At 73.4% G+C, this 228066-nt stretch carries 203 protein-coding genes, 3 tRNA genes, 1 pseudogene and 2 riboswitches; of the genes and pseudogenes, 111 read left to right on the top strand and 96 right to left on the bottom strand.

Annotated features, from left to right (window positions below):
* Positions 1-3327 carry a family 16 glycoside hydrolase gene (locus ACTJIY_RS10065; RefSeq protein ID WP_440673578.1) on the bottom strand — a complete coding sequence of 1109 codons (3327 nt, stop codon included), beginning with the start codon at positions 3325-3327 and terminating at the stop codon, positions 1-3.
* 170 nt (positions 3328-3497) lie between these two features.
* On the opposite strand from ACTJIY_RS10065, the gene ACTJIY_RS10060 reads away from it, so the two are divergent.
* From ACTJIY_RS10060 to ACTJIY_RS10050, 3 genes are all read left to right on the top strand, one after another.
* Complete coding sequence (locus tag ACTJIY_RS10060) at positions 3498-4460, top strand: PhzF family phenazine biosynthesis protein (RefSeq protein ID WP_440673579.1); 963 nt, start codon at positions 3498-3500, stop codon at positions 4458-4460.
* A 121-nt stretch (positions 4461-4581) separates the two neighbouring features.
* A complete protein-coding gene (locus ACTJIY_RS10055; RefSeq protein WP_440673580.1) occupies positions 4582-5919 on the top strand; it encodes an MFS transporter in 1338 nt (445 codons plus the stop codon).
* A 76-nt stretch (positions 5920-5995) separates the two neighbouring features.
* Complete coding sequence (locus ACTJIY_RS10050) at positions 5996-6805, top strand: alpha/beta hydrolase (RefSeq protein ID WP_440673581.1); 810 nt, start codon at positions 5996-5998, stop codon at positions 6803-6805.
* 61 nt (positions 6806-6866) lie between these two features.
* Here the strand turns inward: ACTJIY_RS10050 and ACTJIY_RS10045 are convergent, their stop codons facing one another.
* Positions 6867-7853, bottom strand: a complete 987-nt coding sequence (locus ACTJIY_RS10045; protein ID WP_253051505.1) for a sugar phosphate isomerase/epimerase family protein — start codon at positions 7851-7853, stop codon at positions 6867-6869.
* Between the two features lie 368 nt (positions 7854-8221).
* On the opposite strand from ACTJIY_RS10045, the gene ACTJIY_RS10040 reads away from it, so the two are divergent.
* The gene (locus ACTJIY_RS10040) at positions 8222-9922 is read left to right on the top strand and encodes an outer membrane protein assembly factor BamB family protein (protein ID WP_440673582.1); all 1701 of its coding nucleotides are present in this window, start codon (positions 8222-8224) and stop codon (positions 9920-9922) included.
* 18 nt (positions 9923-9940) lie between these two features.
* Here the strand turns inward: ACTJIY_RS10040 and ACTJIY_RS10035 are convergent, their stop codons facing one another.
* The 4 genes from ACTJIY_RS10035 to ACTJIY_RS10020 form a co-directional block, all read right to left on the bottom strand.
* On the bottom strand, positions 9941-10333 hold the full coding sequence (locus tag ACTJIY_RS10035; RefSeq protein WP_253051507.1) for a nuclear transport factor 2 family protein: 393 nt from the start codon (positions 10331-10333) through the stop codon (positions 9941-9943).
* A gap of 30 nt (positions 10334-10363) precedes the next feature.
* On the bottom strand, positions 10364-11059 hold the full coding sequence (locus ACTJIY_RS10030; protein ID WP_253051508.1) for a DNA alkylation repair protein: 696 nt from the start codon (positions 11057-11059) through the stop codon (positions 10364-10366).
* Between the two features lie 70 nt (positions 11060-11129).
* The gene (locus tag ACTJIY_RS10025) at positions 11130-11924 is read right to left on the bottom strand and encodes a 3-hydroxyacyl-CoA dehydrogenase (protein WP_440673583.1); all 795 of its coding nucleotides are present in this window, start codon (positions 11922-11924) and stop codon (positions 11130-11132) included.
* 142 nt (positions 11925-12066) lie between these two features.
* On the bottom strand, positions 12067-12633 hold the full coding sequence (locus ACTJIY_RS10020; RefSeq protein ID WP_440673584.1) for a DUF6993 domain-containing protein: 567 nt from the start codon (positions 12631-12633) through the stop codon (positions 12067-12069).
* A 135-nt stretch (positions 12634-12768) separates the two neighbouring features.
* On the opposite strand from ACTJIY_RS10020, the gene ACTJIY_RS10015 reads away from it, so the two are divergent.
* Positions 12769-13251 (top strand): glutathione peroxidase, encoded by a 483-nt coding sequence (locus ACTJIY_RS10015; protein WP_440673585.1) that lies wholly within the window; start codon positions 12769-12771, stop codon positions 13249-13251.
* A 26-nt stretch (positions 13252-13277) separates the two neighbouring features.
* Here ACTJIY_RS10015 and ACTJIY_RS10010 read toward each other — a convergent pair whose 3' ends face one another.
* Positions 13278-13925 carry a uridine kinase gene (locus ACTJIY_RS10010; RefSeq protein ID WP_440673586.1) on the bottom strand — a complete coding sequence of 216 codons (648 nt, stop codon included), beginning with the start codon at positions 13923-13925 and terminating at the stop codon, positions 13278-13280.
* A 71-nt stretch (positions 13926-13996) separates the two neighbouring features.
* Between ACTJIY_RS10010 and ACTJIY_RS10005 the strand changes: the two genes are divergently transcribed.
* Genes ACTJIY_RS10005 through ACTJIY_RS09995 form a run of 3 tightly spaced genes read left to right on the top strand, consistent with a single transcriptional unit; the run spans position 13997 to position 16113 of the window.
* Positions 13997-14356 (top strand): hypothetical protein, encoded by a 360-nt coding sequence (locus ACTJIY_RS10005; protein ID WP_253051513.1) that lies wholly within the window; start codon positions 13997-13999, stop codon positions 14354-14356.
* Entirely contained in the window at positions 14353-15666 is a 1314-nt protein-coding gene (locus ACTJIY_RS10000; RefSeq protein ID WP_440673587.1) for an MFS transporter, read from the top strand. Before ACTJIY_RS10005 ends, ACTJIY_RS10000 begins: the two co-directional genes overlap by 4 nt.
* Positions 15667-15675: 9 nt before the next feature.
* On the top strand, positions 15676-16113 hold the full coding sequence (locus tag ACTJIY_RS09995; protein WP_353706884.1) for a VOC family protein: 438 nt from the start codon (positions 15676-15678) through the stop codon (positions 16111-16113).
* 27 nt (positions 16114-16140) lie between these two features.
* Here ACTJIY_RS09995 and ACTJIY_RS09990 read toward each other — a convergent pair whose 3' ends face one another.
* On the bottom strand, positions 16141-16821 hold the full coding sequence (locus ACTJIY_RS09990; RefSeq protein ID WP_253051516.1) for a FadR/GntR family transcriptional regulator: 681 nt from the start codon (positions 16819-16821) through the stop codon (positions 16141-16143).
* Positions 16822-16863: 42 nt separating this feature from the next.
* Here ACTJIY_RS09990 and ACTJIY_RS09985 point away from each other — a divergent pair, with 42 nt between their 5' ends.
* The gene (locus ACTJIY_RS09985) at positions 16864-18114 is read left to right on the top strand and encodes an MFS transporter (protein ID WP_440673588.1); all 1251 of its coding nucleotides are present in this window, start codon (positions 16864-16866) and stop codon (positions 18112-18114) included.
* A 50-nt stretch (positions 18115-18164) separates the two neighbouring features.
* Here the strand turns inward: ACTJIY_RS09985 and ACTJIY_RS09980 are convergent, their stop codons facing one another.
* Both ACTJIY_RS09980 and ACTJIY_RS09975 read right to left on the bottom strand, forming a co-directional pair.
* Complete coding sequence (locus tag ACTJIY_RS09980; RefSeq protein WP_440673589.1) at positions 18165-18575, bottom strand: hypothetical protein; 411 nt, start codon at positions 18573-18575, stop codon at positions 18165-18167.
* 71 nt (positions 18576-18646) lie between these two features.
* Positions 18647-22048: a CARDB domain-containing protein gene (locus ACTJIY_RS09975; RefSeq protein ID WP_440673590.1), complete on the bottom strand. Its 3402-nt coding sequence runs from the start codon at positions 22046-22048 to the stop codon at positions 18647-18649.
* 380 nt (positions 22049-22428) lie between these two features.
* Between ACTJIY_RS09975 and ACTJIY_RS09970 the strand changes: the two genes are divergently transcribed.
* Positions 22429-22770 (top strand): YciI family protein, encoded by a 342-nt coding sequence (locus ACTJIY_RS09970; protein WP_253051520.1) that lies wholly within the window; start codon positions 22429-22431, stop codon positions 22768-22770.
* Between the two features lie 49 nt (positions 22771-22819).
* Here ACTJIY_RS09970 and ACTJIY_RS09965 read toward each other — a convergent pair whose 3' ends face one another.
* On the bottom strand, positions 22820-23710 hold the full coding sequence (locus ACTJIY_RS09965) for a LysR family transcriptional regulator (protein WP_440673591.1): 891 nt from the start codon (positions 23708-23710) through the stop codon (positions 22820-22822).
* Positions 23711-23782: 72 nt separating this feature from the next.
* Here ACTJIY_RS09965 and dapA point away from each other — a divergent pair, with 72 nt between their 5' ends.
* From dapA to ACTJIY_RS09950, 3 genes are all read left to right on the top strand, one after another.
* Positions 23783-24763 carry a 4-hydroxy-tetrahydrodipicolinate synthase gene (dapA, locus tag ACTJIY_RS09960; protein WP_440673592.1) on the top strand — a complete coding sequence of 327 codons (981 nt, stop codon included), beginning with the start codon at positions 23783-23785 and terminating at the stop codon, positions 24761-24763.
* Positions 24764-24948: 185 nt separating this feature from the next.
* Positions 24949-25275, top strand: coding sequence for a hypothetical protein (locus tag ACTJIY_RS09955; RefSeq protein ID WP_440673593.1), 327 nt, complete (start codon positions 24949-24951; stop codon positions 25273-25275).
* A gap of 104 nt (positions 25276-25379) precedes the next feature.
* Positions 25380-25925 (top strand): GNAT family N-acetyltransferase, encoded by a 546-nt coding sequence (locus ACTJIY_RS09950; RefSeq protein ID WP_440673594.1) that lies wholly within the window; start codon positions 25380-25382, stop codon positions 25923-25925.
* Between the two features lie 65 nt (positions 25926-25990).
* Here ACTJIY_RS09950 and ACTJIY_RS09945 read toward each other — a convergent pair whose 3' ends face one another.
* Positions 25991-27175 (bottom strand): SLC13 family permease, encoded by a 1185-nt coding sequence (locus ACTJIY_RS09945; RefSeq protein ID WP_440673595.1) that lies wholly within the window; start codon positions 27173-27175, stop codon positions 25991-25993.
* Between the two features lie 147 nt (positions 27176-27322).
* On the opposite strand from ACTJIY_RS09945, the gene ACTJIY_RS09940 reads away from it, so the two are divergent.
* From ACTJIY_RS09940 to ACTJIY_RS09920, 5 genes are all read left to right on the top strand, one after another.
* The gene (locus tag ACTJIY_RS09940) at positions 27323-27739 is read left to right on the top strand and encodes an ArsR/SmtB family transcription factor (RefSeq protein ID WP_353706894.1); all 417 of its coding nucleotides are present in this window, start codon (positions 27323-27325) and stop codon (positions 27737-27739) included.
* The gene (locus tag ACTJIY_RS09935; RefSeq protein ID WP_440673596.1) at positions 27736-28785 is read left to right on the top strand and encodes a cation diffusion facilitator family transporter; all 1050 of its coding nucleotides are present in this window, start codon (positions 27736-27738) and stop codon (positions 28783-28785) included. Before ACTJIY_RS09940 ends, ACTJIY_RS09935 begins: the two co-directional genes overlap by 4 nt.
* Positions 28786-28957: 172 nt before the next feature.
* Complete coding sequence (locus ACTJIY_RS09930; protein WP_440673597.1) at positions 28958-30682, top strand: ATP-dependent DNA ligase; 1725 nt, start codon at positions 28958-28960, stop codon at positions 30680-30682.
* Positions 30683-30692: 10 nt separating this feature from the next.
* Positions 30693-31076: a DUF6188 family protein gene (locus ACTJIY_RS09925; protein ID WP_440673598.1), complete on the top strand. Its 384-nt coding sequence runs from the start codon at positions 30693-30695 to the stop codon at positions 31074-31076.
* Positions 31077-31079: 3 nt separating this feature from the next.
* A complete protein-coding gene (locus ACTJIY_RS09920; protein ID WP_440673700.1) occupies positions 31080-31256 on the top strand; it encodes a hypothetical protein in 177 nt (58 codons plus the stop codon).
* 7 nt (positions 31257-31263) lie between these two features.
* Here the strand turns inward: ACTJIY_RS09920 and ACTJIY_RS09915 are convergent, their stop codons facing one another.
* From ACTJIY_RS09915 to ACTJIY_RS09905, 3 genes are all read right to left on the bottom strand, one after another.
* Positions 31264-31971: a hypothetical protein gene (locus ACTJIY_RS09915; protein ID WP_440673599.1), complete on the bottom strand. Its 708-nt coding sequence runs from the start codon at positions 31969-31971 to the stop codon at positions 31264-31266.
* 196 nt (positions 31972-32167) lie between these two features.
* A complete protein-coding gene (locus tag ACTJIY_RS09910) occupies positions 32168-37297 on the bottom strand; it encodes a glycoside hydrolase domain-containing protein (RefSeq protein WP_440673600.1) in 5130 nt (1709 codons plus the stop codon).
* Between the two features lie 132 nt (positions 37298-37429).
* Positions 37430-39442, bottom strand: coding sequence for a BTAD domain-containing putative transcriptional regulator (locus tag ACTJIY_RS09905; RefSeq protein WP_440673601.1), 2013 nt, complete (start codon positions 39440-39442; stop codon positions 37430-37432).
* A 165-nt stretch (positions 39443-39607) separates the two neighbouring features.
* On the opposite strand from ACTJIY_RS09905, the gene ACTJIY_RS09900 reads away from it, so the two are divergent.
* Positions 39608-40480, top strand: a complete 873-nt coding sequence (locus ACTJIY_RS09900; RefSeq protein ID WP_440673602.1) for an alpha/beta fold hydrolase — start codon at positions 39608-39610, stop codon at positions 40478-40480.
* A 142-nt stretch (positions 40481-40622) separates the two neighbouring features.
* On the opposite strand, the gene ACTJIY_RS09895 is transcribed toward ACTJIY_RS09900, so the two are convergent.
* Together ACTJIY_RS09895 and ACTJIY_RS09890 are read right to left on the bottom strand one after the other, a co-directional pair.
* On the bottom strand, positions 40623-41288 hold the full coding sequence (locus tag ACTJIY_RS09895) for a flavin reductase family protein (protein WP_440673603.1): 666 nt from the start codon (positions 41286-41288) through the stop codon (positions 40623-40625).
* A 75-nt stretch (positions 41289-41363) separates the two neighbouring features.
* Positions 41364-41993, bottom strand: coding sequence for a PAS and ANTAR domain-containing protein (locus ACTJIY_RS09890; RefSeq protein ID WP_440673604.1), 630 nt, complete (start codon positions 41991-41993; stop codon positions 41364-41366).
* A 232-nt stretch (positions 41994-42225) separates the two neighbouring features.
* Here ACTJIY_RS09890 and ACTJIY_RS09885 point away from each other — a divergent pair, with 232 nt between their 5' ends.
* The 9 genes from ACTJIY_RS09885 to ACTJIY_RS09845 all read left to right on the top strand — a co-directional run bounded on the left by ACTJIY_RS09885 (position 42226) and on the right by ACTJIY_RS09845 (position 48984).
* Positions 42226-42918, top strand: a complete 693-nt coding sequence (locus tag ACTJIY_RS09885) for an ANTAR domain-containing protein (RefSeq protein WP_440673605.1) — start codon at positions 42226-42228, stop codon at positions 42916-42918.
* An 80-nt stretch (positions 42919-42998) separates the two neighbouring features.
* A complete protein-coding gene (locus tag ACTJIY_RS09880; protein WP_440673606.1) occupies positions 42999-43706 on the top strand; it encodes an ANTAR domain-containing protein in 708 nt (235 codons plus the stop codon).
* The gene (locus tag ACTJIY_RS09875; RefSeq protein WP_440673607.1) at positions 43703-44401 is read left to right on the top strand and encodes a GAF and ANTAR domain-containing protein; all 699 of its coding nucleotides are present in this window, start codon (positions 43703-43705) and stop codon (positions 44399-44401) included. The genes ACTJIY_RS09880 and ACTJIY_RS09875 overlap by 4 nt, the downstream gene beginning before the upstream one ends.
* 95 nt (positions 44402-44496) lie before the next feature.
* Complete coding sequence (locus ACTJIY_RS09870; RefSeq protein WP_440673608.1) at positions 44497-45513, top strand: zinc-binding dehydrogenase; 1017 nt, start codon at positions 44497-44499, stop codon at positions 45511-45513.
* Between the two features lie 77 nt (positions 45514-45590).
* Entirely contained in the window at positions 45591-46109 is a 519-nt protein-coding gene (locus tag ACTJIY_RS09865; protein ID WP_253051539.1) for a hypothetical protein, read from the top strand.
* Positions 46106-47335, top strand: coding sequence for an NRAMP family divalent metal transporter (locus tag ACTJIY_RS09860; RefSeq protein ID WP_353706906.1), 1230 nt, complete (start codon positions 46106-46108; stop codon positions 47333-47335). Before ACTJIY_RS09865 ends, ACTJIY_RS09860 begins: the two co-directional genes overlap by 4 nt.
* Positions 47332-47760, top strand: a complete 429-nt coding sequence (locus tag ACTJIY_RS09855; protein WP_253051541.1) for a hypothetical protein — start codon at positions 47332-47334, stop codon at positions 47758-47760. Before ACTJIY_RS09860 ends, ACTJIY_RS09855 begins: the two co-directional genes overlap by 4 nt.
* Positions 47757-48170, top strand: coding sequence for a PRC-barrel domain containing protein (locus ACTJIY_RS09850; protein ID WP_253051542.1), 414 nt, complete (start codon positions 47757-47759; stop codon positions 48168-48170). Before ACTJIY_RS09855 ends, ACTJIY_RS09850 begins: the two co-directional genes overlap by 4 nt.
* A gap of 208 nt (positions 48171-48378) precedes the next feature.
* Entirely contained in the window at positions 48379-48984 is a 606-nt protein-coding gene (locus tag ACTJIY_RS09845) for a flavodoxin family protein (RefSeq protein ID WP_253051543.1), read from the top strand.
* A gap of 230 nt (positions 48985-49214) precedes the next feature.
* On the opposite strand, the gene ACTJIY_RS09840 is transcribed toward ACTJIY_RS09845, so the two are convergent.
* The 4 genes from ACTJIY_RS09840 to ACTJIY_RS09825 all read right to left on the bottom strand — a co-directional run bounded on the left by ACTJIY_RS09840 (position 49215) and on the right by ACTJIY_RS09825 (position 52032).
* Positions 49215-49592, bottom strand: coding sequence for a fluoride efflux transporter FluC (locus tag ACTJIY_RS09840; protein WP_440673609.1), 378 nt, complete (start codon positions 49590-49592; stop codon positions 49215-49217).
* Positions 49589-50026, bottom strand: coding sequence for a FluC/FEX family fluoride channel (locus ACTJIY_RS09835; RefSeq protein ID WP_440673610.1), 438 nt, complete (start codon positions 50024-50026; stop codon positions 49589-49591). Before ACTJIY_RS09835 ends, ACTJIY_RS09840 begins: the two co-directional genes overlap by 4 nt.
* Complete coding sequence (locus ACTJIY_RS09830) at positions 50023-50571, bottom strand: universal stress protein (RefSeq protein WP_440673611.1); 549 nt, start codon at positions 50569-50571, stop codon at positions 50023-50025. The genes ACTJIY_RS09835 and ACTJIY_RS09830 overlap by 4 nt, the downstream gene beginning before the upstream one ends.
* Positions 50572-50613: 42 nt before the next feature.
* A riboswitch (Fluoride riboswitch) is annotated at positions 50614-50688 on the bottom strand.
* A gap of 24 nt (positions 50689-50712) precedes the next feature.
* Positions 50713-52032, bottom strand: a complete 1320-nt coding sequence (locus ACTJIY_RS09825; protein ID WP_440673612.1) for a hypothetical protein — start codon at positions 52030-52032, stop codon at positions 50713-50715.
* Positions 52033-52122: 90 nt separating this feature from the next.
* Between ACTJIY_RS09825 and ACTJIY_RS09820 the strand changes: the two genes are divergently transcribed.
* Together ACTJIY_RS09820 and ACTJIY_RS09815 are read left to right on the top strand one after the other, a co-directional pair.
* Complete coding sequence (locus tag ACTJIY_RS09820) at positions 52123-53397, top strand: glycosyltransferase (protein WP_440673613.1); 1275 nt, start codon at positions 52123-52125, stop codon at positions 53395-53397.
* Positions 53398-53598: 201 nt separating this feature from the next.
* The gene (locus tag ACTJIY_RS09815; protein ID WP_253051549.1) at positions 53599-54036 is read left to right on the top strand and encodes a hypothetical protein; all 438 of its coding nucleotides are present in this window, start codon (positions 53599-53601) and stop codon (positions 54034-54036) included.
* 37 nt (positions 54037-54073) lie between these two features.
* On the opposite strand, the gene ACTJIY_RS09810 is transcribed toward ACTJIY_RS09815, so the two are convergent.
* Positions 54074-54730, bottom strand: coding sequence for a GntR family transcriptional regulator (locus ACTJIY_RS09810; RefSeq protein WP_253051550.1), 657 nt, complete (start codon positions 54728-54730; stop codon positions 54074-54076).
* Positions 54731-54874: 144 nt separating this feature from the next.
* Between ACTJIY_RS09810 and ACTJIY_RS09805 the strand changes: the two genes are divergently transcribed.
* Positions 54875-55993 (top strand): 3-keto-disaccharide hydrolase, encoded by a 1119-nt coding sequence (locus tag ACTJIY_RS09805; protein ID WP_440673614.1) that lies wholly within the window; start codon positions 54875-54877, stop codon positions 55991-55993.
* Between the two features lie 15 nt (positions 55994-56008).
* Here ACTJIY_RS09805 and ACTJIY_RS09800 read toward each other — a convergent pair whose 3' ends face one another.
* The 3 genes from ACTJIY_RS09800 to ACTJIY_RS09790 form a co-directional block, all read right to left on the bottom strand.
* Entirely contained in the window at positions 56009-56581 is a 573-nt protein-coding gene (locus ACTJIY_RS09800; RefSeq protein WP_253052534.1) for a hypothetical protein, read from the bottom strand.
* Positions 56582-56690: 109 nt separating this feature from the next.
* Positions 56691-60128 carry a GH36-type glycosyl hydrolase domain-containing protein gene (locus ACTJIY_RS09795; protein WP_440673615.1) on the bottom strand — a complete coding sequence of 1146 codons (3438 nt, stop codon included), beginning with the start codon at positions 60126-60128 and terminating at the stop codon, positions 56691-56693.
* Positions 60125-60856 carry a TetR/AcrR family transcriptional regulator gene (locus tag ACTJIY_RS09790; RefSeq protein WP_253051553.1) on the bottom strand — a complete coding sequence of 244 codons (732 nt, stop codon included), beginning with the start codon at positions 60854-60856 and terminating at the stop codon, positions 60125-60127. Before ACTJIY_RS09790 ends, ACTJIY_RS09795 begins: the two co-directional genes overlap by 4 nt.
* A gap of 142 nt (positions 60857-60998) precedes the next feature.
* On the opposite strand from ACTJIY_RS09790, the gene ACTJIY_RS09785 reads away from it, so the two are divergent.
* Genes ACTJIY_RS09785 through ACTJIY_RS09770 form a run of 4 tightly spaced genes read left to right on the top strand, consistent with a single transcriptional unit; the run spans position 60999 to position 65318 of the window.
* Positions 60999-62288, top strand: a complete 1290-nt coding sequence (locus tag ACTJIY_RS09785) for an extracellular solute-binding protein (protein ID WP_440673616.1) — start codon at positions 60999-61001, stop codon at positions 62286-62288.
* Between the two features lie 15 nt (positions 62289-62303).
* Positions 62304-63227, top strand: coding sequence for a carbohydrate ABC transporter permease (locus tag ACTJIY_RS09780; RefSeq protein ID WP_253051555.1), 924 nt, complete (start codon positions 62304-62306; stop codon positions 63225-63227).
* 1 nt (position 63228) lies between these two features.
* Positions 63229-64125: a carbohydrate ABC transporter permease gene (locus ACTJIY_RS09775; protein WP_253051556.1), complete on the top strand. Its 897-nt coding sequence runs from the start codon at positions 63229-63231 to the stop codon at positions 64123-64125.
* A 23-nt stretch (positions 64126-64148) separates the two neighbouring features.
* Entirely contained in the window at positions 64149-65318 is a 1170-nt protein-coding gene (locus ACTJIY_RS09770) for a glycoside hydrolase family 1 protein (RefSeq protein ID WP_440673617.1), read from the top strand.
* A gap of 55 nt (positions 65319-65373) precedes the next feature.
* Here ACTJIY_RS09770 and ACTJIY_RS09765 read toward each other — a convergent pair whose 3' ends face one another.
* Positions 65374-66063 (bottom strand): type 1 glutamine amidotransferase domain-containing protein, encoded by a 690-nt coding sequence (locus ACTJIY_RS09765; protein WP_440673618.1) that lies wholly within the window; start codon positions 66061-66063, stop codon positions 65374-65376.
* Between the two features lie 25 nt (positions 66064-66088).
* Positions 66089-66616 carry a TetR/AcrR family transcriptional regulator gene (locus tag ACTJIY_RS09760; RefSeq protein ID WP_440673619.1) on the bottom strand — a complete coding sequence of 176 codons (528 nt, stop codon included), beginning with the start codon at positions 66614-66616 and terminating at the stop codon, positions 66089-66091.
* Between the two features lie 142 nt (positions 66617-66758).
* Between ACTJIY_RS09760 and ACTJIY_RS09755 the strand changes: the two genes are divergently transcribed.
* A complete protein-coding gene (locus ACTJIY_RS09755) occupies positions 66759-67694 on the top strand; it encodes an NAD-dependent epimerase/dehydratase family protein (RefSeq protein ID WP_440673620.1) in 936 nt (311 codons plus the stop codon).
* A gap of 88 nt (positions 67695-67782) precedes the next feature.
* Here the strand turns inward: ACTJIY_RS09755 and ACTJIY_RS09750 are convergent, their stop codons facing one another.
* The 6 genes from ACTJIY_RS09750 to ACTJIY_RS09725 are packed head-to-tail and all read right to left on the bottom strand — an operon-like array spanning position 67783 to position 74227.
* A complete protein-coding gene (locus ACTJIY_RS09750; RefSeq protein WP_440673621.1) occupies positions 67783-68433 on the bottom strand; it encodes a transaldolase family protein in 651 nt (216 codons plus the stop codon).
* Between the two features lie 21 nt (positions 68434-68454).
* Positions 68455-69930 carry a xylulokinase gene (locus ACTJIY_RS09745; RefSeq protein WP_440673622.1) on the bottom strand — a complete coding sequence of 492 codons (1476 nt, stop codon included), beginning with the start codon at positions 69928-69930 and terminating at the stop codon, positions 68455-68457.
* Between the two features lie 2 nt (positions 69931-69932).
* Positions 69933-70592 carry an SIS domain-containing protein gene (locus tag ACTJIY_RS09740; protein WP_440673623.1) on the bottom strand — a complete coding sequence of 220 codons (660 nt, stop codon included), beginning with the start codon at positions 70590-70592 and terminating at the stop codon, positions 69933-69935.
* 32 nt (positions 70593-70624) lie between these two features.
* Positions 70625-72184: a sugar ABC transporter ATP-binding protein gene (locus ACTJIY_RS09735; RefSeq protein WP_440673624.1), complete on the bottom strand. Its 1560-nt coding sequence runs from the start codon at positions 72182-72184 to the stop codon at positions 70625-70627.
* 1 nt (position 72185) lies between these two features.
* Positions 72186-73196: a substrate-binding domain-containing protein gene (locus ACTJIY_RS09730; RefSeq protein ID WP_440673625.1), complete on the bottom strand. Its 1011-nt coding sequence runs from the start codon at positions 73194-73196 to the stop codon at positions 72186-72188.
* A gap of 26 nt (positions 73197-73222) precedes the next feature.
* The gene (locus ACTJIY_RS09725) at positions 73223-74227 is read right to left on the bottom strand and encodes an ABC transporter permease (RefSeq protein WP_087470399.1); all 1005 of its coding nucleotides are present in this window, start codon (positions 74225-74227) and stop codon (positions 73223-73225) included.
* A 151-nt stretch (positions 74228-74378) separates the two neighbouring features.
* Here ACTJIY_RS09725 and ACTJIY_RS09720 point away from each other — a divergent pair, with 151 nt between their 5' ends.
* The 3 genes from ACTJIY_RS09720 to ACTJIY_RS09710 are packed head-to-tail and all read left to right on the top strand — an operon-like array spanning position 74379 to position 77001.
* Complete coding sequence (locus tag ACTJIY_RS09720; RefSeq protein WP_253051562.1) at positions 74379-75329, top strand: sugar-binding transcriptional regulator; 951 nt, start codon at positions 74379-74381, stop codon at positions 75327-75329.
* Positions 75326-75988 carry a hypothetical protein gene (locus tag ACTJIY_RS09715; RefSeq protein ID WP_440673626.1) on the top strand — a complete coding sequence of 221 codons (663 nt, stop codon included), beginning with the start codon at positions 75326-75328 and terminating at the stop codon, positions 75986-75988. Before ACTJIY_RS09720 ends, ACTJIY_RS09715 begins: the two co-directional genes overlap by 4 nt.
* A complete protein-coding gene (locus ACTJIY_RS09710) occupies positions 75985-77001 on the top strand; it encodes a LacI family DNA-binding transcriptional regulator (RefSeq protein WP_440673627.1) in 1017 nt (338 codons plus the stop codon). Before ACTJIY_RS09715 ends, ACTJIY_RS09710 begins: the two co-directional genes overlap by 4 nt.
* 184 nt (positions 77002-77185) lie before the next feature.
* Here the strand turns inward: ACTJIY_RS09710 and ACTJIY_RS09705 are convergent, their stop codons facing one another.
* Positions 77186-79114 (bottom strand): glucoamylase family protein, encoded by a 1929-nt coding sequence (locus tag ACTJIY_RS09705; protein WP_440673628.1) that lies wholly within the window; start codon positions 79112-79114, stop codon positions 77186-77188.
* 198 nt (positions 79115-79312) lie between these two features.
* A complete protein-coding gene (locus ACTJIY_RS09700) occupies positions 79313-79915 on the bottom strand; it encodes a TetR/AcrR family transcriptional regulator (RefSeq protein WP_440673629.1) in 603 nt (200 codons plus the stop codon).
* A gap of 72 nt (positions 79916-79987) precedes the next feature.
* Here ACTJIY_RS09700 and ACTJIY_RS09695 point away from each other — a divergent pair, with 72 nt between their 5' ends.
* Positions 79988-80512 (top strand): DUF1992 domain-containing protein, encoded by a 525-nt coding sequence (locus tag ACTJIY_RS09695; protein WP_440673630.1) that lies wholly within the window; start codon positions 79988-79990, stop codon positions 80510-80512.
* A gap of 26 nt (positions 80513-80538) precedes the next feature.
* On the opposite strand, the gene ACTJIY_RS09690 is transcribed toward ACTJIY_RS09695, so the two are convergent.
* The 9 genes from ACTJIY_RS09690 to ACTJIY_RS09650 all read right to left on the bottom strand — a co-directional run bounded on the left by ACTJIY_RS09690 (position 80539) and on the right by ACTJIY_RS09650 (position 93523).
* Positions 80539-81522, bottom strand: coding sequence for a LacI family DNA-binding transcriptional regulator (locus ACTJIY_RS09690; RefSeq protein WP_440673631.1), 984 nt, complete (start codon positions 81520-81522; stop codon positions 80539-80541).
* A 58-nt stretch (positions 81523-81580) separates the two neighbouring features.
* Positions 81581-83248 carry a glycoside hydrolase family 13 protein gene (locus ACTJIY_RS09685; RefSeq protein WP_440673632.1) on the bottom strand — a complete coding sequence of 556 codons (1668 nt, stop codon included), beginning with the start codon at positions 83246-83248 and terminating at the stop codon, positions 81581-81583.
* A gap of 44 nt (positions 83249-83292) precedes the next feature.
* Positions 83293-84237, bottom strand: a complete 945-nt coding sequence (locus ACTJIY_RS09680) for a nucleoside hydrolase (protein WP_440673633.1) — start codon at positions 84235-84237, stop codon at positions 83293-83295.
* The gene (locus ACTJIY_RS09675; protein WP_440673634.1) at positions 84234-85133 is read right to left on the bottom strand and encodes a PfkB family carbohydrate kinase; all 900 of its coding nucleotides are present in this window, start codon (positions 85131-85133) and stop codon (positions 84234-84236) included. Before ACTJIY_RS09675 ends, ACTJIY_RS09680 begins: the two co-directional genes overlap by 4 nt.
* Positions 85130-86446 (bottom strand): ADP-ribosylglycohydrolase family protein, encoded by a 1317-nt coding sequence (locus ACTJIY_RS09670; RefSeq protein WP_440673635.1) that lies wholly within the window; start codon positions 86444-86446, stop codon positions 85130-85132. Before ACTJIY_RS09670 ends, ACTJIY_RS09675 begins: the two co-directional genes overlap by 4 nt.
* A gap of 59 nt (positions 86447-86505) precedes the next feature.
* Positions 86506-87336 carry a carbohydrate ABC transporter permease gene (locus tag ACTJIY_RS09665; RefSeq protein WP_440673636.1) on the bottom strand — a complete coding sequence of 277 codons (831 nt, stop codon included), beginning with the start codon at positions 87334-87336 and terminating at the stop codon, positions 86506-86508.
* Positions 87336-88199 (bottom strand): carbohydrate ABC transporter permease, encoded by an 864-nt coding sequence (locus ACTJIY_RS09660; RefSeq protein ID WP_440673637.1) that lies wholly within the window; start codon positions 88197-88199, stop codon positions 87336-87338. The genes ACTJIY_RS09665 and ACTJIY_RS09660 overlap by 1 nt, the downstream gene beginning before the upstream one ends.
* Positions 88200-88274: 75 nt before the next feature.
* On the bottom strand, positions 88275-89522 hold the full coding sequence (locus tag ACTJIY_RS09655; protein WP_440673638.1) for an ABC transporter substrate-binding protein: 1248 nt from the start codon (positions 89520-89522) through the stop codon (positions 88275-88277).
* Positions 89523-89899: 377 nt separating this feature from the next.
* Positions 89900-93523 (bottom strand): replicative DNA helicase, encoded by a 3624-nt coding sequence (locus ACTJIY_RS09650; protein ID WP_440673639.1) that lies wholly within the window; start codon positions 93521-93523, stop codon positions 89900-89902.
* A 473-nt stretch (positions 93524-93996) separates the two neighbouring features.
* On the opposite strand from ACTJIY_RS09650, the gene ACTJIY_RS09645 reads away from it, so the two are divergent.
* Positions 93997-95292 (top strand): MATE family efflux transporter, encoded by a 1296-nt coding sequence (locus ACTJIY_RS09645; RefSeq protein WP_253052464.1) that lies wholly within the window; start codon positions 93997-93999, stop codon positions 95290-95292.
* A 63-nt stretch (positions 95293-95355) separates the two neighbouring features.
* Here ACTJIY_RS09645 and rplI read toward each other — a convergent pair whose 3' ends face one another.
* The 5 genes from rplI to ACTJIY_RS09620 all read right to left on the bottom strand — a co-directional run bounded on the left by rplI (position 95356) and on the right by ACTJIY_RS09620 (position 99693).
* Positions 95356-95805, bottom strand: coding sequence for a 50S ribosomal protein L9 (gene rplI / locus ACTJIY_RS09640; protein WP_253051575.1), 450 nt, complete (start codon positions 95803-95805; stop codon positions 95356-95358).
* A 19-nt stretch (positions 95806-95824) separates the two neighbouring features.
* Positions 95825-96061, bottom strand: coding sequence for a 30S ribosomal protein S18 (rpsR, locus tag ACTJIY_RS09635; RefSeq protein ID WP_021481584.1), 237 nt, complete (start codon positions 96059-96061; stop codon positions 95825-95827).
* Positions 96062-96162: 101 nt separating this feature from the next.
* The gene (locus tag ACTJIY_RS09630; protein ID WP_021481583.1) at positions 96163-96708 is read right to left on the bottom strand and encodes a single-stranded DNA-binding protein; all 546 of its coding nucleotides are present in this window, start codon (positions 96706-96708) and stop codon (positions 96163-96165) included.
* Between the two features lie 153 nt (positions 96709-96861).
* Positions 96862-97152: a 30S ribosomal protein S6 gene (gene rpsF, locus ACTJIY_RS09625; protein WP_440673640.1), complete on the bottom strand. Its 291-nt coding sequence runs from the start codon at positions 97150-97152 to the stop codon at positions 96862-96864.
* Between the two features lie 153 nt (positions 97153-97305).
* Positions 97306-99693, bottom strand: a complete 2388-nt coding sequence (locus ACTJIY_RS09620; protein WP_353706937.1) for a penicillin-binding protein — start codon at positions 99691-99693, stop codon at positions 97306-97308.
* A gap of 414 nt (positions 99694-100107) precedes the next feature.
* Here ACTJIY_RS09620 and ACTJIY_RS09615 point away from each other — a divergent pair, with 414 nt between their 5' ends.
* Complete coding sequence (locus ACTJIY_RS09615; protein WP_353706938.1) at positions 100108-100803, top strand: PadR family transcriptional regulator; 696 nt, start codon at positions 100108-100110, stop codon at positions 100801-100803.
* On the top strand, positions 100800-101891 hold the full coding sequence (locus ACTJIY_RS09610) for an inositol-3-phosphate synthase (protein ID WP_047230909.1): 1092 nt from the start codon (positions 100800-100802) through the stop codon (positions 101889-101891). The genes ACTJIY_RS09615 and ACTJIY_RS09610 overlap by 4 nt, the downstream gene beginning before the upstream one ends.
* Positions 101892-102104: 213 nt before the next feature.
* Here ACTJIY_RS09610 and ACTJIY_RS09605 read toward each other — a convergent pair whose 3' ends face one another.
* Positions 102105-103823: a glycosyl hydrolase family 18 protein gene (locus tag ACTJIY_RS09605; protein ID WP_440673641.1), complete on the bottom strand. Its 1719-nt coding sequence runs from the start codon at positions 103821-103823 to the stop codon at positions 102105-102107.
* Positions 103824-104003: 180 nt separating this feature from the next.
* Between ACTJIY_RS09605 and ACTJIY_RS09600 the strand changes: the two genes are divergently transcribed.
* Both ACTJIY_RS09600 and ACTJIY_RS09595 read left to right on the top strand, forming a co-directional pair.
* Positions 104004-105335, top strand: a complete 1332-nt coding sequence (locus tag ACTJIY_RS09600) for an MFS transporter (protein WP_440673642.1) — start codon at positions 104004-104006, stop codon at positions 105333-105335.
* Positions 105336-105656: 321 nt separating this feature from the next.
* Positions 105657-107195: an MDR family MFS transporter gene (locus ACTJIY_RS09595; RefSeq protein ID WP_253051581.1), complete on the top strand. Its 1539-nt coding sequence runs from the start codon at positions 105657-105659 to the stop codon at positions 107193-107195.
* 113 nt (positions 107196-107308) lie between these two features.
* On the opposite strand, the gene ACTJIY_RS09590 is transcribed toward ACTJIY_RS09595, so the two are convergent.
* On the bottom strand, positions 107309-108763 hold the full coding sequence (locus ACTJIY_RS09590) for a CCA tRNA nucleotidyltransferase (protein ID WP_440673695.1): 1455 nt from the start codon (positions 108761-108763) through the stop codon (positions 107309-107311).
* A 162-nt stretch (positions 108764-108925) separates the two neighbouring features.
* Here ACTJIY_RS09590 and ACTJIY_RS09585 point away from each other — a divergent pair, with 162 nt between their 5' ends.
* The 8 genes from ACTJIY_RS09585 (at position 108926) to ACTJIY_RS09550 (ending at position 119971) form a co-directional block, all read left to right on the top strand.
* A complete protein-coding gene (locus tag ACTJIY_RS09585) occupies positions 108926-109645 on the top strand; it encodes an NUDIX hydrolase (RefSeq protein WP_374614697.1) in 720 nt (239 codons plus the stop codon).
* Entirely contained in the window at positions 109642-111948 is a 2307-nt protein-coding gene (locus tag ACTJIY_RS09580; protein WP_440673643.1) for a DUF6049 family protein, read from the top strand. The genes ACTJIY_RS09585 and ACTJIY_RS09580 overlap by 4 nt, the downstream gene beginning before the upstream one ends.
* On the top strand, positions 111945-113861 hold the full coding sequence (gene murJ / locus ACTJIY_RS09575; protein WP_440673644.1) for a murein biosynthesis integral membrane protein MurJ: 1917 nt from the start codon (positions 111945-111947) through the stop codon (positions 113859-113861). Before ACTJIY_RS09580 ends, murJ begins: the two co-directional genes overlap by 4 nt.
* A gap of 97 nt (positions 113862-113958) precedes the next feature.
* The gene (locus tag ACTJIY_RS09570) at positions 113959-115827 is read left to right on the top strand and encodes a protein kinase family protein (RefSeq protein ID WP_440673645.1); all 1869 of its coding nucleotides are present in this window, start codon (positions 113959-113961) and stop codon (positions 115825-115827) included.
* Positions 115828-116015: 188 nt separating this feature from the next.
* Positions 116016-117044 carry a thioredoxin-disulfide reductase gene (gene trxB / locus ACTJIY_RS09565; RefSeq protein ID WP_353706944.1) on the top strand — a complete coding sequence of 343 codons (1029 nt, stop codon included), beginning with the start codon at positions 116016-116018 and terminating at the stop codon, positions 117042-117044.
* 39 nt (positions 117045-117083) lie between these two features.
* A complete protein-coding gene (trxA, locus tag ACTJIY_RS09560) occupies positions 117084-117416 on the top strand; it encodes a thioredoxin (RefSeq protein ID WP_440673646.1) in 333 nt (110 codons plus the stop codon).
* A gap of 77 nt (positions 117417-117493) precedes the next feature.
* Positions 117494-118846, top strand: coding sequence for an aminotransferase-like domain-containing protein (locus ACTJIY_RS09555; RefSeq protein WP_374614700.1), 1353 nt, complete (start codon positions 117494-117496; stop codon positions 118844-118846).
* A 180-nt stretch (positions 118847-119026) separates the two neighbouring features.
* The gene (locus ACTJIY_RS09550) at positions 119027-119971 is read left to right on the top strand and encodes a D-alanine--D-alanine ligase family protein (RefSeq protein ID WP_440673696.1); all 945 of its coding nucleotides are present in this window, start codon (positions 119027-119029) and stop codon (positions 119969-119971) included.
* A gap of 2432 nt (positions 119972-122403) precedes the next feature.
* Here ACTJIY_RS09550 and ACTJIY_RS09545 read toward each other — a convergent pair.
* The 8 genes from ACTJIY_RS09545 to rpmH form a co-directional block, all read right to left on the bottom strand.
* The gene (locus ACTJIY_RS09545; protein ID WP_440673647.1) at positions 122404-123795 is read right to left on the bottom strand and encodes a ParB/RepB/Spo0J family partition protein; all 1392 of its coding nucleotides are present in this window, start codon (positions 123793-123795) and stop codon (positions 122404-122406) included.
* Positions 123792-124853, bottom strand: a complete 1062-nt coding sequence (locus tag ACTJIY_RS09540; RefSeq protein ID WP_440673648.1) for a ParA family protein — start codon at positions 124851-124853, stop codon at positions 123792-123794. Before ACTJIY_RS09540 ends, ACTJIY_RS09545 begins: the two co-directional genes overlap by 4 nt.
* Positions 124854-125091: 238 nt before the next feature.
* Positions 125092-125784 (bottom strand): 16S rRNA (guanine(527)-N(7))-methyltransferase RsmG, encoded by a 693-nt coding sequence (rsmG, locus tag ACTJIY_RS09535; RefSeq protein WP_440673649.1) that lies wholly within the window; start codon positions 125782-125784, stop codon positions 125092-125094.
* Positions 125785-126078: 294 nt separating this feature from the next.
* On the bottom strand, positions 126079-126606 hold the full coding sequence (locus ACTJIY_RS09530) for a Jag family protein (protein ID WP_253052476.1): 528 nt from the start codon (positions 126604-126606) through the stop codon (positions 126079-126081).
* A 38-nt stretch (positions 126607-126644) separates the two neighbouring features.
* Positions 126645-127739 (bottom strand): membrane protein insertase YidC, encoded by a 1095-nt coding sequence (gene yidC / locus ACTJIY_RS09525; RefSeq protein ID WP_440673650.1) that lies wholly within the window; start codon positions 127737-127739, stop codon positions 126645-126647.
* A gap of 60 nt (positions 127740-127799) precedes the next feature.
* Positions 127800-128132: a membrane protein insertion efficiency factor YidD gene (yidD, locus tag ACTJIY_RS09520; protein ID WP_440673651.1), complete on the bottom strand. Its 333-nt coding sequence runs from the start codon at positions 128130-128132 to the stop codon at positions 127800-127802.
* Positions 128129-128497 (bottom strand): ribonuclease P protein component, encoded by a 369-nt coding sequence (rnpA, locus tag ACTJIY_RS09515; RefSeq protein WP_253051589.1) that lies wholly within the window; start codon positions 128495-128497, stop codon positions 128129-128131. Before rnpA ends, yidD begins: the two co-directional genes overlap by 4 nt.
* Positions 128498-128503: 6 nt before the next feature.
* Positions 128504-128641, bottom strand: coding sequence for a 50S ribosomal protein L34 (rpmH, locus tag ACTJIY_RS09510; protein WP_034225701.1), 138 nt, complete (start codon positions 128639-128641; stop codon positions 128504-128506).
* Positions 128642-129187: 546 nt separating this feature from the next.
* Between rpmH and dnaA the strand changes: the two genes are divergently transcribed.
* From dnaA to ACTJIY_RS09485, 5 genes are all read left to right on the top strand, one after another.
* Positions 129188-130606 (top strand): chromosomal replication initiator protein DnaA, encoded by a 1419-nt coding sequence (gene dnaA, locus ACTJIY_RS09505; RefSeq protein WP_253051590.1) that lies wholly within the window; start codon positions 129188-129190, stop codon positions 130604-130606.
* 1058 nt (positions 130607-131664) lie between these two features.
* The gene (gene dnaN, locus ACTJIY_RS09500; protein ID WP_141389782.1) at positions 131665-132795 is read left to right on the top strand and encodes a DNA polymerase III subunit beta; all 1131 of its coding nucleotides are present in this window, start codon (positions 131665-131667) and stop codon (positions 132793-132795) included.
* Between the two features lie 61 nt (positions 132796-132856).
* Positions 132857-133762 carry a phosphogluconate dehydrogenase (NAD(+)-dependent, decarboxylating) gene (gene gnd, locus ACTJIY_RS09495; RefSeq protein ID WP_440673652.1) on the top strand — a complete coding sequence of 302 codons (906 nt, stop codon included), beginning with the start codon at positions 132857-132859 and terminating at the stop codon, positions 133760-133762.
* A 30-nt stretch (positions 133763-133792) separates the two neighbouring features.
* Positions 133793-135103, top strand: a complete 1311-nt coding sequence (recF, locus tag ACTJIY_RS09490; protein WP_440673653.1) for a DNA replication/repair protein RecF — start codon at positions 133793-133795, stop codon at positions 135101-135103.
* Between the two features lie 88 nt (positions 135104-135191).
* Positions 135192-135692, top strand: coding sequence for a DUF721 domain-containing protein (locus ACTJIY_RS09485; RefSeq protein ID WP_375823488.1), 501 nt, complete (start codon positions 135192-135194; stop codon positions 135690-135692).
* A gap of 134 nt (positions 135693-135826) precedes the next feature.
* Here the strand turns inward: ACTJIY_RS09485 and ACTJIY_RS09480 are convergent, their stop codons facing one another.
* Complete coding sequence (locus ACTJIY_RS09480) at positions 135827-137341, bottom strand: hypothetical protein (RefSeq protein WP_440673654.1); 1515 nt, start codon at positions 137339-137341, stop codon at positions 135827-135829.
* A 562-nt stretch (positions 137342-137903) separates the two neighbouring features.
* On the opposite strand from ACTJIY_RS09480, the gene gyrB reads away from it, so the two are divergent.
* The 7 genes from gyrB (at position 137904) to ACTJIY_RS09445 (ending at position 145340) form a co-directional block, all read left to right on the top strand.
* Positions 137904-139976 carry a DNA topoisomerase (ATP-hydrolyzing) subunit B gene (gene gyrB, locus ACTJIY_RS09475; protein ID WP_253052478.1) on the top strand — a complete coding sequence of 691 codons (2073 nt, stop codon included), beginning with the start codon at positions 137904-137906 and terminating at the stop codon, positions 139974-139976.
* A 186-nt stretch (positions 139977-140162) separates the two neighbouring features.
* Positions 140163-142799, top strand: a complete 2637-nt coding sequence (gene gyrA, locus ACTJIY_RS09470; protein WP_440673697.1) for a DNA gyrase subunit A — start codon at positions 140163-140165, stop codon at positions 142797-142799.
* Positions 142796-143767, top strand: a complete 972-nt coding sequence (locus ACTJIY_RS09465; protein ID WP_440673655.1) for a DUF3566 domain-containing protein — start codon at positions 142796-142798, stop codon at positions 143765-143767. The genes gyrA and ACTJIY_RS09465 overlap by 4 nt, the downstream gene beginning before the upstream one ends.
* Before the next feature lie 125 nt (positions 143768-143892).
* Positions 143893-143966, top strand: a tRNA-Ile gene (locus tag ACTJIY_RS09460).
* A 28-nt stretch (positions 143967-143994) separates the two neighbouring features.
* Positions 143995-144114 (top strand): DLW-39 family protein, encoded by a 120-nt coding sequence (locus ACTJIY_RS09455; RefSeq protein ID WP_208863433.1) that lies wholly within the window; start codon positions 143995-143997, stop codon positions 144112-144114.
* 39 nt (positions 144115-144153) lie between these two features.
* Positions 144154-144226 (top strand) — tRNA-Ala (locus tag ACTJIY_RS09450).
* Positions 144227-144347: 121 nt separating this feature from the next.
* Positions 144348-145340: an HNH endonuclease gene (locus tag ACTJIY_RS09445; RefSeq protein WP_440673656.1), complete on the top strand. Its 993-nt coding sequence runs from the start codon at positions 144348-144350 to the stop codon at positions 145338-145340.
* 109 nt (positions 145341-145449) lie between these two features.
* On the opposite strand, the gene ACTJIY_RS09440 is transcribed toward ACTJIY_RS09445, so the two are convergent.
* Positions 145450-146583, bottom strand: a complete 1134-nt coding sequence (locus tag ACTJIY_RS09440) for a hypothetical protein (protein WP_440673657.1) — start codon at positions 146581-146583, stop codon at positions 145450-145452.
* Between the two features lie 142 nt (positions 146584-146725).
* Between ACTJIY_RS09440 and ACTJIY_RS09435 the strand changes: the two genes are divergently transcribed.
* Both ACTJIY_RS09435 and ACTJIY_RS09430 read left to right on the top strand, forming a co-directional pair.
* On the top strand, positions 146726-147265 hold the full coding sequence (locus ACTJIY_RS09435; RefSeq protein ID WP_253051598.1) for a peptidylprolyl isomerase: 540 nt from the start codon (positions 146726-146728) through the stop codon (positions 147263-147265).
* A 197-nt stretch (positions 147266-147462) separates the two neighbouring features.
* A complete protein-coding gene (locus ACTJIY_RS09430; protein ID WP_440673658.1) occupies positions 147463-148185 on the top strand; it encodes a rhomboid family intramembrane serine protease in 723 nt (240 codons plus the stop codon).
* Between the two features lie 156 nt (positions 148186-148341).
* Here ACTJIY_RS09430 and ACTJIY_RS09425 read toward each other — a convergent pair whose 3' ends face one another.
* Entirely contained in the window at positions 148342-148593 is a 252-nt protein-coding gene (locus ACTJIY_RS09425; protein ID WP_087470436.1) for a cell division protein CrgA, read from the bottom strand.
* Positions 148594-148912: 319 nt separating this feature from the next.
* Here ACTJIY_RS09425 and ACTJIY_RS09420 point away from each other — a divergent pair, with 319 nt between their 5' ends.
* From ACTJIY_RS09420 to ACTJIY_RS09405, 4 genes are read left to right on the top strand one after another with little or no spacing between them, the layout of a single operon-like run.
* A complete protein-coding gene (locus ACTJIY_RS09420) occupies positions 148913-149689 on the top strand; it encodes a DUF881 domain-containing protein (protein ID WP_440673659.1) in 777 nt (258 codons plus the stop codon).
* Positions 149686-150465, top strand: a complete 780-nt coding sequence (locus tag ACTJIY_RS09415; RefSeq protein ID WP_440673660.1) for a class E sortase — start codon at positions 149686-149688, stop codon at positions 150463-150465. Before ACTJIY_RS09420 ends, ACTJIY_RS09415 begins: the two co-directional genes overlap by 4 nt.
* Complete coding sequence (locus ACTJIY_RS09410; protein ID WP_353706957.1) at positions 150465-150659, top strand: hypothetical protein; 195 nt, start codon at positions 150465-150467, stop codon at positions 150657-150659. The genes ACTJIY_RS09415 and ACTJIY_RS09410 overlap by 1 nt, the downstream gene beginning before the upstream one ends.
* Positions 150656-151315, top strand: coding sequence for an aminodeoxychorismate/anthranilate synthase component II (locus tag ACTJIY_RS09405; protein ID WP_253051603.1), 660 nt, complete (start codon positions 150656-150658; stop codon positions 151313-151315). Before ACTJIY_RS09410 ends, ACTJIY_RS09405 begins: the two co-directional genes overlap by 4 nt.
* Before the next feature lie 150 nt (positions 151316-151465).
* On the opposite strand, the gene pknB is transcribed toward ACTJIY_RS09405, so the two are convergent.
* From pknB to ACTJIY_RS09370, 7 genes are all read right to left on the bottom strand, one after another.
* Complete coding sequence (gene pknB, locus ACTJIY_RS09400) at positions 151466-153526, bottom strand: Stk1 family PASTA domain-containing Ser/Thr kinase (protein ID WP_440697233.1); 2061 nt, start codon at positions 153524-153526, stop codon at positions 151466-151468.
* Between the two features lie 113 nt (positions 153527-153639).
* Positions 153640-155241 (bottom strand): protein kinase domain-containing protein, encoded by a 1602-nt coding sequence (locus ACTJIY_RS09395; RefSeq protein ID WP_440673662.1) that lies wholly within the window; start codon positions 155239-155241, stop codon positions 153640-153642.
* Positions 155238-156704: a peptidoglycan D,D-transpeptidase FtsI family protein gene (locus ACTJIY_RS09390; protein ID WP_253051606.1), complete on the bottom strand. Its 1467-nt coding sequence runs from the start codon at positions 156702-156704 to the stop codon at positions 155238-155240. The genes ACTJIY_RS09395 and ACTJIY_RS09390 overlap by 4 nt, the downstream gene beginning before the upstream one ends.
* The gene (locus tag ACTJIY_RS09385) at positions 156701-158356 is read right to left on the bottom strand and encodes an FtsW/RodA/SpoVE family cell cycle protein (protein ID WP_353706960.1); all 1656 of its coding nucleotides are present in this window, start codon (positions 158354-158356) and stop codon (positions 156701-156703) included. Before ACTJIY_RS09385 ends, ACTJIY_RS09390 begins: the two co-directional genes overlap by 4 nt.
* Positions 158356-159771, bottom strand: coding sequence for a Stp1/IreP family PP2C-type Ser/Thr phosphatase (locus tag ACTJIY_RS09380; RefSeq protein ID WP_440673663.1), 1416 nt, complete (start codon positions 159769-159771; stop codon positions 158356-158358). Before ACTJIY_RS09380 ends, ACTJIY_RS09385 begins: the two co-directional genes overlap by 1 nt.
* Before the next feature lie 6 nt (positions 159772-159777).
* Positions 159778-160281: an FHA domain-containing protein FhaB/FipA gene (locus ACTJIY_RS09375; protein WP_440673664.1), complete on the bottom strand. Its 504-nt coding sequence runs from the start codon at positions 160279-160281 to the stop codon at positions 159778-159780.
* Between the two features lie 10 nt (positions 160282-160291).
* On the bottom strand, positions 160292-160999 hold the full coding sequence (locus ACTJIY_RS09370) for an FhaA domain-containing protein (RefSeq protein ID WP_047230883.1): 708 nt from the start codon (positions 160997-160999) through the stop codon (positions 160292-160294).
* 326 nt (positions 161000-161325) lie between these two features.
* Here ACTJIY_RS09370 and ACTJIY_RS09365 point away from each other — a divergent pair.
* A tRNA-Leu gene (locus tag ACTJIY_RS09365) sits at positions 161326-161408 on the top strand.
* A 149-nt stretch (positions 161409-161557) separates the two neighbouring features.
* On the opposite strand, the gene ACTJIY_RS09360 is transcribed toward ACTJIY_RS09365, so the two are convergent.
* Positions 161558-162841 (bottom strand): glycosyltransferase, encoded by a 1284-nt coding sequence (locus ACTJIY_RS09360; protein ID WP_440673665.1) that lies wholly within the window; start codon positions 162839-162841, stop codon positions 161558-161560.
* A 147-nt stretch (positions 162842-162988) separates the two neighbouring features.
* On the opposite strand from ACTJIY_RS09360, the gene ACTJIY_RS09355 reads away from it, so the two are divergent.
* Together ACTJIY_RS09355 and ACTJIY_RS09350 are read left to right on the top strand one after the other, a co-directional pair.
* Positions 162989-163363, top strand: a complete 375-nt coding sequence (locus tag ACTJIY_RS09355; RefSeq protein ID WP_253051611.1) for a PadR family transcriptional regulator — start codon at positions 162989-162991, stop codon at positions 163361-163363.
* Positions 163363-164742, top strand: a complete 1380-nt coding sequence (locus ACTJIY_RS09350) for a permease prefix domain 1-containing protein (protein WP_253051612.1) — start codon at positions 163363-163365, stop codon at positions 164740-164742. The genes ACTJIY_RS09355 and ACTJIY_RS09350 overlap by 1 nt, the downstream gene beginning before the upstream one ends.
* A gap of 57 nt (positions 164743-164799) precedes the next feature.
* Here the strand turns inward: ACTJIY_RS09350 and ACTJIY_RS09345 are convergent, their stop codons facing one another.
* Complete coding sequence (locus ACTJIY_RS09345; protein WP_353706968.1) at positions 164800-164958, bottom strand: hypothetical protein; 159 nt, start codon at positions 164956-164958, stop codon at positions 164800-164802.
* A 304-nt stretch (positions 164959-165262) separates the two neighbouring features.
* On the opposite strand from ACTJIY_RS09345, the gene ACTJIY_RS09340 reads away from it, so the two are divergent.
* Both ACTJIY_RS09340 and ACTJIY_RS09335 read left to right on the top strand, forming a co-directional pair.
* Positions 165263-165487, top strand: a complete 225-nt coding sequence (locus ACTJIY_RS09340; RefSeq protein WP_440673666.1) for a hypothetical protein — start codon at positions 165263-165265, stop codon at positions 165485-165487.
* A 31-nt stretch (positions 165488-165518) separates the two neighbouring features.
* A complete protein-coding gene (locus ACTJIY_RS09335) occupies positions 165519-166571 on the top strand; it encodes a squalene cyclase (RefSeq protein WP_440673667.1) in 1053 nt (350 codons plus the stop codon).
* Here ACTJIY_RS09335 and ACTJIY_RS09330 read toward each other — a convergent pair.
* The 4 genes from ACTJIY_RS09330 to ACTJIY_RS09315 form a co-directional block, all read right to left on the bottom strand.
* Positions 166519-167571, bottom strand: a complete 1053-nt coding sequence (locus ACTJIY_RS09330) for an ABC transporter substrate-binding protein (protein ID WP_440673668.1) — start codon at positions 167569-167571, stop codon at positions 166519-166521. The genes ACTJIY_RS09335 and ACTJIY_RS09330 overlap by 53 nt on opposite strands.
* A gap of 96 nt (positions 167572-167667) precedes the next feature.
* Positions 167668-168450 (bottom strand): ABC transporter ATP-binding protein, encoded by a 783-nt coding sequence (locus ACTJIY_RS09325; RefSeq protein ID WP_253052482.1) that lies wholly within the window; start codon positions 168448-168450, stop codon positions 167668-167670.
* A 122-nt stretch (positions 168451-168572) separates the two neighbouring features.
* Positions 168573-169646: an iron-enterobactin ABC transporter permease gene (fepG, locus tag ACTJIY_RS09320; protein ID WP_253052484.1), complete on the bottom strand. Its 1074-nt coding sequence runs from the start codon at positions 169644-169646 to the stop codon at positions 168573-168575.
* Between the two features lie 38 nt (positions 169647-169684).
* On the bottom strand, positions 169685-170779 hold the full coding sequence (locus ACTJIY_RS09315) for an iron chelate uptake ABC transporter family permease subunit (protein WP_440673669.1): 1095 nt from the start codon (positions 170777-170779) through the stop codon (positions 169685-169687).
* A gap of 231 nt (positions 170780-171010) precedes the next feature.
* Between ACTJIY_RS09315 and idi the strand changes: the two genes are divergently transcribed.
* Positions 171011-171607, top strand: a complete 597-nt coding sequence (gene idi, locus ACTJIY_RS09310) for an isopentenyl-diphosphate Delta-isomerase (protein WP_353706972.1) — start codon at positions 171011-171013, stop codon at positions 171605-171607.
* A 26-nt stretch (positions 171608-171633) separates the two neighbouring features.
* Here idi and ACTJIY_RS09305 read toward each other — a convergent pair whose 3' ends face one another.
* The 3 genes from ACTJIY_RS09305 to ACTJIY_RS09295 are packed head-to-tail and all read right to left on the bottom strand — an operon-like array spanning position 171634 to position 174217.
* Positions 171634-172404, bottom strand: coding sequence for a hypothetical protein (locus ACTJIY_RS09305; protein WP_440673670.1), 771 nt, complete (start codon positions 172402-172404; stop codon positions 171634-171636).
* Complete coding sequence (locus ACTJIY_RS09300; protein ID WP_440673671.1) at positions 172401-173216, bottom strand: hypothetical protein; 816 nt, start codon at positions 173214-173216, stop codon at positions 172401-172403. The genes ACTJIY_RS09305 and ACTJIY_RS09300 overlap by 4 nt, the downstream gene beginning before the upstream one ends.
* Positions 173213-174217: a hypothetical protein gene (locus ACTJIY_RS09295; RefSeq protein ID WP_440673672.1), complete on the bottom strand. Its 1005-nt coding sequence runs from the start codon at positions 174215-174217 to the stop codon at positions 173213-173215. Before ACTJIY_RS09295 ends, ACTJIY_RS09300 begins: the two co-directional genes overlap by 4 nt.
* A gap of 190 nt (positions 174218-174407) precedes the next feature.
* Between ACTJIY_RS09295 and ACTJIY_RS09290 the strand changes: the two genes are divergently transcribed.
* The gene (locus tag ACTJIY_RS09290) at positions 174408-175256 is read left to right on the top strand and encodes a class I SAM-dependent methyltransferase (protein WP_253051622.1); all 849 of its coding nucleotides are present in this window, start codon (positions 174408-174410) and stop codon (positions 175254-175256) included.
* Positions 175257-175271: 15 nt separating this feature from the next.
* Here the strand turns inward: ACTJIY_RS09290 and ACTJIY_RS09285 are convergent, their stop codons facing one another.
* Positions 175272-176336, bottom strand: a complete 1065-nt coding sequence (locus ACTJIY_RS09285; RefSeq protein WP_253051623.1) for a LacI family DNA-binding transcriptional regulator — start codon at positions 176334-176336, stop codon at positions 175272-175274.
* A gap of 217 nt (positions 176337-176553) precedes the next feature.
* Here ACTJIY_RS09285 and ACTJIY_RS09280 point away from each other — a divergent pair, with 217 nt between their 5' ends.
* The 11 genes from ACTJIY_RS09280 (at position 176554) to ACTJIY_RS09230 (ending at position 187114) form a co-directional block, all read left to right on the top strand.
* Positions 176554-177792 carry an amino acid ABC transporter substrate-binding protein gene (locus ACTJIY_RS09280; RefSeq protein ID WP_253051624.1) on the top strand — a complete coding sequence of 413 codons (1239 nt, stop codon included), beginning with the start codon at positions 176554-176556 and terminating at the stop codon, positions 177790-177792.
* Positions 177793-177799: 7 nt separating this feature from the next.
* On the top strand, positions 177800-178684 hold the full coding sequence (locus tag ACTJIY_RS09275; RefSeq protein WP_047230871.1) for a branched-chain amino acid ABC transporter permease: 885 nt from the start codon (positions 177800-177802) through the stop codon (positions 178682-178684).
* Complete coding sequence (locus tag ACTJIY_RS09270) at positions 178668-179894, top strand: branched-chain amino acid ABC transporter permease (RefSeq protein ID WP_440673673.1); 1227 nt, start codon at positions 178668-178670, stop codon at positions 179892-179894. Before ACTJIY_RS09275 ends, ACTJIY_RS09270 begins: the two co-directional genes overlap by 17 nt.
* Positions 179891-180646, top strand: a complete 756-nt coding sequence (locus ACTJIY_RS09265) for an ABC transporter ATP-binding protein (RefSeq protein ID WP_440673674.1) — start codon at positions 179891-179893, stop codon at positions 180644-180646. Before ACTJIY_RS09270 ends, ACTJIY_RS09265 begins: the two co-directional genes overlap by 4 nt.
* Entirely contained in the window at positions 180639-181421 is a 783-nt protein-coding gene (locus ACTJIY_RS09260) for an ABC transporter ATP-binding protein (RefSeq protein ID WP_440673675.1), read from the top strand. Before ACTJIY_RS09265 ends, ACTJIY_RS09260 begins: the two co-directional genes overlap by 8 nt.
* A gap of 8 nt (positions 181422-181429) precedes the next feature.
* Positions 181430-182662 carry a Gfo/Idh/MocA family protein gene (locus tag ACTJIY_RS09255; protein WP_353706976.1) on the top strand — a complete coding sequence of 411 codons (1233 nt, stop codon included), beginning with the start codon at positions 181430-181432 and terminating at the stop codon, positions 182660-182662.
* Complete coding sequence (locus tag ACTJIY_RS09250; RefSeq protein WP_440673676.1) at positions 182659-183876, top strand: dihydrodipicolinate synthase family protein; 1218 nt, start codon at positions 182659-182661, stop codon at positions 183874-183876. The genes ACTJIY_RS09255 and ACTJIY_RS09250 overlap by 4 nt, the downstream gene beginning before the upstream one ends.
* Positions 183873-184910 carry a sugar phosphate isomerase/epimerase family protein gene (locus tag ACTJIY_RS09245; RefSeq protein ID WP_440673677.1) on the top strand — a complete coding sequence of 346 codons (1038 nt, stop codon included), beginning with the start codon at positions 183873-183875 and terminating at the stop codon, positions 184908-184910. The genes ACTJIY_RS09250 and ACTJIY_RS09245 overlap by 4 nt, the downstream gene beginning before the upstream one ends.
* 93 nt (positions 184911-185003) lie before the next feature.
* A complete protein-coding gene (locus ACTJIY_RS09240) occupies positions 185004-185315 on the top strand; it encodes a hypothetical protein (protein ID WP_157759525.1) in 312 nt (103 codons plus the stop codon).
* Between the two features lie 127 nt (positions 185316-185442).
* Positions 185443-186417: a WXG100 family type VII secretion target gene (locus tag ACTJIY_RS09235; RefSeq protein ID WP_440673678.1), complete on the top strand. Its 975-nt coding sequence runs from the start codon at positions 185443-185445 to the stop codon at positions 186415-186417.
* Between the two features lie 55 nt (positions 186418-186472).
* Positions 186473-187114, top strand: coding sequence for a hypothetical protein (locus ACTJIY_RS09230; protein ID WP_253051633.1), 642 nt, complete (start codon positions 186473-186475; stop codon positions 187112-187114).
* Positions 187115-187124: 10 nt separating this feature from the next.
* Here the strand turns inward: ACTJIY_RS09230 and ACTJIY_RS09225 are convergent, their stop codons facing one another.
* Positions 187125-187667 (bottom strand): winged helix-turn-helix transcriptional regulator, encoded by a 543-nt coding sequence (locus ACTJIY_RS09225; RefSeq protein WP_440697232.1) that lies wholly within the window; start codon positions 187665-187667, stop codon positions 187125-187127.
* Between the two features lie 82 nt (positions 187668-187749).
* Between ACTJIY_RS09225 and ACTJIY_RS09220 the strand changes: the two genes are divergently transcribed.
* Positions 187750-189258, top strand: coding sequence for an MFS transporter (locus ACTJIY_RS09220; protein WP_440673680.1), 1509 nt, complete (start codon positions 187750-187752; stop codon positions 189256-189258).
* A 476-nt stretch (positions 189259-189734) separates the two neighbouring features.
* On the opposite strand, the gene ACTJIY_RS09215 is transcribed toward ACTJIY_RS09220, so the two are convergent.
* A complete protein-coding gene (locus ACTJIY_RS09215) occupies positions 189735-190643 on the bottom strand; it encodes an SDR family oxidoreductase (protein WP_440673681.1) in 909 nt (302 codons plus the stop codon).
* Between the two features lie 85 nt (positions 190644-190728).
* Here ACTJIY_RS09215 and ACTJIY_RS09210 point away from each other — a divergent pair, with 85 nt between their 5' ends.
* On the top strand, positions 190729-191250 hold the full coding sequence (locus tag ACTJIY_RS09210; protein WP_253051637.1) for a low molecular weight protein-tyrosine-phosphatase: 522 nt from the start codon (positions 190729-190731) through the stop codon (positions 191248-191250).
* Positions 191251-191307: 57 nt separating this feature from the next.
* Here the strand turns inward: ACTJIY_RS09210 and ACTJIY_RS09205 are convergent, their stop codons facing one another.
* The 3 genes from ACTJIY_RS09205 to ACTJIY_RS09195 form a co-directional block, all read right to left on the bottom strand.
* Entirely contained in the window at positions 191308-191868 is a 561-nt protein-coding gene (locus tag ACTJIY_RS09205) for a VanZ family protein (protein WP_440697231.1), read from the bottom strand.
* Between the two features lie 186 nt (positions 191869-192054).
* Positions 192055-192465 carry an NAD(+)--rifampin ADP-ribosyltransferase gene (arr, locus tag ACTJIY_RS09200; protein WP_440673682.1) on the bottom strand — a complete coding sequence of 137 codons (411 nt, stop codon included), beginning with the start codon at positions 192463-192465 and terminating at the stop codon, positions 192055-192057.
* An 85-nt stretch (positions 192466-192550) separates the two neighbouring features.
* Positions 192551-193738 carry an alpha/beta hydrolase gene (locus ACTJIY_RS09195; RefSeq protein WP_253051640.1) on the bottom strand — a complete coding sequence of 396 codons (1188 nt, stop codon included), beginning with the start codon at positions 193736-193738 and terminating at the stop codon, positions 192551-192553.
* A 251-nt stretch (positions 193739-193989) separates the two neighbouring features.
* On the opposite strand from ACTJIY_RS09195, the gene ACTJIY_RS09190 reads away from it, so the two are divergent.
* On the top strand, positions 193990-195303 hold the full coding sequence (locus ACTJIY_RS09190) for a carbohydrate-binding protein (protein WP_440673683.1): 1314 nt from the start codon (positions 193990-193992) through the stop codon (positions 195301-195303).
* A gap of 111 nt (positions 195304-195414) precedes the next feature.
* Here ACTJIY_RS09190 and ACTJIY_RS09185 read toward each other — a convergent pair whose 3' ends face one another.
* Both ACTJIY_RS09185 and ACTJIY_RS09180 read right to left on the bottom strand, forming a co-directional pair.
* Positions 195415-195789, bottom strand: a complete 375-nt coding sequence (locus ACTJIY_RS09185) for a J-domain-containing protein (protein WP_374614724.1) — start codon at positions 195787-195789, stop codon at positions 195415-195417.
* Between the two features lie 309 nt (positions 195790-196098).
* Positions 196099-196716 carry a hypothetical protein gene (locus ACTJIY_RS09180; protein ID WP_440673684.1) on the bottom strand — a complete coding sequence of 206 codons (618 nt, stop codon included), beginning with the start codon at positions 196714-196716 and terminating at the stop codon, positions 196099-196101.
* Between the two features lie 236 nt (positions 196717-196952).
* Between ACTJIY_RS09180 and ACTJIY_RS09175 the strand changes: the two genes are divergently transcribed.
* From ACTJIY_RS09175 to ACTJIY_RS09165, 3 genes are all read left to right on the top strand, one after another.
* Complete coding sequence (locus ACTJIY_RS09175) at positions 196953-198134, top strand: pyridoxal phosphate-dependent aminotransferase (RefSeq protein ID WP_440673698.1); 1182 nt, start codon at positions 196953-196955, stop codon at positions 198132-198134.
* A gap of 151 nt (positions 198135-198285) precedes the next feature.
* A complete protein-coding gene (locus tag ACTJIY_RS09170; RefSeq protein ID WP_253051644.1) occupies positions 198286-199173 on the top strand; it encodes an endonuclease/exonuclease/phosphatase family protein in 888 nt (295 codons plus the stop codon).
* Positions 199174-199217: 44 nt separating this feature from the next.
* Positions 199218-199646 carry a DUF1761 domain-containing protein gene (locus ACTJIY_RS09165; RefSeq protein ID WP_440673685.1) on the top strand — a complete coding sequence of 143 codons (429 nt, stop codon included), beginning with the start codon at positions 199218-199220 and terminating at the stop codon, positions 199644-199646.
* Here ACTJIY_RS09165 and ACTJIY_RS09160 read toward each other — a convergent pair whose 3' ends face one another.
* Positions 199647-200036, bottom strand: coding sequence for a CBU_0592 family membrane protein (locus ACTJIY_RS09160; protein WP_253051646.1), 390 nt, complete (start codon positions 200034-200036; stop codon positions 199647-199649).
* 215 nt (positions 200037-200251) lie between these two features.
* Between ACTJIY_RS09160 and ACTJIY_RS09155 the strand changes: the two genes are divergently transcribed.
* Entirely contained in the window at positions 200252-201169 is a 918-nt protein-coding gene (locus ACTJIY_RS09155; RefSeq protein WP_440673686.1) for a LysR family transcriptional regulator, read from the top strand.
* Positions 201170-201177: 8 nt separating this feature from the next.
* On the opposite strand, the gene ACTJIY_RS09150 is transcribed toward ACTJIY_RS09155, so the two are convergent.
* Positions 201178-201723: a pyridoxamine 5'-phosphate oxidase family protein gene (locus tag ACTJIY_RS09150; protein ID WP_253051648.1), complete on the bottom strand. Its 546-nt coding sequence runs from the start codon at positions 201721-201723 to the stop codon at positions 201178-201180.
* Positions 201724-201811: 88 nt separating this feature from the next.
* Between ACTJIY_RS09150 and ACTJIY_RS09145 the strand changes: the two genes are divergently transcribed.
* Both ACTJIY_RS09145 and ACTJIY_RS09140 read left to right on the top strand, forming a co-directional pair.
* On the top strand, positions 201812-203305 hold the full coding sequence (locus ACTJIY_RS09145; protein WP_440673687.1) for a lactate/malate family dehydrogenase: 1494 nt from the start codon (positions 201812-201814) through the stop codon (positions 203303-203305).
* Positions 203306-203427: 122 nt separating this feature from the next.
* Positions 203428-204291, top strand: coding sequence for a formate/nitrite transporter family protein (locus ACTJIY_RS09140; protein ID WP_353706992.1), 864 nt, complete (start codon positions 203428-203430; stop codon positions 204289-204291).
* Between the two features lie 39 nt (positions 204292-204330).
* On the opposite strand, the gene ACTJIY_RS09135 is transcribed toward ACTJIY_RS09140, so the two are convergent.
* The 3 genes from ACTJIY_RS09135 to ACTJIY_RS09125 are packed head-to-tail and all read right to left on the bottom strand — an operon-like array spanning position 204331 to position 208495.
* A complete protein-coding gene (locus ACTJIY_RS09135; RefSeq protein WP_440673688.1) occupies positions 204331-204696 on the bottom strand; it encodes an SdpI family protein in 366 nt (121 codons plus the stop codon).
* A gap of 23 nt (positions 204697-204719) precedes the next feature.
* Positions 204720-206537 (bottom strand): ABC transporter ATP-binding protein, encoded by a 1818-nt coding sequence (locus ACTJIY_RS09130; protein WP_353706994.1) that lies wholly within the window; start codon positions 206535-206537, stop codon positions 204720-204722.
* Positions 206534-208495 carry an ATP-binding cassette domain-containing protein gene (locus ACTJIY_RS09125; protein ID WP_253051654.1) on the bottom strand — a complete coding sequence of 654 codons (1962 nt, stop codon included), beginning with the start codon at positions 208493-208495 and terminating at the stop codon, positions 206534-206536. The genes ACTJIY_RS09130 and ACTJIY_RS09125 overlap by 4 nt, the downstream gene beginning before the upstream one ends.
* Before the next feature lie 168 nt (positions 208496-208663).
* Positions 208664-208771: riboswitch (glycine riboswitch) on the top strand.
* A 281-nt stretch (positions 208772-209052) separates the two neighbouring features.
* Between ACTJIY_RS09125 and gcvPB the strand changes: the two genes are divergently transcribed.
* The 5 genes from gcvPB to ACTJIY_RS09100 all read left to right on the top strand — a co-directional run bounded on the left by gcvPB (position 209053) and on the right by ACTJIY_RS09100 (position 214724).
* Positions 209053-212016 (top strand): aminomethyl-transferring glycine dehydrogenase subunit GcvPB, encoded by a 2964-nt coding sequence (gcvPB, locus tag ACTJIY_RS09120; RefSeq protein WP_440673699.1) that lies wholly within the window; start codon positions 209053-209055, stop codon positions 212014-212016.
* Positions 212013-213260, top strand: a complete 1248-nt coding sequence (gene gcvT, locus ACTJIY_RS09115; RefSeq protein WP_440673689.1) for a glycine cleavage system aminomethyltransferase GcvT — start codon at positions 212013-212015, stop codon at positions 213258-213260. The genes gcvPB and gcvT overlap by 4 nt, the downstream gene beginning before the upstream one ends.
* A 37-nt stretch (positions 213261-213297) precedes the next feature.
* Positions 213298-213675, top strand: coding sequence for a glycine cleavage system protein GcvH (gene gcvH / locus ACTJIY_RS09110; RefSeq protein WP_253051657.1), 378 nt, complete (start codon positions 213298-213300; stop codon positions 213673-213675).
* Between the two features lie 331 nt (positions 213676-214006).
* Entirely contained in the window at positions 214007-214216 is a 210-nt protein-coding gene (locus tag ACTJIY_RS09105) for a helix-turn-helix domain-containing protein (RefSeq protein WP_253052488.1), read from the top strand.
* Between the two features lie 79 nt (positions 214217-214295).
* Positions 214296-214724, top strand: coding sequence for a (deoxy)nucleoside triphosphate pyrophosphohydrolase (locus tag ACTJIY_RS09100; protein WP_253051658.1), 429 nt, complete (start codon positions 214296-214298; stop codon positions 214722-214724).
* Positions 214725-214857: 133 nt separating this feature from the next.
* Here the strand turns inward: ACTJIY_RS09100 and ACTJIY_RS09095 are convergent, their stop codons facing one another.
* Positions 214858-216948, bottom strand: coding sequence for a glycosyl hydrolase family 28-related protein (locus ACTJIY_RS09095; RefSeq protein ID WP_440673690.1), 2091 nt, complete (start codon positions 216946-216948; stop codon positions 214858-214860).
* A gap of 284 nt (positions 216949-217232) precedes the next feature.
* On the opposite strand from ACTJIY_RS09095, the gene ACTJIY_RS09090 reads away from it, so the two are divergent.
* The 3 genes from ACTJIY_RS09090 to ACTJIY_RS09080 all read left to right on the top strand — a co-directional run bounded on the left by ACTJIY_RS09090 (position 217233) and on the right by ACTJIY_RS09080 (position 219848).
* Positions 217233-217502 carry a type II toxin-antitoxin system VapB family antitoxin gene (locus ACTJIY_RS09090; RefSeq protein ID WP_253051660.1) on the top strand — a complete coding sequence of 90 codons (270 nt, stop codon included), beginning with the start codon at positions 217233-217235 and terminating at the stop codon, positions 217500-217502.
* Positions 217499-217909 (top strand): type II toxin-antitoxin system VapC family toxin, encoded by a 411-nt coding sequence (locus ACTJIY_RS09085; RefSeq protein WP_253051661.1) that lies wholly within the window; start codon positions 217499-217501, stop codon positions 217907-217909. Before ACTJIY_RS09090 ends, ACTJIY_RS09085 begins: the two co-directional genes overlap by 4 nt.
* Positions 217910-217979: 70 nt before the next feature.
* Entirely contained in the window at positions 217980-219848 is a 1869-nt protein-coding gene (locus tag ACTJIY_RS09080; RefSeq protein WP_440673691.1) for a lipase family protein, read from the top strand.
* Positions 219849-219855: 7 nt separating this feature from the next.
* On the opposite strand, the gene ACTJIY_RS09075 is transcribed toward ACTJIY_RS09080, so the two are convergent.
* Genes ACTJIY_RS09075 through ACTJIY_RS09065 form a run of 3 tightly spaced genes read right to left on the bottom strand, consistent with a single transcriptional unit; the run spans position 219856 to position 222478 of the window.
* A complete protein-coding gene (locus ACTJIY_RS09075) occupies positions 219856-221145 on the bottom strand; it encodes an enolase C-terminal domain-like protein (protein WP_253051663.1) in 1290 nt (429 codons plus the stop codon).
* Positions 221142-222068: an NAD-dependent epimerase/dehydratase family protein gene (locus ACTJIY_RS09070; protein WP_253051664.1), complete on the bottom strand. Its 927-nt coding sequence runs from the start codon at positions 222066-222068 to the stop codon at positions 221142-221144. Before ACTJIY_RS09070 ends, ACTJIY_RS09075 begins: the two co-directional genes overlap by 4 nt.
* A 20-nt stretch (positions 222069-222088) precedes the next feature.
* The gene (locus tag ACTJIY_RS09065) at positions 222089-222478 is read right to left on the bottom strand and encodes a hypothetical protein (RefSeq protein WP_253051665.1); all 390 of its coding nucleotides are present in this window, start codon (positions 222476-222478) and stop codon (positions 222089-222091) included.
* A gap of 137 nt (positions 222479-222615) precedes the next feature.
* Between ACTJIY_RS09065 and ACTJIY_RS09060 the strand changes: the two genes are divergently transcribed.
* The 5 genes from ACTJIY_RS09060 (at position 222616) to ACTJIY_RS09040 (ending at position 227847) form a co-directional block, all read left to right on the top strand.
* Positions 222616-223203 carry a PadR family transcriptional regulator gene (locus ACTJIY_RS09060; protein ID WP_353707001.1) on the top strand — a complete coding sequence of 196 codons (588 nt, stop codon included), beginning with the start codon at positions 222616-222618 and terminating at the stop codon, positions 223201-223203.
* On the top strand, positions 223200-223895 hold the full coding sequence (locus tag ACTJIY_RS09055) for an ABC transporter ATP-binding protein (RefSeq protein WP_440673692.1): 696 nt from the start codon (positions 223200-223202) through the stop codon (positions 223893-223895). The genes ACTJIY_RS09060 and ACTJIY_RS09055 overlap by 4 nt, the downstream gene beginning before the upstream one ends.
* Positions 223892-225781, top strand: a complete 1890-nt coding sequence (locus tag ACTJIY_RS09050) for a hypothetical protein (RefSeq protein WP_439157949.1) — start codon at positions 223892-223894, stop codon at positions 225779-225781. Before ACTJIY_RS09055 ends, ACTJIY_RS09050 begins: the two co-directional genes overlap by 4 nt.
* Before the next feature lie 58 nt (positions 225782-225839).
* Positions 225840-226262: a VOC family protein gene (locus tag ACTJIY_RS09045; protein WP_439157948.1), complete on the top strand. Its 423-nt coding sequence runs from the start codon at positions 225840-225842 to the stop codon at positions 226260-226262.
* Between the two features lie 154 nt (positions 226263-226416).
* Positions 226417-227847, top strand: coding sequence for an MFS transporter (locus tag ACTJIY_RS09040; RefSeq protein ID WP_440673693.1), 1431 nt, complete (start codon positions 226417-226419; stop codon positions 227845-227847).
* A 78-nt stretch (positions 227848-227925) separates the two neighbouring features.
* Here ACTJIY_RS09040 and ACTJIY_RS09035 read toward each other — a convergent pair.
* Positions 227926-228066, bottom strand: a pseudogene (locus ACTJIY_RS09035) (ATP-dependent Clp protease ATP-binding subunit ClpX); the annotation flags it as partial.

The raw sequence follows: 228066 nt of genomic DNA, 5'->3' as shown, positions 1-228066 counted from the left end.
TCAGCCGCAGGTCGCGGCCTCGTAGGCGACGTCCGCCTGGAACGTCAGGTCGCCGCCCGTCGCGGACACCTGGGCGGTGCCCGCCTCGACCGAGGTCGAGCGCGTCGCGAACGACTGGTACGCGGAGGCACCCGGCTGGACGCCGGTCACCGTCTTCGTCCCGAACGGCGTCGTCAGCGTGATGTCCGCCGGCACCGTGTCGTCGTTCGTGGCACGGACCGCGACGTAGACCTTGCCCGCCATGCAGCGGGTCTGGACCGTCGTCGAGATCGCGAGCTCCTCGACCGGCTCGTCGGTCAGCTCCTTGAACCGGATGTTCCGGTAGTTGACCATCTCGCCGCTGCCGTGGTTCTGGATGCCGACGAAGCTGTTCACCAGACGCGCCGGGTCGGTGCTCGTGAAGTCGTTGACGAGCACGTCGTTGAGGTAGATGCGGATGCGGTCTCCCTCGACCCGGATGTCGTACGCGTTCCACTGCCCGACCGGCTTGAGGGCCGCGTCCCGGGCCGCCTCGTCGGCACCCTGGAACGTGTAGACCGCGCCGGTGGTGCGGTCGGGGGCGTCCGTCGCGTCGATCTGGATCTCGTAGCCCTTGTTGACGGCGACCCACGGGTCGTCGCCCGGGTTCGGGAACCCGACGAACACGCCGCCGTTGTCGTCCTTGGTGAGCTTCCAGTCGAGCTTCAGGCTGTAGTTCTCACCGAGCTCCTGCGCCGTGTACCAGAGCAGGCCCATGCCACCCGCACCGCGGATCGAGCAGTCGTCCTGGCGGCCGAAGCCACCCGGACCTGCCATGCGCCAGCCCTCCTGCAGGCTCGCGAGGGTGCCGTCGAAGAGGGCCGTGTAGCCGTCCTCGACCTCACCCGGCGAGCAGATGTCCGGGTTCTCGCCGATCGAGAGCACGTCGATGTTGATGTTGCCCTCGTCGCCGGTCTCGTAGGCGAGCGTGATGGTGTTGACTCCAGCCTGGAGCTCGAGGTTGCGCGTCAGCACACCCCAGTCCTTCCAGCTCCCCGTCGTGGGGAAGTTCCACTGACCGAGGTCCTGGCCGTTCACGTGCAGCGAGACGTTCTTCGCGCGCAGCGTCGTGTACGGGTGGATGCCGTTGGCGTAGCGCACGTTGACCGGGTAGGTGCCCGCCTCGGGGACGGTCACGGAGAACGTGCGGCCGGCGCCGACGCTCGTCATGCCCGCGGCGAAGCCGGAGCCCGAGTAGTTGCTGTGGTCCGAGCCGATGCTCGAGCTGCCGAGCGGCTGCGCGAGCTCCGCCTCGTACCAGCCGCGGTCGGCCGGGGCGACGTAGCCGGGGAGCGAGTTGAGCGTGTACCAGGCCTCGGTGCTGAGGAGCTCGGCGCCGTCGGCGGACGCGAACGGACGCGGCGACCGGATGTAGACGACGTGGCCGGGCTTGAGGCCGTCGATCTTCAGCGTGACGGTCGTGCGGTCCTCGGACACCGTGGCGTCGGTGACGAAGAGCGGCTCCTCGTCGACCTTCGGGCCGCCGTACTGCTGCGTCGGCACGTAGCGCCACTGCTTGACCTGGTAGGCGTCGGCGAGCTTCTCGACGACCTCGTCGGAGACCGGGTCGGTGTACTCGATCTCGAAGCCGCCCTCGACCACGCGCATCTCCTTCATGTCGAAGGAGTCCTCGTTGACGGGGACGAGCTTCTGGAGGCCGTACCGGAGCTTGCCGGACTCGCCCCAGTTGCCGCCCTCACCGGTGCCGCCGGCGTAGAGCGCGCCGTCGGGGCCGTAGATGACACGGTTCACGCCGACCTCGAGGCCCGCGGTGTGGCGGAAGACCGCACCCTGGAACTCGCCGTCGACCTTCTCGAGGAACGCGCGCTGGATGCCGCCGTAGGTGACGTCGCCGATGAGCATCTGGCCGGCGAACTCGCCGTCCTGGACGAGGATCGGGTTGCCCGGGGAGTTCGCGATCTCGTTCTGCGGGAGCCACACGGCCGGCGGGGAGACGGGGTTCGCGTCGAACGGCCCGGCCGGGTTCGTGTAGTGGTTGTAGAACTTGCCCGGCTGGATGTGGATGAGCTTGTTCGCCGGCAGCCAGGCACCCTGGTTGTCCGTCCCGAAGATCGCACCCTCGGGGCCGAAGCCGATGCCGTTGGGCGTGCGGAGGCCGCCCGCGACGTACGTGACCTCGCCGGTCTCGCGGTCGATCTTGATCGACGTGCCGCGGTTGGCCGCCGGCTGCGGGTTGGTCGTCGCGCCGCCGTTGTTGATGGCCACGGAGAGGTTGACGTAGAAGTAGTCCTCGTCGTGGATCAGGCCGAACGCGAACTCGTGGAAGTTGCCGCCGTCGGGCCACTCCGCGATCTTCGTGTGCTGGTCGTAGAAGCCGTCCCCGTCGGGGTCGGTGAGCTGCGTGAGCTGGTAGCGCTCCGAGACGAAGATCGAGTCCTCGACGACCTCGATGCCCATCGGGTTGAGCAGCTCGTCAGCGACCAGGGTCGCCGTGACGTCCTCGGGGCCGTCCGCCGTGGTGACGCCGTCGAGGAAGTAGACCTCGCCGGACACCGGGTCGGGGCGCCAGCCGCCGGAGCTGACCTCGCCCGTCGTCACGACGGCGAGCTTCTCGTCCGGCGTGAACGCCAGGCCCGAGACCTTGGGCTCGAAGCCCTCGGGGCGCAGGTCGACGAGGTCGTAGTTCGGGTTGACGGCGTCCAGGCGCAGGCCGTCGCCGGCCGTGTCGGTCGCACCCTCGCAGTACTTGTAGCCGGGCGCGGTCACGCGCACGACGCCCGCCTCGGTGCTGAGCGCCGACGTCGGGATGACCTCGAACGTCGAGCTGCCCGGCGTCTTCCACGCGAGCGTGAGGCGCTGCTTGTCGCTGCCCTCGTAGTAGTCGACCCGGAGGTCGTGCACGCCCGCCGTGAGGGTCGCGCTGCCCTCGACGGAGGTCGAGTCGTTCGGGCCGTCGTTCTCGAGGACGAGCTGGCCGTCGATGTAGACGAGGGCGCCGTCGTCGTTGGTGACCTTGAACTGGTACTGACCGTCCGCGGGGACGGTCAGGTTCGCGCTCACCTGCGAGATGAAGTTGTCCTCGGCGCCGAACTGCTCGGCGGTCGACCAGTCGATGGTCGGCATGAGCTTGTCGACGTTGGGGGTCTGGCCGGACTTCAGGGTGCAGACGGCCCCGGGGTTCTGCGCGAGCTGGAAGGTCCGCAGCGTGACGCCGGGCTCCTGCTCGGGAAGGTCGGCCGCGGCGGGGACGGCCCAGCCCGCGACGACCACGGCGCCGAGGGTCAGGGCGGCCGCGCCGCGTCGGTACCTGATCCGGCGGGACACCGGCAGGCTGGTGCGTTCGAGCATCGTTGCTCCCTCATACTCGGTCGGACTTCGAGTCCACGGAGCGTAACCCCTGCCCGGCTCCGTCGATGACAACGCTGGACAGGCTAGCCCTCGTTCTATCGATGTGTCTACAACTTCCGACTTGCAGTCGACAAAAGTGCCCTGGCCTGCTCGGACGTACGCTCGGAGGCATGAGCGCACGCCACGGCGACATCGCCGACAGCACCGCGTCCCGGCCGTTCGCGCAGGTGGACGTCTTCACCGAGGTCCCGACCCTCGGCAATCCCGTGGCGGTCGTGCTCGACGCCGACGGGCTCACGGACGACCAGATGGCCGCCTTCGCCCGCTGGACGAACCTCTCGGAGACGACATTCCTCCTTCCGCCCAGCCCCGAGGGGGTCGCCGGAGGCGCCGACTACCGCCTGCGGATTTTCACCCCCGGCGGCGAGCTCCCCTTCGCCGGGCACCCGACGCTCGGCTCCTGCCACGCGTGGCTCGAGGCGGGCGGCGAGCCCCGGGCGGGCGACGCCGTCGTGCAGGAGTGCGGCGTCGGCCTGGTGACGATCCGGCGCGAGGCGCCGGCCGCCGGGTCGGTCGCTGCCGGGCCGGACGACGAGCCGGACGGGGACCTCCCGCGCGGGCTCGCGTTCGCCGCGCCCGACCTGCTCGCCGACGAGCCGGTCCCGGACGACGACCTCGCGGCGATCGTCGCCGCGCTCGGCGTCCCCGACGACGCCGTAGTCGACCACCGCGTCCTCGACAACGGGCCCGGGTGGCGCGTCGTGCTGCTGGACTCGGCGGACCGCGTCGCCGGGCTCGTGCCCGACTGGACGCGGCTGCGCGTCGAGCACCCCGACCTCTCCGTCGGGGTCGCCGGTCTGTACGGGGACGGCAGTGGTCCCGACGGCGCCGCGGTCGAGGTCCGCGGGTTCGCGCTCGCCATGGGCATCCCGGAGGATCCCGTCACCGGGAGCCTCAACGCCGTCGTCGGGCAGTGGCTCACACGGGACGGCCGCCTCCCCGACCGCTACCTCGCCGCCCAGGGCGCGGCGCTCGGCCGGGCCGGGCGCGTGCGCGTCGAGCGCGACGGGTCGGGGACGGTCTGGGTCGGCGGCGCGAGCGTCACGTGCGTCGCGGGCACCGTCCGCCTCTGAGCACCCGTCGGCGACGGGCCGAGGTCCGGGTGCCGAACCCGGGGGACGTCGCCGGCATCGGCGCTCGATCTCGGCGATATCCCCGGGCTCGACGGTCCCCGGGCTCCGTAGACTGGGGCAAGTGTCAAGAACCCCACCTGTTTCCGGGTCCGACCGCGCCCTGACGGACCGCGCGGTCGTCGCGCGCGCCCGCTGGGCGCTCATGGTGCAGTTCGGGCTGTTCGGGGTCATCGGCGCGTCGTGGATGAGCCGCCTACCCTCGGTCCGCGAGGCGCTGGGGATCAGCGCGAGCCAGCTCGGCCTGCTGCTCGTCGTCGGCGGCCTGGGCTCGCTCGTGTCCGTGGTGTCCGCGGGCGCGGTCGTCGCGCGGTTCGGCAGCCGCACGACCCTCGTCGTCGCGACGGTGGGGAACGTCGTCGGGTTCGGCCTCGTCGCCCTGGGCACCGGGACGGGCGGGGTCGTCCTCTTCGCGACCGGCGCGTTCCTCAACGGGGTGTGCGGCGCGCTCACCAACGTGCCGATCAACATCTGCGCGGCCTCCGTCGAGCAGCACGTCGGACGGGCGATCCTCCCCCACTTCCACGCCGCGTTCTCCATCGGCGCCGCGTGCGGGGCGCTCGTCGCGGCCGCGTTCTCGTGGGCGCACGTGGGCATCACCGCGCAGATCCTCGTCGTGACGCTCGTCGTCACGGTGGCGCGCGCCGTGCTCGTCGCCTCCGCGACCGCGCTCGCCCCCGACCGCACGGCGCCCGCGCGCGCGGCCGCGCCGTCGGGCACCACCGAGCCGGCCGACGACGGCGCGGCACCCGCGCCCACGACCTCGCCGCGCCGCGGGGCGGGGGTGCGCGCCGCGCTCGCCGCGTGGCGCGAGCCGCGCACGCTCCTCATCGGGCTCGTGCTGCTCGCGTCGTCGCTGTCCGAGGGGTCCGCGGGCAACTGGCTCTCCATCGCCGTCGTCGACGGGTTCGCGGTGCGCGAGGCGCTCGGCGCCGTCGCGTACGGCACGTTCGTCGGCGCGATGACGGTGTTCCGGTTCGCCGGGACCGGGCTCATCGACCGGTTCGGGCGCGTGGCCGTGCTGCGCGCGTCGGGCGTCTCCGCGCTCGTCGGGCTGCTCGTGTTCGGCCTCGCGCCCAGCCTGCCGCTCGCGTGGGTCGGCATCGTCCTGTGGGGCTGCGGCGCCGCGCTCGCCAACCCCGTCGCCATCGCGGCGGCCTCCGACGACCCGGCCCACGCCGCGCCGCGCGTCGCGGTCGCGACGTCGTTCTCGACCGTCGCGATGCTCACCGCGCCGCCGCTGCTCGGCCTGCTCGTCGACCAGGTCGGGGCCCGCCACATGCTCCTGGTCATCTGCGCCGCGACCGTCCTGTCGCTCGCCGTGGCCGGCCAGGTACGCCCGCTCCCCCGCCCGGCACCCCACCCCGTGGCCGCGGTGCCCGCCGAGGAGCCCACGAGGTAGGACCCGGTCGCACGAGCGAGCAACCGTGGCCCCCGCACCGGCCACCACCTCGCGCACGATGACCGAGAATCGACCCGTGGAGCTCACCCAGAGGGTCACGACGCTGCGACGCGAGGCGCGCGAGCGCGCCCTGGCCCGGCCGCGGTGGCCGTTCGCGGGGACGGTGCAGGACGAGACGCGGGACGGCGTCGGGCTGCGACGCTACGTCCCGGACGCGCACGACCCCCGCCGCGAGCCCGCGGCCGGGGTCGTGTTCTTGCACGGTGGGTACGGGCTGTTCGGAGACCTGGAGCTGCAGGACGCCTCGTGCCGACGCCTCGCGACCGCGCTCTCGACCACCGTCGTCTCCGTCGACTACCGGCTCGCGCCCGAGGGCACGCTCGCCGAGGCGACCGACGACGCGCTCGTCGCGCTCGCGCTCCTCGCCGCGGAGGGGGTCGGGAGGCCGGCCCTGTTCGGCGACTCCGCGGGCGGGGCCGTCGCGGTCGCCGCCGCGCACCGGGCCCACGGCACGCCGCTCGCCCCGGCATGGATCGCGCTCACCAACCCGAATCTCGACCTGACGCTCGGGTCGTTCGACCCGGACCGGCCGGGCGGGCCCGACGCCGCGCTGTCCGCGGAGTCCTTCCGCGCCTGGACCCGGGTCGCCGACCTCGCGGACGCGCCGCGGCTCGACCTCGACGCGTCGCGGCTCCCGCCGACGTTCCTCGCGGTCGGCGACCAGGACGCGCTGCTCCCCGAGGCGCGGACGCTCGCCGCGTCGTGCGCACGCGACGGCGTCCGCTGCGAGCTCGTCGAGGTGCCCGGCGCGAGCCACGGTTTCCTCGGCGGCGACGCCGCGCCCGGGGTGCTCGCGGACCTCCGGACGTTCGTCCGCGCCGTCTGACCGCGCACGCACGAGGGCCCCGCCCGCGCAGCCGCGGACGGGGCCCTCGAGGCCGGGTGCCTCAGCCGCGCAGGCCGAGGATCGACGTGTAGCTGCGCCGGGCGTTGCCGAACGAGTCGACCGGGTTCGGCGGGACGGCCGTCGTGGGGGCGTTGTCCTGCTCCCAGATGCCCCAGCGCGTGCCGCGCGCCTTCGTCGCGCGGAGGAACTCGCGGTACGGCAGGTCGCCCGCGTCGAACTCGATGATGTCGAACCCGTTCGGGTTCGCCTCGTTGCGCGCCCCGTCCTTGAGGTGCAGGAGCGGGTAGCGGTGCGCGTGGTTCCGGACGTAGTCGATGGGCTCGAAGCCCGGGTAGAGGTGCTGCCCGACGAACGCCCAGTAGACGTCCATCTCGAGGAACACCGTGCGGGGGTCGGTGTTGTCGAAGAAGACGTCGTACAGCCGGACGTCGGGGCGGTCCGTCGCGAACGCGAACTCTCCCGCGTGGTTGTGCTGGTAGAGCTTGAGCCCCGCGGCGGCCGCCTGGGCGCCCCACGCGTTGAACTCGTCCGCGGCGGCGCGGTACCCGTCGACCGTGTTGACGTTGGACGGGGCGTTCGCCGTGCCGACGTGCGGCATGCCGAGGATGTTGGCGATCTCGAGCTGGCGCGGGAGGTCGGTGCGCAGCGCGTTGATGCCGACGTGGGAGCCGACGGCGCGCAGCCCGTTGTCGTCGAGGAGCTGACGGATCTCCTCGGGAGTGATCGGCCCGACCTGGTTCTGGGTGTAGCCGGCGAACTCGATCTCCGAGTAGCCGATGTCCGCGAGCTGCTCGAACACGGTCCGGAACCCGAGGCTCGAGACCTTGTCACGGATCGAGTAGAGCTGGATGCCGATCTTGCCCGGGGGGACCAGGCGACCGTTGCCCGCGGCCGCGAGCGGCCCGGCGGCCGTCGGAGCGGGGGCGGCGCCGGCCGCCGGCGCGACGGCGGCACCGAGGCCCACGGCCACGGTCGACGTCGCGAGCGCCTTGATCAGGCTGCGGCGCGTCATCTGAGACTTGCTCATCGTCTCTCCTTCGAGGGATGGGACGGTGCGGCTCGGGCGAGCCACACCGCGGGTGGTGCAGGTCGGCGGCGGACGGCGGCACACGCGCTCGTCGTCACGCCGACGACAGGTCCTCGGGCGGCCCTCTTCGTCGTCCGTCCTCGTCAGGGCCGTACAGCGCCCTGCGTCTGGTCCTCCTCGTCTCGTCGTCGAGCGAGTCCTCCGCACGTCGTCGTGCCGGAGGAGCGCGTCCCACCGTTGTCGGGCGGCCTCTCACCTACCACCCGGTCGTCATCCTACGAGGCTTCTGTCGGGTGTCAATCAAAAGTCGAAAGTTCATCGATGGCGACCCGGGACGGGGGCCCGCAGCGCGCACCTAGGATCGGCGCATGCCACGACGTCGACGTCCTGACCACGGCCGGGTCGCGTTCGAGCTCGAGGAGGGTCCGCACCCCGCGGACGCGGCTCCCGACGGCGACCCGCCGGGCGTGTCGGCAGACCCCGGCTCCCCGGACGGCGACACCGGGAGCGCGAGCCCCGACGCTCCTCGCCCGACCGGCGCCGCACGACGGCGGGGTCGACGGGGAGCCCTCGTCGCGGCCGCCACGGCCGTGGTCGTCGTAGGCGGCATGATCGTCGTGGACGCCGTGTCGTCGCGCGGGTCGCTCGAGACGGTGCGGCGTGCGGTCGGCGGCGTCGAGCCCCTCCCCTCCGCGCCGGCCGAGCTCTGGACCGTGCCGGCGCAGACGGCGGGGACCCCCGCCACGCTGCCCGGTCTCGTCGTCCTCGTGCGGGACGACGAGGCGGTGGCCCACGACGTCGACACCGGCGAGGTCCGGTGGACGGTGCCGCTCCCGCCCACCTCGCGGTGCGGCGGCGAGCTCGTGGTCTCCGCGACGGCTCCGGTGCCCGACGACGAGCTCGTGTGCGTGACGGACGACGTGCCGTCGCCCCTCGAGGCGACGACCGCCCTCACGCCGCTCGGAGACGAGCCGGTCCCCGCCGCCGAGGGCGCCGAGGTCACCGTGATCGACGCCGAGGGGAACGCCGAGACCCGCACGCTGGACGCGGCGCGCGGCTGGTCCGCGCCCGGTCCGGACGGGAGCGTCGCCCGGTTCCGCCGCGCGGGCGAGGCGCCGGACGGGCCGCGCGTCACGGTCGACCCGACGACGGGCGTGCCCTCCGACCTCTCGGCCGGCCGCCCCGCCGTCGTCACGCTCGAGGACGCGAGGACGGGCCAGGTCCGCTGGGAGCACGAGCTCCCGTTCGTGCCCGAGGAGGGGTCGTGCGCGCCGTACTCCGACACGGAGAGCGTCACCTACGCCGACCTCGACGGTGCGACGTTCGTCCTGGGGGCGGGGCTCGTCGTCGTGCAGGGATGCGGGGTCGACGCCTGGTTCACGGCCGACGGGACGCGGGTCGACGACCCGCGGGCGCCCGCCGACGTGCTCTCGCGGCTTCCCGACGGCGCGCTCTACCGCGCGACGCCACCGGGCTCCGCCGCCGACGGCGCCGCGTCGACGGGACCGCCGGTCGTGCTGGAGCCCGAGGGCGAGGTCCGCTGGGAGCCCCCGGGCACGGTCCTCGTCCCCCACGCCACGGACGGCGCCACGGGCGGCCTCGTCCTCACGCGCGAGGTCACCTCTCTCGTCGCCCGCGACGCGACGGGCGCACGACGCTGGGAGAGCGCCGGGGTGAACGGCGCCGAGTCCGCCTACGTCGTCGCGGCCGGCACGGCCGTGGTCCGCCAGGGGATGGGCAACGTCGTCGTGGGCGTCGACGTGGAGACCGGACGCGTGCTCTGGACGCGAACCGCCGAGGTGCTGGCCCCGCCCGACCCCGACGGCGCCCCGACCCCCGCCCCGATGTCGATGGTCACGCAGGCGTTCACGGACGGGGCGCGGGCGCTGCTCGTCGTGACGACCTGGTCGGAGGACGGCGAGGACACCGCGCGGCTCGTCGCGCTCGACCTCCGCGACGGTGACGTCGAGTGGCGCGGCGACGCGACGACCGGGTCGTGGTACGTCGCGGTCCAGGGCCGGCTGCTGCGCGCGGACCGCGGGGACGCGACCGTCACCCGGCTGGGCTGAGCCGGCGGCTCCCGTCGGTCAGGTCCCGCCCGACCTGGCGGGGACGAGCGCGGTGTGGACGCAGCGCCACGCGTCGCCGCGACGGACGAACGTGTCGACCGACCACTCCTCGTCGCGGAACGGCGTCCCCCGCCACGTGCCCGCGGACACGCCGCGCGCGAGGGTGACCGCGACGTCGTCGTGCACGCTCACCGCGACGAGCTCGGACGACATCTCGGTGTGCACGAGCTCCCCCGACGCGACGACCGCGAGGAACCCGGCGCGGGGCTGCGCGTTCCCGTCCGTCCCCACGACCACCCAGCCCGGGTCGACGAACGCGTCGATCGCGGCGGGGTCGTTCGCGACGAGCGAGTCACCCCACGCGCGCAGAAGCGCGGCGAATGCCGTACGGGTCCTCGGGTCCTCCGTCATGACGTCGCTCCTCCGCTCGTCCGGGCCAGGTCAGCGTGCGAGCCACTCCTTGCGCTCCGCGGGCGGCAGCTTCTCCACCGCGGCCCGCAGCACGTCGCGCGGCATGGTCGCGGCGTGGTCCTCGAGGAACGTCCGCAGCCGCTCGGGCTCGACGTCGCCCGCGTGGCGCAGCATCCACCCGACGCCCTTCTGCACGTAGGGCTCGGGGTCGTCGACGAGGACCTCGGAGAGCCGGAACGTGTCGTCGACCTGGCCGCGCCGCAGGAACGCGGCCGTCGCGACGATCGCGGAGCGCCGGCGCGGCCAGTCCGGCGCGCGGGCGAGGTCGTCGAGGACGTCCCGTGGCCGGTCGAGGAGCCACGACCCGAGCACCTGGTAGGCGGTGAGGTCGACGAGGTCCCACGTGTCGATCCGGTCGTGGCGGCGCAGGAAGAGCTCGACGAGCTCCGCGTGCCGCTCGACGGTGACGCGCCGGGCCGTCGCCGCCTTGCCCATGATCGAGCAGCCGCCGGCCCGCACCTCGTGCACGCGGTCCTCGAGGAGCAGCTCGATCTGGTCCACCGGCAGGTCGAGCGCGCCCTTCGCGAGCGTGAACACGTCGCCCATGCGCACCCCGGCGAGCGTGTCGTCGCCCGGGAAGTGCCGCGCGTAGGCGCGGCGCTGGGCCGCGGTCGCGCGCGCGAGCAGGTCGGCGCGGAAGTCGGTCGCCGTGGTGTACGGCGGCATCGTCCTTCTCCTCTCGTGCGGGCGGTCGCCCGCGGTCCGTGCGGTCCGCGCCGCGGCGCGGTCCGTGCGCTCAGCGCGGCGCCATGCGGATCGCGCCGTCGAGGCGCACCACCTCGCCGTTGAGCATCGGGTTCTCGACGATCGCGCGCACCAGGTGCGCGTACTCCTCCGGCCGCCCGAGTCGGCTCGGGTGCGGCACCTGCGCGCCGAGCGACTCCTGCGCCGCCTCGGGGAGCGACGCCATCATGGGGGTGCGGAAGATGCCCGGTGCGATGGTCATCACCCGGATCCGGTGCTGCGCGAGGTCGCGCGCGAGCGGCAGTGTGAGGCCCGCGACGCCCGCCTTGGAGGCCGCGTAGGCGGCCTGCCCGACCTGCCCGTCGAACGCCGCGACCGACGCGGTCTGCACGACGACGCCGCGCTCCTCCCCGGCGGAGTCCTCGCCGTCGGACCCGCTGGGCCCCAGGGGGTCGAGGGCGAGCATGCGCTCGGCCGCGAGGCGGACGACGTTGAACGTCCCGACGAGGTTGACGTCCACGACGCGCCGGAAGGCGTCCAGGGCGTGCACGCCGGACTTCCCGAGCACGCGCTGCGCGAGCACGATCCCGGCGCAGCTCACGACGACGCGCGCCCCGCCCAGGTCGTCCGCGGCGTCCAGCGCCCGCGCCACGTCGTCCTCGCTCGTCACGTCCGTGGGGACGAACCGCGCCGCGTCGCCCAGCGCCTCGGCGACCGCGACGCCGTCGGACGACGCGAGGTCCGCGAGGACCACCCGCGCCCCTGCCGCGACCAGGCCCTCCGCCGTCGCGCGCCCGAGGCCCGAGGCCCCTCCGGTCACCAGGGCGACCGTGCCCTCGATCCGCATGTCTCACCCTCCGTCACCTGCGCGGGCGTCGTCGCCCGCCCCGCTGACCGTACCCAGGTCGACCCGCGGGTCGCGAGATCGACCCAACGAGGGTCGATCTCGGACGCTCGGGCCGATCTCGCGTCGGCACCGGCGGAGGCTGTCAGTGCGACGGCATCTCCAGGCACCCGCCGTCGGCGATCGGCCCTCCGGAGTCGAGCGTCACGGCGTCGGGCGCGACCGCCCCGTACACGCAGCCGCCGGGGACCGCGACCCCGACGCCGACGACCGGGACGACGTCGCCGAACGCGTTCCTGTCCACGACCTGCACGTTCTCGAAGCCCGCCGCGACGAGCGCGGCCGAGACCTCGTCGCCGTCGACGGCCGACCCGTCGGCGACCGGGTCGAGCGCGGCCTGGACGGCGGGCACCGCGAGCGCCGCCTCGGCGTGGTCCTCGGGCGCGCCCGCGCGCTGCCGGTACGCCTCGTTGGACGCGTCGAGCCCGGCCTCCTGCCCGACGGCGGTCGCGTCCTCGGCCGTCACGGTGGCCTCGGGCTCGGACGAGTCGTACGACCCGGCCCACTGCTTCATGGTGACCCCCAGGAACACGGAGTACCCCACGACGCCCACGCACGCGAAGATCACGAGCCCCACGACCACGCCGACGACGGCGCTCCCGAGGCGCGACGTGCCGTCCGTGCGGGAGTCGTCCAGGTCGGGCGTGGTCATGTCGCGAGTCTGACGGGCCCGGTGGTGGACGGCGACCGCGGGCGCGACCTCGGCCCGAGATCTTCACATCTCGGGCGCCGCCGGGTGCAGGATGGGAGACGACCCGTCTCCGCCCGACCGTCAGGAGCGCCCCGCATGAGCCTGTACGACATCCCGTTCGACGCCATGGACGGGACGACGCGCACCCTGAGCGAGCACGCGGACGACGTCGTGCTCGTCGTGAACGTCGCGTCGCGGTGCGGCCTCGCGCCGCAGTACGCGACGCTCGAGGCGATGCACGAGAAGTACCGCGACCGCGGGTTCACCGTCATCGGGTTCCCGAGCAACCAGTTCCTCCAGGAGCTCGGCACCAACGAGGCGATCCAGGAGTTCTGCTCGCTGACGTACGGCGTGACGTTCCCCGTGGTCGACCGCGTGCGCGTCAACGGGCGGCACGCGCACCCGCTCTACCAGGAGCTCAAGAAGGCGCCGGACGCCGAGGGGAAGGCCGGCCGGGTCACGTGGAACTTCGAGAAGTTCGTGGTCCTCCCCGGCGGCGAGGTGCACCGCTTCCGCCCCCGCACCCTGCCCGACGACCCGGCCATCGTCGACCTCGTCGAGGCGCACCTGCCGCGCTGAGCGCACGCCACCTCGCGTAGCGGGCGTCAGCGGACGACGAGCGCGGGGTGCCGCGCGTCGTCGACCCGTACGACGACGTCGGCCGCCTCCGCAGGCCGGACCTCCCGCTCGTAGCGCGCGTACGCGTCGAGCGTCCACGCGTCCGCGGGCGCGGTGCGGCGCGCGAGCGTCGCGTCGCGCAGCGCGAGGTGCACGGAGAGGTCCACCGCGAGCCCGCGGCCGAGGGACAGCGCGCCGTCGAGCACGACGACGAGCCCCGGCTCCGCGGCGACGGGCGCCGCCCGCGTGGACCGGCTCGTCGCCGGGTCGCGCAGGCTCGGCAGGTAGCGACCCGTCCCGCCCGGGCCGACGGCGTCGAGCACCTCGCGGTTGAGGCCCGCCACGTCGACCCACTCGTCGAGCAGCGCGTCCGGGTCCTCGCGACCGCGCTCGAGCCGCAGCGACGCGGGGCGCCAGAAGTCCTCCACGCGGACCCGCGCGACGGGTCGGCCCGCCGCGCGCAGCGGGGCGACGAGCCGGTCCGCGAGCGCCTCGGGGTGCGTCGACGGGTGGCCGTCGACGAGGAGCCGCACCGCGCCGTCGGGCACCGTCGCCCGGTCGCGGCGCCGGAACCCGAGGACGCGGTCCACGACCCGGCCCACGAGCACGTCCTCGGTCACCGGTTCGACGCGCACCGCGTCAGGATGCCAGATCGTGCGGCATCGTCTCCGGGACGCCGGGCAGGTCCGGCTCCTAGGGTGGACGCATGCTGCGCACCGTCGCCCTCAACTACCCCGCTCCCCTGCCCGTCGGGCACACGGTGGAGGTCACCGAGTTCGCCGACACCCGCCCCGAGCGCAAGCGCCGGGGCTTCAGCCAGTCCGAGGCGTTCGCGCACCCGGTCGTCGTCGACCTCGACACCGGCATCCGGTACATGAACCACGTCCACGCGTCCCCGCACGGCAACGGGGGCAACAGCTTCACGGCCAACCGCTACCCCCTCGAGCCGCGCGCGGACCTCGAGGTCGCGGCGCGGTGGAAGGGCCGGGTCACGGCGTGCACGATCGTCATGGTCGAGGGCCTGGAGAACCCCCACACGACCCTGCAGGTCGAGACGGACGCATGACCGCACCCTTCCGGCCGGGCACGGTGCGCGAGGCCGCGGGCGGCATCGTCGCCCTGGGCCTCGCGACGTTCGTGGCGATCACGACCGAGCTCGTGCCCGTCGGGCTGCTGCCGCTCCTCAGCGCGGACCTGGACGTCACCGAGTCCGTCGCAGGCCTGCTCGTCACGGCGTACGCGGTCATGGTCGCGGCGCTCGCCGTGCCGCTGACGCTCGGCACCGCCCGGCTCCCGCGCAAGGGACTGCTGCTGACGACGCTCGTGCTCTACACGGTGAGCAACGTGCTCGTCGCCGTCGCGCCGACGTTCGCCGTCGTCGCGGCGGCACGCGCCCTGGGCGGCGCGTCGCACGCGGTGTTCTTCTCGGTGAGCATCGGGTACGCGTCACGGCTCGTGCTGCCGCACCTCACGGGGCGCGCGCTCTCGCTCGTCACCACCGGGGCGGCGGTCGGGTTCGTGCTCGGCGTCCCGCTGACGACGACGCTCGGCACCGCGATCGGCTGGCGTCCCGCGTTCGGCGTCCTGGCGGGCGCGTGCGCACTGGCCACCGTGCTCATCGCGTTCCTGCTGCCGCCCGTGCCGGGAGGCGGCGCTCCGCCGTCGGACGCGTCGAGCGCGAGCCGACGCTCCGCGCTCGCGGTGGCCACGACCACGAACGCTCTCACGTACCTGGGCCAGTACACGGTCTACACGTTCGTGTCGCTCCTGCTCCTGGGCGCGGGCCTGCAGGAGTCGGCGCTCGGCCCGGCGCTCCTCGTGCTCGGGGCGCTGGGGCTCGTCGGGACGGCGTTCGCCGCCGCGCGCCTCGACCACCGGCCACGCCGGACGACGGTCGTCACGCTGATCGCGGTCGTGGCGGGCATGCTCGCGGTCGGGCTCGCGTTCCCCGGGACCGTGGGGGTGCTCGTCGCGATCGGCGTGTGGAGCGCGGGGTTCGGCGCCGTCGCACCGGTGTTCCAGGCCGCGGCGATCCGCGCGCACGGGGCTTCGCCGGACCTCACGGGAGCGCTCGTCAACGCGTCGTCGAACGTCGGCATCGGCGGTGGCGCCGCGCTCGGCGCGCTCGTCCTCGCGCGGTCCGGGCTCGACGTCGTCCCGCTCCTCGGGGCGGGGATCGTCGCCGGCGCGCTCGTCGTGGTCCTCGTCGCGCGGCGCACGTTCCCCGCGCGGCCGACCGCGGCGACGGCGGTGGCGGCGGTGGCGGACGTGTCGACGGCCGACGCGCCGGTGGCCGACGCGCCGGTAGCCGACGCGCCGGTAGCGGACGCGCCGGGGCCGGAAATGCCCTCCGACCAGGAGGGCCCGCGTGCCTAGGGTGGCGGGATGACGACGACGGTCAGGCAGGTCCAGGTCACGTTCGACTGCGCGCGGCCGGAGCGCGTCGCCCGGTTCTGGTGCGAGGTGCTCGGCTACGTCCCGCCGTCGCCCCCGGACGGCTTCGCCACGTGGGACGACGCGAACGCCGCGCTCCCGCCCGAGCAGCGGGACGCGTGGTTCGCGTGCAGCGACCCGGACGGCGTCGGCCCCCGCCTGTACTTCCAGCGCGTCCCCGAGGGCAAGGTCGTCAAGAACCGGGTGCACCTCGACGTGCGCGTCGGGACCGGGCTCGTCGGCGCCGAGCGCCTCGCGACGCTGGAGGCCGAGCGGGACCGTCTGGTCGCCCTCGGCGCGACGTGCGTGCGCGTGATGGTCGCGGACGAGGAGAACGAGTCGTGCATCGTCATGCAGGACGTCGAGGGCAACGAGTTCTGCCTGGACTGACGGCGGGCTCGGCTGCCGCGGCGCGGCTCAGCGCAGGAACGGGTCCATGATGGCGGCCACCGCCTCCGCGGCAGCGTCCGCGTCGGCGTCGGCGATCGCCTCGACCAGCTCGTGGTGGTGCCGGTGGGCCGCGTCCTCGTCCTCGTTCTCCTCGTCGCGCATGTGGACGGCGAACACGTCGAGCATGCTCGAGTACAGCGTCACGTACAGGGGGTTGTGCGTCGCCTCCACGATCGCGCGGTGCAGGTCGAGGTCCGCGCTCGCGCGCGCGTCGGGATCGTCGGTCGACCACGCCGCCTCCCGCCGGTCGCGCAGCTCGCGCAGCAGCACGACGTCGGCGTCCGTGCGGCTCGCGGCGGCGAGCGAGGCCGCGGTGCTGTCCAGGGCGAGGCGCAGCTCGAGGTAGTGGCGGCGCGTGCCTCCGGCGAGCTGACGCTCGAGGGTGCCGGTCAGCTCGGAGCGGGAGATGACGAAGGTGCCACGCCCCTGCTCGCGGCGCAGCAGGCCCGCGTGCACCAGCGACTGGAGCGCCTCGCGGACCGTGTTCCGCCCGATGCCGAACTCGGCCACCAGGGCGACCTCGGTCGGGATGCGCTCGCCGACGGGCCAGCGCCCGGAGACCACCTCGTCGCGGAACCGTGCCGCCGCCTGGTCGATGAGTCCTACTCGACGCAGCGGCTCACGCGTGTCAGACTGCTCGGGATTCATCCCATGATCCTATCGTCGGCCGACCTCGCTGCGGAGTTTGACATGGCCACACTCTCCCCCACCCGCGTCCCCGCCGGGCGGGTCCGCCTCACCCTGTGGGCCGGGCTCGCCGTCGCGCTGACGGCGATCAACCTCCGGACGGCCGTCACGGGGTTCACCCCGCTGCTGGAGACCATCGGCGCCGACCTCGGCTACGGCGTGGCCGTGGCCGGTCTGCTCGGCACCGTCCCCGCGGTGTCGTTCGGGCTCTTCGGGTTCCTCGCTCCCGTGGTGACGCGCAGGTACGGGCTCGAGCGCACGGCCACCGTCGCTCTGGCGCTGACGGCCCTGTCGCTCGTGCTGCGCGCCGCGTCCCCGTCGACGGGCTGGCTCGTGGCGTCGACCGTGCTGGCCCTCGCCGGGATCGGTGCGGCGAACGTCGTGATCGTCCCCCTGGTGAAGGCGTGGTTCCCGGACCGGATCGCCCTGTGGACGTCGCTCTACCTGATCCTCATGCAGACCGGTCAGTTCGTCGCCCCGCTCCTCGCCGTCCCCGTCGCCGAGGCGACCAGCTGGCGGTTCTCGGTCGGGATCTGGGCGGGGCCTGCGGCGCTCGCCGCCGTCGTGTGGCTCGTCCTGGCGACCCGGATGCCCGCGAACCACCACGCGCCCGGCACCTCGACCGCCGTCGGCGCGAGACCGCGGATCGGCCGGTCCTCGACCGTGTGGGGCCTCGTCGTCCTGTTCGCGGCGATCTCGCTCTCGAACTACGGGATCATCACGTGGGTCCCGGCCGTGCTCACCGACGCCGGCGGCAGCGCCGCGCTCGGCGGCACCATGGTCGCCCTCTACTCCGCCTGGGGCATGGCCGCCGCGCTGGTCGTCCCGCACCTCGCCACGCGCCTGGCGAACCCGTTCGTCGTGGTCGTCGTGTGCGCCGTCGTGCTCGTGACCGGGTACGTCGGCCTGCTCCTCTCCCCGCTCGACGGGACGGCGCTCTGGATGTGCGCGCTGGGGATCGGGGTGAGCACGTTCCCGCTGTGCATGACCCTCATCAACCGGCGGACCCGGACGCCGCAGACCGCGTCGGCCGTGTCGGGCTTCGTCCAGGGCCTCGGCTACGCGCTGGCGTGCTTCGGCCCGATCGGCCTGGGCCTGCTGCGCGAGGCGACCGGGTCGTGGTCGGTCCCGCTCCTCGTGCTCGCCGCCACCGCCGTCCCCGGCGTGGTCGGGGGCTGGTTCGCCTGCCGTCCCCGCTTCGTGGAGGACACCGTGCCGCCGGTGCCCGTCGCCGACCGGCCGTCGCCGCGCTGAGCCCGCGGCGCGGGCACCGCGGGGTACCGCCGTCTGCCGGAGAGCGCCCGTCAGGCCCTGGCGACGGCCGCTCGTGGGACGACGGCCGGGACGTCGCTCGGGGTCCAGATCCGGTTGCGCAGGTCGAGGCCGCGGATCACCTGGACGCGGTAGGGGTCGAGGCGCAGGACGTGGAGCCGCGGGTCCGTCGGTGACGTCCAGAAGGCGCCGAGGTCGTAGCCGGCGCCCTGCGGGCTGGTCCGCGCGTAGAGGTCCCACACGTGGCGGCGGTCCTGCTCGTCGTCGACCCACCCGGCGACGACGTCCGCGGCCGCGAAGTCGCTCCCGCGGGGCGCCCAGTAGGAGAAGCTCGCGTGCGGGTTGCTCGCGAGGTGGGCGGCCTTCACCGGCGTGCGGTACGTCGCGAGCCAGCCCAGCGGGGCGCCGTCGACCACGACCTTCCCCGCCCTCGAGAACGACATGGGGGTCGCTATCCGGCGGATAACGACCCCCATGTCGTGTTCGGCACCGCGAGGGTGGGCGAGGTGGCCCCCTATTGGCCCGTGAAGGTGAATTGCGAGCCGGGCTCCTTCGCCACGTCGCCGTCGCGCGAGCTCGTGACGGTGACGTTCGAGAGGATCGCGTTGCCACGGGCGCCGCCCATCGCGAGGATGCCGGAGCCGTTGTTGGACTTCTCGATCCGCACGTTCGTGATCTTCACGTCCGGCATGTTCCCGCCGCCGTTCTTGAACTGGATGCCGTCGTACGTGGAGTCGACGATGTCCGTGTCGCGGATGGTGACGCCGACGATGTCGTGCGTCTGCGGGAAGATCGTGATTGCGCCGAACTCCTGGTCCTCGTTCCAGAACGCCCCGCCGGTGCGGTAGAGCCCGTTGTTGGCGATGAGCGTCGTCCCCGAGAACGGCAGGGGGTCGTGGTCGGTCGCCAGCATGATGCCGGGGTAGTTCATGGTGTCGTAGACGAGGTTGTTCTCGATCGAGTTGTCGTAGCCGCCGTAGATGGCGATGCCGTTGGCGCGCCACGGGAGCTGGACGGTGTTGTTACGGAACGTGTTGGAGTGGCCGATGTCCACGGCCCGGTCCTTGACGTACGGGTTGGCCCAGACGGCGAGCGCGTCGTCGCCGGTGTTGCGGAACGTCGAGTTCACCACCGTCGAGTTGCGCGTCCCGTTGCTGAAGTTGATGCCGTCCGCGTAGGTGTTGCGGATCCGCATGCCGGAGAAGACGATCCCGTCGCCCGGGTTCCACAGCTCCGGGATGTTGGAGTAGTCGCGCCCGACCCACACCCCGACGTTCGCGTGCTCGATCCACACGTTGGTGATCTTCGTGTTCTTGCCGAACCGGCCGTTGAGGCCGACGCCGCCCTCCTCCTGGGCGTTGTTGCCGCGGATCGTGCCGGAGCCGAAGATCGCGAGATCGGAGATCTGGGTGTTGTCGTCGATGTCGAACCCGAAGTTGCCCTCGTGCGGGTGGTTGATGACGCCCGGGGCGAGGTGCGGCGGGATGAGGCTGTAGAGCTGCGAGTGCCACATGCCCGCACCACGGATCGTCACGTCGCGGATGCCCACCTGGTTGTGCATGCCGCGGTCGAGCGGGTCGTCGGTGAGGATCTTCTTCTCCTGGCGCCACTGCCCCGCCGGGATCCAGACGCAGTCGATCTCCCCGTTCTGGTTCGCGGTGACGGCGGCCTGGATGGCGGCGGTGTCCTCGAGCCCGTCGTTCGGCACCGCGCCGTACTCGGTGATCGACGTGCACTGCGCGGGCTTGGCCAGCGGAGGGGCAACCTGCTCCAGCTCGACGAGGTCGATGACGTAGAACGCGGCGTCGTCGCCCGCGTCGCGCTGGAGCCGGAACACCGTCCCGGCCGGGAACGACCGCCCGAGCAGCGCGTGCGACTCGTCGAAGAGGCGACGCGCGTCTCCGCCCGGCGTGTTGACCAGGCCCTCGGGCTGGTCCGTCGTCCCGTAGAGCCACGAGTGCTTCGACGAGAGCGTGAGCTTCTGCACGAACTGGCCGTCCGCGTAGAGGCTGATCGTCTTCTCCTGGCCTCCACCGCCGGGAGCGTCGGGGATCGAGTTCCGCACGACGATCGAGTTCGTCGCGTTCGTCGACGTGAACTGGACGTACTGGCCCGTGCTGGTCAGGCGCACGGACTCGCGGCCCGACGACTCGGTCGCGAAGTTCGTGTGCCCGAACGTGCGCAGCGCGTCGGTCTGGAGCAGGGTGCCGGTGTACTGGCCGTCCTCGGCCTCGTACGTCGTGTACGGGACGGCGGCGCCGCGCCCGACGGTCACGGCGAGCGTGCCGGTGTTGTTGTCCTCGTTCGTCTCGGCGACGACGCCCGTCGCGTCGGCCGTCGCGGTCACGGTGACCCCGCCGTTCGTGGCGGTCCACGAGCCGCTCGGCGTGACGGTGACGGTCGCGCCCGCGGGGACGGCTGGCGTCGTGCCGTCGAGCGTCGTGGAGCCGGCGACGACGCGCGTCACCGACCCGGCCGCGACGGGCTGGTTGCCGCGGTTGCGTACCTGGACCGAGAACGTCACGGCCGAGCCGACGGCCGGGTTGGCCGGGTTCGACGACACGGAGACGACCTCGAGGTCCGGCCCGGGCGCCTCGCCCACGACGAGCTTGGCCGTCGCCGTGAACGCGTTGTCCGTCTCGTCCTGCTCGACGACGGTGTTCGCCGGGTCGACGACGGCACCGACCGTGTACTCGCCCGCGGGGCGGGTGCCCGCCGCGACCTGGACCTGCGCGCTCGCGCCGGGCTGGAGCGCTGCGACGTCGGCCGAGCCGGCGGTCGACCCGCCGAGCTTCCCGTCGAGCGTGGTGGCCGACGACGCACGGTCGCCCGTGTTCTTCACCGTCGCCGTGAGCGTCACGGGGGTCGTCGCCGTGGGCGACGCCGGGGACGCGGTCACCGCGGTGACGGTGAGGTTGGGGTTCGGCGCCGGGGCGCCGTAGACCTCGAGCTCGGCGACCTGGCCGTTGCCCGCGCCCGTGTTGCCGGTGAAGCGCAGGCGCACGTCGGTCGCGGTGCCCGTCACGGGCACGTCGACGAGGTTGCCGCTGCCCGGCGCGAACGCGTACCCGGCCGAGGCCTTGAGCTCCTGCCAGGCACCCGTGCCGGTGCGGCCCCACACGGAGAACGTCTGCGTGCGCGGGCCCCACGCGGCGTCGGGGTTGAGCCGGACGCGGACGCTGCTGAGCTGCGTGGGCGCGGCGAGCGCGACGTCGAGCGTCGACGGGTACTGCCCGCCCGCGCCCTCCCAGTAGGTGGTCGCGCTGCCGTCGACCGCGTTCGCGGCGACGAACTGCCACTCGGTCGACGAGGCCGTCGCGGGGCGGCTCTTCGCGTAGTTGGTGCCGGTCGGGTCCGTGGGACCGGTCGGGTCGGTGGGGTCCGTCGGGTCGGTGCCGCCCGTGGGCGTGCCCCAGACCTGGAGCTCGGACACCTGACCGTTGCCCGCACCGGTGTTGGCGGTGAAGGCGAGGCGCACCTCGTCGACCTCGGCGTCGAGCGGGATCTCGACCGTGTTGCCGCTCGCGGGGTCGAACCGGTACGCCGCCGACGCCTTGAGCGTCCGGAACGCCGTCTCGCCGTCGGAGCGGCCGAGCACGCTGAACGTCTGCGTGCGCGACGACCACACGGAGGGCGGGGGCAGCGTGACGACGACGCGGTCGACGTCGGCCTCCGCCCCGAGGTCGACGGTGAGGTGCGACGGGTACTGGCCGCCCGCGCCCTCCCAGTAGGAGCCGGTGTTCCCGTCGTTCGCGTTGCCCGCGACGTAGGTCTGCGTCACCGACGACGCGGCGATCGGCTTGCCGAGCGCCAGGTTGGTGGCGTCCGCGGCGTGCGCCACGGCGACGACGCCAAGCGGCGCGACGAGCGCCAGCGCGGCACCCGCCACGACCGTGTGCTTCCAGGGGGTTCTCATGAACGTCCTCGTTCTCCCGCCGGGGCGGGCTCGTCCACCCGCGGGCGACGGTGCCCGACGGCGGACGCGATCGTGCTGGTGCGGCGCCACCGTCACGGGTGGGTCGGGTCAGGGCTGGTTCGGGGTCGGGACCGGGCCCGAGGTCGGATCCGGTCGGCCGGGTGCCACGAAACGACCCGTCAGGGATGGTCACCGGTCGGACCCGTGGCGGAATTCGAGAGTTGCAGCGTGTGCACTGCTTTGTGCTGGACTTCTGTCAACTTCTTGCGTTGTGCAGTACGGACGTTACGAGACGGACATCCAGGGCGTCAAGGGTCGGCGTGGCGTGGGTACCCCGAGCGACGATGGGCCGGGATCCCCGGAGACGAAGGAGTCGTGCGATGGCGAAGTACCTGATCTCGTTCCCCAGCGGCGAGATGGAGCTCGGTCCAGGCGGCCTCGAGGCCGCCGCGGACGCGGCGCACACGGTGGTGCGCGAGGCCAAGGAGGCCGGAGTCTGGGTGTTCGGCGGCGGGATCGACGAGAGCGTCCCGCCGGTCCTGGTCTCCGGGGACGGCACCGTCACCGAGGGCACGTACCCGCAGACCGCCCGGATCGAGGGCGGCTACACCGTGCTGGACGTACCCACGCGTGACGACGCGCTCCGGTGGGCGGCGAAGATCGCCGTCGCCTGCCGCTGCCGCCAGGAGGTGCGCGTGTTCCAGGACGACCCCGAGAGCTGACGGCTCGCCGGCGCAGCCGTGCGCACCGGCGCCGTCGATCCTCGTGCTGCTACCCGGTGGTGCGCGTGAGTCGGGCGGTCGCCACGGCCGCGTGCAGCGCTGCGCGTGCGGCGGCGACCTCCGGGTGCGCCCGGGTCCCGCGACGGTAGGCGAGCGAGGTCCGACGGCGGATGGCGAGCGGCGTGAGGACCACACCCGTGGGAGGGTTCCCGGCCGCGAGGTCCGGGACGAGCGCGACGCCCTGCCCGGCGGCGACGAGCGCGAGGACCGCACCGAAGTCGTCCGCGTGGTGACGGATGCCGGGGGCGTAGCCCGCGGCCTCGCAGGCCCTGACGGTCAGCGTGTGGCACAGGGTCCCGGGCGTCCCGGCGATCCAGGGCGCGTCGCGACGGTCGGCGAGCGACCCGGCGTCCAGGGCGGCCAGGTGGACCGTCTCCTCCAGCAGCGGCTCCGTCTCGACGCCGGGCCCGACCGTGAGCGGGACGTGGTCGTACTCCTGGACCAGCGCGACGTCGACCGCGTCCCCGCGCAGCGCGGCGGGGACCGTCGCGGGGTCGAGCTCGGAGACCAGGAGCCGCAACCCCGGGTGGTCGGAGCTCAGGCGCACGACCGCGGGCGTGAGCAGGGTCGGCACGGCGGTCGGGAAGACGCCGAGCCGCAGCGTCCCGCGGAGCGTCGTGGCGGCCGAGGCGAGGTCCGCGTCGGCCTCGCGGAGGATCTCCAGGATCTTCTCGGTGTGCTCGACGAGCCGTTCGGCGGCCGCGGTGAGCCGGACCCGGCGGCCCGACCGCTCCAGCAGGGCCACCCCGGCGTCGCGCTCGAGCACGGAGAGCTGCTGCGACACGGCCGACGGCGTGTAGGTGAGCGCCTCGGCCACCGCCGCGATGGTTCCCCGGTGCGAGAGCTCCCGGAGCAGCCGGAGCCTGCGGACGTCGAGCATAAGAGGAACTTACGGCATGCCGCACGAACGTGAACTGGACCCGACGGTGGCGGCGGGCCCAGAGTGGCCGCCATGGAGCTCTCCGGCCTCTACGTCCCCCTGATCACCCCGTTCACCGACGACGACCGCCTCGACCTCGACGCGCTCGCGACGCTCGCCGCCACGGTCCTCGACGAGGGCGCGGCGGGCGTCGTCGCCCTGGGCACGACCGGAGAGCCGGCGACGCTGACTCGCGCCGAGGCGCGTCAGGTCGTCGACGTCTGCGCCGAGGTCTGCGCAGGACACGACCGGCACCTCGTCGTCGGCACGGGGACGAGCAGCACCGCCGCGTCCGTCGACCTCATCACGGCCCTCGACCCCCGAGCGACGGCCGCGCTCGTCGCGGTCCCGTCGTACACGCGCCCCTCCCAGGAGGGCGTCGTCGAGCACGTCCGGCGCCTCGCGGCGGCGGCCCCCGTCCCGCTGGTCGTCTACAACGTCCCGTACCGGACGGGCCTGACCCTCACGGCGGACACGCTCCACCGGCTCGCCGACCTGCCCGGCGTGGCCGGGTTCAAGCACACGGTGGGCTCGATCGACGACACGACGGTCGCGTTCCTGAGCGCCCTGCGGCCCGACGTGTCCGTGCTCGCCGGCGACGACCTGTACGCGGGGCCGCTGATCTCCCTCGGCGCCCGCGGCGCGATCACCGCGAGCGCCAACGTGGCCCCGCGCGCCTATGCCGAGCTGATCGAAGCCTGGCGGCACGGCCCGGCGCACCGGGCCCGCACGGTGCACGACGCGCTCGTCCCGCTCACGCGCGCCCTCTTCGCCGAGCCCAATCCCGCGGTGATCAAGGCCGTCCTCGCCGCCGACGGCCGGATCGCCAGCCCTCACGTGCGGCTCCCGCTGCTCCCGGCGTCCCTGGACGCGCTCTCGGCGGCCCTCGCGTCCCGCGACGCACTGCTGGGCTCCCTCCGGGCAGCCGGACCGGCGGCGGCCTCGGCCCACCGGCGCACCACCGACGCACCACCGCGCGGCACACGCGAGGACGCGCGGCCGGTCGGGAGGTGACCTTCCTCGATCATGACGATCGATTCCAGTATCGTTGCGACATGCATGCGATCGGATTACTCGCGAGCCTGCGCCGAGACCTCGGCCCGCGACGTCGAGCGGTGCTTCCGGTGGCGCTCGTACTGATCACCGCTGCTGCCACCGTGTCCTGCGGGACCGGGACCTCCGCCTGCGACCCGTCCCGGGTGCTGGCCACGGAGGCCGGGCCGGAGGACTCGGTGGACCTGAGCTCCCCGGACGTCGACCCGGGATCGATCGGCGAGACCCGGCTTCTCCACGAGCAGGACGGGTACGCGTTCTTCCTCGCCGAGTCGCTCGAGCCGGACACCGCCTTCTGCCTGTGGATCGAGCGCGACGGCGCGTTCATCGGCAGCGGGTGCGGGGGTCCGACGATCCGCACGAGCCTGCCCCCGGAGCAGGTCAGCGCTGCCTACGACGCGGGCGGTGACGTCGCCGAGCGGGCAGCGAGCGACTGGGACTGGACCGACGGGTGCCTGGCGGTCTCGACGTAGCGACCGCTCCCCCGACCGCGAGGACGAGCGCCCTGACGGTGACGATCCGCGTCCGGTGGCGATTTTCCGTTGCCCCCGGGTGCGCACGCGTCGAGAGTGTCGGCATGCTGATCAGACGCGAGCGCCCGTCCGACGTCCCGGCGATCCGGGCGGTCACCGCGGACGCGTTCTCCGCGGTCGAGCACGCCGCCCCGTCCGTCGAGCCGGACGGCGCACCCGGCGAGGCCACCCTGGTCGGGTGGCTGCGCGAGGACGGCGGGTGGATCCCGGAGCTGTCGCTGGTCGCCGAGACCGGACTGCCCGACCCGCAGGTCGTCGGTCACGTGGTCGCCACCCGCGGGCGGCTCGGGGACCGGCCGGCGCTGGGGCTCGGGCCGCTCAGCGTCCGTCGCGACCACCAGCAGCGCGGAGTGGGTTCCGCGCTGATGCACACGATCCTCGGCGCGGCGGACGCCCTCGCGGAACCCGTCGTGGTGCTGCTCGGGGAGCCGGCCCTCTACTCCCGGTTCGGGTTCGTGCCCGCGAGCACCCTCGGGATCGAGGCTCCCGAGCCGGCGTGGGGGGACTACTTCCAGGCGCGCGCCCTGAGCGCGTGGCGCGACGAGTACGCGGGCCGGTTCACCTACGCCGCCCCGTTCGACCGCCTGTGACGTGAGGCCGTGCGGCGTGCGCACGACGACGGGACGCCACCCGGGCGCCGAGCGCGCCCCTCTGCCTAGCCGAACGCCACGACGGCGACGCCCGCAGCGACCGTCAGGGGCGCGAGCACGAGGCCCTGCCGGACCACGTGCCACGCGGGCGGCGGCCCCTGCTCGAACGCGTGGCGGCGGTACTGCTGCCACCACAGCACGGTCGCGAGCGACGCCCACGGCGTGACGAGCGGCCCGGCGTTCACCGCGACGAGCAGGGTCGCGAGCCGGTCGACGCTCTCCCCCGCCGCGGGCAGCAGCGCGAGGAACGCGGGCAGGTTGTTGACGAGGTTCGCCGCGACGACGCCGGTCGCAGCGAGCCGCGCGAGGTCGCCCGGGCCGGTGCCCGTGCCGGCGACGGCGGCGAGGAGGTCGCCGAGCCCGTGCGCGTGCCACGTCTCGACGACGACGAACAGCGCGGCGACGACGAGGGCCGACCGCCACGGCAGCATCTCCCGCACGGGGACGAGGGGCTGCACGCGCCGCCACCATGTCGCCAGCACGAGGACCGCGGCGCCCGCGAGCGCCGTCGGCGCGACGGGCAGCTCGAGCGCGAACGCGACCGCGAGGAGCGCGACGACGGCGGCGGTGACCCGGAGGAGCACCTGGTCGGGCGGCGTCGGGCCGGCTCCCCCGAGCGTGAAGCGTCCGCGCAGGTCACGGCCGTGCAGCACGAGCAGGACGACGACCGTCACGGCGAGGACCGCGAGCGCCGGAGCCCACATCACCCCGACGTACCCGGGGCCGAACCGGTGCGCCGCGAGCAGGTTGGTCAGGTTCGAGACGGGCAGGAGCAGCGACGCCGTGTTGGCGAGCGCGAGGACCGTGAGCGCGAGCGGCAGGGGCCGCGTACCCGTGCGGCGCGCGAGGGCGAGCACGACGGGCGTGACGAGCACCGCCGTCGTGTCGAGCGACAGCACGACCGTGCTCGCCGTCGCGAGGACCACGACGAGCCCCCACAGGGCGAGCCGCCGCCCCCGGGCGAGCCGCGCCGCCCGCCCGGCGACGGCGTCGAACAGGCCCGCGCCCGCGCACAGCTCGGCGACGACCGTGATCGCGAGCAGGAAGACCAGCACCGGGCCGGTCCGCGCGAGCAGGTCGCGCGCGTCGGCGGCGGGGAGCAGCCCGGTCGCGGGCAGCACGACGACGACCACCGCCGCGACGAGCCACAGCGGCACACGGCGGCGCGCCGGTGCTCCCGAGGCGTTCACGTCGCGATCGTAAGTCCCGCGACACGGCCACGGATCAGGGCCGCCCCCGAACCGCCGAACCCGGGGTCGGTCCCCACGACGCCGCGCCGGTGGGGAGCGATCCCGGGTTCGGCCTCGTGGTCGCGTTTGCTCCGTTAGTATCTGCGTATGCGTGAAGATATGAAGGCGTGCACCTTCGGGGTGGAGAGCCAGTACGTCGAGCTCGCGGCGGAGGTGTTCTCGCTGCTCGCGGACGCGACGCGCGTCCGGATCGTCCTCGCCCTGCGCGACACCGAGCTGCCGGTCAACGCGCTCGCGGAGATCGTCGGCAAGTCGCCGACGGCCGTCTCCCAGCACCTCGCCAAGCTGCGCTGGGGTCGCATCGTCCGCGCCCGGCAGGAGGGCAACCGCGTCTTCTACTCGCTCGTCGACGAGCACGCGCGGACGCTCGTGACCCAGGCCGTCTTCCAGGCGCAGCACGCCGTGGACGACCACCCCGCGCACCACGCCGACGACGCGCACGCCACGGTCGACGGCTCCTCCCCCGCCGCCGGGACCGCCACGTCCACGGCGGCGGACCGATGAGCACGACCCGCCCGGCCGCCGTCGACCACGACCACGACCACGACCACGACCACGACCACGACCACGACCACGACCACGACCACGACCACGACCACGACCATCCTCACCCGGCCGGGCTGCGCGGCTGGCTGCACGACGTGTTCGTGCCGCACTCGCACGACGCGGCCGACTCGATCGACGACGAGCTCGTCGCGAGCGGGCAGGGCATCCGGGCGGTCAAGGTGTCGCTCGTCGTTCTGGGCGCGACGGCGCTGGCGCAGCTCGGCATCGTCGCGGTCAGCGGCTCGGTCGCGCTGCTCGCGGACACCGTCCACAACCTCTCCGACGCGCTCACGGCCGTGCCGCTGTGGATCGCGTTCGTGCTCGGCCGCCGGGCGGCGACGCGCCGGTACACCCACGGCTACGGCCGGGCCGAGGACCTCGCGGGGCTGTTCATCGTCGCGATGATCGCCCTCTCGGCGGTCGTCGCGGGCGTCGAGTCGGTGCGACGCCTCGCGGATCCCCAACCTGTGGACAACCTGGGCTGGGTGATCGCGGCGGGGATCGTCGGGTTCGCGGGCAACGAGGCGGTCGCCGTGTACCGCATCCGGGTGGGTCGCCGCATCGGCTCCGCCGCGCTCGTCGCGGACGGCGTGCACGCGCGCACCGACGGGTTCACGTCGCTCGCGGTCGTGCTCGGCGCGCTCGGCGTCCTCGCCGGTCTCCCCCTCGCGGACCCGCTCGTCGGCCTGCTCATCACCGCCGCGATCCTCATGCTGCTGTGGGGCACCGCGCGCGACGTCGGGCGCCGGCTCCTCGACGGCGTCGACCCGGACCTCACGGACCGGGCGCGCCACGCGCTCGACGGCGTGGACGGGCTGCAGGGTGTGGACGACGTCCGGCTGCGCTGGTCGGGCCACCGCCTCGCCGTCCAGGCGCGCGTCCTCGTACCGCCGCAGACGCCGGTCGCCGTCGCCGACCGGACCTCGGCCGCAGCCGAGGCCAGGCTGCGGGGCGCGCTGCCGTCGGTCGGGACGGTCGACGTCGTAGTGGCGCCCGCCCGCTGACCGGCCGCCGGCGTCCCGCGCCGCCGAACCGGGGCTCGCTCCCGATTGGGCGCTCCCCTGGGCCGCCGAGCCCGGGGTTCCTCCCCACGGGGCGGCGATCGTCGGGAGGGACCCCGGGTTCGGCACCGGCGGGAGCACGGGCGGACGTGGGTGGTCGGCGTGAGGATGGAGCATGCTGCTCGCCGAGGTCGCCGCCACGTCCGACGCCGTCGCCGCCACCCGCTCGCGCCTCGCCAAGCGCGCGGCCATCGCGGACCTGCTGCGTCGCGTCGCCGCCGACGTCGGCCCGGCCGACACCGCCGGCACCGCCGGCACCGCCGGCACCGCGGACGGTACCGACGGCCGGAGCGGGCGCGACGAGGTCGAGATCGCCGTCGCTTACCTCGCGGGCGAGCTGCGCCAGCGGCGCACGGGACTCGGGTGGCGCTCGCTGCGCGACCTGCCCACCCCGGCCGAGGAGCCGAGCCTCACCCTGACCGCGGTCGACGCCGCGTTCGCGCGCATGGCCGACCTCTCCGGCCCCGGCTCGGCGACGGCCCGCCAGGCCGAGGCCGCGGCGCTGTTCGGTGCCGCGACGGCGCGCGAGCAGTCGCTCCTCGCGGGGCTCGTCTCGGGCGAGCTGCGGCAGGGCGCGCTCGACTCGGTCGTGGTCGACGCCGTCGCCGAGGCGTCGGAGGTCCCCGCCGACGCAGTGCGCCGCGCGGTCATGCTCGCCGGAGCCACGGGACCGGTCGCGCGCGCCGCGCTGACGGCCGGAAGCCCCGAGGCCGCGACCGAGGCCCTCGCGACGTTCCGGCTCACGGTCGGCCGTCCCGTCCGGCCGATGCTCGCGCAGTCAGCGTCCGACGTCGGTGCCGCGCTCGAGAAGCTCGGCGCCGGACCCGGCGGCGAGGGAGTCGCAGAGGGCGAGCGCCCGCCGTCGGGCACCGCGGTGGCCGTGGACGTCAAGCTCGACGGGATCCGCATCCAGGTGCACCGCGACGGCGACGACGTGCGCGTCTTCACCCGCTCGCTCGACGACATCACCGAGCGCGTCCCGGAGATCGTCGCCGCGACGCGGTCCCTCCCGGCCCGGGCGCTCGTGCTCGACGGCGAGGCGCTCGTCGTCGGGCCCGACGGCGTCCCGCGCCCGTTCCAGGAGACCGCCGCCCGCTCCGCGACCCAGGGCGAGCGGAGCGCTGCCGAGGAGGCCGAGCTCGCGGCGTCGCTCGAGCTGTCGCCGTTCTTCTTCGACGCGCTGCACGTCGACGGCCGCGACCTGCTCGACGAGCCGCTGCGCGACCGGCTCGCGGTGCTCGACGACGTGGCGGGCCCCCACGCCGTGCGGCGCCTCGTCACCGCCGACCCCGACGCCGCGACCGCGTTCTTCGAGGGCGCGGTGGCCGAGGGGCAGGAGGGCGTCGTGGTGAAGTCGCTCGACACCCCCTACGCGGCCGGGCGGCGCGGCGCGGGCTGGGTCAAGGTCAAGCCGCGGCACACGCTCGACCTCGTCGTGCTCGCGGTCGAGCAGGGCTCGGGCCGCCGCCGCGGGTGGCTGTCCAACATCTGGCTCGGCGCGCGCGACCCCGACGGCGGGTTCGTCATGCTCGGCGAGACGTTCACTGGGGCTGATGGAACTCATTGGGTTCCCGTGGGGAAGACCTTCAAGGGGATGTCTGACGAAATGCTCGACTGGCAGACGAGGCGGTTCCGTGAGTTGCAGGTCTCCGACGACGGCTGGGTCGTGACGGTCCGACCGGAACAGGTCGTCGAGATCGCCTTCGACGGGGTGCAGCGGTCGAGCAGATACGCCGGAGGCGTCGCCTTGCGCTTCGCGCGTGTGGTCCGCTACCGGGATGACAAGACGGCCGACGAGTCCGACACGATCAACACCCTGCGGGCCCTTCTGGCGTCATAGCCTTTTGGCTGTGAACGATGCCGATTCCGCAAGCAGGCACGCCGCGAGACTGGTCGGCACCTCCGTCTACCAGTTCCGCGTCGCTCGCGCCTTGACGCTCGACTTCGAGAGTGACGATCGCCTCGTCATCGAGACACCCATGTCAGCGCACTCCACCGCTGGCGTGTGGCAGGGGGAACCCGTCGACGGCCGTGCGATCGATGTGCTCCTTCCGCTCCTGAATCAGCGGGTCGAATCGGCGCATGTCAGCACCGTCGGATCGATACGGCTGACGTTCGCAAGCGGCGCCATCGAGGTCAGACCACATCCCGAGTACGAGTCCTGGCAGTTGGCGACTCCCGATACCCAACTGGTGATCTGCACGCCCGGAGGCAGTCTGGCGTGGTGGGAATAAGGCATGCGACTGTCAGCTACCTGTCTGGAATCTACTGAAGCGAACGCCATCGACCGAGGCAGGAGCGTCTTCGACCCCGGCGGCCTCGCGCTCCGGTTCGCGCGCGTGCTGCGCTACCGCGACGACAAGTCCGCAGACGAGGCCGACACGATCGACGCGGTGCGCGCGCTCGTGCGGTAGGGAGTGGTCAGCGCGGGCGGGCCGAGGGGTCCGGCGCGACGAGCCGGACGGTGCCGTCCCGGTCGACGAGCGCCCTCCGGCCGGTCGCGTGGTCGAGCACGTCGACGACGTCGTCCTCCGGCATCACCGTCACGGTGAACAGCGGTCGGCTGCCGCCGAGCGCGGGGTACGGCTGGAGCGCGCCCACCCCGGCCTCGGCGCGCGACCTCTGCTCCGGCGTCAGCCGCGCCCAGGAGAGCCGTTCGCGCAGCCAGGTCGGCTGCGCCTCGACGGACCGCGGGAACCGCTCCAGGTCGCTGGCGAAGTCGGCGGGGCCGGCCGGGGGCACGAAGCCGGGTTCGGTGTCGACGTCGTACGACGCGTCGACCTCGCCGTCGGCGCGCACCGTCATGGAAATGGTGAACCAGGCCCCCCGGCCGGGCGCCGCCGTCGCCGCCCGCAGCTCGGCGAGCGCCTCCACGAACGTCGAGGAGGTCGGCTTCTGCGCGAGGGGCGGTGGCCACGCGCCGCGGAGCGACACGTGCGACTGCGTCCGGTCGGCCACGACGAACGCGCGGTACGACAGCTCGTCCCACGGCTCGGTCTGGGCCGCCGCCAGTTCCTGCGCCAGCACGCCCAGCAGGCGCGTCTGCGCCTCGGCCGCGGCGGCCTGCTCGGCGGAGGGCCGCTCCTCCCCTCGCCTTCCGAGCGGCCACCAGCCGCCGCGCGGGCTCACAGGCGCGCCGTCCTGACCCGTGCCGCGCCGCGACCCGGCGCTCCAAACACGACGACCGCCATCGCACGCCTCCCCGTCCCGGCCCTCGACCGGGGCCGACCCCCGCGCATTCTTCCGTACGCCCGAGCCCCGTCCTGGGAGACGACCGTGCCCGCGTCACGGCACGAGGCCGTGACGCGGGCACGTCGGGTGCGGGTCAGCAGGTCGGGACGGTGACCGTCTGCTCGACCGTCTGCTCGCCGTCGGGACCGGTGGCGGTCACGGTGACCACGAGGTCACCGGTCACGCCGCGGGCCGCGAACGACTGGTAGGCGTTCGCCCCGGGCGCGACGTCCGTGAACGTCTTGGCCCCGAGCGCCGAGGCGAGCTCGACGTCCACCGCGGCGTCGGAGACGTTCACCGCGCGGACCGCGACGTACGGCTTCCCGGCGAGGCAGCGCGGGCTGAGCGTGACCTCGACGAGCTCGACGTCCGCCGGCTCCTCCAGGGCGTCGATCGCGCCCTGGAGCGCGAGGCGTGCGTCGCGCAGCGCCGCGTCCGACGCCGCCGCGTCGTCCCGGGTCTCGGTCGCCGCGGCGAGCGCCGTGCGGAACGCCTGCCACGACTCGGGGCTGTACCCCTCGTCGGTCAGGGACTCCGCGCTCGTCACGAGGTTCTCGAGCCGACGACGCTCGGCCGGCACGAGCTGGTCGGTCGCCAACCCGAGACGGCGCGCCCGCTCGTCGACCTGCGCCTGGGCGGCGCCGTCGGTACCGAGCAGCGACCGCGCGGCGGCGAGCTCGCGCGAGAAGACGCCCGCGTCGATGCGGCCGTACCGCTCGATCTCCGCCTCGAACGCCGCGGCGTCCTCGACCGACGCCGCGAGCGCGGCCGTGTCGGTCGGCGGGACCTCGACCTCGTAGGCGTCGGTGAAGAACCGCATGCTGTCGAGGTTCGCGACGTACGGGTGGTCGGCGTACGCCTCGGTGGACAGGCGCACCCACACCTGGTGCTTGCCGCGGACCGTGGTCGGCAGGTCGACGACGGCCGTGCCGTCCGTCGTCCAGCTCGACCCGGTGTTCGCCAGCGGGACGGTGACGAACGGCTCGCCCGGGTTCGCCGGGTCGAACGCGTCGAGGTAGACCGACAGCGCCGAGTTCCGACCCGACCGGTTCGAGTTGTGCACGTAGTGCACGGAGAGCTGGTCGAGCGCGGCGGAGCCGAGGTCGATCTCGCCGTACGCGAGCCAGTCGCCGTCCGCGGTGCCGCCGACGTTCGTCACCGGCCCGCTCGTCCACGTCGAGCTCTCGTTCTTCAGCCCGCGGCCGGAGTTCGACGTCCAGGCCTCGGACTCGACGACGACCGACGTCGGGCCGCCCGGCGCGAACGTGAGGCTGTCGAGGTTCGCGACGTACGGGTGGTCGGCGTACGGCTCTGTCGACAGGCGCACGAACACCTCGTGCGTCCCCTGCACCGTCTGCGGCAGGACGACGGTCGCCGTCCCGTCCGCGGTCCAGCTCGACCCGGTCGTCGGCAGCGGCACGGTGACGAACGGCTCGCCCGGGTTCGCCGGGTCGAACGCGTCGAGGTACACCGACAGCGCCGAGTTGTTCCCCGACCGGTTCGAGTTGTGCACGTAGTGGACCGACAGCTCGCCGAGCGGGAGCTCACCGAGGTCGACCGGCCCGTAGGCGATCCAGTCGCCGTCCGCGGTGCCGCCGACGTTCGTCACCGGCCCGCTCGTCCACGTCGAGGACTCCTTCTTGAGCCCGCGACCGGAGTTCGCGGTCCAGTCCTCGGCCTCGATCGTCACGGTCGGCGACTCGCCCGGCTGGCCGGGGGCCGTCGGGTCCTCGGCGCTGAACCGGAACCAGTCGAAGTTGCCGACCCAGTTCCGCCCCGACGGGGCGAGCAGCTCGAACGTGACGGCCTTCGCGTCCACGAGCGCCTGGACGTCGCCGAGCTCCGCCGTCACCTCGGTGTACTTGCCCCAGCCGCTGGTGCCCTTCAGGTCCACGGTCGCGACCACGGGGCCGTTCACGTCGCCGGCGTGCACGCGCACGGTGCTGGGCGTGTCCGTCGGGGCGAAGCTCGTGTCGTACCGGACCGTGAGGAAGCGCGGCGGCGTGTCCCCGGCCGCGGTCTCGAAGGTCATGTCGCGGTACTGCACCCACGACCCGGAGCGCACGCCGCCGAGGTTGCCCGACGAGCTGTTCGCCTCGTTCTTCAGCTCGCCGCCCGACCACGCCTCGGACTGCTCGGCCTCGAGCGTGCGGTAGCCGCCGCCCGTGAGGTCGAGCGCGTCGATCGCCGCGCCGAGCCGGTCGGCCGCGAACCGCAGCGCGATGCTCGTCGCCGCCTCGTCCGCGAGGGCGTCCTGCGCCTGGGTCAGCGCGGTGGAGAACCTGTCGAACGTCACCGAGGAGTAGTTCCCGTGCCGCACGAGCACGGCGTCGTCGACGAGCCCGGCGAGCGCGTCGCGCTCGGCGGACGCCACGGACAGGCGCAGCGGGGAGAGCACCGAGACGCCCTGTCCGCGCAGCGACGACGCGGCGACGTCGTCGGCGAGCGCACCGTCGCCCAGGTGGACGTAGAAGCGCGCGTCGGCGGACGCCGTCCCCGTCAGGGAGACGGTGAGCGCGGTCGGCGACGCGACCGTCACGGCCGCCGTGACGCCGTCGGGCAGCCCGACGACGTTCGCCGCCCCGCCCGCGACGAGGTCCGTGCCGGCGGGCGCGGCGAACCGCGCGCCGTCGAGCGTGAGCGTCACGGTCGCGTCGAGCGCGCCGCCGTCGCCGGTCTGCACGGTCGTGGGGTCCGCGCTGACGCGCGGTCCCTCGGCGGGCTCGTCGGTGGCGGTGCTCATCGAGAACGCGGGCTCGGTGTCCGTGCCCCAGTCGCTCGGCTGCTCGCCCATGCGGAACGCGAGGTCCGCGCCCCCGATCACGGTCGCGTAGTCGACCCACGTGTTGCCGAACGGTGCGCCGTCGAGCGTCGCGGACTGGACGTAGAACGCGTCCTCGGAGACGCCGTCGGCCGTGACCGTGAAGGCGCTGCCGTCGTCGTAGGTGATGGTCGTGGAGTCGAAGAACGGCGAACCGATCTGGAACTCGTCCGACCCGGCGGTCACCGGGAACAGGCCGACGGCCGCGGCGACGAACATCGTCGACATCGTGCCGGCGTCGTTGTCCATCGTGGGGAGCATCCCGCGCGGGTCGAGCTGGTAGACCTTCGTCTTCACGGGCGGTGTGAACTCCCCGCCGCCGCTCGGGACCGCGCTGGAGGAACCGGTCGCGATGTACCGGTTCCAGGTCTCCTTCGTGTAGATCGCGCGCGCCCACTTCTGCGTGAGGCTCGGCTCGCCCGTGTAGTTGAACAGGTACGGCGCCTGCAGGTCGATCTCGTTGGCGTTCGAGTGGAGCATGGCCTTGCCGTCGTCCGGTGCGTGCTCGCCGAACATGTGGCGCATCGCGAGGCGCGCCGCCTCGGGGCCGCCCATCGCCTCGACGAGCGCGTCCATGTCGTACGCGTCGTACCAGTGGTACTGCCAGAGCGTGCCCTGGTAGAGGCTCGCGGCCTCGAACTTCGCGTAGTCGGCGCTCTGCCACGAGCCGTCGGCGGCGCGCGGGGTGAGGAGGCCGACCTGCGTGCCGTCGGCCGCGGTCCACGCGCCCGGCTTGGTGAGCTTCTCGATCGGCCACGACGCCTGCTCGCGCATCGTCTGCGCCTCGTCCGTCAGGCCGAGCTCGTCCGCGATCACGGAGAGGCCGTACTGGTCGTAGCCGCGCTGCACCGACGCGCCGGGGTTGCCCGCCACGTACCCGCGCTGGAGCTCGTCCGCGCTGTACTGCCCGGCGAGCCGCTTCAGCGCCGGGTACGCCTCGTCGAGGCGGTCGAACCCGTCGAATCCCTTCGCGATCGCGTCCGCGACCACGACGGACGACCGCTCCCAGCGGACCGTCGGGACCGAGTGCACGAACCCGCCGAGGCCGCTGCCCGTGCCGGTCGCCTCGGCGTCCGCGAACAGGTAGACGAGCGACTGCACCATGTCGCGGTACAGCGCCGGGTCGATGTAGGCGATGACGGAGAACTTGCGGAAGTCGTCCCACGTGGCCCACGAGTCGTAGTACGTGAAGCCCTGCGCCGCGTGCACCGCGCCGTCGACGCCGCGGTACGTGCCCGACGTGCTCGTCGCGTTCATCGGCATGGCGAACATGCGGTACAGGTGCGTGTAGAAGAGCTGCTGCAGCTCGCCCGTCGGGTCCGTCGCCGTCGAGGCGTCGATCGCGACCCGCCCGAGCGTCGCGTTCCACTCGGCCCGCGTGCGGTCACGGATCGCGTCGAACGACAGGTCACCGAGCTCGACCGCCTGGTCGGTCCGCGCCTGCTCGACGCTCACCGGCGACAGCGTGACCTGCAGGCCGACGTCCCCCGCGTCGGCCGGGTCGAACGTGAGGACCGCGCCGGTGTCGACGCCGTCCTGGGACGTCGCGTCGACGAGCTTGTCGTCGTCGCCCCACGTCTGCACCGTCGCGGGCTGCAGCGTGCGCGCGGTGTAGTAGAGCGTGTAGGCGGCGTTGTAGAAGTAGCCCGTGACCTGGCCGGACAGCTCGACGGTGCCGTCCGCGCGCGTCTCGACCTGCACCGAGGACGAGCGGCGGCTCGTGTTGTTGGTCTCGAGGTCGACGACGAGGCTCGGCGTCGAGCCCTCGGGGAACGCGTAGCGGTGCACGCCCGAGCGCGTGGTCGCCGCGACCTCGGCCTCGATCGTGCCCGGCGCGGCCGCGATGGCGCCGTCCTTGCCCGCGACGTTGCCGAGCCCGACGGAGTAGAAGCCCGGGCCGGCCTGCTCGTCGTCGTGCGAGAAGGTGTGCGCGTACGTGCCCGTGCCCGGCCGCGCGGTGTACGACCCGGAGGTCGGGACCACGAGGATGTCACCGCCGCCGCCGGAGCCCCCCACCCCGTCGAGGTTGGTGTGCGTGAAGCCCGAGATCTTGGACTGCGCGTAGTCGTAGCCGGTGTTGTTGCGCCCCGGCGTCGTGCGCGGGTTCACCTTGGCCAGGCCGTTGGGCGCCTGCGCGGCGGGCATGTCGTTGCCGTAGTCGCCCTCGGTGCCGACGAACACGTCGACGAGCGACGCGAGGTCGCTCTCGGCGGTGGGCACCACGGGGGCCGCGACCGCGGCGGCGGGCGGCAGGACGCCGACGGCGAGCGCGGCGGCCAGAGCCCCGGCGAGGGCTCCGCCGAGCCGGCTGCGGCGGCCTCGTCGGGTATGGGGGTCGGACGTCGGGCTGGCCCCGCGTCGTCCGACAGCGCTGTCAAGACGCGCGGCAGATGGTCTGGCCACGAGAGTTCTCCTTGGGGGGGGTCGTGCCGAGGCTGCTCCGCCTCGCCGCCCTCACGGTACGTGTCGTCCCCGCCGACCTCAAGACCCCGCCCCCGAAGTTCACCTGCCCGACGGACGGTCGTCCCCGCGGCGCTACCCGCCGCCCGGGCGCCCGCTCGCACCGTCCGCGACCGGGCCGAGACGGTCGAGCCACGCCCGGACCGGGCCGAGCGACACGAGCCCCGACCCGGCTCCCGCGAGCTCGTCCGGGGTGCGCGCGAGCGCGTCCCGCGCACGACGCGCGAGGCGCGCGTCCCCCAGCCGGACGGCGGTCTCGGCCACGAGCGCCCACCGCAGCTCGCGCAGGTGGTCGGCCGGGGGCTCGGGTGCCACGCGGACCAGGTCGGCGGCGGCCTCGCGGTCGCCGGCGTCGAGCGCGAGCAGCGGCGCGGCCCACGGCGCGTACGGTCCCGCGTCGCCGAGCCCGGCGAGCGGGCGGCCGTGGCGGAGCCGCACCGTGAGCAGCGCGAGCGGGAGCAGCCCGTCGCGCACGCCCGGCATGCGCACCCCGGCCAGCAGGTCGTCGGCGGCCCGGTACGCGCGCGCCGCGGCGTCGGGCGAGGAGGTCTCGGCGTCGCGCATCGCCCGGTACCAGGCCGTGAGCATGGGGACGACGGGCGACTCGTACCCGGCCGCCACGTCCTCCGCCGCCGCGGCGTGGGCGTCGGCGTCGCCGAACCGCCCGGCCCCCGCGGCGGCCTGCATCCGGACGAGGTGCCCGAGGATCGCGAACGTCGGCAGGTCGTGGGCGGCGGCGAGCGCGACGAGCTCGGCGCCGGTCGTCTCGCGCTCGGCGGCCGCGCCCGGACGTTGGAACGACTGGAGGAACCGGGCGTTGAGCGCGAGCGCGAGCGTCCCCGGGTCGCCGACGGCGCGCGCGACGCCCACCGCGTCCTGGGCCGCGGCCCACGCCCACGCGTCGCGCGTCCCCCGGTGCTCGATCCCGACGACGGCGAGCAGGCGCGCCCGCAGCACCGGGCTCGCCTCGGAGCCCAGGCGGCGCAGCGTGCGCCGCGCCACGCCGACGAGCGCGGCGGCCGCCTCGGGGTCGTCGCTCCGGGTCCAGACGGCCGGGACGTCGTACGCCGTGACCGTGCGCGCGGTGAGCACCGGGTCGCCCGTCGCCTCGGCCGCGAGCGCCGCGGCGACCCGCTGCTGCTGCGCGGTCGCGAGGTGGTCTCCCCCGGCGATCGCGAGCGTGCGCGCGACGTCGACCGTGGACCGCAGGTGGGCGCGCGAGGTCGGGGCCGTGACCGCGAGGCGGGCACCCGGCGTCGGGCCGTCGAGCGCCGGCGCCTGGGCGAGCACGTCGCGCTCGAGCCGCACGAGCTCCGGTCCTGGGTCGAGGCCGAGCTCGTCGGCGAGTCGGCGACGCGCGCCGCGCACGACGGCGAGCGCGTCCGTCTGGCGCCCCTCGCGGTACAGCGCGAGCGCGAGCAGCGCCCACGCGTGCTCGCGCCAAGGGTGCGCGGCGGCGTGCGCGTCGAGCGCGGCGACCGCCTCGCCCGGGCGCCCGTCCGCGAGCAGCGCCTCCGCGAGCAGCTCGACGGCCCGCGCGTGCACCTCTGCGAGGTGCCGCCGCTCCGCCCGCACCCACGCGCGGTCCGGCAGGTCGGCGTACGGCTCCCCGCGCCACGCCGCGACCGCGTCCTGCAGGGCACGCGTGTCCGACGGCGCGTCCCCGACCCCGAGCCCCGGCGTGGCGCCGGGTGCCGCGGCGGCCAGGCCGTGCGTCGTGCGTCCACCGACCGGGGCGACGGCCGACTCCAGCCGCGCCGCGTCGAGCGCACCGTCCGGGACCCGCAGCGCGTAGCCGCCGTGCTCGGTGACGAGGACGCGCGGCCGCGTGCGCGGTGCGCGCTCGGGTTCCAGGCGACGGCGCAGGTCGCCGACGAACGTCGCGAGGGCACCGCGCCGGGCGCGGAGGTCGCGCTCCGCGTCGTCGTCCCACAGGTCCGCCGCGAGCCGCTCGAACGACACCGGACGGCCGCGCGCGGCCGCCAGCCGCGCCAGGAGCTCGCGCTGACGCGGGCCGCCCGGGTCGACCTCCGCGCCGTCGCGCAGCAGCCGGACCGGCCCGAGCACCTCGATGCGCAGCTCCACCACCCGGCCATTCTCGCCGGGCCGTGCCGCGGCGGCGACGAGGGCGGCGTGCGCGCGGCCCGGGCGGCGCGCGGCACTGATCGGACGCTGATCCGCCGCTCCGAGGATGGTCGCGAGCCGCCCGGCACGACCTCCGGCGGCCCGAACCACCCGAGAGAGGACCCACCCATGCACATCCCCGGCTTCGAGACCCGCACCGTCGAGGTCGCGCCCGGCGTCGCGCTGCGCGCGGAGACCGCGGGCGACGGCCCGACCGTCGTCCTGCTGCACGGCTTCCCCCAGACCCGCCACATGTGGCGGCACGTCGCCCCGGACCTCGCGCGCGACCACCGTGTCGTCGTACCCGACCTGCGCGGGTACGGCGACAGCGCCAAGCCCGCCGCGACGACGCCCGACGTCTACGCCAAGCGCGCCATGGGCGCCGACGTCGTCGCGCTCGCCGACGCGCTGGACGTCGACCGGTTCGCCCTGGTCGGCCACGACCGGGGTGCGCTCGTCGCGTTCCGCGCCGCGCTCGACCACCCGGACCGCGTGAGCCACCTCGGGATCCTCGACGTCGTGCCCACGCTCGACACGTGGGGCGTGCTGCACGGCGTGGACGCCGCGGTCGCGTTCCACCTCTACCTCATGGCCCAGCCGCCGGGCCTGCCCGAGGCGATGATCCGCAACAGCGCCGACGCGTTCTTCGGGTCCTTCCTCGACGCGTGGACCCAGGACCCCGCGGCGATCCCCGCGGACGTCCGCGCGCACTACCTCGCGGCGAGCCGGGACGCCGTCGACTCGATCGTCGCGGACTACCGCGCGACGGCGACCGTCGACGTCGAGCACGACCAGGCGTCGCTCGACGCCGGGGACCGGCTGGCCATGCCGGTCACCGTGGTGCAGCAGGACTGGGGCGCGCAGCTCGGGTACGACGCCGCGGGCGTCTGGCGGCGCTGGGCACCGGACCTGGAGCACCTCACGACGACGGCCGGCCACTTCATGGCCGAGGAGGCCCCGGCCGACGTCGCGGCGGTCGTGCGGGCGCTCGGCCGGCGCTGACCGGCCGGCCCCGCGGTCCGTCCTGCCGCGGACGTCAGCCCCGGGCCCCACCCCGAGATCGACCCACCCGTCGTCAGGTCGACCCCCTGAGGGTCGATCTCGGACGCTCGGGCCGATCTCGCGCACCCGTCGCGCGTCCGTCTCAGCGGTACCAGTCCTCGTCGATCGTCGCGAGGCGCGACGGGTGCGCCTCGGGCCCGAGGCCGTAGAACCGCTGGAAGCTCATGAGGAGCGGACGCCACCGGTCGGGGTCGACGCGGTGCGCGGTCCGCGGCATGCGGACGCTCTCGTGGACGTGCACCCGCGTCACGCGCACCTCGAACGCGACGAGCGACCCGGCGCGGGCGGGATCGTCGCGCCCGAGCAGGTGGGCGTGCACGAGCCGTGCCTCGACCGCGACGGGGCACTGCGCAGCGCGCGGCGGCGCGACCGTGTCCGACGCGACGGGCGTCAGCCCCGCGCGCGCGAACTTGTCCGGCTCGTAGCGGTACCCGACGGACGCCTTGCGCTCCGGGACCGGGTCCCGCCCGGTCGTCAGGGCGAGGCGGTCGACGGCGTCGACCTCGGCCGTCGAGGGCAGGTTCACGACGACCTCGCGCGTCGCGAGGAGGTTCAGCGCCGTCTGCGAGCGCGCGCCGAGGCCGAGCACCGCCGTGCGGCCCAGCCAGAACACCGACGACATCGGGGCGAGGTTGACGCGGCCGTCGGTGCTCACCGTGCTGAGCAGCGCGACCGGCGTGCCGAAGTACAGGATCCCCGGGTCGATCACGACGTGCGACGGGGCGGGGCGGGTCGAGGTGGTGGTCACAGACCCAGCCTCGCCGCGCGCGGACGCGACGTCTGGCGGCCGTCGGACGTCGCGTCCGGGGCGCGACGGCGGCGCCTACGACAACAGCACGGCGACCCGGTCGGCGCGGTCGTCGTCGGGCCGCGTGCCCTCCTCGACGACCTGCCGCGCGAGCTCGCGCAGACGGACGTTGCGCTCGTTCGACGCGCGCTTGAGGAGCGCGAACGCCTGCTCGGGCCGGACCCCGAGCGTCGCGGCCACGACCCCCTTCGCCTGCTCGATCGGGCCCCGGCTGTCGGCCGCGGCCGTGATATCCCGCTGCGCCTGGCGTCCGGCCTGCGCACGGACCGGTCGCGTCACGTCGACGAAGTACCCGAGCAGCTCGACGACCCGCCCCGTGTCGCGGTCGCGCCGCCCCTGGCCGACGACGACGAGGACACGCTCCCTGCCGCGCGCGTCCATGATGCGGTGCAGGCTCGAGAAGGGTGCGCCGTCGCGCCGTGCACGCTCCAGCACGTCCCGGACGCGCTCACGGTCGTCGGGGTGCTTGTGGGCCAGCACGAGCGCCGTCGTCGGCACGACGTCGCCCGGCTCGAAGCCGTGCAGGCGGTACGTCTCGGCCGACCACCACCAGGTGTCGGTCGCGAGGTCGACCCGGTACTGCCCCAGGGTCGTGTCGTCGGCGAGGGACAGCGGGTGCAGCGTGGCGTGATCCTCCAGGGACATGGGTCGTCTCCGTCGTGGTTCAGCGGGTCGTGAGCCAGGTCCAGACTCAAGACCCGGACTGTAGTCCGACGCGGCGTTCCTGCAACCGCCGGCAGCCCGCAACGAACCGCGCGCACCGGCGTACGGTGGAACGAGGATGGCCTCCAGGAGACGCGGGCTCCCGACAGACCTCGGTGCTCCACCGTGCGACGGTTCCCCGCCCCTGTGCCGGCCGCCGGACGGGAAGCGGGCCATGAGCCTCGCGAGCGGTCTCCAGGGGTACGTGATCGGCGCCGCCGGGACGCTGGGGGACGACGTCGAGGCGTCGCTCACGGTGTCGGAGCACGGGGTGGTCGCCCAGCTCGGCGGGGGCGCGGCCGGTGCCGTGCGGTGCGACCGGGCCGAGCTGCTCGCGGCCGAGGGACCCGGCCGGACGGCGCGGTCGCGGCACGCGACCCAGCTCGTGCCCGACGCGACCGACGAGCCGCGCTGGGCCGCCTGGCGGCTCGCGCTCGCCCGCGAGGGGTACTGCCGCGCGGTCGTGGCCCCGGCCGACGTGCGGCCCGGCGTCGTGATCGCGCTCACCCTCTACTCGCGCACCCCCGAGGCGTGGCCCGAACCGTCGGTCCGGGCCGCCGAGGCGCTGGTACGCCTCGTCGCCGGAGAGCTGCGGCTCCGGTCCGACGTCGGCGCGGACCCCCGGGCGGACCTCGCCCGGCGGCGCCGCGCCGAGGTGACCGTCCAGCGGGCGGCCGGGGTGCTCATGGCGCACGAGGAGACCACGGCGGGCGAGGCCCACGACGCGCTGCGCGCGACGGCACGACGGCGCGGGGTGGGCATCGTCGCGGTGGCGGAGACGGTCCTCCGCTCGGCACCGCCGAGCCGACGCGTCGGCGAGATCGTGGAGCGGCGCACCGCGTGGGAGGACGAGTGGCCAGGACGATGACCCTGCAGGTCGTGTCGCCGGGCGTGCGACCGCAGTGATGAAAGACTGACCGCGGTGGACGACGAGGACGGAGGCGGACGGTGGGCGCGTCAGAGCTGCTGGGACTCCTGGCGCGCGCGCTCGCCGCGGTCGACGACGACCTCCCCATGCCGGCGCGCCTGTGCCAGGCGTGCGCCACGGTCCTCGGCGCCCAGAGCGCCGCGCTGACCGTCGCCGCGACGTCGCACGACCGGCTCACCGTCGCCACGTCCGACGGCGTCGCGGGACGCATCGAGGATCTCGAGGAGATGCTCGGCGAGGGGCCGGCCCAGGTCGCGCTCACCGAGGACCGCGTCGTGGTGAGCGAGGTCGACGGGAGCCGCGACGCGAAGGCGTTCCCCGTCTTCACGCACGTCGTCGGCGCGATCAGCGGACCCGCCACCTACCATGCCGTCCCCATGCACGCGGGCGGCCGGGTCATGGGCGTGCTCAGCCTCCTCACCGCGTCGGCGACGCTCGCCCGCGGGCCTCAGGACGTCCAGTTCCTCGCCGACGTCGTCGGGCTGTCGCTCCTGGGCGACCTCGACTCGCTCGACTGGTCGACGCGCGCCGAGGTGCACCAGGCGACGGGCATGGTGACCGCGCAGCTCCGCGTCGCCCCCGGTGACGCGCTCGCCGTGCTCCGGGCGCACGCGTTCGCCCGGTCGACGACGCTCGAGGAGGTCGCCGAGGACGTCGTCAGAAGACGGCTGAGCTTCACCTACGACGAGAGCAACGCCGTCCAGACGCAGAGGACCGAGGAACCATGACGCCGCGAACCCCCACCGACTCCCTCGCGCAGGCGACCGCCGCTCTCCTCCGCGAGCACGACATCACCGACGTCCTGCACCACCTGACGCAGGACGCGGTGCACTTCTCCGGAGGCGACGCCGGCGGCGTCCTCGTCCGCACCAACGGCGAGCTGGAGATGCTCAGCGCGACCTCGCACACCGCGACGCACCTGGAGCTCTACCAGGCCCAGCGCACCGAGGGCCCGTGCGTCGACGTCTTCGCGTCCGAGTCACCCGTGGAGGCCGCGGGCGTCCCGGAGGTACTCGAGCGCTGGCCCCACGTCGGCCCCGCGATCGTCGACGCCGGCTACCGCAGCGTCTTCACCACACCGCTCGTCTGGCAGGGCGGCGTCCTCGGCGGCCTCAACGTCTTCGGGCGCGAGCCCGTGGGGCCCTCGGAGGAGCAGCGCCGCATCCTGCGGGCGTTCGCCGACATGCTCACGCTCGCCGTCGTGCAGCCCGACCACCTGGGCGCGGAGGAGCTCACGCGCCACGTCGCGCGGGCGCTCGCGGGGCGGGCCGCCGTCGAGCAGGCCAAGGGTGCGCTCGCCTACCTGCTCGGTGTCGACATGGGCGCCGCGTACGACGAGCTCGTCCGCAGGTCCGAGCAGCAGGGTCGCTCCCTGAGCGCGACCGCCCAGGACATCCTGAGCGAGGCGCAGCGCCCGCGGTGACCCGGCAAGCCCCGACGCGGGCATCCGGGCGGGCTCGCCCGGGCGGGCGGTCGTAGGCTCGACGGCGTCCCGTCCGCCCGCCACAGGGAGCCGCCGTGCGCGCGACCGTCATCCACGCCCCGTACGACGTCCGCGTCGAGCAGCGCGACGACCCGCGACTGCTCGCACCGACCGACGCGATCGTGCGCGTCGAGGCCGCGTGCGTGTGCGGCTCGGACCTGTGGACGTACCGCGGGGCGAACCCGATCGACCACCCCGTGGCGATGGGTCACGAGTACGTCGGCACCGTCGAGGAGGTGGGCGCCGACGTCCGGACGGTGCGCCCGGGACAGCTCGTCGTCGGGTCGTTCTTCGCGTCCGACAACACGTGCCCGATCTGCCGCGCCGGCTACCAGACGTCGTGCGTCCACCGGGAGCCCGTGCGCGGCGCCCAGGCCGAGCTGCTGCGCGTCCCCCTCGCCGACGGGACGCTCGTCGCGACGCCCGAACGTCCCGACGACGACCTGCTACCCGGGCTGCTCACCGCGTCCGACGTGCTGGGCACCGGCTGGTTCGGCGCCCGCGAGGCGCAGGCGGGACCGGGCCGGACGATCGTGGTGGTGGGCGACGGCGCCGTCGGCCTGCTCGCGGTCCTCGCCGCCGCGCAGCTCGGGGCGGAGCAGGTCATCGCCATGAGCCGGCACGCGCCCCGCCAGGAGCTCGCGCGGGCGTTCGGCGCGACCGAGGTCGTCGCGGAGCGCGGCGACGACGGCGTCGCGCGCGTCCTGGATCTCACCGACGGGCTCGGCGCGCACGGCGTGGTGGAGGCGGTCGGCACGCCGGAGTCGGTGGCCCAGGCGCTCGGCGCCGTGCGCCCCGGCGGACACGTCGGCGTCGTCGGGCTGCCGCACGGCGTCGAGCTTCCCGTCGTCGACATGTTCTACCGGCACGTGCACTGGTCGGGCGGCCCGGCGCCGGTCCGCCGGTACCTGCCCGAGCTGATGGACCTCGTCCTCGAGCGTCGCATCGACCCCGCGCGCGTGTTCGACCTCGAGCTGTCGCTCGACGACGCGGCCGAGGGCTACGCCGCCATGGACGAGCGCCGCGCGATCAAGTCCCTGCTGCGCCCCTGACGCCGGCCACGGACGCCCGCGCCACCGGCGAGGCCGTCCGTGTGCGAGCAGCGGCTCCCGGCGGGACCATCGCTGACGTGGGACGTCGCGCGCGCATCACCCGCTCCGGGGCCGTGCCGAGGCACGCGCACGCGCTCGTGCTCGCGCTCGTGCTCGGGACGACCGCGGGCTGCACCGTGAGCCGGCAGGACCCCGGGCAGGCGACCGCGGCCGTGGCCGACGCGCTCGCCCAGGCCGGGTCGGCGGTCGAGACGACGCGGCTCACCGTGCGCCTGCTCGACGCCGACCGCGTCACCACGCCCGTCGCGGACGCCGCGGTGCTGGACCAGGTGCGCGTGCTCGAGGAGTCCACCACGGCGCTCACGACCCTCGTCCCGCCCGACGACGTCTCGTCCGCGCAGCGCGACGCCGGTCTGGTGGCCGTCGCGGACGCGACGCGCGAGGTGGTCGCGGCGCGCGCGTGGGTCGCGCGCGAGGCGGGCGGCGACCTGTCGGAGGCCGGTGCGGTCCCGCTCACGGCGTCCGAGCTCGAGGCCGACCTGGCCCGCGCCGCCGACGACGTGGACACGGCCCTGGCCCTGGCGGGTGGCGCGTGAAGCGGCTCCTCGGGGTCGCGCTCGGGATCCTCACGGCGATCGGCGGGTTCGTCGACATCGGGGACCTGGTCACGAACGCCGTCGTCGGGTCGCGGTTCGGGCTGTCGCTCGTGTGGGTCGTGGTCGTCGGCGTGGTCGGCATCTGCCTGTTCGCGTCGATGTCCGGCCGCGTGGCGGCGGTGAGCGGGCGCGCGACGTTCGAGATCATCCGCGAGCGCCTCGGCCCCCGCGCGGCGGGCGCGAACCTCGCGTCGTCGTTCGCGATCAACCTGCTCACGCTCACGGCCGAGGTGGGCGGCATCGCGCTCGCGCTGCACCTCGCGAGCAGCGTCGAGCCGCGGCTGTGGGTCCCGGTGGCGGCGCTCGCCGTCTGGCTCGTGCTGTGGCGCGTGAAGTTCCAGGTCATGGAGAACGTCGCGGGGCTGCTCGGGCTGCTGCTCGTGGGGTTCGGGGTCGCGCTCTTCCTGCTCGGCCCGGACTGGGGCGAGCTGCTGCGCCAGGCCGTGCCGCCCTCTCCCCCGGCGACGGAGCACGTCGCGACGTACTGGTACTACGCCGTCGCGCTGTTCGGGGCCGCGATGACGCCGTACGAGGTGTTCTTCTTCTCGTCCGGCGCCGTCGAGGAGGGGTGGACCGCGAAGGACCTCGCGCAGAACCGGGTCAACGTGCTCGTCGGGTTCCCGCTCGGCGGGCTGCTGTCCGTCGCGATCGCCGCGTGCGCAGCGGTGGTCCTCCTGCCGGCGGGCATCGAGGTGTCGTCGCTGTCGCAGATCGTGCTGCCCGTGGCGGAGGCCGGCGGGACGCTCCTGCTCGCGGTCGTGATCGTCGGGATCGTCGCGGCGACGTTCGGCGCAGCGCTGGAGACCGCGCTGTCGAGCGGGTACACGCTCGCGCAGTACCTCGGCTGGTCGTGGGGGAAGTTCCGCCGCCCGGCCCGCGCCGCGCGCTTCCACGTCACGATGGTGGTCGCGCTGCTCCTGGCCGTCGCCATCCTCATGACGAGCGTCGACCCGGTGGCGGTCACCGAGATGTCCGTCGTGTTCTCCGCCGTCGCGCTGCCCCTCACGTACGTGCCGATCCTCCTCGTCGCGAACGACCCCGAGTACATGGGCGAGCACGTCAACGGGCGCGCGACCAACGCGCTCGGCATGGTGTACCTGGTGATCGTGGTCGCCGCGGCCGTCGCGGCGATACCCCTGATGATCGCGACGGGAGCGGGGTCATGAGCCGGGACGCCTCCACGCCGACGGGGGTGCGCGTCGTGGACGCGCGCCTGCACCTGCTGAGCCGCCAGGTGCTCGACGTCGACGGCGAGCCGGTCACGACCGTCGACGACCTCGAGCTCGTCGCCACGGACGGCGCGGACGGCAGCGCTCGGGACGACGGGCCGCGCGACGCGGTGCCCGGCGAGCCGGCGGAGGTCGGCGCGATCCTCACCGGCCCGGTGCTCGTGACGCGCCTCCTCGGCGGCCGACCGCCCGCGTCACGCTGGGAACGGGTCCGGTGGGCCGACGTCGGGCACGTGGGGACGGCGCTCGAGCTCACCGTCCGCGCGGACTCGCTCGACCTGCACTGGACCGAGGACTGGCTGCGCGAGCACGTCGTCGGCCGCGTCCCCGGCGGCCGGCACGACCCCGAGGAGGAACCGTGATCCTCGGCGACCTGCTCGACGCGCACGTCCTGGGCCCGGACGGCGAGGGCCTCGGCTTCCTCGTGGACGTCCGGCTCGCGCTCGACACGCTGCCCGACGGCGGCCCGTCCGACGCCGGGGACGACCCCGACGACGCGCACCCGGAGGACCGTGCCCTGAGCGCGAGCGTCCGGCGACGCAGCCGGGTCGGGCGGGCGCGCGTCGTCGGGATCCTCGTGAGCCCGCGCACGGGCGGGTCGTTCCTCGGGTACGAACGCACGGGCGTCACCGCTCCGTGGCCGGTCCCGCAGCTCGTGCGTCGCCGGCACCGCGGGACGTTCCTCGTGCCGTGGGACGACGTCGCCGCCGTCGGGCAGGGCGAGGTCCGCCTCGCGCCGGGGTACCGGCAGGACGACGCCGCCCTGCCGTGACGTCGGGCGCGACGGCCGGCCCGAGAGGCACTCCCGGTCGGGAGAGGCACCTCCGCGTGCAGCGCCCGGCCGGGGCCGCAGCGCTCGGCGCGTTGCGAGCGGGCCGGGGCCCCGTGACGCTGGACGGGACGGTGAAGCCACCCGCCGTCAGCCGTCCGGGCGGAGGCACGAGGACACCGTCGCCCTGCCCGGCGACACGGGAGGACCCATGAAGGCGCTGTTCGTGAGCTGCACGCTCAAGAAGTCCCCGGAGCCGTCCAACACCGAGGCGCTCGGGCGGGTGGTCGCCGAGGCGCTGCAGGACCGCGGCGTCGAGGTCGAGCACGTGCGGCTCGTCGACCTCGACGTCCTGCCGGGCGTCGTCACCGACGCCGGTGCGGGCGACGACTGGCCGCGCGTGCACGAGCGGCTGCTGGCGTCGCAGATCCTCGTCGTCCTCACGCCCACGTGGCTGGGCCGCCCGTCGTCGGTCGCCCAGCGCATGCTCGAGCGCATGGACGCGATGCTCTCCGAGGACGGGCCGGACGGCGCGCCGGTCGCCTACAACCGGGTGGCGGGCGTGGTGGTGACGGGCAACGAGGACGGCGCGCACCACGTCATCTCGGAGGTCAGCGGCGCGCTCGCCGACATCGGCTACACGATCCCCGGCCAGGCCTGGACCTACTGGAACCAGGGTCCCGGCCCGGGCCCGGACTACGTGCAGACCGGCCACGGCCACGAATGGGCCCGAGAGACGGGCCGCCTCATGGCGCACAACCTGCACGCGGTCGCGACGGCGCTCCAGGAGCATCCCGTCCCCGCCCCGGGGTCGTGATCGCCCGGCCTACGACTCCGCGATGCGCTTGATCGCCGCGAGCCGGCGGTCCCACGCGGCGCCGACGGCCTCGAGCGCGCGTGCCGTCTCCTCGAGCCGGGCGCCGCCACCGCGTGTCGTCCGCGAGGGCCGAGAACACGGGAGCGAGCTCCGTCGCGGGTGCGCTCACGCGCGACCTCCTTCGACAGCGAGCGCCCCCTCCTGGGTTGCGTCGCACCGATCGCGCCCGCTCACGCACCCCCGGCCGCGATCCCCGCCACCGCGGCCGCGAAGCACACGACGAGCATCCCGAGCGCGTGCAGCAGCGCGACCGCACCGCGGCCCGCGAGCAGCAGGCGCGCGCCCTCGACCGACGCCGTCGAGAACGTCGAGTAGCCGCCCAGGAAGCCGACTCCGAGCACCGCCGCGACGTCGCCGTGGCCCGGGTGCGTCACGCCCCAGCCCGTGAGCAGCCCCAGCAGGAAGCACGCGCTGACGTTCACGACGACCGTGCCGAGCGGCGTCGACCACCGGTTGTGCCGGGCCACGAGCGTGTCCAGCAGGAACCGCGACGCCGCGCCGAGCCCGCCGGCGAGGGCGACGAGCACCAGCTCGGGGACGCCCGTCACCGCGCCCCACCGCCCCGGGCGACCAGCCGCCGTCGGGCCATGGCGGCGAGCGCGATCCCGCCTGCCGCGGCCGCGACGCCGAGCGCGACGCTCCCCAGCGCGTACGCCGCGCCGAGCGCGGCGTGCCCCCCGCTCGCCAGCCGCTCGACCTCGACGGCGAACGTCGAGTACGTCGTGAACCCGCCGAGCACGCCGGTCCCGCAGCCGAGCCGCACGCCCCGCCGCCACCCGGCGTCCGGTCCCGAGCGGAGCAGCGCCTCGAGCAGCGCGCCGAGCACGAACGACCCGGCGAGGTTGATCCAGAACGTCGTCCACGGCCACGACCCGGGCACGGGGGCGAACGCCTGCTCGAGGAGCGCGCGCGCCGTCGTGCCGACCGCTCCCCCGAGCGCGACGAGCCCAGCGAGCGCGAGGAGCGGCGTCCGTCGTCTCACCTCTCCCACGGCGTGCGGAGCTCCTTCCAGTCCACGACCGCGAGCGGGACCGTGAGCACCGGCCGGTGCTGGTGGTGGGCGAGGTGCGCGGCGACGGACCCCTCGACGAGCTCGCGCAGGTGCGCGGTCGACCCGGGCGCGCGCGTCCCGACGACGATCACCGCGGCGTCGACCGCCCGCGCGAGGTGCGTCAGCGCGCGGTCGGGGCGACCCGCGAGGTAGCGCAGCTCCCACGCCACGCTCGCGCCCCGCAGCGCCTCCTCGACCTCGGCCCGCAGCCGGGCCTCGACCTCCTGCCAGGAGTCGTCGGCGGAGTCCGGGTCGAGCGGTGCGTGCGTCACCGAGCCGTCGGGGTGCTCCTCGACCACGTGGCGCGAGGTGTCGGCGTACCCGGCGACCACGCGGGACCCGGCGGCGTCCGCCCAGGCCGCGGCCGTGCGGACCACGAGCGGGTCCCCGCCGGGGACCACACCGACGACGACGGGGTGCCCCGCGAACGGGACCATGCGGTCGAGCGCGGGCTGGGGCACGGGTCTGGCTCTCATGCGGACCTCTTCCCGCGGGCAGCACCCTGCCCGCCGACGTGCGACGAGGCAGGAACCATCAGCCCTGGCGGCGGTTCGGGCGGCTACGCCCCGGCGGGATCCATCACCGCACCCAGGGTACCCAGGCGCGCCGTCGACCGCTCAGCCGGCCTTGGTGTCCAGCCACTTCTTCTCGCCGAACGACTTGGCGAGCTCGTGGTCCGTGATGACGAACCCGACGGCCTGCGCCACGGGCAGGATCTGGTCGCGCTCCAGCCCGTCGTCGATGCCGAGCCGGTACATCATGACGACGGTCCCGGTGTTGAACATGACCCCGGGCGAGTCCCCGTCGTCGAGCAGCGCGTACGTGCCCTGGAACCCCGGCTGCGGCACCGCGGCGGCGAGGGTCGGGTGCGCAGGTCCCGAGGTGTCGGCGAGGGGGTCGCCCTCCGGCGCGGCGTTGAAGGCCGCGGCGATGCGCTCGGCCTCCTCCTCCGACCCGACGTCCACCAGGACCAGGTCGAGCGCGAGGGTCGGGCCGTCGTCCGACACGACGCGGGCCTCGAACCCGGCCTGGCACGAGCCCGCGATCGCCTGGATGGCGGGGATCGCGGGCAGGTCGTCGCACGCGAAGTCCCGCCGCGCCACGAGCGCGATGCGGTCCTCGTTGACGAGGTAGTCGTTGTCGGAGAAGTAGTCCCACGACATCGGCGCGAGCGCCGGGCCCGACTCCGGGTCCATCTCCGCGCCCGCGCGGTACTGCTGCTCGAGCCACGGCTCGTCGTCCGTGACGTCGGTGTCCACCGGCTCCTCGGTGGCCTCCGGCTCGTCGGTCTGCTCCGGCTCCGCCGGGGTGTCCGTCGCGGGCGCCTGCTCGGCGGTCGTCGGCTCCGGGGCGGGCGACGCGTCGTCGCGCACCGCGAGCCACACGCCGAGGCCGCCCGCGACGAGCACGAACGCGCCCACGCCCGCGAGGACGGGCACGAGCCACTTCCGCGAGCCGCGACCGGGCGGCGTCGTGTACGGGGAGAAGCCGTAGGGGTCCGACGGCGGGGCGGGCGGGCCCGGCACGACCGTCGCGTCGTCCGGCGCGCCGTAGGCGTGGCCCGACGGGCCCGGGTACGGGGTCGTCGGGGCGCCGTACGGGGCCGTCGAGGTGCCGTACGGGCCCGACGGCGCCGGAGCGCCGGGCGGCGGGGGCGGCGGCGCGTACCCGGGCGCGGTTCCCGCGGGCGGCCAGGTCGCCCCCGTGTCCGCGGGCGGGAGCGTCGCGTGGGGGTCGCCGGGCCGGCCCGGCGCGCGGCGTCCTCCTGTGCCGTAGGGGTCGGTGTCGTAGGGCGCCTGGGCGTGGGGGTACCCGTAGCCGGGCGCGGACGGCCCCGGTCCGGCCGAGCCCGTCCCGCCGTCGTCCCCGTACCGTCGCGGCGGCCGCATGACGGTGTGGTCGTCGACCGGGTGGTTCGGGTCGGTGGGGTGGGACATCGGACGGGTCCTCTCGTCGCAGGCGGCTCGTGCAGGGTAGCGGGTCGCTGCCCCCGTGCCGAGACGCCGACCGCGGGCCATGCTGGCCACATGGCCTCGATCATGCTGACGGCGATGCCGTTCGCCGGGCACGCGCGGCCGGTCCGGGCGGTCGCTGCCGAGCTCGTCCGCCGCGGCCACTGCGTCCGTGTCTACACCGGCAGGTCGTACGTCGCGATGTTCGACGGCGTCGGGGCGCGCGGCGTCCCCTGGGTCGCGGCGCCCGACTTCGACGAGCGCGACCTCGCCGCGACCTTCCCGCGTCTGCAGGGCCGCAAGGGATTCCGCCAGGTGATCCGCAACCTCGAGGACCTCTTCCTCGGGACCGCGCCCGCGCAGGCCGAGGACCTCCTCGCGCTGCACGACGACGAACCCTGGGACCTGCTCGCCGGCGACCCCATGGCGCTGGGGACCCGCTTCGCGGCCGAACGGCTGCGGTCGCCGTGGGCGACGGTCTCGCCGATCGCGGTCTGGCTGCCCGGCAAGGGCATCCCGCCGACGGGACTCGGGCTCACCCCGAGGGTCGGCGTCGTCGGGCGGGCGCGCGACGCGGTGCTCGGCGCCGTCTCCGGGGCCGGCACCGCCGCGCTGACCCGGCGCTACCAGCGCACCCGGCGGTCCGCCGGGCTCGCACCCGACACCGCGACCTTCGCGACGATGTGGTACTCCCCGTTCCTCGTCGTCGCGGCGGGTTCGCCGGGACTCGACTACCCGCGCGACGACCTGCCCCCGCACATCCGCTTCGTCGGCGACCTCACCGACGACGGGACGGCGCCGGCGGCGGTCCCGCTCCCGCCGTGGTGGGACGACGTCGTCCACGCCGACGCGCCCGTCGTCCACGTCACGCAGGGCACCGCGAACGTCGACCCGCACGACCTGATCCTGCCCACGCTCGACGCGCTCGCCGACCAGGACGTGCTCGTCGTCGTCGGGCTGGGTCACCGGACCGACCCGTTGCCCGGCCCGCTGCCGGCGAACGCCCGGGTCGCGCACATGGTGCCGTACCCGGAGCTCCTGCCCCGGACCTCGGTGATGATCACCAACGGTGGCTACGGCGGCGTCCTCCAGGCGCTGCGGCACGACGTCCCGCTCGTGGTCGCGGGCGGGGACCTGGACAAGCCGGAGGTCGCGGCGCGCGTCGGCTGGCACGGCGCGGGCGTCAACCTGCGCACCGGGACGCCGCGGCCCGCAGCGGTCCGGGACGCCTACCGCGAGGTCGCCACCGACCCGGCCTACCGTGCCGCGGCCGCCCGCCTCGGGAGAGAGCTGCGGTCGCTGGGAGGCGCACGTGCCGCCGCGGACCTCCTGGAGGAGCGCCTGGGATAGCCAGACGCGCGGGACCGCCGCGGCGAGTCGTCCGTGCGACGGACGGCGTGTGACCTGCGCGACGGGTGATCTCCTCCCCAGGGTGGACACGCCCGCGGGGCGGGCAGCGTACGCTGCGGGTGGGTCACCGGACGACGGACAGGGGGAACTACCGCTCGACCGACGAGAGACCGGACCGCCGTCCGACCCGCACCAGCGCTCATGAACACACTCACCTGGACTGCCGAAGACGACGCGACCTGGCGCGCCCGCAGCGCGTCGCGCGAGTACGTGATCCGGCGCGACGAGACCGACGGCTGGACGCTCGACGGGCCGGAGCGCACCTGGGTCGCGCTGCCGAACCTCGAGGTCGCCAAGGAGGTCGCCGCGCTCGCCGACGAGGTGCACCACGACGACGACAGCATGACCCGCTACCGCGTGGTCACCGCCACCGGCGCGCGCCGCGGCGAGCCGTTCGGCGCCGACAGCGACGAGGACGCGATCGACGTGCTCCGCGCTCGCCGCCGCGCGGGCAACCTCCCGCTCGCGCCGTTCCGGCTCGAGACGAGCGACGGGCGGCTGGTCGGGTCGTGGCAGAAGGCGACCGAGATCCCCGCCCGGCCGGCCACGTCGCACGACGGGACCGTCGGCCCCGTCTGAGCCCCGGGCCGAGCCCACGGTCCCGTCGACGGGCCGGTCAGCCCCCCGAGCGCAGGGCCGCGACGTGCGCGGCGCGCTCGCGCCGGCTGCTGTCGACGTGCGCCTCCGCCAGCGCCGCCGCCCGCTCGCCGTCCCGCGCCGCGACCGCCTCGAACAGCTCCGCGTGCTCCTCGGTCACGTGCGCGAGGTCGTCGTGCTGCGACAACGCCCAGCGCACGCGGCTGCGGATGCCCTGCATCATGTCCCGCAGGAGCCGGTTGTCCGCGAGCTCGGTCACGATCTCGTGGAAGTCCGCCGCGGACCGGCGCGACCCGATGCTGTCGGCGGTGCGCGCGCCCTCCTGCTCTCGCGCGAGCGCGCGTCGGAGCCGGTCCAGGCCCTCCGCGCCGTGCCGCTCGGCGGCGAGACGGAACGCCAGCGGTTCCAGGACCTCGCGCACCTCGTCGAGGTCGGCGAGGTCCGCGTCGGAGAACTCCCGGACGACGGCCCACGTGTGCGGCCGCAGCACGACGAGCCCCTCCCCCTCGAGCGCCTTGAGCGCGTCGCGCACGGGGATGCGGCTCACGCCGAAGTCGGCCGCCAGGTCCCGCTCGACCAGCCGGGACCCCGGGCGTCGCACCCCGTCCAGGATCTCGTCGCGCAGCGTCGCCGCGACCCGGGCGGACTCCAGCACTCGCTCCTCGGCTCCGGACACCGGTCGATTCTCCCACCGCGCCCGACGCGCGCACGCGGGTGCGCACGGGGCGCGGCCCCGCGTGCGCGCTCGCTCCCCGTGCCGTGGAGAGCGCCCGGCATCCGTGCGAGGGTGGAGGGACACGCGTCGAACGAGGGAGTTCCGATGTCGAGCACCACCCGTCCCCCCGTCCTCCGTCGGGCGCACCGCGTCCGCCTCGCCGGGGCGGCCGCGCTCGCCGTCGGGGTCGCGCTCGCGGCGCCGGCCGCGGCGGTCGTGCCCGCGGCCCAGAGGACCACGGCGCAGGAGACCACGACGGCCGTGGCCGCGGCGCCCGACGACGGGTACGACGTGATCTTCGACGGCACCGCCGAGTCGTTCGCGGCCTGGAAGTACGCGGGCGACGGCGGGTTCGACCTGCTCGACGACGGCACGATCCGCTCCCGGGCGGGCGCGGGCGGCGGGTTCGGGACGCTCTGGTACCCGGTGCGGCAGTACGCCGACTTCTCGCTCGTCGTGCAGTTCCGCGACGACGCGCCCGGCGACGCGCGCGCCAACAGCGGCGTCCAGGTCCGGTTCCCGGACCTCTCCGGGCCGGTCGAGGGGTGCCCGACGACGTTCAACGGCAACGAGACCGGCAACCTCTCCTGGATCGCCGTGAACTGCGGCCACGAGATCCAGGTGAACGACTCGCCCGAGGGAGGGTCGAACGACCCGCGCAAGACGGGCTCGGTCTACGGGTTCGCCGACATCGGGCTCGACCGCGCCCGACCCACCGCGAAGGGCGCGTGGAACGAGCTGGAGGTGCGCGTCGTCGGGCAGCACTACACGGTGATCCGCGACGGGGTCGTCATCAACGAGTACGAGAACCTGCCCGGCGTCCCGTTCCCCGACCGCCCGCTCGACCCGGACTCCAGCAGCCGCGGCCTCGTCGGGTACGTCGGCCTGCAGGCGCACGGGTCCGCGCCCGACGTCGTCACCTACCGCGACGTGCGCGTCCGCGAGCTCCCGCCCGTCCACGTCGAGGTGGACGCGCGCTGCCTGGCGGGGACGGCGCACGTCGCCGTGCGCGCGCTGAACGTCGGGGAGGACGCCGTGGACGTCACGCTCGGCACGGCCGCGGGCGAGCGTTCGTTCGGCGACGTCCGGCCGGGCCGCAACGCCTACCAGTCGTTCAGCACGAGGGCCGCGTCGGTCGATGCGGGCACGGCCACGCTGACGGTGGCGGATGACGACGGCCCGGTCGTCGTGGAGACGCCGTACGCGGGGGTCGACTGCGGCTGAGAAGGACGGGCGGCGTCAGAAGTACTGGCTGGCCGCCTGGTAGCCGCTGATCGCGCCCAGGATGAAGCCCACCGCGGTGCACGCGATCGCGACGCCGAGCGCGATCTTCGCCGTCTTCTCGTTCCGGCGGACCGCGATCGCGGAGAAGACGATCGCGAGCACGCCGAAGACGATCGGCAGGAAGAACACCGCGATCGGGCTGAACACGTACGCGAGGATCGTGCGCCACGTCATCGGCTGCGGGCCGGCGGGCGCGTACGCGCCGTAGCCGGGCTGGCCGTAGGGCGCGCCGTACGGCTGCTGACCCTGCGGCGGGTACGACGCCCCGTAGGGCTGCTGGCCCTGCGGCGGGTACGGCGCCACGGGAGGAGCCTGCGGCGCCATCTGCCCGTAGGCCGGCTGGTGCTGCTCGGGCTGCGCGGGCTGTCCGTACGCGGGCTGGCCCTGGCCGTACGGCGCCGGCGCCCCGTAGGGACCGGGAGCGGCCGGCTGCCCGTAGGCGGGCTGGCCCTGCCCGTACGGCCCGGGGGCCTGCGGGGGCTGCTGGGCGTCGCCGCCCGGGTGCTGCTGGTACGGAGGCTGGCTCACGGCGTGTTCCTTCGTCGCGGGTGACGCCGTCCCGACGGCGGCGTGGTCCGAAGGCTAGCGCCTCCGACCCCTGCGCGGGGAACGGCTCGGGACGGCGAGATCTCGCGGCCTACGAGCCCGCGGGCACCGTGATCTCGACGAGCCCCGCGTCACCCAGGTCGCCCGTCGCGACGACGACGCCCCGCTCGCGGTAGTCGCCCGCCCGCGGGGTCGTGGTGACGTCGGCGAGCGTGCCGAGGTCGGACCCCGCGCGCACCCGCACGCGCTCGCCCGGCTCGACGACCCGGTAGACGACCCGGCGCGTCCGTCCGGCGAGCTCGAGGTCGACGGCGAGGCCGTCGGCCGCCGCGGGCAGCACGGGGTCGACGACGAGCGCGCCGGACGACCCCGAGCGCTCCGTGAGGCCGAGCACGCCCTGGACGAGCTGACGCAGGTAGATGCCCGGCCCGCTGGAGTACACGCGCCAGCCACCGCGGACGCCCACGGTCCCGTCGCGCAGCCGGTCGAAGTCGCGCGCGAAGCTCTGGCGGTCCGGGAAGTCGGCGTCGCTCGACGAGAAGTACGCGTTGCGCTGGCGCGGCGCGGCGTGCGCGAGGCGGCTGCCCAGGTCGACGGGGCTGATGCGCAGCAGCTCGTCGAGCGCGCGGCCGCGGCCCAGGGCCGCGAGCGCCTCGACGTAGCGGATGTGCGCGTGCACGTACATGAGCCCGATCTCGCGACCGACGTTCGCCGCCTGCTCGGCCCGCAGGAACGTGTGCGGGACGCCCTCGTCGAACGCGGCGGGGTGGTCCATGAGACGCACGCCGTCCGGGAAGTGGAGGTGCTCGACCACGAGGCGCTCGTGCTGCTCCGCCTCCTCGGGCGTGAGGATGCCCGCGATGATCGACTGCGTCATGGGGATGAGGCGATACCGCATCCCGGAGACCGTGTCGGACGGGTGGATCACGAGCTCGTCGCCGTCGGACCCGTGCCGCACGTACCCGGCCATGACGCCGTCGACGAGCGCGCGCTCGCGCAGGTCGGCGCTGACCTCGGCGGCCAGTGCCCCGGCGCGCTGCGAGAGCGCGGCGTGGTCGTCGCCGCCGGACGTGGTGCGGGCGAGCAGCTCGGCGGCCTGCACGAGCAGCGCGGACGTCCACGTGGACGCGAGGTCCGTGCGCATGCGCGGGTCGGCGGGCTGGAGCGTGTCGTCCCAGTCGCCCTCGCCGTACGCGGGCAGGGCGGTGCCGGGCAGGCGGTCGCGGTCGAGGTGGTCGAGCAGGCGCGCGACGTGGTCGCGCACGGTCGCCGCGGCGTCGGGCCCGGACGCGGCCGGGCGCCGGTGCGCGTGGTCCCAGAACGGGACCGGCTCGTCGAGCACGGCGAGGTCGCCGCTCGCGTCGAGGTACTGCGCGAGCGCGAACAGCGGCCACACGACGACGTCGCCGTGCGACGAGTCGTTGTAGCGCTCGCCGTAGGCGTCGAACATGAACCACTGCGGGAACTCGCCCCACGTGTGCTGGTGCGCGAGGACGCGCAGCACGATCGCGCGCGCGACGTCGTGCCGCCCGCCCGCGAGCGCGAGCTCGAACGGTCCCTGGCACACGTCGCGCGTGCCCCACGCGGCGCCCGAGTACTGCTCCAGGCCGTGCGGGACGAGGAAGTGGATCAGGGCGTCGTGCGCGTACCAGGGCACGAGCAGGTCGAGCTCCTGCGTCTCCACCTCCGCGTGGGGCGCGAACCGCAGGCCGCGCACGACCCCGCGGACGGTCGCGAGGTGGCCCGCGAGGGTCGCGTCGACGTCGGTGAGCGGGTCGTGCGCCGGCGCGGCGAGCGCGAGCGCGGCGTCGGCCCCGTCCAGCGAGCCGGTGATCGCGAGCCGGAGCGCACCGGTGTCGGTCGCGCTCGTGAGGCGGTGCGCGGTCCCGTCAGGGGCGCCCGCCGGGTGCTCGGGGTCGAGCACGACGGACGCGCTCGACGACACGACGTACCGCAGGTCGGGGTAGTGCGCGTCGACGTCGCCGCCCGGGACGGGATGCACGACGACGGCCTCGCCCGCGTCCGCCGTCGGGGCCACGTGCTCGACGACCCAGCCGCCCGCCTCGTCGTCGAGCTCGAGCGTCGCGGTGACGTGCAGCGGCCGGTCGCAGCGCACGTCCACGTCGATGCGGTTCTCGCGGTCGTGCGCGACGGTCCGCACGTCCACGCGGCCGAGCGGCGTCTCGTAGACCCAGCGGACGCCGCCGACGTCGAGGACGAGCGCCGAGGGGAGCCCGAGCAGCCGGGGGCCGCGGCCGTCGTCGACGAGGACCCGCAGCCCGCTGCTGCGGAGCAGGTTGAGGTGGTGCCGGTGCACGGTCGCGAGGCGGTTCGCCGTGGTGTTGCCGAGCACGACGTGCGACGCGAAGACGCCCGGCGCGAACGCCGTCGTGGAGAGCACGTCGTCCGTGGGCAGCACGTCGTCGCCCGCCTTGAGCACGTGCCCGTGCGAGCGCTCGGTCACGGTGTCCTTGCGCGCGTCCACGACGTGCGTCCCGTCCGCGGTGAAGAACGACAGCAGCGTGCCGTCGGCGTCGCGCTCGGGCAGGAGCACGTCGTCGGCGCCGAGCCCGACGGCGGCGAGCAGCCCGGCCTCGTCGAGCTCGTCGCCCGCGAGGAGCGGCGCGTCGCGCAGCACGGACCCGGTCCGCGGCAGCGGGGTGGTCGCGCGCTCGTCGGCGGCGGCGGCGACCGCAGCCGCCGCCCAGCCGGCCACCTCGTCGAGGTGCGCGGCGAGCGGGCCGGGCGCGTCGGGGTCGACGACGGTCACCGCGTGCACGCGGGCCGTCCCGCCGGACAGGTCGAGCGGGCGCGAGACGAGGGTCGGCATCGCGTACTCGTACTGGAGCACGCCGGAGTCCACGGGACCGAGCAGGCCGTGCGGGACGCCGTCGCGCCGGGTCCGGGCCGTGAAGACCTGGAGCGAGTCCGTGAGGTGCGCGACGGCGCCCTCGACGAGGAACGCGACGGCGAGCGGGAGGCGCGGCTGGGCGGACATGGTCTGCCGGCTGACGAGCACGGTGCCCGCGTCGGGGTGCTCCAACGCGCGGTGCAGCAGGTACTGGCACACGTACGGCTCGCTCGACAGCGCCGCCGCGGGCGGCGCGAGGGCGAGGTCCTGCGCGTGCACGACGTCGTAGCGCGCGTCCGCGGGCGTGCTCGCGCCGGCCGTGAGGTCGACGCGCCAGACGAGCGTGCGTCCGTCGAGCGTCAGCGCGACGCGCGTGGCGAGCCCGAGCGCCTCGCCCGACCACACGACCCGGTCGGTGCCGACCTCGACCGACGTCACCGCGGGCGCCGACCCGGTGAGCCGGGCGACCTCGACGCCGCCGTCCGCGCGGGTCGCGCGCAGCAGGACGCCGCCGGGCATGCGGTCGTGCTCGCCCGGCAGGTACTGGTTGACGAGCAGGCCGCCCGTGCTCACGGCGCGCACGTCACCCCCGCCGGTGAGCTCGACGGTCAGCTCGCCCGAGGCGAGCGTCGCGCCCGCGAGGGGGGTCGTGCGTGCGGGGCTGGCGGTGAGGGTCACGCGGTCTCCTGCTCGGTGGTGCGGGTCTCGGGTGCTGCGGGGGTCGTGCCCTCGGGGCGCAGCAGCGCGAGGAACTGGTCGAAGAGGGCGACCATGTCGACGTTGTCGGGGTCCAGCAGCCACTGGAGCTGCAGGCCGTCCATGACGGCGGAGAAGAGCTGGCCGATCGCCTGCGGGTCGACCTCGGGGCGCAGCTCGCCGCGCGCGACGGCGTCCTGGAAGCGCGTGTCGTCCTGGTGGCGCAGGGCGCGGTAGCGGTCGCGCACGACGTCGTGGGCCGGGTGCGCGGCGTCCGTCGCCTCGGCGGCGACCACGACGTGCAGCGAGACGAGACCCGGCGTCTCGGCGTTGCGCCGGACCTGGTCGCGGATGGTCGTCAGGAGGTCGGCGCCCGCGGCCTCGTCCTCGGTGCGTCGCACGAGGTCGCGCCGGTCGCGCTCCTCGAGCGTCGCGGTCAGGAGGCCCGCCTTGCTGCCGAAGTGGTGCAGGAGCCCGGCCTCCGAGATGCCGACGCGCGCCGCGATCTCGCGCAGCGAGCTGCCGCGGAAGCCCTGCTCGCCGAACACCTCGACGGCCGTGCGCAGGATCTCGCGACGGCGCTGCTCGCCCCGGACGATGCGTCGGTCGGGCAGGCCGGCCGCCGTCGTGCCACGCGTCCCGGTCGTCGTCGCCCGGCCCCCCGCCGTCCCCGTCGTGGCGCCGCCACCTGCGGAGTCGCTCTCGTTCATCACCGTCTCCTTCGCCCAGTCTCTCGGCGCCAACGGTACGGCCTGGACGCCCCGGTTGAAAATACTAACCGAGCGCACGCTAAGGTAGTTTCCACAGCGGCTCACACCAGACGAGCCGACTGCTCGATGAGGAGGATTGCTCATGAAGCTCGGACGCAAGGCGGTCGCCATCGGCGTCGTCGGACTCCTGGCCCTGACCGCGTGCGGTCGTGCGGACGACGACTCGACGGGTGGCGAGACCGACGCCGGGTCCACCACGACGGTGGACGACGCGCCCGCGAAGGGTGACATCACGATCTGGGCGATGGGTGAGGAGGGCGAGAAGCTGCCCGACTTCGTCCAGGGCTTCACGGACGAGAACCCCGACGCGAACGTCGAGGTCACCACGATCCCGTGGGCCGACGTCATGACGAAGTTCCAGACCGCCGTCGCCGCGGGCACCGTGCCCGACGCGATCATGATCGGCTCGTCCTTCATGCCGACGATGGTCGCCACCGGCGGCCTCGCGCCCGTCCCGGACGGCCTCGTCGACAGCGCGGACTTCGTCGAGGGCGCTGCCGCCTCCACCGTCGCCGACGGCGTCGAGTACGGCGTGCCGTGGTACGTCGAGACCCGCGTCCTGTACTACCGCTCCGACCTGGCCAAGGCGGCCGGGGTCGAGGCGCCCACGACGTGGGAGGAGCTCACGTCGTTCGCCGAGGCGATGCAGGCCAACGGCTCGACCTACGGCCTCCAGCTCCCCATGGGCGACGCCGAGGACTCCACGCAGGTCATCCTGCCGTTCTACTCGCAGGCCGGCGGCTCGGTCCTCAACGAGGCCGGCGACGCGTTCGACCTCGACAACCAGGCGATGATCGACGCGCTCGACTACTACGCGTCGTTCTTCACCGAGGGCCTGTCCCCGCTGTCCGGCTACGGCGACTCGCAGAACAGCGCGTTCGTCGACGGCTCCGACCCGGCGTTCATCTCCGGCCCGTGGATGGTCAACGTGCTCGCAGATCTCCAGGGCGAGGACTGGGTCGAGCAGAACGTCGCGACCGTCCCGGTGCCCGCGGGCTCCGCGAACAACGACTCGTACATCGGCGGCGGGCACCTCGGCGTCTTCGCCGAGGCCAAGAACCCCGACGGCGCGTGGAAGCTCGTGCGCTGGCTCGCCCAGCCCGAGACGCAGCAGGCCTGGTTCGACGCGACGAGCGACCTTCCCGCCCTCACCACCGCGTGGGACTACGAGCCGCTGACGTCCAACCCCCGCACGCAGGTGCTCCAGGAGCAGCTCGAGAACACGATCGCCCCGCCGACCGTGCCGAGCTGGGACGAGCTCTCCGCGACGATCGAGACCGAGGCCGAGAAGGTCGCGAACGGTCAGGTCACGTCCGAGGACGCCGCCAAGGCGATCCAGGCCAAGGCCGACACGCTCGGGCTCGGCTGGTAACAGGACCCGTCGGTCATGACCACCACCACCGAGGGACGGCGCCGGCGCACGGCCGGCGCCGTCCACCGGCGACGGCAAGCGCTCGTCGCCTGGCTGTTCGCGCTCCCGTTCGTCGCGGTCTTCACGGTCTTCATGCTGGGGCCGCTGCTCGCGTCGTTCGGGATGTCGTTCTCGGACCTCACGATCCGTGACATCAAGACGCCGTTCGCGGTGAACTTCGTCGGGCTCGAGAACTTCACCGGCGTCTTCCAGGACGAGCTCTTCCGCAAGGCGCTGCTCAACACCTTCTACTTCGTCCTCGTCGGCATCCCGCTGACGATGGTTCTCGGCCTCGCCCTGGCCGTGGCCCTCAACTCGGGCATCGAGAAGTTCCGGAGCGTCTTCCGCGTCGGCTACTACACGCCCGTCGTGACGTCGATCGTCGCGGTGGCCGTCGTGTGGCGGTTCATCCTCCAGGACTCCGGCCTCGTCAACACCGTGCTCGGCTGGGTCGGGATCGACGGTCCCGACTGGCTCAACGACAGCACCTGGGCCATGCCGTCGATCATCCTCATGGCCGCCTGGCGCAACATGGGCACGCTCATGATCATCTTCCTCGCCGGGCTCCAGGCGATCCCGCGCGACGTCTACGAGGCCGCCGAGGTCGACGGCGCCGGCTCGTGGCGCCGGTTCCGCTCCATCACGGTCCCGCTCATGCGCCCCACCCTGCTGCTCGGCGCGGTGCTGCTGTCCGTCGGCTTCCTCCAGGTGTTCGAGGAGCCCTTCGTCATGACCAAGGGCGGCCCGGTCAACTCGACGCTGACCATCAGCTACTACGTCTACAACCAGTTCGGGTACGGCAACTACGCGTTCGCCTCCGCAGCCGCGTACGTGCTCTTCGCGCTGATCGCCGCGCTCGCCGCCGTCCAGTTCCGCCTGCTGCGGTCGAAGGAGGATTGACATGACCGTCACGTCCTCGCGGACCACCCCCGCGACGCCCGGGACCGCCGGCACGACCACCCGGCGCCGCCCGCGGCGCCCGATCCGGTGGTCGCGCGGCGCCACGTACACGGCGCTCGTCGTCGGGCTGCTCCTGACCCTCATGCCGTTCATCTGGATGGCGCTCGGCAGCTTCAAGACGCAGGGCGAGCTGCTCCAGCGCCCCATCACGTGGTGGCCGCAGGACCCCACGCTCGACAACTACGAGCGGTGGCTCTCCCAGCTCAACTACGGGCAGTACTTCACCAACTCGATCGTCGTGGCCGTCGCCGTGGTGCTCGGCAACATCGTGTTCTGCTCGATGGTCGGCTACGCCCTGGCGAAGATGAGCTTCCCCGGCAAGCGGGTGCTGTTCGCCCTCGTCATGCTCACGCTCATGGTCCCGGGCGTCGTCACGCTCGTGCCGATGTTCGTGCTCGTGTCCAACATGGGGCTCGTCAACACCTACCCGGCACTCATCCTGCCGTTCCTCGCCGGACCGCTCGGCGTGTTCCTCATGCGGCAGTTCATGCTCGGCATCCCGGACGCGCTCATCGAGGCCGCCCGGATCGACGGCGCAGGCGAGTTCCGGATCTTCTTCCGCATCGTGCTGCCCCAGTGCGGGCCGCCGCTCGCGACGCTGAGCATCCTCACGTTCCTCGGGTCGTGGAACAACTTCCTGTGGCCCCTGGTCGTGGCGCAGACCGAGAACATGTACACCCTCCCGGTCGCGCTCTCGCTGTACTCGGTCGGCTCGAACGGCACCTACTACGGCCTCCTCATGGCCGGGTCCGTGCTCGTCGTGACGCCGATCCTCATCCTGTTCCTGTTCCTGCAGCGCTACTTCGTGCAGGGCATCGCCATGACCGGCATCAAGTGACCGGCGACCGACGAGGAGAGCCCGTGTCGATCACCTTCCCCGAGAACTTCGTCTGGGGCGCCTCGACGGCGGCCCACCAGATCGAGGGCAACAACGTCAACAGCGACTGGTGGGCGCGCGAGGTCGACCCGGCCTCGACCCTCGCCGAGCCGTCGGGCGACGCCGCCGACTCCTACCACCGGTACGCCGACGACATCCGGCTGCTGGCCGAGTCCGGGCTCACCTCGTACCGGTTCTCGATCGAGTGGGCGCGCATCGAGCCGGCCGAGGGTCGCTTCTCGCGGGCCGAGGTCGACCACTACCGCCGCATGATCGACTGCTGCCTCGAGCACGGGGTCACGCCGCTCGTCACGCTGCACCACTTCACCTCGCCGCGCTGGTTCGCGGAGGACGGCGGCTGGACCGACCCGCGGTCCGTCGAGCGGTTCGCGCGGTACGTCGAGCACGTGCGGCCGCTGCTCGACCGCGCGTCGCACGTGTTCACCATCAACGAGCCGAACATCCTCGCGATGATGATCACGGCCGCCAAGGGCACCGAGCAGCTCCAGGCCGGCACGATGCACGCGCCCGACCCGGTCGCGACCGAGCACCTCATCGCCGCGCACCGCCGGGCCGTGGAGCTCGTGCGGACCGTCGGGGTGCCCGTCGGGTGGCCCGTCGCGCCGCAGCAGTTCTTCGCCGACCCCGGCGCCGAGGAGGTCCTGCGCGAGTACGCCTACCCGCGCGAGACCGTCTTCCTCGAGGCCTCGCGCGGCGACGACTTCGTCGCCGTCCAGGCCTACACGCGCACCCGCATCACCGTGGACGGGCCGCTGCCCGCCCCCGAGGACTCGGAGAAGACGCTCACCGGGTGGGAGTACTACCCGGCCGCCATCGCGGAGGCCGCGCGCCTCGGGCACGAGCTCACCGGCCTGCCGGTCCTCGTCTCCGAGAACGGCATCGCGACGGCGGACGACGCGCGCCGCATCGACTACACGCGCGACGCCCTGCGCGCGCTGCACGCCGAGATGGAGGCGGGCCTCCCGCTGCTCGGCTACCTCCACTGGTCGCTGCTCGATAACTACGAGTGGGGCTCGTACGCCCCGACGTTCGGGCTCGTCGCGTGGGACCCGGAGACCTTCGAGCGCACGCCCAAGCCCAGCCTCGGCTGGCTCGGCGGCGTCGCCCGCGGCACGGTCTCGCTCGACGACTGACCCCGCTCGCGTCGCGGCCCGTCCTGCGGGCCGCGACGTGCGACGGAGACCGTGGTCACCCGTCCAGGAGCGCGGCCACCTTGATGGCGGTCTCCTTGGCGGACCTGGGGTTCTGACCGGTCACGAGGTTCCCGTCCACGACGGTGTAGGACACGAACGGCAACCGGGCCTTCTCGTAGAGCGCGCCGCGCTTCCTCATCTCCTCCTCCGCGTTGTACGGCACGAGCTCGTCGACGCGGGCAAGGACCTCCTCCTGCCAGGCGAAGCCCGTGAGCCTGCGCCCGGCGACGAGGTGGGTGCCGTCGGCGAGCGTGGTGTCGAGCAGCCCGCAGTAGCCGTGGCACACGGAGGAGACGACGCCGCCGCGCTCCCAGATCTCGCGCGTGATGCGCTGGAGCGGCTCGCTGCCCGGGAAGTCGTACATGACCGCGTGTCCGCCGGTGAAGTAGATGGCGTCGACGTCGTCCGGGTCGATCTCGTCGGGGCTCGCGGTCTCCTCGAGGAGGGCCATCGAGGCAGGGTCGTCGTGCCACGACCGAGCGGTCCTGTCGTAGCTGGGAAACCGCAGCGACCGCGGTTCGAGGGGTGCCCGGCCGCCCTGCGGGCTCACGATCCTCTGCTCGTAGCCGTGCTCGGCGAAGACGTGCCAGGCGTGGGTGAGCTCCGAGAGCCAGAGGCCCGTCTGGTGGTCCGGGTCGTCGTAGTGGCCGACGTTCGTGACGACATGGAGGATGCGCTGGGTCACGGGTGTCTCCTTCGGCGTATCGGGCCTACCTGCCGGTCGGCACGGCGGCCAGGGACAGGACGGCGACGACGGACGATCGGACGCGGTCGACGACCTCGTCCGCAGGCCCGGGCCTGAGCTTGCCGTCCAGGTGGAGGAACGCCAGGCCGTGGGCCAGGCTCCAGAGCGCCGTCGACAGGCTCGCGGGATCGGCGGCGGGGAACAGGCGAGCGACGGCCTGCTCGAGCACGGCGTGCAGCGTCCGGGAAGCCCGGACGCGCTCGCTGTCCGCGTCGTCGCACGCGTTGCCGAACATCAGCCGGAACACCGCCGGGCGCCGCAGCGCGAAGGACACGTAGGCCGTCCCGAGCGCAGTGATCTCGTCGGCGGCGCTCGCGCCCTCGGGGAGCGTCTCCGCGGCGCGGCGCAGGTCCTCACCGAGGTCCGTGAACCCCTCCACCGCGACCGCCGCCTCGAGTGCGTCGCGGTCGGCGAAGTGCCGGTACGGGGCCGTGGGAGAGACGCCGGCGCGGCGCGCGACAGCACGGAGGGAGAACGTCTCTCCGGCTTCCAAGGATTCGACCGCTGCGGTGATCAGTGCCGCCCGCAGGTCGCCGTGGTGATAGCCCGACCTCGATGTTGACACTGCTCACTTCCGTTCCTACGCTGATGTGTACACCGTCAACATTACCTCCTCGGGAAGGGGAAGGTCGAGGATGCAGACGATCCTGGGAGCGAACGGCCAGATCGCCGTCGAGCTCGCGCGAGAGCTCCACCGCGAGCACCCGGGCGAGCTCCGCCTCGTCAGCCGCAACCCGCGCCCGGTCAACGACACGGACCTCCTCGCGCGCGCCGACCTGCTCGACGCGGAGCAGACCGCCGCGGCCGTCGCCGGCAGCAGCACCGTCTACTTCACCGCCGGACTGCCGGCGGACACGCGGCTGTGGGAGGAACGGTTCCCCACGATGCTCAGGAACGCGCTCGATGCGGCCCGCGCCGCGGGGGCCGCGTTCGCCTACTTCGACAACACGTACATGTACCCGCAGGACGACCGGGTGCAGACCGAGGAGACGGAGTTCGCCCCGGTAGGGCGCAAGGGGGCGGTGCGCGCGGCGATGGCGACGACGGTGCTCGAGGAGATGGCCCGCGGCGACATCCCCGTCCTCATCGCGCGGGCACCGGAGTTCTACGGCCCGGGCCGCACGCAGAGCTTCACGAACACCCTCGTCCTCGACAGGATCGCGGCCGGCGAGAGGGCGCTCGTCCCGGTGCGCGCCGACCGCGAGCGCACCCTGATCTGGACCCCGGACGCCTCCCGCGCTCTCGCCCGCCTGGGCACCACGCCCGACGCCTACGGGCAGACGTGGCACCTGCCGACCCCCGACCACCGGCCCACCTACCGCGAGCTCGTCACGCTGGCGAGCGAGACCTTCGGGCGCAGCCCCCGGTACGCCGTGCTCCCCCGGTGGGCCCTGACCGCGGCAGGCGTCGTGTCCGCACAGGTGCGCGAGCTGCGAGAGCTGCTCCCCCGCTACGAGCACGACAACCGCTTCGACTCCTCGACGTTCACGGCACGGTTCCCGGACTTCGAGGTCACCCCGTACCGCACCGGCCTCGAGATCCTCCGCCACGAGGCGCAGCGGAACTCCTGAGCGGCGGGCCCTGGCTGGCGACGCGCCACGTGTCCTCAGACGTCACCGGCGCGACGACCAGCTCGACGACGCCGAGGAGCCCGAGCCGTCACGCGCGCGCCGCGTACGCGTCCGTCTCGAACTGCGCCGCGGCGGCGACGGTGTCCGGGTTCTCCAGGAGCGCCGCGCAGAGTGCGCTGGACAGCGTGAAGTCCTCGATCCCGCGGGCCGCGAGCGCCGCGACCTGGGTCGTGTCGCGCAGGCTCGCGGCGAGCACGCGGCACCCCTGGCCCGACGCGAGCAACGTCGCGTGGAGGTCGACCGTCTGCTCGACGCCGTCGAGGCCCAGGTCGCTCATCCGCCCGACGTAGGGCGCGATCCAGCCCGCACCGGCCGCGTCCGCGAGGAGCGCCTGGGACGCGTGGTAGACCGCCGTGACGAGCACGGGCACCCCCTCGCGCGTCAGCCGGCGAGAGACGGCGAGGCCGTCGCGGGTCGCGGGCAGCTTGACGACGACGTCCGGGCCGAGGCCGACGAGCTCCCGGCCGTGCGCCTCCAGCGCCGCCTCGTCCGGGCCGACGGCCTGGAGGAACACCGTCCCCGCGCCGGCCGCGCGCGCCCACCGGTGGACGTCGGGGGCGTCGTCGACGGTGAGGCCCGCCCGGCGCAGGATCGTCGGGTTCGTGGTGACGCCGGCGAACAGGCCGGTCGCGAGGAGCCGCTCGACCTGGTCGCGGTCGGCGGAGTCGATGTACAGCATGCGTTCTCCCTGGTGGTGCGGTCAGGCCGCGGGCGGCCGGGGCCGGTCCGCGACCGTGGCGAGCAGGTCGTAGTAGGGGGCGTCGATCGTCGCGGGCACGTCGCGGGGCGGGACGACGTCGAGCACCTCGGGCGCCCACGACGCGGCGACTCCCGCCACGGTGGTGCCCTCGAGGACGGCGACGGCCTGGACGCACGCCCCGCGCGCCGTCGCCTCGGGGGCCGCACGACGCACGACGGGGCGGCCGAGGGCGTCGGCGAGGACCTGCCGGTACGCGAGCGACCGGGCGCCGCCGCCGTTGACGACGACCTCCCCGCTCGTGTCGACGCCCACCCGCTCGAGCGCGCGGGCCGCCCCGACCAGGCCGGCGACGACACCCTCGAACGCGGCCAGCGCGAGGTCCTCCCGCGTGGTCTCTCCGGTGATCCCGCCGAGCACGCCGGTCGCGCCCGGTCGCCGCGGGGTGCGCTCGCCGTCGAGGTAGGCGACGAGCGTCGGCCGCTCTCCCCGGACGGGGGCGGCGAGCGCGAGGCGTTCGAGGGTCGCGTGGTCGACGTCGAGGAGCCGCGCGAAGGTGTCGGTGACCTTGGCGGCGTTGAGCGTGCACGCGAGCGGCAGATACCCGCCGGTCGCGTCGCACACGGAGTCGACCGTGCCGAGGGGGTCGACGACGGACGTGCGACGCGGGCTGAGGACGACGCCGGACGTGCCGAGCGAGACCCCGAGGTCGCCCTCGACGAGGCCGAGCCCGACGGCGGCGAGGTGCTGGTCTCCCCCGCCCGGACCGACGACGACGCCCGGCCGGAGCCCGAGCTCGGCGGCGACGTCCGGACACACGGTCCCGGCCGGGGTGTCGGGACCGAGGACGGTCGGGAGGACGTCCTCCCAGCCGACGTCCGGCGAGACGAAGCGGTCCAGGAGCTCGGGCCGCCAGACGCCGCGGTGGACGTCGAGGTAGCCGGTCCCGGCGGCGTCGGACCGGTCGGTGACCGTCGACCCGGTGAGCCGGTAGGTGAGGTAGTCGTGCGGCACGAGGACGTGCGCGACGCGCTCGAGGAGCGCGGGGTCGGTCTCCGCCACGTGCGCGAGCTTCATGATGGTCAGGGCGGACGACGGCGCCATGCCGACGTCCTCCATCCACCGTCCGAGCCCGTACTCGTGGGCGACCTTCGCGGCCGCCGGGCCCGCCGTCGTGTCGTTCCACAGGGGCGCGGGGGCCAGCGGCTCGCCGCTCCGGTCCAGCAGCACGAGCCCGTGGCACTGGGCGCCGACGGCGAGCGCGACGACCTGCGCCGGGTCGGCGTCGGCGTCGCGCAGGGCGCCCGAGAACGCCGCCCGGAACGCGGCCCACCAGTCCCGCGGGTCCTGCCGGCTGACGGGGGGCGCGGTGCGGGGATGGGGGGCCGACGCGGTCCCGACGAGCGCGCCGTCGTCCCGGCGGCGCAGCTCGACGGTGCAGGACTGGGTCGAGGAGTCGACCCCTGCGACAAGGTCCATGGCTACTTCCAGTAGGGCTCGAGGGGCGGCAGCTCCTGGGGCGCCTCGTCGATCTTGCCGACGGCCCCCGACGGGTGCGAGTGCAGGACGTTCTCCCACGAGTACCCGCGCATCCGCATGAGGACCACGGCGAGCGCGTCGCCCCACGCTGCCGTCACGAGGGTAGATCCCATCGCGATGACCTCGCCGGGGTCGATCCCCGGGATCATCGTCAGCTCGACCACGACGTCCGCGTTCCGCGCGAGGCGCGAGGTGGCGTCCGCCGTCACCGCGACGACCGTGTCGACGCCGCGCTCCTTGGCGCGCACGACCAGGTCGTTGATCTCGTCGCTCCCACCCCCGCGGGAGATCGCGACGAGGATGTCGCCCGGGGCCATCGCGCCCATCGTGCCGTGCAGCGCGTCCGCGCCCGAGATGAACACCGACGGGGTGCCGGACACGGAGAGCAGGTGCGCCATGCGGCGCGCCACCGCGCCGGACGTGCCGGCCCCGGTGACGAAGACCTTGCCCGTGCACTCGTACACCCGCTGGACCACGTCCAGGAACACGTCGCCCAGGTCGGTCACGCTCGCGGCGACCCCCTGCGCCTCGTGCGCGACGACCGCCCGGGCGGTCTCGAGCACGGCGGCACGGCGGCGCGTCGTGGTGTCGGGGATGGTCATGGGTACTCCTCGTCCAGGGGTTCTCGGTGAGGTCACGCGGCGCTCCAGGCCGCGTGCCGCAGGTCCACGGAGGACAGGTCGCCGGCCGCGACGACGTCGCCGTCGCACCGGCCCTCCGTGAGGGTGACGACGTCGTCCGCAAGCTCGAGGATCTCCTCCTCCTCGCTGGACACGACGACGACCGTGAGCCCGTCGTCGTGGGCCAGCGAGCGCAGGAGCTTGTGGATCTCGGTCTTGACGCCGATGTCGACGCCCTTGGTCGGCTCGTCGAGCAGCAGCACGCGCGGTGCCTGCGCCAGGACGCGGGCGAGCAGCACCTTCTGCTGGTTGCCGCCCGACAGGCGCTCGACGGGGCCCTCGCGGTCCCCGCGCACCTGCATGCGGTCCATGAGCGCCGCCGCCTCGCGGCGCATGCGCCGCTTGTCGAGCAGGCCGAGCCGGCGGTACCGGTCGAGGACCGGGAGGACGACGTTCGTCGTCGCGTCCAGCCCCCCGACGATGCCGTCGACCTTGCGCTCCTCGGTCAGGTAGACGAGCCCGCGCCGCTGGGCCTCGGCGGGAGCCGCGGGCCGGTACGGCGCGCCGTCGAGCTCGATGCTCCCGCCCAGGACCTTGTCGAGGCCGACGAGCGTGCGCAGCAGCTCGGTGCGGCCGGCGCCGATGAGCCCGTAGACCCCCAGCACCCGGCCGGGGTGGGCCGTGAGGCTGACGTCGGCGAGCGTGGGCGTGCGCAGGTTCCGCACCACGAGGGACGGGCGCGCGCCCGCGTCGAGCGGGACGACGTCGGTGCGGTGCGCCGGCTCGGTGACCCCGCCCGTGGTGGCGGTCGCCTCGTCCCCGGCGATCGCGTGCACGACCGCCTGGCGGTCGACCGTGCCGGCCGGGCCGGCGATGCGGACCTCGCCGTCGACGAGCGCGACGACGTGGTCGGCGACCGCGTACAGCTCGTCGAGCTTGTGGTCGACGAGCAGGATCCCGAGGCCCTCGGTGCGGGCCAGGTCGCGCACGGTCTCGAGGAACCGCTCGACCTGCCCGCCCTCGAGGCTCGTCGTCGGCTCGTCGAGCAGCAGGTAGCGCGCGTCGCGCGCCACGGCCACCGCGATCTCGAGGAGCTGGCGGGTCGCGACGGGGTAGGCGCCCAGCTTGCGGTCGACGTCCACCGCGAGGCCGAACCGGTCCGCGAGCGCGCGCGACTGCTCGCGCATGGTGCGGCGGTCGAGCGCCCCGCCGCGCGTCAGCTCACGGCCGAGGAACACGTTCTGCGTGACCGTGAGGTTCGGCAGGAGCGACAGCTCCTGGTAGACGGTCGAGATCCCGGCGTCGAGCGCGGCGGTCGGGGAGCCCTGGGGCAGCTCGTGGCCGTCCACGGTCACCGTGCCCTCGTCGGCGGGGTGCGCCCCGGCGAGCACGCGGAGCAGCGTCGACTTGCCGGCGCCGTTGTGCCCGACGAGCCCGGTGACCGTGCCCGCCGCGAGCGTCAGGTCGATGCCCTTGAGCACCCGCACGTGCGAGAAGCTCTTGACGATCCCGCTGGCCCGCAGGGCGCCGCCCTCGGCGGCGCCCCGCGGGACCGACGTCGTGACGTCGGTCATGTCAGCCGACCTCCCCCGGCGCAGGGGTCTCGCCGACGGTGAACGCCTTGAGCGGCAGGAGGATCTCCGGCTCGACGTCCTCGCCGTCGACGTACGCGCGGATCTGCTCGGTCACCTGGGTGCCGTAGCTCTCCGGCTCCTGGGCGACGCACCCGCGGTACACCTCGGTGAGCGTCTCCTCGGAGGCGCAGAACCCGTAGAGCGCGACGTCGGTGCGGTTGCCCAGGGCCTGGAGCGCGCCGTAGACGGCGGGGCCGGTCGAGGCCCAGATGACGTTGATGTCCTGGTTGCCCTGGAGCATCTCGCCCGTGACGCGCAGCGAGTCGTCGGGCTTGACGTTGCCGTCGACCTTGGCGACGACGGAGGCGTTCGGGTTGGCCGACACCGCGTCGGTGAAGCCCTCGTCGCGGATGACGACCGGGCGCTCGTCGGGCTCGGTGATGAAGCCGATGCTCAGCGCGGCGTCGGCGCCGAGGTCCTCGAGGACCTTCTCGCCCATCGCGCGGCCGCCCGCCTCGTTGTCCGCGCCGAGGTACTGGACGATCGACGCCCCCTGGGCGGCGAGCGCGTCCTCGTCGACGATGACGTTCACGGTGAAGACGGGCACGCCGGCGTCGTTCGCCGCCTTGACGATCCCCGCGGCGGGCTCCGACTTCACGGGGTTCAGCGCGAGCGCGCACGGGTCCTTCTGCAGCATGGCCTCGACCTGGGCGAGCTGCTGGGCGTCGTCGTCGTTCGCGACCTGCACCTCGACGTCGAACCCGTTGGCGGCGCCGCCGTCCTCGAAGCCCTTCTTCATCGCCACGTAGTAGGGGTTGGTGAGGTTCGGGAGGCTGACCGCGACGTACGGGTTCTCCCCGTCGCAGGACGCGGGCAGCGTGGTCTGGGCCTGGTCGGTCCCGCCGCTCCCGCTCGCGTCGCCGGTGCCGGTGCCGGTGTCGACGGCGGAGCAGGCGCCCGCGAGGGCGAGGGCGGTCACGGCGAGGGCCGAGACGATGATCTTGCGTCGCATGAAAACTCTCCTTCGAGCGGTGGGGGTCAGGACGTGGCGCGCGAGGCGCGACGTGGTTGCAGGAGCTGGAGGAAGAGGCGGCCTCTCCCCCCGGTGGTCGAGAGCGAGCGGCGGTAGGTGTCGAGGCTGACGCCGGCGAGGATGATCACGCCGATGACGAGGGGCTGCCAGAAGCTGTCGACGCCGACGACGTTCATGCCGTTCGAGACGGTCGCGATGAGCACCGCACCGAGCAGCGCGCCGCCGATCGAGCCGACCCCGCCGAACAGGCTCACGCCGCCGACCACCGCGGCGGCGATCGAGTAGAAGAGCTCGTTGCCCGAGCCGGCGGACGGGTACCCGACCATGAGGCGCGAGGTCGTCACGACGCCCGCGAGCGCGGCGCACAGACCGGAGACCGCGTAGACGAAGAGCGTGGTGCGCCCGGTGTGGATGCCCGCGAGGCGCGCCGTCTCCTTGTTGCCGCCGAGCGCGTAGATGTGGACGCCCGTGCTCGTGCGCGCCAGGAGGACGCTGAAGACGACGGCGACGAGCGCCACGATGAGGATCGGCGTCGGGATGCCGAACACCCCGCCGCGCCCGAGGAAGGCGAACATCGGGTCGCGCACCGTGACCGACGCCGCGCCCGTGAGGATCATGGGGATGCTCCCGGCGATGCCGAACATCGAGAACGTCGCGATGAACGGGGGCAGGCGCAGGTAGTGCACGAAGATCCCGTTGACGAGGCCCACCGCGACGCCGACGACGAGCGCGAGGACCGTCGCGGCCCACCACGGCAGGCCCGCCTGCATCCCGAGCGCCGCGGCCATGCCCGTGAGGGCGAGGTTGGACCCCGTCGAGAGGTCGATGCCACCGGTGAGCAGCACGAAGGTCTGGCCCAGCGCGAGCAGCGCCACCACGGCGCCGTTCAGCAGCAGGACCTCGAAGTTCCCGGCGGTGCGGAAGTTCGGGGACAGCAGACTCATCACCACCACCACGAGGACCAAGATCCCCGCGATCCCGACCTCGTCGGGGACGCGTCGTCGCGACATGTACTTCTCGCCTCCTTGCGGGTGCTCATATGAGCACGCGATTGCTCGTATGTCGATAGTATGGACACCACGAGGCCACAAGCAACGCGCCTCGATCACAGATCGGTAACATATGCGCAGACGAGCGCTCAGATGAGCAAGAATGGGTGACATGACGGACTTCTCGCGCCACGAGTTGGCACACGTGGCCCGCCGCTACTACGTGGACTCGGCCTCCAAGGTCGAGATCGGCGCGGAGCTCGGCGTCTCACGGTTCAAGGTCGCCCGGATGCTCGAGCAGGCGCTCGAGGCCGGGATCGTGACCATCACCATCGATGACGCCGGCGTCGTCGACCCGGCCCTCTCCGCGCGCCTGCGCTCGCACCTCGGCCTCGACGAGTGCCTCGTGGTCCAGGGCCGCGACACCGTGCCCGAGCTGCGCGAGGACGTCGGCGCGGCCGCCGCGGAGCTGCTCACCCGGTCGCTGCGCCCGGGCAACACCCTCGGCTTCGCGTGGGGACGGACGCTCACCGCCATGACGGAGCGCCTCACCGCGCTGCCCCCCGTGACCGTCGTCCAGCTCACCGGCGCGGTCGGCTCCGACCTCTCCGACTCCCCCGTCGAGGTGATCCGCCGCGTCTCCCTGCGCGCCGGCGGCGACGCGCACGCGATCTTCGCGCCCCTGGTCGTCGAGGACGCCGCGACCGCGGCGACGCTGCGCCGCCAGCCCGACATCGCCCGCGCGCTCTCGCTCTTCGACCGGGTCGACGTCGCGGTCGTCGCGATCGGCTCGTGGGACCCGCCGATCTCCCAGCTCCGCGAGGTCCTCGGACGCGACGAGCGGGACGACCTCACCGCGCGCGGCGTCCGCGCCGAGATCGCGGGCATCCTCCTCACCGCCGAGGGCGACCTCGTCCCCGACTTCGCCGAGCGGTGCCTCTCGATCTCCGCACGCCAGCTCGCCCGCGTGCCCCAGGTGATCGCCGTCGCCGCCGAGCACGAGAAGGCGGCGGCCGTCCACGCCGTCACGCGGTCCGGCCTCGTCTCCGCCCTCGTCACCGAGCAGCGGTGCGCCGAGGCCCTGCTCGACCTCCCGCCCGTCGCTCGCGGCGCGAGCCGATGAGGGCTTCCCGCACCCGCGTCGCCGCGTCGTTCTGGTCGACGCCGCGCGACCGCGTCGCCGCGGAGGCCGAGCGGCTCGCTCGGGCCGGGCTCCGCACCGTCCACTGGGACCGGACCGACGGCCGCTACGCCGCCGCGGGCGGCTTCACCGCCGCGGAGGCGGCGGCCGTGACCGCCGCCAGCGGGCTCGCCGCCGAGGCGCACCTCATGGTCGAGGAGCCGCTGCGCGAGGTCGACCCCTGGACCGACTTCTGCGAGCTCGTCGTCGTCCACGCGGGGACGCGCGACTGGCGCGCCGCCCTCGACCGCGTCCGCGCGCGAGGCGCACGCGCCGGCGTCGCGCTCTCGCCCGGCGTCGAGGTACCGGAGGTCGAGCCCGGGACGGACGTCCTCGTCATGTCGATCACCCCCGGCCACGCCGGCTCGACGTTCCAGGTCGACGCGCTCGCCACGGTCGGGCAGGTCGCGGGCCCGGGTCACGCCGTCGGCCTGGACGGCGGCGTCACGCGCTCGATCGTCCCGCAGGCGCTCCGCGCCGGGGCCACGTGGCTCGTGTCCGGGACGGACCTCGTCGCGAGCGAGGACCCGCACGGCTGGCTGACGGCGGCGCGCGCCACGGAGGTCGCTCCGCGGCGCGACGGGGACGAAGGAGCCGGATGAGCACCGCGCGGCCCGGCCGGCGGAACGTCCCCCTCGCCGCCGTCGCGGCCGAGGCCGGGGTGTCCGTCCCGACCGTGTCGAAGGTGCTCAACGCGCGCCCGGACGTCTCGGCGGCGACGCGCGAGCGGGTCGCCGAGGTCCTGCGGCGCCACGGCTACGAGATCCGGCCTCCCACGGCCAAGCGGACGGGACTCGTCGACGTCCGCATCGTCGACTTCGAGGGCCCGTGGTCGGAGGCGGTGGTGCGCGGCGCGGTCGCGGAGGCGCGGCGCCTGGGCCTGGACGTCGTGCTGTCCGTGGAGCTGGACCCCGACGACTGCGGCGCGTGGGTCTGGCACGCGCTCGCCCGGGGCACGGACGGCCTCGTGAGCGTCGTCGCGGTGCCCGACGCCGAGGCACGCGCGACGCTCGCGGCCGCCGGGGTGCCGCTCGTCGTCGTCGATCCGCGACGACGCCCGCCCGAGGACGTGCTCAGCGTGGGCGCGGCGAACTTCCAGGGGGCGCTCGAGGCGACGACGCACCTGCTGGAGCTCGGGCACCGGCGCATCGCGACGATCACGGGTGTGCCGGAGCAGGACAACGCGATCGCGCGGCTCGCCGGCTACCGCGCCGCGATGATCCAGGCGGGCGTGCCCGTCGACGAGGACCTGGTCTGCCTGAGCACGTACGGCGTCCCCGCGGGCTACGAGGGGACGCAGCGCCTGCTCGCCCGCGACGACCCCCCGACGGCGATCTTCGCGAGCAGCGACGACACGGCGCTCGGCGCGCTGCGCGCGCTGCGCGAGGCGGGGCTGTCCGTGCCGGACGACGTCTCGCTCGTCGGGTTCGACGACCTCCCCGTCGCGCCCTGGACCGACCCGCCCCTCACCACGGTCCGCCAGCCGCTCGTCGAGATGGGCGCCTCCGCCGTCGGGCTCGTGCACCGCGCGCGCACCGCGCACGGGCACACGCTGCGTACCGAGCTCGCGACACGCCTCGTCGTCCGGGAGTCCACCGCTCCCCCGCGGTCGTGAGACGGCCGTGGCGCGCGGTGCTGACGTGCGGTCCTGACGTGCGAGCCCGACGCGGCCTGGGCGGTCCTGACGCGCGGTCCGGACGCTCGCGCCCGGGGCACGCCGGGACCACGACGGACGGGAGGGACGCGGTCCGCGTCCCTCCCGTCGTCGCGTGCCGGTCGACCGGCGAGCAGGCGGCCGGTCAGCCGCAGGAGACGCCCGCGTAGCGGTAGGACAGCTCCTGGGTCGTCGACCCGTCGTCGGACGTGACAGTCACCGTCGCGGTGCCGGACGGGATCTCCGCCGTGCGCGCCGCGAACGACTGGTAGGTGCTGCGGTGCGGGACGACGTCGTCGAACGACCGCGACCCGTAGGGCGTGGCGAGCGTGATGTCCGCGCGGCCGTCCCCCGTGCTCGTCGCCCGGACGGCGACGGCCGCCCGGTGGCCGAGGCAGCGCGCCTGGACCTGGACGTCGGCGCCCACGCCGGGCGTGAGGTCGGCCGTGGCGGAGAACGTCTCGGCCGCCATGAGCGGGCGCAGCCGCTGCTCGAGCTGGTCGTCGACGAAGTAGTCCTTGAGGCGCGAGTCGTCGAGGACGTTGCCGATCGCGGCGACGATCATCGCCTGGTCGAGCGACAGGTAGCGCTCGGCGACCGTGCCCGAGCGGACGGCGACCGCGTCGTAGAACCCGCCCGGCCCGTACGCGCCGAGGTCGTCGGCGAGGTGGGCGAGGTTGTCGAGCACGCCCTCGGTGTCGTACGCGAGCCCGAGGAACGACGCGTGCGGCGTCACGACGCCGTCGCCGAACTCCGGCGCGGGGTTCGTCGCCTCGCGGCAGCCCTCGAACCCGAGGTCGACGTCGGTCTCGCCGTCGGACAGGTAGCCGTCAGAGCGCAGGCCGATCGCGTCGACGCCGTACTCCGCGTACCCGCCGAAGGGGTTGCTCGCGGGCGAGAAGCCCCAGGCCCCGTAGCCGGCCTCGTCGAGGCCGTGCTCCTTGTGCGCGCGCACCACGAGCGGGTGGTTGACGCCCCACGACGTCGGGCCCCACTCCGCCTCGGGCACCAGCATGTCCGGCATGAGCGCCTCGAACATCGAGCCGCCCCAGCCCGGGACGACCGCGAGGTCGCGGTACCGGTACGCGCCCTCGAAGACGGGGACGCCCAGGTACTCGCGCGTCTCCCCGATCGGCTTCTGCTCCTGCCACGACCAGTCGCACGTGTCCGGGAACGTCCGGTAGCTCGCGTAGTACGCCTCGGGCGGCACCTCGCCCTCGGCGATGCCGAGGTAGGTCGCGATGCGCGTCTCCGAGACCGTCGTGTCGTAGTGGTGGCACGTGTAGTAGACGTCGGTGCCCGTGCCGAGGTAGTCGCCCGCCACGGAGCAGCCGGGCGGCTCCTCGTCCCAGAACCCGCCGCGCAGCAGCCCGACGCCGAGGTCCGGACGCGCGTCCGGGTTGTAGAAGGCGCCGAAGTGCATGTCGTCGTAGATCGCGCGCGCCTCGTCCGCGAGGCTCGGCTCCGCCTCCGCGACGACGCGCAGCCCCGCGGCCAGCCAGCCGTTGTCCACCGAGCTGAGGAACTGGTGGACGACGTCGCCGCTGTCCGGCCACGTCTCGACCCGGTCGCCGGTCGCCGGGTCGTACCAGTTGTAGAACATCCCGCTCGCGTCGTGCCGGTCGAGGGACGCGACGGTGTCGAGCGTCGTCGCGAGGCGGTCGTGCGCCTCGGCGGCGTCGACCAGGCCGAGGTCGCGCGCCACGACGGTGGACCAGAGCCAGCCGCCGATGTTCGTCGGCGACGTGTACGCGCTGCTCGACGCCGGGTCCAGGTCACCCTCGATGTTGTCCGCGGGCAGGCCGGTCCCCTCGTCCGTCATGGCCTCCAGCGAGGTGTACGTGTCCTCCAGGTACGTCTCCAAGGTCGCGCGCTGCGCGCCGGTCAGGCCGTCAGGCCCGACGCCGGGCGTCGCCGTCGCGGGGACGCTCCCCGCCGCCGGGACGCTCTCCGCCGCGGCGGGAGCGGCGAGGCCGGCCGCCAGGGCCAGCCCGCCGACGAGTCCGCCCGCGACGAGCGCGGCTCCGCGACGGCGCTGCACGCCGCTCCGTGCGGTCGTGGTCGTTCCATCCATCAGGCACTCCTTCGTGTCGTGACCCCCGAAATTTCGGGCGCACTTTCCGAATGGGGGCGCAGAGAGTAGCCCGGGTGCCGGGTGGGGTCAACGGAGCCCACGTCGGGCGACGACGCCGCGTCGAGCGACGCCGCCGCGACGGGCGGCCGTGCGCGCACCACGCGAGCCTCTACCCCTGCCGCTTCGCGGCAACCGCGGTCAGGCGGCTCGGGCGAAGAGGTGATCCAGGTGCTGGTCGATGGCGGCCAGCGCGGCCCGCGGCTCGATCACCTCGAGCTCGAGCAGCGGGGTGAACCCGGTCAGCGCCAGGAGCAGGTCGGTCTCGACGTCCGGGTCGCGGTCCGGTGCGATCTGTCCGTCAGTGATCGCATCGCGCACGAGCTGCGCCACCATGGCGCGGCCGTCACGGAGCCCGAGGCGCGCCCGCTCGCGCAGCGCCGGGTCGTGCAACGCCTCCAGGACGTACGCGGCGCTCATGCGGCTCGACGCCCGCGCGTCAGGCCCCAGGGGCAGCATCTCGACGAGAACCAGCCGGAGCACGTCCCGCGGGTGCGGGGGCTGGTCGAGCGCGGCCAGCCCCCGCGCGACCCGGCCCGCGGTCTGCTCGGCGGCGAACTCCATCGCGAAGGTCAGCATCCCGGCGCGCGACGCGAAGTAGTGCTGCACGTGCCCGAGCGAGACCCCGGCCTCGCTCGCGACCTCGCGCATCGTCGCCTTGGTCCAGCCGTGCTGGTCGACGACCCGCCACAGCGCACGCGCGAGCGCCTCGCGGCGTTCCTGGTGGTCCACCAGCTTCGGCACCCGGGCTCCCTTCCCTGCGGCGGTACGCGTGACACAATACAACTGTATGGCAAACCCTGGGAGGGAGAGACGATGGCCGACCCGCACCCGTCCCCCGCGTTCTTCAACCCGTACGCCGTCGCCGTCGACCAGGAGGTGGCGATCGCCCTGCTGGCCGACCTGCACATCCGCACGGCCATCGAACGCGGCGAGTTCGACGACCTCCCCGGCAGCGGCAAGCCGCTCCCCATCCCCGACCGCTACGACCCCGACTGGTGGCTGAAGAACCTCGTCAAGCGCGAGCGGCTCGTGGTTCTCCCACCCTCCATCGAGCTGCGCAGAGAAGACGCTGCGCTCGACGAGCGCCTCGACGAGATCTGGGTCGAGGAAGACGTGCGCCACGAGGTCGAGGAGTTCAACCGCCGCGTGCTCCGCGGCCGCTACCGAGCACCCGCCGGCCCGCCGCTCGTCACCATGCCGCGGGACGTCGACCAGACCGTCGCCGCATGGGCACGGCGCCGGGCAGCACGCGCCGCGGAGGCACGGGCGGCAGCAGCCGCGGAGACGACCGAGACGAAGCGTCCCCGCCGCGGACCTTTCCGCAGGCGGCGCCGGTAGCTGCACGGCGAACCGCCGACTCCGGCTCACTTGTCAGGCATGGACCGCTCGACGACAGTTCCGCGTTCGATGATGCGGTGGTCGAGCATGCGGGTGCTCGGCCCCGTTCCCAGGAGTCGCTCGACCGCCAGCTCCCCCATCTTGCGCAGGGGTTGCGCGACCGTGGTCAACGCCGGCTGGACGTGAACGGCGGTGCGGGTGTTGTCGAAGCCGAGGACGGAGACGTCCTCAGGGACGCGCCGCCCTTGCCGCTGGAGTTCGTTGACGGTGGCGGCGGCCATCTCGTCGCTGAGGGCGAAGACGGCGGTGAGGGCCGGCTCACGGTCGAGGAGTGCCGCGAGGGCGGCGGGTGCGGACTCATACAGAGAGTTGCCGTGTGCGATGTGGGGTTCGAGGCGCATCTCGCGCATGGCGCGTTCGTATCCGCGGAGGCGGGGAGTGTTGACGAGGTGCGAGGTGATGTCTCCGCCGAGGAGGCCGATCTTGCGATGACCGAGGCCGAGGAGGTAACGGGTGCCGTCGTAGGCGGCCTTCTCGTCGTCGATCGCGATGCTGGGGAAGGCGCGGCCGTCGCGGATGGCGACGGCGATGAACGGGGTGCCCTCGCCGAGTGCGCGTCTCATCTCTGCGGTGACGGCAGCGGAGATGAGCACGACGCCGGCGGCGCGGTAGGTGCGAAAGGTGCGGAGGTATCCCGGGGCGTGCACGGCGCCGGCGCCTGTGCGTCCGAGCATGACCGTGTGGCCGGCGGACTGCGCGGCGTCCTCGACGCCGCGCAGGATCTCGGAAGCCAGGGCGTCGGAGACGACTGGGGTGAGGACGCCGATCACGGCGCTCTGCCGCGTCTTGAGGCCCCGGGCGAGGGTGTCGGGCTCGTACCCGAGGTCGGCGGCCGCACGTTCGACCCTCTTGCGGGTCACCTCGGAGTAGCCGGGCAGACCGTTCACGACGCGCGACACGGTGGCCGGGGACACCCCGGCCACGCGTGCGACGTCTCGGATCGTCGTCATCGGCAGTCCTTTCGCCCGCCCCAGTGTGCCTGACCGGGGCGGGCGCACAGGTCGTGTGTCAGGAGTCCTCGATCAAGAGCCAGGCGGTCGCGTCATCCGGGAGGACCCGGTCGTCGCCGACCGGAGCGGTGACCAGGAGCAGCTCTCCGGGAGGAAGGGGAGTCGGTCCGGCGCCGATCGACGCGATGACGAGCACCCGGCCGTTGGAGAACGCGAGCACGTCCGCGTCACTGCCGGGAAGCTCGGTCCACGCGACGTCTCCGGTGCCGAGGGCGAGGTCGCGGCGCAGCCACAGGGCGTCTCGGTAGAGCCGGTACATCGACCCGGTCACCTCGCGCTGTGCTGCGACCGTGTACCGGCCCCAGTCCTCACCCTGTGGGAGCCAGGCGCGCCCGGTCGGAGAGAACCCGAAGGCGGGAAGGTCGGGCTCCCAGGGAAGCGGCACTCGGCAGCCGTCGCGCCCGGCGGCACGCCCGCCGGACCGGACGAACATGGGGTCCTGCCGGGCGTCGTCGGGGATCGTCGTGTGCTCGGGCAGGCCCACCTCTTCACCCTGGTAGATGTACGCCGAGCCCGGGAGCGCGAGCTGGACCGCGGTGACGGCGCGGGCGCGACGCGTGCCGAGCTCGAGGTCGGGCTGGTCATCCCGTGGGCCGATGCCGTCGTCGGTCCAGGTTCCGACGGGTAGGCCAAGTCGGCTGACGTGGCGCACGTCGTCATGGTTGTTGAGCACCCAGGTGGATGGGGCGCCGACGGCGCCGTACGCCTCCAACGACGCGGTGATGACCTCGCGCAGGTCCTTGGCGCGGTACGGGCAGTCGAGGAACTCGAAGTTGAACGCCTGGTGCATCTCGTCGGGCCGTACGTACTGCGCGAGGCGGCTGGGAGGCCGCACGTGCGCTTCGGCGACCAGGATCCGGTCGTCGCCGTACTCCTCGAGGACGGACCGCCAGCGGCGATAGATGTCGTGGACGCCGGGTTGGTCGAACAACGGCGTGCGGGTGCCATCCGGTGCGGGTGTCGAGCCGAGCTGGAGGTCGACGGGGAAGTCGGGCAGGCCGTCCTGCTTGACCATGCCGCGCGCGACGTCGACCCGGAACCCGTCGACACCGAGGTCGAGCCAGAACCGCAGGATGTCGTCGAACTCGGCACGGACGCGCTCGTCCTGCCAGTTCAGGTCAGGCTGCTTGGTGTCGAACAGGTGGAGGTACCACTGGCCGGGCCGCCCGTCGGCTTCGGTGACGCGTGTCCAGGCCGGTCCGTAGAAGACCGAGCGCCAGTTGTTCGGTGGCTCCGATCCGTCCGGACCGCGCCCGTCGCGGAACATGTAGCGAGCCCGCTCCGGGCTTCCGGGCGGCGCCGCCAGGGCCTCCTGGAACCACGGGTGCTCGTCCGAGGTGTGGTTGGCGACGACGTCGATGATGACCCGAAGCCCGAGCTCGTGGGCGCGCCGGGTCAGTGCCGCGAAGTCGTCGAGGGTGCCGAAGACCGGGTCGACGTCGCGGTAGTCGGAGACGTCGTACCCGGCGTCGGCCTGGGGTGAGCGGTAGAAGGGCGAGAGCCAGACCGCGTCGACGCCGAGCTCGGCGAGGTGGGGCAGGCGTGCGGTGATACCGGGCAGGTCGCCGACGCCGTCGCCGTCGGAGTCGGCGAACGATCGGGGATACACCTGGTAGATCACGGCGCTGCGCCACCAGTCGGTGGCGACGGCGAGGGGATCGGTCATGCGAGGCACTCCTGGGAGGACGGGACGGGTGCGCCGGGGCGGCGTCAGCGGGCGGAGAGGGTCGAGGTCAGGTAGTCGACGAAGCCGGGGGCGTCCACGGCGGTCGCGATCTGGCAGTTGGCCGGTGGCGCGCCGTGCGTGCCGAGCGTGTCGGCGACCGTGATGCCCCGGGCCACGCCGTCGAGCGCGACCTGCACATGAGCCGGCTGCCACTCGACGAGGTCGGGTCGTGCGAGCGTCGCGACGGCGAGGGGGTCGTGCAGGTGGAAGCTGCCGTGGGTCTTCGACCGCGGGTAGCGCTCGCGCAGCGTCTGGATCCAGGCCAGGCCGCACTGGCCCGCGAACGATCCGAACGGGCTACCGGAGGTCGCGAGGGTGGCGGCCTGGTCTTGTGTCATGCGGACCTGGTACGTGACGTCGAGGCCGACGAGACGCACGTCGGCGCCTGAGCGCAGGACGATCTGCGCGGCCTCCGGGTCGGCCCAGATGTTGAACTCCCCCGGTACCCGCACGTCGTTCTGCTGGCCGAAGAAGTAGCCGCCCATCACCACGACGCCGGCCACGGCCTCGGCCAGGCGCGGCTCGAGCAGCATGGCGGTCGCGACGTTCGTCAGCGGTCCGATCGCGACGAGCGTGACCTCGCCCGGTGAGGCCAGGACGTGGTCGACGATGGCCTGCGCCGCCCGACCGGGCGCGGCCACCACGCCGCGGTGCGCGTCGAGGTCGAGCGCCGTGGCGCGTGGGCGCCAGGGATCCATGAGCGGGCCGGCGGCTCCCTGGACGACGGGCACGTCGTGCTCGAGGCGGGCCAGCAGCTCGAGGGCGAGCACGGTCGCGCTGCGCACGTCGGTGTTCCCGTCGACGGTGGTGACGAGCTCGAGGTCGATCGCGGGCTCGGCGACGGCGAGCCCGATCGCGAACCCGTCGTCGATGTCGCTTCCCGGCGCTCCCATCGCCACGTCGGTGTCCAGGATGATCCGCGCGGTCACAGTGGTGCCTCCTCGAGGTCAGTGAGGGTCGTTGGTTGAGCGCCCCGTACCTGCACGGCCGCTGCTCCCGCGGCGTTGCCGGCACGGACGGCGTCGATCAGTGATGCGCCCGATGCCAGTTCGGCCGCGAGGACTCCGACGAACGCGTCGCCGGCCCCGGTGGTGTCGATGACGGGGACGCGGTGCCCGGCCACGTGCACAGGCTCTCCGGGCTCCGGAACGACGACCGCTCCGTCCGCGCCCAGCGTGATGACCACGGTGCGGGCGCGGCGCGCCAGGTCGCGGGCGGCCTGCGTCGCGGTGTCGAGGTCGGCGACCGCGTACCCGACGAGGGCTGCGGCCTCGGTCTCGTTCACCACGACGGGGTCGCAGTCGGCGAGGACGTCGACCGGCAGGACGGTCGCGGGAGAGAGGTTGAGCACGAACCGCAGGCCTCGCCGGCGTGCCGTGCGTGCGGCGGCCACGACCACCTGACCGCGGATCTCGCACTGTGCCAGGACGGTGCTGGCCTCCGTGGTGCCGATCGCGTGGGCCACGTGCTGGGGGTCGAGCATCGAGCTGGCGCCGGGGACGATGACGATCGTGTTCTGCCCGTCCGGGGTGACGGTGACCAGGGCACGGCCCGTGCGGGCGGCCACGCGCTGAACGTGCGTCACCTCGACACCGGCCGACCGGAGCTGGTCGAGGGCGGCGTCGCCGTCCGCCCCGAGCGCGGTTGCGAACGCGACGCGCGCCCCGGCGCGGGCGGCGGCGCACGCCTGGTTGGCGCCCTTGCCGCCGAGCCCGTCGGTGGCGTCGTGCGCCAGGACCGTCTCACCCGTCGCCGGGACGTGGTCCACCGCCACGCTCAGGTCGATGTTGGTGGACCCGACCACCAGCAGCCCGCCGACCGTCACCGCTCCACCAGCGCGAGCGTGCGGTCGGCGAGGTCGGAGATGCGCGAGCCGTCGTACCCGCGCACGGCGCTCGAGATGCGGTCCGCGAGCGGCTCGACCAGGTGCTGCGGCAGTGCGGACGCTCCGTGGACGGCGCCGAGCACCGACCCGATCGTCGCGGTCGCGGAGTCGGTGTCGAGCCCGGCCTGGACCCCGAGCCCCAGGGTGAGCGCGACGTCGTCCCCGCCCCACAGGAGCGCCGCGGCGATGACGGCCGCGTTGTTGAGCGTGTGCACCCACGAGTGCTCGGCGAACCGCTCGTCGATCCACGCCAGCGCGTCGTCCCAGGTGGCGCCGCCGTCGTGGAGGGCGACGACGTGGCGCAGCGTCGCGGCGAGCCGGGACCTGGCGGGGACCCAGTCGAGCGAGCGGCGCAGTGCGTCCTGAGGGTCGGCGGCGACGAACGCGCCGGCGACGAGGGCCGCGGCCCACAGCTCGCCGTAGACCCCGTTGGCCGTGTGGGACAGCGAGGCGTCGACGAACGCGAGCTCGACCGCGGCCCGAGGGTCGCCCGGGTTGACGTAGCCGAAGAGGTCGGCCCGGATCAGGGCGCCGATCCACTCCCGGTAGGGGTTCTCGTGCGTCCCGGCGTCCACGACCGGGACGCCGGAGACGAGGTTGCGGTACGTGGCCCGCTCGGCGGTGAACGTCTGCAGGAACGGCAGCTTGTCGAGCCACTCGAGCGCGACGTCCTCGACTCGCAGTCCGCGCCCGTACGTCTCGAGCAGGTGCAGCGCGAGAACGGTGTAGTCCGTGTCGTCGTCGCGCGGCATCATCGTCACCCGGCCCCGCGTCGCTGTCCGCCAGGACGGGTTCAACCGCTCGATGTCACCGGGGAGCGGGTCCAGCAGCGGGACGTAGTCGCGCAGCGGCCACGCGCCCGCGGCCTTGAGATAACCGCGGATCTGCTCAGGCGTCAGCCCCTCGACGGGCTTGCCCAGGCAGCAGCCCGCGCAGCGCCCGAGCCAGGCGCCGTGCACCTTCTCGCGCAACGCGTCCCCGCCGGGGCTGGGGACTGCGCCGTCTCCCCGCTCGACGGCCGGCATCGCGGCGAGGATCCCGGCGAGATCCTCAGGCTCCTCGTACTCCCACCCGGGGACCCGCACCGCTGCGCCCCCCAGGTCGGCAAGGAGCCGGCGCAGGGCGGTCGCGTCGCGCAGCCGGGTGGCCTCGTGGACCGCGTCGCGCAGCGTGTCGGGGACGACGTACCCGGAGGTGAGGAGCTGTTCGAGCTCGTCGGGGACGGTGTCGCACGGGTCCAGAACGTCATGCATGGTGATCCTCGGATGGGTCGGGTACACGGGTCAGGCCTCGCTCGGGGAGTGGGCTCGGGTCACTGCTTGACGGCACCGCGCGCGACGCCGCCGATGATCCAGCGCTGGGCGAACAGGTAGATCACGAGCATCGGCGTCAGCGCCATGAGGTAGCTCGCGAACGCGAGGTTGTAGTCGGTGCTGAACTGCCCCTGGAACGCGTACTGCGCCAGCGGCAGCGTGTACTGCGAGGCGTCGGACAGGATCACCAGCGGAAGCAGGAAGTCGTTCCACGTCATCAGGCCCGTCAGGATCGCGACGGTCGCGTTGATCGGGGTGAGCAACGGGAAGATCACGCGCCAGAACGTCGACCAGGGGCCGGCGCCGTCGAGCATCGCCGCCTCCTCCAGAGCCACGGGAATCGTCTGCATGTACCCCGTGTACAAGAGGGTGTTGAACGCCAGGTTGTACACCACGTACAGCAGGATCAAGCCCCCGATGTTGTCCAGCCCCAGCGCGCTCATCTGCTTCACGAGCGGGAGCATGACGATCGGGAACGGGATGAACAGCGCCGAGAGCAGGTAGAAGAACATCACCTTGAAGGAACGGCGGTGCAGGTTGCGCGCGATCGCGTACCCCACGAGGGAGTTCGTGAGCACGGCGAGGAGCACGACCCCGAGCGTGATGACGAGGCTGTTGGTCAGTGCCTGACCGAAGTTCGTCACCTCGATCGCCTCGGTGAAGTTGGACCACTGCCACTGGGTGGGCGGCGCCCAGAGATTGCCTCCCATGTCGGACTTGGACTTCACGGCGGTGATGACCGTGAAGTACAGCGGGCCGAGCACGGCGAGCGAGGCGACGAGCAGCAGGCCGGTGACGAGCCAGTTCGAGCGCCGACGAGCGGTATCCATCAGGCACTCACCTCTCGGTTGCGCAGTGCGCGCAGCTGGACGATCGACAGCAGCGCGATGACGAGGAAGTAGATGACGGCGTTCGCGGACTGGTAGGCGAACTGCCCGCCGGTGAAGCCGTTGCGGTAGATCAGGTAGGAGATCGACATCGTCGACGTCCCCGGTCCGCCGGCCGTCAGGGCCACGATCTGGTCGAACACCATGAGGAAGTTCTTCAGCGACAGCACCATGTTGATGGTGAAGAACGGTGCCAGGAGCGGGAACGTGACGCGCCAGAACCGCTGCCACGCCCCGGCGCCGTCGAGCATCGCGGCCTCGGTCACGTCCTCGGGCACGGTCTGCAGGCCGGCCATGTAGATGACGATCGTGGTGGCGCACGCCTGCCAGACCGTCACGACGACGACGCCGACCCACGCGAGCGACGGGTTGCCGAGGATGTTGGTCGACAACGCCTCGATGCCCGTCGCGCGCCCGACCGGGGGCAACGCGTTCGCGAACAGGAAGTTGAAGATGTAACCGACCACCAAGGTGGCCATGACCGCGGGCAGGAAGAACACGCCCCGCAGGAACCCGCGCAGCCGGATGTTCGCCGTCAGCCCGACCGCGACGACCAGGCTCACGACGTTCGCCAGGACGGTCGCCACCAGCGCGAAACCGATCGTGAACTTGTAGCTCCCGATGACGACCGGGTCGGAGAACAGCGCGACGTAGTTCTCCAGGCCGACGAACGACCAGTCCCCGTAGCCGCGCGAGTCGGTGAAGCTGTAGAAGACGCCCTGCAGGGCAGGGACCGTGTGGAAGGCGAAGAAGAGCAGGACGCCCGGTAGCGCCATCCAGTAGAAGACCTTGGTGCGTTGCCTCATGCCGTTACCTCTCGTCCGGCCCGGCCCGGGTCCGTCTCGCCGCTCGGGGCGGACCCGGGCCGGGGAACCGGTCGACTACTTGACGCCGTTCGCGGCGAAGTCGGCATCGAGCGCGTCGAGGAACGTCGCCACGTCCTCGTCGATCAGGAACTGCTGGACGATCGCGGCCATGTTGCTCGAGCCCTTGACCATCGAGTCCGGGTACATCGCCGTACGACCCTCGTCGAGCCAGTCCGTCTTCAGCGAGGCGAGCGCCTCGTCGCTCGCGGGGACGTCGCCGCGGACGGAGAAGAGGTACTGGTCCTCGGTGAACGTCGTCTGGGCGTCGGCATCGAGCAGGAAGTCGACGAACTGCTGCGCGGCATCGGCGTTCCTCGATCCCTCGGCGATCGCGATCACGGAGTCCGGGCCGGACAGGAGCACGCTGTCCTCGGCGGTCTCGCCCGCCGGGAGCACGAACGTCCCGATGTTCTTGTCCGGGTTGGTCGCCCGGATCTCGGGGATGGCCCACGTACCCTGCACGTACATGACCGAGTCGCCGTTGGCGAAGGCTGCGTTGCCGGCGTCGTACGTGGTGCCGAACGGGTCGGGCTGCGCGAACGCCTTGAGCTCGAGGAGCTTCTCGGCGGTCTCGGCGTAGGCGGGCGATTCGGCGAAGGTCGCGGACCCGTCCTGGAGCTGCGACCAGAAGTCAGGGCCCTGCAGCGAACCGGCCACCGAGTTGAAGACGAGCTTCGCCGTCCAGGAGTCCTTCCACGTGAACGTGAACGGCTCAGACCCGGCGTCCTTGATCGCCTGCGCCGTCGCGAGGAACTCCTCCCACGTCGTCGGCACCTCGAGCCCGAGCTCGGCGAACTGGTCGACGTCGTACAGCACAACTTGGGCGTTGACCGCCCACGGCACTGCGACGGTCTGGTCCGGGACCCCGAGCTCGTCCGCGTAGGCCTGAGCCCCCTCGTTGTCGACAGCCTCGGCGGCCGCGGTACCGCTGAGGTCCTTCAGCAGGCCCGAGGTCGCGATGTCGTTCAGGTTGGACACGTTCAGGCCGATGACGTCCGGCACGTCGCCCTTGGCCAGCCGCGACTGCAGCACGGTCAGAGCATCGGGCACCGACGTCTGGGTCACCGTGATGCCCTCGTGGGTGGCCTCGAACTCCTCGATGAGCCGGTCCACCACCTCGATCGACTCGCTCTTCGACTGGAAGAACTCGACCTCCACCTTTCCGCCCCCGGCCCCCGAGTCCCCGCCCGAGCAGGCTGCCAGCAGCAGAGCCGTCACCGCTGCACCCGCCGTCACCGCCGCGTGCGTCCTACGTGGTGCCATCGCATTTCTCCCTTGAGCGTGTGGCCCCCGACGCAACCGCGCGCCGGGACACGTCACGCAATCGTTTACGTGACGCTGCGCCGGACGCTAGAGGGGCGAAGAAGCGCCACGCAAACGTTTACGAAACGACACCACGGGAGACGGCCCTATCGATCGACGCCGTGTCGTCGGCATCGTCGCGCCAGGCGGGGGACGTGGGTTGTCCGAGGGCGCGTCCGCACAGGTCGGCACGTCGCCCGCGGTCATGGCGCACCGCTCAGGCGCCGGTTCGGCATCGACCTCGACGCGGTAGCACGGGCGGCGGTTCGCACCTGGTGCTCGACGAAGAATCGGTCGAACTGGCCCGCATCTCGACGAGTCGACAGACGACGAGGTTGCTACATCTGCATGTCGGCGAAGCGCTGGTAGTGACCTTGGAACGCAACGGTGATCGTGTCGGTCGGGCCGTTTCGGTGCTTGGCGACGATCAGGTCGGCCTCGCCCGCACGCGGCGACTCCTTCTCGTAGGCGTCCTCGCGGTGGAGCAGGATCACGACGTCGGCGTCCTGCTCGATGCTGTTGTGCGTGGCGATGCCGTTGGCGACGAAGTTGTGCTCGTCGAGGACGGTGGCGTCGTAGACCTGCTTCTCCCCCATGGGTTCGATCGAGACGACCTCGTCCCACAGGAGGTCGTTGACCGCCATGATCTCGAGCTCCTCGCTCTCGAGCACCGCTGCGATCTTGCCGAGGCGATGCCGTGACGGCGAGTTCTTCCACAGCGCGCTGCCGCAGAACTGTGTCCCGATCGCTTCGGCGAACTCACGGTGCGTCATGCCGCGCTCGACGAGGATGTCGCGGACGTCGTCCCAGACCCGACGCGGAACGGTGTCGACGTTCGTGTTGGCCCTGGTCTCGCGGATGATCGTCAGCAGCTTCTCGGCGATATCGCCTCGGTCTCCGTGCACGCCGATCTCCTGGAGGAAGCGGCGCTGGTCGTCCACCCCGCTCACGTCCAGCGTGTACCCAGGACGGTACGACCCCTTGGGCGTCGCCGTGCGCACGCGCGTCGAGATGCCGAAGCGCAGCAGGAGGCGTGACAGCCCGTCGACGATCTCGCGCGACGTCGAGGCGTAGTAGATCCGCCCGCTGCGCCCGTTCTTGTTGATCGTCACCGAGCCGTCCGTGGCCCAGATGTGCTTGATGAAGAGCGCGATCTGGCGCTTCGGCAGGTGGAAGACGCTCGTCGGGATGAACTTCTCGTGGCTGCGTGCGCCGAACAGCCCCATGTCGTCGAGCCACTCGGCGATCGGGTTCCGGCGACCCCTGGCGAGCCGGTAGGGCGCGGGGAGGCGCAGGGTCGTGACTCGGGCCGCGGCGTAGTCGTCGCGGATCGGGGTGATCCCGAAGGCACCTGCCGCCTCGGAGACGGTGGCGAGGTTCCGCTCGTCGATGGAGGCGTAGCGGATCGGCTGTCGCTTCACGAACGATCCGTCGCCCAGGAGGTGCGCGAGCATGACGACCTTGCGGTCGTCCCACTCGAGGTTCCGTTCCGGGCCGGGGACGTGGCGCGGCACGCCGATGCGCGACCCCACTTCTAGGTCGCCGAGCGCGGTCCAGCCGTCGTAGGTGAGGAACGGGTGGTTCGCCGTCGCCTCGATCTCCTTGCCCGACGCCAGTCGCATCCGGAACACGGGCTTCACGCCCGTGGGGAACACGTGCGTCAGGTGGCGGCGGACGTACTGGAGCCGGTCGTTGAGCGCCCACACCGGGACGTCCTTGGCGTTGAGCGCGAAGAGCTCGCCCAGGCTCGTCTCTGCGCCGGTGTCGGCGCGCAGGATCTTCGTGTCCTCGGTGAGGCAGCCCGACTCACGCAGGTCGCTCATCTGCGGCTTCTTGTCGCCGCGCTGCTCCGGACCACGGTTCAGCTGCGAGATCGCGATGACAGGGACCTCGAGCTCCTTCGCGAGGAGCTTGAGCGCACGGGAGAATTCCGAGACCTCCTGCTGGCGCGACTCGACGCGCTTGCCCGAGCTCATGAGCTGGAGGTAGTCGATCACGACGAGCTTGAGGTCGTGGCGCTGCTTGAGGCGGCGGCACTTCGCCCGGATCTCCATGAGCGACATGTTCGGCGAGTCGTCGATGAACAGCGGCGCCTCAGCGACCTTGCCCATCGTCGACGCGAGCTTCTGCCAGTCCTGCTCGTCCATCTTCCCGGACCGCATCCGCGTCAGCGGCACGCGCGCCTCGGCGGCGAGAAGACGCATGGTGATCTCGTTGCGGCTCATCTCCAGGGAGAAGATGACGGACGCCATCTGGTGGTGCACCGCGGCGTGAGTCGCGACGTTGATACCGAGCACGGAGTTGTGCGTCGGCACCATCGATCGTCCTGCCAGATACAGGTGCGAGGGATGGTCGACCTCGACGCAACGCACCGGCACCGACTCGACCCGGCGGACGTCGACGACGAACCGTGACGTGAGCCGCGCGGTGCCCTGACGGCGGCGCTCCTTGTGGACGAGACGCTTGCGCTCCAGCCGAAACACGTCGTCCTCGGTCGTGAAGGTGATCGTGTACGCCGTCGACGACGCCTCGGTCCGCCCCTTCACGGTCTTCGTCGACCAACCCGTGCGATACCCGAGCGACAGGATGAGCTCACGCGTCTCGCGCGCGAGCCGCTCGTTCGTCAGGCTGATCTGGACGCTGCCCTGCGGCATGACGGTGCCGTCGGTGTCGAGCAGACCCGCCAGAAGGTCCCGACGCTGTGCCTCGCTCGCGCGCAGGTACGCCGCCGGGATGTGGTCGGTCCCCGGCACACCGAGCGCGAGCAGGTCGTCCGCGTCCGGCCGCGCGACGTAGCCCAGCCCCTCGAGCCGCATCTCGATCTCGGGGTCGGCGGACGTGAGCTCGGCACGTCGGGAGCTGCCGTCGCCCAGCCACACCCCGAGTGCGTACGGGTGGATCGGGAGGTCCGCGTCGGGCAGGTCGAGCGGCGCCGCGGTGACGATGGAATGGTTCGCGCGCTTGTCGGCAGTCGCCGTCCGGAGCGTGGCGGCGAGCTCCTCGGTCGTCCGCACAGACGAGTCCGGCGTCTGGCCGGATCGCACCGCGCTTCGCTGGGCGCGGGTCGAGGTCACCCACTGATGCTGGGCGTCCGCGACGATCACCGTGCCGTCGTCGAGCTCGACCTCATAGCACGGGCGGTCGACCATGACCTCGGTCGCGGCGACGACCCGCGTGGGCGTCCCGTCCGCGGAGAGGATCAGGTCACCGACGGCGACGTCACCCATCGTCGTCCAGCCCGACGGCGTCGGGAGCGGCGTGTCCAGCGCGAGGGCCTTGCCGATGGCAGGTCGCGCCGCGACGACGATCATCTGACCGGGGTGCAGGCCGTTGGTGAGGCGGTCGAAGTCGGAGTAGCCGGTCGGGACGCCGGTCATGCCCTCGCCGCGGCCCTGCGCGGCCTCGATCTCGTCGAACGTGGGGCCGAGGATCTCCGAGAGCGGGAGGTAGTCCTCGGTGGTCCGACGCTCCGTGACGGCGTAGACCTCGGCCTGGGCGTTGTTGACGATCTCGTCGACGTCGCCGCCGTCGGTCGCGTAGCCGAGCTGCACGATGCGCGTGCCGGCCTCGACGAGGCGCCGGAGCACGGCGCGCTCGCGCACGATGCGCGCGTAGTACCCGGCGTTCGCGGCGGTCGGGACGCCGGCCATCAGGTCGTGGATGTACGGGGCTCCGCCGATGCGCTGGAGCTCGCCGCGCTTGGTCAGCTCGGCGACGACGGTGATGGCGTCGGCGGGCTCGCCGCGGCCGTAGAGGTCGATGATCGCCTCGTAGACGACCTCGTGCGCGGGGCGATAGAAGTCGGAGCCACGGATCTGCTCGATGACGTCGGCGATGGCGTCCTTGGACAGCAGCATGCCGCCGAGCACGCTCATCTCCGCCGCGACGTCCTGGGGAGGCGTCCGGTCGAAACCTGACGGCCCCGGTCCCCCGTAGCTCTCCTCGAGCTCCTCGATCGACATGCGCCCCTCGCTCCCCCGAGCCCGTCACGACCCACCGAGGGACCGCGCGACCGGGACAAACCTTCGTCGTACACGTGTTCTACAGCGGGCCACCCACACGACTGTCCCGGTGGCCGCGCCTCCCGCCTCCGACAAGCACGACCCCGCGACACTAGATCGCTGGTCGACACCCCGCAAACGGCCCTGTGCACGCCCGGTGGACAGGGACCCCCGAACCTGTGGACACAGTCCCCGTCGCTGTGCACACCCGGTGGATAACCGTGTGGACAACGTCACGATCTCCCTGTGTACATCAGCGCGAGCCGCCTCTGACCAGCCTCGTCACTACCCTCAGGGGTGTGGAAGAAAGAAAGTCGGACGACACGCCGACGACACGCCGGACACCGCCCGGCCACGTCGGCGACACCCGGACGCCACCCGACCCGGCGACGTCGTCCACAGGACGCCGCACCCGTTCCCGGCTCGACCGCGAGATCCTCGCGCTCGCCGTCCCGGCCCTCGGCGCGCTCGTCGCGGAGCCGCTCTTCGTCCTCGTCGACAGCGCCGTCGTCGGCCACCTCGGCACGGCTCAGCTCGCCGGGCTCTCCCTCGCCTCGACGCTCCTGGTCACGCTCGTCGGGCTGTGCGTCTTCCTCGCCTACGCGACCACGGCGGCCGTCGCCCGTCGCATCGGCGCCGGGCACACGCGCGAGGCGCTCCAGTCGGGCGTCGACGGCCTGTGGCTCGCCGTCGGGCTCGGCGTGCTCCTCGCCGCCGCCCTGTGGGCGACCGCGCCCTGGGCGGTCGGAGCGATGGGCGGGACGGGCGACGTCGCCGAGCACGCCGTCGTCTACCTGCGCTGGTCCGCGCTCGGCCTCCCGGGGATGCTCCTCGTCCTCGCCTCCACAGGCGTGCTGCGCGGCATGCAGGACACGCGGACGCCCCTGTGGGTCGCCGCGGGTGGTGCCACCTTCAACGCGGTCCTCAACGTCGTCCTCGTCTACGGCGCAGGTCTCGGGATCGCCGGCTCGGGCATCGGGACGGCCGTCGCGCAGCTCAGCATGGGCGCGGTGCTCGTCGTCGTGGTCGTGCGCGGTGCCCGGCGCCACGGCGCGTCCCTGCGCCCCGCGGCCGGCGGCATCTGGTCCAACGCGCGCGCCGGGGTGCCGCTCTTCGTCCGTACCCTCTCGCTGCGCCTCGCCATCCTCCTCACCGTCTTCGTGGCGACCGGGCTCGGCGAGGTGACGCTCGCGGGCTACCAGGTCGTGAACTCCGTCTGGGGTCTGGCGGCGTTCGCCCTCGACGCGCTCGCCATCGCCGCCCAGGCGCTCGTCGGCCACGGGCTCGGCGCCGACGACGTCCCGCGCGTCCGGGCCGTCCTGCGCCGCACCCTGCAGTGGGGGGTCGCGGCAGGCGCCGCCCTCGGGATCGTCATGGCCGCGGGCGGCTGGTGGTTCGCGCTGCTCTTCACGTCGGACCCGGACGTGCGCGCCGCGGTCGCCGTCGGCATGGCCGTGTGCGGGCTGCTCCTGCCCATGGCGGGCTGGGTGTTCGTCCTCGACGGCGTCCTCATCGGCGCCGGGGACGGCCGGTTCCTCGCCTGGGCGGGCATGCTCACGCTGGTGGTCTACGCGCCGTTCGCGCTCGCCGTCCGGCAGTGGGCGCCCGACGGCGCAGCGGGGCTCGCGTGGTTGTGGCTCGCCTTCGCGGGGGTCTTCATGGCGGCTCGCGCCGTGACCACGGGCCTTCGCGCCCGGGGCACTGCCTGGATGGTCACCGGCACGGCCTGAACAGCACGGAGGCCCGGCCCCTCCGAGGAGGGACCGGGCCTTCGAGGACTGCTCAGCAGCAGATCAGGCAGCGACGACCTTCACCGCGAGGGTCGCGGAGACCTCCGGGTGGAGGCGGACGGAGACGGTGTAGTCACCCGTCGCCTTGATCGGCTGACCGATCTCGATCTTGCGCTTGTCGACCGACGGGCCCTCGGCAGCGGCGACCGCGGACGCGATGTCCGCCGTCGTCACGGCACCGAAGAGACGACCGGCGGCGCCGGCCTTCGCGGGCACGACGACCGGCTTCGACTGCAGCGAGTCGCGGATCGCCTTCGCGTCGTCGAGCGACGCGATCTCGCGGGCCTTGCGCGCCTTGCGGATCGCAGTCACCTGCGACTCGGCGCCCTTGGACCACGGCGTGGCGAGCTTGCGCGGGACGAGGAAGTTACGGGCGTACCCGTCCTTCACCTCGACGACGTCGCCGGGCTCACCGAGACCGGTGACCTCGTGGGTCAGGATCAGCTTGGCCATGAGTTCTCTCCCTTCCCGCTCAGCGAGCCGTCGACGTGTACGGCAGCAGCGCCATCTCGCGCGCGTTCTTCACCGCACGGGCGATCTGGCGCTGCTCCTGGACGGAGACGCCGGTCACGCGACGCGCGCGGATCTTGCCGCGGTCGGAGATGAACTTGCGCAGCAGCGCGGTGTCCTTGTAGTCGACCGACTCGATCTTGGCCGACTTCAGCGGGTTGGACTTCTTCTTGGGCTTGCGCACCACAGGCTTCGCCATGGTGTTGCTCCTCTACAAGGTGCGATCCCCGCGCGCGGTCCGCGCCGGCGAGCGGTGCGGCACCCGCGGGGACGGGTGTGTGTTCTGGGAGTGGCGGGCGATCAGAACGGGGGCTCGTCGGAGAACGAACCACCGGACGACGCGGGGCCGGCCGTGGCCCACGGGTCGTCGCTCTGCTGCTGACCGCCGCCGGAGCTGAATCCGCCGCCGGAGGCGCCGCCGGAGTTGGCGCCACCTCCGTAGCCGCCACCGCCGCCGAAGCCGCCGCCACCGCCACCCGAGCGCTGGGCGCGGGTGACCTTCGCGGAGGCGTAGCGCAGGGAGGGACCGATCTCGTCCACCTGCAGCTCGACGACGGTGCGCTTCTCCCCCTCGCGGGTCTCGTACGAGCGCTGGACGAGGCGGCCCTGCACGATGACGCGCATGCCCTTCGTCAGCGACTCCGCGACGTTCTCCGCGGCCTCGCGCCAGATCGAGCAGCGCATGAACAGGGTGTCCCCGTCCTTCCACTCGTTCGACTGGCGGTCGAAGGTCCGCGGCGTCGACGCCACCGTGAAGTTGGCCACCGCCGCACCCGAGGGGGTGAAACGCAGCTCCGGGTCTCCCGTGAGGTTCCCGATCACCGTGATGACGGTGTCACCTGCCATGGCCAGCTCCTTCGTGTGTCGTCTGTGTCGTCGACGGCGCCGCGCGCCTCGCTCGTAACGTTCTCGCGTCGCTCATCCCATCACGCGGCGCCCACACGCGCTACGGCGTGGAGCATCCCGTGCGGGACGGTCGGACGGGGGACGCGGGGAGGGTCAGCGAGCGTCCGTGCGCAGGATCTTGGTCCGCAGGACGACCTCGTTGAGGCCGAGCTGACGGTCCAGCTCCTTGGCGGTGTCGGACGTCGACGTGAAGTCGACGACCGCGTAGATGCCCTCGGACTTCTTGTTGATGTCGTACGCGAGGCGGCGACGACCCCAGATGTCCACCTTGTCGACGGAGCCGCCGTCGGCCTTGATGACCGACAGGTACTTGTCGAGCGACGGGGCGACGGTGCGCTCCTCGATCTCGGGGTCGAGGATGATCATCAGTTCGTACTGACGCATGCGGATAACCCACCTCCTCTGGTCTTCGCGGTCACGGTCTCTCCGTGACAGGAGGGTTCATGCATTCGTGCTGCTGCCGTCCGACGTGCGGACGGCAGCTCCCCAGGGTACCCGCTCGGCGCGGGCCCCTGGAAATCTGCGGAACGGCCGAGGTCAGGGGTTTCCGTTCCCGCCGCCGCCACCGTTCCCGCCACCGCCCGGGGGCCCCGTCTCGGTCGGGGACGGATCCGGGTTCTCCGGGTCTGGCGGGTCGGTCGGCTGCTGCCCGGGATCGGTGCCCTTCGAGACCACGAGCGCGATCGTCGACCCGGGCGGCACCTCGCTCATCGACGACTGGCTGATGACGAAGCCACGCGGCTGCTGGTCGGAGAACTCCTCGGTGATCCGCACCTTGAGCCCTGCCGCCTCGAGCTGCGCGCGCGCGGCCCGGCTCTCCATGCCGACGACGCTGGGCACGGTGACGTTCTCCGGCTGCTCCGGCTCGACCGGCTCCTCCGGCTGCGTGTCCTCGGTCGGGGTCTCCGTCGGGGTCTCGGTGGGCGTCTCCGTCGGCTGCGGCTTGGGCGGCGTGTACGCCGGGAACTCGCCGGCAGGCAGGTTCGCCACCGCCGTCTGCATGTACGAGGTCCAGGCCTCGACCGGCCACGAACCACCCGTGATCTCGTCCCCGACCCACTTGCCGAACGGGGTGATCTGCTCCTGCTCGCCGTCCGGGCCGGACTGGTAGAGACCGACGACCGTCGCGAGACCAGGGGTGAATCCCGCGAACCAGGCCGACTTGTTGTCGGTCGAGGTTCCGGTCTTGCCGGCGGCCGGGCGGCCGATGGCCTGCGCCGGCTTGCCCGACCCCTTCTCGACGACCTGGGACAGGGCGTACGTCGCCGCAGCCATGACGTCGGGAGCGAACTCCTGCTCGCGCTTGTCGGCGCCCGGTGCCTGGTACACCAGGTTGCCCCGGGAGTCGGTCACGGAAGCCACGATGTGCGGCGTCGACCGCATGCCCTGCGCGGCGATGGTCGCGTAGGCGTTCGTCAGCTCGAGCGGCGTCACCGTCGCGTCACCGAGCACGTTCGCCAGGTTCGACCCGACGTCGGCCTTGATGCCCAGACGTGCCGCGACGTCCGCGGTCTTCTCCGGCCCGACCTCGAGGTTGAGCTCCGCGTAGGCGGTGTTCACCGACTGCGCGGTCGCCTCGGTGAGGTCGATGTTTCCCCAGTCGTGGTCGCTGAAGTTGCGGACCTTCCAGTCGCTGCCGTTGTCCGCGCCAGGGAACGTCTTGGGCGAGTCGCCGTCGAACCGCTCGTCGAGCGTGTGGCCGTTCTCGAGCCCGGCGATGAGCGTGAACGGCTTGAAGGTCGAGCCGCCCTGAGCCGCGCCGCGGGTCGCGTTGTTGTACTCGTTCTGGACGAAGTCCGGGCCCCCGTAGAGCGCCCGGATCGAACCGTCGTTCGGATCGATCGACACGAGCGCCGCCCGGATGTTCTCGGAGACGGGGTTCTCGTCCCCCCGACCCTCGCGCGGGAGCGAGTCGGCCGTCGCGACGGCCGCGTCCTGCATGCCCTTGTCGATCGTCGTCACCACGGTGTACCCGCCGGTGGAGAGGCTGTCGAAGTCGATCGGGTTGTCGCTCCCGGCGAGCTCCTCCTCCACCATGCGCAGGAGGTAGCCCGTCGACCCCGCATACCGCTGCGACTTCGTGTACTCGACCGGCTCGGGGAAGCCCGCGGCGAGGGCCTCGTCGTACTGGGCCTTGTCGATGTGCCCGTCCTCGTACATGAAGCCGAGCGTCCGGTCCCAGCGGTACGCGGCCTGGTCGTGGTTGTTGATCGGGTCCCAGTTGGTGGGGTTCGGGACGATGCCGGCGATCATGGCGGACTGCGACACGGTGAGACCCGCGGCGTCCACCCCGTAGAACTTCTGCGCGGCGGCCTGGATGCCGTACGCCCCGCGGCCGAAGTAGATCGTGTTGAGGTAGTTGCCGAGGATGTCTTCCTTCTTCTGCTGCTGCGTGATCTTCAGCGCGAGGATGGCCTCGCGGGCCTTGCCCGCGTAGTCCGTGACGGTGTCGGTGTAGTAGCGCTCGACGTACTGCTGGGTGAGCGTCGAGGCGCCCTGGCGGTCGCCGCCCTTGAAGTTGTTGTAGAACGCGCGAGCGATGCCCCGGAAGTCCACGCCCGAGTTCGTCCAGAACGTTCGGTCCTCCGACGCGACGACCGCGTCGCCCACGTACTTCGGAAGCGTGGCGTAGTCGACGATCTCGCGGTTCTCGACGGCGTACTTCCCCATCTCGGTCCCGTCGCCCCAGTACACCGTGGACGTCTGCGCCTCGACGCTCGGCAGCTTCGTCGGCACCTCGGTCGTGAACCACGCCGCGACGAGCACGCCCGCGACGAGCGCGACGCCGGTCAGCATGGTCCCGACGACGACGCGCCACGACGGCAGCCAGCGACGGAAGCTCTTGACGTGCGAGCGCGGGTAGTTGAAGAACCGACGGCGCCCGCGGGGGGTCGTCCGTCCGTTCGTCCTCGTGGATCGCGCCACGGTCTACCTTCCTCTGGGGGGCAACGGGAAGCCGGCTCCACGTCGTCCGCGGACCTGCTCGTGGCCCGCCGCGAGCGGACCGCCTGCCCGACGGCGCGTCCCCGCCTCGGGCGCGGGACGTCGTCGGGCACGGGGTCGGCACACGCCGGACCACCCTGAACAATAGGGCGTCGCCCTGTCGGGACAAGGGTCTGCAGCACTGACAGCGCGATCGTGCGCCATTGATTCGCCGCGGCGTCCCGCCGCCTCCGCGGGTCCTTCACATCTGTGGCGCGATGCGCGACACTCCCCGAAGATTGCACGACACATCGAGACGACCTAACCTGTCGATGTATCGACTCGATACATCGAGTCGACCATCAGGTCACAGCGAGCCCGCCGGGGCACGCCCGAGGAGCGTCAGGAGGTGGGTTCGTGCGCAGCAAGACGCCGGTGCTCGAGACCGCGATCCTCGGCCTCCTCAAGGAGTCCCCTCTGCACGGGTACGAGCTGCGCAAGCGGCTCAACCTCATGCTCGGGTCGTTCCGCGTGCTGTCCTACGGTTCGCTGTACCCCGCCCTCAAGTCGTTGGTGGCCCGCGGGCTCATCAGCGGCACCGAGCAGTCCGCGGCGCAGTCGACGCTCGCGCCCGCCCTCTCGGGCAAGCGCGCGCGGATCGTCTACGAGCTGACCGCCGAGGGCAAGGAGCACCTCCAGAGCGTGCTGGCCTCGTCGGGGCCGGCAGCCTGGGAGGACGAGAGCTTCGACGTCCGGTTCGCGTTCTTCGCGCAGACCGACGCCGAGACCCGCATCCGCATCCTCGAGGGCCGGCGCACCCGGCTCACGGAGAGGCTGGAGGCGGTCAGAGAGTCCGCGGCTCGCACCCGCGAGCGGCTCGACGAGTACACGCTCGAGCTGCAACGTCACGGACTCGAGCAGGTCGAGCGCGAGGTGCGCTGGCTCGACGGTCTCATCACCACCGAGCGCGACCGGAGCTCCGGGCACTCCCGGAGCACCACCCGTGCGCGGACCAGCAGCACCCCGCATCCTGCGGAACCATCCGAGCAGGAGCCCGACGGCGCGAGGCGACCCGAGGACCCTGGAACATCGAACACCAAGGAGCGAGGATGACCTCCATCCGCGTCGCCATCGTCGGAGTAGGCAACTGCGCATCGTCCCTCGTCCAGGGCGTGCACTTCTACCGTGACGCCGACCCGAGCAGCACCGTCCCGGGCCTCATGCACGTGCAGTTCGGCGACTACCACGTGTCGAGCCTGGAGTTCGTGGCGGCGTTCGACGTCGACGCGAAGAAGGTCGGCTTCGACCTCTCGGAGGCGATCAACGCCTCGGAGAACAACACGATCAAGATCGCGGACGTCCCGCCGCTCGGCGTGACCGTCCAGCGCGGCCCGACCCTCGACGGCATCGGCAAGTACTACGCGCAGACGATCGAGGAGTCGGACGCGGAGCCGGTCGACGTCGTCGCCGCGCTGCGCGAGGCCCAGGTCGACGTGCTCGTCTGCTACCTCCCCGTGGGCTCCGAGCAGGCCGCGAAGTTCTACGCGCAGGCCGCGATCGACGCCGGCGTGGCGTTCGTCAACGCGCTGCCCGTCTTCATCGCGTCCGACCCGGAGTGGGCCGCGAAGTTCGAGGAGGCCGGCGTCCCGATCGTCGGCGACGACATCAAGTCGCAGGTCGGTGCGACGATCACGCACCGCGTGCTCGCCAAGCTCTTCGAGGACCGCGGCGTCGTGCTGGACCGCACGTACCAGCTCAACGTCGGCGGGAACATGGACTTCAAGAACATGCTCGAGCGCGAGCGCCTGGAGTCCAAGAAGATCTCCAAGACGCAGGCCGTGACCTCGAACCTCGAGGGCCCGCTCGGCGGCAAGAAGGAGGACCGCAACGTCCACATCGGCCCGTCGGACTACGTCGCGTGGCTCGACGACCGCAAGTGGGCCTACGTGCGCCTCGAGGGCCGCGCGTTCGGCGAGGTCCCGCTGAACCTGGAGTACAAGCTCGAGGTGTGGGACTCCCCGAACTCCGCCGGCATCATCATCGACGCCGTGCGCGCCGCGAAGATCGCCAAGGACCGCGGCGTCGGCGGCCCGATCCTCTCGGCCTCGACCTACTTCATGAAGTCCCCGCCGGTCCAGATGGAGGACACGAAGGGCCGTGCGCAGCTGGAGGCCTTCATCGCCGGTGAGGTCGAGCGCTGATCCGGAGCGCAGCGAAGGTTGAGGGCCCGGCACGCTTTTCGCCGGGCCCTCGGCCGTAGCGGAGCGCAGGACCAGCGCGACCAGCAGAGTCGAGCGCTGACCTGGAGCGCAGCGCAGGTGTGAAGCCCGGCGCGTTCGGCGCTGGGTGACGACGGGCGAGGCCCCTGCCGGTGATCGGCAGGGGCCTCGCCCGTGTGCTCGTCGTGCGGTGCGTCAGGCGCAGGGGCGGCCCGCGTCCCAGGCGCCGTGGACGTCGCTGCCGGGCTGGGAGCCGGTGGTCCACCACTGCGCGGTGTAGTTCACGCCCGCGCGGGTGACGACGTCGCCCGCGGTGTAGGTGCGCCCGGCGTCCCAGGCGTCGCCGCAGGCGGGTGCCGCTCCCGCCGGGGCGGTGCCGGGACCGCCGATGGCGCGCCAGGGCCCGTTCGGCTGGCCGGGCTCCTGGTTCCGGGTCCACCAGGCGGCGCGGTACTCGACGCCGTCGTGGTAGACGACGTCGCCCGTGGCGTACACGCCGGAGGCGTACCAGGGGGCGGCCGCGTCGGCGGGGACGAGCGGTCCCGGGGTGGCGGTCTCGAACGTGCCGCGCAGGGTCCCGAGGAGCTCGTTGTCGAGGTCACCCGCGAGGTCCCAGAAGTAGCCGCCGCCGTAGCCGTTGACGGCGAGGTACTCGGCCTTGGCCGTCACGGAGCGCGGGGTGTCCGCGGTCCACCACTCGCCGTCGCCGTAGAAGTACCCCTGCCCGGCGACCTCGTCGTAGTACTCCGGGAGGCCCTTGGCCTTGATCTCGGAGTAGTAGGTGAACGGGAGGGCGCCGTCGGCGGCGGCACCGGGCGTCGGGTCGGTGACGTTCTTCCAGCCGTAGCCGTACGCGGCCATGCCGAGGACGAGCTTCTCCTTGGGCCACCCGGCCGCGTGGTAGGCGCCGAGGACGCCGTCCGCGGCGAGGCCCCAGTTGGCGGGCTCGCCGGTGGTCGGGTCGTCGTAGACGTGCAGGTTGCCCTGGTGCCCGGTGCGGGTGGTGTTCCAGTCGCCGTGGTAGTCGTAGCCCTGGACGTTGATGAAGTCGAGCGCGTCGACGAAGCGCGGGTCGAGCCAGCCACCGTACGTGCGCGGGGCCCAGCCGGCCGGTGCGAAGCCGGTGATGAGGTAGTCCTCGCCGGTCTCGCTGCCGAGCTCGTCGAGCTCGGCGCGCAGGAGCTGCGCGAACTGGACGAAGTTCTCCGCGTCCTCCTCCGGTCGCGGCGTGGGGTGCTCACCGGTCGCGCCGGGCCACTCCCAGTCGAGGTCGACGCCGTCGAAGATGCCGGCGGCGACGCCGTCGCCGCCCTTGGTGCCGTTCTCCGCGTCCTGGACGACGGAAAGGTTGCCGCGGAAGTACACGTCGAGGCAGGACTCGACGAGCCGCTCGCGGTTCTCCGGCGTGGACACGGCGTCGGAGAAGTTGTCCGACCAGGTCCAGCCGCCGAGCGAGATGAGGACCTTCAGGCCCGGGTTGGCCTCCTTGAGCTTCTTGAGCTGGTTGAAGTTGCCCGCGAGCGCCTGGTCGGCGGTGTCCGCGACGCCGTCGACGGCCTGCCCGGCCGGCTTGAGCTGGACGTAGTCGTTGAGGGGGTCGCCCTCGAGGCCGCCGTCGACGGGGTCCTCACGGTCGGTGATGTCGCAGACCAGGTCGGTCGTGACGTTGCCGAACGCGTAGTTGAGGTGCGTCAGGTCCGACGCCGCCCCGGTCCTCTGGAGGTCGGCGACCTGGTAGCCGTCCTCGTTGCCGGCGTCCCACGCGGGGTAGTAGCCGACGGTCTTGTAGCCGTTGGCGCCGTCTCCGCCGGCCGTCGCGGGTGCGGCGTGCGCCGACCCGACCGTGCCGGCGACGAGTGCCGCCGTCGCTGCGAAGGCGAGCCCTGCGGCCGCCGTCCTGGGGGTTCGTGTCATTCGAGAATGCCTCGCTGCTTCTCCGGGCCCGGCCACTGCGGCGGGTCGTGACGAAAACGAAAAGGTAACCTTCCTAAGCATTCTTGGCCAGGGGGTTCCCAGGATGCGAGAACGGCACGTCCCAGCCCGGGTCTGCCTGCGGCGGCTCGGTGGGCCGTGACGACCGCCTAGGGTTGAGGGGTGAGTGTCGTCGCCGAGCTGCGAGCGCTGCTGCGGCTGCGCGGGTTCCGCAGGCTGTTCGCCGTCCGCCTCGTGTCGCAGGCGGGGGACGGCATGTTCCAGGTGGGCCTGGCGTCGCTGCTGTTCTTCTCGCCCGAGTCGCAGGGCACGGCGGCGGCGATCGCGGGCGCGTTCGCGGTGATGCTGGCGCCGTTTACGATCGTGGGCCCGTTCGCGGGGGTGTTCCTCGACCGCTGGCAGCGCCGGCAGGTGCTCGCGTGGGGCAACGCCGTGCGCGTGGTCATCACGCTCGGCATGGCGGCCCTCATGCTCTCGGGCGGCGTCAGCGGGTGGATCTACGCGCTCGGCCTCGCGGCGCTCTCGGTGAACCGCTTCCTTCTCGCGGGCCTGTCCGCGGGCCTGCCCCGCGTCGTGGACGGCCCGCTGCTGCTCACGGCGAACTCCCTGACCCCGACGCTCGGCGCCGGCGCGGCGTTCGTCGGGGGCGGGATCGGGTTCGTCCTGGGTCTCGCGTTCGAGCCGGGCCGGGTCAAGGACTCGTCCGCGCTCGTGTGCGCGGCGCTCGTCTTCGGTGTCGCGTCGCTGCTCGCGCTGCGGCTCGGCCGCACGGAGCTCGGCCCGGAGCGGCCCGCCGAGTCGGCGATCCGGTCGGAGATCGTCAAGGTCGCACGCGGTCTGGCCGACGGCGCCCGGTACCTCGTCGCGCGGCGCACCCCGGGTCAGGCGCTGCTCGCGATGGCGACGCACCGCTTCCTCTACGGCGTGGTCTTCATCGCGTCGATCCTCATCGCCCGGAACCTCCTCGACGCGGGGAGCCAGACGGCGGGCATGGCGACCTTCGCGATCGTCGTGGGGCTCACGGGCGCGGGCGGCGCGGGCGCGATGGTGCTGACCCCCACGCTCTCGCGGTACACGGGTCCGCAGGTGTGGATCGCGATCATGCTGCTGCTCGCCGCGGCGAGCCAGCTCCTGCTCGTGACGACGCCGTCGCGCGCGGTCGTGTACACGGGCGCCGCCCTGCTCGGGCTGGCCGCGCAGGGCACCAAGATCGCCGTGGACACGATCGTCCAGCGCGACACCGACGACGAGTTCCGCGGCCGGGCGTTCGCGTTCTACGACGTCCTGTACAACGCGGCGTTCGTCGGTGCGGCCGCGCTGGCGGCGTTCACGCTCCCCGACACGGGCTGGTCGCGCGGCGTGTTCGTCGCCCTCGCGGTCGCGTACGCGCTCGCCGCGCTGGTGATGTGGACGCGCGGGGCGCGGACCCCGGCCGGGGCGGGGGACGCCGTCGTGCCCGACGCCGAGGCGGCGTCGCGGACCACGCCCGCCTGATCGAAGCGCACCGCTCCGGCCCCGTTCCGGCACCGGTTCTGCCGTCGGCGTACCGATGAGTCCGGGGCGGAAAAGAAGTCGTCACCGTCGGCGGGAATAACGCAGGATGGTGAATGGTCGTACAGGGTACGGATCGTCGTGGCCGACCGCGTCGATCGTCCCGGGTCACCCACCCTCCACCGTGGCCCCGCCGACCGAGAACCGACACCGACGTCGCGTGCACCGCACGCGAGCCCGTGCTGCCCCCGCGCAGCCCGCCCTGCCCCGAACCGGGTCCGAACCGGAGCCCGGGCCGCCACCGACGCGAGCGGAGACACCCCCGTGACAGCCTCCCCCACCCACGACACCTCGGCACCCGTCGACCGGCTACCCCGGGCGGACTTCCTCGTCATCGCGCTGCTGCTGGGCTCCGCGTTCGTCGTGATCCTCAACGAGACGACCATGAGCGTCGCGCTGGCGCCGCTCATGGCCGACCTCGGCATCACGGCCAGCACGGGTCAGTGGCTCACGACGGCGTTCATGCTGACGATGGCCGTCGTCATCCCGGCGACCGGCTTCCTGCTGCAGCGCCTGGGGACCCGCGGCGCCTACCTGCTCGCGATGTCGCTGTTCAGCGCGGGCACGCTGCTCGCCGCCGTCTCCCCCGGGTTCGCGTGGCTGCTGGTCGGCCGCGTCGTGCAGGCGTCGGGCACGGCGATCATGATGCCGCTGCTCATGACGACGATCATGACCCTCGTCCCACCGACGATCCGCGGCAAGGTCATGGGCAACATCTCGATCGTCATGGCCGCCGCGCCCGCGCTCGGCCCGTCGCTCTCGGGCCTCATCCTCAACTCCCTGAGCTGGCGGTGGGTGTTCGGGATCGTGCTCCCGATCGCGCTCGTCGCGCTCGTCCTCGGCTTCCTGTACATCCGGGACGTCGCCGACCGTACGCACTCGCGCCTCGACCCGTTCTCGCTGGTCCTCGCGGCGTTCGCGTTCGGCGGCCTGGTCTACGGGCTGTCGAGCATCGGCGAGGCCGCGCGCCACACCCCGGTCGTCCCGCCGGCGGTGCCCATCGCGTTCGGGGCCCTCGCGCTCGGCGCGTTCGTGTGGCGCCAGATCGTGCTGCAGCGCGAGGACCGCGCGCTCCTCGACCTCCGCGTGTTCACGCACCGTGGGTTCAGCGTGCCCCTCGGCATCATGGCGGTCGGCATGGTCGCCATGTTCGGCTCTCTCATCCTCCTGCCGCTGTTCCTGCAGGACGCGATGGGCCTCGAGCCGCTCGCGACCGGCCTCATCGTGCTCCCGGGCGGGCTCCTCATGGGTCTGCTCGGCCCGACCGTCGGCCGGCTCTACGACCGGGTGGGACCGCGTCCGCTCGTCATCCCCGGCGTGAGCGTCGTCGCCGTCGCCCTCGCGGCGTTCACGACGATCCACGCGAGCTCGTCGCCGTGGTTCGTCCTCGCGCTGCACGTCACGCTGAGCCTGGGCCTCGCGTTCATGTTCACGCCGCTGTTCACGTCCGCGCTCTCGGCGCTCGAGCCGCACCAGTACTCGCACGGGTCCGCGTCGATCGGCACCGTGCAGCAGCTCGCGGGCGCCGCCGGCACGGCCATGTTCGTCGCCGTCATGACGACCCGCTCCATCGCCTACGGCGAGGCGGGCGCGTCACCGCAGGCGGCGCTCGCCGAGGGCGTCGGCGACGCGTTCGTCTGGGGCACGGCCGTCATGCTCGTGGCCGTGGGCCTCTCGTTCCTCCTGCGCCGCCCCGCGCCGCAGGACCACGGCCCGGGCCACGGCCCCGCGCAGGACCGGACGCAGGACGCACCGGTCGACGACGTCAAGGTCGAAGCCGCACTGGCCACCGACGACGTCTGAACCGTCACCGCGGCGTCGACCACGACGTCATGCGCCCTCGAACACGACATGGGTGCCGTTATCAGCCCGATAACGGCACCCATGTCGTGTTCGGCGCGCGGCGGGGGCCGAGCTCAGGAGGTGGACGACTCCGGTTGGGTCGCCCACCAGGCCAGGAGGTCCGCGCGCGCCGTCTCCTCGTCGACCGGCCCGCGGTCGAGACGGAGCTCCAGCAGGTGCTTGTACGCCTTCCCCACCACCGGTCCCGGCCGGATGCCGAGGATCGCCATGATCTGCTGGCCGTCGAGGTCCGGGCGGACGGCGTCGAGCTCCTCCTTCTCCTGGAGGGCGGCGATGCGGCGCTCGAGGTCGTCGTACGACTCGCGCAGCCGCTGCGCCTTGCGCCGGTTCCGTGTGGTGCAGTCGGCGCGCGTGAGGCGGTGCAGCCGCTCGAGCAGCGGGCCGGCGTCGGTCACGTAGCGGCGCACGGCGGAGTCGGTCCAGGCGCCGTCGCCGTAGCCGTGGAAGCGCAGGTGCAGCTCGACGAGCCGTGCGACGTCCTTGACGACCTGCTTGTCGTACCGCAGCGCCTTGAGGCGCTTGGCGACCATCTTGGCCCCGACGACCTCGTGGTGGTGGAAGCTCACGCCGCCCCCCGGCTCGAAGCGCCGCGTCGGCGGCTTGCCGACGTCGTGCAGCAGCGCCGCGAGGCGGAGCACGAGGTCGGGGGCCGGGACCGCGCCGTCGGGCCCGGTCTCCTGGGCGATCGCCTGGTCGAGCACCGTGAGCGAGTGCTCGTAGACGTCCTTGTGCCGGTGGTGCTCGTCGATCTCGAGCTTGAGCGCGGGCAGCTCGGGCAGCACGTGGTCGGCGAGGCCGGTGTCCACGAGCACCTCGAGCCCGCGGCGCGGCGACGCCGCGCACAGCAGCTTCGAGAGCTCGTCCCGCACGCGCTCGGCGGACACGATCTCGATGCGCTCGGTCATGAGCACGAGCGCGGCGAGCGTCCCGCCGTCGACGTCGAACCCCAGCTGGGCCGCGAACCGCGCGGCGCGCATCATGCGCAGCGGGTCGTCGTCGAACGATCGCTCGGGGGCGATCGGCGTGCGCAGCACGCGGCGCGCGAGGTCGTCGAGGCCGTCGAAGGGGTCGACGAACGTCATCTCCGGCACGCGGACCGCCATCGCGTTGACAGTGAAGTCCCGGCGCGACAGGTCTCCCTCGAGCGTGTCGCCGAACGCGACGGCCGGCTTGCGCGACGTCGGGTCGTACTCGTCCGTGCGGTACGTCGTCACCTCGACGACGAGGTCGTCGGCGGCTCCCCCCCGGCCGAACCGCTTGGCGCCGATCGTGCCGAACTCCTTGCCGATGTCCCAGTGCGCGTCGCCCCAGCGCGCGAGGAGCGCCTCGGTCTCGTCGGGCGACGCGGACGTGGCGAAGTCGAGGTCGTTGCTCGCCCGCCCGAGGAACGCGTCGCGGACGGGCCCGCCGACGAGCGCGAGCTCGTGACCGGCGGCGCGGAACGCCTCGCCGAGCTCGATCGCCGCGGGCGCCATCTCGGTGAGGACGGCGAGGGCGCGGCGCTGCAGGTCGAGCGACTGCGGCGTCGGCTGCGGCGTCGGCTGAGATGCCGGCGGGGGCGACGGCTGGGACGACGAAGGCTGGGGCACGACACCCAAGCCTGCCAGATGCGAGGCCCGCACCGGGGAGCCGGTCCCGGGGAGCCGACGTCCACTCGGTAAAGTTGGGACATGTCCACCCCTGCGCACGCCGACGAGCCCCGGAGGGATCCGGCGGGCGGGCGTGGCAACGGTCGCGGGCAGCCCCTCCCGGTCCCCGCCCCGCCCGGCGGGCACGCGCTGCGCATCGACCCGCGCTCGCGCCCGGCCCCCGCACCCCCACCGCTGCCCGTGGTCGACGAGGTCTCGGCCGGCGGGCTCGTCGTCACGATCGCCGGCGGCGACGTGTGCGCGGCGATCATCGCGCGACGCAACCGGGGCGGACGCCTCGAGTGGTGCCTGCCCAAGGGTCACCTCGAGGGCGACGAGACGCCGGAGCAGGCCGCGGTCCGCGAGATCGCGGAGGAGACGGGCATCCACGGAGCGGTGCAGGAGCCGCTCGGCGTCATCGACTACTGGTTCACCGGCGACGACCGCCGCGTGCACAAGGTCGTCCACCACTTCCTCCTGCGCGCGACGGGTGGCTACCTCACGGTCGAGGGCGACCCGGACGGGGAGGCCGAGGACGTCGCGTGGATCCCCGTGGCGGACCTGCCCGACCGCCTCGCCTACCCGAACGAGCGCAGGATCGCCGCCGTCGCGCAGAGCGTCCTGGAGGGCAGGCCGGCGCGGTTCCACGGGGTGGTCGAGAGTAGGGTGACCCGGACGATCGTCCGCTCGCCCGGCCGTCCGCACGACGGCCGCGGCGGCCAGGCACCGCCCGCCCCACGGAGCTCGACCGACCACTCATGACGCCCTCCCCCAGCAGCGGCGCGCGCCCCGCAGGCGCCGCGTCGGTCCCGCTCCTCGGCAGGTCCGCTCGGCTCCTCGTCGCCCTGGTCGTCCTGCTGGTCCTGACCGTCGGCGTCGTGCTCGGCGGATCCCTCACCGCGGCGGGCGCGGCCGCCGGGACGACGGCGACCACCGCCACGGAGACCGAGGACGCGGTGACGCTCGAGGTGTCGTCGCTGCAGCCGACCGTCCTCGGCCCGGGCGCCACGCTCACCGTCACCGCGCGCGTGACCAACGGGACCGCGGAGACGCTCGGGTCGCCGGAGGTGGCGCTCGGCATCGACCGGCGCGTGCTGAGCACCCGGTCGGCTCTCGAGAGCTGGGCCACGACCGGGCCCGACGGCCGCGTCGGCGTCGGCGTCACGACCCAGGACCTCGGAGCACCGCTCGCACCGGGCGCGAGCGCGGACGTGACGCTCACGGTCCCGGTCGCGGAGCTCAACCTGAACGCTGGCAGCGACTGGGGCCCGCGCGGCATCTCCCTCACGGTGTCCGACGGCGGCGCACGCCTGGCCGTGCAGCGCACCTTCGTCCTGTGGGAGCCGTCGAGCGAGGTGACGCCGCTGCGCCTGAGCGTGGTCGCCGCCATGACCGGTCCACCGGTGGACCCGGACCCCCAGGCGTACGACGACGCGCTCTCCACCGCGACGGGGACGGACGGTCGCCTCGGGCGGCTGCTCGCGGCGACCGGCGGGGCGCCGGAGGTCGCGTGGGTCGCCGACCCGGCCCTGCTCGCCGCGGCGACGGGCGCGACCGACCCGGCGGTGAACGCCTGGGCCGACGCCGTGGGTTCTGCCGCCGCGGGCCGGTCCACGTTCGCCCTGCGCGCCTACGACCCGGACGTCGCGGCGTTCGCGCACGCGGGACTCGCGCTGCCGGAGGGGACCCCGCTCCCCACCGACCCGACGACCGACGGGCCGTCGCCCGACGACGCGACGGCAGACGGCACGACGACGGACGACGCGACGGCAGGCGACACGGCCGGCACGGACGAGGTGGCCGACGGCGCGGACGCTTCCACCACCGGCCTGACCGCCGGGTGGCGGTCCGACCTCGCCTGGCCGGGCGACGCCGTCCCCGACCTGGCCACGACGACGCTCGCCGCGGCGTCGGGCGCGACCGCGACGGTCGTCGGTCCCGGCGGGCTCGTCCCGGACGAGTCGCTGACGTACACGCCCTCCGGGGTCGCCGAGGTGTCGACCGCCGCGGGGCCCGTGAAGGCGCTCGTCGCCGACCCGGTGCTCACCGCCCTGCTGTCCGCCGGTGACGGCTCGGGGGTCACGGCGACGCAGCGGATCCTCGCCGAGACCGCGGTGATCGCCCGCGAGCGGCCGGCCGAGCAGCGCCACGTCCTCGTCGCGCTGCCCCGGAGCTGGGAGGCCGAGCCGGCCGTCTTCACGGCACGGATCGACGCCCTCCGGGCCGCCCCGTGGGTCGACCTGGCCCCCGTGGACGACCTCCTCGCGGCCGCGCCGCCCGCGGTCGAGCGCGCGCCGCTCCCGGACTCCGGCGCGTCCGAGGGCGAGATCACCGTCGCCCAGCTCCGCGCTCTTGACCGGTCGCGCACCGACCTCGCCGCGTTCGCGACGGTCGCCACCGACCCCGCGACGATCACACGGCCGCTCGAGCCCGGCTTCGTGACGCCGACCGCCGTCGCGTTCCGTGCCGCGCAACCGTCGCGCGTGCTCGCCGTCCAGCACGCCGAGCAGCAGTCCGCCGCCGTCCGGGGCACGCTCTCCGTGGAGACGCGCACGCCGTTCCTCTTCGTGGCCGAGCAGGAGGACCTCCCAGTCCGGGTGCGCAGCACCCTGGAGCAGGACGCGACCGTCGAGGTCGTGCTCCGGCCCGACGATCCGCGGCTGCGCGCCCCGGAGCGCAGGACGGTGACGATCCCGGCGGCCACGCGGGACACCGATGGCGACCTGGTCGCGACCGAGACGAGCGTCGGCGTGCCCGTCGAGGGGTTCGGGAGCGGGAACGTCACGGTGGAGGTCGAGCTCGTCAGCGCGGCGCAGCCCCAGGTCCGCGTCGCGGAGCCGCAGGAGTTCGTCGTGCGCGTCCGAGCGGACTGGGAGTCGGTCGGCACGGTGGTGGTGGCCGTGCTCCTGGCTCTCGCCCTGGTCGCGGGGATCTGGCGCACCGTGCGGCGCGGCCGCTCGCCCCGCCGTCTGGCGGGCGCCACCGTGGACCAGCCGGCACCGCCCGCGCAGGACCCGGCGCCGGCAGCGCAGCCCGGCCGGCGGGACGAGGAGCGCGTCGAGTGAGCCCGGAGCAGCCCCGGCACGTCCGGCCCGCCGGCGCCGGGCACGGCACGCGGCCCGGCACGACGCGCGACGTCGTCCCGTCCGGGGCGCTCCCGGGCGACCCTGCGGCGTCGGGCACCCCGGACGAGACCGCGGAGGCCGGGGCCACCGCGGCGCCCTCCCCCCGTTCGGGCGGGCTCGGCCGCTCGTCCGCGCTCATGGCGTCGGGCACCTTCGTCTCGCGCGGGCTGGGCCTCGTGCGCAACGTCCTCCTCGTCGCCGCGATCGGGACCACCGGCCTGGTCGCCGACGCGTTCGACGTCGCGAACAAGATCCCCAACGTCCTCTTCGCGATCCTCGCGGGCGGCGTCCTCAACGCCGTCCTCGTGCCGCAGATCGTCCGTGCCTACCGCGCGCACAACACCCAGGAGCGGCTCGACAAGCTGCTCACGCTCTCGGGCGTCGTGCTGATCGCCCTCTCGGCGCTGCTGACGGCCGGGTCGAGCATCCTCGTCGCGCTCTACACCGGGCCGGGGTGGACCGCGCCGCAGACGTCGCTCGCGGTCGCCTTCGCGTTCTGGTGCACGCCACAGCTCTTCTTCTACGGGCTGTACACGCTGCTCGGGCAGGTGCTCAACGCGCGGGGCCAGTTCGGCCCGTTCATGTGGGCGCCCGTGCTCAACAACGTGGTGTCGATCGTCGGGTTCGGGGCGTTCATCGCGATCTACGGCCCCGCCGCGGTGGGCAACGTCGACGACCTCACGCAGTGGGACGGGCCCAAGATCGCGCTGCTCGCGGGGACCGCGACGCTCGGGGTCGCGGCGCAGGCGCTCATCCTCGTCGTCCCCCTGTGGCGGGCGGGCTTCCGCTGGCACCTGCGGTTCGGGCTGCACGGCATCGGGCTGCGCTCCGCGGGCCAGGTCGCGCTCTGGACGTTCGCCGCCGTCCTCCTCGAGCAGGTGGGCGTCCTGTTCACCACGCGCTTCGCGAGCGAGGCGCCGCGCGCGGCACTCGCGCAGACGTTCGGGCCCTACCGCGACGACCCCGGGACCCTCGGCGCCGTCACCGGACTCGTCACCGGCGCCCCGGACGCCTTCTCCGGCGCGCTCGCGGTCGCGGGCAACGCTGCCTACACGCAGGCGCTCATGATCTACCTGCTGCCGCACTCGCTCGTGACGGTGTCGATCGCGACGGCGCTCTTCACGGGCATGAGCGCAGCCGCGCACGCGGGCGACCTCGCGCGCGTCCGGCACGACCTCTCGCGCGGCGTGCGCACCGTCGGGGTCTTCACGGTCTTCGCGACCGTCGTCCTGGTCGTCCTCGCCCTGCCGATCACCAAGCTCCTCGTCCCCTCCGTCGACGCCGCGTCCGGCGAGGCCGTCTCCGAGGTGCTGCGGGCCATGGCGCTCGGGCTCGTGCCGCTCGGCGGCATGGTGCTCATGAAGTGGGTCTACTACGCGTTCGAGGACGGCCGGACGGTCTTCTGGATCCAGGTCCCGGGCACGCTCGTCCTCGTCGGCGTGTCCTGGCTCGCGACCCAGGTCCTGGCGCCCCAGCTCTGGGTCGTGGGGATCGGCCTCGCGATGAGCGTGTCCAACCTCGTGGCCGTCGCGCTGCGCACCGTCGGGCTGCGGCGCACGCTGCGCGGGCTCGACGGCGCCCGGATCCTGCGGCTCCACGTCAAGGCCGGCCTCGCCGCGGTCGTCAGCGCCGTCACGGGCTGGGGCGTGCTGCGGGGGTTCGTCGTCCTCACCGGAGACGGCCCGGACGGCATCTACGGGCTCTCGTGGTGGCAGGCCGTCGTCGTGGTGGCCGTCGCCGGGGCCGTCATGACGGCCGTCTACGCGGGCGGGCTCAAGCTCATGCGGGTGCGTGAGCTCGACCAGCTCGCCGGGCCGGTCGTGGGCCGCGTCCGACGGCTCGTGCGACGGTGAGCGCGGCCCGACCGCCCGGAACCAATCGGGTGATACGCGGGCAATCAGGGCCCGCGTACCATGGTGTGTCGACCACGAGTCCCACGGAGGAGGTCCGGTGAACGGCGTGGCCCCAGGAACACTGCTCGTCGCGCGCTACCGGCTCGACGAGCAGCTCGCGTCCGACCTGTCGGACGTCACCGCATGGTCGGCGCACGACCAGATCCTCGACCGGCCCGTCCGGATCTCGCTGGTCTCCGGCGCGCACGTCGCCGACGCCCTCGACTCCGCCCGGCGCGCCGCGCTCGTCGTCGACCCGCGCCTGACCCGCGTCCTCGACGTCGGGACGGAGGACGGCGTCGCGTACGTCGTGACCGAGCGGTACACGGGCATCACGCTGAGCGAGGTCGTCGCGGGCGGCATCGTCGACCCGCAGCAGGCCCGCGCGATCGTCGGCGAGGCCGCGGCTGCGCTCGAGGTCGCCCGCCGACGGGGGGTCCACCACCTCGCGCTGCGACCCGACGCGGTCCGCGTCGACGGCAGCCGCGTCCTCCTCACCGGCCTCGGCCTCGACGCGGGAGTGGCCGGGCACGACCAGCACGACGCCGACCTGACGTCGCGCACCGACGCCGTCGGGCTCGTCGCCCTCCTCTACTACGCGATGACCGCGCGCTGGGCCGGGCCGTCCCTCGACGTGCCCTGGATCGCCCCCGACGCCATCCACCCGCTGCCCGCGCAGCGCGCGGGCGACGAGATCCTGCCGCTCTCCGCCGTCCGCCCCGACGTCCCGGCCGAGCTCGACGCGCTCTGCGCGCGTGCCTTCGCCGGCACGCAGGGCACGGCGGAGGAGTGGACGGCACCGCCTGCGGGCGACGCGCCCCGCTCCCCCGCGGACGTCGTCGGCGCGGTCGAGCCCTGGGGCGAGGTCTCGGTCGTCGCCGCCCTGCCGTCCTTCGTGCAGCCCGCGACGGCGGGCGTGAGCCGCCAGTCCGTCCGCACGGCGTTCGACGGCGCGACGAGCGCCCCCCCGGGCACGCCTCCGCCCGCACCCCCGGTCCGACGACCGACCACCGGACGCATCCACCGCGTGGGGGACGTGCCCGGGTCCGCCGGTCCGGGCGTCGCGTACGCCGCCGGGGCCGCCACGGGTGCGACCGCCGCGGTCCCGCCGCCGGCACCGGACCCGGCGACCGCGGCGTACGCGGTCCCCCCGCCGCCCGTCGGGTACGACGCCGGCGCAACGCCCGTCCAGTACGCGGCCGCGCCGCCGCCCGTGCCCCCGGTCACGGAGGAGCCGCAGGCCTGGAGCGAGCCCGCACCCCGCCGACGCGGTCCCCGCCGTTTCAACGCGACCCCGATCGTCCTCGTCCTCGTCCTCGGCCTCGTGGTCTGGGGTGTCGTGTGGGCGGTCGGCACGGCGTTCGACGGCTTCGGGCCCGCTCTGCAGACGAGCGAGGAGGAGCCCACGGGCGAGGGGTCGCAGGCCCCGTCCGAGGGCGACGGAGAGACGGCGGAGGGGGAGCAGGCGCCCCCGGCGACGGAGGTCCGTCCCGTGATCGCCTCGGGCCAGGCTCTGGACCCCGAGGGCGACGCCTCCGGGAACAACGACGGGGAGCACCCCGAGCTCGCCCCGCTCGCCTACGACCAGCAGCCCGACACCACGTGGTTCTCGCGCCGGTACAACGCCGCCAACTTCGCCGGCCTGCGCACCGGGATCGGGTTCGCGGTCACGCTCGAGGAGAAGGCGCCGGTGTCGACGGTCGTGCTCGACACGGCCGTCACCGGCGGCAACGTCGAGATCCGTGCCACGAGACCGGACGCCCCCACGGAGGGCCCGGTCCTCGCCTCCGGGCCGCTCGCCCCCGGTGCGGAGTTTACGTTCGACCAGCCCGTCGAGGCGGAGTCGATCGTGCTGTGGTTCACCGAGCTGCCGCAGAACCCGTCCGGGGAGTTCCGCGCGGAGATCAACGAGATCCTCATCTCCTGACCACCCGGTCGCCGGAGGACATGACCCCGGTCCGGCCGTCACCCACCCACGGTGCGTGGACGGCCCGCGCGCCGTGCGCCCGGTCCCCGTAGCGTGCCGAACACCCGTACCGTGGAACAGAAGCCGCCCCAGCGGCGTTCACACTCTCGCGTGGTCGGCCGCCACGCACCGAGCATCGAGGAGAGCACGTGACCGAGCAGTCTGCCGTCCAGAACCTGATCGTCGTCGGGTCCGGTCCCGCGGGGTACACCGCGGCGATCTACGCGGCGCGCGCGGGGCTGGCCCCGCTCGTGCTCGCGGGCTCGGTCACCGCCGGTGGCGCGCTGATGAACACGACGGACGTCGAGAACTTCCCCGGGTTCCCCGACGGGATCATGGGCCCCGACCTCATGGAGAACATGCGCAAGCAGGCCGAGCGGTTCGGCGCGCGCATCGAGTGGGACGACGCCACGCTGCTGGACCTCGAGGGCCCGGTCAAGACCGTCGTGACGGGCAACGGCGACACCTACCGTGCCCGCGCCGTCATCCTCGCGACCGGGTCCGCGTACCGTGAGCTCGGCCTGGACGACGAGAAGCGCCTGTCCGGCCGCGGCGTCTCGTGGTGCGCGACGTGCGACGGGTTCTTCTTCCGCGACCAGCACATCGCCGTCGTCGGCGGCGGGGACTCCGCGATGGAGGAGGCCACGTTCCTCACCCGCTTCGCCGAGAAGGTGACCCTGGTGCACCGTCGCGACGAGCTGCGCGCCTCGAAGATCATGGCCGACCGAGCCCTGAACGACCCGAAGATCGAGTTCGCCTGGAACAGCGAGGTCACCGGGATCGACGGCGAGAACAAGGTCGAGGGCGTGACCCTGCGCGACACCGTGACCGGCGAGGAGCGCGAGCTCCCCGCGACGGGCCTGTTCGTCGCGATCGGGCACGAGCCCCGCACCGAGCTCGTCAAGGGACAGATCGACCTGGACGACGAGGGCTACATCCAGGTCGTCGGGCGCACCACCGCGACCAACCTCGAGGGCGTGTTCGCGTGCGGCGACGCCGTCGACCACACCTACCGCCAGGCCATCACCGCGGCGGGCTCCGGCTGCGCGGCCGCGCTCGACGCACAGCGCTACCTCACCGAGCTCGCCGACGCCGCCGGCCTGGAGGACCTCGCCGGCACGCCGACCACGCCGAACCCCGACGAGCTGCCCGAGGCGCTCGCCGAGCTGCAGGCCTGAGCGTCCCTCACCCACCGAGTCCTACCGCAGGAGGTCACCATGCCGACCGTTCCGGTCACCGACGACACGTTCCGTGCCGAGGTCCTCGAGTCCGAGGTCCCCGTCCTCGTCGACTTCTGGGCGACGTGGTGCGGCCCGTGCCGCCAGGTCGCGCCGATCCTCGAAGAGCTTGCCGAGGAGTACGACGGCAAGATCAAGATCGCCAAGCTCGACACGGACGCCAACCCCGAGACGACCGGCGCCTACGGGATCGTGTCGATCCCGACGCTGAACGTCTACGTGGGCGGCGAGCTGCAGAAGTCGATCATCGGGGCGCGCCCCAAGCGCGCGCTCACCGAGGAGATCGACGCCGTGCTCGCCACGGCGGACTGAGCCGCACCCGATCACTGCCCGGAGGGCGGACCGCGCGCACCGCGGTCCGCCCTCCGGCGTCTTCACGGGATCCCCCGATGCACCGTGCGACACTGGGGGTCGTGACTGGACCGACGACTCCCCCGCAGCAGCCCGCTCCCGGCGGCACCCGCCTCGACCCGTGGTTCGGTGCCTACGCAGAGCGAGCGCACGGGATGCGAGCGTCGGAGATCCGGGCGCTGTTCGCCGTGGCGAACCGCCCCGAGGTCGTGTCGCTCGCCGGCGGGATGCCGTACCTCGAAGGACTCCCGCTCGACCAGATCGCCGACACCATGCAGCGACTCGTCGCGACGCGTGGCGCGACCGCGCTCCAGTACGGGTCCGGGCAGGGCGACGAGACGCTCCGCGAGCAGATCCTCGACGTGGTCCGGCTCGAGGGGATCGAGTGCCACCCCGACGACGTGGTCGTGACGACGGGCTCGCAGCAGGCCCTGGACCTCGTGACCCGGATCTTCGTCGACCCCGGTGACGTCGTCGTCGCCGAGGCACCGAGCTACGTCGGCGCCCTCGGCGTGTTCCGGTCGTACCAGGCCGACGTCGTCCACGTGCCCCTCGACGAGCACGGCCTCGTCCCCGAGGCGCTGGAGGAGACGCTCGCCCGTCTCGCCGCCGACGGCCGACGCGTCAAGCTGCTCTACACCGTGCCCAACTTCCACAACCCCGCCGGTGTGACCCTCACCGCGGAGCGCCGCCCGCGCATCCTGGAGATCGCGCAGCGCTACGGCGTCCTCGTCATCGAGGACAACCCCTACGGGCTCCTCGGCTTCGACGGCCAGACGCTCCCCGCGCTGCGGTCGCTCGACGAGGACGGCGTCCTCTATCTCGGGTCCTTCTCCAAGACCTTCGCCCCCGGGTACCGGGTCGGCTGGGTGGTCGCGCCGCACGCGGTGCGCGAGAAGCTCGTGCTCGCGAGCGAGTCGGCGATCCTGTGCCCCTCCAACGCGTCACAGCTCGCGATCGCCGCCTACCTCGACACGTGCGACTGGAAGGGCCAGATCAAGCAGTTCCGCGAGCTCTACCGGGAGCGGCGCGACGCGATGATCGGTGCGCTCTCGGAGCATCTCCCCTCGGCCCGCTGGACCGTCCCGGACGGTGGCTTCTACACGTGGGTGCAGCTCCCCGAGGGCCTCGACGCCCGATCGATGCTGCCGCGCGCCGTGACGGCCCGCGTCGCCTACGTCCCCGGCACGGCGTTCTACGCGGACGGCACGGGCTCGAGCCACGTGCGCCTCTCGTACTGCTTCCCGACCCCCGAGCGGATCCGTGAGGGAGTTCGGCGCCTCGCCGGCGTCGTCAACGCCGAGCAGGAGCTCGTCGAGATCTTCGGGACGAACGCCGAGCTCGACCCTGACGTCACGGACGTCGAGAACCCGTCGCCCGACCTGGCCTGAAGTTCTTACACCACGACGCCGAGCGGACCCTACCGGGCGACGCCGGCACCGAACAGGAGTCCGTCAACAGTGGACACGACCACGAGCACCCCGACGACGGCGGACGAGGCCGGTGGCGCGGCCGAGACCGACGCGCAACGCCCTGACCAGCACCTTCGCCTTCTCCGGCCCGATGACGAGGTGCCCGCGGGCAACCACGTGGTCATCCTCGCGGGCGGGCTGTCCCACGAGCGCGACGTCTCGTTGCGGTCCGGACGCCGCGTCGCCGAGAGCCTGCGCGCTGCCGGCCTCGAGGTGACGGTCCACGACGTCGACGCGGACCTCCTCCCGTTCCTCGATGCGACCCGCCCTGATGTCGTGTGGCCGCTCCTGCACGGCGCGAGCGGCGAGGACGGCTCCATCCGCGACGTGCTCGAGCTCGTCGGCGTGCCCTACGTGGGGACCGGACCGCGGGAGAGCCGCTCGGCGTGGAGCAAGCCCGTCGCGAAGAGCGTCGTGCTCGGCGCGGGCCTGTGCACACCCGAGTACGTGACCCTCCCCCAGAGCCTCTTCCGCGAGCTCGGCGCCCAGCCCGTCCTGGACGCGCTCGTGGCCCGGCTCGGCCTCCCCCTCGTCGTCAAGCCGACCCATGGCGGTTCGGCGCTCGGTGTCACCCTGGTCGAGCGAGCGGACCAGCTCCCGCGCGCCATGGTCGACTGCTTCGCCTACGGGGACGTCGCCCTGATCGAGCGCGCGGTGCGTGGCGTCGAGCTCGCGGTCAGCGTCGTTGACGTCGGCACCGGTCCCGAAGCGCTGCCCCCGGTCGAGATCGTCACGACGGGCACGTACGACTTCGACGCGCGGTACAACCCCGGGCGGACCGAGTACTTCGCCCCCGCACGTCTGGACGACGACGTGCTGGACATCGTCCGCGAGGTCGCGGTGCGTGCGCACGCCGCGCTCGGGCTGCGCGACCTCTCCCGCACGGACGTCATCCTCGACCCCGACGGAGTGGTGCAGTTCCTCGAGGTCAACGTCGCACCGGGCATGACCGAGACGTCGCTCCTCCCCCAGGCCGCGCGTGCCGCCGGCCTCGATCTGGGTCACCTCTACCGCTCGCTCGTCCACACCCACGTGCGCCGCTGAGCGTCCTCGACCGCCGCGGCGCCCCGTGCGCCCCGTGCGCCCCGTGCGCCCCGTGCGCGCCGTGTTTCACGTGGAACGTCGAGTGTCGATGGGCTCTCGCCGGCGCCGGACCGTCCTCGCGGCCGTCCTCGCCCCCGACCTCGAGGCTTTCCGATCCGGTGCTCGGCGGACGATGCGCCTCTCGTCACGGGGCGATGGCGGGATCGATCCGTGGTGGGGCTCAGGCCCTCGGGCAGCGAGCGGCGGCGGCGAGGTCCGGGACGACCCGCGGAGGACTGGGCTGCTGAGCTCTGCGAGCTCGAGCGGTAGCTGAGTCCGGGCCACGAGCTCGCGGGACGGATCGCACGCGTCGAGCCTCCCTCCTGGCGCTCGGATGACGTCGTCGTCAGTCTGGACGACGGTACGTTCTCCCTGGTCCTCCACCCGACGTGGTCGGGTCGTGCTGAGGCACCACAGTGGCGGAAGTCGATCCCCGCGGCGATGAAACGGTCACCTCGGTCGCGATCGCAACATGGGCCGAACGGCGTCCAGTCCGCTTCGACGCCCCCGGCTCGGCACACGGTCGACGCTCGCTTCGGCAGAGGACTCGCACACGTTCGATGCTCGCTCCCCTAGGGCGCTCGCGCGGACGACCGGCGGGTGCGTGCCGGTGAGGGCCCCTGCTCGAAGCAGGCACTCGTCGGTGTGCCGCCGCTCTTCGCGCGGCGCCGTATGACGGACGCCCGTCACCGCACTCCGGTGTGCGATCCCCTTCAGGGGGAATCCGATCCTGCTGCCGCGACAATCCGCTGGATAAGTCTCACCGGGGCGATATGGAACGGGCCCGCCGACGCTTCGCAGGCTCGGCGAATGGACGACGGTCCCGATCGATCGCCCACAAGGCGACGAAATCCGTTTCACGTGAAACACAGACCTCCCTGCCAGGCGCACCCGACGCCACCTGAAGGGTCGTCCCGCACCAGGCTGGGGCCGGGGTTTCACGTGAAACGACGCCAGGGAACCGCGCAGCGACCGTGGTGCCACGTGAAGTGCCGACGCCATGCCGGCGACCGCTGATCGAGGCCAGGTTCTCGGCAAGCGGTGGCGCGCTGTCCCCTGGAATCTCGCGTCCCACGCGGGCCGCGCGGCGAGTGGCCCTGACCCGCGCGTGCTCGCACCTGCCGACCAGCCATCGCGGGCAGGACGACGCGGGCACATTGCCGAACCCCCCGAGGCGCTGCCGGACGAGCAGCCGCTCTGCGCGGGCCAACCCCGTGGTGCCCGAGAACGCGATGTTCCACGTGAAACGACCGACCAGGTTGCCGCCTCCGAGCTGCTGCACCGTCCCGATCACGACACGCTGGACCCACGTGCGACGAGACGCTGCCCCCGCCCCGTGCACGCTCGCACGCCTGGCTACGGCGGCGCCGGACGTAGGAGTACTCGTCGTCGACGACGCGAGCCCTGACGGACGGGCGACCTCGCCGACGGCGGGGCCGCCGCGGACCCGGGCGTGCACGTGCGGCAACCCCGCGGGCAAGGAGGGGCTGGGTGCTGCGTACGTCGGGGGTTCGGGCGAGCTCCCGCGGCGCGCGCGGACATCGTTCGAGCTCGCGCGGCGCGTGGACGTTGTTGTCGCGTGGCAACGTTCCGGCTAGCCCGCCTTGTCGCGCCACGGCGGCGTTACGGCGAGACCCAGCGTCTCGGCTCGGCCGTGCGCTCAGAGCGTGCAAGGGCGCGGTCATCTTCCGGCGATGCCCGTGCGAGGTACCACGTGCTCGGCGACGGGGGCACCGACGAGCCAGTTCTCTCGGACGAGCCTTGCTCGACCGATCCGGCGAAGGTGGCTCGACAGGAACTCGGCCGACCCAGTGAGGGCGGGTCGACACGCTTCTCGAATCCCTCTCTCGCCGCCTGTTCCACGTGAAACGTCCAAGCCCTCAGGAACCGCGACGGCTAGGAGTTTCACGCGGACCGCTGTGTAGACGGTTGTGCCGGCGTCGCGACGGGCACCCGGGCGCCACTGGTGCTCCCAGACACCGCATCTCGAAGCGCAACCGCAGACACTCTCTCAACGTCGTTCGGGGGCGATGCACTCCCCTCCCCCACGATGATGGGCCAGGGCGCGCCCGCCGACGCGAGACGACGGATCTGCGGGAACTCCTCATCTGCGCCAGCGACGTGGCGCAAGGCCAGCGCACGGACCCGACTCCGCCACTGTCGCCCGCAGCGCCGTGAGAAAGGCCGATCTGGACATCCCCCGCCTGCCGCGGCGCGGTTGGGCCGGTCGGGAGCCTCCGACGCTGAGCCAACTCCGAAGAGGGCTAGACCCAGCGCGGGCCCAAGCCAGGGCCAGCCGAGGCCCAGGGCCAGCCGAGGCCGAGGCCCAGACCCAGACCCAGACCCAGACCCAGACCCAGACCCAGACCCAGACCCAGACGAATGCTCCCCGACTACTTGCGCAGGAGGCCCGGGTCGTCCGGTGCCATGACGTCCAGGATCCGGTTGAGGTCCTCTACCGACGCGAACTCGACGGTCAGGCGCCCCTTGTTCTTGCCGAGGTCGACCTTGACCCGCGTCTCGAAGCGGTCCGAGAGCCGGTGAGCGAGCTCGTCGATCGCGGCGGATCGTTGACCCGCCCGCGGGGCACGGGGAGCTCGACGCTCACCGTCCAGACCACCCATCGCGACGATCTCCTCGGTCGCACGCACTGAGAGCCCCTCGGCGACGATGCGCTGAGCGAGACGCTCGATCTCAGCCCCGTCGGTCAGACCGAGCAGGGCGCGGGCATGTCCGGCGGAGAGGACTCCGGCCGCGACACGACGCTGCACGAGCGGCGGGAGCCGCAGGAGTCGCAGCGTGTTCGAGATCTGGGGACGACTGCGGGAGATCCGCTCTGCGAGCTCCTCGTGGGTGCACCCGAAGTCGTCGAGCAGCTGGCGATACGCCGCGGCCTCTTCCAACGGGTTGAGGGCGCTCCGGTGCAGGTTCTCGAGGAGCGCGTCGCGCAGCAGGTCCGCGTCATCTGTCTCGCGGATGATCGCGGGGATCACGTCGAGCCCGGCCGCCTGCGTCGCGCGCCAGCGCCGCTCGCCCATGATCAGCTCGAAGGAGCCGTCCTCCCCCGGAACAGGCCGGACGACGATCGGCTGAAGGACACCGATCTCTCGGATCGATCCCACCAGCTCGTCGAGGTCGCCCTCGTCGAAGACCGTGCGCGGCTGACGAGGGTTCGGCCGGATGGACGCCGTCGGCACCTCAGCGAACCGTGCCCCGGGGACCGGAACGAGGTCGTCCGTAGCGCCCCCTGTCCACTCCTGGGAGACGGTGGTGTCCTCGCCGGCAGGGATCTCCGATGCCGACTCGACGACAGGACGTCGCGTCGTTTCCTCACCCGTTGCGGTCTCCGTCACCGTTTCACGTGAAACAGCGTCGGAAGCCTCGCCGTCGTGCGCCGCGGTCTCGTCGTCCGCGTCGCGCGCGGCCGGCGAGCCCCCGACCTCGGGGACGCTCACGGGCAGAGACTCCACGCTCAACGCGTCCAGCTCGGCGAGGTCGTGGGCAGAGAGCGAGGTCAGCGAGTCCACGTCAGCGGGCCCCGAACCGGACTCGGCGACCAGGGTCACGACGGGTGTGGCGCCCGCGCTGCTCTCCGCGGCGCCCTGCTCGTCTGCCGCCGCAGCAGCGGCCGTGGCCGTGGCCGCACCGTCACTCGATGCCTCATCGGTCCGCGGCTCGTCCGTCGTCGGGCTCGGGAAGAACACGTCGACGGGACGCTTCCCCTCCGAGCTCGTCGGGATGAGAGCCCCGAGCCCCCGACCGAGCCCTCGACGCTTCTCGCTCATCGCAGTTCCTCCTGCCGCAGGCCGGGACCACCGATGGTGCCGGCGAACTCGTGTTCCGTTCGGACCGTCTGTGTCTCGCGGCCGGGCCCGGCGGCGACACCTTGTTCCCGCTTCGGCTCGTGCTGCGGGAGCGCATCAAGATCGCGATCCTCCGGCCGGTTGGCACCCCGTTGCGTCAGCTCGCGCGCGGCCTCGAGATAGGCGAGCGCACCCGTCGAGCCGGGATCGTAGGTCATCACCGTCTGCCCGTGACTTGGCGCTTCCGAGATGCGGACCGAGCGCGGGACAGTCGTCCTCAGCGTCTGGTCGGGGAAGTGCTCGCGGACCTCCGCCGCCACCTGCTGCGCGAGATTGGTGCGGCCGTCGTACATCGTGAGAAGGATCGTCGACACGTGCAGGCCAGGATTGAGGTGCGACTTGATGAGCTCGATCGTCTTCAGGAGCTGGCTCAGTCCTTCGAGCGCGTAGTACTCGCACTGGATCGGGATGAGCACCTCCCGACCGACGACGAACGCATTGACCGTGAGGAGGCCCAGGCTCGGAGGGCAGTCCACCAGGACGTAGTCGATCGGTGCCAGGCCCTCACGTTCGCGCTCTGCCAGGTACTCGTCGAGGGCACGTCGAAGCCGTGTTTCACGTGAAACGAGGGAGACCAGCTCGATCTCGGCCCCGGACAGGTCGATCGTCGCGGGCACGCACCAGAGCGTCGGGATGTCGGGGCACTGTTGCACGGCGCTGGCCAGCGGGTCGCCGTCGACCAGGACCTCGTAGACGGACGGCGTCCCGGCGCGATGCTCAACCCCGAGCGCTGTGGAGGCGTTTCCCTGGGGGTCGTTGTCGATGACGAGAACGTTCAATCCCGCCAGGGCGAGGCCGGCGGCGAGATTCACCGTCGTGGTGGTCTTCCCCACGCCGCCCTTCTGGTTCGCCACGGTGATGATGCGCGTCGATGTGGGGCGTGGGAAACGCCGACCCTGGAGGTCGATGCGACGACGGGCATCCTCGGCGAGCTGAGCGGCGAGAGGCGTCGAATCGTCCGTGATCGGCAGGCTTGCCATGAGCGCCGCTCTCCGGTCCTCCTCGCTCCCGGAACTCCGAGCCCCTCCGCCGTCGGGGGAGAGTGAGGTCGCCGACCGATCCTGAAGCTCCCCAGGGTCGACAGGGCTTTCCGTCACGCGTCTCATCCTCTCCGTCGTCGCTTCCCAGCATGCGCCGTCCGGTCCACTCATCGGTGGAGGTCGAGCGCGGGTCGTCCCCGTGTCGTCGCACCAGCCGCGCCGGCGCACAGGGACAGGTTCAGCGTGACCCAGTCTGCCGCACGATCCGCACGACAGTCGTTGTCTCCACACCGGGGATCGTCGGTGCGTCCACGATCTCGGGTTCACTTCCCTTGAGTCGGCGCAGTACCTTGCGGGCGGGCTCGATCTCTCGGATGACGTTTCGACCCTTGAGGACGATCATCTCCCCGCCCGGTCGGACGAGCGGTAGCGAGAGCCGCACCAGCTTGTCCAACGCGGCGACGGCGCGCGACGTCACGGCATCGCACTCGAACGCACTGTGGTATTCCTCGGCGCGCCCCCGCTTGACCTCGATGTTCGTGAGGTTCAGGTCCGTCGCGATCTCCGACAACCAGGCACACCGACGCTCCATCGGCTCGATCAGGTAGACGGTGGCCTCTGGACGCATCGCGGCGATCACCACCCCCGGGAGACCTGCGCCTGACCCGATGTCCGCGACAAGACCGGACTCTGGAAGGAACGGGACGACCGCGGCGGAGTTCAGGATGTGCCGATCCCAGATGCGGGGGACCTCGCGGGGCCCGATGAGCCCGCGTAGCTCACCCTCGTCACGCAGCCGGTCCGCGAACCGCTCGACGGTCGGGAACGACGCACCGAAGTACTCGGCCAAAGCCTCCCGCGAGATCTCCGGCTCTGCGTTGCCGTCAGCCTGGTCGTGCATCGGCTCTTCTGCCTCCTCGTCAATGGGCACGCCACATCGTTTCACGTGAAACGCCCGGCGGCGTTCCCGCTCAGCAGGTGACTCTCCATACTCCGCGAGGTCGACCAGGCACGACGTCGATCCCGGCATGAGCCGCCCCGGAATGCGGAGGCACCGGATTGCGGAGGTCGTACCGTCACGCCCCGACCGCATCCCAGAGCACGACGACGCCATGCTCACGACCACCCGTCCGGGCCGACATCCGGGGATATGGTCGCCACGACGACGTTCGCCCCTCGTTTCACGTGAAACGAGGGGCGAACGTCGAGCACGGAGAGAGCGGCGTCAGTCCGCGGGGTAGATCACCACGTAGCGCTGCGGCTCGACGCCCTCGGAGTCGCTCCGCAGGCCGGCTGCGGCGACGGCGTCGTGAATCACCTTGCGCTCGAACGCGTTCAGCGGCTCCAACGAGACCTTCGCACCGCCCGACTGGACGCGGGAGATGGCCTCCTCGGCCCGTGCGGTGAGCTCACGTCGACGGTCAGCGCGGAAACCGGCGACATCGAGCATCAGACGGCTGCGCTCCCCGGTCCGCGCCTGCACGGCAAGACGCGTCAGCTCCTGAAGAGCGTCGAGAACCTCCCCGCCGTCACCCACGAGGGAACGCAACGCCGCAGGGTCGTCGGCGACGATCTCGACCGCTGCACGGTCGTGCTCGACGTCGATGTCGATGTCACCGTCGAGGTCGGCGATATCGAGCAGTTCCTCGAGGTAGTCCGCGGCGATCTCGCCCTCCTCCTCCAGGCGGGTGGTCTCGCGCGACGACTCGTCGGTGGCGGCCTCTTCGGGCGCGGGGGTCTCGGTAGGCGTCATGACGGTGCTCCTCACGGCGGGCGCGCTCGGGCGCGGGTCTACTTCTGCTTCTTCTTCTTGGGCGCGGGCTTCGGCGTCGCGGGAGACGACGAGCCCTTCGCACCGTTGTCCGTCACAGGGCCGTCCTCAGCCACGGGCGCGTCCTCCACCGGTGCGTCCTCAGGGCGCGTCGACGACGACGCCGCGGGCCGCGCCGGAGCGGCACCCTTCTGCCGATCCTTGCGCTTCGGCTGCTGACGCTGGCCGCGCGGCTGCTCGATCACGGGCGTCGCATCCTCGACGATGCCCTTCGCGGCACGCTTGCGGGCCTGACGCTCCTTGAGCAGGCGCTCGGCCTCGGAGCCCGGCGCAGGCATGCGCCGGATCGTGTAGAACTGCTGCCCCATCGACCAGAGGTTCGTCGTCGTCCAGTAGACGAGGACGCCGACCGGGAAGTTGACGCCCGAGACCGCGAAGATGAACGGGAAGACGTAGAGCATCATCTTCTGCGTCGACGCCATCGGGCCCTCGAGGGCGGCCTTCGGCATGTTCTTCATGGTGAGCTGGCGCTGCGTGAAGAACGTGGTGGCGCACATCGCGACGATGAGCACGGCGATGACGATCTTGGTCTGCAGGTCGTCGGTCCGCAGGAAGACGTCGGAGAGCTGGGCCCCGAACACGGACGAGCTCTCGATGTCGGACGCGACCGAGGCGTCGATCGGGCCGATCGGCTTGGCGGAACCGTCGGAGATCGGCACGAGCCCGTTCAGCACGCGGAAGAGCGCGAAGAAGATCGGCGACTGCAGCAGGATCGGCATGCACGACGCGAACGGGTTCGTCCCGTGCTTCCGATAGAGCTCCATCGTCTCGCGGCTCATCGCCTCACGGGACGCCGGGTCCGTCTTCCCCTTGTACTTCTTCTGGATCGCCTGCATCTCGGGCTGCAGCATCTGCATGCCGCGCGACGCCTTGATCTGCTTGAAGAACAGCGGGATCAGCAGGATGCGGATGATAATGACGAGCCCGACGATCGACAGGACCCACGCGGGGCCCGGGCCGTCGGAGAACCCGAGGAACACCAGACCCTGGTGACACAGGTACATGATCCACGCCACGACCCACTCGATCGGGGCGAGGAACGCGAAGAAGTCCATCAGTGACTGCTCCCTCAACTTCGGACAAAGCTTGTGAATCGCCCGCTACGGGGCTCGGGACTAGTGCGTGTGTCGTGCCGGCGGAACGTCGTCGACCCCACCGAGGCTCCAGGGGTTGCAGCGCAGCAGCCGCCAGAGGGCGAGGCCCGTTCCACGCAGGGCGCCATGACGACGCACCGCCGTGAGGGCGTACTGGGAGCAGGACGGGTAGTACTTGCAGGTGGGACCCGTCATCGGCGAGATCACCGACTGGTAGGCCCGGATCATGCCGATGAGGGTGAGCGCCGGGACGCGACGCAGCACGGCGACGACGCGACGCACGATGCCGGGAGCTCCGCCTGAGTCCTCGGGGGACTCCACGCCGGGAGCGTCGACCGGGTGCGTGGTCGTCATCGATCCACGCCCGAGCGTTCGTGGAGTCGCCGGACCGCGTTCTGGAGGCCGCGGTCGAGGTCGGCGCTCAGGGCGTCGAAGGACGACGACGCCGAGGCGGGAAGCGCTCGGACGACAGCACGTCCGTGCGCGGGCAGCACATCGAGGCGTGCCGCGGCCGCGGCACGCAGACGACGCTTCACGAGGTTGCGGTGCACCGCGTTCCCCACTGCCTTGGAGACGACGAAGCCGACCTGTGGCTGCGCATCCCCCTCAAGATCCTCCGAGAGGTGCACGACCACGGTCGACCTACCCGCACGCACGCCGCGGCGCACCGCCCGCTCGAAATCGACGGAACGGCGCAGTCGGTGCGCCGCGGGGAGCACGTGGGATCAGGCAGAGAGCTCGGTGCGGCCCTTGCGACGGCGGGCAGCCAGGATGGCGCGGCCGGCACGGGTCCGCATGCGCAGCCGGAAGCCGTGGGTCTTCGCCCGGCGCCGGTTGTTCGGCTGGAAGGTCCGCTTGCTCACGAGGTACTCCAAGAACGTCGGGGAGGTACACCGTCTGTGTCCTCGACGATGCAGTGACAGGTTCCGGTTGGAGCCTGTCGGTGGTTCAGGTGGTGCATCGTGCGGTCTCCCGCACGCACGCCGTCCAGGCACGCAGATCGAGTGGGCCATTGCTGGGGGCACCGGATCCGTGCAGTCAGCTCACGACGCGAGGCCTCGTGTCGAGTCTCCTCCACGCGGGCGCGCCAAGAACACCTGGAACGGCTGTCCGACGTTACGCTGCGCGACCCCCCCGGGTCAAACCAGGAGACGTGAGATACCCCCCGGCGCGGGGTGCCGCGCCGTCGCGGTCGCCACGGCATCCTCCGGGCGCTGAGAGCAGGCTCACCCTACAACCCACAGCCTGTGGACAACTATGTGGACGAGGGGTTCCCATGGCACGATCGACCTCAGCATCACCACACCCGTGACCTTCCTTCGTCGGCGCACCCCGCCCGGCCCGTCAGCGAGCGCTCGACGGTCGGCTCCGCGCGCCGACGCACACCCTCGACCTGTGAGGAACTGCCCGTGGCCAACCCGGACGAGAACATCGCCGACGTCTGGGTGCAGACCCTGAGCATCCTCGAGGCGAGCCCGGACATCACGCCACGGCAGATCGCCTTCATCCGCCTCGCCAAGCCTCTCGCGATCCTGGACGACACGGTCTTCATCGCGGTGCCGCACGAGCAGACCCGCACCTATCTCGAGACCCGCGTGCGCGACGAGCTCGTGACGGCGATGTCGTCGTGCCTCGGCCGCGACGTCCGCTTCGGGATCACGGTGGACCCGGAGCTCAGCTCGGACCCGGTCGTCGCTCCCGCGTCCCGCCCCGCCGTCGAGCGGCCGTACATCGAGCCGGACGACGGTCTGCCCGACCTCCCGCCCCCTCCCCCGCCCCGACCGCAGGCCGAGCCGAGCAGGCTCAATCCCAAGTACGTCTTCGAGACGTTCGTCATCGGGTCGTCGAACCGGTTCGCGCACGCCGCGGCCGTCGCGGTGGCGGAGGCACCCGCCAAGGCCTACAACCCGCTGTTCATCTACGGAGACTCGGGTCTCGGCAAGACGCACCTGCTGCACGCAATCGGCCACTACGCGCACAACCTGTACCCCAACGTCCGCGTGCGCTACGTGAACTCCGAGGAGTTCACCAATGACTTCATCAACTCCATCGGCGAGGGCAAGGCCGGCGCGTTCCAGCGCCGCTACCGGGACGTCGACGTGCTGCTCATCGACGACATCCAGTTCCTCCAGGGCAAGGAACAGACGATGGAGGAGTTCTTCCACACCTTCAACGCCCTGCACAACGCCAACAAGCAGGTCGTCATCACGTCCGACCTCCCGCCCAAGCAGCTCAACGGGTTCGAGGACCGGCTCCGTTCCCGGTTCGAGTGGGGTCTCATCACGGACGTCCAGCCGCCGGACCTCGAGACCCGCATCGCGATCCTGCGGAAGAAGGCGTCGAGCGAGCGGCTCGCCGCGCCGGACGACGTGCTCTCCTACATCGGGTCTCGCATCTCGACGAACATCCGCGAGCTCGAGGGCGCGCTGATCCGCGTGACCGCCTTCGCGAACCTGAACCGGCAGCAGGTGGACCTCCCGCTCGCCGAGATCGTCCTCAAGGACCTCATCACCGACGAGGACAGCGCCGAGATCACCCCTGCCGCGATCATCGCGCAGACGGCCGCGTACTTCGGCCTGACGATCGACGACCTCTGCGGGAGCTCGCGCTCGCGCGTCCTGGTCACGGCACGGCAGATCGCCATGTACCTGTGCCGCGAGCTGACCGACCTGTCCCTGCCGAAGATCGGACAGCAGTTCGGCGGCCGCGACCACACGACGGTCATGCACGCGAACCGCAAGATCACCGAGCAGATGGCCGAGCGACGGTCGACCTACAACCAGGTCACGGAGCTGACGAGCAGGATCAAGCAGCAGCACCGAGGCTGAGACGCGATGTCGGGCCCGGCTGCGCATCCGTGGTCCGGGCCGTGGTCCACCGCGCTCCGGGACGCCCGCTCGTCGCCGTCCCGAGAGACCCCCACAGATCCACAGAGATGCCCACCGGGGTGCATCATCCTGTGGATACAGCCCTCCCGAACGACACCACGAGGTCCGCGATGCCCTCCGCACGCCTTCGTACACAGCGTGTGGGTCGAGTTGTCCACAGTCATCCACAGGCCACCTGTGCGTTGTGACATCCGCGTGATCTGGCGATCTTCGGTCGACCACACGGCGCAGCGGCGCCCCACGATCGGCGCAGTATCGAGCGTTTTCCCCGGTATTGCTGTGGAAACGGCACGTCGTGCACAGACTGTGGACGGCACCCGGACCACTCCGCTGTGCACTGTTCTGTGGATAACTGTGGACGACGGGCCCTACGGTGTGGACGACGAGGCACTGATCGGTGGACGGCGTGTGGGGACAGATCGTCCGCCCACAGGCCGTGCGACTTTCCCACAGCGGGGCCACGGGTTCGTCCACACGCATTTCTGCCGCTTGACCTGCGACGACACCCGTTTTCCACGCATTCCACAACCCCTATGACGACGACGAAAGTGTGATCTAGGGGGAAATTCCACACGCCTTCATCAGGCTCCGGCGGCCGACCCGCGCCTCCGCCCGACCACCGACCACCGACCACCGACCACCGACCACCGACCACCGACCACCGACCACCGACCACGATGCCGCACCCACCACCCGACGGCCGTCGACGCGCATCGGGACGCACGGCGCGCACGAGTCGACGCCGCGACGCGATCGGCGCACGAGGCCATCCACAGGCCCGTCGTTCCAGTTCCTCCCGACCGGCTCCTCGCGTAGGGTTCATGCACGACACGTGTGCGCGGACCTGCGACCCGAGCTCCTCGCGTCCACCGCCCACGGGCCTTCCCGCGAGCGGCCAGGACGCGCCCGGGCCGACGACGGTCCGGGCGCCGAGGCGGGGCCGGACGGCACATGTGAAGATCGAGTCCGATCAGGACGTTGGGACGAGAGGGTGTGGGATGAAGTTCCGGGTTGAGCGTGATGTCCTGGCCGACGCGGTGACCTGGACGGCGCGGACCCTGCCGACCCGCCCACCGGCCCCGGTGCTCGCCGGCGTGCGGCTCGAGGCGGACGCGTCCGGGACGATCGGCCTGTCGAGCTTCGACTACGAGGTCTCGGCCCGCTCGGAGATCCCCGCCGAGGTGAGCGAGCCCGGCACGGTGCTCGTGTCCGGCCGTCTGCTCGCCGAGATCTCCCGCGCGCTCCCCGCGAAGCCGGTCGACGTCGTCCTCGAGGGCAACAAGGTCACCGTGACGTGCGGCGCGAGCCGCTTCACGCTCCTCACCATGCCTGTGGACGAGTACCCGGCGCTGCCCGCCATGCCCGAGCTCTCCGGCACGGTCTCCGGCGACGAGCTGACGAACGCCGTCGCGCAGGTCACGGTGGCGGCGAGCCGCGACGACACGCTCCCCCTGCTCACCGGCGTCCGGGTGGAGATCGAGGGCGAGAAGATCACGCTCCTCGCCACGGACCGCTACCGCCTGGCGCTCCGCGAGCTCACGTGGACCCCGGTCACCCCCAGCTACTCGGCGGTCGCCCTCGTCCGTGCCCGCACGCTCAACGACGTGGCGAAGTCTCTCGGCAGCTCGGGTCTCGTGAACGTCGGCCTGAACACGGGCGCCGGGGTCGACCTCATCGGCTTCGAGGCCGGAGGCCGCCACACCACGTCGCAGCTCGTCGACGGGGACTACCCGGCGGTCCGCCGGCTGTTCCCCGACGAGACCCCGATCCACGCGGTCGTCCCGACGGCCCCGCTCATCGACGCGGCCAAGCGCGTGTCGCTCGTCGCCGAGCGCAACACGCCGATCCGGCTGTCGTTCACGGACGGGCAGGTCGTGCTCGACGCGGGCCAGGGCGACGACGCGCAGGCGTCCGAGGCGCTGGAGGCGGTGCTCGTCGGCGAGGACATCTCGGTGGCGTTCAACCCGCAGTTCCTCCTCGACGGTCTCGGAGCCCTCGGCACGGACTTCGTACGCCTGAGCTTCACGCACCCGAACAAGCCCGTGGAGTTCACCGGGCAGGACTCGCTCGACGGCGAGGACTCGTCGCACTACCGCTACCTGCTCGTGCCGATCCGCTTCGCGGGCTGATCCGCGAGGACCGCTCTCGCACCACCGCCCCGACCGCATCACCGCACCCCGGAGGACTCGCATGGTCACGCGCATCGGACTCGTCGGCCTCGGCAAGATGGGCAACAACATGCGGGCGCGCATCCGCGCCGCCGGCATCGAGGTGGTGGGCCACGACCCGCGGCCCGAGGTGTCGGACGTCGCGACCCTCGCCGAGCTCGTCGCGGCCCTGCCCGACGACGGTCCGCGCATCGTGTGGGTCATGGTCCCGGCGGGCGAGCCGACCCGGAGCGTCGTGACCGAGCTGGGCGGCCTGCTCGGCGCGGGCGACTTCGTCATCGAGGGCGGCAACTCGTACTACGCCGAGGACCAGGCGCGTGCCGCCGAGCTGAGCGAGAAGGGCGTCGGCTACCTCGACGTCGGCGTCTCCGGCGGGGTCTGGGGGCTCGAGAACGGCTACGGCCTCATGGTGGGCGGCGACCGCACGCACGTCGAGGCCGCCATGCCGGTGTTCGACGCCCTGCGCCCGGAGGGGCCGCGCGAGGAGGGCTTCGTCCACGCGGGCGAGGTCGGCGCCGGGCACTTCGCGAAGATGGTCCACAACGGCATCGAGTACGGCCTCATGCAGGCCTACGCGGAGGGCTACGAGCTCCTCGCCGCGAAGAGCGGGCTGGTCAAGGACGTGCACGGCACGATGAAGGCGTGGACGCGCGGCACGGTCGTGCGGTCCTGGCTCCTCGACCTCTTCGTGAAGGCGCTCGAGGAGGACCCGCAGCTCGCCGCGATCGACGACTGGGTCGACGACTCGGGCGAGGGCCGCTGGACGGTCGACGAGGCCATCGACAACGCCGTGCCGCTGCCCGTGATCTCGGCGGCGCTGTTCGCGCGCTTCGCCTCGCGCCAGGAGCAGTCCCCTGCCCTCAAGGCCGTCGCCGCGCTGCGCCAGCAGTTCGGCGGGCACGCCGTGAAGGCCGCCGACCCGGCCTGACCGGTCGGCCGTCCCCGGCACGTCCTCGCGATGTACGTCTCCCACCTGTCCCTCGTCGACTTCCGCTCCTACGAGTCCGTCGACGTCGAGCTCGCCCCGGGCGTGAACGCCCTCGTCGGGCAGAACGGTCAGGGCAAGACGAACCTCGTCGAGGCGATCGGGTACGTGGCGACGCTCGCGAGCCATCGGGTCGCCGGGGACGCGGCGCTCGTGCGCGCGGGGGCCACGCGCGCCGTCGTCCGGACGCGGGTCGTCCGGGGCGACCGGGCGAGCACCGTCGAGCTGGAGATCGCCTCCGGCCGGGCGAACCGGGCGCGGATCAACCGGTCGCCTGCGAAGCGGCCGCGCGACGTCCTCGGCATCGTGCGGACCGTCCTCTTCGCGCCCGAGGACCTCGCGCTCGTCAAGGGCGACCCGGACGGTCGTCGTCGGTTCCTCGACCAGCTCGCCGTGCTCCTGGTGCCACGGGTCGCCGCGCTCCTCGCGGACTACGAGCGCGTGCTGCGCCAGCGCGGGGCGCTCCTCAAGTCCGCGACCGCGCTCCGGGGGCGCGGCCGCGGGGCGCGCCGTCCCCTGGCCGCGGAGCCACCGCCCGACGACGACGCGCCCGAGGGCGCGCCCTCCCCCCTCGCGACGCTCGAGGTCTGGGACGCGCGGCTCGCGAGCCTCGGTGCGGAGATCACGGCGCTGCGCCTCCAGCTCGTCGCGGCCCTGACGCCGTACGTCGCGGAGGCGTACGAGCAGGTCAGCGCCGGGCAGGGCGAGGCGCGGATCGCCTACCGGTCCTCGGTCGACGAGGCGCTCGACCCGGACGGGGCCGTCAGCGGCACGCCCGCCCCGGGCGAGCCGGACCGGGACGGCGACGGACCGCCGTCGGGGCTCCCCGACGCACCGACGCTCGAGAAGCGCATGCTGGATGCCATGCGGGCGGTGCGGGCGAAGGAGATCGAGCGCGGGGTGAACCTCGTGGGACCTCACCGGGACGACGTCGTCCTCACCCTCGGCGGGCTTCCCGCGAAGGGCTACGCGAGCCACGGCGAGTCCTGGTCGTTCGCCCTCGCGCTGCGTCTCGCGTCGTACCGGCTCCTCCGGGACGGGGCACCGGCGGGACTGGACTCCCTCCTGTGGGCGGACCAGTGGGGTCCCGACGGCGAGCCTGTCCTCGTGCTCGACGACGTGTTCGCCGAGCTCGACGTCCGGCGCCGCGAACGGCTGGCCGAGCTCGTCGCGGACGCGGGCCAGGTCATCATCACGGCGGCGGTGCCCGACGACGTGCCCGCCCTCCTGGACGGGGCGCGGTTCGTCGTGCAGGACGGGACGGTGAGCCGTGCCGAACCGTGACGCGACGCCGGGCGCCGAGCCGTCGGACGCCGTGGAGGACCGGGACGGCGTGGAGCCTCGCGCCACGGGGCTGCCCGTGGGGGACGTCGTGGAGCTGACCCCGCCGGCGGAGGTGGCGAGGCAGGCGCTCAACCGGGCGAAGGCGGCGGCCCGGGCCAAGGGCCTGCGGCCCGGCCAGGAGCCGCGGCGTCGGATCCTGGCCGACCCGCCGACGTCGGGCGCTCGACCGGGTGGTCGCGACCCGCAGCTCCTGGGCGACGTCGTCGCGCGCCTGCTGCGCGAGCGCGACTGGGTCGCCGACGTGTCGGTGGGCGGCGTCGTCGGGCGGTGGCGCGAGGTGGTCGGGGACCAGGTCGCGGACCACTGCGAGCCCGAGACCTTCGAGGACAAGGTGCTCGTCGTCCGGGCGGACTCGACGGCCTGGGCGACGCAGGTGCGCCTGCTCGCACCACAGCTCCTCGAGCGGCTCGCGCACGAGGTCGGTGAGGGCGTCGTGGAGACGGTCACGGTCCTCGGGCCCGCGGGCCCGAGCTTCCGGCGGGGGAAGAAGTCCGTCCGCGGGCCGGGCCCGCGCGACACCTGGGGCTGAGTGCCCGACGGCGCGTCCTCACGCCGTCCTGCGGGCCGCGTCCGGGCGTGGGTCGCCGGAGACGACGAGGCCCGCCGTGACCGGGGGCACGGCGGGCCTCGCGGGGGTGACCGGGTCAGGTCACCGCGTCGGCGTCAGGACTGCACGCGGCGACGCAGCCAGAACACCAGGGCACCGCCGCCGACGAGCAGGGCGGCGAACGCCGCGGCACCGGCGACGGTCGCGCCCGTCGTGGCGAGCGCGGGGCCGGCCGGCGGTGCGGCCGCGTCGACGACGCCGACCGTGCCTGCGGTCGGGTTGGCGCACTCGCTCGTCGCCGGCGGGTAGGAGACGACCGTCGAGTAGGACGGGTTCACCTCGAACAGCACCTCGACGCCGTCGCGGGTCCACGCGTAGTTGCCCTCGGTCTCGACGTACGAGCCGTCCTCGGTGAGGAGCCAGCCCGGCCACTGCCGGGGCTCCTCCGCCGAAGCGCCGGGCCACAGGACGCGGCCCGAGAGCGGCTGGTCCGTGACGGTCCAGTTCTCGCCGTCGCCGGGGTTGAGGAACGTGATCGACAGGGGGGTCTCGTCGTCGACCTCGATGCCCGCGGGGAGCGAGACGGCGTAGCCCAGGTAGGGCACGTCTCCCTCGCATACGGCCGTGATCTCGCCCGCGACCAGGGCACAGTCCTCGGCGGCGGGCTGCAGGTCCGCGATCGGGAAGAGCGCGCTGCCGTCGTCGAGCAGCTGGTACCCGGCGAGGTCGGCACCGAACACGAAGCCCGTCGCCGGCGTCGCGAGCACGCCGTCGGTCCGGACCAGGTAGGTGACCTCGGGGCCGTCCGTGGGCTTCACCGGGACGGCGTCCGCCTCGCAGGACTCGATCGTCGCGGGCGGGACCGGGGCGACGGCGGTCGGCTCGACCTCGTCGTCCACAGGCGCGATGTCGCAGTCCGCGGCTGACGGGAGCGTGACGCCGAACTCGTCCAGCTCCTGGTGCGTCCAGTCGACGAGGTGGCCGTCCATCGACGAGCCGTCGGGGTACGTGATCGCCTCGGGCATCGTGTACTCGTCAGGACCACCGCGGACGAGATCCTGCTGGATACCCCAGCCCTCGCACAGGTCGACCCCCTCGAGCGTGCCCTCGGGGAGCTCCGTGAACCAGTGCTCGCCCGACTTCTGCTCCTCTGGGGAGAGCGTGAGCGTCTTGGTCGTGAGCAGGTCCTGCGGGCCGGAGTTCTCCCAGGCGGCGTCCCGGGAGGCGTCGAGCTTCGGGTACAGGTAGATGCCGACCTGGACCTCCTGGCCCTGGCCCGGGCACGCGGTCGTCCTGCCGGTGAGGACCTTCGTCCAGCCGTTCCTGCCGTGCGGGTCGTCCCACGCCTCGATGCTGACCTCCCACGAGGTCGCTCGCGTGGGGTCGGGAACGGGGTACGTCCCCGTGAAGGAGCCAGGGAACGTCTGCCTGTCGACCTGCTGGCCATCGACGGTGACTGTGACGGTGTTGTCCTTCGTGCCACGGGCGGAGTACTGGCTGAGGTTCACCGAGAGCTCGGTGCACGTGGCGCTGACGTCCGGCGTGTGGGCGGAGGCGGGGGCAGCGGTGGCCACGAGCAGGCCACCGAGCGCGAGCGCTGTCGCCGCAGCGCTCGCGAGGAGTCTCTTCACGAGGTGAGGGTCCCTTCGGAGTGAGGCCGCCCGCACGCGGATCACTCCTGCGCGGACGACGCGCGAATCATGATGGTGTGTGGTATTAGACCACTTTCAGCGCGAAATGCCGATTCCCGACTTGTCCCGAAGGGAGCGTTCCCACACCCCGGCCGTAAGGGCGTTCCGCCAGGGCTCCGGCGGCCGTGCGGGGGCATCGCTCCCCCCGGTGGACAAAGGCTGTGGACAACTGTGTGGAGGAGTCTCGACGGCGACGCGCGGATCACGTCGGGAATGCCGGTTCAGCCGCCCCCAGGAGGGCCACAATCCGCGGAATTCGGCTCGTGGCGGGTAGACTGGGGAGGTCATTCCGGGTCTGTTCACCACCCGTGCGCGCAGCCCTTCCGAGGAGGTGTGGCCGGCCGTCCACGGCCGGTCGTCCCCCGTGGCGGAGGAGCCGACGTCGACCGTGGTACGGGCCCGGAACCCTTGAGCAGCGGCGACCGCTTCCGCACGAACGCGGGCGCAGCGTGCACGACGACGAGGAGCAGTCCTGCCCGTGGCAGACCACACCGACACCGCCATCTCCGACCCGACGGCGTCCGCGGAGGCGGCACCCTCGGCGGACGGCGGCTACGACGCGAGCAACATCACCGTCCTCGAGGGCCTCGAGGCGGTCCGCAAGCGTCCGGGCATGTACATCGGCTCGACCGGCGAGCGGGGCCTCCACCACCTTGTGTACGAGATTGTGGATAACTCTGTGGACGAGGCCCTCGCCGGGCACGCGGACACGATCGACGTGACGCTCCTGGCCGACGGCGGCGTCCGCGTCGTCGACAACGGCCGCGGCATCCCCGTCGCGATCCACCCGACCGAGGGCAAGCCGACGCTCGAGGTCGTCATGACGATCCTCCACGCGGGCGGCAAGTTCGGTGGCGGCGGGTACGCCGTCTCCGGCGGTCTGCACGGCGTCGGCATGTCCGTCGTCAACGCGCTCTCGACGCGCATGGTGTCCGAGGTCCGTCGCGACGGGTACTCGTGGCGCCAGGAGTTCACCGAGGGCGGCAACCCGGTGACGCCCGTCGAGCGGCTCGAGCCGTCGGACGAGACGGGCACCACGCAGACGTTCTGGGCCGACCCGGAGATCTTCGAGACGACCGAGTACGACTTCGAGACCCTGCGGGCCCGCTTCCAGCAGATGGCCTTCCTCAACAAGGGCCTGCGCATCACGCTGACGGACGAGCGTCCCGCCCACCTCGACACGGGTGACGAGGTCACCGGCGGCGACGGCGCGGCCGACGCGGACGGCGTCTCCGAGGCGGACGACGCGACCCCGGGCGCGTCCACGCCTGCTCGCACCGTCTCGTACAAGTACGACGGCGGCCTCGTGGACTACGTCACCCACCTCAACGCGGCGAAGAAGGTCGAGCTCGTCCACCCCGACGTCATCGACTTCGAGTCGGAGGACACCGAGAAGCGCATCTCCGTGGAGATCGCGATGCAGTGGACCAGCTCGTACTCCGAGTCCGTCCACACGTACGCGAACACGATATCCACGACGGAGGGCGGCACGCACGAGGAGGGCTTCCGCGCGGCGATGACCTCGCTGGTCAACCGGTACGCGCGCGACAAGGGCATCCTCAAGGAGAAGGACGACAACCTCACGGGCGACGACATCCGCGAAGGCCTGACCGCCGTCGTCTCCGTCAAGCTCGGCGAGCCCCAGTTCGAGGGCCAGACCAAGACGAAGCTCGGCAACACCGAGGCGAAGACGTTCGTCCAGCGCGTCGTCCACGAGCAGCTCACGGACTGGTTCGACTCGCACCCGAACGAGGGGCGCGACGTCATCCGCAAGGCGATCCAGGCGTCGCAGGCGCGGCTCGCCGCCCGCAAGGCGCGCGAGGCGACCCGGCGCAAGGGCCTGCTGGAGTCGGGCGGCATGCCCGGCAAGCTGCGCGACTGCCAGTCGAACCGCGCCGAGGAGTGCGAGATCTTCATCGTCGAGGGCGACTCCGCCGGTGGTTCCGCCGTCCGCGGTCGCAACCCGCGGACGCAGGCGATCCTCCCGATCCGCGGCAAGATCCTCAACGTCGAGCGCGCGCGCCTCGACCGGGCCCTGTCCAACCAGGAGGTCCAGTCGATCATCACCGCGTTCGGCACGGGCATCGGCGAGGACTTCGACCTCACCAAGCTCCGCTACCACAAGATCGTGCTCATGGCCGACGCCGACGTCGACGGCCAGCACATCGCGACGCTCCTGCTCACGCTGCTCTTCCGGTACATGCGCCCCCTCATCGAGAACGGGCACGTGTACCTCGCGCAGCCGCCGCTGTACCGGCTCAAGTGGTCGAACGCCCCGCACGACTACGTCTACTCGGACAAGGAGCGCGACGCGTTCCTCGCGTCCGGGCAGGCCGCGGGCAAGCGGATCCCCAAGGAGAACGGGATCCAGCGCTACAAGGGTCTGGGCGAGATGGACTACTCGGAGCTGTGGGACACGACCATGGACCCGGAGCACCGCACGCTCAACCAGGTCACCCTGGACGACGCCGCGGCCGCGGACGAGATCTTCTCCGTCCTCATGGGCGAGGACGTCGAGTCCCGCCGCAGCTTCATCCAGCGCAACGCGAAGGACGTGCGGTTCCTTGACATCTGAGCAGCCGGTGCCCGCGCCCCGCGGGCGACCGGCCCTCGGACGCGCCCCGGCGTCGTCCGCGGCAGACACAGAGCCAGCCACCGAGCGCAGCGAGCACGCAGAGACGAACGAGCGAGGTAGACCGTGACCGACGAGCAGAACCCCGAGACCGAGCCCACCGCCCCCGGCGACGGGGACGAGGCGGTCGTGCACGCGGACGGCACGGCGGTCGCGGTGCACCACGGGCGCATCGAGCAGGTCGACCTCCAGCTCGAGATGCAGCGGTCGTACCTCGACTACGCGATGAGCGTCATCGTCGGGCGCGCGCTGCCCGACGTCCGGGACGGCCTCAAGCCGGTGCACCGCCGCGTGCTGTACGCGATGTACGACGGCGGCTACCGCCCGGACCGGTCGTACTCGAAGTGCTCGCGCGTCGTCGGCGACGTCATGGGCAAGTTCCACCCGCACGGCGACAGCGCGATCTACGACGCGCTCGTGCGCCTGGTGCAGGACTGGTCGCTGCGCTACCCGCTGGTCGCGGGCCAGGGGAACTTCGGCTCGCCCGGCAACGACCCGGCGGCCGCCCCGCGGTACACCGAGTGCCGCATGGCCCCGATCGCCATGGAGATGGTCCGGGACATCGACAAGGACACCGTCGACTTCCAGGACAACTACGACGGCCGCACCCAGGAGCCGGCGGTCCTGCCGTCGCGGTTCCCGAACCTGCTGGTCAACGGCTCGGCGGGCATCGCGGTCGGCATGGCGACGAACATCCCGCCGCACAACCTGCGCGAGGTCGCCGAGGGCGTCCAGTGGCACCTGGACCACCCCGAGGCGAGCCGCGAGGAGCTCCTCGCGGCGCTCCTGCTGCGCATCAAGGGTCCGGACTTCCCGACCGGCGCGACGATCCTCGGCCACAAGGGCATCGAGGAGGCGTACCGGACCGGCCGCGGGTCGATCACGATGCGCGCGGTGGTCAACGTCGAGGAGATCCAGGGCCGCGTGTGCCTGGTCGTCACCGAGCTCCCCTACCAGGTGAACCCGGACAACCTCGCCGCGAAGATCGCCGACCTCGTCAAGGACGGCCGCGTCCAGGGCATCGCCGACATCCGCGACGAGACGTCGGGCCGCACGGGCCAGCGCCTCGTGATCGTGCTCAAGCGCGACGCGGTGGCGAAGGTCGTGCTCAACAACCTGTACAAGCACACGCAGCTCCAGGACACGTTCGGCGCGAACATGCTCGCGCTCGTCGACGGCGTCCCGCGCACCCTGAGCCTCGACGCGTTCGTCCGGCACTGGACGACGCACCAGCTCGACGTCGTCGTGCGGCGCACCCGGTACCTGCTCGCCGAGGCCGAGCGCAGCATCCACATCCTGCGCGGCTACCTCAAGGCGCTGGACCTGCTCGACGAGGTCATCGCGCTCATCCGCCGCTCCCCCGACGCCGACGAGGCCCGCGCGGGCCTCATGGGGCTGCTGGGCGTGGACGAGATCCAGGCGACGGCGATCCTCAACCTCCAGCTCCGCCGTCTTGCGGCGCTCGAGCGGCAGCGCATCATCGACGACCACGACGAGCTCGAGCGCAAGATCCTCGACTACGAGGACATCCTCGCCAAGCCGGAGCGCCAGCGGTCGATCGTCGGCGACGAGCTGGGCGAGATCGTCGCCAAGTACGGGGACGAGCGTCGGACGACGATCCTCCCGTTCGACGGCGAGGTCTCGATCGAGGACCTCATCGCCGAGGAGGAGATGGTCGTCACGATCACCCGCGGCGGCTACGTGAAGCGCACGCGCAGCGACAACTACCGCGCGCAGAAGCGCGGCGGCAAGGGCGTGCGCGGCGCGCAGCTGCGCGAGGACGACATCGTCGACCACTTCTTCGTGACGACGACGCACCACTGGCTGCTGTTCTTCACGAACCTGGGGCGGGTCTACCGAGCCAAGGCGTACGAGCTGCCCGAGGGCGGCCGCGACGCCAAGGGCCAGCACGTGGCGAACCTCCTCGCGTTCCAGCCCGGCGAGAAGATCGCCCAGGTCCTCGATTTGCGCGACTACGGCGCCGCGGAGTACCTGGTGCTCGCCACGCGGCGCGGTCTGGTCAAGAAGACGCGGCTGTCGGAGTACGACTCGCCGCGCTCGGGCGGGCTCATCGCGATCAACCTCCGCGAGGACGAGTCGGGCACGCCCGACGAGCTCGTCGCGGCGCTCCTCGTGGACGCCGACGACGACCTCATCCTCGTCTCGCGCAAGGGCCAGTCGATCCGGTTCCCGGCGGGCGACGACACGATGCGACCGCTGGGCCGCGCGACGTCGGGCGTGACGGGCATGAAGTTCCGCGAGGGCGACGAGCTCCTCTCGGCCGACGTCGTCGAGGAGGGTTCCGACCTCTTCGTCGTGACCGAGGGCGGGTTCGCGAAGCGCACGCGGATCGACGAGTACCGGGTCCAGGGCCGTGGCGGTCTGGGCATCAAGGTCGCGAACCTGGTGGAGGCTCGTGGAGATCTCGTGGGGGCTCTGGTGACAGAGGCCGACGACGAGGTGCTGGTGATCATGGAACGCGGGAAGATCGTGCGGTCCGCGGTCGACGAGGTGAACCTCACGGGCCGCAACACGCAGGGGGTGACGTTCGCGAAGCCCGACAAGGGCGACCGCATCATCGCGGTCGCGCGGAACGTCGAGCGTCGCCTCGGAGAGGATCGGGATACCGTGGAGGGCGAGGACGGGACCGGCACGGCCCCGGGCGGCACCGACACGAGCAGCGCACCGACCACCGACCCGACCGCCTCGTCCGACGAGGCGAGCGGGACCGAGCCGGCCCCCGGAACCACCGAGGAAACCAGATGAGCAGCGAGAACAACGCACCGCCGACGATCACGCCCCGGCTGACCGTGCCGCGTCCCGACACGGACCCGGCCTCGCGCGCCGGGGGTGCGCCCGCGCCGAGCAAGCACGGGGAGTCGAACGGCGCGTCGAACGGTGCGGCGTCGGGCGCCGTCCCGCCGCCTCCCCCGCCCCCGCCGCCGGGCCAGTCTGCGGGCCGGGCCCCGAGCCAGGCCGCCCCGGAGCGCGGGGTCGACGACGACGGCATGGAGCGCGCGTCCGGCGAGAGTCGCGTCGCGGTCGCCCGCGCCGGCGCCGTGAAGGCTGCCGCCGCGGCCATCGCCGCGGCGAAGAGCGCGGCCAAGAAGGTCTCGGCGGCGGTCCCGGCCGCCCCCGCGGAGACCGACCCCCAGCCCGGCCACGACGAGATCGACGACGAGACGGTGAGGCGCGTGCCCACGACCAGCGCGGCAGCGCCGAGCGCCCCAGCGGCGTCCACGAACACCCCGGCGCCGGCGGCGATGCACTACTCCGCCGCGGGCGTCTCCGGATCGGCGACCCCCCTCACCGGTGCGACGCCCGCCGTCGGCCCGGCGACGGGCGCGACGCCCACGGTGCGGCACGACGGCGGCCCGCGCCGCGTCCGGCTCGCGGTCTCGCGCATCGACCCCTGGTCCGCGATGAAGCTCGGCTTCCTGCTCGCCGTCGCGATCGGCATCATGACCGTCGTCGCGACGGCCGTGGTCTGGTACGTCCTCGACGGGATGATGGTCTTCGCGAAGATCGAGGACCTGTTCACGCAGATCGTCGGGACCGAGACGGACGTGGACATCCAGCAGTACGTCGCGTTCGGGCGTGTGATCTCCATCGCCACGCTGCTCGGCGTGGTGAACGTGGTGATCATCACCGCGCTGTCGACGATCATGGCGTTCCTGTACAACATCGTCGCCGCGCTGGTGGGCGGCGTGCACCTCACGCTCACCGACGACTGACCGAGGACGGCTCCCGGACCGGGGGCCACGGGCCCTCGGTTTGGGTCTGCGGCTCCCGGTGGGGTAACCTCAATCGCTGCCTGCGAGCGGAGCGGCCCCCCGGGGCTGTCCGGCGAGGCGCGTACGGGCCTATAGCTCAGACGGTTAGAGCGCTTCCCTGATAAGGAAGAGGTCAGAGGTTCAAGTCCTCTTAGGCCCACTGCCGAACCCACTCGAGGGGGAACGTCATGAAGAAGCTTCTCGTCCTGCTCCTCGCCGCCGGCGCCGGATATCTCCTGTGGCGCAAGTACACGGAGGACAACGCCGAGCGTGACCTCTGGGCAGAGGTCACCGACACCTTCGAGTGAGCACGTCTCACTCCTGACCGGCCCCTGGCCGCGTCACCCGGGGCCATGGCGCAATTGGTAGCGCACCTGCTTTGCAAGCAGGGGGTTGGGGGTTCGAGTCCCCCTGGCTCCACTCCGTCGACCAGCATCGAGAACTTCGATGCTGGTCGTCTTCGTCTGACACCTCTCTTCGCGAGTGCGCGGCTCCGGCGCGTGCGGCGTGCTCCTCGATGGCGTCGTGGCAAGCTCTCGACGTGGAGAAGCTCGGCCGGCGGCGCGCATGGTTGCTCATGGCCGCGGGAGAGAACCGCGGCCACGGTGGTCATTCGGGCTACGACGATCAGTACGACGCGTACTACTCCTGGGACAGCAACGTGCCCAACCACAAGAACCTTCGGGTGGGCGACCCGATCGCCCTGTGGGACAAGGTGCGCCTCCTCGGCATCTCGGTCATCGAGCAGATCGACACCTCACCGGGCCAGAAGGTGCTCAACAGGTGCCCGGAGTGCGGGACGACGCGAATCTCCCTCCGCAAGAGGGCTACGCCGCGCTATCGGTGCATGAAGTGCGGTGCAGCGTTCGAGGCTGCGAGAGCCGACGTCGCCGAGGTCGAGCTCTACACGGCCCGGTACGACGCTGCGTGGACCTCGCTCGAGGGAGTCCTGGACGAGCACGAGATCCGCGCGGTCCAGACGAATGCCGTGGACATCAACGCGATGCGTCCGTTGGACTGGGACGCGTTCCGCGACGCGCTCGCCCGCAAGGACGCCGACCGTGCCCTGAGCCGCGTGCAGGGGCGACTCCCGGATGCCGTGTGGAGCGACGGCGCGGGTGTGACGCTGGAGCTCTCGGGTGGGTTTCGCCGTTCGCTCGTGCGCGTCAGACGCGGGCAACGTCAGTTCCGGGCGCATCTCCTGTCGAGCCAGGGAAGCACCTGCGCGTTCACCGGCGGTGCGCCGGAACGAGTCCTCGACGCGGGACACCTCTACAGCTATGCGCGGCTCGGCGAGCACCACGCGCACGGTGGGCTCATGCTTCGCCGTGATATCCACAGGCTGTTCGACGACGGGATGCTCGCCGTCGATCCCACCACCCTGAGGATCGACGTCGACAGCGAGCTCGCGGCGTTCCCGCAGTACGCGTGCCTCGATGGCAGGCCGTTGCAGCTCGACCTCCGAGAACAGCAGGTCGACTGGCTCGGCAAGCACTGGGGCGAGCATCGTGCGACGGCCTCGAGGGCGCCGTAGGACACGCCACTCGGTGACCGGGAGCCCCATCGTCCCGAGACGACGCCGGGCCCACCTCGCGGTGGGCCCGGCGTCGTGCGTGCGTGTCCAGCGTGCCGCTCTGGCGGGGTCAGACGTCGTCGGCCTTCTTGGCCGCGTCCTCCGCGGCGTCCTCGGCCGCCTCGCGGGCCTTCTTGGCGGCGTCGCCCAGGTCGTCCTTCGCGTCCGCGGCGGCGTCCTTGGCGGACGAGGCCGCGCTGCGGGTCGTGCTGCGCGCGCGACTGGTGGCCTTCTTGGCCGCGTCCTTAGCGTCCGAGACGGCGTCGCTGACGCGGTCGCTGACGTCGTCGCGCACCTCGGCGGCGCGCTCGGCGAGCTTGTCGGTCGCCTCGCGGCCCTTCGCGACGGCGACGCCCGCGGCCTCGCCCAGCGACTCGGCGGCGTCCCCGACGGCGTGCCGGGCGTCGCCGACGACGTCGTCGAAGTGGACCTGCTGCTCCTCCTGCTCCCACGGCTCGGCCCAGGGGTCGGTCGTGGGCTGTGCGCGCCGGTAGAGGACGTAGCCGACGCCCGCGGCCGTGACGCCGCCGGCGATCCACCAGAGGGTGCGGCCCTTGCCCTTCGACGCGTCGGCCTCGGCGGCCTTCGCCGCGGCCTTGTCGGCTGCGACAGCGAGCTTCGCCGCGGCCTTCTCGGCTGCCTTGTCGGCATGCTTCGCGGCCTTCTTGCCGGCCTTGCCCGCGGTCTTCTGCGCCTGCTTCGCCGCCTCCGCGGCGGCCTTCTGCGCCTCCTTGGCGAGCTTGCGGGCCTTCTTGCCGGTCGCCGCTGCCGTGGCCGCGGACGCGGCGGCGGTCGCCTCGGCCGCGTTGTCGGCCGCGCGCTGGGCGGAGTCGGCGGCGCTGGCGGCGGCGGCGTTGAAGCTGGCGACGATCTTGGGCAGCACCTCGTCGACGAGCTTGTCGTGCGCGGTGTCGATGGCGGGCGCGGCCTTGCCCGCCGCCTTCTCGACGCGCGGTGCGGCGGCCTGGATGCTGTCCTGCCACGCCTTCTCGACGCGCGGCTGGAGCCACTCGAGGAACGCCTCCACCTTGGGCGTCCCCCACTCCTTGGCCTGCACCGCGGCGTCCTTGGCCTGGTCGGCGAGCTGGCTCGCCGCGCTCTGCGCGGTCGCGGCGGCCTGCGCGGCCTGGTCCTTGAGCTTCTCGGTGTCGATCGACTCGAGCGTGTCCTTGACGGAGTCGCTCGCTGAGCGAGAACGGGTCATGCGTGCTCCCCGGGGTCGTCGTCCGACGGGACGAAAGTGCGGATGCGATGGGCGTTTCCGACCACTCTGCCACCACCGTGCCCGCCCCGCGAGACATCGCGTCGGACGGGTCGCGCGCGGGTCTCGTGGGAGGATGGTGCCCATGTTCGCAACCCTCCACACGACCGCAGGTGACATCCGGATCGAGCTCCTGCCGAACCACGCCCCGAAGACGGTGGCGAACTTCGTCGGGCTCGCGCAGGGCACCACGACGTGGTCCGACCCCCGCACCGGCGCAGAGCGCACCGAGCCCTTCTACGACGGCCTGATCTTCCACCGCGTGATCCAGGACTTCATGATCCAGGGCGGCTGCCCGCTGGGCACCGGCACGGGCGGTCCGGGCTACACGTTCAACGACGAGATCCACCCCGAGCTGCAGTTCGACCGCCCCTACCTCCTGGCGATGGCGAACGCGGGACTGCGCCGCAACCCGGTCACGGGCGAGGCCGAGGGCACCAACGGGTCCCAGTTCTTCATCTCGACGGTGCCGACGCCGTGGCTCAACGGCAAGCACACGATCTTCGGCGAGGTCGCGGACGACGCGTCCCGCGCGGTCGTCGACGCGATCAACGCGACGCCGACCCGCCCGGGCGACCGCCCGCAGGAGGACATCGTCATCACGTCCGTCACGATCGAGGACTGACCATCTCGACGACACCTCCCGGGCCCCCCGGCCCGCCGGCGTACGGGACGGCAGGACCGCACGACGGTCCTGCCGTCCCGCCCGTGTGCCCGCGGCACCCGGACCGGGTGTCGTACGTGCGCTGCCAACGGTGCGGGCGCCCCGCGTGCCCCGAGTGCCAGCGCCCGGCCGCCGTCGGCGTGCAGTGCGTCGACTGCGTGCGCGACGCCGCCCGGCAGGCGCCGACGCAGCGCACCGCGCTCGGAGGCAAGGTCCGCGGGGGCCCGCCGGTCGTGACGTTCACGATCATCGGCCTGTGCGTGGTGAGCTGGATCCTGCAGCTCGTGATGGGCAGGGCATGGACCGAGATGTGGTGGTTCGCGCCTGTGGATGCTGAGGGGGAGGCCTATCGATTCCTCACCTCGGCATTCCTGCACTCGACGAGCCCCGTCCACATCCTCTTCAACATGTACGCCTTGTGGGTCACAGGTCCGTTCCTGGAGCAGATGCTGGGTCGCTGGCGTTTCGTCGCGCTCTACGTGCTCTCGGCGATCGGCGGCTCGGTCGGCTATCTCCTGCTCGCCGGAGGCCCGCTGAACCCAATGTGGTGCCAAGCTGTCGTCGGCGCGTCGGGGGCTGTGTTCGGCCTGTTCGGCGCCATCCTCCTCGTCCTTCGGAGGACGGGGCGCAATGCGATGCAGATCATCGTGCTCATCGGCATCAACTTCGCGATCGGACTCTATTTCCCAGGAATCGCCTGGCAGGCGCACCTCGGGGGTCTAGTCGTCGGTCTTGCCCTGGGTGCGGCGTACGCATACGCGCCCAAGGACCGGCGCGCGATCGTCTCCGGCGTCGCCACGATCGTCATGGCTGCCGTGCTCGGTGTAGCGGCATGGATCACGTACGCGAACGCGGGGCCGGTCTCCATCTGCTTCTCGTGACGCCGACTCCGTCTTCCAGCGATTCCACCGGGTTATCCCCAGGGTTACTCACAGGTGTGGAACTACACCTGTGTCGTCGTGCTCTCGGGGAAGCCGGTCGCCGTCCGGGGCGCAGGAAACCGCCCGCGGCCCGGACGGCCGACGTCGTCGGGACGGCTACTTCCAGCGCGTGGTGAGCGCGAAGCCCGCGATGATGAACGCGAAGCCGACGCCGAGGTTCCAGGCGCCCAGCGGCGGGATCGGGAGCTGCTTGGGCCCGCTGAGGTAGAACAGCACGATCCACGCCAGCCCGAGGAGCATCAGCCCGAGCATCGTGGGCACGAGCCAGCGCGGGTTGCCCGACTCGGGCTTGGGCACGCTCGGCGGGCGCTGCGGCTTGGGCTTCTTGCGCGACTTCGACTCGGGCACGAGGGTGGGCTCCTGTCCTGGTGGGGTCCGCTGCGGCGGCGTCGGGACGCACCGCGGGAGCGGACGCCTGCCGTCGTCGTGCAGGAACCGTGCATGGCTCGGGCGAAGGTCGTCGACGCGCCGCGGGGCTCCGTGAGAGCACGGGTCCGTCACGATCGTGGACGACGTTCGTCGACTAGCGTAGTGGGCGCACACAATAGGCAGGGACACCGCGCGCGGGCAACGGCCCGGTCGCGGCGACGACGACACGACAGACGCGCGGCCGAGACACGTCGGAGAGACGGTCGACGCCCTCGTCCGCCCAGGAAGGAGACGGTCCGTGAGCGGCACCGAACCCGCCTCCGCGACGCCGGACGAGCCCGACGCGCCCCCGCGCTCGCGCCGGGTCCGGTCCGCCGTGACGGTCGCCCTCGTCCTCGCGCTCGCCGGCGTCATGTTCACCGCCAACGCGCGCCTCGCCCGAGGCGAGGACTCGCGTCACCCCGAGAACCTCGCCCAGCTCGTCGACCGCGAGTCGGACCGCGTGGCGGACCTCTCGGCCCAGGTCGACGCGCTCACGGAGGAGATCGCGGGACTGTCGCAGACCGGCGACGCGCCGGCCGGCGTCGACCCCGACCTCGCGTCGCGCACCGCCGTGGCGGCGGGCACGACGCCGGTCAGCGGCACGGGCCTGACCGTCACGCTCGACGACGCCCCGCCCGAGGGCAACTACCCGCCGCAGATCCGTCCGGACGACCTCGTCGTGCACCAGCAGGACATCCAGTCCGTCGTCAACGCCCTGTGGGCCGGCGGCGCGGAGGCGATGACGCTCCAGGGGCAGCGGGTGACCGCGACGTCGGCGTTCCGGTGCGCGGGCAACATCCTCCTGCTGCACGGACGCGTGTACTCGCCGCCCTACGTCGTGGAGGCCGTGGGCGACCCGGACGCGCTGCGCGACGCCCTGGAGCGCTCGCCGGGCGTCCAGGTGTACCAGGAGTACGTCGACGCGGTGAACCTGGGCTGGTCGGTCGAGGACACGTCCGACCTCGAGCTCCCCGGCTACGAGGGCGCGCTCGAGCTCCGCTACGCGCGCCCGTCCGACGCGGTGGCGTCGTGACGGCCACCGCGCCCACGCCGGTGCGGCACGCGGGCCGCCGTGCCTCGGGGCGCGGCCCCGTGTCCACGGTCGTCGGCGTCGTCGGGGAGCTGCTCATCACGCTCGGCATCCTGCTGGGGCTGTACGTGGTGTGGCAGCTGTGGTGGACGGACGTGCAGGCCGACCGCGTGCAGGCGCAGGTCCTGGAGGAGATGGACGCGCCCACGCCGGACGCCGGGGACGTCGCGACGGCCGTGCGCCGGGACGAGCCTCCGGTCATGGAGGCGCTGGCGCTGGGCGAGGTGTGGGGCACGCTCTACGTGCCGCGGTGGGACGGCAAGATGATGCCGATCGCGGAGGGGACGGACAAGCGCTCGATCCTCGACCAGGCGATGGCCGGGCACTACCCGGAGACGGTCATGCCGGGCGCGGTCGGGAACTTCTCGGTCGCGGGCCACCGGCAGACGTACGGCAAGATCTTCCACGACGTGGAGGAGCTCGAGATCGGCGACCCGATCGTCGTGGAGGCCGGTGGGATCTGGTACGTGTACCGGGTGGACCACATGCAGGCGGTGAAGCCGGACCAGGTGGAGGCCGTGGCGCCCGTCCCGTGGCAGCCCGGCGTCGAGCCGACGGAGCGGTACCTCACCCTGACGACGTGCCACCCGATCGGGCTGAACTCGCTCGTGGCACGGTTCATCGTCAACGCGAAGCTGGACTACTGGATGCCGGTCGAGGACGGCACGCCGCCGGACCTCGTCGGCCAGACGGCTCCTGCCGCTGAAGGGAGCGCGTGATGTACGGGGCGCTGTGGCGCGTGCTGCCCGGGCCCGCGTGGGTCCGGGTGCTGATCCTGCTCGTCCTCGCGGCCGCCGTCGTGCTCGCGTGCTTCGAGTGGCTGTTCCCGATCGTGTCCGAGTACATGCCGTTCAACGACCCCAACATCCAGACCGACGCCGCCGGCGCAGCGTCCGTGGAGGCCCCGCGATGACCCACCCGACCCGCATCCTCGTCGTGGACAACTACGACTCGTTCGTCTACACTATCGTGGGCTACCTCGACCAGCTCGGCGCCCAGACCGTCGTCGTGCGCAACGACGCCGTGCCCGAGCCCGACGCCGAGGGCCGGTTCCACGACGCCGACGGGACCGTCTTCGACGGCGTCCTCGTCTCGCCCGGGCCCGGGACGCCCAAGGAGGCCGGCCAGAGCGAGCAGGTCATCCGTGCGTGCGCGACCTCGCGCACGCCGATGCTCGGCGTGTGCCTCGGCCACCAGGCGCTCGCCGAGGTGTACGGCGCGACGGTCACGCACGCCCCCGAGCTCATGCACGGCAAGACGAGCCTCGTCGAGCACGAGGGCGAGGGCGTCCTCGCCGGGCTCCCCGACCCGTTCACCGCGACGCGCTACCACTCGCTCGCCGTCGTGAGCGACACGGTGCCCGCCGAGCTCGAGGTGACCGCCTCGACCGCCGGCGGCGTCATCATGGGTCTCCAGCACCGCGACCTGCCGCTGCACGGCGTCCAGTTCCACCCGGAGTCCGTGCTCACCGAGGGCGGCCACCGCCTGCTCGCGAACTGGCTCGAGGCCTGCGGGCTCGACGGCGCCGTCGAGCGCTCGGCGGGCATGGCACCGCTGGTCCGCCAGTAGACCCGGGAGCCGACCCGTCCGCGGGCCACGACACGGGCCCAGGACTCCGGCGCCGCTGGTCCCGGCTGCTGACCGCTCGTCCTCCGGACGACGACGGGCCCCCACCTCGCGAGGTGGGGGCCCGTTCGTCATACCGAGCCGGGCGGCGCGTCAGCCGTCGTTGTTCCCGCCGCCGCCTCCGCCGCCCCCACCGCCGGGGCCGCCGCCGTTGTCGCCACCGGTCGACGGGCCGGGGCCGGTCGAGACGATGAGCGAGACCTCGGTGCCGACGGGGACCTCAGCACCCCCTCGCGGGTCGGAGCCGATGACCGTGCCGGCGGGCCACTGGTCGGACTCCTGCGTCTGGCGGGTGCCCATGTTGAGCTCGGCGCCGTGCAGCGCCTCCTCTGCCTGCGCCTCGGTCATCCCGACGAGGTTGGACGGGACCGTCGTCGTCTCCGCGGCGCGCGGGATCGCGACCTTGAGGGTCACGCGCGACCCCTGGGGCACGCTCCCGGCGTTGGGCTGCTGCGAGAGGACCTGGTTCTCGGCCTCGTCGGACTCCTCGTCGCTGCGGTCGACCCCGAGACCGAGGGCCTCGATCGTCGCCTTCGCGGCGTCGAACTGCTGACCGGTGACGTCCGGCAGGGTGACGAGCCCGCTCGACACGAACAGGTTGACCGTCGACCCTGCGGGCACGGACTGGCCCGCGCCCGGGTCCGTCCGCGTCACGGACCCCTTCGCGACGTCCGGGGAGTCCTCCGTGGCGACGTCGCCGACGTTGAGACCGTTGTCCGCGAGGTACTGCCGGGCCTCCTCCTGGGTCTTGCCCTTGAGGTCCTGCAGCGTGACGGCGTCGGGTCCGGCGGAGAAGAACGCCGTGACGGTCGAGCCGAGCTCCTGGGTGGTGCCTCCCGCGGGGTCGGTCTTCGTGAACGTCCCCTCGGGCTCGGTCGACTCCTGGTCGATGGCCTGCGCGTACTCGAAGCCGGCGTCGGTGATCGCCTTCTCGGCCTCCTCGGGCGTGATCGGCGCCGAGAGCGTCGGGACCGTGCCCGTCGTCGGCTCCTCCTCGCCCTGGCTGTTGATGATGAGCATCGTGATGATCGCCGCGAGGGCGAGCACGCCGATCGCGATGAGGGTCCACATGAGACCCTTGCGGCTCTTGGGCTCCTCCTCGTCCTCCCCCGGGACCTCGTCCCCGGGCGGGACGGCCGGTGCGACGCTCGTCGCCCACGGGTTCGGGGCGGCCGCTGCGGGCGCCATGACCTGCGTCGCGGACTCGACCATCGTCGGCTGGAGATCGGCGGCCGCGGCAGCGGCACCGAGGCCCGCCGCGGCGGCGGCGACCCCGAGCGCAGGGGCCGTGATCGCCCCGCCACGCACGGCGTTCTCGAGGTCGGCGCGGAACTCGGCCGCGTTCGAGTAGCGGGCCGTGCGGTCCTTGGCGAGCGCCTTGAGCGTGATGCGGTCCAGCACCTCGGGGACGTCCGGCGCGACGGCGCTCGGCGTCGCCGGGGCCTCGCGCACGTGCTGGTAGGCCACCGCGACGGGCGAGTCGCCGATGAACGGCGGGCGGCCGGTGAGCAGCTCGTAGAGCAGGCAGCCGGTGGAGTACAGGTCGGAGCGCGCGTCGACCGTCTCGCCGCGCGCCTGCTCCGGCGAGAGGTACTGGGCGGTGCCGATGACGGCCTGGGTCTGCGTCATCGTCGCCGCCGAGTCGGCCATCGCGCGCGCGATGCCGAAGTCCATGACCTTGACGGCGCCCGTGGGCGTGATCATGACGTTCGCGGGCTTGATGTCGCGGTGCACGATCCCGGCGTGGTGCGAGTACTCGAGCGCTGCGAGCACGCCCGCCGTGATCTCGACGGCCTCGTCGATGGGGACGGCCTGGCCGTCGCGGAGGATGTCGCGGACCGTGTGGCCCTCGACGTACTCCATGACGATGAACGGGACGTGCACCGAGTTGCCGGTGGCGTCCGCGTGGACGTCCTCGCCCGTGTCGTACACCGCGACGATCGCGGGGTGGTTGAGGGACGCCGCGGCCTGGGCCTCGCGGCGGAAGCGCGCGAGGAAGGTAGGGTCGCGGGCGAGGTCGGACCGCAGGATCTTGATCGCGACCGTGCGACCGAGGCGGTTGTCGTGCCCGATGTGCACCTCGGCCATGCCACCACGGCCGATGAGCTCACCGACCTGGTAGCGCCCGGCAAGCACTCGGGGAGCGTTGTCCACCACTCATTCGTCCTTCGGTGTCGTCGGAGCCGCGGGCGCGTCCGCGCGCGGCACATCTGGCGCAATCATCCCACTGGAGGGCGTCCGGGAAAGCCGGGAACACAACGATGTCGTCACGATGTCACCCGTCCGGAGGGTCCCGGGGAGCCCGACGCGTCGGCGTCGGTGACCGTCCCGACGACGGCCGCGGGAGCCGCGTCGGCGTCGCCCCCGTCCCGGTCCCCGAGGGAGGCGATGGTGGCGATCACGAGCACGAGCAGGAGGCCGAGGAGGGCCACCAGGGGCCACGTCAGGCCGTTCGGGAGCCCGCCGAGGCGTCGCCCCGTCGTCGTGGACGTGCGGCGCCCGGAGGACGACCGGGACGGGGCCGCCTGCGACTGCCGCCGGGCCTCGGCCCGCGTGGCCGGTGCCGCCGGCGGGGTGCTCGCGGCCGACCCGGAGCCCGGCCGCGTGCCGCCGCGAGCGGGCTGGGGGCGCCGCGACGAGCGGGTGCCGCCGTGCATCTCGCGGCGCGGCGGGTAGGCGCGGGGACCGGCCGGGTCGTCGCCCGCGGTCGTGGGGACGGGGCGCTCCCACGGCAGGGCGGGCCCGGGCGCGGGCGGCGTGTCGGACGGCGGAGCGGTCGCCCGCCCGACGGGCTCGGCGTCGCTCTCGGCGAGGTGGCCACCTGCGGGCTCGGCCGCGTGGGCGCCTGGTCGGGCCTCCGGGGCGATCCACGGCGTCGCGGGGTCGACCGGGTGCGGGTCGCGCACGGCGGCCGGGATGACGAGCGGCGTGATGACGGGCGCGGGGTCGGGCTCGGGTGCGCGCGGGGCGTCGTCCGCCGTCGTGCGGGCGCGCCGGCCGCGCCGGGTGTTGGCGGCCGCGCCGGCCCGGGCGGACCACGGGTCGGCCGCGAGGCGGGCCTGGATCTCCTCGAAGACGCGCGCGAGGGCGTCGGCCGGGTGCGGCCGGGCCAACGGGTCCTTGCCGAGCATGACCATGACGAGCTCGGCGAGCTCCGGGTCGACCGACGACGGGAGCGGCGGCACGGGCTCGTTGACGTGCGCGACCGCGATGTCGACCGGCGTGGACCCGGTGAACGGCCGGTTCCCGACGATCGACTCGTACGCCACGATGCCCAGCGCGTAGATGTCCGACGCCCCGGTGGCCGCCTGCCCGACGGCCTGCTCGGGCGAGAGGTACTGGGCCGTGCCCATCACCATGCCCGTCGCGGTCATCGGGACCTGGTTGGCCGCGAGCGAGACGCCGAAGTCGGTGATCTTCACGGTGCCGGAGCGGTCGATGAGGATGTTGCCCGGCTTGACGTCACGGTGCACGACGCCGGACAGGTGCGCGGCGTGCAGCGCGCGGGCGGTCTGCGCGAGGATCGGCAGGAGCCGCGCGGGCGGGAGCACGGGCTCGCGCTCCAGCAGGTCCGCCATGGGCTCGCCCACGACGAGCTCCATGACGAGGTACCCGGAGCCGTTCGTCTCGCCGTAGTCGTACATCTGCGCGATGTTCGGGTGCGAGAGCGCGGCGCTGTTGCGGGCCTCGGTCCGCAGGCGGTTGAGGAAGTCCTCGTTGCCCGCGTACTCGGTCCGCAGGACCTTGACGGCCACCTCGCGCCCGAGCGCGTCGTCGGCCGCGACCCAGACCTCGCCCATGCCGCCGACGGCGATGCGCCGCACGAGGCGGTAGCGGTTCCCGAGCGTCAGCCCCCTCACGGGCTTCATCCGTTCAACACCGCCTCCATGACGGCGCGCGCGATCGGCGCGGCGATCGCGCCGCCCGTGGCCTCGTTGCCGAGCGAGCCGCCGTTCTCGACGATGACCGCGACGGCGACCTGCGGGTCGTCGGCGGGCGCGAAGCTCGTGAACCACGCGTGCGGGGCGGCCTCGCCGCCCGTCTCGGCGGTGCCCGTCTTGCCCGCGACCTGCACGCCCGGGATCTGTGCCGCCTTCCCGGAGCCGTTCTGCACGACGCCGAGCATCATCTGCGTGAGCTGCTCGGCGGTCGACGGCGACACCGAGGTGCGCAGGCGGCGCGGCTCGGACTGGCGGACGACGTCGAGGTCGGGGTTGCGGATCGTCTCCACCGTGTACGGGGCCATCTGCACACCGTCGTTCGCGATCGCGGCGGCGACCATCGCCATCTGGAGCGGGGTGACCTTGACCTCGCCCTGCCCGATGCCCGCGCGCGCGATGCCCGCCGGGTCGGCGCCCGGGGTGCCCTCGGCGGGGAACTGGCTCGGCGTGACGTCCATCGGGATCTCGAGCGGGGCGTCGAAGCCGAAGTCCTCGGCCTGGTCCCGCATCGCGTCCTCGCCGAGCGTCATGGCCAGGTCGCCGAAGGCGGTGTTGCAGGAGATGCGGAGGGCGTCGGCGAGCGTCATCTCGCCCGTCGGCGAGCAGCGGGTGCCGCCGAAGTTCTTCATCGTCTGCGTCGACTGCGGGTACGGGAGCTCGTCCGGGGCCGGGATCACGGTCTCGGCCGTGTACTGCCCGCTCTCGAGCGCCGCGGCCGACGTGACGATCTTGAACGTCGACCCCGGCGGGTAGGTGTTGCCCCGGATGGCCCGGTTCGACATCGGGTTGCCGTCGGCGTTGAGCAGCTCCTGGTAGCGCTCGCGCGCGAGGGCGGTGTCGTGCGTCGCGAGCTCGTTGGGGTCGTAGCTCGGCTTGGACACGAGCGCGAGGACGCGGCCGGTCTTCGGCTCGATCGCGACGACGGCGCCGCGCTGGTCTCCCAGGGCGTCCCAGGCGGCCTGCTGCGCTGCGGGGTCGATCGTCAGCTCGACGGACGCGCCCTGGGGCTGCTTGCCGGTGAACAGCGCGCTGAGGCGGTCGAGCCACAGCGAGCTCGCCTCGCCGTTCAGGTAGTCGTTCTCCTTGTCCTCGATCTCGGTGCGCCCGTTGGTGAGCGAGAGGAACCCCGAGACCGGCGCGTACAGCGGGCCGTTCGCGTACTGGCGCTGGAAGCCGAACGCGTCGTCCACCGGGGTCGACGAGGCGATCGCGTCGCCCGCGACGACGATCGGGCCGCGAAACTTGTTGTACTCGCGGTAGATCGTGCGGGCGTTGCGCGAGTCGTTGTTGAGCGAGTCCGCCTGGACGAACTGGATGTACGTCGTCGACACCATGAGCGCGAGGAACATGACGAGGACGACCGTCGCGACGCGACGCAGGGGGACGTTCACCGGGCTCCTCCCCAGGGGTCGGTCTCCGGGTGGGTGCCGTCGGGACCGGGGCGCCGCACGACCTCCGTGCGCAGCTCGTCGGGGTGGGCCGAGACGTCGCCGGTCTGCCCGACGGCGGGCTGCACGCCCGTCGTCGCGCGCGTCGGACCTGTGACGGGTCCTGCCGAGGCGCCCGCGGCGGGCGCCCCGACCGTGGTGGGCGCGTCGTCGGGCCGGGCACCGACGGCGGGAGCCCCGCCGCCCACGACCTCGACCGGCTCCGAGTCGGGGCGCGTGCGCGCCCCGCCGGGGGCCACCTGCCCGCGCACGGGCAGGGACGACGGCCGCCGCGCGTCGTCGGAGATGCGCAGCAGCAGGCCCACGACCAGCCAGTTCGCGAGGAGCGACGACCCGCCCTGGGCGACGAACGGCATGGTGAGGCCCGTCAGCGGGATGATGCGCGTGATCCCGCCGACGACGACGAAGAGCTGCCACGCCATGACGAACGCGAGCCCGCCGGCGAGGAGCTTGCCGAACCCGTCGCGGACGCCGATCGCGGTGCGCAGGCCGCGCTCCACGAGGATGAGGTAGGCGAGCAGGATGCCGATGAGGCCCGTGAGGCCGAGCTCCTCGCCGAGCGACGCGTAGATGAAGTCGGAGAACGCGTACGGGACCGTGCGCGGGTAGCCCGCGCCCCAGCCGGTGCCGAACAGCCCGCCGTTGCCGAGCGAGAACAGGCCGCCCACGAGCTGGCCCGAGCCGCCGGGGCTGCGGCCGAAGATCTCGGGGTCGAACGGGTGCAGCCACACGTCGACGCGCGCCTGGACGTGGCCGAACGTCGACGCCGCGAGGACCGCGCCGACCGCGATGAGCAGGAGGCCGATGACGACCCAGCTCACGCGCTCGGTCGCGATGTAGAGCATCGCGACGAAGAGCCCGAAGAAGAGGAGCGACGTGCCGAGGTCGCGCTCGAACACGAGGATCGCGAGCGAGACGAGCCAGACGATGATGATCGGCCCGAGGTCGCGCAGGCGCGGGAGCTGGAGCCCGAGCACCTTGGGCCCGGCGAGCGCGAGCGTGTCCCGGTTCGTCACGAGGTAGCCGGCGAAGAAGATCGCGAACGCGATCTTCGCGAACTCCGCGGGCTGGAGCGAGAAGCCGAAGACGTTGATCCAGATCTGCGCGCCGTTGATGCGCGTCCCCAGGCCCGGGACGAGCGGCAGCGCGACGAGCACGATGCCCGCGATCATCGCGGTGTACGTGTAGCGCCGCAGGGTCCGGTGGTCGCGCAGGAACCAGATCACGGCGAACGCGCAGAGGATGCCCAGCGCGGTCCACTGGAGCTGGCGCGGCGCGAGGTCCTGGGTCCCGCCCGTGACCTGCGAGCCGAGGTCGAGGCGGAAGATCATCGCGAGGCCGATGCCGTTGAGCGCGACGGCGATCGGCAGGATCACCGGGTCCGCGTACGGCGCCTTGAAGCGCAGCAGCAGGTGCGCGGCGCCCGCGAGCACCACGGTGCCGATGCTGTACACGTAGAAGCGGCCCGGGAGCTCGCCCGTGAGCTGGAGGCCCACGAGCGCGTACGCCCCGATGCCCAGCGCGAGCGCGAGGACGAGCAGACCGAGCTCCGCGCCCCGGCCGGGGCGCACCTCGGTGGTCTCCACCGTGGCCATCAGGCCCCCGAGCCGGCGCCGCCGGTGGGTGCCGGGGTCACGTCGGGCGCCCCGGCCTCCGGGGTCTCGGTGGCGCCCTCGGTGGGCGCCTCCGTGGTGTCGTCGGTCGCGGGCGCGTCGGTGGACTCCTCCGCGGCCTCGGCGACGAGGCGCTCCGCCCGCGCGCGGGCGTCCTCGAGCGACTCCGCGGGGATCGTGGTCTCCAGGCGGTCGACGACGTAGCCCGGCAGGTCCGTGACGCGCGTCCCCGTGAGCTCGATCGGTGTCGACAGCGTCACCGGGCCCGCGTTCTCCGGGATGCCGCGGAACACGGCGACCTGGCCGTCGGCGACGCCGACGTAGTACTGCGTCTGCGTCCAGCGGTAGCCCGCCCAGCCGGCCACGCCCAGGCCCGCGACGACGAGGAGGATCGCGACGACCGTGATCCAGCGGCGAGGCGCGCGGCCGGGCCGCACGTCGTCGTCGCCGTCCCCCGGGGTCTCGGCCGGGGCTTCGGCCCCCTGCGCGGGATCCGCCGCGCCGTCCGCGGCGGGCTCCTCGGTCACGGCGGGCGCGTTCGCGCTCGCCATGAGGGCCGCCGCCCGGGCGGCGGGGCCGTCCGCGGCCGACGTCGGGGCGTCGCGGTCGATCGCGGCCGACCCGACGACCTGGGCCCCGGTGCCGGGCGCCGTGCCGTCGGGCAGCGTGTCGAGGTCCACGATGTCGGCCACCACGACCGTCACGTTGTCCGTGCTGCCCGCGCGCAGCGCGAGCTGCAGCAGGTGGTCGGCGCACTCGTCGACGTCGGGGGTGTCCGAGAGCGACTGGGCGATCGTCTCGGGGCTGACGAAGCCCGAGAGCCCGTCGGAGCACAGGAGCCAGCGGTCGCCCGGCTTCGCCTCGCGCACCGACATGTCGGGCGTGAGGTCGATGTCGAAGTCGCCGAGCACGCGCATGACGACGTTGCGCTGCGGGTGGGTCTCCGCCTCGTCGGGCGAGATTCGGCCCGTGTCCACGAGGTGCTGCACGAACGTGTGGTCGGTCGTGACCTGGGTGAGCTCGCCGTCGCGCAGCAGGTACGCGCGCGAGTCGCCGAGGTGCGCCATCGCGAGCTTGTTGCCCGCGCGCAGGATCGCGGTGACGGTCGTGCCCATGCCGACCAGCTCGGGGTCGGTCACGCTGCGGTCCACGAGGTCCTGGCGCGCGTGGTCGATCGAGCGCTCGAGCTCGGCGAGCGCGTCGTCCGGGCCGTGCGACTCGCCGTCGAGCGGTGCGAGCGCCGCGATGGCGATCGACGAGGCGACGTCTCCCCCGGCGTGGCCGCCCATGCCGTCGGCGACGACGAGGAGGTGCGGGCCGGCGTAGCCGGAGTCCTGGTTGTTGGAGCGCACGAGCCCGACGTCGGAGCGCGCGGCGTAGCGCAGGGCGATGTTCACTGCGGGCTACCTCTGCAGCTCGACGACGGACTGACCGATCCGCACCCGCGTGCCCGGACCCAGCGGCGTCACCTGGCCGATGCGCTGGTCCTCGACGTAGGTGCCGTTGGTGGAGCCGAGGTCCTCGACGAACCAGGACCCGTGCTGCGGGAAGATGCGCGCGTGGCGCGACGAGGAGTAGTCGTCGTCGAGCACGAGCGTGCAGCTCGGTGCCCGCCCGATGAGGATCGACGACGTCGTGAGGGGGATCGTCGTGCCCGTCAGCGGGCCGGCGGTGACGACGAGCCGCGACGGCCCGGCCGGCGAGGCAGGACGCGCGGGCTCGGGCGCCGCGGCAGGGGTGGGGCCCGACGTCGGGCGCGCGGCCTGCGCGGTGCCCTTGCGGCCCCGGCGCGGCGTGATCCTGGTGCCGTACAGGTCCCGACGCAGCACCCCGATCGCGGAGAGCACGAACACCCAGAGCAGCACCAGGTAGCCCAGCCGCAGCAGGGTGAACGTGAGGTCGGTCATGCGGGCCGGATCACCACTCCTCGTTGTCGGACGCGCCGGTCCAGAACATGATGCGGGTACGGCCGATCGTCAGGGAGTTGCCGTCCAGCAGCGTCGCGGCCGGCACCTGGTGACCCTCGACGAACAGGCCGTTGGTCGAGCCGAGGTCCGTCGCGATGACCCCCTCCGGCGTCACGCGGATCTCCAGGTGGCGGCGCGAGACCCCCGGGTCGTCGACGACGATGTCGGCCTCCGAGCCGCGGCCGATGACCGTGACCGGGCCCGTGAGCAGGTAGCGCTGCCCGTCGATGTCGACGAGCGGGTGCCGCGTGCTCGGGGACGCGGACGTCGCGGGCGCCACGTTGCCCCGCACGCTCGCCGAGCGGAGCTGGAAGCGGCCGACGTCGAGCGTGTCGTTCTGCTCGAAGCTCACGCTCACCGGGCCGACGAACGCGTAGTGCTGCGACGCCGCGTACTGCGTGACGTTCGACGCCAGCTCGTCGGCGAGCGTCTCCGCGCCCCACCCCTCGACCTGGCCGAAGTCGTCCACCGACAGCTCGATGGTGAACTCGTTGGGCACGACCGTGCGCTCGCGGTCCACGACGGCGGCGCGGTCGTCGACCTCGCGCCGCAGCGCGCTCGCGAGCTCGACGGGCTTGACCTCGCTGCGCCCGACCTTGGCGAACGCGTTGTTCACCACGCGCTCCACGCCCTTCTCGAAGCGGTCCAGGACTCCCATGCCACCTCCTCCCTCGTGCTCGCTCGTGCCGCGGCTCGCGCCGCGCGGTCGTCGTCTGCTCCTCCGGACGTGCTCCTGGTGGCCCCCTCGTGCATACCCGCGTCCCGGGCAGACTACCTAGATCGTATCGATCACGTCTGCGCCGGAGGCCCGATTCGTCGCACGATCTCCGGACGGATGTGGCGCGTTCGGGGCGGAGCGTGTGAACGTCGGGCGCCCGGCCGTCGGGGCTCTCGTCGGTGCGCGACGACCGGCACGTGGCCGTCGTCACGTCAGGCCGAGCGGTTCCAGGCGCCGTCGTGCGTCGTGCTAGTCTTCTGCGGCACGCGCGAGTGGCGGAATGGCAGACGCGCTGGCTTCAGGTGCCAGTGTCCGAAAGGGCGTGGGGGTTCAAGTCCCCCCTCGCGCACGTGACGAGGTTCCGACTGGTGCAGTCGGAAGGCCCTCGAGAAGTCCCGGTCAGGTTCTCCTGGCCGGGACTTCGTGCATCCCCGGGACGGTGCGGTCCGGGCGTGGCCGGGGACGGGGTCGCGCCCTCGCGTCGCGGCGTCCATCGGGTCAGCGTGACGGTCGTGGGTCGCCCTCGGGGCCGAGGTCCTCGAGCTCGGCGACGAGCGTGCTGTGCTCGGCGTCGCGCCGGACGGCGGCGCCGAGCGCGGCGGCCCGGCGCCGGTACGCGGCGTCGCCGAGCACCTGCCCGACAGCCCGCGCGACCCGTTCCGCGGAGGCCTTCCGCGACAGCGCGACGCCCGCGCCCCGCAGCGTGACGCGCACGGCGTTGTCGCTCTGGTCGCGCCCGTGCGGCAGGACGACGACGGGGCAGCCCGCCGCGAACGCCTTGAGCAGCGTGCCGTGCCCGCCGTGCGTGACGACGAGCACGGCGTCGCGCAGCACCTCGTGGTGGGGAGCGGCGGAGACCACGGAGACGTTCGCCGCGCCCGGCACCGCGTCGGGCGCGAGCCCCTGCCCGGTCGTGACGACGCCGCGCACGGGCAGCGTCGCGAGCGCGGCGACGATGCGCCGCAGGAGCGCGGCCTGGTCCTGGAACGTCGACGACAGCGCGACGAGGACGAGCGGGGCGTCGCCCGGCGGTGCGGCCCACGGGACGCCGTCGGCCCACGCCGGGTCGTCGAGCACGGGCCCCACGTACCGGGCGTTCGCCGGGAGCGGGCCGGGGAGGTCGAATGCCGGGCTCGTCATGACGAGCTGGCGGCGTGCGGCGCTCATCTGCTCCCACGAGCGCCCGAGCGGGTCGAGGCCCAGATCGGCGCGCAGGGCGTTGAGCCGGTCGCGCGTGTACCGGTCGAACACGCGCGTCGAGAGACCGGTGATCGCGCGGTCGCGCAGCCGGCCGAGCGGCCCGCGCGCGGGCGTGAGCCCCGCACCGAACGGCGTGCGGCCGGGCGTGGGCAGGGCGTAGACGTTGGGGATCAGGACGTCGAACGGGATCCCGCGCGACTGCGCCGCGATCATCGCGCCGAACGCGAAGACGGACGTCACGACGAGGTGAGGACGCTCGTCGTCGACGGCCGCGAGCACGTCGCGCGCGTAGTCCGGCGCGGGCCCCGCGATGAGGTGGTCGCCCATGTCGCGCGCCTGCGCGAGCAGGCTGGGCGCCGCCCAGTCCTGGAGAGGGTCGTGCGCCGGGTCGCGGTCGGGGCGGTTCGGCGCGGTGCGCCACGGGACGAGCGTCGCACCCGTCGCGCGGACCTCGGGAGCCATCGAGTCCTCGGCGAGCACGCGCACGCGGTGCCCGCGCTCCACGAGCCGCCGCACGGCCCCCACCTCCGGCGGGACCGTGCCGCCGCCGTCGGTCAGGGCGAAGAGGTACGTGCGAGGCATGGCCCACCCCCGGTCGCGGCCGGCGAGGGCGTCCCGCCTCGCGACGTGACGACCGCGTCGCAGGACCACGCTAGCCCCCACGACCGCTCCGCCAACCCTAGATCTGCTAGGGTCTGTATCCCTAGAAGAACTAGGCATAGGAGTGCCATGCGTATCGACAAGGACCTCGTGGCCGCGTCGGCCACCCCGCTCGTGCTCGGGATCCTCGCGGACGGCGAGTCGTACGGGTACGCGATCCTCAAGCGCGTCGACGAGCTCTCGGGCGGCCGCATGCAGTGGACCGACGGCATGCTCTACCCGCTCCTGCACCGGCTGGAGCGGCTCGGTCTCGTCGAGGCGTCGTGGGGCACGTCCGACGTCGGGCGGCGCCGCAAGCACTACGCGATCACCGCCGCGGGGCGCGAGGCGCTCGTCGAGCGCCAGGCGCAGTGGGACGTCGTCGCGCACGCGCTCCACCAGGTCTGGCGCGCGGCGCAGGACGGGCTGCCGACCCCGCCGCGCGTCGCGGAGGGGTGGGCCTGATGGGCGCCACGACCGCTCCCGCGGGCGGGGCGAGCCCGGGCCCGCACGCCGCGCTCGAGGCCCAGATCGACCAGTGGCGCGGCTACGTCCGCCGCCGCGAGGCCATCTCCGGCGCGGACGTCGACGAGATGGAGGACCATCTGCGCGAGCGGGTCGAGGACCTCCGCGCGACCGGGCTCGACGACGACGAGGCGTTCCTCGTCGCGGTGAAGCGCATGGGCACGCTCGACGACCTCTCGCGCGAGTTCGCGCAGGAGCACTCCGAGCGGCTGTGGAAGCAGCTCGTCCTCGTCGGCGAGCAGCCGACCGGCCGCACGCGGTCGTGGCGCGAGCTCGCGGTGGTGCTCGCGCTCGCCGTCGCGGTGGGCGTCACGGTGAAGGTCGCGACCGTGCTCCTCCCGTGGGAGACGGTCGGCCTCAACGTCGGGCTCCTCGTGCTGCCGTTCCTCACGGCCTACCTCGCGTGGAAGCGGCAGGTCACGGCGCGCGTGGTCGGCGCGCTCGTCGTGCCGTTCGTCGCGCTGGGCCTCGTCCTCAACCTGTACCCGTTCCAGCCCACGGACTCGACGTTCGTCCTCGCGGCGCTCGCCGCGCCCGTGACGCTGTGGTCCGTCGTCGGGCTCGCGTACGTCGGCGGGCGGTGGCGCTCGGACGCACGACGCATGGACTTCGTGCGGTTCACGGGCGAGCTCGCCGTGTACTACACGCTCATCGCGCTCGGCGGCGGCGTCCTGCTCGGCCTGACGATCGGGGTCTTCTCGCTCGCCGGCGTCGACCTCGAGCCCTACCTCGACGCCTGGATCCTGACCCTGTGCGTCCCGGCGGCGCTGATCGTGGCCGCGTGGCTCGTCGAGGCCAAGCAGAACGTCGTCGAGAACATCGCGCCCGTGCTCACGCGCGTCTTCACGCCCCTGACGCTCGTCATGCTCCTCGCCGCGTTCGTCGTCCTCGCGACCGCAGGGAACCTCGCCGCCGTCGACCGCGAGCTGCTCATCCTCATGGACGCGATCCTCGTGCTCGTCCTGTGCCTGCTCCTCTACTCGGTCTCGGCACGCGACCCGCTCGCGCCCGGGTCGTTCTTCGACGGCCTCCAGGTCGTCCTCGTCGTCGCGGCGCTCGCGGTCGACGCCGTCGCGCTCACGGCGATGCTCACGCGCATCGCCGAGTTCGGCGTCAGCCCCAACAAGGCCGCCGCGCTCGGGCTCAACCTGCTCCTGCTCGTGCACCTCGTGTGGTCCGCCGTCCTCGCGACGGCGTTCCTGCGCGGGCGGCGCCCGTTCGCCGACCTCGTCGCCTGGCAGACCCGGTTCCTGCCCGTGTACGCGGCGTGGGCCGCGATCGTGGCCGTCGTCTTCCCGCCCGTGTTCGGCTTCGTCTGACGACCCGCCGTGCCGGGCCCGCGGCGGGCCCGGCACGGCAGGGTGCCGGGCGGTCGTTCAGCGGACGGGCTGCGGCGCCGCGTCGGTCGCCGGGAGCGACGGCGCCTCGCCACCCGCCCGGAACATGCGCCGCACCAGCGGGCGCAGCGCGCGCGACCGCATGACGCCGGTGGTCGCGCGCAGCACCGCCGCCTCCAGCCGGCTCCCCGGCACCATGCGGGCGATGCCCCCGCCGGGATCTTCCTCCCCGCCTCGACGAACGGGGCGACGTCGGCCGCGTACCGCCGCGCCGCGCCGGCGGGGTCGTCGGGGGTCGCCCCCAGCCGCATGGCGAGGAGGTAGGCGCCGACCAGGGCGTTCGCGGTGCCCTGGCCCGTCATGGGCGAGCCGCGCGACGCCGCGTCCCCCAGGAGCACCACCCGGCCGGCGACCGGGTCGGGGACGTCGAGAACGCCGCGTAGCCGCCGAGGGAGGTCACGAACTGCTCCTCCGGCCCGAACGCGAGCCGACGCGTCGCGGAGTGGACGCCGTCGGCCCCGACGACGAGGTCGAAGCGTGCGGCGTCGGGCGGGCGGCCCGGCCCGAGCTGAGCGAGGCCGACCTCGCGGCCGTCGCCCGGCTCGACCTCGTGCTCGTGCAGAGCCTCGGCATCCTCTGGCTCCTCGACCCGGACGCCGTCCCGAGCGGGGACGAGCTCGCGCGCGCCGTCGCCGTCGTCGCCGGACGGGCGGACGACGAGGGCTGACGCCGCGTGCGCCCGGGCGTAGCGTGGCGGGATGGCCGCCGCCACTCCCGGAGGGCCGCCCGAGGACGGGCTGGTCGACTGGTTGCTCGACGCCGACCCGGCGCTGCGGTGGCGGGTCGAGCGCGACGTCGTGCACGCGCCTCCCGAGGTCTGGGAGGCGACGCGGGCGCGCGTCGCGACCGAGGGCTTCGGCGCGCGCCTGCTCGCGCTGCAGGACCCCGACGGGCAGTGGGCGGGCGGCGCGTACTTCCCGGCGGACGCGGGAGCGGTGGACGCCGGCGGAGCGCCCGAGGAGGGCCAGCCCTGGACGGCGACGACGTGGTCGCTCGTCGCGCTGCGCGAGTGGGGGCTCGACCCTGGCGTGCTGCGCGCGCGCCGCACGCCCGAGCTGCTCGCGGCGCACAGCCGCTGGGAGTACGACGACCTGCCCTACTGGGGCGGCGAGGTCGACTGGTGCATCAACGGGTACACGCTCGCCGCGGGTGCGTGGCTCGGGGCCGACGTCTCGGAGCTGCTCGCCGCCGCCGTGGCGGGCCGGCTGCCCGACGGCGGGTGGAACTGCGACTGGGTCGAGGGCGCCACCGTCTCCTCGTTCCACTCGACCCTCAATGCGCTCAAGGGCCTGCTCGCGTACCAGGAGCTCGCGGGCGGCAGCGACGAGCTGCGGGCGGCGCGTCGCTCCGGCGAGGAGTACCTGCTGCGCCGCGGCCTGTTCCGCCGCCTGAGCACCGGCGAGCCCGTCGGGGACTGGGTGTTCCGTCTCGCGTACCCGTTCCGTTGGTACTACAGCGTGCTCAACGCGCTGGTCTACCTGCGCGAGGCGTCGCTGCTCGACGGGACGCCTCCCGACCCGCGCGCGGCGGACGCCGTCGAGCACGTCCGCCGCGCCCGGCGCCCGGACGGCACCTGGCTCCAGGGCCGGCGCCACCCGGGCCGGGTGTGGTTCGAGGTCGACGCCCCCGCGGGCGAGCCGTCGCGCTGGCTCACCTACCACGCGACCGTCGTCCTCGACTGGTGGGACGGCGCGGGCGTCAGGACGTCAGCGCGCCCGACACGACCTCGGCGCCGTCGAGCACCGCGATGAGCTCGTCGAACCACTCGACGTAGCTCGCGTAGGTGAACGGCCGCTTGTCGTCCCACCCGACGACCTGGCCCGCCTGCACCGCGGGCAGCCCCGCGTAGACGGGGTTGGCGGCCATCGCCTCGTCGGAGCCCGTGTAGCTCAGCACGACGTCGGCCGGGTGGTCCGGCACGCGCTCCCAGCTCAGCTCGGCCCAGCCCTCCTGGTCCTGCGGCCCGCCGATCGTGAAGCCCAGCTCCTCGAGCAGCGCGAGCTGGCCGAGGTTCTTCTGGCCCACCCACAGCTGCTCCGCGCCGTTGAGCGGCAGGATCGTCAGCGGCTTCTCCGCCGCGATGCCGCGCAGCGTGTCGAGCCGCTCGTCGAACGCGGCCTTCGCGTCCGCGACCTCCGGCGAGTCGACGTCGCCGCCGAGCGCCTCCGCGAGCGACGCGTAGTCCTCGATCACCTCGACGACCGGCCGGCCCGAGAACCTCATGCCGACGAACGGAGCGACCGCCGTCGCCTCCTCGATGACCGTGTCGTCCCACCAGGTCCAGGCCGTGCCGTCCTCGTTGCCGAACCCGATCACGAGGTCGGGCTCGAGCGCGAGCAGCTTCTCCAGGTTGAGCTCGGCGTCGGCCCCGACGACCTCCATCTCGTCGACCCGGGCGTTGCCGATCGACAGCGCGCCGGCGTCGGAGAAGCCGTAGCCGAACACCCCGGCGGGCCGCACGCCGTAGTCCCACAGCGCCGCGGCGGTGTAGCCGTCCACGACGAGGCTGTCCGGCGCCTCGTCGAGCGCGTACGTCGTGCCGTAGCCCGAGGACGTCCAGGACCAGCCGTCCGCGGCCGCGGCCGGGTCCGCGCCGTCGGTCCCGGGTTCGGTGCCGGCCGAGCACGCGGCGAGCGTGGCCACGAGCCCGACGGCGAGCGCGCCGGCGGCGAGGGAGCGCACCGGGCGCCGGTGCCGGGTCGGGCGGGCTGCCGTGGGCAGGGTGGACGAGGGACGGGTGGTGCGGGTCATGCGTTGCTCCTCCGACGAGGCGGTGCGGGCGAGCGCAGGACGGTGGGGGGCCGGTCGGGCGGGTGGGTCGACCGGCGGGGAACGGGGGCCGCGCGGTCAGGCGCGGCGAGGACGACCCTCGGGCACGACGAGCGGGGTGCCCGTCACGGGGTCGGCGATGATGCGGCACGGCAGGCCGAACACGTCCTCGACCAGGTCGGCCGTCACGACGTCGGCCGGCGCGCCCTCGGCGACGACCGCGCCGTCCTTCATGGCGATGAGGTGCGTCGCGTAGCGGCACGCGTGGTTGAGGTCGTGCAGCACCGCGACGAGCGTGTGCCCGCGGTCGCGGTTGAGGTCGGCGCACAGCTCCAGCAGCTCGATCTGGTGCGCGATGTCGAGGAACGTCGTCGGCTCGTCGAGCAGGAGGAGGGGCGTCTCCTGCGCGAGGACCATGGCGACCCACACGCGCTGGCGCTGCCCGCCGGAGAGCTCGTCGACGAGGCGGCCCGAGAGCTCGGTCGTCCCGGTCGCGGCGAGCGCGCCGACCACCGCGGCCTCGTCCTCGCGCGACCACTGGCGCAGGAGCTTCTGGTGCGGGTAGCGCCCGCGCGCGACGAGGTCGGCGACGGTGATGCCCTCGGGGGCGATCGACGTCTGCGGCAGGAGGCCGAGGCGTCGCGCGACCTCCTTGGCGGGGATCGACGATATCGAGCGGCCGTCGAGCACGACCTGCCCCCGCGACGGCTTGAGCAGGCGCGACAGCGCGCGCAGCAGCGTCGACTTGCCGCACGCGTTCGGCCCGACGATCACCGTGAACGACCCGTCGGGGATGCTCACGTCGAGGTCGGAGGAGATGACGCGGTCGTCGTAGCCGACCGTGATCCCGTCGGCGTGCAGGCGGTCCGCGGGCGGGACGCGGTCGGCGCGCGCGTCGGTCGGCGCGTCGGCGACGGCGCCGCTCGGGGCGGCCGCGAGGTTCGTGAGAGCCACCGGGGTCCTTCCGGTCTGCGGGTTCGTGGTCACTTGCGGGCCTCGCGGACGAGGAGCCAGACGAGGTAGGCGCCGCCGACGCTCACGGTGACGACGCCGACGGGGAGCTGGGTGGGCGCGAACGCGCGCTGGGCGACGAGGTCGCTCGCCGCGAGCAGCACGGCGCCCATGACGGCGGCGGGGAGGATCCGCACGCCCGCGGCGCCCGTGAGGCGGCGCGCGAGCTGCGGGGCGGCGAGGGCGACGAACGCGATGGGCCCGGCCGCCGCGGTCACGAGGGCCGTGAGCGCGACGCCGACGATCACGAGGGCGAGGCGCACCCGCTCGCTGCGCAGGCCGAGGGCCGCCGCGGCGTCGTCCCCGAGCTCGAGCAGCCCCATGCGCGGCGCGAGCCACAGGAGCGGGAGCGCGAGGAGCGCCGCGAGCACGCACGCGGGGACCGCCTGCGCCCAGGTCATGCCGTTGAGCGACCCGGCGCCCCACACGGCGGCCGCCATCGCGGTCTCGAGATCCGCCTTGACGATGAGCCACTGGTTGACGGACGCGAGCATCGCGGACACGGCGATGCCGACGATGATGAGCCGGAACCCCTGGACCCCGCGCCGGTACGCCAGGAGGTACACGACGCCCGCGGTGACGACGCCGCCGACGAGCGCGCCCGCCGCGACGCCGACGTACCCGCCGCCGAGCAGCATGATGACGACGAGCGCGCCCGTGTACGCGCCGGTGTTGAACCCGATGACGTCGGGGCTGCCCAGCGGGTTGCGCGTGAGCGACTGGAAGATCGCGCCGCTCGCGCCGAGCGCCGCGCCGAGCACGAGCGCCATGAGCGCGCGCGGCAGGCGCCACTCCACGACGACCATGTGCACCGGGCCGTCGGCGGCGCCCACGAGCGCCTGGAGCACCTGGGGCACGGTGAGCGGGTAGTCGCCGGTGGTCAGCGCGACGACGCCGATCGCGAGCGCGACGAGCAGCAGCACCCCGCACACGGCGAGCGTGCGCAGGTCGAGGCGCAGGCTCGCGCGGCCGCCGAGCCCCCGCACGACGCGCGTGGGGCGGCCGAAGTCGACGCGGTGCGCGCGGTCGGACGAGGGCCCGCCCACGCGCGGTCCCACGGGCGCGTCGTCCCGGACCGGGGCGCTCACAGCCCGCTCGCCTTCGAGCGGCGCACGAGCGCGATGAGGACCGGCGCACCGACGAACGCCGTGACGATCCCGACCTGCAGCTCGCCGGGCATGACGACGACCCGGCCGACGACGTCGGACACGAGCAGCAGGACGGGCGCGAGCACGGCCGAGTACGGCAGGATCCAGCGCTGGTCGGGACCGACCGTCCAGCGCGCGACGTGCGGCACCATGAGCCCGACGAACGCGATCGGCCCGGCCGCCGCCGTCGCGGCGCCGCACAGCAGCATCACCGCGACGCCGACGAGGACGCGCGTGCGCCCCACGTGCGCGCCGAGCGAGCTCGCGAGGTCGTCGCCGAGCGCGATCGTGTTGAGCGGGCGCGCGACGACGAGCGCGATGACGAGCCCGACCACGACGAACGGCGCGATCGTGCCGGCCATCTCCATCGTGCGGCCGGCCAGCGAGCCGGCGCCCCAGAAGCGCATGCGGTCGAACGCCGCGGGGTCGAGCAGCGTGATCCCCTGCGAGATGCCGCCCAGGACGGCCCCGAGCGCGACGCCCGCGAGGGTGAGGCGCACGGGCGTCGCTCCCCCGCGCCCCTGCGACCCGATGGCGTAGACCGCCACCGTCGCGACGACCGCCCCGGCGAACGCGAACCAGATGAAGGACTGGATGTCCGTGAACCCGAGGAACGCGACCGCGAGCACGACGGCGAACGCCGCCCCGGCGTTGACGCCGAGGATGCCCGGGTCGGCGAGCGGGTTGCGTGTCATGGCCTGGATGAGCCCGCCCGCGACCCCGAGCGCGGTGCCGACCAGCAGGCCGACGATCGTGCGGGGCAGCCGCAGGTCGCGGATGATCACGTGGTCGCCCGAGCCGTCGTACCCGGTGAGCGCGTCCCAGACGGTGCCGAGCGGGACCGGCTTGGAGCCGACGACGAGGCTGAGCACGATCGCGACCGCGAGGACCACGACGGCGACGAGGAGCCCGAGGCTGCGGCCCGCGTTGGTGCGGGCGACCCCGGCCGGGCGGTCGTCACGGCCCGTCGCGGGCCGGACGGGCCCGTCGGGGACGCCGATCGGCGCGTCGGCGGTCGCGGGCGAGGTCATGGTGCTCGGATCTGCTCGGGGGCGCGTGCCCGGTCGGTGGTGGCCTAGTGAGGTTACCCTCACCTTAATTCACGCCAGGGTGGGCCCGGCAAGACGGTGGGGCGCGACGTCGGGGTGACTCCCCTCACGGCCGAGCCTCGCCCGCCGTCCTCCCCGGGGCCCCGCCGCGGGGTCCCGCAGATTCCTGACAGCGTTTCCCCGTGCAGGTCCGGCGTGTGCGAGAGTGGCCGCATGACCTCGCACGTCCCCGTCGCCGCCGACCACGTCGTCACCGTCGACGACCAGGGTCGCCGGACCGGCACCTTCGAGCGCGCCGCGGTCCACACGACCGAGACGCCCCTCCACCTCGCCTTCTCCTGCTACGTGCTCGACGACGCGGGCCGCCTCCTGCTCACGCGGCGCGCGCTCGGGAAGCGCACGTGGCCGGGCGTGTGGACCAACTCCTTCTGCGGGCACCCGCGCTGGACCGAGACCACCGAGGAGTCGATCGTCCGCCACGGGCGGCACGAGCTCGGGCTGGAGATCGCGGGCCTCGAGGTCGCGGTGCCGGGCTTCCGCTACCGCGCCGTCGACGCATCCGGCGTCGTGGAGAACGAGATCTGCCCGGTCTACGCGGCGCGCGCGGCGGGCACGGTCGAGCCGAACCCCGACGAGGTCATGGAGACCGCCTGGGCGGACCCGCGCGACGTCGCGCGCGCGGTCGCCGCGACCCCGTGGGCCTTCAGCCCGTGGATGGTGCTCCAGGTCGCCGCTCTCGGCGCCGCGAGCACCGAGGGCGACGGCCCGACGGCGCTCCTCGCCGCGGCGTTCGGGCCCACCTCGGCCTGACACCCGGTCGACCGTCCGCGAGACGCTCAGCGCGTCGTCTGCGGGTGTCGCGCCCGGGCGCTGCGCAGCCGCTCCGGGACCGCGAGCCGGTCCGCGCCCTGGGGCGAGACCTGTACCGGCTGCGCGGGCAGCGCGAGCGCCTCGACCTGCTCGGCGCCCGGCACCCCGGCCGCGCGCGCGGCGTCGCCCAGCGCGCGGACGACCTGCTCCTGGCGACGCGGGTCGCGGGCCGAGAAGACCCAGAGGTCGACGGCCGTCGCGGTCGCGAGGTCGACGTGCAGCCCCCGCGCGCGCGCCTGCCGGAGGCGGCTCGGCGCGACCCCCACGAACGTCACGGCGCGGCGCGACCAGAGCACGGTGCGCGACGCCGTCGACACGCCGCGGTCGGTGAGCAGCAGGCCGAGGGTGCGCGGGCTCGCGACGGCGGCGCGCACGGTCCGGACGTCGAGGGCCGCGAAGGGCACCGCGACCGGGCGCAGGAACGGGGCGAACGAGCCGACGAGGATCCCGTGGTCGAGCACGACCAGCTTCTCGGACCCGAGGAACCAGAGGACCACGGCGGCGATCGCCGCGAACGACGGCAGGAGGTAGCCGATCGCGGCGGGTCCGGCGTTCCCCACGAGCGCCGGCCCGACGGAGAACACGAGCACCACGACCACCGTCACCGCCCACGCCGGGGCGTTCGGCGTCGCCGCCGACACGTGCCGGACCGTGCCGAGGCCCGACCGCGCCGCGTGGTGCCTGACCTTGCGCGTCGCGCGCGCGCCGGTCGCGGGCGCCGCCGTCGGCCCGCTCATCGACCGAGCAGCTCGAGCGGGAGCCGGCGGACCGTGGCCGCCCCGACCTCGGAGAGGGTGAGCGAGGTCGGCGCGCCGTCGGCCCCGTGCTCGCCGCCCCGGACCGTGTACACGCCGTCGGGCGTCGCGTAGACGCTCACCTGCTCGAGGACGTCGGAACCCGCGCGCACGGCGCCGAGCGTCGTCACGGCCAGCGCGTCCGCGAGCTCCGGCAGGCTCGGCGCCCGGGCGGCGAACTCGTCGGGCGTGAACGTCTGGGAGCGCCCGTCGAGCAGGGCCTTCGAGCCCGGGTCGACGAAGACCGCGAGCCGGCCCGCGAGCTCGGACAGCGGGTAGACGCTGAACGCGTGGTGGCCGCTCGGGGCGACCTCCTCCTCCAGCACGCGGTCGTCCTCGTGGAGGTAGACGTACACCCAGTGCCGGCCGATCGACGTCGTGCGCTCGACGGACAGGATCGCGTGCGCCGTGCGGCGCAGGACGAGCGGACCCGTGATCTCCGGGACGGCCTCGATGCCGACGGCCGGCCGGCCGTCCACGGGCTCGGCCGCGGCCGCGTCCTCGCTCGGCACGACCATGCCGCGCGCGAGGAGCGAGCGGAGCGCGACGCGGCCCACGAGCGTGCGGTCCGCGCCCTCCTGCGCGTCGAGCCACGGGACCGCCACGAGCTGGGGGTTCTGGAGGCCGTCGAGGATGACGATCTCCTCGTCCGTGAGCGTCACGACGTGCGTGACCTCGCCCGGGGTCGCTCGCTCCAGCGCGCGCTCGGCCGCGGCGACGTCCGACGCGGACCACCGCATGGTCTGCTGGGTCACGAGAAGAGCCCTCCGACGAAGTCACCGGCGGCGGAGAGACCGTCGCCGATCGCGTCCCCGACGTCGGACGCGACGTCCCCGATCGTATCGACCGCGTCGCTCGCGAAGTCGGTCACGGTGTTCCACCCGTCCGCGAGGTACGGGCCGGGGTTGGTCGCGAACCCGGAGATCGCGTCCCAGTTGTCGACGACGAGGTTCCCCAGCGCCCAGGCGCCCGCGACGACGCCCGCGCCCACCACGATCCCGATGCCCACCGGGTTGGTGAGCATGCCCGCCATCATGAGCATCGTCCCCGCGCCGCCCACGACCGACAGGCCGCCCATGACGCGGTCGACGCCGCCCCGGACGCCGTCGTACTCGGTGTTGAACATCTGGTTGAAGCCGCCGATGACGCCGAACAGGCCGCCGACGCCGCCCGCGAGCCGGCCTGCGGTCCCGAGGCCGCCGAGGAGCCCCATCGCGTCGTCGAGGACCATGCCGCGCGCGAAGACCGACGCGCTCGCGGCGGCGTCGGACAGGTCGGCGAGGCGGCTGGCCTGCAGGAACGCGGTGAGGGACTGGCCGACCTTCCAGGCCTTCAGCCCGTCGAGGACGAACATCGTCGACTCCCCGAGGGTCTCCCCGACGTCCCAGATCGACCCGGCGAGCGTGGTCCCGCCACCGAGCGGCCCGCCGCCGGGGCCCGTGGGCACGCCCGGGCCGGGCACGCCGGGGGACGGGATGGCGCCGCCCTCGGTGCTCGTCAGGTACTGCTCGTCGGCGTTGCGCAGCACCGCCTGCGACGCCTCGGCGAGCGTCTGGCTCACCCCGCGCAGGAGCGCCACCGAGGACCCGGTCCACTCGCCCCGGAACTGGTCGGCGTCGCCGCCCTGCCACCGGCCGGCGGCCTCCACGAGTCCGCTGACCTCGGACGTCGTGCTCACGAGCTGGTCGGAGGCGGAGCGCAGCGACTGCGCGAGCCTCCTCAGCTCGGTGACGTCGGCGCCCCACATCCCGCTCACGTCGTCTGGTCCCCTCGCTGGTCGATCGGTGTCCTCGCCGCGCGCCGCCTGTCACGGAACGCGCGAAACGGGCATCGCGGAGGTTACCGCGCGCACCTGCCCCGCGGCGACGGGGAGGGCTCCCCGTCGGCGCGCGACGGGCCCGGCGCGCATGTACGGCAACGGCACCCGCACGGGTGACAATCGACGCATGCCTGCCGCGGTCCCCGACACCCCCGCCACCTCCGACCGGGCGGCCGACGTGCCCGTCCCCGCCCGGGACGCCTCGTTCGAGGAGCACGTGGCGTGGGCCCGCGCCGTGCCCGTGGTCGGGTTCGACCTCTCGCCCGTGGCGGACCGCGTCGTCGAGGACGCGCTGCCGTGGGACTACGCCGCGCTCGCTCGCGAGCTGGTCGGCAGCGGGCGCGGCCCGGTGCTCGACCTCGGGACCGGCGGCGGCGAGCTGCTGTCCACGCTGGGCCCGCTGCCCGCCGGGTCGGCGGCGACCGAGGGCTGGGCGCCCAACCTGCCGGTGGCCCGACGCCGGCTGGAGCCCCTGGGCGTCGACGTCCGGGCGGTCGAGGGCGACGAGGAGCAGCTCCTGCCGTTCTTCGACGGCCAGTTCGCGGTCGTGCTCGACCGACACGAGGAGTTCGACCCCGACGAGGTGCTGCGCGTGCTGGAGCCCGGCGGCGTGTTCCTCACCCAGCAGGTCGACTCGCGCGACGGCCTGCGCCTCAACACCGCGCTCGGCACCGAGCTCCCGTGGGACCCGGACTCCGTGACGCTCGCCGCGGCGGTGGAGGTGCTGCGGGACGCGGGGTTCGTCGTCGACGTCGCGCGCGAGCACGAGGGCCTGCGCCGGTTCCGCGACCTGTCCTCGCTGCTCTGGTACCTCAAGCTCATGGCGTGGCAGGTGCCGGACCTGGCGTCGCTCGCGCCCGAGGCGGTCGCCCGGTACGAGGCGCCGCTGCGCGCCCTGCACCTGCACCTCGCCGCGGGCCACGAGTTCGTCGACGAGGCGCCGCGCTTCCTCGTCGTGGCTCGCAAGCCCTTCTGACGCCCCCGCCCCATTTCATGCCCACAGCGGGCCGGGCCGGGGCGGGGCCGTCGAGTCGCGGACCACGAGCTCGTGGTCGGTGCGCTTGCGGCGGGGGCGGCCCGACGGCGGCCGGAGCGCGAGCTCGAACGCCGTCGCCCCCATCTCGCTCATCGGGAGGCGCACCGTGGTCAGCGCGGGCGCGAGGTCCTGGGCGACCTGGATGTCGTCGAACCCGGTGACGGACATGTCGCGCGGCACGACGACGCCGCGCTCGCGCAGCAGGGACAGCACGCCCGTGGCCATGGCGTCGTTGAGCGCGAGGATCGCGGTGGTGTCGGGGCGCTGGGCGAGGATGCGCTGCGTGGCGTCCCGCCCGCCCTCGCGCGTGAACGGCGCGTGCACGACGAACAGGTCGTCGGGGTCGAGGCCCTGGGCCGCGACCGCGCTCCGGATGCCGGCCATGCGGTCCGCGACGGTCGTGAGCCGCTCGGGCCCGGCCGCGACGGCGAGGCGCCGGTGGCCCAGACCGAGGACGTGGTCGGTGAGGCTCGCGGCCGCCGCCTCGCTGTCGGGGAGCACCGCGTCGCTGTGCAGGTGGTGCCGCCCGATGACGACGACGCGCCCCCCGGACTCCTGGAACGCCTCGAGCTCGCGCGCGGCGTCGGCCTCCATCGCGGGCTCGACGTACCCGGACCCGGCGACGAGGATCGCGCCCACGCGGTGCGCGCGCATGAGGCGGATCTGCGTGACCTCGGCGCTGGGCTCGCGCTCGGTGTGGCTGATCTGCACGCTCCAGCCGTGCTCGGTCGCGACGCGCACGACGCCGCTCGCGATCTCGGAGAAGTACGGGTCGCCGATCTCGTAGACGAGCAGGCCGGCGACCGACGTCGTGCCCCCGGCGAGCGTGCGCGCGTGCGGGTTGGCGATGTAGCCCATCTCCGTGGCGACCTCGCGGACGTGCTCCGCGAGCACCTCCGAGACGCCGTCGCTGCCCGACAGCGCGCGCGACGCGGTCGCGAGGGACACGCCCGCGCGCTCGGCGACGTCGACCAGCCGCAGCGCGCTGCGACCCTTCGTGGTCCGACTCTCTCGACGCACCCCTGCTCCGCTCGTCCGTGCGTCGCCCGGTCGGTGGCCCGAAGGCCCTCCCCGACGTGACGCTTGCCACATCCGCTGTCCGCACCGTACTCTAGCGGAAGCGCTTACGAAAGCGCTTTCGCAATGCAGCAGTCTCGTACGGAGCAGTACGGCCTCAGGTCTTCACTACGACGAAGTAGGGAGAGTCACGTCCATGCATTCTCGGTCGACTCCACGGATGTCCACCCGCCCCCGCTCACGCCGCGCGCTCGCCCTCGCGGCCGGCGTGTCCGCGACGGCGCTCGTCCTCACGGCGTGCTCCGGCGGGTCCGACGGCGAGGGCGGAGGCGGCGGGTCCGACGACCCGATCGTCATCGGTATCTCCCTCCCGCTCACCGGCGACTTCTCCGAGCCCGGCAAGGGCGTCCAGCGCGGCTACGAGGCCTGGGCGCAGTTCGTCAACGAGGACGGGGGCCTCCTCGGGCGGCAGGTCGAGCTCAAGATCCTCGACGACCAGTCCAACGCGGACCGCGTCGTGCAGGACTACGAGGCGCTCATCGCCCAGGACGAGGTCGACCTCGTGTTCGGGCCGTTCTCCACGCGCCTCGTCGTGCCGAGCGCCCGCGTCGCCGAGGAGTACGGGATGCTCTTCGTCGAGCCCGCCGGCGCCGCGAACGAGGTCTTCGAGCAGGGCTTCGAGAACCTCTTCTACGCCGCCCCCGCCGTCGCCGACGACCACTACAACTACCTCGCGGACCACATCCTCGACATGCCCGAGGGCGAGCGCCCGCAGACCGTCGCCGTCGCGGCCATGGACGACCCCTTCGCCCAGGGCACGGCCTACGGCCTGCGCGACAAGCTCGCGGACGCCGGGCTCGAGATCGTCGTCGACGAGGTCTACCCGCCCAACACCACCGACTTCTCCTCGATCGCCGCGAAGATCAACGACTCGGGTGCGGACATGGTCATCGGCGGCACGCAGTACCAGGACGCGGTGAACCTCATCGTGGCGCTGCAGCAGCTCAACTACCAGCCCACGCTCGCGGCGTTCTCCACCGCGCCGACCAACCCCGAGTTCTCGGCGGCGATCGGCGCCAAGACCGAGGGCATCCTCTCGCCCACCGGCTACACCGAGACCGCGAGCTGGCCGTCCAACGTCGACTTCGTCGAGCGGTACACGGAGCTGCACGGCAACCCGCCCGGCGAGGACGAGGCCAACGCGTACACGACCGGCCAGGTCGTCGCCGCCGCGGTCGAGGCCGTCGGGTGCGCCGAGCAGGGCGAGTGCCAGCAGGAGCTCATCTCGTGGCTGCGCAGCAACGAGGTCGAGACCGTCGTCGGGCCGCTGACCTGGGACGAGACGGGCAAGCCGCAGGGCGCCCACCTCATCCAGCAGTACGTGGACGGCGAGATCCAGATCGTCCTGCCGCAGGACGCCAAGGAAGCCGACTTCGTCTTCCCCAAGCCGGCCTGGTGATCACCTCGTGACAGGAACGCTCCTCTTCCAGAGCCTCGTGCTCGGCGTGCTGCTGGGAGGGCTCTACGCCCTCCTGGCAGCGGGCCTCACCCTGTACTTCGGCGTGATGCGCGTCGTGATGATCGCCCACTCGGCGTTCCTCATCCTCGCCGCGTACCTCGCCTGGTTCTTCAACCAGCAGACCGGCATGGACCCGCTGCTGTCGCTCGTCGTCACGGTGCCGCTGTTCTTCCTCGTCGGCGTGGGCATGCAGCGCCTGCTCATCACGCGCCTGCGGCCCGCGACGCTCACGATGATGTCCGTCCTCCTCACGTTCGCCGTCGCGCTCTTCATCGAGGGCATGATCGGCTTCGTCTGGAGCGGCACGCAGCGGCGCATCCAGCTCCCGTACTCGGGCGCGAGCATCGAGTTCTTCGGGGCGCGGATCGCCGTCGTGAAGCTCGTGGCCTTCGGGCTCGCGGCGCTGTCCCTCGCGCTGCTGTACCTGCTCATGAAGCACAGCCGGTTCGGCCAGGCCCTGCGCGCGACGATCCAGCACCGCGAGGCCGCGCAGCTCGTCGGCATCAAGACCGACCGCGTCGCGGGCTACGGCTTCGGCCTCGGCCTCGCGACCGCAGCCATCGGCGGGACCGCGCTGTCGCTCGACGCGACGATCTACCCGTCGCTGCACTGGCACTGGATCGGCCCGCTCATGGCGATCATCGTCGTCGGCGGCCTGGGGTCCATCCCGGGCGCCGCGATCGCCGCCATGGTGCTCGGCATCGGCCAGAGCCTGCTCCAGGTGCCGCTCGGCACCACGTGGGCGCAGACCATCTTCTACGTCGCGCTGTTCGCGACGCTGATGCTGCGGCCCCAGGGATTCTTCGGAGGTCGCCTTGCCCAACGCTTCTGACACCCGACCCGCGAGCCGCCGCGCGGCCGCCAGCCCGGTGCCCGACGGCGCGGGCTCGGCCGCCGCTGCCGCCGCACCTCCCGCACGCCGCCCCTGGGGCCGCGTCGTCCGCCTCGCCGTGCTCGTCGTCCTGGCCGTGCTCGTCCTGGCCTTCCCCACGATGGCGCCCAACGCGTACATCCTGTCGGCCGGCATCGTCGTCCTCAGCTACGCGTGCACCGCGACCGCCTGGAACTTCATGGGCGGCTTCACGGGGTACGTCTCGCTCGGGCACGCCGCGTTCTTCGGGCTCGGTGCCTACGGCACGGGCCTGCTGATCCGCGACCTCGGGCTCCCGAGCTTCGTCGCGTGGCTCGTCGCGGGCGCGCTCGTCCTGCTCATCACCATCCCCGTCGGGATCGCGGCGCTGCGCGTGCGCGGCGCGTCGTTCGTCATCGTGTCGATCTCGTTCGTGCTCATCCTGCTGCTCGTCTTCCAGGCGTGGGGGTCCTTCACGGGCGGGTCCGACGGCCTCGTCGTCCCGCGCCCGTTCCCCGACCTGCTGCGGCCCGAGCACCACCGCACGTTCTTCTACCTGTTCGCCGCGCTGCTCGTCGTCATGCTCGTCGCGTGGTGGGCGATCGACCGCTCGCGGTTCGGCACCGGGCTCAAGGCGATCCGTGAGGACGAGGACAAGGCCCAGGCGCTCGGCGTCCCGACGCGCAACTACAAGCTCGTCGCGTACGTCGTCTCGGCGACGTTCACCGGCCTCGCGGGCGGCATGTACGCCCTGTGGTTCGGCGACCTCGACCCGATCTTCCAGTTCTCCATCATGCTCGGCTCCTACATGGTGCTCATGGCGCTGTTCGGCGGCGTCCGGCACCTCTTCGGCCCGCTGCTGGGCGCCGTCGTCGTCGGCACGGGCCTGGAGTACTTCAAGCTCGAGTTCGGCGACACGCAGTTCCACCTCGTCGCCACCGCCCTGCTGCTCGGCGTCGTCGTCCTCTTCATGCCGGACGGGATCATCCCCGCGGCCCAGGCCCTCTTCAAGCGCTTCGGCCCGCAGGACTCCTCGATCCGCGAGATGACCGCGGCCGAGCTCCTCGAGCGCAACCGCGCGGCCGCCGCCCCGGCCGAGGGCGAGCCGACCGCAGGACCCACCACCGCCGTCGTCCCGCCGGACGACGACGGCGACGCGGCCCCTCGGACGGGCCCGGAGGAGGACCGATGACGACGACCACCGCGCAGACGACCCGCAACCTCGAGACCGTCGGCCTCACCAAGTCGTTCGGCGGCGTCCACGCCGTCCGCGACGCGACGGTCACGTTCCAGCACGGCAAGATCAACGCGCTCATCGGCCCGAACGGGTCGGGCAAGACGACGTTCTTCAACTGCGTGACGGGCATGATCAAGCCGGACTCCGGCACGGTCACGTTCCGCGGCGAGGACATCACGCGGCGCGCGCCGCACAAGATCGCGCGCGCCGGGATCGGGCGCAGCTTCCAGCTCTGCCGCGTGTTCCCGCGCATGACCGTCCTCGAGAACATGCTCGTCGCGGTCCGCCGCACACGGGTGCGCGAGCTGCTGGCCGGGGCGCGCAACCCCGAGGAGATCGACAAGGCGCGCGCGCTGCTCGTGCGTGTCGGCATCGACCACCTGGAGAGCGTCGAGGCGCGCAACCTGTCCTACGGGCAGCAGAAGCTCCTCGAGCTTGCGGGCGTCCTCATGGGCGACCCGGACACGATCATGCTCGACGAGCCGGCGGGCGGCGTGAACCCGGCGCTCATCGGCCGCATCGGGACGCTCGTGCAGGAGCTCAACGCCGAGGGAAAGACGTTCCTCGTCGTCGAGCACAACATGGACATGGTCATGAGCCTGTCCCACCACGTCATCGTGTTCGACCGGGGACGGCCCATCGCCGAGGGGACCCCCGCCGTCGTGCAAGCCGACCCGCGAGTGCTGGAGGCCTACCTTGGTGTCTGACCCGACCCCCGGGACGGGGGCGAAGCAGGAGTACCTCCTCGAGCTGGACGACGTCCAGGCGGGGTACGGCCGCGCCGCGATGGTGCTGCGCGGACTGACCATCAAGGTCCCCGCGTCGACGGTCGTGTGCCTCGTCGGGCCCAACGGCGCGGGCAAGTCGACGGTGCTCAAGGTCGCGAGCGGGCTGCTCAAGCCGCGCTCGGGCCGCATCCTCGTCGGCGGGCGCGACGTCACCGGCCAGGGGCCGCAGGAGATGCTGCAGTCCGGGCTCGCGCACGTGCTCCAGGGGCACAGCGTGTTCCGCGAGATGACGGTCGCGGAGAACGTGCTGCTCGGCGCGTACACGCTCCGCGACAAGCAGAAGATCGCGGAGCGCGTGGCGTTCGTGCAGAACCTCTTCCCCATCGTGGGCGAGCGGTGGAAGCAGCTCGCCGGCCTGCTGTCCGGCGGGCAGCAGAAGCAGGTCGAGTTCGCGCGCTCGCTCATGGTGAGCCCCCAGGTCGTGCTGCTCGACGAGCCGTCGATGGGCCTCGACCCCAAGACGACGTCGACCGTGTTCGAGCAGGTCGTGCGCATGCGCGACGCCGGCGTCGCGGTGCTGCTCGTCGAGCAGAACGCGCGCCGCGCGCTCGAGACGGCCGACATCGGGTGCGTGCTCGACCTCGGCCGCGTGCACATCACCGGCCCCGCGCCCGAGCTCCTCGCCGACCCCCAGCTCTCCGAGCTCTACCTCGGCGGCCGGCCCGCCGAGCGCTCGCTCTCGCAGAACGGATGACCGCCCGCATGACCAGCCAGACCACGGACGCCGCAGGGGGCGACCGACCGACCACCCGCACCGTGCGCATCGTCATGAACGGCGTGACCGGGCGCATGGGGTACCGCCAGCACCTCGTCCGCTCGATCCTCGCGATCCGGGACGACGGCGGCGTCGAGCTCGACGACGGCACGCGCCTCCAGGTGGAGCCCGTGCTCGTGGGCCGCAACCGCGCCAAGCTCGCCGAGCTCGCCGCGCGCCACGGCGTCGCCGAGTACACGACCGACCTCGACGCGGCGCTCGCGGACGACACGGCCACGATCTACTTCGACGCCCAGGTGACGTCCGAGCGGACGAAGGCGATCCTCAAGGCGATCGCGGCGGGCAAGCACGTGTACACGGAGAAGCCGATCGCGGAGTCGGTCGCGGAGGGCGAGGAGCTCGCGGAGGCGGCGCGCGCGGCCGGGGTGATCCACGGCGTCGTGCACGACAAGCTGTACCTGCCCGGCCTGCTCAAGCTCAAGCGGCTGATCGACGGCGGGTTCTTCGGCCGCATCCTGTCCGTCCGTGGCGAGTTCGGGTACTGGGTGTTCGAGGGCGACTGGCAGCCCGCGCAGCGCCCGAGCTGGAACTACCGCGCCGAGGACGGCGGCGGGATGGTCCTCGACATGTTCTGCCACTGGAACTACGTGCTGGAGAACCTGTTCGGCCCGGTCGAGGCGGTCATGGCGAAGGCCGTGACCCACATCCCCGAGCGCTGGGACGAGCACGGCAAGCCCTACGTCGCGACGGCCGACGACGCGGCGTACGGGATCTTCGAGCTCGCCGGGGCGGACGGACCGATCCTCGCGCAGGTGAACTCGTCGTGGGCAGTGCGCGTGGACCGGGGCGAGCTCGTCGAGTTCCAGGTCGACGGGACGCACGGGTCCGCGGTCGCGGGCCTGTTCGGGTGCCGCATCCAGCCGCGCGCCCGCACGCCGAAGCCGGTGTGGAACCCGGACCTGCCGACCGACCAGGACTTCCGCGCCCAGTGGGAGCAGATCCCGGACAACCAGGAGTTCGTCAACGGGTTCCGCGCGCAGTGGGAGGAGTTCCTGCGCGACGTCCACGCCGGGCGACCGCACCCGTACGACTTCGACGCGGGCGTGCGCGGCCTGCGCCTCGTGGACGCGGGGTACACGTCGTCGCGGGAGGGGCGTCGGGTGGAGCTGGGCGCCGCGTCCGGGGCCGTGGGCGGCGCGGCGTCCGGAGCGGTCGCGTGAGCGGCGCCGGCGGGGTGCGGATCCCGCTGCCCGACGGCGGCGCGCGGCTCGTCGCGCTGCGCGCGCCCCGGGAGTGGGCGGACCACCCCGGCCCGTACGCGTCGCGCGTCGCGTTCGCGGCGGCGCACGTCGTCGCGGACCCGCGGGGCGAGAACGTGCCCGGCGCGCCGGCCGTCGTCGACTGGGACTCGACCCTCGCGTTCCGGCGGCACCTGTTCCGGTACGGCCTGGGGGTCGCCGAGGCGATGGACACCGCGCAGCGGAACATGGGCCTCGACTGGCCCGCGGTCCAGGAGCTCGTGTCGCGCAGCGCCGCCCAGGCGCGGGAGCTGGGCGCGCGCATCGCCTCGGGCGCGGGGACGGACCACCGGGCGCCCGACGAGCTGCGGACCGTGGACGACGTGATCGCGGCGTACGCCGAGCAGGTCGAGTTCGTCGAGGGCACGGGGTCGCAGGTCATCCTCATGGCGTCGCGGCACCTCGCGCGCGTCGCGACGTCGGCCGACGACTACGTGCGCGTGTACGACGCGATCCTGTCCCAGGTGCGCGAGCCGGTCGTCCTGCACTGGCTCGGCGAGGCGTTCGACCCGAACCTGCGCGGCTACTGGGGGTCCGGGGACGTCGACACCGCGACCGCGACGTTCGTCGACCTCGTGCGGGCGCACGCCGATCGTGTGGACGGGGTCAAGGTGTCGCTGCTCTCGGCGGCGCACGAGGTGGGTCTGCGCGCCGTACTTCCCGACGGCGTCCGGTTGTACACCGGTGACGACTTCCACTACCCGGAGCTGATCCGGGGCGACGGCGAGCGGCACTCCGACGCGCTGCTCGGCGCGTTCGCGGCCGTGGCCCCCGCCGCCTCGGCCGCGCTGACCGCCCTCGACGACGGCGACCTCGACCGCTACGACGCCGAGATGGCGCCGACGCTCGCGCTCTCGCGCCACGTGTTCGAGGCGCCGACGTACTACTACAAGACCGGCATCGCGTTCCTCGCGTGGCTCGCGGGACACCAGCCCGGGTTCACGATGGTCGGGGGCCTGCAGTCCGCCCGGAGCGTCGTGCACCTCGCGCGCGCGTTCGAGCTCGCGAACGAGGCGCGCCTCCTGCCGGACCCGGACCTCGCCGCGCACCGCCTCGGCCTCGTCCTCGCCACGGCGGGCATCGACCGTGGCGAGATCGCGGGCGCGTCCGCCGAGGTCGCGGAGGTGGTCGCATGAGCACCGAGATCTCGGAGTTCCCGTCCTCCGCCCCCCGGTCTTCCGCCGACCAGGCGAGCCTGCCCGCCGACCAGGTCTCGGCTCGTCCTGGTGGCGCGACGGACCAGGACCACCTGCTCGGCGGAGCGGTGGGTGACGTGGACGTGCCCAGCGGGGTCCGCGCGCGGGTCGGGACGCCGGCGGTCGGCGATCCTCGGCTCGCGCGGCTGTCCCTGAACCAGCGGACGACGGCGCGGTGGTCGCTGCGCGAGGCGATCGACGGCTGCGTCGCCGCGGGGCTCCCGGCCATCGGGGTCTGGCGTGAACCCGTCGCCGACGTCGGGCTCGACACCGCGGTGCGGTGGGTGCGCGACGCCGGGCTGCGGGTGTCGTCCGTGTGCCGCGGCGGGTTCTTCACCGCGAGCGACCCGGACGCGCGCGCCGCGGCCCACGCGAGCAACCTCGCCGCGATCGCGGAGACGGCGGCCCTCGGCGCGCCGACGCTCGTCCTCGTCCCGGGCGGGCTGCCCGACGGCGACCGCGACCTGATCGGTGCCCGGGCACGCGCGGCGGACGCGATCGCCGCGCTCGTCCCGGCCGCGCGCGACGCGGGCGTGACCCTCGGTATCGAGCCCATGAACCCGATCTTCGCGGCGGACCGCGGCGTCGTCTCGACGCTCGAGCAGGCCCTCGACCTCGCCGAGCCGTTCGCGCCCGCGGAGGTCGGCGTCGTCGTCGACACCTACCACCTGTGGTGGGAGCCCAAGGTGCACGAGCAGATCGCGCGGGCGGGCACCGCGGGCCGGATCGTCAGCTACCAGGTGTGCGACTGGATCACGCCCCTGCCCGCGGACACGCTGCTCGGCCGCGGCATGATGGGCGACGGCCACGTCGACTTCGCCGCGTTCACGCGCTCGGTGGCGGCGGCGGGCTACGCCGGTGACGTCGAGGTCGAGATCTTCCACGCCGACGTCTGGGCCGCGCCCGGCGCCGACGTCGTGGCGACGCTCGCCCGCCGGTACGTCGAGCTCGTCGAGCCCCACCTCGCGCGCTGACGGACGCCGGCCGACGGGCCGGGGCGCGAACGCCTCGGCCGGTCGGCCGGCGCCGGGTAGGGTGCCCGGAGGCCCGAGCACGGAGGTGGACGGATGGACGGGGCGCCGCGGACGCGGTTCGTGGGCGACACGAAGCAGGCACGCACGTACGCGTGGTTCCTGACCTTCGCCGCCGTCGTCCCTCCCGCCGTCGTCGCGGTCTTCGTGCTGGGCTGGTACCGCGCCCAGGTGTACGGCTGGACGGAGGGCTTCCGCAGCTACCACGCGGGCGACCCGTTCCCCTGGGGCTGGGTGGCCGTCGGCGTGCTGGCCTGCGTGTTCCTCGGCCGGTTCGCCGTCCGGCAGTGGCGCCGGTACCGCGCGCTCGTGGCCGACGACCGCCGCCGCGGCGTGCGCCCGTCCTGACGGGTATGGGGACCGGTCACCATCGACCTCTCCCGCTCCGCCTCCGTACGCTGTCGGCGGCGCCGGCACGGCGTGGCCGACCCGGGAGCGTGCGGGGGGTGCGGGTGAGAGCGCAGAGGGGCGAGGAATGAGCAGCGGGATGTACGGGGCCGACGTCGAGGCCCTGCGCTCGCTCGCGGGCCGCGTGTCGGACGGCGCGCAGGCCCTGGAGCTGGCCGCGGCGGCGATCGAGACGGCCGTGGGCCGAGCGGGCTGGGAGGGCTCCGACGCCGCCGAGTTCCGCACCGCGTGGACGTCGACCCTGAGGCCGAGCCTGACGGGCACCGCCGCGCTGCTCACGGACGCCGCCGACGTCCTGCGCGGCAACGCCGAGCAGCAGGACGCGACGAGCCGCGACGGTGGCCCGGGCGGGCCGGGCGGGCCGGGCGGGCCGGGCGGGCCCGGCGGGCCCGGCGGACCGGGTTCTCCGGGTGGGCCCGGCGGACCGGGTTCTCCGGGTGGGCCAGGCGATCCGGTGACCCAGGGTGGTGACGGCGGTCCGCCGGACTGGCTGGTCCCGCCGTCGTGGCTCACCACGGACATGACCCAGGGCGGCGTGCTCAACTGGGTCGCGTCCCAGGGAGTCGACGCCTGGGCGGCGATGAACAAGCTCGACGACCCGCTCAACGTGGCGGGGCTCGCGGACAACCTCGCGTCCGCCGGCAAGGTGCTCAAGGGCGCCGGGTTCCTGTTCGACGGCTACTCGGTGTACAGCGGCTCGGTGCAGGCGTGGGAGGGCTTCGCGGAGGGCGACGGGTTCAAGGGGACGGACGGCGTCATCACCGCGGGTCTCGGCGCCGCCGGCATCGGCGCGGCGATCTTCCTCGCGAGCAACCCGGTCGGTTGGGCGATCGCGGGTGCGGGAGCCGTGTGGGGCGTCGCGACCCTGCTCTCCGGCGACGTCCCCGTGACGAAGCGCATCGCCGACGGCGCGGGCTGGTTGTGGGATCGTGGGGGCGACCTCGCCGACGGTGCCGCCGACCTCGCCGGCGACGTGTGGGACGCGGGCGGGGACTTCGTCGACGGGGCGACCGAGACGCTGAAGAAGGTATGGCCGTGGTGACCGCGGCCCATGCGCCGGACCGCGGCCGCGGTCCGCACGAGGAGAGGGACGACCGATGACCACGCAGACCGAGGCGGCGAGCCGTCCGGACGACGGGCTCATCGAGCTCACGGGGCCGGAGCTGCTCGTGCTCCTGTCGCTCAACGAGGGACCCGCCGCCACGAGGACGCGCGAGAACCTGCGCCTTCCCGACGTGCCCGCCGACTCCCCCCTCCTCGCGGCGGGGCTCAGCTCGCTCGTCGTGCGGCGGCTCGCGCGTGTCGAGGGCGAGGTGCTCGCACCCGTCGGCAACGTCGTCCCGCTCACGCGCGTCCTCACGACCGCGACCGAGTGGGTGGAGGCGGCGGCGATCGCGGACGAGCGCACCAACGCCGCGCTGCTCGTCGGTGCGCAGGGCGGTGCGGTCGTGCTCGAGCCGCGCCCGTTCGGCATCTGGCACGTGCGGCCGCTCCAGATGGGCGACCCTCTGCCCGAGGCCGCGTCGCGGTTCGTCCGGGCCGCGTTCGCGCAGCTCCCGGGGCGGCCGTTCGGGGGGAGCGTCAAGGTCGTCGACGCGTCCGGGGCCCGTACCGCCGCCGTCCGCGTCGAGAGCGACGGGACGTGGGAGATGACGAGCGGTCCGGCCGGCGACGAGCCCGCACCGTCCCCCATCACGCCCGACCCGACGTTCGGCGTGCTCGCGACCGCGGTCGCGTGACCTGCGGCCCTCAGAGGTCCTGGAGCGACGCCTCGCGCTCGTCGTAGGCGCTGCGCGCGGCGGCGATGCGCTCCTGGTGCGCCTCGGTCCACACGACGAGCGCCTTGGTCGTCGCGTGGAGGGAGCGCCCCATCTCGGTGAGGGCGTAGTCGACGCGCGGCGGGACGGTCGGGTAGACCGTGCGTTCGACGATGCCGTCACGCTCGAGCTGGCGCAGCGTGCGCGACAGCATGCGCTGGCTGATCCCGTCGATCTCCCGCTTGAGCTCGGTGAACCGCATGACCCGCCGGTCGAGCAGCGCGATGGCGAGCAGCGACCACTTGTCCGCGATGCGGTCGAGGATCTGCCGCACCTCGCAGTCCTCGCGCGCGTCCCACTGCCAGACCTCGACGTCGCTCTCCCACTTTGCCGGTGGGCAGCCGTGACGGTCCTCGGGGGTCGGGGCGTCGTCGGGCGCGCCCGCGCGAGCAGCCTCGTGCCCGTCCGCGGTCCGTCCGCGCGCCGCCACGGTATCCACGGTGATACCTGGTGAGTCGAATGTGCCGTCTTCCATGCCTCCTGATCCTGACCCACGATGGGCTCGGTATCAAGAGGTAACCGAGTACCGAGCGGTACTCAGGAGGAAGGGGACGGGCATGACCGACGGGACGACGAGCCGCAGTCGTGAGCGAGCACGAGCGGCGGGACGCTTCAGCCTCCGGGACTGGGGGCTGCTCCTCGTGCTGTGCGGGGCGATCTTCCTGGAGGGCAGCGACATCGCGATGCTGTCCGTCGCGCTCCCCGGGATCCGCTCCGACCTGGGGCTCGCGACCGGCGAGCTGGGCGGGGTCGTGACGGCGTACGTCGTCGGGTACGGCGGGTTCATGCTCCTCGGCGGGCGCGCGGCCGACCTCTACGGCCGACGCCGGATGTTCGTCCTCTGGCTGCTCGTCTTCCTCGTGTTCTCCGGGCTCGGCGGGTTCGCGACCGACGGCTGGATGCTCCTGCTGTCACGCTTCGTCACGGGCGTGGCGGCCGGCTTCCTCACGCCCGCCGGGATGTCGCTCATCACGACGTCGTTCGCCGAGGGGCCGCGCCGCAACCGCGCGCTCGTCGTCTACGGCGCGGCGGGGGCCGCGGGCTTCTCGCTCGGCCTCGTCGTGGGCGGGCTCCTGGCCGCGATCCACTGGCGGTGGGTGTTCTTCGCCCCGGTGCTGCTCGCCGTCGTGCTCCTCGCGCTGGCCCTGGTGACGGTCCAGCGCGACACGACCGCCCGCGAGCGCGGCGCGCTCGACGTCCTCGGTGCCGTCCTGGCGACGAGCGCCATGGTGCTGCTCGCCGTCGGCATCGTGCGCCTCGAGCACCCGGGCGAGGGGCTCGCGTGGACGGTCGCCGCGCTCGGCGGCGGTGCCGTGCTCCTCGCGGCGTTCGTCGCCCGGCAGCGCCGGGCGCCGCACCCGCTCCTCCCGCTGCGGCTCTTCCGCTCGACCGAGCTGGTCCGGGCGAACGTCACGGCGGTGCTCTTCGCGGGCGGGTTCTACGGGTTCCAGGTGCTCCTCACCCTCTACCTGCAGGAGCTGCGGGGCTGGACACCGCTGCAGACCGGGCTCGCGATGCTCCTCATGGCGATCGACGTCGTCCTCGCGCCCGTGCTCACACCGCGCCTCGTCGAGCGCTTCGGGGTGCCGCGCGTGATCGTCGGCGGTCTCGTCGCCGGGACGCTCGCGGCGGCGTGGTTCCTCGCGTCGGGGCTCGACTGGACGTACGCCCTCATGGTCCCGTCGATGGCGCTCGTCGGGGTCGCGTTCGCGCTGGTCTACGGGCCGATCGCCATCGCCGCGACCACGGGCGTGACCGACGCGGAGCAGGGCGTGGCCGGCGGCGTGCTCAACACGGCGTTCCAGCTCGGCGCCGCGATCGGCATCTCGGCTGCCACGGCCGTCAGCGTGCTCGCCCTCGGTGACGCGACGGGGCCGGACGCGGGCCTCGCCGCCTTCCACACCGCGCTGTGGGTGCCCGTCGCGGCCTTCGCGCTCGCGGCGGTGGCGATGGGAGCGCCGCGCCGCCGTCGGCCCGTCGTCGAGCCGGCCGGTCCCGCCGCCGCCGCGACCCCGGTCGCCGAGGCCGCCCTCCCGGAGCCCGCCCCGGCCCCGGTCACCCGTTGAGCGCAGGAGAACAGTCGCGTCAGGACGTGCCGGACGCGACTGTCTCGTGCACGCAGCGCAGGGCGCGGGCAGCGAGAAGCCCGCGGGCTGGAGGGTTCCTCCTGTCGTGCTGGACGAGGGCACGACACCCGCGGGCTCCGGTGGTTGCGTGGTACTCGCTCGCCGTCGGGCGCCTCCCCTCGGGAGACCCCGCCCGGTTCACGGGCTCACCGCATCCGGTCCGTTGCTGGATCGGTTGCGCGACGACTAGCGCGCAACCACCTCACGAGTCCGAAGAATCTTCACTTCCAGGACCACCTCCTTTCGCGTGTACGACGACGGTACGTCCGCCCCCCGCGGCGACGCCAGGGGTTTTCGCGCACGGCGTGGAGACACCGAGATCGACCCGCCCGTCGCCGGATCGACCCACCGAGGGTCGATCTCGGACGTGCGGGTCGATCTCGCGGGTGCGCGCCGAGCGGCGACGCGCGCCGAGCTCACGCGGGGCGCAGGTGCGCCCACTCCTCGGGGTAGTCGTCGAGCCACGTGGCGAACGACTGCGCGGGGCGCTCGACGAGCCGGGGGACGGCGTCGCTCACGTGCGCGAGCTCGCCCGCGGCGATCGCCGTGTACGACGACACCCAGCCGTCGACCTCGAACCGCGGCACCCCGTACCGCTCGCGGGACGCGTACGCCTCGTCGACGGTCTCGGCGTGGTACGTGATGTCGCGGCCGGTCGCGGCGGTCAGGGCCTGCGCGACCTCGTCGAGCGTGAGGGCCTCGGGCCCTGTGACGTCGTAGGTGACGCCGTCGTGGCGGTGCGTGTCGGCGTCGAGCAGGACGACGGTCGCGACGTCCGCGATGTCGTCGTGCGACACGGACGCGACCCGCCCGTCGCCCGCGGGTCCGCGGATCACGCCGTCGTCGCCGACCATGAGCGCGAGCCCGCGGTGGTAGAGGTTGTCGCGCAGGAACGTGTGCCGCACGCCCGTCGCGCGGATGTACTCCTCGGTGCGCCAGTGGTCGCGCGCGAAGGTGAAGACGGCGTCCGGTGCCGCGCCGACGAACGACACGTAGACGAGGTGCCCGACGCCCGCCGCGATGGCGGCGTCGACCGCCGCGCGGTGCTGCGCGACGCGGTCGAGGTCCTCGCGGGCGGACACCAGGAACACGGTGTCCACGTCGGTGAAGGCGGCGACCATCCCGCGCGTGTCCGTGTACCCGTCGACGACGGCGACGTCCGACTCGGGGAGCGGGTCGTCGCCGAGGCGGGGCGCCCGGGCGGCGTCGCGCACGACGAGGCGCTGCGTCGCGCCCTCGGCGGCGAGGCGGAACGCGAGCTTCGACCCCAGGAGCCCGCTCGCGCCCGTCACGGCGATCCGCCCCGACCCCGCCCCGATCATCATGTCCTCACGGTAGACGTGGCGGTCGCGGGCCGCCCGGCGACCGGCCGCACGTGAGGAGCGCGCGCGCCTCCCGCAGAATGGGCCCATGACCAGTACCGAGGCCCCCGTGCCCTACCGCGTCATGACCGTCTGCACCGGCAACATCTGCCGGTCCCCGATGGCCGAGGTGGTGCTGCGCGACCGCTTCGAGGCGGCCGGGCTCGGCGACCGCGTCGTGGTGGACTCGACGGGGATCAGCGACGAGGAGCGAGGGAACCCGATCGACCGCCGCGCGCGGGCCGTCCTCGCCGAGCACGGGTACGTCGTCGACGGGACGCACCGCGCCCGACAGGTGCGCGCGGGCGACCTCGCCGCGCGGGACCTCGTGCTCGCGATGACGTCCCAGCACGCCCGCGCCCTGCGCCGCCTCGACGCCGCCGGCCCGGTGCGGATGTACCGCTCGTTCGACCCGGCCGCCCCCCGCGTCGCGCCGGGCGAGCCCGAGCACGTGCTCGACATCGCCGACCCCTGGTACGGCGGTCAGCAGGACTTCGAGGACTGCCTCGCCGAGGTGGAGGCCGCCGCGGACGGGATCGTCGACTTCGTCCGCACGCAGCTCGACGGCTGAGCGTCGGTCGGGCGGTCGCGCTCCGCCGCCGCGACACGCCGCGGACCCGGGCAACCGTCAGTGCGGATGCACGCGACGCAGGTCCGCTCCGCCAAGGCGCGCTCGCGGTCCTGTGGACCAGCGGAAACGTTCGAGGAACGCGTCGAGCACGGGGACGCGGCACAGGAGGACGAACAGCGCGTAGCCGAGCACGCCGCCCACGACGTTGAAGAGCAGGTCGTTCACATCGGCGATGTGGCCGCCCCCGAGCAGGTGCGAGGTGACGTACTGGACGACCTCGATCGCCAGGCTGAAGGCCGCCGCCGCCGCCACGGCGCGCCACCACGACGTCCGCGCCAGGAGGAGCGGCAGGAGCATGCCCAGCGGCACGAACACGAGGACGTTCATCACCGCGTCGGCGACCTCGTAGTCCGCCAGCGGCACGAGGGCCAGGTGGGCGTTCCACGGCGCGCTGCTCACCGGCTTGTCGAGGAAGATCGGGAACACCGTGTTGGCCACGACCCCGGCCGCGTAGACGGCGAGCGCGAGCGCGACGGCGGCCCGCGGCACCGTGAGCCGGTCCGCGCGGCGCAGACGCCAGAGCAGCATCCCGAGCACGGCGGCAGCCAGGGGCACCACAACGGGCAGGACAGGGACCTCGCGAAACACTCGTACCGCTCCTTCTGCTGGGCACCTCGCGCACGACGTCGCCGACGGTAGTGCCGGACCGCCGTCGGAGTATCCACCGAGGGTGCGAGCCCCGACCCGGCGCCCTCCCCCTGCGGTGGGAGACGGCGTGTGCGCGGCGCCCGGGAGCGGCAGCACTCAGTTGATGATCTCGCCCCGCTCGTCGGACAGGAGAGCCGCCAGACGCGCGCGCCAGGCCGCCAGCGCCTCCTCGCTCAGCCGCGGCCAGTCGGTGACCTCGCCGACCACCCGCAGCGGTGCGCTGCTCCGGTACGACCGCGTCGGGTTGCCCGGGAGCTTCTTGTCGGTGACGTTGGGGTCGTCCTCGAACGGACCCGTCGGCTCGACCCGGTAGACCCGAGGTGCCGCGTCGCCGGCCGCGAGCTCGGCGGCGAGGCCGGCGCCGTCCACGAGGGCGGTGAAGTACACGTGGTTCATGGTGACCTCGGGCCGGTAGTTCGACCGGAAGCCCGCGGTCAGCAGGTCGCCCTCCCGGAGATCGGCCTTGGTGCCGTGGAAGAAGGGCCCCTGGTCGAGTGTCTGGCTCACCTGCTCACCGTAAGGCCGCGGGTGCGCGGGGCGGGTCGCCCTGGGCGGGGTGCGGCGTCGTGGTCCAGCCCCGTCAGCGCTCCGCTCACCGGCGGCCGGCCCTCGTGCCGCGCAGCGTCCCGACGGCGGAGCCCACCGCGCGCGCGACGGCCCGCCCGGCACGGTGGGCGCCCGCCCCGAGGCGGGAGAGCAGCGGACCGAGGCCGCTCGCCGCCCGTGGTGCGTCGTCCGGCGCGGGTGCCCGGTCGTCGTCGGGCACGGGAGGCGTGGGACGCGGGAGGTACGCGCCGACCCACTGCGCGATCCGCCCGTACGCGAGCGCGCGCACGGGCCGGGCCGAGAGCACGACGTCGTGCAGGGCGCCGTCGAGGCGCGCGACCGTGACCAGATCGCCGAGCTGGACGGACCGCTGCGCGACGCCGTCCACGTCGATCGCCGTGTCCGTGTGCATCATCTCGGGCGTCCAGCGGGGCAGCAGCGTGCTGCGGGCGGAGAGCAGCACGAGCACCGGCGCCCCGATGGACAGGCCGCGCGCGACCGTCTGCTGCCCGTGGAAGACGGCGGACAGCCACGCGGGCGTGGTGCGGAACCCGTGCTGGGGGCGCCACGCGAGGTCGTACGTCCACTCGCCGTCGAAGTCCTTGCTCACCGATCGCGTGTAGAAGCCGAGGTCGACGTTCGGCAGCGGGCGCGTCGGCGTGAGCCGCGCCCTCGCCCCGATCACGGGCTCGAGCAGCAGGCGCCCGACCTCGCGCGTCTGGAACTCCAGCCACGGGCTGTTGAGGACGAGCGCCGCCGCGCGGCCGGGGTTCCGGGCGAGCCAGAGGCTGAGCGTCAGCCCGCCCGTCGAGTGGCCCATGAGCACGAGCTCGCGCGGCGAGCGCCCGTCGCCGTGGTGGCCGATCGCCGCGAGCGCGGCCTCGATGTCCTCGTCGTACGTCGCGAGGTCGGTGACGTAGCCGGGCGTCTGGCCGGGCCGCAGGCTGCGCCCGTACTTGCGCAGGTCGAGCGCGTGGAAGCGTGCGCCGTGCGCCTCCCAGAAGTCGGCGAGCTCGGTCTGGAAGAAGTAGTCGGACCATCCGTGGACGTACAGGACGTCGAGGTGCTGCCCGTCCCCCGCGGTGGTCCCTGCGCCGGCGCCGTCCGCCGCGGCTCCCCCGGGCCGACGGCGCCGCACGAGCGTGGCGACGACGTCGCCCTCGTCGTCGGGGGCGAGCGGCAGCGTGAGCTGCTCGTAGTCGTCGCCGAGGACGTCGGGCTGCCAGTCGGCCATGCGGCCGACCCTAGGCGCCCGGGCGCGAGGCCGCTCGGCGCGGCAGCGCCGGCGACGTGCCGCGCCCCCGACGTCGCGTGCGTCGGCAGGTCCGGGACCACCCGTACACCCCGCGGGTCCGCGCCCGGACGAGCCGTGCGGATCGTGTGGTTCTCCCTCATGCGCGACGCCGTGGCCCGCTTGCAGACTGGCGGGATCATCGGCCGACGGCGCCCGCCTCGGCCGCCGTGCGACCGAACTCGAGGTGCCCCGTGAGATCTCGTCCGACCCCGCTCCTCGCCGGAGCGGCCACCGTCGCCCTGGCGGCGGCCCTCGTGGGCGGCGCGGCCGTCGTCCCGGGTGCGCTCGCCCCCGCGGCCGCGGCCCAGTGCGCGGCCACCGCCTGGGCGGAGGGCTCGACGTACACCGCCGGGACCCAGGTCACGTACAACGGGCGCACCTACACCGCGCGCGTGACGCACACGGCCTACGTCGGGGCGGGCTGGACCCCCTCGTCGACCCCGACGCTGTGGTCCGACGGCGGAGCGTGCGACCCGACGGACCCCACCGACCCGACGGACCCCACCGACCCGACGGACCCCACCGACCCGACGGACCCCACGGACCCCACCGACTGCGCGGTGCAGGGCAAGCCGGCGGGCAAGGTGCTCCAGGGGTACTGGGAGAGCTGGGACGGCGCGTCCAACGGCGTGCACCCCGGCCTCGGGCACATCCCGATCGACGACCCCCGGATCTCCGCGCACGGGTACAACGTCGTGACCCTCGCGTTCCCCGTGATCCTCTCGGACGGCACCGTGCTCTGGCAGGACGGCATGGACACCGGTGTCGACGTGCCCACGCCCGCCGAGATGTGCGCGGCGAAGGCGAACGGGACGCGCCTGCTCCTGTCGATCGGCGGCGCGACCGCCGGGATCGACCTGTCCAGCCCGGCCGTCGCGGACCGCTTCGTGGAGACGGTCGTGCCGATCCTGCGCGACAACCACTTCGACGGGATCGACATCGACATCGAGACGGGGCTGTCGGGCAGCGGGAGCATCAGCACGCTGTCGACGTCGCAGTCGAACCTGATCCGCATCATCGACGGCGTCCTCGCGGAGATGCCGAGCACCTTCGGCCTCACCATGGCGCCCGAGACGGCGTACGTGACGGGCGGCAGCGTCGTGTACGGCTCGATCTGGGGCTCGTACCTGCCGATCATCAAGAAGTACGTCGACAACGGCCGCCTGTGGTGGCTCAACATGCAGTACTACAACGGCTCGATGTACGGCTGCAGCGGCGACTCGTACGGCGCCGGGACCGTCCAGGGCTTCCAGAAGCAGACCGACTGCCTGAACGCCGGACTGACGATCCAGGGCGTCACGGTGAAGGTGCCCTACGACAAGCAGGTCCCGGGGCTCCCCGCCCAGGCGGGAGCGGGCGGCGGCTACATGGCACCGTCGCTGGTGACGCAGGCGTACCAGCCGTACGCGTCGCGCCTCAAGGGCCTCATGACGTGGTCGATCAACTGGGACGGCTCCAAGGGCTGGACGTTCGGCGACAACGTCCGCGCGCTCCAGGGCCGCTAGCCGCTCGGACGCCGCTCCGCCGAACACGACATGGGGGTCGTTATCAGCCCGATAGCGACCCTCATGTCGTGCTCGGCGGGGGGTTGTGCGGGGCGGGGGGGAGTCGTGGAATCAGGCGGTCCGGTCGCGGCGGGCGCGCCAGCGTGCGACCTCGTGGTCCACGTCGCGCGTCGGGGTGACCACCGGCGGCCCGCCCAGGAGCTGGCGGCGGGCGTCGACGACGCGCGCGTTGAAGTCCGTCAGGATCTCGCGGACGGTCGTCTCGTCGAGCTCGCGGTCGAGCCGGTCGTCGAGCTCTCGGTCCTCCTGCCTGAGCAGCATCGCGGGCGGTCCCAGCCCCGTGAGCTGCTCGCGCTCGATGACCGACTTGAGCCACCAGTCGGGGTCGTGCGTCCCCGTGAGCCCGGGGATCGGCTTGCCCGCGAGCGGGAGGTCGTCGAACTCCCCGCGTCGGATGGCCTGGTCGATCACCGTGTCGACGTACATCGCTCGGTCCTCGGGTCGTACACGCCGCGGTCCGCGGGAGCCGGCGTCGTCGTCCGGCTCTCGGGACGCCGCGGCGGGCGCCTCGCCCCCCGGCGGAGCGGGCGTGTCCGACCGCCCGGCCTCGTCACGCCCGGCCTCTCCGCGGTCGGACCTCTCGCGCGCGATCTCGCGGTCGACCCGGTACTGCGCGGCGCGCCGGACCGGGTCGTCGTCCGAGGTGGCGCGGGACCGTCGTCGGAACACGAGAACCTCCCCTGTCGGTGTCCCTCCACCCTAGGCAGGCTCCGCGACGCGGGACGAGGCGGCGGGTCAGCCGTCCAGGAGCGGGTGGTACCGACGCCGCAGCCCGCGGTCGACGGCGGCGACCACCCCGGCCACGGACAGCACCGTGTTCACGGAGGCGGGCAGGTCGGGCACGAACGGCGGCGTCCAGCCGGTGAACCCGGAGACGAGGTCGAGGAGCTGGGGCACCTGCGTCACGAGCGCGACCACGAGCACGACCCACGCGGCGACGCCGACGGCGCGGCTCGCCGTCGGGCGCTCCCGGTCCATGCGGTCGCGCCACGCCTCGGCCGTGCCGGGCATCGGCGGGACGTCCCGGACGTCGCCCACGGCGTCGACGACGCGCACGTACCGCATCCCGTAGAGGCTCATCCGGGCCTCGATCCGCGCGTCGCCGAGGTCGAAGCGGGCCCGGGACCGCTGCTCGTCGACGAGGCGCCGGTCGCGGTAGAGCCGGATCCGCTCGTCCCAGTCGAGGAAGTCCACGTCTACGACGTACTCGCGCCCGCCGTGCCACAGCACGAACGCGCTGCGCCACAGCACGCCCCATCCCCGGACCGGCCGGAACGTCTCGTTGCGACCTCCTCGCGCGTGATCGTCCCTCGCCCGGTCCTCGGAGCCGTCGTCCCACACGTCCTCGGCCATGCCGTCCATCCGACCCCGCCGGCCGACGACGGCGCGTCGCCCGGACGACCGATCCCTCGCCGTCGCCGACATCCCTCGAACGGATGACCGACCCGGCGCTGAACCCGGGGTTGTGCGCCGTCCGACCGCCGAACTCGCCCGCAACCCCGGGTTCGGCGCCGTGCGGCGGCGACAACCCCGGGGTCGGCGGTGGTCGGGTCCCGTTGACCCGGCATGATGGCTTCATGCCCGGGTCGATGAAGGTCTCACGCCGCTCGCACGTGCCGCCGTTCGCGGTGATGGAGGTGCTCGCGGAGGCGAACCGGCTGCGCGACGCGGGGGCGTCGGTCCTCAATCTGTGCGCGGGCGAGCCGTCGACGGGGGCGTCGGACGTCGTCCGCCGCCGGGCGATCGAGCTGCTGGAGCGCGGCGACCTCGGCTACACGGAGTCGCTCGGCGTCCCGGCGCTGCGCCGCGCGATCGCGGAGCACTACGACCGCTGGTACGGCGTCGAGGTGGACCCGGCGCGCGTCGCGGTGACGACCGGGTCGTCCGGCGGGTTCCTCCTCGCGTTCCTCGCGGCGTTCGACGTCGGCGACCGCGTGGCGCTCGCCCGTCCCGGCTACCCCGCGTACAAGAACATCCTGCGGGCGCTCGGCTGCGAGGTCGTCGAGCTCGACTGCGGCCCGGGGACGCGCTACCAGCCCACGGTGTCGCAGCTCATGGAGGCGTACTACGACGGCGGCCTCGACGGCCTGGTCGTCGCGAGCCCGGCGAACCCGACGGGGACGATGATCCTGCCCGCCGAGCTCGACGCCGTCGCCACGTGGTGCGCCGACCACGACGTCCGCCTCGTGAGCGACGAGATCTACCACGGCATCACGTACGGCGACCCGGGCGCCTCGCCCGCCGCGCTGCCGACCGCGGCGCGGTACGTCGGCGAGGGCGCCGTCGTCGTCAACTCGTTCTCCAAGTACTGGGCCATGACGGGCTGGCGGCTGGGGTGGCTCGTGCTGCCCGACGAGCTCGTCGGTCCGGTCGACGCGCTCGCGGGCAACGTCGCGCTGTCGCCGCCCGCGCTCGCGCAGCACGCGGGCGTCGCGGCGTTCTCGCCCGAGGGGTACGCGGCCGCCGCGGAGAACGTGGCGCGCTACGCGGCGTCGCGCGAGCTCGTGCTGTCGCGGCTCGACGACCTCGGCTGGTCGCGCGTCGCTCCGGCCGACGGCGCGTTCTACGTCTACGCGGACGTCTCCGGCGACGGCCTGGACTCCGTGACGTGGTGCGAGCGGCTGCTCGCCGAGGCGGGCGTCGCGCTGACCCCGGGCACCGACTTCGACGGCGTCCGCGGCGGCGACTGGGTGCGCCTCTCCTTCGCGGCGGCCCCGGAGACCGTGGCGGAGGCGGTGGAGCGCATCGTCGCCTGGCGCCGTACTCGCTGACGAGGTCGCGACGGCGGACGACCGCCCCGACACCGCGACCCGCGGGCCGAGAGCGCGACCGGCGCCCAGGGACCGGGTGCTCCCGCGGCCCGGAGGTCGCTGTCTCGCCGGTGTGGTCGCGGGGATCGTCCGTCCGCGCGAGGATCGTGCGGTGCCGACCGCCGCCTCGCCCGGACTGCCCCCGCGACCCGACGGCGCGCTGCGCCTCGCGACGTTCAACGCGCTGCACGGCGCCGCGCTCGACGGGACGGTCGACGTCGAGCGGTTCGCGCGCGCGGTCGCGTACCTCGACGCGGACGTGCTCGCGCTGCAGGAGGTGGAGCGCGACGCGCCCCGCTCGCAGCGCGCGGACCTCGTCGCCGTCGCCGCCGAGGCGCTGCGCGCCGACCACCGGCACTTCTCCCCCACCCTGCGCGGCGTCTCGGGTGCCTGGGTGCGCGCGGCGCGACCCGGTGCGGGCGTGCGGCGCGTGCCGGGCGTCGCGTCCTACGGGATCGGGCTGGTCAGCAGGTTCCCGGTCGCGCGGTGGTCGCGGCTCGAGCTCGACCGGATGCCGTGGCGCTCGCGCGTCCGGCGACGGACGCCCGGTTCGGCGAGCGGGGCCGCGCGCCTCGTCCCGTTCCGCGTGGTGCCGGACGAGCCCCGCGCGGCGCTCGCGGCCGCCGTCGTGACGCCGTGGGGACCGCTCACGGTGGTGACGACCCACACCACGTCCCGCCCGGAGTTCACCGCGGACCAGTTCCGGTCCCTCGTCCGGGCGTGCGCGCCGCTCCCCCGTCCGCTCGCGCTGCTCGGCGACCTCAACCTGCGCGCGCCGGAGCCTGCGGAGCTCAGCGGCTTCACGTCCCTCGCCGACGTGCTGACCCACCCGACGGACCGGCCCGTCCGCCAGATCGACCACGTCCTCGTCGACGCCACGCCCGGGCAGGCGACGATCCGGGCCCTCGGCCCCGCGACGGCCGTCGACACCGGCCTGTCCGACCACCGCGCGGTCGTGGTCGACGTGGTCGTCGGACCGCAGGCGGGCGCCACCGCCTGAGCGCTACGCTCCGAGCGACGGCGTCGACGCGAGGGAGCGGTCCGATGGTTCCGGAGATCAACTACTGGGCGGTGCTGGCCGCGACGGTGTCGAGCATGGTCGTGGGCTCGGTCTGGTACACGCCGAAGGTGTTCGGCACGTACTGGATGCGCGTCGCGAAGGTCGACCCGTCCGGCGAGGGCCCGGACGCCGTCGTGCCGATCGTCGTCACGGTCGTGGTCAGCTTCGTCACCGCCTGGGTGCTCGCCGGGGCGACGTACCTCGCGTGGTCCTTCTACGGCGGCGCCTACCTGGGCAACGCCCTGCTGACCGCCCTCGTGCTGTGGGCGGGGTTCACCGCCGCGCGGTTCGTCACGCACGACGCGTTCGAGGGCCGGCCGGCCGGGCTCACGGTCCTCAACGTCGCGCACGAGCTGGTCACCGTGCTCGTGATGGGCCTGCTGATCGGGCTCGTCACGCCCGCCGGGGTGTAGTCAGGCAGCGAGCCCGACCTCGCGCGGCGAGGGGTCGCCGTCGGGCAGGGCCGACTCGGGGGCGGTGGCCGTGACCGCGCCGGGGACGACCGCGGGGGCCGGGGCCGCCACGTCGTCGACGGTCGCGCGGCGGCGCGCCCGCGCGCGGACGATCACGACGATCGCCTGCACGCCGATGAGGATCCACACGATGTTGGCGGCCACCGACGGCCACACCCCGTTCGCGGCCGCGACCATGCCCATGAGGCCCGCGGCGGTGAGGTTGGTGAGCTGGAACGGGGCGGACGACGCGGCCCAGCGGCCGCGGCTGACCATCGCGTAGGCGACGACTCCGGCGGCGGCGCCGATCCAGCCGAGGAACATGACGAACGCGTCGAGGGTGACGGGCACAGCGGTACTCCGGTGACGAAGAGGGGTGGAGGGGGTACCGCGACGCTGCGGTGGCTGTGCGCTCCGGGCCGATGGCTGGTGGCGCGGGTGGTGCGGAAGCTCGGGCGCCGACCCGTAAGGAGGAGGAGGTAACCGACCGGCGCCACGACAAGTGTGAGGCCTCGCGCGCTTCAGCACAATCGAAGGATTCTGCACCGGCCGTTTAGCATCTCTACATGGCGACGGACCCACGCAGACTTGGCTTTCTCCTTGCCGTGCACCGTGGCGGGGGCATTCTCGCGGCAGCAGACCTTCTGCACGTCACCCCGTCCGCGGTCTCCCAGCAGATCCAGCGGCTCGAGGCCGAGGAGGGCGTCGCGGTCCTCGACCGCGGACCACGCGGCGTGACCCTCACGCCGGCCGGGCGCGTGCTCGCGGAGACGGCCGAACGCATCGAGACGGAGCTCGTCGAGGCGCGCAAGGCGCTCGCCGCGCTCGGCGACGAGGTCATGGGCCGCGTCGCGGTCGGGTCGTTCCAGACGGCGATCCGCGCCGTCGTCGCGCCCGTCGCCGGGCGCCTGGCCGAGACGGCGCCCGGCATCGAGCTCGACGTCCAGGAGCGCGAGCCCACCGAGGCGCTGCGCCTCCTGCGCGCGGGCGAGCTCGACGTCGTGCTCCTGGAGCGCGACTACGAGGCCGACTCCCCCGCGCCGCGCGGCACGCGCGAGATCGTGCTGCTCGACGAGCCGTGGCGGCTCGTGGTCCCCGCCGGGATGTCGACTCCGACCCGCCTCGACGACGTGCGCGACGCCGTCTGGCTCGGTCCCGAGCCCGGCACCGCCGCCGCGCGCGCCCTGCGCCGTCTGTCCCGCGGGCTCGGCGGGACGCTGCGCACGCGGCACAACTACTACGACTTCGACGTCGCGCTGTCCCTCGTCGCGGCGGGGCTCGGCGTCGCGATGCTCCCGGCGCTTGCCGTGGAGGGCGGCGCGTCGGACGAGGTGCCCGACGGCGTCACGGTCGTCGGCCTGCCCGGCCTCGGCTCGCGCCGCCTCGTCGCGCGCCACCGCGCGACCCGGCACGAGCCCCGGCCGGTCGTCTCCGCGGTCCTCGACGAGATGGTCGCCGCCGCGGCCGACATCGCGTTCGCCTGACCTGGTCTCTACCTCGGCGGGAGGTCGAAGCGCGTGGCGCCGTAGGGCTCGGCCGTGCCGAACGCGAACACGCGCTCGGGGATCAGACGGTAGACCGCCCATGGCGGCGGGCCGGCGGACGGTGCGCTGAACTCGGCGGTGAGCGCGTCGCCGTCGACGGTCGCGGGCCACCCGTCGGCGCGGAAGCCGGCCGCCGCGCGTTCCAGGGCCTCGGGGTCCGTGACGCGCTCGGCCCTGCCCTCGACGGTGAGGTCGAACGGCTCCGTCGCGACCGTGAGCGTGCAGCGCGGGTCGCGGTGCAGGTTCCGGTTCTTGCGCGTGCCCTCGCCGGAGCACAGGAAGATCTCCTCGTCGAGGACGAGCGCGCCGAACGGCACGACGTGCGGCTTCCCGTCGGGGTCGGTCGTCGCGAGCCACGTCGTGTGCCGGTTCGGCCCGCCGGACCCGGGCTCCTGCGGGAGCCGGCCGAACAGCGTGTCGTGCACGCGCGCCCACTCGATCGGCGGCGTCCCGTAGCCGTCGAGGTTCTTCACCGTCGGGTCGGCGGTCGTCATCGTCCTGCTCCTCTCGTCCCGGTGCGTCCTCACCGGTCATGACGCGCCCGGGCGCCCGGACTCATCGGTCGGGACGTAGCCTGCCGGGGTGGACGTAGCGGTGGTGGGGGCGACGGGGGACGTCGGCCGGCAGGTGTGCACGCAGATCGTCGAGCGACGGGTGCTCCCGCCGACGGCGCGGCTCCAGCTCGTCGGTCGCGCGGGCGGGGCGTCGGGTCGCGCCGTGCACGGGCTGCGCGCGGACCTGGTCGACGCGTACGACGAGCACGCGCCGCTCCTCGACGTCGCGCACTCCCCCGAGGACGTCACGGCCGACGTGATCGTGGTCGCCGCCGGCCTCACTCCCCCGGCGCGCACGGGCGCCGACCCCGACCGCCGCGTCCTCGCCGCGACGAACGGCGCCGTCCTCGCCGAGTACGCGGACGCGATCGCGCGCCACGGGTCGGGGCACGAGGTCGTCGTCGTGGTGACGAACCCCGTGGAGCTCGGCGTCGCCGTCATGGCGGAGCGGCTCGGGCGGCACCGCGTGCTCGGGATGGGCGCGTGGCTCGACACGCTGCGGTTCCGGCGCGAGCTCGCGGTCGAGCTGGGCGTGCGCCGGCACCGCGTCGGCGGGTTCGTCGGGGGCCAGCACGGCGAGGACGCCGTCCCGCTGTGGTCGACGGTCCGCGTCAGCGGTCTCGACGCCGACGAGCGGGCCCGCGCGGTCGCGGCGCTGCGCCGGGGCCGGACGCTCGACGCGCTGCCCGCCGAGATCGCCGCGGCGAAGACCGAGCTGGCGCGCGTCGCGACGGCGGACATGGGCGCGGCGTTCGACCTCATCGACACGTGGCCCGCCGACCTGCGGCTCGTGACGCGACCGTGGATGACGCACCAGTCGGGAGCGAAGACGCCCGCCGGGACGGCCAGCGCGACGGTCGACCTGCTCGAGGTGATCCTCGACGGCCGCGAGATCGTGGTCGCCGGGCAGGTCGCGCTCGACGGCGAGCTCGACGGACGGCTCGACGGACCGCTCGACCGGACCCTCGCGGGGCACGACGGCGTCCCGCACCGCGGCGTGCTCGGCGTCCCGGTGGTCCTCGGGCCGGGCGGGTGGACGCGGGTGCTCCTCGACGACCTGCCCGACGACGAGGCCCGGCGCCTCGCGGACGCGGCGGACGGCATCGAGCGGATGGTCGCCACGAGCACGGTGTCGCGGGACGACGACCGGCCCGCCGGCCGGGAGCGGGCCCGGACCGGTGCGCCCGTCCCGGGTGCGTCGTCCGCGACCGGCGACCGGGCGCCGTCGGGCCGGGCCGGGGCGGAGGCCGCGTGGGTCGCGACCGTGCACGGCCTCGACCAGCCGGGCACGCTCACGGCGCTGACCGGGGTGTTCTCGACGCGCGGGGTCAGCTTCGACTCGCTCGCGACGGAGCCGGTCGATGACGACGGCCGGGCCGGGCGGATCGTCGTGACCTTCCGCGCGACGCCGCGCCGCACGCGGGCCCTCGAGCGCGCGGTGCGCCGCCTCGCGACGGTCCGGTCCGTCGTCGTCGAGCCCGCGTCGGATGCGGAGTTCTCACAGGGCGGCCCCGCGCGCTGAGCGACCCCGGTAACGAGGTCGCTCCCCGGCGGGAACGCGGGCGAAACCGCGGGTTCCTAGCGTGGGACGCGCCGTCGGGCGCTCCCCTGCCGCGACGTCGCCTCAGAGACCGGAGCCCGCCCATGTCCTACGTCAAGCCCGCCGAGCTCGTCCCGACGATCATCGACGCCGGTGCCAGCAAGGTCCTGCTGTCCACGCGCGACACGCTCGTGCGGTCCGCGATGGGCGGCGCGATCCTCGCGATCGCCGCCGCGTTCGCGGTGACGGTCACGGTCACCACGGGCCACGCGATCCTGGGCGCCGTCCTCTTCCCGGTCGGGTTCATCCTGCTGTACCTGCTCGGGTACGACCTGCTCACCGGCATGTTCGTCCTCGGCCCGCTGGCCTGGCTCGACAAGCGACCTGGCGTCACGGTGCGCGGCGTCCTGCGCAACTGGGGCCTCGTGTTCGTGGGGAACTTCCTCGGCGCGCTCGCCGTCGCGGTGATGATGGCGATCGTCGTCACGTACGGGTTCGACACCCCGCCCAACGAGGTCGGTCAGGCGATCGGGCACATCGGCGAGGGCCGTACGGTCGGGTACGCGGAGCACGGGGCGTCGGGCATGCTCACGCTGTTCGTGCGCGGCATGCTGTGCAACTGGATGGTGTCCATGGGCGTCGTCGGCGCGATGATCGCGAAGGACGTGCCCGGCAAGGCCGTCGCGATGTGGATGCCCGTGATGCTGTTCTTCTTCATGTCGTTCGAGCACTCGATCGTCAACATGTTCCTGTTCCCGTCCGGGCTGCTGCTCGGCGGCGAGTTCACGATCATGGACTACCTCGTCTGGAACGAGATCCCCACCGTGCTCGGCAACCTCGTCGGCGGGCTGCTCCTCACCGGCCTCCCGCTCTACCTCACCCACGGCCGCCCGGCGTCGCGCCGCCCCGCCCAGGAGTCCCGGCCCGGCCCGACGGCGGAGCGTGAGCTGGTCTCCGAGCCCGCCTGACGCGGGGCCCGCCCGACGCGATCCCGACCCGAGCGCGCGTCACCGGCTCCGGTCGGCCTCGCGCCGCACGGCGCGCGTCCCGACGACGAGCCCCCCGATCGTGAGCGCGAGCGTCAGGCCCGTCGCGACCAGCACGACGACGAGACCTGCCTCGTCGCCGACGAGGAACAGGACCGGGGCGGCGGCGACGAGCACCCAGCCCGCGGCCTCGCTCAGCGGCCGGGCCGCCCGGTGGGCGGTGCGCCACGCATCGTCGCTCGCGAGTGTCGTCGCGGTGCGGATCCCGGCGAGCTGGTTGCGCCCGAGGCGCCCGGACGCCGTCGCCCGGGCGCACCAGACGAGCAGGACCCCGGCACCGGCGAGCACGAGCAGGAGGACGACGTCGGCGATCGTGTCGGCGGTCATGTCCCCACCCTGTCAGACGGCCGTCACCGGTAGGCGCGGGCCTGGAGCGCGTACATCTCGGCGTACGACCCGCCCGCGGCGGCGAGCTCGTCGTGGGTGCCGAGCTCGGCGACGCGGCCGCCGTCGAGCACGACGATGAGGTCGGCGTCGCGCACGGTCGAGAAGCGGTGCGAGACGAACAGCGTGACGCCGCCGGACGTGCTGCCCGTCCGGTGCGCAGTCTCGGTGAACCGCTCGAACAGCGCGTGCTCCGCGGTCGCGTCGAGCGCGGAGGCGGGCTCGTCGAGCGCGAGCAGGAGGGGGTCGGCGCGCAGCAGCGTGCGGGCCAGACCGAGCGTCTGCCACTGCCCGCCCGAGAGCTGGGCGCCGTCCGCGTAGCTCGTGCCGAGGACCTGGTCCAGGCCGTCGGGCGAGCGCTCGACGATGGGGCGGGCGCGGGCCTCGTCGAGCGCGGCCCACAGGACGTCGTCGTCGTGGAGCGCGTCCACGCGCCCGATCCCGACGTCCTCGCGCAGCGAGAGCTCGAGGCGTGCGAAGTCCTGGAACAGCGTCGCGACGCGCGACTGCCACGCGCTGGGCGCCACCTCGGCGAGGTCCACGCCGTCCGCGAGGATGCGGCCCGACGTCGGCCGGTACAGCCCGCACAGGAGCTTGACCAGGGTGGACTTCCCCGCGCCGTTCTCCCCCACGAGCGCGACGGTCGCGCCCGCGGGCAGGTCGAGGCTGACGCCGTCGAGGACGGGCCGGTCCGCGCCCGGGTAGCCGAAGGTGAGGTTCTCGACGCGCAGGCCGCCGGTGAGGTGATCGGGTAGCTGCCCGACGGCGGTCGCACCCTCGGCGGGCGCGCCACCCGCGACGCCGGCCGCGCCCGGCGGCGTCGCCGTCGCGCGCAGCTCGAGGAGCTTCTCGACCGTCCGTCCGGCGTCCTGCAGGTTGCCGAACAGCGACAGCGCGCCCGCGACCTGCGTGCTGACCTGGATGGCGAGCGTGACGACGAGCACGACCTGGCCGATCGCCGCCGTGCCCGACGCGGCGCTGCGCAGCACGAGGAGGACCGCGGCCCCGTAGGCGAGCGCGAACCACACCTGGCCCGCCGCGCGCAGCAGCGCGGAGCGCCGGTGCGCGCTCCACAGGACCGCGGTCGTGCGGTCCCACGCCGCGCGCTGCCGGTCCGCGACGAGGTGACGCGCGCCGAAGAGCCGGATCTCCTTGGCCGAGGTGCCCGTCGTCCCGGCGGTGACGAGGTGCCGGGAGAGGCGTACGTCGTCGGCCGCGGCGTCGCGCGCCCGGTCGAGCACGCGCTGCGCGCGGTCGGCGAGCCAGACGGGCGGCAGCGCTGCGAGGGGCAGCAGGAGCAGCCACGGCTCGACGAGACCGAGGATGACGGTGGTGACCAGGACCTGGAGCACCATGCCGCCGAGCTGGAGCGTGCCCTCGAGCGCGAGCCGGACCCGCTGCAGGCCCTCGGTCACCGACGTGAGGAGGCGGACACGGTCCGGGTCGTCGAGCTCCGCGAGGTCGGACGAGCCGTGCGTGAGCTGGGCGACCTCGTCCAGCAGGTGAAGCTGCTGGAGGTCCGCGACCTCGAAGTACGACAGGTGGGCGAAGTGGCCCAGCATGAGCTCCGCGACGACGAGGGCCGCCACCGCGCACGCGAGCCCGACGGCGCGCGCGACCTCGGTGTCGACCAGCGCGTCGGTGAAGAGGCCCAGCCCGACGCCGACGAGGGGGCCGGCGAGGAACCCGATCGTCAGCAGCACGCACGCGACCAGCAGGCGGCGCCGGTCGGTCCGCCAGGCGTGGGCGAGCATGAACCGGGCGGCGAGCGCGACGCGCTTCATCGGGCACCTCCGGAGGTCACGGCGGTCGGGGCGCCGGTGGCTCGGGCATCACGGTCGGGACCGAGGTCGGGGTCGGGGCCGTCGGGTGAGCCGTCGCGGAACCGGCGGGCCTGGAGGGTGAAGAGCTCGGCGTAGCGGCCGTCGGCGTCGAGCAGCTCGTCGTGCGTGCCCTGCTCGACGACGCGGCCCTCCGCGACGACGACGATCTGGTCGGCCGGGCGGACCGTCGAGAAGCGGTGCGAGATGACGACGGACGTCACGGCGCGCTCGCCCGCCACCGAGGCGACCGCGCCGTGGGCGAGGAAGCGCTCGAAGAACTCGGCCTCGGCGCGCACGTCGAGCTGCGCCGTCGGCTCGTCCAGGACGAGGACGTCGGCGCCGCCCGCGACCGCGAGGAGGGCGCGTGCCAGGGCGACCCGCTGCCACTGCCCGCCCGAGAGGTCGCGGCCCCCCGCGTACCCGCCGGAGAGCACCGTGTCGGCACCGTCGGCGAGGCCGTCCACGACGCCGTCCGCGCCGGCCGCGACGATCGCCTCGCGCAGCAGGTCGGAGTCGTCGCGCAGCTCGGGCGCGCCGAGCCCGACGTTGTCGGTGACGGAGAGCTCGAGGCGGACGTAGTCCTGGAAGATCAGGGCGAGACGGCGCCGCCACGCCTGGAGCGGGAGGTCGCGCACGTCCACGCCGTCGACGGTGATGCGCCCCCGCGTCGGCTCGTAGAGGCGCGCGAGGAGCTTGGTGGTCGTGGTCTTGCCGGCGCCGTTGAGCCCGACGATCGCCGTCGACGTGCCCGGGACGAGCGTGAGGTCGAGGCCCCGCAGGACCCACGCGCCGTCGTCCGAGTACCGGAACCACACGTCCTCGAAGCGGATCACGCCGTGCGGGACGGGGACGTCGTCGTCCTCCCCGGTGCGCTCGGGCGTGGCCGACCGCAGGCGCTGCTCGAACCGCTCGAGCGCGTCGAACGACAGCAGGCCGAACTGCGTGCGCACGTCGCACTCGGGGAAGTACACGCCGAACCGCAGGGGGATGAGCACCGCCTGGATCGCGACGCCGAGCGCGAAGAGGTCGAGCGTGTCGTCGACGGCGACCAGGACCAGGACGATCGTGCCGCCGACCAGGCCGATCGCCGAGAACCCGACGAACGGCCAGAGCTGGAGCCGACGGTTGACCGCCCACTGCGGCTCGAGGTAGGCCATCGTCTCCCGACGCAGACGGTCGCGCAGCCACCCGAGGACGCCGAGGAGGCGGACCTCCTTGGTGACCCCGGGCGTGGTCGCGAGCTCCCGCAGGTAGTACATCCGGCGCCGCTGGGGGTGGAGAGTCTTCCAGATCGGGGTGAGCTTGCTGAACGTGCCCCGTACCCCCGCGCGCATGGCGAGCGCCGTCGCGAGGATCACGGCACCCGCGACGGGCGAGACGACGGCCGCGACGAGCACCGCCGCGCCGACGACCTGCACGTAGCGGCCGACGAGCGGGACGAGCGCCCCGGCCGCGTCGCCGGGGCTCATGCTCTGGCGCGCGAACGCCGCGCGCGCGTCGGCGACGACGTCGAGCACCTCGGAGTCGTCCAGCAGCGCGAGCGGGGCGTCGGACAGCGCCGCGCCGAGGAGCCGGTCGATGCAGCGCTGGTCGACCCGCCGACCGATCGTCTCGACGATCCCCGCCTGGAACGGCGCGAGGAGCTGCTGCACGACGAGCGCCCCGACCGCGACGCCGAACACCGCGAGGAGGTCGCTCCACCCGGCGCTCGCCGCGCCGTCGGTCATGCTCGGCAGGAGGAAGAGCACGCGGCCCAGGGCGACGATGGACACGAGCGGCAGGAGGGCGAGGAGGACGGTCAGCGCGAGGCCCGCCGCGACGATGGGGACGCCTGCGTGCCGCAGCAGCCCCCACATGGTCGTCCAGCGTCGGACCCGCTCCCCCAGCGGCGGCTGCGAGGCCGCACCTTCGGTCGTCATGGCTCCCCCACCCGCGTCGCTCCGTCGCCTCGTCCGCCGCGACGCTAGCGCGGATCGTTCGGGGTCCGTAGTTATTACCCGTTCGATGAGACGGCCGTGGTGCCCGCGGCGCGGCACGCGCCGGGGCCCGACCGGTATGATCGAGCCCACAACTGCAGTACAGCCGCCCGAACCACGACGGGAGAGCTCGGCGCCACGGTCCAGCGGGCCGCCGCCGGCGCCGAAGGAGCAAACCCTCCCCGGGAATCTCTCAGGCCCCCGTACCGTCGTGGCGAGGCAACTCTGGAAAGCGGCCGTGCGCTCGTCGGACCCCCGGCGGTCGCGGCCCACCGACGGTGCAAGTCGGCGCGCCCCGGCCCTCGCGGCACGGCGGACCGGCAAAACTCTCAGGTCGACGCGTGCGTCCGATGACAGAGCGGGGAGGGACCCGCCGTCGTCCCCTCCACCGGGAGTCCCTCGTGACCCAGCCGTCCTTCGACCCCAGCTCACGGCACAACGCCGCGACCGGTGCGTTCGCGCCGCGCCACCTCGGCCCGCGCGGGCGAGAGGTCGGCGTGATGCTCGACCAGCTCGGCTACGCCTCGCTCGACGCGCTCGTCGACGCGGCCGTCCCGGCGTCGATCCGCACCGAGCGCGCGCTCGACCTGCCCGCCGCGCGCACCGAGACCGAGGTGCTGGACCACCTGCGCGCGCTGGCCGGCAAGAACGTCGTCAAGACGCAGATGATCGGGCTCGGCTACTACGGCACCGTCACTCCCCCGGTGATCCGCCGCAACGTCCTCGAGTCCCCCGCCTGGTACACCGCGTACACGCCGTACCAGCCGGAGATCTCGCAGGGCCGCCTCGAGGCGCTGCTCAACTTCCAGCAGGTCGTCGAGGACCTCACGGGCCTGGACGTCGCGAACGCGTCGCTCCTCGACGAGGCCACCGCGGTCGCGGAGGCCGTCGCGCTCATGTGGCGTGCCTCGCGCGCGAAGAGCGGCTACGTGGCCCTGGACGCCGACCTCTTCCCGCAGACGCTCGCCGTGACGCTCGGTCGCGCGCACGCCGTCGGCCTTCCCGTGGTGGTCGCGGACCTCTCGGGCGGCCTGGACGTCGGCCTCGCCGCCGCCCGCGCGGCGGGGGGCTTCCCCGCCGAGGTGGACGACGCCGCGCAGCTCGTGGGCGTCGTCGTCCAGCAGTCCGGGGCGTCGGGCCGTGTCGTGGACTGGCGTCCCGTGGTGGCGGAGGCCAAGGACGCGGGCGCGCTCGTCACCGTGGCGAGCGACCTGCTCGCCCTGACGCTGCTGGTCTCTCCCGGCGAGCTCGGCGCCGACGTGTCGGTGGGCTCGGCTCAGCGGTTCGGCGTCCCGCTGTTCTACGGCGGTCCGCACGCCGCGTTCATGGCGGTCCGCAAGGGTCTGGAACGGTCCCTCCCCGGCCGGCTCGTGGGCGTCTCGATCGACGCCGACGGCGACACCGCCTACCGGCTCGCGCTCCAGACCCGTGAACAGCACATCCGCCGCGAGAAGGCGACGAGCAACATCTGCACCGCGCAGGCGCTCCTCGCCATCGTGGCGTCGATGTACGCCGTCTACCACGGCCCCGACGGCCTCCGCGCGATCGCCGAGCGCACCCACGCCCACGCCACGACCCTCGCCGACGCCCTGCGCGCGGGCGGGGTCACCGTCGAGCACGACACGTTCTTCGACACCGTCCGCACCGTCGTCCCTGGCCGCGCGGAGGCCGTCGTCGCTGCAGCCGCAGCTGCTGGCGTGAACCTGTACAACCCCGACGCTCATCATGTACAGATCGCCTGCGACGAGACCACCACCGCCGCTACCCTCGCCACGGTACTGGCGGCCTTCGGCCTCACAGACCAGGCCTCTACCTCGCCAGACCAGGCCTCTACCTCGCCGGACCAGGCCTCTACCTCGCGAGGTGGAGGCGTGGTCACGAGCGGTGGTGAGGCGGACGGCGAGGCCGCCGTCCCCACCGGCGGCGTCTCGGACGCCCTGCCCGCGGCGCTCCGGCGCGAGACGAGCTACCTCCAGCACCCGATCTTCCACCTGCACCGCTCGGAGACCTCGATGCTCCGCTACCTGCGGCGGCTCTCGGACAAGGACCTCGCGCTGGACCGCACGATGATCCCGCTGGGCTCGTGCACCATGAAGCTCAACGCGACGGCCGAGATGGAGGCGATCTCCTGGCCGGGGTTCGCGGACCTGCACCCGTACGTGCCCGCCGACCAGGCGCTCGGATACGCGGAGCTCATCGACGGCCTGGAGTCGGCGCTCGCCGAGATCACGGGCTACGCGGGCGTCTCGGTGCAGCCCAACGCGGGCTCGCAGGGCGAGTTCGCGGGCCTGCTGGCGATCCGTGACTACCACGTGTCGCGCGGCGACACGGAGCGCGACGTGTGCCTCATCCCGGCGTCGGCGCACGGGACCAACGCGGCGTCGGCGGCCCTGGCGGGCCTGAAGGTCGACGTGGTGAGGACCGCGGAGAGCGGCGAGGTGGACCTCGACGACCTGCGGGCGAAGCTCGCCGACCACGGCCCCCGGGTCGCGGCGATCATGATCACGTACCCCTCGACGCACGGCGTCTACGAGGAGCACGTGCGCGAGGTGTGCGACCTCGTACACGAGGCGGGCGGCCAGGTGTACATCGACGGGGCGAACCTCAACGCGCTCGTGGGCCTCGCGCGCCCGGGCGAGTTCGGCGGCGACGTCTCGCACCTGAACCTGCACAAGACGTTCTGCATCCCGCACGGCGGGGGCGGCCCCGGCGTCGGCCCGGTCGCGGTCGCCGAGCACCTCGTGCCGTTCCTCCCGGGCGACCCGCTCGCGCCGACGGCGGACGCGGGAGGAGCAGGAGCGGCACCCCGGGCCACGCCGGTCTCCGCGACGCGGTACGGCTCGGCGGGGATCCTGCCGATCTCGTACGCGTACGTCGCGCTCATGGGCCCCGACGGGCTGACCGAGGCGACGAAGACGGCTGTGCTCACGGCGAACTACGTCGCGAGCCGCCTCGCGGACCACTACCCGGTGCTCTACACGGGACCGGCCGGGCTCGTCGCGCACGAGTGCATCCTCGACCTGCGCGGGATCACGGCGGAGACGGGCGTGACGGCGGAGGACGTCGCGAAGCGCCTCATGGACTACGGCTTCCATGCGCCGACGCTGTCGTTCCCGGTCGCGGGCACGCTCATGGTCGAGCCGACCGAGAGCGAGGACCTGGCCGAGCTCGACCGGTTCGTCGACGCGCTGATCGCGATCCGCGGCGAGATCGACGCCGTCTCCTCGGGCCGCTGGAGCGTGGAGGAGTCGCCGCTGCGCGGCGCTCCGCACACCGCGGCGGCGCTCGTCGCCGAGGCGTGGGACAAGCCGTACTCGCGCGAGCTCGCGGCGTACCCGGTCGCGAGCCTGCGCGCCGGAAAGTACTGGCCGCCGGTGCGCCGCATCGACGGCGCGCGGGGCGACCGCAACCTGGTGTGCTCGTGCCCGCCGGTGGAGTCCTACGTGACGGGAGACCTCGCATGACCGACCAGCAGACCGACCAGCCGACCGGAGACCCGACGGGCCGGCCGGCCGACAAGCAGAGCCCGCTGCGCGACGAGCACGTCGCGCTGGGCGCGAACCTCACGAGCTTCGGCGGCTGGCAGATGCCGCTGCGCTACACGTCCGACCTCGCGGAGCACCGCGCGGTCCGTGAGGCCGCGGGACTGTTCGACCTCTCGCACATGGGGGAGATCGAGGTCGCGGGACCGCAGGCCGCGGCCGCGCTGGACCACGCGCTCGTCGGCAACCTCACGGCGGTCACGCCGGGTCGGGCTCGGTACACGATGATCTGCCAGGAGGACGGGGCGGTCCTCGACGACCTCGTCGTGTACCGGCTCGACGACGAGCGCTTCCTCGTCGTCGCGAACGCGGGGAACGCGGACCTGGTCGCGCGCGAGCTGGTCGAGCGCGCCGCCGGCTTCGACGCCACGGTCACGGACCAGGGTGCGGGCACGGCGCTCGTCGCGGTCCAGGGCCCCCGCGCGGAGGAGATCGTCGTCGGGCTGACGGACGTCGCTGGCGCGGACGCCGGCTCGGACGCTGCCGAGACCGTGCGCGGGCTGAAGTACTACGCGGCCGCCCCGCTCGCACTGCGGACGGACGCCGGTCCGGTCGACGCGCTCGTCGCGCGCACCGGGTACACGGGGGAGGACGGCTTCGAGCTGTTCGTGCCCGCGGACCGTGCGGCCGACCTGTGGCACGCGGTGCTCGCGGCCGGTGCGCCGCTGGGCCTCGTGCCGGCCGGCCTGTCCGCGCGCGACTCCCTGCGCCTGGAGGCGGGCATGCCGCTGTACGGGCACGAGCTCGACACGACGACCACGCCGTACGAGGCGGGTCTCGGTCGCGTGGTCAAGCTCGACAAGGTCGCCGCCGACGGCACGCCGCTCGAGTTCGTCGGTCGGACCGCGCTCGCCGCGCGCCGGGAGTCCGCGCCCGCGCGGGTGCTCGTCGGCCTGAAGGGGCTGGGGCGCCGTCCTGCCCGGGCGGGCTACGCCGTCGTGCTGCCCGGGACCGAGCCCGGGGGAGCGGTGGGGGAGTCGGCGCGTCGCGTGGGCACCGTGACCTCGGGGGCGCCGTCGCCGACGCTGGGGTACCCGATCGCGCTGGCGTACGTGACGCCCGAGCTCTCGGCGGAGGGCACCGAGCTCGCCGTCGACGTGCGCGGCCGGGCCGAGCCCGTGGTGGTCGTGCCGCTCCCGTTCTACCGTCGTCCCCAGCAGTCCTGACCCCGCAGTCGTCCCGAAGAGCTCGAAGGAGAACCCCATGACCGAGGCCCAGTTCCCGGCCCACCTGCAGTACACGGCGGAGCACGAGTGGATCGACGGCTCGAACCCGGCCGTCGTCGGCATCACCGCGACGGCGGCCGAGGCGCTCGGCGACATCGTCTACCTGGAGCTGCCGGAGGTGGGTGCCGAGGTGACCGCGGGGAGCGTCATCGGCGAGGTGGAGTCCACCAAGTCCGTGTCGGAGCTCTTCTCGCCCGTCACGGGCACCGTCGTCGAGGTGAACCAGGCCGCGATCGACGACCCGGCGGTCGTCAACTCCGACCCGTACACCGACGGCTGGCTCTTCAAGGTCGACGTGGTGGAGACGGGGGACCTGCTCACCCCGGACCAGTACGCGGCGCACGTCGGGAGCTGATCTCCTGGACGAAGTGTGACGTAGATCACACCGCTGAACCGGCGTCAGACGGCCTGTGGAGACCTTCCACCGCGCCGTCCGGCGCCGGTTCCGTCTGTCCGGAAAAGCCCTCTGACCTGCGAAGACCCGGCCACGCGCGACTCGGCCGACCGGCTTCTGACGTTCGGTCAGATCTCGGGGTGAAAAGTCGCGTCATGAACGGGACCTTCGTCCATCTCTTCTTGTAGCAACACACCGGAACTCGCCACGTGGGGATGACGTGACCGGAGAGCACCTGGAGGAGAACATGAGCACGATCGAGCTGGTCCGCCCCGTGGCGGCCCCGTCGGAGATGATCGCCACGCCGATCGCTCCGCTGACCCGCCGCGAGCGGGTCGTCCTGTCCAACCTGTCTGAGGACGTCACGCTCGAGCAGATCGCCACCAAGCTCTTCGTCACGCGCAACACGGTCAAGTCGCAGGTCCGCAGCCTCTACCGCAAGCTCGGGGTCTCGACCCGCGCCGAGGCCGTCGCCTGGGCGCGGGCGGCCGGCCTGCGCTGACCGACGGCCCGTCCACGCCGGCGGGCCGTCGGCGTGACCGCGTCACCCGCACGACACGACGCCGTGCGACACTCCGCGTATGACTCTGCGCAGACTGGTGGTGGCCGCGGCGATCGTCGACGATCTCGTCGCTCCGCGGCTCCTGCTCAGCGCGCGCCGGTCACGGCCGTCGCACCTCGCAGGTCGCTGGGAGTTCCCCGGGGGCAAGGTCGACCCCGGTGAGACCCCGACGCAGGCGCTGCACCGCGAGCTGCGCGAGGAGCTGGGCGTCGCCGTCGAGCTCGGTGACGAGCTCGTGGGGCCCGACCACGGGACGTGGATCATCACGGACCGGCACGTCATGCGCCTGTGGTTCGCCCGGATCACCGCCGGGGAGCCCCAGCCGCTCGTGGAGCACGACGCGCTGACCTGGCTCGACGCCGGGTCCTGGCTGACCGTCCCGTGGCTCGACGCCGACGTCCGGATCGTCGAGGCGCTCGCACGCCAGGTGGCGGCCGAGGCGGTCTGACGCCGTCTGACGCGGCACCCCGTGCCCCGAGAGGAACCCGCCCCCCCTACCGGCCCGCCCGCCGTGAGTGCTGGGTAGGTGTCGTCAGGAGCGCGGTGACACGACAGATACCCAGCACTCAGCGGGGGCCGGGTCAGCCGACCGGCTGGACCCAGGGGGACGGCGCCGGGGGAGCGACGACCGGCGGGCGGTCGTTGCAGCTCGGCGCGTTGGGCACGAACCGGCCGAGCCAGTTCACGGTGCCCGGCTCCCACGGGCTGAGCGACGTGCCGTCGTTGCCGCCGAGGTCCGTGAGCGTGAACTCGGTGCCGCCGTCGGGGAAGGTGAACGCCCCGCAGTTGTTGACGCCTGCCCAGCCGACGTTGCGCGCGTCGACGTTCTCGAACGTCGCTCCGCCGCGCACGCGCGCGCTCACGACGGACGTCCCGGTGCCGTCGACCCGCACGTCCTTGAAGGCGACGCCCTCGATCGCGACCTGGTCCTTCACGCCCCAGTCGGAGACGAGCATGATCGCGTTGTACGTGCTGTCGAGATAGTGGTCGCCGGTGACGCGGACGTCGGCGTCGATGTCGCGGTCGAGCGCGTAGAACCAGATCGCGCCGAGCCCGATGTTCCAGTTGAGCTCGTACGTCCCCGCCCGAACGGCGGTGTTGTCGGTGAGGTCGAGGCGCCCCGCGAACGGCTCGGCCCCGAACCGCGACCCGACGTGCAGCCCGCTGCCCTCGCGCACCGGATCGGCGACGAGGTTCGCGCGGGCGGTGTTGTCCGTGCCGCCGTAGACCGCGATGCCGTTGGCCAGGGTGTTGGACTGGATCGTGTTGTTCTCGAACACGTTGCCCGCGTTCGCCAGCTTCTCCGACCACATGGCGAGGCCGTCGTCGCCGGAGTTCCGGACGAAGACGTTCCGCACGACCGAGTTCGTCACGCCCCCGTGGAAGTTCAGCGCGTCGGCGATCTGGTCCACGACGACGGTGTTCTCCACGCGCAGGTCGTCCATCGGGCCGTCGAACCACAGCCCCACCTTGGTGTGCTGGATGTACAGGCCGGAGATCGACGAGCTGCTCAGCGCGCCGCCGACGCCGTTGACCTGGTCGGTGTCGACGCGCTCGCGCACGTCCCCGACGATCGCGAAGTCGCGCAGGTGCACGTTCGTGCTGCCGCCCTCGTCGGCGTACCTCCCGTAGAACCCGACGCCGGTGTGCACGGACCCGTCGGGTGCGGGCGTGTCGAGCGCGACCTCCTTGCCCCGGAACACGGTGTACCAGCTCCCCGCGCCCTGGATGGTCACGTCGTCGACGAGCACGTGCCGGTTCACCTGGTACACCCCCGGCGGGACGTACACCTCGAGCCGGTGCTTCTTGGCGAACGCGATCGCCTTGTCCAGCGCGTCGGCGGAGTCGCGACGACCGGTCGGGTCGGCCCCGAAGAGCAGCGCGTTCGCGGCGAGGAGGCGCACCTTCGGGGGCGCGACCTTCTCGGAGTCCAGCAGGTCGATCACGGTCCACTCCGCGGCTCCGCTCGCGGGCACCGTGAGTCGGACGACGTCGCCCTTCTTGTACGTCTGGCCGAGCAGGAGGCGCTGCTCGTCGTAGAACTTCATGGGCCGGAACGGCTTCTCGAACGTCGGCGACGGCGACGTCTGGGCGGGGACGCACGCGCACTCGGTGACCCACCAGCCGGGCTGGAGGAGGTCCGCCGTGGGGTCGTTGGTGAACGGGTACTGGTTGTACAGGTAGGAGTACGCCGAGGTGAGCGTCATGCGCCGGTCGAGCCCGACCTTCTTGCCCTGGCGCAGGACCGACACGTCGAGCGGCGACGTGATCCCCCCGCCCGTGGGGGAGTCGGGGATCGAGTACCGGACCGTGATCGCGTTCGCGTCCGCGGGGAGCGTGAACTCCACGTTCTGCCCCGCCGTGAGCCGGACGGCCGAGCGACCCGACGCCTCGGCCTCGATCGTGTACGCGTCGCGTCCCGGGCCGATGACCGTCCCGGTCGTCACGGCGTTCTCCGCCTCCTGCTCGAGGAACGGGACGGCCGCGCCGCGTCCCTCGACGAGCGCCGGGTCGACGGCGGCCCGGGTCACCACGGCGGGCGCCGGCGGGCGGGGCTTGCCGTGGGCGAGGGCCGACGACGCGGTGCCCGCCACGAGCGTGAGGGCGACGGCCGTGGCGGCTGCGACCCGGGCGCGTCGCCGCGCCACGGGGTGATATGTGCTGCGAATCATCGTTGACCCGTCTTCTCTCGGGAGGCGGTCGGCCTCCGTGCTCACCGGAGGGTGTGCTGACCTCCGGGCCGCTGCGCAGCCGCACCTCCGCGCAGGGTCGTTCGTGCCGAACACTAGAGCGACGTCGATGCGAGCACAAGACTATGTAGCGATATTGCGGTCATTCGTCTACTTCTTGCGTCGGAGTCCTGCCCGTCGGTCGGCGGAGCGCGAGCCGTGGACATCGGCGGGCCACGTGTCTACCCTGGGTAGACGAGCGGTTCTGCCACGGTAGAAAGGTGCCCATGAGCCTCAACATCAAGAACGAGCGCACGCACGCGCTGGTGCGCCGGCTCGCGGAGACCACGGGCCAGTCGCAGACGAGCGCGATCGAGGAGGCCGTCCAGCACCGTCTCGACGAGGTGCTCGAGTCCCGGTCGAGGGGCGACGAGGCCGTCGCCGCCCGACGCGCCGAGATCGCCCGGCTTCTCGACGAGATCCGCGTCGACCTCGACGTCGATGACGTGCGCGCAGCCGAGGCGACGCTCTACGACGAGAGCGGTCTCCCTCGGTGATCGTCGACACGTCCGCGCTCGTCGCCATCGTCCTGGACGAGCCGGGCGCCGACACGCTCTCCGAGATCCTGCTCGCGGCCAGCCGTCCGCGCATGGCCGCCCCGACCCTCGTCGAGCTCTACGCCGTCCTGGACAGCCGATCGTCCCCGGCGCAGCGCCGCCGGCTCGACGCCCTCCTCGAGCTGTACGGGATCGAGGTCGAGCCCTTCACGGCCGAGCACGCCGAGATCGCCCGCGAGGCGTACCGCGAGTTCGGCCGGGGCAGCGGCCATCCGGCGCGCCTGAACCTCGGCGACTGCTTCGCGTACGCGCTGGCCGCGGCGACGCGCGACCGGCTCCTCTTCGTCGGCGACGGTTTCTCGCGCACCGACCTGCGCCCCGCGCACGAGGCCGCACCGCCGGCCTGAGCCGGGTCCGCGCGCCGCGCTCGACCCCGGACGACGCGCGGACCTGCACCGCGCCCGGTACGGTCGCCGCGTGAGCCGCCTCGGAGCCAGGACGCGTGCCTCCGCCGCCGCCGCGGGGGAGAGGGTCCCGCCGTGGGTCTCCGTCACGCTCGGCGTCGTGTGCGCGGTCGTCGGCGCGGTCCTCGTCCTGCGGCCGTTCGCGTCGCTCGCGTTGCTGGTGGTCGCGGTCGTCGTCGGAGCCGTCGTCCTCGGCGTCACGGAGCTCGTCGGGGGCCGGTCACCCGAGCGGCCCGACGACCCCGGTGCGCCGCAGTCTCCGCGGTGGCCGCACGTCGCGCGCGGCCTGCTGTTCCTCGCGCTCGCGGTGGCGGTCGTCGTGTGGCCGGCGCCGTCGATCGTCGTCGTGGCGGTCCTCGTCGGCGTCGGGCTCGTCGTCGCGGGCGTCCTGGACGGGTTCGAGGGGGCCCGGTCGGCCGGCGTCGACCGCTGGACGCGCGTCGCGCTCGGCATGGCCTCGGTGGTGCTGGGCGTCCTGGCCCTCGCGTGGCCGGACGTCACGGTGCTCGTCGTCGCGGTGGTCTTCGGCGCGCGCGTCGTGGTCCTCGGCGTCCGCCTCGTCGTCGCCGGGGTCCGCCGCGCTCGCGGGCCGGCGGGACCGTCCGGCGCCACCGACGGTGCCGTGCCCGGCGGCGGGGGAGGCGCGCCCGCAGCGCCCGGCACGTCCGAGCCTCGCCGCCACGGCCGGGTGGCGCTCGTCGGCGCGGTCCTGGCGGTGGTCGCGGCCGGCGCGCTCGCGGCCGTCAGCGTCGGGCTGCACCGTGCGGCGCCGCAGGTCGACGCGTTCTACGACCCGCCCGCGTCCGTCCCGGGCGAGCCCGGTCGGCTCCTGCGCGCGGAGCCGTTCACGCGCGAGATCCCCGACGGTGCGACGGCGTGGCGCATCCTCTACACGACCACCCGCGACGAGGGCGAGCCCGCGGTGGCGAGCGGGATCGTCGTCGTGCCGGACTCCCTCCGGGACGACGCCGCGCCGCCCGTGATCGCGTGGGCCCACGGCACGACGGGCTACGCCCGGGGCTGTGCGCCGTCGGTCCTCGCCGAGCCGTTCGAGTCCGGCGCGTTCTTCCTGCTCGACGACGTCCTCGCGCACGGCTGGGCGCTCGTCGCCACGGACTACGTGGGCCTGGGGACCGACGGCCCGCACCCGTACCTCGTCGGGCAGGGCGAGGCGCGGTCCGTGCTCGACGCCGTCCGCGCCGCGCGGGAGCTGGACGGCGCGACGCTCGGCGAGCAGACCGTCGTCTGGGGACATTCGCAGGGCGGCCACGCCGCGCTGTGGACCGGTGCGGTCGCCCCGGAGTACGCGCCCGACGTCCCCCTCGCGGGCGTCGCCGCGCTCGCGCCCGCGAGCGACCTCACCGGCCTCGTGCCCCACCTGGAGAACGTCGCGGGCGGCAGCGTCTTCGCGTCGTTCGTCGTGGAGGCGTACGACGCGATCTACCCGGACAGCGACGCGGCGGGGTACGTCCGGCCCGGTGCGCGGTTCGTCGTGCGGGAGATGGCGTCGCGCTGCCTGTCGGAGCCGAGCGCGCTCGTCTCGGTCGCGGAGGCCCTGTCGATGGACCAGCCGCTGTGGACGACCGACCCGACGACCGGCCCGCTCGGCGAGCGCCTGGCCGAGAACGTGCCGACGGGTCCGGTCGCCGCGCCGCTGCTCGTCGCCCAGGGGGCTTCCGACACGCTGATCCTCCCGACGGCGCAGGAGGCGTACGTCGGCGCGCGGTGCGCGGCCGGGCAGCCGGTCGACTACCGCACCTACCAGGGCCGGGACCACGTCGGGCTCGTGCAGGCGGACTCGCCCGCGGCGACGGACCTCGTGCGGTGGACCGAGGCGCGGCTCGCGGGCGAGCCGCCGACCCCGACGTGCGCCGCCGGGTGACCGGTCCTCAGGGAGCGACCAGACCGCCGTCGGGCGCGCGTACGCCCGCGGCCCACGCGTCGTGGCCCGCGAGGTCCGCGGGGTAGCGGGCCGCGGCGCGCTCGTCGAGGTCGACGCCGAACCCGGGCGCGTCGTGCGGGCGCAGCCAGCCGTCCACGATCCGCAGCGTGCCGGGGAAGACCTCGTGCACGGCGTCGGAGTACACGTGGCCCTCCTGGATGCCGAACGCGGTCGACGTGACGTCGAGCGCGACGTTCGCCGCCGCGCCCACCGGGGAGGTGTCGCCCGGCGCGTGCCAGGCCGTGCGCACCCCGACCAGCTCGGCGGCGGTCGCGAGCGCCCGGCCCGCGCTGAGCCCCCCGATCGCGCTGATGTGGCACCGGATCAGGTCGACGCCGCCACCGAGGACGAGCCGGGCGGCGTCGGGGAACGACGTCGCGAGCTCGCCGACCGCGATCGGCACCGGTGACGCCGCGCGCACCTCGGGCAGGCGGTCCCAGTGCTCCGGCGCGAGGACGTCCTCGAGGAAGAACGGGCGGTACGGCTCGAGGGCTCGCGCGAGCATCACGGCCTGCTTGGGGGTGAGGCGCGAGTGGACGTCGTGCAGCAGCTCGACCTGCTCGCCGAGCGCCTCGCGGGCGGCGGCGAAGAGCCGGGGCGTGCGGCGCAGGTACTCCTCGACGCTCCACCCGCGCGGGTTGGGCGCGGCGGGGTAGCCCGGCTCGGGGTCGGCGGCCGTGCCGTAGTGGCCGATGCCCGGCTGGCCGGTCTGGATGCGCACGTGCCGCCACCCGGCGTCGACGATCCGGTGCGCGTCGTCGATCGTCTCCTCGACGGTGCGCCCGCTCGCGTGGAGGTACGTGTCGGCGGCGTCGCGCACCTTGCCGCCCAGCAGCTCGTGCACCGGCATGCCCGCGCGCTTGCCGGCGATGTCCCACAGCGCCATGTCGAGCCCGCTGATCGCGTTGTTCCCCACTGGCCCCTCGCGCCAGTACGGCGCGAGGCGCACGAGGCGCACCAGGTCGCCGACGTCGCCGGGGTAGCGACCGACGACGATCCGCTCGAGGTGCTGCTCCACGTACGCGGCCACCGCGTGCCAGCGCTGCGTGTACGTCGCGCACCCGAGCCCGTAGAGGCCGGGCACGTTCGTGTCGACGCGCACCACGACGAGCGGGATGCCGTCCGGCGCCGTGACGATCGCGCGCACGCCCGTGATGCGCGTGCCGTCGCGCGCGGGCCACGGGTTCGCGAACGCCGGGTCGACGGGGTGGACGGTGCTGAGCGGGGCGTCGGTCACGGGGTCTCCGGGGTGGGTCGGGCGTCGGGCTGGGTGCGGGGCCGGGCGGCAGTCCCGCCGTCGGGTGGGGCGGGCGCGTCGTCCGGGCGGTGGAGCGAGTGCCGCGGCCGGAAGCCGAGCAGCTCGCGCGCGCGGCGCGTGTCGACGAGGCCGTCGCGCGGCCCGATCGCGCGGGTGAGGGGTACCTCGGGCGCGTAGCGGGCGAGGAGCTCCGGGGTCGGGGCGTCCAGGAGCGTGTCGTCGGCGGCGAGCCCGACGACGTGCGCGCCCGTGAGGTCGGCCGTCAGCCCGGCCTCGATCGCCGCGACCGCGTCGCGCAGGTCCAGGTAGGCCCAGCCCTCGCGTGCCATGACGCGCGGGTCGCGGGCGACGGCGGCCGCGGTCTCCCGGAGCCCGGCGGCGTCGCGCACGTGCGGGAAGCGCAGCGCGACGACGTCGAGACCCCACCGGCGCCACGCGGCCCGGGCAGCAGCCTCGTCCGCCTGCTTCGAGAGCGAGTAGGCGTCGGCGACGTCGGCCGGCACGTCCTCGTCGAGCGGGTAGTAGGCGGGGTGCACGTCGTGGGGGTTCATGGGGACCCCGAACGCGTTGATGCTGCTCGCGAGCACCGCGCGCCGCACGCCCTGCTCGCCCGCGAGCGAGAGCACGGCCCAGGTCGCCGTCGTGTTGGTCGCGTACACCTCGAGCGGGGTGCCCAGGTTCGGGTGCGGGATCGCCGCGAGGTGGACGACGGCGTCCGCGCCCTCGAGCCCGCGGCCCACGTCCTCGGGGGAGCGGGCGTCGCCGACGACGAGCCGGTCGGCGGGGCAGGGGTGCTCGAACGCGGTGGACAGGGCCGTGACGACGTACCCGCGGTCGAGGAGATGCTGCACGGTCGCGCGGCCGATACCGCCGTCGGCGCCGGTGACGAGGACGCGCGTCATGCCCTCACCCTACGTCCCGGTCAGGCCTTGTCGTCGCGTTCTTGCGGGCTGTCTGTCGTCGTCTTGCTCTCCGGGGTGGCGGCGATCGCCCGCGCGCGCAGCATGCTCGCGACGTCCGCGAGCGTGCTGCCCACCGCGCGCGGCGCGCGCTCGGGGCGGAGGTAGCGGGCGTCGTCGTCCCCGTCGTCGATGTCGCCCCGCAGCGCGTCGGCACCGGTCCAGGGCGGCGGGGCGTCGGCCGGGACGGCGGTCGCCGTCGTCGCTCCCGGCACCACGCGGCCGCCCCCGGCTCGCCACGCGAGCGTCGCGTCGACGAGGCGGCGGTACACGCCCGCGTCGAGCGGGTCGCGGAGCCACGCGTCCGCCGCCTCGGCGACGTGCCGCGCGAGCCGCGCGTCCTGCTCGGTCATGCGGTCTCCTCGGGCGCTCGTTCCTGCTGCGCGCGAGCCTAGTCCCGGCCGATCGTCGCCACCGGACGACAGCCCTCCGGGAGGCGGGTGCACACCGAGGGTATACACCGAGTGTGCACCTGTGGTTCACTCGCCCCATGACGGTCCCCATGGCGATGCTCGCGCTGCTCGACACCGGTCCTGCGCACGGGTTCGTGCTCAAGCGGAGGTACGACGGACTGCTCGGCCACGAGCGCGAGCTGCGGTACGGGCAGGTCTACGCGACCCTCTCCCGGCTCGAACGCGACGGGCTCGCGGCGGGCGTCGGGGTCGAGCCCGGAGCGGGGGCTGACCGCAAGGTGTACGCCATCACGCCCGGCGGCGTCGCCGAGCTCGACCGCTGGCTCACGACCCCGAACCTCCCGGGCGGACGCCCGAGCGAGCTGTTCACACGGGTCGTGCTGGCGCTCGCGAGCGGGCGGGAGGTCACGGGGATCCTCGACGCCCAGCGCGACGTGTACCTCGTCCGGATGCGCGAGCTCACGGCCGCGCGCCGGGCGGGCGACGCCGTCGACCGGCTCGCGGGCGACTACGAGACGGCGCACCTCGAGGCGGACCTGCGCTGGATCGAGGTCGCTGGGGCGCGGCTGGGGGACCTGCGCCGTGACGTCGCGGAGGCGCTGGGCGCGCCAGCGGCGGGCGCGCACCCGGAGGCCCCGGCCGGCGACGACGGCGGTGCCCGGTGAGCGACGGGGCGGCGCGGGACGTGGTGCTGTCGGCGCGCCGGATCGAGCACGCGTACGGCGCCGACCCCGTGCTGCGCGGGGTCGACCTCGACGTCGTCGCGGGCGAGGTCGTCGCGCTCATGGGGCCTTCCGGCTCCGGAAAGTCGACGCTGCTCCACCTCCTCGCCAGCCTGCTCGTGCCGGACGCCGGCCAGGTGCGGCTGCTCGGCCGGAGGCTCGACACCCTGGGGGAGCGCGCCCGCGCGCAGGTGCGCCTGCGTGACCTGGGCTTCGTGTTCCAGTTCGGCGACCTCGTGCCCGAGCTGACGGTCGTGGAGAACGTCGAGCTGCCCCTGCGGCTGCTCGGCACCCGGCGGCGCGAGGCGCGGTCGGTCGCGCTCGGGCAGCTCGACCTCCTCGGCATCGCCGACCTCGCCGACCGACGCCTCGTCGAGGTCTCGGGCGGGCAGGCGCAGCGCGCCGCGGTCGCCCGTGCGCTCGTCCACCGGCCCGCCGTCGTGCTGGCCGACGAGCCCACCGGCGCGCTCGACACCGTGGCGGGCGAGCTGGTGCTCGAGGCGCTCGTCGGCGCCGCGCGCGACACGCGGACCGCGGTCCTGCTCGTCACGCACGAGGTCGGCGTCGCGGCCTGGGCCGACCGCGACGTGCAGATCCGCGACGGCCGCGTGCGCCCGACGGCGGTCCTCGCGTGAGCCCTCTCGTCCTCCTCGGCGCGCGTCTCGTCCGGGCCGGCGGACCGCTGCGCGCCGTCTCGCTCGTGACCGGGTGCGCCGTCGCCGTCGCGCTCCTCGCAGCCGCGTGGGCCCTTCCGGACGCGCTGTACCCGGTCGTGCGGCCCGGAGACGTGAACCCGCAGCGCGGTGTGCTCGTCTCGCTGCTCGCGCTCGTCGTCGTCCCGGTCGCGGCGCTCCTGCTCGCCGTGGGGCGGCTGTCCTCGACGGTCCGCGACCGGCGGCTCGCGGCCCTGCACCTCCTCGGCGTGAGCCGGGCGCGGCTCGCTCTCGTCGCCGCGGTCGAGAACGGGATCCCCGCGCTGCTGGGTGCGGGACTCGGTGCCGTGGGGTTCGTCGTGGTCCGGGGTGTGCTGGAGCACCTGCTCGACCCGGTGCTGCGGGCGCCGATCACGGGCGGATGGCGCCTCGCCACGGTCGTGCTCGGCGTCGTCGTGCTGTCCGTCGTCCTCGCCCTCGCGTCGTTCCGGCGGCTCGACGACCCGCGCGCCGCGACGAGCGAGTCCGCCCGGCCCCGGCTCTCGCTCTGGCGGCTCGCCCCTGTGCCCGTCGCCCTCGCCTGCTTCGGGATCCTGCTGACGACCCCGCCCGACGAGGTGGACGACGCGACGGTCGTGGCGCTGCTCGTCGGTCTCGCCGCCTCCGGGGTCGCCGTCGTCCTGGTCACGCCCCTGGTCTCCTCGCGGGTCTCCGGGACGCTCACCCGCACGGGGAGCGTGCCCGCGCTGCTCGCCGGCAGGGCGGTCCAGACCCAGCCCGCGGCGACCGGCCGCCGCGTCGTCGCTCTCGGCCTGACGGTCTTCGTCGCTTTCGCCGCCGCGGGGTACCTCGGCGTCTACGAGTCCACGCCGCACCTGGCGTACGCGATCCACAGCATCGAGGAGGGCCCGCAGCGGATGTTCGTCACGGCGGGCGACTCGCAGGAGGACCTGCGCGACAAGGTGCTCCCCGCCGTGGAGCGGGTCGACGGCGTGCTCGACGCCGAGCTCTCCTACGCCGTCGACCCCGTGACGTGCGCCGAGGGCGACGGGTCGGACTGCCCGTCCGTCTACGTGGGCACGTGCGAGCGGCTCGGGCGCGCGATCGTCGTGGCCGGCTGCCGCGACGACCAGGCGGCGTGGATCGTGCACGGCGCCGGCGACGCGTCCCCGGCGTGGGCGCCCGAGCGGGTCGACACGCTGCTCCTCGCCGACCGGGACTCCGGCGCCACGCACACCGTCCCGCTGCCCGGCGAGATGACGCAGGACGACGACGCCGTGACGTCGCAACGTCCCCTGGGTGGAGCGTCGTACGACGTGTTCGTGCCGCAAGGGCTCGCGGACGGCTGGGGCGTCCGGGTCTCGGGTGCCGAGCTCACGGCCCTCGGCGGGCCGGACGTGCGGGAGCGGCTGCTGGCCGTCGTCGAGGCGCACGGTGCCTGGGGAGACGTGCCCGAGCTGCACGACTACCGCCAGGTCGTCACCGTGCGCACCACGGTGTGGAGCGTCGTCGGGATCGCCGTCGCGGTGTCGCTCCTGACGTACGGACTGACGACGATCGACCGCGCGCGGGAGCGGCGCCGCGGACGCGCGCGGCTCATGGCCGTCGGCGTCCCCGCCCGGGTGCTGCGCCGCGCGCAGGCACTCGCCGGCGCCCTGCCGCTCGTCGTCGCGGTCGTGGTCGGTACCGGTCTCGGCGTCGTGGCGACGGCGGCGTACTCCCACGTCGCCGGAGCCGTGTTCGCGATCGAGCCGACCGTCCTCGCGCTCATGATCGCCACCGTCCTCGTGGGAGCGCTGGCCGTCTCGCTCGCGACCCTGCCTCTCACACGGAGCACGGTCACGGCGGAGGCCCTCCGGCAGGAGTGACGCGGCGCGTTGCGAGTGCCCGCGCGGCGCGCGACGGTGGCGAGCGGAGGTGGTCGCCGTGGCCGACGTGTTCCCCCGGATCGCCCAGGTCGTGCTCGACACGACCGACGCGCGCGCGCTCGCCGAGTTCTACCGTGCACTGTTCGGGCTCGCGTACCGCGCGGGCGACGAGCCGCCGCCGGCGGGCGACCCGGACCCGGCGGGTGCGGACTGGCTCGTGCTGCGCGCCGCGCCGGGCGGGGTTCAGCTCGCGTTCCAGCAGGTCGGCGCGCTCCCGCCGTCGACCTGGCCGGACGAGGGCGTGCCGCAGCAGCTCCACCTCGACTGCACCGTGCCGGACGTCGCGGAGCTCGACCGGCAGCACGAGCGCGCCCTCGCGCTCGGGGCGCGCCTGCTCCACGACCGCTCGGACGACCCGGAGGAACCGCTGCGCGTCTACGCCGACCCGGCGGGCCACCCCTTCTGCGTCTTCGTCGGCTGACCGCCGGAGATCGACCCTTGCATACCCCCCACCGGTATAGTACCTTCACCGCCAGATACCCCCATGGGGTATCTGGCGACGGGTTGCCGTCGCCTCGCGTGCCGCCGTCCCCGGCGGCCGGACAGGGCCTTCGAGGCCCGGAGGAGGACGCTCGATGTCGGACGCATCGAGGCGGGGGTGGGCCCTCGGGCTCATCGCCACCGCGCAGTTCATGGTCATCATGGACACCTCGATCATCGGGGTGGCCCTCCCACGCATCCAGGAGGACCTGGGCTTCACGCCGGGGAACCTGTCGTGGGTCTTCAACGCGTACGTCGTCGCGTTCGCCGGGCTCCTGCTCCTCGGGGGCCGGCTCGCCGACCTCTTCGGCGCCCGGCGCATCTTCGCGATCGGCTGGGCGGTGCTGCTCGTCGGCTCCGTCGTCGCCGGGGCGGCCGAGACCGTCGCGGTCGAGCTCACCGGGCGCGTGGTCCAGGGTGCCGGCGCCGCGCTCGTCGCCCCCGCCGCGCTCACGCTGCTCATGTCGATCTTCGGGTCCAGCCCTCGGGAGCTCACGCGGGCGCTCGCGGTCTACGGTGCCGCCGCACCCGCGGGCGGTACGGCCGGCGTCTTCCTCGGTGGGCTCATCACCGAGTACGCGAGCTGGCCGTGGGTGTTCTGGATCAACGTGCCGATCGCCGTGCTCGTGCTCGCCGTCACCCGGGTCCTGCTCCCCGCCGGTTCGACCACGCGGGGGTCCGTCGACGTCGTGGGCGCGCTCACGGTCACCGTGGGCCTCGGTGCCCTCGTCTTCGCGGTCGTGCGGGCGCCCGAGGTCGGGTGGGGCGCGGCGCAGACGTGGGTCGTGCTCGGCGCGGCGCTCCTGCTGCTCGTCGGCTTCGTCGTCAGCCAGGCCCGACGCAGCGAGCCGCTCGTCCCGCTGCGGATCTTCCGGACCCCGAACCTCGGGGCGGCGAACCTCGCCCAGGCGCTGCTCGGCGCGGCCTGGGTCGCGATGTGGTTCTACCTCAACCTGTATCTGCAGCAGGTCCTCGGGCTGGGCGCCTTCGCCTCCGGCGCCGCCCTCGTGCCGATGACCGCGCTCGTCATGGTCGGGATGGTCGCGCTCGCGCCGCGCCTCATCGCCCGCTGGGGGAGCAAGGCCCTGGTCGTCGCCGGTCTGCTGGTCCTCGCGGTCGGTCTCGGGTGGCTCTCGTTCGTCCGGCCCGACGGCGCGTACGCCGTCGACGTCCTGCCCGCGACGCTCGTCGCGGCGCTCGGGATGTCGCTCGCCTTCATCCCGTCGCTCGGGACCGCGATCTCCAGCGCCCCGCCCCAGGACGGCGGCCTCGCGTCCGGGATCGTCAACACGAGCTACCAGGTGGGGTCCGCCCTCGGCCTCGCCGCGATGACGGCCGTCGGCGCGGCGTTCGGGGCGACCGCGAGCGACGACCTCGTCGCGCTCACCGACGGGTACTCGGCGGTGTTCCTCGGGGCCGGGGTCGTCGCGCTCGTCGCGGCGCTCCTCAGCGCGGTGCTGCTCCGCACGCCGCCCCGCACCGGGGCCGGCGAGCCGGCGCGCGAGAGCGAGACCGTCGGCGCGTGAGCCGCGCACGACACGCCGCGGGCGGTCGCGGGCGACGCGCGCGACCGCCCGCGGCGTGCCCGGCGCCGAGCGAACAGGTCAGGCGGACTTCTCCCGCGGGGTGCGGCTGCGCGCGGTGGAGGTGCGCGGCACGATCGTGGGGTTCACGTTGTCCAGCACGACCTCACGCGTGATCACGACCCGCTCCACGTCATCACGCGACGGCACGTCGAACATCAC

The organism is Cellulosimicrobium sp. 22598, assembly GCF_052044445.1.
GTDB lineage: Bacteria > Actinomycetota > Actinomycetes > Actinomycetales > Cellulomonadaceae > Cellulosimicrobium > Cellulosimicrobium cellulans_G.
This window is presented reverse-complemented; position numbering and strand designations above follow the sequence as displayed.

Coding starts and splice junctions, on each gene's coding strand:
- ACTJIY_RS09790 (WP_253051553.1), bottom strand. CDS start 60,856: ATGAACGAGAGCGACTCCGCAGGTGGCGGCGCCACGACGGGGACGGCG.
- ACTJIY_RS10040 (WP_440673582.1), top strand. CDS start 8,222: ATGCCACGACGTCGACGTCCTGACCACGGCCGGGTCGCGTTCGAGCTC.
- ACTJIY_RS09355 (WP_253051611.1), top strand. CDS start 162,989: ATGCGTATCGACAAGGACCTCGTGGCCGCGTCGGCCACCCCGCTCGTG.
- ACTJIY_RS10015 (WP_440673585.1), top strand. CDS start 12,769: ATGAGCCTGTACGACATCCCGTTCGACGCCATGGACGGGACGACGCGC.
- ACTJIY_RS09065 (WP_253051665.1), bottom strand. CDS start 222,478: ATGACCGAGCAGGACGCGCGGCTCGCGCGGCACGTCGCCGAGGCGGCG.
- ACTJIY_RS10045 (WP_253051505.1), bottom strand. CDS start 7,853: ATGAGCAAGTCTCAGATGACGCGCCGCAGCCTGATCAAGGCGCTCGCG.
- ACTJIY_RS09215 (WP_440673681.1), bottom strand. CDS start 190,643: ATGATGATCGGGGCGGGGTCGGGGCGGATCGCCGTGACGGGCGCGAGC.
- ACTJIY_RS10030 (WP_253051508.1), bottom strand. CDS start 11,059: ATGCCGCCGTACACCACGGCGACCGACTTCCGCGCCGACCTGCTCGCG.
- ACTJIY_RS09885 (WP_440673605.1), top strand. CDS start 42,226: ATGAGCCTCGCGAGCGGTCTCCAGGGGTACGTGATCGGCGCCGCCGGG.
- ACTJIY_RS09070 (WP_253051664.1), bottom strand. CDS start 222,068: ATGACGCGCGTCCTCGTCACCGGCGCCGACGGCGGTATCGGCCGCGCG.
- ACTJIY_RS09825 (WP_440673612.1), bottom strand. CDS start 52,032: ATGTCCCACCCCACCGACCCGAACCACCCGGTCGACGACCACACCGTC.
- ACTJIY_RS09150 (WP_253051648.1), bottom strand. CDS start 201,723: ATGACGACCGCCGACCCGACGGTGAAGAACCTCGACGGCTACGGGACG.
- ACTJIY_RS09965 (WP_440673591.1), bottom strand. CDS start 23,710: ATGCTCGACGTCCGCAGGCTCCGGCTGCTCCGGGAGCTCTCGCACCGG.
- ACTJIY_RS09610 (WP_047230909.1), top strand. CDS start 100,800: ATGACCTCCATCCGCGTCGCCATCGTCGGAGTAGGCAACTGCGCATCG.
- yidC (WP_440673650.1), bottom strand. CDS start 127,739: ATGGACTTCTTCGCGTTCCTCGCCCCGATCGAGTGGGTCGTGGCGTGG.
- ACTJIY_RS09255 (WP_353706976.1), top strand. CDS start 181,430: ATGACCAGCCAGACCACGGACGCCGCAGGGGGCGACCGACCGACCACC.
- ACTJIY_RS09135 (WP_440673688.1), bottom strand. CDS start 204,696: ATGACCGCCGACACGATCGCCGACGTCGTCCTCCTGCTCGTGCTCGCC.
- gnd (WP_440673652.1), top strand. CDS start 132,857: ATGGTCACGCGCATCGGACTCGTCGGCCTCGGCAAGATGGGCAACAAC.
- rplI (WP_253051575.1), bottom strand. CDS start 95,805: ATGGCCAAGCTGATCCTGACCCACGAGGTCACCGGTCTCGGTGAGCCC.
- ACTJIY_RS09735 (WP_440673624.1), bottom strand. CDS start 72,184: ATGACCGACGTCACGACGTCGGTCCCGCGGGGCGCCGCCGAGGGCGGC.
- ACTJIY_RS09040 (WP_440673693.1), top strand. CDS start 226,417: ATGTCGGACGCATCGAGGCGGGGGTGGGCCCTCGGGCTCATCGCCACC.
- ACTJIY_RS09455 (WP_208863433.1), top strand. CDS start 143,995: ATGAAGAAGCTTCTCGTCCTGCTCCTCGCCGCCGGCGCCGGATATCTC.
- ACTJIY_RS09780 (WP_253051555.1), top strand. CDS start 62,304: ATGACCACCACCACCGAGGGACGGCGCCGGCGCACGGCCGGCGCCGTC.
- ACTJIY_RS09845 (WP_253051543.1), top strand. CDS start 48,379: ATGAAGGCGCTGTTCGTGAGCTGCACGCTCAAGAAGTCCCCGGAGCCG.
- ACTJIY_RS09095 (WP_440673690.1), bottom strand. CDS start 216,948: ATGATTCGCAGCACATATCACCCCGTGGCGCGGCGACGCGCCCGGGTC.
- gcvT (WP_440673689.1), top strand. CDS start 212,013: ATGACCGACCAGCAGACCGACCAGCCGACCGGAGACCCGACGGGCCGG.
- ACTJIY_RS09815 (WP_253051549.1), top strand. CDS start 53,599: ATGAACACACTCACCTGGACTGCCGAAGACGACGCGACCTGGCGCGCC.
- ACTJIY_RS09125 (WP_253051654.1), bottom strand. CDS start 208,495: ATGACGACCGAAGGTGCGGCCTCGCAGCCGCCGCTGGGGGAGCGGGTC.
- ACTJIY_RS09660 (WP_440673637.1), bottom strand. CDS start 88,199: ATGAGGCAACGCACCAAGGTCTTCTACTGGATGGCGCTACCGGGCGTC.
- ACTJIY_RS09935 (WP_440673596.1), top strand. CDS start 27,736: ATGAGCACGACCCGCCCGGCCGCCGTCGACCACGACCACGACCACGAC.
- ACTJIY_RS09345 (WP_353706968.1), bottom strand. CDS start 164,958: ATGGTGCCGGGGAGCCGGCTGGAGGCGGCGGTGCTGCGCGCGACCACC.
- ACTJIY_RS09555 (WP_374614700.1), top strand. CDS start 117,494: ATGCACCGTGCGACACTGGGGGTCGTGACTGGACCGACGACTCCCCCG.
- ACTJIY_RS09220 (WP_440673680.1), top strand. CDS start 187,750: ATGACCGACGGGACGACGAGCCGCAGTCGTGAGCGAGCACGAGCGGCG.
- ACTJIY_RS09235 (WP_440673678.1), top strand. CDS start 185,443: ATGAGCAGCGGGATGTACGGGGCCGACGTCGAGGCCCTGCGCTCGCTC.
- ACTJIY_RS09440 (WP_440673657.1), bottom strand. CDS start 146,583: ATGACCCGTTCTCGCTCAGCGAGCGACTCCGTCAAGGACACGCTCGAG.
- ACTJIY_RS10035 (WP_253051507.1), bottom strand. CDS start 10,333: ATGACGGAGGACCCGAGGACCCGTACGGCATTCGCCGCGCTTCTGCGC.
- ACTJIY_RS09605 (WP_440673641.1), bottom strand. CDS start 103,823: ATGACACGAACCCCCAGGACGGCGGCCGCAGGGCTCGCCTTCGCAGCG.
- ACTJIY_RS09465 (WP_440673655.1), top strand. CDS start 142,796: ATGAGCAGCGAGAACAACGCACCGCCGACGATCACGCCCCGGCTGACC.
- ACTJIY_RS09775 (WP_253051556.1), top strand. CDS start 63,229: ATGACCGTCACGTCCTCGCGGACCACCCCCGCGACGCCCGGGACCGCC.
- ACTJIY_RS09805 (WP_440673614.1), top strand. CDS start 54,875: ATGTCGAGCACCACCCGTCCCCCCGTCCTCCGTCGGGCGCACCGCGTC.
- ACTJIY_RS09665 (WP_440673636.1), bottom strand. CDS start 87,336: ATGGATACCGCTCGTCGGCGCTCGAACTGGCTCGTCACCGGCCTGCTG.
- ACTJIY_RS09165 (WP_440673685.1), top strand. CDS start 199,218: ATGGTTCCGGAGATCAACTACTGGGCGGTGCTGGCCGCGACGGTGTCG.
- ACTJIY_RS09785 (WP_440673616.1), top strand. CDS start 60,999: ATGAAGCTCGGACGCAAGGCGGTCGCCATCGGCGTCGTCGGACTCCTG.
- ACTJIY_RS09155 (WP_440673686.1), top strand. CDS start 200,252: ATGGCGACGGACCCACGCAGACTTGGCTTTCTCCTTGCCGTGCACCGT.
- ACTJIY_RS09185 (WP_374614724.1), bottom strand. CDS start 195,789: ATGTACGTCGACACGGTGATCGACCAGGCCATCCGACGCGGGGAGTTC.
- ACTJIY_RS09375 (WP_440673664.1), bottom strand. CDS start 160,281: ATGACCGACCTCACGTTCACCCTGCTGCGGCTGGGCTACCTGGTGCTG.
- ACTJIY_RS09245 (WP_440673677.1), top strand. CDS start 183,873: ATGAGCACCGAGATCTCGGAGTTCCCGTCCTCCGCCCCCCGGTCTTCC.
- ACTJIY_RS09730 (WP_440673625.1), bottom strand. CDS start 73,196: ATGCGACGCAAGATCATCGTCTCGGCCCTCGCCGTGACCGCCCTCGCC.
- ACTJIY_RS09980 (WP_440673589.1), bottom strand. CDS start 18,575: ATGTCGTTCTCGAGGGCGGGGAAGGTCGTGGTCGACGGCGCCCCGCTG.
- ACTJIY_RS09290 (WP_253051622.1), top strand. CDS start 174,408: ATGCCTGCCGCGGTCCCCGACACCCCCGCCACCTCCGACCGGGCGGCC.
- ACTJIY_RS09580 (WP_440673643.1), top strand. CDS start 109,642: ATGACGCCCTCCCCCAGCAGCGGCGCGCGCCCCGCAGGCGCCGCGTCG.
- ACTJIY_RS09940 (WP_353706894.1), top strand. CDS start 27,323: ATGCGTGAAGATATGAAGGCGTGCACCTTCGGGGTGGAGAGCCAGTAC.
- ACTJIY_RS09385 (WP_353706960.1), bottom strand. CDS start 158,356: ATGGCCACGGTGGAGACCACCGAGGTGCGCCCCGGCCGGGGCGCGGAG.
- ACTJIY_RS09875 (WP_440673607.1), top strand. CDS start 43,703: ATGACGCCGCGAACCCCCACCGACTCCCTCGCGCAGGCGACCGCCGCT.
- ACTJIY_RS09140 (WP_353706992.1), top strand. CDS start 203,428: ATGTCCTACGTCAAGCCCGCCGAGCTCGTCCCGACGATCATCGACGCC.
- ACTJIY_RS09685 (WP_440673632.1), bottom strand. CDS start 83,248: ATGACCGATCCCCTCGCCGTCGCCACCGACTGGTGGCGCAGCGCCGTG.
- ACTJIY_RS09830 (WP_440673611.1), bottom strand. CDS start 50,571: ATGAGAGCCAGACCCGTGCCCCAGCCCGCGCTCGACCGCATGGTCCCG.
- ACTJIY_RS10000 (WP_440673587.1), top strand. CDS start 14,353: ATGACCGCACCCTTCCGGCCGGGCACGGTGCGCGAGGCCGCGGGCGGC.
- ACTJIY_RS09350 (WP_253051612.1), top strand. CDS start 163,363: ATGGGCGCCACGACCGCTCCCGCGGGCGGGGCGAGCCCGGGCCCGCAC.
- ACTJIY_RS09410 (WP_353706957.1), top strand. CDS start 150,465: ATGTACGGGGCGCTGTGGCGCGTGCTGCCCGGGCCCGCGTGGGTCCGG.
- ACTJIY_RS09650 (WP_440673639.1), bottom strand. CDS start 93,523: ATGTCGATCGAGGAGCTCGAGGAGAGCTACGGGGGACCGGGGCCGTCA.
- ACTJIY_RS09755 (WP_440673620.1), top strand. CDS start 66,759: ATGCAGACGATCCTGGGAGCGAACGGCCAGATCGCCGTCGAGCTCGCG.
- ACTJIY_RS09745 (WP_440673622.1), bottom strand. CDS start 69,930: ATGGACCTTGTCGCAGGGGTCGACTCCTCGACCCAGTCCTGCACCGTC.
- ACTJIY_RS09950 (WP_440673594.1), top strand. CDS start 25,380: ATGCTGATCAGACGCGAGCGCCCGTCCGACGTCCCGGCGATCCGGGCG.
- ACTJIY_RS10005 (WP_253051513.1), top strand. CDS start 13,997: ATGCTGCGCACCGTCGCCCTCAACTACCCCGCTCCCCTGCCCGTCGGG.
- ACTJIY_RS09090 (WP_253051660.1), top strand. CDS start 217,233: ATGAGCCTCAACATCAAGAACGAGCGCACGCACGCGCTGGTGCGCCGG.
- ACTJIY_RS09990 (WP_253051516.1), bottom strand. CDS start 16,821: ATGAATCCCGAGCAGTCTGACACGCGTGAGCCGCTGCGTCGAGTAGGA.
- ACTJIY_RS09690 (WP_440673631.1), bottom strand. CDS start 81,522: ATGACGACGATCCGAGACGTCGCACGCGTGGCCGGGGTGTCCCCGGCC.
- ACTJIY_RS09930 (WP_440673597.1), top strand. CDS start 28,958: ATGCTGCTCGCCGAGGTCGCCGCCACGTCCGACGCCGTCGCCGCCACC.
- yidD (WP_440673651.1), bottom strand. CDS start 128,132: ATGACGACCACGCACCCGGTCGACGCTCCCGGCGTGGAGTCCCCCGAG.
- gcvPB (WP_440673699.1), top strand. CDS start 209,053: ATGCTCGACCAGCTCGGCTACGCCTCGCTCGACGCGCTCGTCGACGCG.
- ACTJIY_RS09175 (WP_440673698.1), top strand. CDS start 196,953: ATGAAGGTCTCACGCCGCTCGCACGTGCCGCCGTTCGCGGTGATGGAG.
- ACTJIY_RS09335 (WP_440673667.1), top strand. CDS start 165,519: ATGGCCGCCGCCACTCCCGGAGGGCCGCCCGAGGACGGGCTGGTCGAC.
- ACTJIY_RS09230 (WP_253051633.1), top strand. CDS start 186,473: ATGACCACGCAGACCGAGGCGGCGAGCCGTCCGGACGACGGGCTCATC.
- ACTJIY_RS09720 (WP_253051562.1), top strand. CDS start 74,379: ATGACGGACTTCTCGCGCCACGAGTTGGCACACGTGGCCCGCCGCTAC.
- idi (WP_353706972.1), top strand. CDS start 171,011: ATGACCTCGCACGTCCCCGTCGCCGCCGACCACGTCGTCACCGTCGAC.
- ACTJIY_RS09695 (WP_440673630.1), top strand. CDS start 79,988: ATGGCCGACCCGCACCCGTCCCCCGCGTTCTTCAACCCGTACGCCGTC.
- ACTJIY_RS09740 (WP_440673623.1), bottom strand. CDS start 70,592: ATGACCATCCCCGACACCACGACGCGCCGCCGTGCCGCCGTGCTCGAG.
- gcvH (WP_253051657.1), top strand. CDS start 213,298: ATGACCGAGGCCCAGTTCCCGGCCCACCTGCAGTACACGGCGGAGCAC.
- ACTJIY_RS09530 (WP_253052476.1), bottom strand. CDS start 126,606: ATGACGCCTACCGAGACCCCCGCGCCCGAAGAGGCCGCCACCGACGAG.
- ACTJIY_RS09970 (WP_253051520.1), top strand. CDS start 22,429: ATGGCGAAGTACCTGATCTCGTTCCCCAGCGGCGAGATGGAGCTCGGT.
- ACTJIY_RS09995 (WP_353706884.1), top strand. CDS start 15,676: ATGACGACGACGGTCAGGCAGGTCCAGGTCACGTTCGACTGCGCGCGG.
- ACTJIY_RS09890 (WP_440673604.1), bottom strand. CDS start 41,993: ATGTCCCTGGAGGATCACGCCACGCTGCACCCGCTGTCCCTCGCCGAC.
- dapA (WP_440673592.1), top strand. CDS start 23,783: ATGGAGCTCTCCGGCCTCTACGTCCCCCTGATCACCCCGTTCACCGAC.
- ACTJIY_RS09670 (WP_440673635.1), bottom strand. CDS start 86,446: ATGCATGACGTTCTGGACCCGTGCGACACCGTCCCCGACGAGCTCGAA.
- ACTJIY_RS10060 (WP_440673579.1), top strand. CDS start 3,498: ATGAGCGCACGCCACGGCGACATCGCCGACAGCACCGCGTCCCGGCCG.
- trxA (WP_440673646.1), top strand. CDS start 117,084: ATGCCGACCGTTCCGGTCACCGACGACACGTTCCGTGCCGAGGTCCTC.
- ACTJIY_RS09540 (WP_440673648.1), bottom strand. CDS start 124,853: ATGGCAAGCCTGCCGATCACGGACGATTCGACGCCTCTCGCCGCTCAG.
- ACTJIY_RS09975 (WP_440673590.1), bottom strand. CDS start 22,048: ATGAGAACCCCCTGGAAGCACACGGTCGTGGCGGGTGCCGCGCTGGCG.
- ACTJIY_RS09985 (WP_440673588.1), top strand. CDS start 16,864: ATGGCCACACTCTCCCCCACCCGCGTCCCCGCCGGGCGGGTCCGCCTC.
- ACTJIY_RS09705 (WP_440673628.1), bottom strand. CDS start 79,114: ATGGATGGAACGACCACGACCGCACGGAGCGGCGTGCAGCGCCGTCGC.
- ACTJIY_RS09130 (WP_353706994.1), bottom strand. CDS start 206,537: ATGAAGCGCGTCGCGCTCGCCGCCCGGTTCATGCTCGCCCACGCCTGG.
- ACTJIY_RS09280 (WP_253051624.1), top strand. CDS start 176,554: ATGTCCACCCGCCCCCGCTCACGCCGCGCGCTCGCCCTCGCGGCCGGC.
- ACTJIY_RS09435 (WP_253051598.1), top strand. CDS start 146,726: ATGTTCGCAACCCTCCACACGACCGCAGGTGACATCCGGATCGAGCTC.
- ACTJIY_RS09100 (WP_253051658.1), top strand. CDS start 214,296: ATGACTCTGCGCAGACTGGTGGTGGCCGCGGCGATCGTCGACGATCTC.
- ACTJIY_RS09710 (WP_440673627.1), top strand. CDS start 75,985: ATGAGCACCGCGCGGCCCGGCCGGCGGAACGTCCCCCTCGCCGCCGTC.
- ACTJIY_RS09305 (WP_440673670.1), bottom strand. CDS start 172,404: ATGAGCGGGCCGACGGCGGCGCCCGCGACCGGCGCGCGCGCGACGCGC.
- ACTJIY_RS09715 (WP_440673626.1), top strand. CDS start 75,326: ATGAGGGCTTCCCGCACCCGCGTCGCCGCGTCGTTCTGGTCGACGCCG.
- rpsF (WP_440673640.1), bottom strand. CDS start 97,152: ATGCGTCAGTACGAACTGATGATCATCCTCGACCCCGAGATCGAGGAG.
- ACTJIY_RS09395 (WP_440673662.1), bottom strand. CDS start 155,241: ATGAAGCCCGTGAGGGGGCTGACGCTCGGGAACCGCTACCGCCTCGTG.
- ACTJIY_RS09725 (WP_087470399.1), bottom strand. CDS start 74,227: ATGTCGCGACGACGCGTCCCCGACGAGGTCGGGATCGCGGGGATCTTG.
- ACTJIY_RS09330 (WP_440673668.1), bottom strand. CDS start 167,571: ATGACCCGCACCACCCGTCCCTCGTCCACCCTGCCCACGGCAGCCCGC.
- recF (WP_440673653.1), top strand. CDS start 133,793: ATGTACGTCTCCCACCTGTCCCTCGTCGACTTCCGCTCCTACGAGTCC.
- ACTJIY_RS09225 (WP_440697232.1), bottom strand. CDS start 187,667: ATGGAAGACGGCACATTCGACTCACCAGGTATCACCGTGGATACCGTG.
- rpsR (WP_021481584.1), bottom strand. CDS start 96,061: ATGGCGAAGCCTGTGGTGCGCAAGCCCAAGAAGAAGTCCAACCCGCTG.
- ACTJIY_RS10025 (WP_440673583.1), bottom strand. CDS start 11,924: ATGCGGATCGAGGGCACGGTCGCCCTGGTGACCGGAGGGGCCTCGGGC.
- ACTJIY_RS09060 (WP_353707001.1), top strand. CDS start 222,616: ATGACGGTCCCCATGGCGATGCTCGCGCTGCTCGACACCGGTCCTGCG.
- ACTJIY_RS09405 (WP_253051603.1), top strand. CDS start 150,656: ATGACCCACCCGACCCGCATCCTCGTCGTGGACAACTACGACTCGTTC.
- ACTJIY_RS09630 (WP_021481583.1), bottom strand. CDS start 96,708: ATGGCAGGTGACACCGTCATCACGGTGATCGGGAACCTCACGGGAGAC.
- dnaN (WP_141389782.1), top strand. CDS start 131,665: ATGAAGTTCCGGGTTGAGCGTGATGTCCTGGCCGACGCGGTGACCTGG.
- ACTJIY_RS09240 (WP_157759525.1), top strand. CDS start 185,004: ATGGACGGGGCGCCGCGGACGCGGTTCGTGGGCGACACGAAGCAGGCA.
- ACTJIY_RS09315 (WP_440673669.1), bottom strand. CDS start 170,779: ATGACCTCGCCCGCGACCGCCGACGCGCCGATCGGCGTCCCCGACGGG.
- ACTJIY_RS10065 (WP_440673578.1), bottom strand. CDS start 3,327: ATGCTCGAACGCACCAGCCTGCCGGTGTCCCGCCGGATCAGGTACCGA.
- ACTJIY_RS09920 (WP_440673700.1), top strand. CDS start 31,080: ATGCGACTGTCAGCTACCTGTCTGGAATCTACTGAAGCGAACGCCATC.
- ACTJIY_RS09585 (WP_374614697.1), top strand. CDS start 108,926: ATGTCCACCCCTGCGCACGCCGACGAGCCCCGGAGGGATCCGGCGGGC.
- ACTJIY_RS09545 (WP_440673647.1), bottom strand. CDS start 123,795: ATGAGCGAGAAGCGTCGAGGGCTCGGTCGGGGGCTCGGGGCTCTCATC.
- ACTJIY_RS10020 (WP_440673584.1), bottom strand. CDS start 12,633: ATGACCACGCCCGACCTGGACGACTCCCGCACGGACGGCACGTCGCGC.
- ACTJIY_RS09655 (WP_440673638.1), bottom strand. CDS start 89,522: ATGGCACCACGTAGGACGCACGCGGCGGTGACGGCGGGTGCAGCGGTG.
- ACTJIY_RS09180 (WP_440673684.1), bottom strand. CDS start 196,716: ATGGCCGAGGACGTGTGGGACGACGGCTCCGAGGACCGGGCGAGGGAC.
- ACTJIY_RS09900 (WP_440673602.1), top strand. CDS start 39,608: ATGCACATCCCCGGCTTCGAGACCCGCACCGTCGAGGTCGCGCCCGGC.
- ACTJIY_RS09370 (WP_047230883.1), bottom strand. CDS start 160,999: ATGGGAGTCCTGGACCGCTTCGAGAAGGGCGTGGAGCGCGTGGTGAAC.
- ACTJIY_RS09820 (WP_440673613.1), top strand. CDS start 52,123: ATGGCCTCGATCATGCTGACGGCGATGCCGTTCGCCGGGCACGCGCGG.
- ACTJIY_RS09195 (WP_253051640.1), bottom strand. CDS start 193,738: ATGGCCGACTGGCAGCCCGACGTCCTCGGCGACGACTACGAGCAGCTC.
- ACTJIY_RS09265 (WP_440673674.1), top strand. CDS start 179,891: ATGACGACGACCACCGCGCAGACGACCCGCAACCTCGAGACCGTCGGC.
- ACTJIY_RS09360 (WP_440673665.1), bottom strand. CDS start 162,841: ATGCCTCGCACGTACCTCTTCGCCCTGACCGACGGCGGCGGCACGGTC.
- ACTJIY_RS09750 (WP_440673621.1), bottom strand. CDS start 68,433: ATGCTGTACATCGACTCCGCCGACCGCGACCAGGTCGAGCGGCTCCTC.
- ACTJIY_RS09105 (WP_253052488.1), top strand. CDS start 214,007: ATGATCGCCACGCCGATCGCTCCGCTGACCCGCCGCGAGCGGGTCGTC.
- ACTJIY_RS09855 (WP_253051541.1), top strand. CDS start 47,332: ATGAGCCGGGACGCCTCCACGCCGACGGGGGTGCGCGTCGTGGACGCG.
- ACTJIY_RS09210 (WP_253051637.1), top strand. CDS start 190,729: ATGACCAGTACCGAGGCCCCCGTGCCCTACCGCGTCATGACCGTCTGC.